Below are 220,970 nucleotides of genomic sequence, written 5' to 3' on the forward strand. Positions count from 1 at the left end.
ACGCCCATCCGGGCACGCGTGCTGGAACTGATCGCCGAAGCCGGTAAGCCGGTGAAGGCGTACGAACTGCTGGAGTGGGTGCGGGCGACGAAGGGTGTCGGTGCGGATGCGCCGCCGACGGTCTACCGTGCGCTGGATTTCCTGATGGCGAACGGCTTCGTGCACAAGCTCGAATCGATGAATGCGTTCGTCGCCTGCCACCACCCGAACAGCGCCCAGCATTCGGTGCCGTTCCTCATCTGCGACCGCTGCCACAGCGCGGTGGAGCTTGAGGATCGCGATGTCGTCGCCGCGCTCGACGCGCGCGCGAAGGCGCTGGGTTTCCAGCCGCAGGCGCAGACGCTGGAAGTGCACGGGCTCTGCGCCCGCTGCGCCGAGGCCTGAGACCCCGGCGGTCGTAAACGCGGCGCGCTTACGCCGCAGCGGGCACCGCCTTCGGCGACGTCTCCCGGATCGGCAGGTTGGCCGCCGCCGCAATCAGCGCCAGCACCATGTCGGCGTACCACATCCAGGTGTAGTCGCCGAAGCGCTCCAGCGCCAAGCCGCCAAGCCACGCGCCGAAGAAACCGCCGATCTGGTGCGACAACAGCGTCAGGCCGAACAGCGTGCCGAGGTAGCGGGGGCCGAACAGTTTGCCGACCAGGCCCGCGGTCGGCGGCACCGTGGCCAGCCAGGTGAAGCCCAGTGCGGCCGCAAAGATGTAGAACGTCAACGGCGTAGGCGGCGAGATCAGGTACAGCGCGATCATCACCGCACGACTGGCGTACATCACCGCCAGGATCCACTTCATCCGCACGCGCTGGCCGAGCGCGCCGGCGATCAGGCTGCCCGCCACGTTGAACAGGCCGATCAACATCAGCGCGACGGCCGACACGCTGGCTGGCAGGCCGCACAACGCCACTTCGCCCGGCAGGTGCGTCACCAGGAAGGCGATGTGCACGCCGCAGGTGAAGAAGCCGAGATGCAGCATCCAGTAGCTGCGGTCGCGCAGGGCGATCGCGATCTGCTGTTTGAGGCTGATGTCGCCGATCGCGGTGGCGGTCGCCGTGCCTGCCGTCGTTGCGGTCTTCTTGCGCAGCGGGAAGGCGAGCGGGATTGCGAGCAGCGAGGCGACGGCCAGCGTGTACATGGCGCTGGCCCAGCCGGCGAACGCGATGACGGCCTGCACCAGCGGCGCGAACACGAACTGGCCCAGCGAACCGCCTGCGTTGATGAAGCCGGCGGCGAAGGAACGCTTCTCGGGCGCCAACTGCTGCGCGGTAGCGCCGATCAGGATCGAGAAGCTGCCGGCGCCGGCGCCGGCGGCGGTCAGGACGCCCAGGGTGAACATCAGCCCCCAGGGCGAAGTCAGGTGCGGGGTGAGCGCCAGCCCCAGCGAGAGGAGTATCGCGCCGAGGATCAGTACGCCGGTCGAGCCGCGCTTGTCGGCGACCGCGCCGAACACCGGTTGCACGGCGCCCCAGGTGAACTGGCCGATGGCGAGGGCGAAACTGATCGCCGCGATGCCGATACCGGTGTCCTGGTGGATCGGGGCGACGAACAGCCCCGTCGTCTGGCGCGCGCCCATGGTGATCATCAGGGTGGCGGAGGCCGCGAGCAGCAGGCCCCAGTGCATGCGTGGCGCGGTCGAAGTCGCGGCGGTGTTCATGCGGCCTCCCCGAGGTGCTGGCGCAGCAGGCCGTCCAGGCGATCCAGTTCGCCGTGCAGGCGCAGGACAGCGGCGTCGCCCATCAGATCGTCGATGACGGCTTGCGCGCGCTGCCAGCGCGGCTTCGCGCGGGTGAGCCGGGCGCGGCCCTCGGTCGTCAGCGCCACCAGGCGTTGGCGGGCGTCTCCGCCGCGCACGGTTTCCAGCAGGCCGGCGTCCACCAGCGGGGACAGATTGCGCGTGAGGGTGGTGCGGTCCATCCCGAGTTCCTCGGCCAGTCCGCCGAGCGCGCGGGGTTCGCGTTCGGTACGGCGGAGGATCGAGTACTGGTTAAGGCTGAGGCCGACGCCGGCCAGCTCATGGTCGTACACCTGCGTCACGCGCCGACTGGCGCGCCGGAGGCGGAAACAGGTGCACACGCTGGGCGTGGGGGAGGGCGACATGGGGGCGGCTCGCGTGGCGGGGGTGAATTATGTGTATATGCACATAATTGCTGTCAAGAAGGGCGGCTGCCATCACGGCCAGCCGCCCGGGGGAGGAACATCAGGACCCGATCAGAAGTACGCGCGCAGGCCGAACGCCACGCCGCGGCCCGGCAACGGCGCGTAGTCGCGCAGCAGCGAGGTGTGCGGACGCGCTTCTTCGTCGGTCAGGTTGCTGCCATCGAGGAAGACTTCCCAACTGGAGGCAGTGCGGTCCCAGCGATAGGCCAGGTGCGCATCGACCAGCGTGTAGCCATCGCTCGGCGCCTCGTTCTGTGCCACATCGTCCTGCTTGCTGTAGCGCACCGCGCCCAGCGACGCGCGCCAGCCACCTAACGACCAGCCGAGGTCGGCGCCGACGCGCATCGGCGAAATGCGCGGCAGGTAGCCGCCCTGCGCGATGTCGACTTCGTAACCGTGCGTGTGGTCGCCATGTGGCACTTCGAATGCCACGGTGCGGGTGCCGCTGCCGTCGAGTTCCGCGCGCACGTAGTCGCCGTACACGCGCAGGTCCCAGGCGCCGGCGGCCGTATCGGCGAGCTGGATCTTCGCTTCGGCCTCGGCGCCGGTGAAGGTGGCGTCGTCCTGCGCCCAGAGGCGCACCGGATAGCCTTCCTCCTCCACGCCGGTGTCGGTGAGATAGATGAAGTCCTTGAACTTCGTCTGGTACACCGCCAGCTTCAACTCGACGCGATCGGTGTGCCAGTGCGCACCGATCTCCGCGCGCACGCCCTTCTCGGTGTCGAGCGTCGCGTCGCCGATTTCGATGGACTGCGTGGCCACGTGCGTGCCGCCGGCGAACAGTTCCTCGTTGGTCGGCGCGCGCTCGGAGCGATCCAGGCCGAAGCGCAGATCGAAGCCGTCGCTCAGGCGCCAGATCGCCGCTGCCGACAGATTGACCGCGTCGAAGTCGGTCGATGCGCGATCGTCGGGCTTCAGCTTGACCTGGTCATAGCGCCCGCCGAGTTCGAGCTTCCAAGGGCCGAAGTCCTTCTCCTGTACGACGAACAGGCCGACCGTATCGGTCACTGTCGAAGGCACGAACGCTTCTTCGCCAACCGCGCTGAAATCGGTGCTGCCGAACTGCAGGCCGAACGCGCCACGCCAGCCGTTCCACGCTTTCTGCACCGCTTCCAGGCGGGCGTCGTAGCCTTCGTTGGTGAAACGCGTGCCGATGTCGCCGCCTTCCAGCTCGACGTGTTCGTAGTCGTTCCAGGCCGCGCGCAGGTTGATGCTCTGCAGGAACGACACCGGTTCGTAGACGCCGGCTTTCATGTCGAACCGGTTCTGCGCCATGTCGATGCGGACCGGGCCTTCCTCGTGAGCGTCTTCGTCGTGGTCCGCTTCGCCGTCGTGGTCATGGTCGTGGTCTTCCTCGCCATGCACGTGTGCGCCGGCGGGGATGCCGTAGTTGCTGCGGTAGGTGCTGGCGGCCACGCCGAAGTAACCGCGGTCGCCGAGATAGGTCGCACCGACCGCACCCGCGCGCGTCTGCACCGAACTGTTCGGCAGCGTGCCGTTCGGCTGAGGTTCTTCCTCGTGCTCTTCGCCTTCCTCATGGTCGTGCAGGATGGCGACGCCGGGGATGTCGTAATCATCGGTGTCGCGGACCAGGCCATCGACGTGCAGCACCCAGTTCCCGCTGACGCCATCAAGGCGGACCATGCCGGTGCGCTCGTCGTTGACCGTGTTGCCACGCACTTCCGCGCGGCCACTCAATGGCTCGTCGGGGATCGATTCGGCCAGGCGGCCGTCGACCACGTTGACCGCACCGCCGATGGCGCCGCTACCGAACAACAGGGTGGCCGGGCCCTTCAACACTTCGACTTGGTCGGCGAGGAACGGCTCGATGCTGACCGCGTGGTCGGCGCTGACGGTGGAGGCGTCCATTGAGCCGATACCGCCGGACAGCACCTGCACGCGCGGGCCTTCCTGGCCGCGGATGATCGGGCGGCCGACGCCGGTGCCGAAATAAGTGGTCTGCACGCCCGGCAGCTTGGCGACCGTTTCGCCCAGCGTGCCGGCCTTGGCCTTGTCCAGGTCCTCGCCGTACAGCACGTCCACCGGGGTTGCCACGGATTCGGCGTTGCCTTTCAAAGGAGAGGCAGTGACCACCACCGCGTCCAGGTCCTTGGCCTGGGGCGCGCCGGCGTCATTGGCGAAGGCGGCCGGGGAGGCGAGCGCCAGGGTGAGGGCGGTGGCGAGCAGGCGGGGGACGGGGCGGGCGACGCGACGGGACGAGGGCATGGGGTGGGGATCACTCATGTGGGGTTGCTGTTGATGTTATAATATACCAATAGTGACAATATAACCCTCCCGGAAGTCATACTTGTGGCCATGAAGTCCTCCCTCCGCTCCTTCATCGACCGGTTCGCCGCCGCGGGCTCGCTGGTCTGTGCCCTGCATTGCGCGATCACGCCGCTGCTGCTGGCGGCGATTCCGTCGCTGGGGCTGTCGGTCTGGTTGGGCGATGGGTTCGAGCAGGCCTTCGTGACCTTCGTGACGATCCTGGGCCTCTTCAGTCTGGTCTGGGGCTACCGTCGTCACCGCGCATTCCGCGCGCTGGGCATGCTGCTGTTCGGCCTGGCCGCGCTGTGGGCCGGCGTGCTGTATGCGCCCCTGCACGAATCCGTCGTGCCCCACGCGATCGTGATGACCGTGGGCGGCATGCTGGTCGGCCTGGCCCACCTCCTCAACCTGCGCTTGAACCACTGGCATATCCACGACGCCAGCTGCGCCCACTAGCGCTGAGCGCGACGTCGGGCAGGGAGCCGGAGGCCCCGCTGTGGTAGGCTTTGCGGCCCTGCGCGGGTGCCGCTGAACGGTCGGCGCCCCTGCTACCGCCCTTACCCCCGGGCGGACTTTTCAATGAATCAGGAGAACTACGATGGGCAAGGGTGATCGCAAGACGGCCAAGGGCAAGCGCTATTCGTCCAGCTACGGCAACGCGCGCAAGAGCACCGTGGCCAAGGCGGGCGTTGCGGCGACCGCGACCGCGAAGAAGGCGGTGGTGAAGGCGCCGGCGAAGAAGGCCGTGACCAAGAAGGCTGTCGCCAAGTAAGCCCGCTGCTCCGGCCCGGCCGGACGCGAACACGGAACCCCGGCCCCGGCCGGGGTTTTGTTTTTCAGCGCATGTCCACCACGCGTCCGCCGACATGCGCGGCCGACACCAGGTCGCCGCCCAGCCAGTACGCCAGTTGCGCCGGCTGGTCGATCCGCCAACGGACGAAATCCGCACGCTGTCCGGCAACCAGGCGACCGCGGTCTTCAAGACCGAGGGCCCTGGCCGCGTTCACGGTGGCGCCACGCAGCGCTTCTTCCGGCGTCAGCCGGAAATGCGTGCAGGCCAGCGACATTGCCAGGCGCAACGACTGCAACGGCGATGTGCCCGGATTGCAATCGGTCGCCACCGCCATCGGCACGCCATGCGCGCGGAAGGCGTCGAGCGGGGGCAGGGTGGTTTCGCGCAGCACATGGAACGCGCCCGGCAACAGGACGGCAACGCTGCCCGCACGCGCCATCGCCGCGACGCCGGTTTCGGACGTGTATTCCACATGGTCGGCCGACAGGCCATCGAAGCCCGCCACGAGCGCGGCGCCGCCGCCATCGCTTAGCTGGTCGGCATGCAGCTTCACCGGGATGCCGAGCGCGCGCGCCGCTTCGAATACGCGTTGCGTCTGTGCCGCGGTGAACCCGATGCGCTCGCAGAACGCATCCACCGCGTCGACCAGTCCTTCCGCATGCAGGTCGGGCACCCAGCGGCAGACGGCGTCGATGTAGTCGTCGGCGCGTCCGGCGAACTCGGGCGGCAGCGCATGCGCACCGAGGAAGGTGGTGCGGACGGTGATGCCGAGCACCTCGCCCAGACGGCGGGCGACGCGCAGCATCTTCCGTTCGTTGTCGAAATCCAGGCCGTAGCCGGACTTGATCTCCAGCGTGGTCACGCCGTCGTCGCGCAAGGCGCGCGCGCGCGGCAGCGAGGCGGCCAACAAGGCGTCTTCGCTGGCGGCGCGGGTGGCGCTCACGGTGGACACGATGCCGCCGCCCGCCCGCGCGATGTCCTCGTAACTGGCGCCCTGCAGACGCTGTTCGAACTCGCCCGCGCGATCGCCGGCGAACACGACGTGGGTGTGGCAATCGACCAGGCCGGGCGTCACCCAGCCGCCTTGCGCGTCCAGGACCTCGCCGGCCAGCGCGTCGGGCGCGGCAGGCAGCGCGTCCTTACGGCCCGCGAACACGAACACGCCATTGCGCCAGCCGAGGGCGCCGTCTTCCACCACGCCATAACCGGCATCGCCGGCCAGGGTGACCAGGCGTGCGTTGACCAGCAGGCCATCCCAGCGCGTCTCCATGCTGTCAGTCGCCTCCGCCGCCATCGCAGCCGCCATCGGGGGCGCACCCCATCTCGCCATGCCCGGAATGACTGGCATCGCCGGCATGACCACTCGGGCCATGACCTGCGTGACCCTTCTTCTTCTGCGCCTGTACGGCGATGAACACCACCATCAGCGAGATGGCGACGGCGACCAGCGAGAGGACGATGGCGAGCATGAGGGTGGACAGCCCTCGCGGGCGTGTCTTGGCAGGGACGACGCGGTAGCCTAACGCACCCCTGTCGCCGCCCGTAAGCACCGCCATGTCGAATCCCGATTCCCTTGCAGGCCAGGTCGTCGCCACCGACGCAGGATGGCGCGTGCCCGGCATCGCCAACCTGCACTCGCACGCGTTCCAGCGGGCGATGGCGGGGCTGGCCGAGCACCAGACGAATCCGGAAGACAGCTTCTGGACCTGGCGGGAAATCATGTACCGCTTCGCCGCGCGGATGACGCCCGAGAGCACCTACGCGGTGGCGACGCAGCTGTATGCCGAGATGCTGGAGGCCGGGTACACCCGGGTGTGCGAATTCCACTACGTGCACCACCAGCCCGACGGCGCGCCGTACGCGGATCCCGCGGCGATGTCGAAGGCGCTGATCGTCGCCGCGCGCGACACCGGCATCCGCATGACCCTGCTGCCAGTGCTGTACATGACCGGTGGTTTCGATGGCCGCGAACTGTCGGCGCGCCAGCGCAGGTTCGGGCATGACGTGGAAGGCTTCCTCCACCTGCTCGATACCCTGCGTCCGCTGCAGGATGAAGGGCTGCGCGTGGGCTGCGCCTTCCACAGCCTGCGCGCCGTGCCCGAAGCCGCGATGCGCGAGGTGCTCGCCGCGCTGCCGACCGACGCGCCCGTGCACATCCACATCGCCGAACAGGTGGGCGAAGTGCAGGACTGCCTGGCGCTGCGCAATGCGCGTCCGGTGGAATGGCTGTTGCGCGAGTTCCCGGTCGACCGTCGCTGGACGCTGGTGCATGCCACCCACCTGACGCCGGGGGAGACGCGCGGCGTCGCCGGCAGCGGGGCCACCGTCGCGATCTGCCCCACGACGGAAGCGAACCTCGGCGATGGCCTGTTCCCGCTGCGCGATTTCCTGCAGGCCGGCGGCCGGTGGGGCATCGGGTCGGATTCGCACGTGTCGGTGTCGCCGGTGGAAGAGCTGCGTTGGCTGGAGTACGGCCAGCGGCTCGCCACGCGCCATCGCAACATCGCAGTGCTGCCGGGCTCGCCCAGCGTCGGGCGCACGCTGCTCGCCGGCGTGCTGGATAGCGAAAGCGATGCCACGGGCCTGCCGCGCGATGCGCAGGAAGGCGTCTGGCTGGACGACGACGCGCCGGCGCTGGCGGGCGCTTCGACAGAGGACCTGGTCGATCGCTGGCTGTTCGCCGGCAACCGGCCGCTGGTCAGGACGGTGCGCGTCGGCGGACGCGACGTGGTGACCGGCGGCCGGCACGTCGATCGCGACGCCATCGCGCAGCGCTACGGCGCGACGGTGCGCCAGCTGCTGGCCGACTGACGGTGGCGGGCCGGTCGTCGCCCGGATCACGGGGTTCGTCGTGCCCCCGGGCGCGCCCATCGCAGACCTGCACGCGGCTCGGCCGCGTTCGCCAGCATGGCGACCATCCCATCAGGAGAACCGCCATGGCCTACGCCCATTCGCTCGCCCTCACTCTCGCCGCCGCCGGTGTCGCCGTCTTCACCCCCGCCCATGCGATGACCGACCAGGCGCTGGCCGGTGTGGTCCAGCAGCGGCTGCAGGGCGACCGCACCGGCGCCTGCATGGCCGTGGCCGTCGTCGAGGCCGGCAGCGTCGCCCGCAGCTACCAGTGCGCGGACGCGAAGGACGCCGCGCGCATCGGCCCCGACACGGCCTTCGAGATCGGCTCGGTCAGCAAGACGATGACAGCGGCATTGCTCGCCGACCTGATCGGCCAGGGCAAGGGATCGCTCGACGATCCGCTGTCCGCGTGGCTACCCGAAGGCACGAAGCTGCCGACGTACCAGGGCAAGCCGATCCTGCTGCGCCATGTGGTCACGCATACCTCCGGCCTGCCGGCGCTGCCCTCGCGCATGGGCGCCCCCGACATGGCGGACCCGTACGCGAAGCTGGATGAGGCCGCGCTGCTCGCCTCGCTTGGCGACGTCACCCTGGCGGCGGCGCCGGGCACGAAGTTCGAGTACTCCAACTTCGCCTCGATGGTGCTTTCGTATGCGGTTGCGCGCCGCGCGGGCACGGACATGGAGACGTTGCTGAAACAGAAGCTGTTCGCGCCGCTGGGCATGCGCAACGCCTACGTCAACACCGCCCCCGCGGGCGTGCGTGCGGCCGCGGGCCATACGCCGAATGCGCGTGCGACGTCGGCCTGGCATTTCCACACCAACCTGGCCGGGGTCGGCGGGGTGCACGCCACGCTCGACGACATGGTGCGTTACTTGCAGGGCCAGTTGGGAGCCGAATCCACGCCGATCTCGGCCGCATTGCAGCAGTCGCAGCAGAAGGTGTCGGACACGCCGCCGATGGCGATGAACTGGATGCTGATGCCCGTCGCCGGACGCACGGTGCACGTGCACGAAGGCGGCACGGGCGGCTTTTCGTCGTTCGTGTCGTTCGACAGGGACAAGCAGCGCGGCGTCGTGATCCTGTCCGACACCACCTGGAACTCGATCGGCAGCCTGGGCTCGCTGGGCCTGCATCTGGTCGACGCCAGTTTCCCGCTCGGCACGCCGCGGCGCGAAGCCACGCCGGACGGCGCGTTGCTCGACGCGCTCGCCGGCGAATACGAACTCGCCGGCGGCATGAAGATGACCCTCCGCCGCAAGGGCGATGCGCTGGAGATCCAGGCGGCCGGGCAGGGCGCATACGCGATGGGCTACGACAGTGCGGGGGATTTTTATCCGCGCGAATTCGATGCGGTGCTGCGGCCGCAGCGCACCGCGGCGGGACAGTCGTTCACGTGGATGCAGATGGGTGGCGTGCTGCCTGCCAAGCGGATCGACGCTGCCGCGTCGAAACCCGTGTTGAAGATCGATGCGGCCACGCTGCGCGAGTACGAAGGTGAGTACCCGCTGGTGCCCGCGTTCGCGCTGACCGTGAAAGCGCAGGGCGAGACGCTGACCATCCAGGGCACGGGCCAGCCGGCACTGCCGGTGCAGGCCGTGGAACGCGATGTCTTCGTCATGGATGCCGTCGGCGCGGAAATCCGCTTCGAGCGCGATGCGGCCGGCAAGGTCGTCGCGCTGACGCTGAAGCAGGCCGGCCAGCAACTGCGCGGCGCCAGGAAGTAAGCATGGAGCGCACCTACGCACTGCGTCAGAAGTTGCCCGCGGAAGTGCTCGTGGGCGGCGATGCGATATGGAGCCGGTACCGCCAGTACCCCGTATTCGGCCTGCGCTGGCTGGTCGGTCGCAGCCTGTTGTTCTGCAGCGTGATCGCGGTGGTCGCCGCCTTCATCGGCGCCGGCAGCGGTGTGGCGGTGCATGACCTCGGCGTCGCGATCAAGGTCGCGATCACGCAGTTCGTCGTCTTCAGTCTCATGGCCACGCTGGGTCCTGCGTTGGCGACCGCGGTGCGGCACCGTGCGTGGCCGATGGCAAGGGAGCGCAAGGCCGTGGTGATCGCCGTGCTGGTCGGCATGGTGCTCAGCTTCTTCATCGACCGCGTGGGATCGTCCTACATCGAGCAGTTGATCAAACCGGGCCTGGAAGCCGCGGGATTGAACATGACGCCCCCGACACCGGCACCGCTGGTGAAGGCGATCGGTCTGGCGATCAACGTCGCTGCCTTGGTCGTGATCTACGGTCTGTTCGGCGGTGGGCTGGCGCTGCGGGCGTACTTCAGCGAACACCGGCGCTGGGACGAGCACCACCACGTGCGCGAACTCAGTGCGCTGGAAGGTCGTGTGCACGAAGCCGACCTGCGCCTGGGCGTGCTGCAGGCGCAGGTGGAGCCGCATTTCCTGTTCAACACGCTGGCGTCCGTGCGGGCGCTGGTGCGGCAGGATCCCGCACAAGCCGAAGCCACCCTGGATGCGCTGGTCGATTTCCTTCGCGCCACCATTCCGAAACTGCGCGACGACCGCGGCCTGCATGCCACGCTCGGGCAGCAGCTCGACCTCTGCAGCAGCTACCTCGCGCTGATGCAGGTGCGCATGGGCGGGCGGCTGACGTACACCGTGCGCGCCGACACGGCGCTGCGTGCGTCGCCGTTCCCGCCGTCGCTGCTGATCACCCTGGCGGAAAACGCGATCAAGCACGGCATCGAACCCAGGCCCGGCCCCGGCCGCATCGACATCGAAGCGGTCCGCGAGGACGGCATGCTGCGCGTGCAGGTGCGTGACGACGGCGCCGGCCTGCAACCCGGCCTGAGCAGCGGCGTCGGCCTGGCGAACGTGCGTGAACAACTGTCGGCGCGGTACGGCACGCGTGCCGCGTTCGCCTTGACGCCAGCAGTCGACGGTCGCGGTGTTTGCGCGGAGATCCGCGTGCCGCTAGGGTCGCCGGCATGAATGCCGTCACCACCCTGATCGCCGAGGACGAAGCGCCGCAGCGGCGCGCGTTGCAGCAGCAGCTGCGCGCCGCCTGGCCTGAGCTCGATATCGTCGCCGTCTGCGAAGACGGGCTCGCCGCACTGGATGCGGTCGCCCGGCACCGGCCGCAGGTCGCCTTTCTCGATATCCGCATGCCGGGCGTCAATGGCCTGGACGTCGCCCGGCAGGTGGTCGCCCACGGCGGGCTGGTCGTGTTCACCACCGCCTACGAGGACTACGCCATCCGCGCGTTCGAGGCGGGCGCGGCGGACTACCTGCTCAAACCGGTGCAGGACGCACGCCTGATGCAGGCGGTGGAACGCGTGCAGGCGCGCCTGGCGGACGCGCGTGCGCCGGACATGCGCGCGCTGATCGACGACCTGGAAGCGCGCCTGCGGCCGCAGGGCGATCGCCTGATCCGCTGGATCACCGCCAGCGTCGGCGACAGCGTGCGCATGATCGCGGTCGACGACGTGCTGTTCTTCCAGGCGCAGGACAAGTACGTGCGCGTGGTGACCGCCGATGACGAAGCGATCATCCGCATGCCGTTGAAGGAACTGCTCGGTGGCCTGGACCCCGACGTGTTCTGGCAGGTGCACCGCGGCGTGCTGGTCCGCGTGCAGGCCATCGACCGCGTGCGCAAGGACGACCTCGGCCGTCACCACCTCAGCGTCAAGGGCCGCAGCGACGTGCTGCCCGTCAGTGGCGCGTTCCAGCAGCGCTTCCGCGGAATGTAAGCCTCAGCCGAACAGATCGTTCGCGCGCGGCAACGCGCCTTCGAGTTCCAGGAGGAACTGCTTTGTCGGCAGGCCGCCACCGAATCCGGTGAGCGCGCCATCGGCCCCGATCACGCGATGGCAGGGCAGCACGATGGGCAGCGGGTTGCGCCCGTTCGCCGCGCCCACTGCGCGCATCGCCGTGGGTTTGCCGACCCGTTGCGCGAGCTGCGCGTAGCTGATCGTTTCGCCGTAACCGATGCCGGCCAGCGTCAGCCACACGGTGCGCTGGAAGTCCGTGCCGCGCGGTGCCAGCGGCAGGTCGAAATCGCGCCGCTTCTCCGCGAAGTAGTCGTCCAGCTGCCGTGCCGCCAGATCGAGCACGCGATGGTCGCCCGACACCCATCCCTCGCGGTCCGCCGGGTGCCGGTTGCGCGGGAACTCGATCGCATGCAGGCCGTCGTCGGTGGCGGCGAGCGTCAGCGTGCCTACGGGGCTGTCGAGGTGGCGGAACAGGATCATGGTGGGGGCAGGATAGGGGAAATGACGGTAAAGACGTGCGAGGTGTTTGCTGTGGGAGCGACGTAAGTCGCGAAGGGCCACCGGTAAAGCCTCATCGCGACTTACGTCGCTCCTACAACAGCAGACGCTTTGGGCGCCGCCATACTGCCCTTCCACACATGGATCACCGCATAGGCGCGCCACGGCCGCCACGCTTCGGCGCGTGCGGTCAGCGCTTTCGCAGTCATGCGCACGCCATCGGTGGGCACGGCTTTCTGCAGCACCAGGTCGTCGGCCGGAAACGCATCCGGGTGGCCGAGTGCGCGCAAGGCCATGTAGTGCGCCGTCCACGGGCCGATGCCGGGCAGGGCGACCCAGCGGGCGGTGAAATCCTCCAGCGTTCGCTCGGGCCGGAAATCCACGCGTCCTTCCAGCAAGGCGCGCGACAGCCCGCGGATCGTGTCGGCCCGCGCGCGCGTCAGGCCGATCTCCGTCAGGTCGACATCGGCCAACAGGTCGGGCGTGGGGAACAGATGCGTCAGTCCGTCGAACGGGATCGCCAGCGGCGTCCCGTGCCGCTGCGCCAACCGTGCGGTCAGCGTGCGCGCGGCGGCGACGCTGACCTGCTGGCCGATCACCGCGCGCACCGCGATCTCGAAACCGTCCCATCCGCTCGGCAGGCGCAGGCCGGGACGCGCGGCCAGCAAGGGCCGGAGACGCGGATCGTCGCCGAGCGCAGCGGCAATGGCGGAAGGATCGGCATCCAGGTCGAACATGCGGCGCAGGCGGTTGACGATCCGCAGCAGGTCGGCGGGCGCGCCGCCGTGCAGTTCGAGCTTGAGCGCGTGCGCGGTGGCATCCCAGGCGCTGACCCGCAGCCAGCCGGGCGCGTCCGGCGTACCGATCACGCGCAGGTAGCTTCGCTCATCGACGGCTTCCACGCCCGGCAACGCACGGCCGCGCAGGAAGTCGAGCATCGCGCCGAAGTCGTACGGCGGCCGGTAGCCCAGGCGCAGCGTCATCACGTCGCGGGCGACGGGCACTGCGCGTTTGCGCAGGTCGCGCGGGGCCATGCGGTATTCGTCGCGGAAGGCCGTGTTGAACCGGGTGAGGCTGCCGAAGCCGGCGGCCAGCGCGACCTGCGTGATCGGCAGCGCGGTCTCGGTCAGCAGCTGCTTGGCGAACAGCAGGCGGCGGGTGCCATGCACTTCACCGGGCGTGGCGCCGAGGCGATCGGTGAAGAGGCGGCGCAGCTGCCGCTCGCCCAATCCCACCCGGTCCGCAAGCTCGGCCAGCGGCGCGTCGACCAGCGCGCCCTGATCGATCAGCTTCAATGCACGCGCCACCACTTCATCGCCGCGACGCCAGGTGCCGTCGCCGGGTGCGAGTTCCGGCCGGCAGCGCAGGCACGGACGGAAGCCCGCCGCTTCCGCGGCGGCGGCGTTCCGGTAATACACGATGTTCTGCGGTTTCGGTGCCGGCGCCGGGCACACCGGCCGGCAGTAGATGCGGGTGCTGGTGACCGCCGTGAAGAACAGGCCGTCGAAGCGCGCGTCGCGGCTCAGTCGCGCCTGTTCGCAGACATGGCGGTCGGGCAGGGCGGTGGCGTCGGGTGGGACCATGGACGCAGGCTAGCACCGCGTTTCCGCATCGACTCACCGTTTCCGGACATCAATGCGCGGGCGCTGCCCGCGGCGTGAGCACCGGCGCGAAGGTGTCCGCGGTACCGTCGCTGGGTGCGGGCGCGAGGTCCAGCAGGCGGGCCAGCAACGGATACACGTCGACGTTGTCGAACGCAGGCAGGGTCGTGCCGGCGCGGAAACTGGGGCCGGCGGCGATGAACACCGCACGCATCGACGGCAGGGCGTTGTCGTAGCCGTGCGAGCCGCGATTCAACCTGTCTTTCGGTGCACGGCGCAGCTGGTCCGCCGGCAGGCCGTTCCAGCCTTCATCGAATTGGCAGACGATCGCCGGCACGCGCGGATGCGTGCCGTAGTGCCAGCGTGCGGGCAGCTCCTGCTTGCGCCAGCAGGCGTAGTGTTCGTGGCGCCCGAGCAGCCGTCGCTCGGTGTCGCCCGTATGGCCGGGACGCGGGTTGAAGCCGATCACCTGGCCGGTGCTGACGGCTTCGGCCTGTTCGATCGTGGCCATGTCCTCCAGCGCGATGTACTGGTCGGGCCGCACCGGCGCCATGCCGTGGTCGGAGACCACCACCACGTCGGTGGTGCCGCGCAGGCCGTGCGTTTCCAGCGCCTGCACGATGCGGCCCACCGCGGCGTCGACTTCGCGGATCGCCGCTAGCGTCTCGGGCGCGTCCGGACCCTTCTCGTGGCCGACGTTGTCGACGCGTTCGAAATACAGCGCGGCCAGACGCGGGCGGGTGGCCACCGGTTCGGTCATCCAGCCTGCGACCTGGTCGGCGCGCTCGGTGGCGCTGATCTCCGGCGAGTACGGCACCCAGCGGGTCGGCCGGCGGCCCTCGATGGGGGCGGCGCTGCCTGGCCAGGCCCAGATCGCGGTGCGCAGGCCGGCCTTTTCGGCGGTGTTCCAGATCGGCTCGCCCTGCCACCAGCGCGCATCGGCACCTGCGGCCTTGTCGGCCACCTTGAAGCCGCCGACGGCCTCGTCGCGCATGCTGTTGTGGATGATGCCGTGGCGGTCGGGACGCAGCCCGGTCACCAGGGTGAAGTGGTTGGGGAACGTCAGCACCGGGTAGGACGGATTCATCCACGCCGCATGCGTACCGGCGGCGGCGAGGGCATCGAGGTGGGGCGTGTCGCCTTGTCCGAGGGCGCTGGCGGGCAGGCCGTCGATGGAGATCAGCACGACGCTGCGCGGTTCGGAGGCGGTGGGGGCAGTGGGGGTGGTGGTGCAGCCGGCCGTCCAGAGCAGGGCGGCCAGCACGGTCACCCTGACCAATGGCAGGCGCATGCGGTACGGGGAAAAGCTGGAATCGGCCACAGCTTGGCAGACTCCGGGACATTCCGCATGACAATGCTCGCTCGCCTTTCGTCCGCCGCCCTCCTGGCCCTGGCCAGCGGGGGTGTCCTGGCCGCGCCGCCCGAGGCCGCGCGGCAGGCCGAATGCGCGGTCTGGCAGCGCGAACTGAGTTTCGCGCAGTCGGTGGCCGACCATGACGCCGCGGCGTTCGCCGAGCACCTTCATCCGGACGCCGCCTTCGGCGTGAGCCAGAAACCCACCCGCGGCCGCGAGGCCATCACCCGCGAGTGGACGCCGCTGATCGACGGCACGGCCCTGAAGCTCAGCTGGTACCCGGCAGTGGTGACCTCGGGCGGCGACGGTCGCACGGCCTATTCCAGCGGTCCGGCGCTGTACGAGGACCCGAAGACCGGCGAGACGCGGATCGGCCGCTTCGGCTCGGTCTGGTATCGCACTGACGAGGGGGTCTGGCAGGTGCTGTTCGACGATGGCATAGCGCCGCAGAAAGCGGACGCGGCCGCGGTGCAGCGCTTCCACGACGGGCGCAAGGCGCAATGCCCGGCGGCCTGAGGTGGGGCTGAACCGGCGGGGCCGCGGCCGCGACGCCGGCGCCACCCGGCGCGTATTGTCTTCATCACGCCCGTCCGGAGCCCCGTCATGAAGCCTCTTTCCCTGCTTGCCCTCACCGCCTGCCTGATGGCCGGGGTCGCGCAGGCGCAGACGGCCGCGCCGCCGGCCGAGCCTGCCCCGGCAACCGCACCTGCCACCGATGCGGCGGTGCCTGCGTCCGAGAAGCCCAAGAACGACGACAAGCCGCGCCTGTCGGATGCCCACTGCATCCGGAACACCGGCAGCCGCGTCCGTCCGCGCGATGCGAAGACGCCCTGCAACGGCCAGCCCGGGCGTGCCTACACGCGGGACGATCTCGACCGCACCGGCCAGACCGGCCTGGCCGAAGCCCTGCGTACCCTGGACCCCTCGATCCGCTGACGCGCCGGCCTCCCGGCTCCCGCACGTGGGCAGCAGGGGAACGCGTCAGCAATCCCCGGAACGTCCCGACGCGTAACGCAGCCCGCGCATGAGCTGCGCGATGAAGTGGGTGTCGGCGTAGATCGCGGCATCGTGGCCGAGCCCGGTGTACCAGCTGCGACCGCCTTCGACCTCATGGCACCAGGCGATCGGATGGTCCGCGCCCATGGTGCCGCCTTCGTAGTCCCGCTCGTCGACCGTGGCGATCACGCGCACCCGTGCGCGCGGATTGGTGCGGTAGTTGTACAACTCGTCGGTGACGGGCCATCGCGCTCCCGCGGGGGTACCGGCGCGCTCCGGCTGCACGTGCGCGGACTGCAGGCCGGGCGGGTGGCTCTTGAAGTACGCGCCGACCAGATCGCCGTACCAGGGCCAGTCGTATTCGGTGTCCGCGGCGGCGTGCACGCCGATGAAGCCACCGCCCTTGCGCACGAAGTCTTCCAGCGCGGCCTGCTGCATCTCGTCCAGCACATCGCCCGTGGTGCTGGCGAACACCACGACGCGATAGCGCGCCAGGTTCTTCGCATTGAAGGCCTGCGCGTCTTCGGTGTGATCCGCGGCCATGCCTTCGTCGGCCACCAGTCGCTGCAGCGCCGACACCGCCACCGGAATCGCGTCATGGCGGAATCCGGCCGTCTTGGTGAAGACGAGCACGCGGTCGGGTGGGGCAGCCGGGGAAGGTGCGGCGACCAGCAGGCCGGCCAGCAGGAGCGCGCAGAAAGCGGGGCGGAAGGCGTTCATGGCCCGATTCTGCCACGCACGCCATCGCGCACTGCAGCATCGCCGTGGCTCGCGCGGGGCGGGGCCTCCCGCCGATAATGGGCGCATACCTGCATCTGGAACCTGTCATGTCCGATCCCCGCCACGACCCGTCCCGCGTCATCCGCGCCCCGCGCGGCGCCACGCTCACCTGCAAGTCCTGGCTCAGCGAAGCGCCGTACCGGATGCTGCAGAACAACCTGGATGCGGAAGTCGCGGAGGACCCCACCTCGCTGGTCGTCTACGGCGGCATCGGACGCGCGGCGCGCGACTGGGCCTGCTACGACGCGATCCTGACATCGCTGCGCGAACTCGACGACAACGAGACCCTGCTGGTGCAGTCCGGCAAGCCGGTCGGCATCTTTCCCACCCATCCCGATGCGCCGCGCGTGCTGATCGCCAACTCCAACCTGGTGCCGCACTGGGCCACGTGGGAGCACTTCAACGCGCTCGATAAGAAGGGCCTGATGATGTACGGCCAGATGACGGCCGGCTCGTGGATCTACATCGGCAGCCAGGGCATCGTGCAGGGCACGTACGAAACCTTCGTCGAGATGGGGCGCCAGCATTACGGCGGCGACCTGACCGGCAAGTGGATCCTCACCGCCGGCCTCGGCGGCATGGGCGGCGCGCAGCCGCTGGCCGCGGCGCTGGCCGGTGCGAGCTCGCTCAACATCGAGTGCCGCCAGTCCAGCATCGACATGCGCCTGCGCACGCGCTACGTGGACGAACAGGCCACCGACCTCGACGACGCCCTCGCGCGGATCGCGAAGTACACCGCCGCCGGCGAGGCCAAGTCGATCGCGCTGCTCGGCAACGCGGCGGAGATCCTGCCCGAGCTGGTGAAGCGCGGCGTGCGCCCGGATGCGGTCACCGACCAGACCAGCGCGCACGACCCCGTGCACGGCTACCTGCCGATCGGCTGGACGGTCGAGCAGTGGCTGGCCGAGCAGAAGGCCGAGCCCGAGCGCGTGCGCGATGCCGCCAAGCAGGCCATGCGCGTGCACGTGGAGGCGATGCTGGCATTCCAGAAGATGGGCGTGCCCACGTTCGACTACGGCAACAACATCCGCCAGATGGCCTTCGACCAGGGGCTCAAGAACGCGTTCGACTTTCCCGGTTTCGTGCCGGCCTACGTGCGCCCGCTGTTCTGCCGCGGCGTGGGCCCGTTCCGCTGGGTCGCGTTGAGCGGCGACCCGGAAGACATCTACAAGACCGATGCCAAGGTCAAGGAACTGATTCCGGACGATGCGCACCTGCATCGCTGGCTGGACATGGCGCGCGAGCGCATCAGCTTCCAGGGCCTGCCGGCGCGCATCTGCTGGGTCGGCCTGGGCCTGCGGCATAAGCTGGGCCTGGCCTTCAACGAGATGGTCCGCAACGGCGAACTGAAGGCGCCGGTGGTGATCGGTCGCGATCACCTGGACAGCGGCAGCGTGGCGTCGCCGAACCGCGAGACCGAGGCGATGAAGGACGGCAGTGATGCGGTGTCCGACTGGCCGCTGCTCAACGCGATGTTGAACGTCGCCGGTGGGGCCACCTGGGTGTCGTTGCACCACGGCGGCGGCGTGGGCATGGGCTATTCGCAGCATTCCGGCGTGGTCATCGTCTGCGACGGCAGCGAAGAAGCCGACAGGCGCATCGCCCGCGTGCTGTGGAACGACCCGGGCACCGGCGTGATGCGCCATGCCGACGCGGGCTACGACATCGCGGTGCAGTGCGCGAAGGAACAGGGCCTGAAGTTGCCGATGGCATGATGGCGGCACGCCGGCAGGGGATCGGCGATCGCAAAGCGCAATTCAGGGGGAAACGCATGCGGTGGATGGTGTCTCTTGTTTTCTTGTTGCCTGCGGCCCCGGCGGTCGCGGCGGATGCCCCGGCCTGCCCGCCGCTGGTGCGCGATGTGCCGGCCTATCCGGACGACCTGCGCCAGACCCAGGCACAGGGCAGCGTCCTGCTCGACCTGCGCGTGGACGCCTGCGGGCAGGTCATGGACGCCGCTATCGCCCAGAGCAGCGGCCATGCCGCGTTCGATGCGGCCGCACTGAAGGCATCGCGTGGATGGGTGTTGGGCCGGGATGTCGCGTCGGGCGCCGTCGGCGGCCAGGTGCGCGTGCCGCTCGATTTCAAGCTGCCGCAGCGCCGTTCGTACGCCTACGTCGGCCATGACGACTGGCCCGCGACCCACCGGCGGCCGCGCTACGTGCTGGAAGGTCTGCCGGGGTATGCGGCGCCGACCGCCGTGCTCGACCGGTACGACCTGCAGCCCGAGGTCATGCTGACCCCGCCGTACCCGTACGTGCGCAACATGCTGTTCCGGCAGCGCGGCGCGGCGCCCCGGGAATACTGGTTGTTCATGTACCTGGGGGACCGCGCCACCGTCGCCGCCCGCTATCGCCTCGTCATGGAGAATGACGAACCCGTCGTGCGCGTGGCCTTCGTCTGCGAAGGCACCGAGAAACATTGCGCACGCGACCGCAGGCTGGTGATGAAGGGGTTGCCGTTCGCACGGGCCCGGTAGATCGTTGTGCGCGAGGGTGCCGTCGCGTAGCCCGGGTAGAGCGAAGCGAAACCCGGGGCCTCTACCCTGCATGGCGCAGTGATGGACGGCAGCCCGAGTTCCCCGGGTTTCGCCGTTGGCTCTACCCGGGCTACGTGAATCTCCGGATTTTTTCCTCACTTCGGGTCGAGGTGTTCTCCGATGGGCGTCGCCTGGTTGGAGAGGGCAGCCTGTCCCCATGGTCCAGTACCGCCGCCAACGCGTCCGGGGTGGGACGTACTTCTTCACGGTGACGCTCGCCGATCGGTCGGCCACGACGCTGGTCGATCATGCGGATGAATTGCGGGCCGCGATTCGTGCGGTACGTCGCCGGCATCCGTTTTCGATCCTTGCCATCGTGGTCCTTCCGGATCATCTGCATGCCGTGCTGCGCCTGCCGGAAGACGATGACCGCTACTCCATGCGCTGGCGATTGATCAAACGCGAATTCACCATGCGCCTGCGTGCACGCGGTGTCCGTATAGCGCGGCGTCCGGGCAAGGAGCGGCGGCTGTGGGCGCGCAGATTCTGGGAGGCCACGATCCGGGATGCGGCAAGCCTGGCACGGCGTATCGACTACGTGCATTTCAACCCTGTCAGACACGGTCTGGTGACCCGCGCAGCGGACTGGCCACACTCTTCTTTCCACGCGTTCGTTGCTCGCGGCGCCCTGCCCATCGATTGGACCGGCGCTTCGAACCCGCCGCCAGACTCCAGCGGCGAATAACCCACCGGCCCTGCGTAGCCCGGGTAGAGCGAAGCGAAACCCGGGGCGTGCATCAGGCACGGTACGTGGGCGGCCTGCAGGTCGAGGCCCCCGGGTTTCGCCGTTGGCTCTACCCGGGCTACGGCAATCGGGCTTTTCTGGTGTCTCTTCTCTCACTAAGGTCCAACGTTGGATCTTTTTCGATGTTTCTTCTCTCACTAAGGTCCAGCGTTGGATCTTTTCGGGTGTCTCTTCTCTCACTAAGGCCCATCGTTGGATCTTTTAGGGTGTTTCTTCTCTCACTAAGGTCCAGCGTTCGATCTTTTTCAGTGTTTCTTCTCTCACTAAGGTCCAGCGTTGGATCTTTCAGGGTCGTTCTTCTCTCACCAAGATCCGGCGTTGTCCTGGTGCGCACCGGTGCCGGGGCTTCCCGGGCGTCGCGCCACGCATGCCGTCGTCAGCGGGGAGTGCGCGCCACCCAGCCGCGGAAGCTGAAGGCGGCATAGAACAGGTCGATATCGACGAAGCCGGCCTCGCGCAACAGCGCTTCATCCTGCGCCGGGGTCAGCAGCGGCAGGCGTGCGCTGATCGCCGCCGCGGCGTTGGCCATGTTGGCTGCGGGAATGCCGGAAGCCACCGCGAAGGCGGCATAGCGCGACAGCCAGCGTTCCCTGGCGTCCGCGGCATCGTCCACGCTGTGGTGGGCGACGACGAACGGGGCGCCGGGCGCGAGCCGCCTGCGTACCTCGACCAGCGTATGCAGGCGCTGTTCCGGGGGCAGGAAGTGCAGCGTCAGCAGGCAGGTGCCGCCGTCGAACGGGCCGGGCGGCGCGTCGTCGATGTAGCCCGCGACCAGCTGCGCGCGCGGCGCGAGCGGCCCCAGCGTGGTGGTGGCGAGCGCCAGCATCTCCGCCGAGGGATCCACGCCGGTGAACCGCCAGCCGGCATGCGCGTCGGCGAACGCCTTCAGTTCGAGTCCCCCGCCGGCGCCGAGCACCAGCACGTGGCCGTCCTCCGGCACGGTTTCGGCCAGCAGCACGTGCGCCATCTGCTGCAGGCCGTGGAAGCCGGGCACCTGGCGCACCGGACCTTCGGCATAGCGGGCGACGGCATCGGGATCGTTGAACGACATGCGGAACTCCGCGCGCGGGGGCCGCCATGCTAGCGCGTTGGCGTGCCGCGCCTATGCGCTCACTGCGGTACGCGGCGCAGCTTGGACAGGTCGTAGCCCAGTGCTTCGATCTGGCGCAGGCGCGCCTGGTAATCCGCGTCGGAGATCGCCGGCGTGCGCGCCATCAGCCAGACGTAGTCGCGCTTGCTGCGGGCGACGATGGTCTGCTGGTAATCGGCATCGACGAACGAGATGACGTACTCGGCCTGGATCGGCCAGACGAACTGCATGTTCCAGACGGCACCGCCGGTGTCCGGCCGCACCGTGCCCACCGGATGCATCGTCTTCTCCGGTCCGTCGAGCGCGCCCTTGCGGTAGCGGAACGTCGTCCGGATGCGGCCGTCGGGGAGGCGCGCATACGACTCCACCGCGCGGTAGGCATCGCGTTCGGGGAACGAGGGAATGTGGGCGATCACGTACCAGTCGCCCATGAAGCGGTCCACGTCCACCGGCGCGGCCGTGGGCACGGAGGGTTTGACGTTGCCGGAGCGGCAGCCGGCCGCGGTCGCGGCGATCACCAGGGCGAGCAGGGCGACGGGCAGGGTGCGCATGTCAGGTCTCCGCGTGGGCGCGCTGGAAGCGGTAGTGCGCGACCAGCCATTCCTGGCCGTCGCGGTAGCCGAACAGCTCCGCGCAGGCCATCCAGAACATGCGCCAGCGCTGGTTCCACAAGGCGGCCGCATCGCCGTAGGCCTCGCGCAGCACCGCCATCACCGCGTCGCGGTGCGCATCGTGCCGGGCCAGCCACTGGTTGGCGGTGCGCTGGTAGTGCGTGCCGTCCAGCAGCCAGCGTTCCTGCAGGTGCAGGTGCTGCTGGAAGAACAGCAGCAGGTCGGCCGACGGCATCATGCCGCCGGTGAAGAAATGCCGGCCCATCCAGTTGTCCTCGCCTTGGGTCTCGAACGGGTACATCAGGTCGCGGTGGACGAAGATGTGGACGAACAGCTGCCCGCCGGGCCGCAGCGTATCGTGGATGCGGCGCATCAGGGCGGCATGGTTGCTGACGTGCTCGAACATCTCCACCGACACGCAGCGGTCGTAGCGCGCGGTTTCGAGCTGCAGCTGGTTCACGTCGCAGGTGATGACGCGGACGTTGTGCAGGCCGCGTTCGGCGCAGCGCGCTTCGATGAAGTGGCGCTGCGAGTGCGAGTTCGACACGGCGGTGATGCGCGCGTTCGGATAGCGCTCGGCCATCCACAGCGTCAGCGAGCCCCAGCCGCAGCCGAGTTCGAGGATCTCCTGGCCATCCGCCAGCGCGGCACGTTCGCCGTACAGGGCGAGCATCGCGTCCTCGGCCTGGTCCAGCGTTTCCTCGCCGGTCGGATAGAAACAGCTGCTGTATTTCAGCCGGTGCCCGAGGCAATGGCGGAAGAACGCCGCCGGCAGTTCGTAGTGCTGGCGGTTGGCGGCCTCGGTATGCACCGCCAGCGCGCCCTCGCGCAGTCCGCGCAGGCGGTGCGCGAGCAGCGCCGACTGCGCCTCCTGGCCGCCCGCGCGTTCGTCGCGCAGGCGCTGCGCGCACAGCCGACGGATGCCCGCGCGGACCAGCGCGTCCGGCAGCAGGCCGCGTTCGGCAAGGCCGAGCAGGCCGGGGGCGGCGCGGTCGGCCGCGAGTTCTTCCACCATGGCATTCATCGGTTCGCCTCCTCGGCGCCAGTGTTCGGGAACCACGGGAACAGCATCGGCGTGCTGCGCTGGTACGCGCGGTAGTCCTCGCCGCGCGTGCGCAGCGCCTGCGCCTCGGTGTACGGAATGCCGCTGATGAAGCGCAGGAACACGTACATCACCACCGGACCGCTCCACGCCAGCCAGTCCCACGGCGAGCCCACCGCCAACGCGATGTAGGCGAACCAGTGCAGCCACTCGAAGAAGTAATTGGGATGGCGCGAGTAGCGCCACAGGCCCGCGCGGCAGGTGCGGCCGCGGTTCGCCGGGTCGGTGCGGAAGCGCGCGAGCTGGCGGTCGGCGAGGGCTTCGCCGGCGACGCTCGCGATCCAGATCGCCACGGCGGCGGCGAGCCAGGGCCACGCCGTGTGCTGCGGACTGCGCGCGGCCGCCGCGAAGGGCAGGGCGAACAGCACCACCAGCAAGGCCTGCGCCATGAAGAACAGGAAGAACTTGCCCTGGTGCCCCTGCCAGTGCGCGCGCAGGTGGCGGTAGCGGCCGTCCTCGGGCTCGCTGCGCACCCGATGCCACAGGTGCAGCGCCAGCCGCGCACCCCACAGGCCGCCGAGGACGGTCAGCACGGCGCGCGCCTGCCATGCGCCATCGCCGATCGCGGCGAGCAGCAGGGCGCTGCCGCCGACGCAGGCCGACCACAGCACGTCGACGATCCCCGCGTTGTTGCGGCGACGCTGCCACTGCCAGCCGCCGGCCATCACGACGGCGGCGAGCACGCCGACCAGGAGGAGGGCCAGCCCCGGGCTCATGCGCGCGCCCCCGGGTGGCCCGGCCGTGCCATCAGCAGGTGCGACACACCGATCGACCGCTCGAGGAAGCCGCCCTCGCAATAGGCCAGGTAGAACTCCCACAGGCGGATGAAACGCTCGTCGAAGCCTTGCGCACGCACTTCGGGCAGGCGCGTCATGAAGCGGCGACGCCAGGCGCGCAGGGTGTACGCGTACGACAGGCCGAAGTCTTCCTGATGGACCACCTGCAGGTCGCTGGCGCGCGTCTTCGCGGCGTACATGGCGGCGAGCGAGGGAATGAAGCTGCCGGGAAAGACGAAACGCTTGATGAAGTCCACCGAATCGCGTGCCTGCGCGTAGCGGTGGTCCTCGATGGTGATCGCCTGCAGCAACGCCTGCCCGCCCGGCCGCAGCAAGGTGCCCAGCTTGCCGAAGAAGGTCTCCAGGTACTGCGCGCCGATCGCCTCGACCATCTCGATGGAGACCAGCGCGTCGTACTCGCCCTGCAGGTCGCGGTAGTCCTGCAGCAGCAGGGTGACCCGGTCCTGCAGGCCGGCCTCGGCCACGCGCCGGCTGGCCAGCGCATGCTGTTCGCGCGAGATCGTGGTGGTGGTGACATGGCAGCCGTAGTGGCGCGCGGCATGCAGCGCGAAGCCGCCCCAGCCCGTGCCGATCTCGATCACGCGTTTTTCAGGCGTCAACGCCAGCTTGCGGCAGACGGCGTCGAGTTTCCGGTACGAGGCGACATCCAGGTCATCGTCCGGCGAAGCGAACATCGCGGACGAGTACATGACGTCCTTCGACAGGAACAGCGCGAAGAAATCGTTGCCCAGATCGTAGTGCGCCGCGATGTTGCGCCGGCTGCCTTCCCGCGTGTTGCGCCTGAGCGCGTGCCAGCTGCGCAGCGCCCAGCCGCCGAGGCGCGCCAGGCCCGTCTCCATCCCATCGAGCAGCGCACGGTTGCGCACCAGCAGGCGCACCAGGCCGACCAGGTCGTCGCAGCGCCACTGGCCTGCGATATAGGCTTCGCCCGCCCCCACGCTGCCCTGCGCCGCGACGGCGCGGTAGAACGCCGGATCGTCGATCCACAGGTGCACCGTCGGCAGCGCGTCCGGCCCGGCGTGGCCGAAGCGGTGCTCGCCCAGGGCATCGCGCACCACCAGCGCGCCGTGGTCCAGCGCATCGAGGCGGGACAGCAACTGCGAGCGCAGCAGGCGGTCGAACGCGCCGTAGGTCGGTGTGGCGGAGGTGGCGGCGATCTCGTTCATGGGGTCTCGCGGGCGAGGGGAGGATGGTCGTGGACCGGCGTGCGCTTCAGCCACAGGCGCAGCGCCTGCCAGTGGATGCCGGTCATCACCTGGGCGGTCATCAGCGGGTAGCGCCACAGCACCCGCGCCAGCGACGCGCCGTCCAAGGGTTGGCGCAGCAGGGTGAGGGTGGCGTCGAAGGCGCGCCGGCCTTCGCGGTCGACCTGCATGTGCACGCGCAGGGCCTCGTCCGGCGTGTCGAAGCGCCAGCGGTAGGCGCAGTCCATCGGCAGGAACGGCGAGACATGGAAGGCCTTGTCGAAGCCCCATTCCCAGCCGGCGCCCTGTGGCATGCCGTCGCGCACCGGCAGCACGTAGCTGTGCCGTTCGCGCCACGGGGTGTTGGTGATCTCCGCCAGCACGGCATCGAGCGTGGTGCCGTCGGGCTGGAAGCAGTAGTAGAAGCTCACCGGGTTGAACACGTACCCGCCGTAGCGCAGGTGGGTGAGCAGGCGCACGGGTCCGCTCGGCCGGTAGCCCAGCTGCCGCGCGACCCGGTCGCGCACCGCGTCGGCCAGCGGCTGGTCGTGCGGCGCGAGGTAATCGCTGCGGCGGAACTCGGCCAGGTTGCGCCGGTCCACCGACCACAGCCAGCGATGCGCGAACACCTGTTCCACTTCGTCCAGGTCGAGGTACAGCTGCGCCATGCGGTAGCGGAAGGCATGCGGCCGCGGCGCGTGGCGGCGGTGACGCACCCAGCCTTCGTAGACGGCGCTGGCGAGCGGCGCGCTCATGCCGGGAGGGCCTCGGAGGCGCGACAGTCGTCCGCACATCGCGGATGCGCATCGAACGCGGCGACCAGTTCGTGCGCACTGCGGATGCCGTCTTCGTGGAAGCCCCAGCCCCAATAGGCGCCGGCGAACCAGGTGCGCCGGCGGCCCTGGATCTCGGCCTTGCGGCGTTGTGCGGCGACCATGGCGTGGTCGTGCACGGGATGGCGGTACTGCATGCGTCGCAGGACGCGCGCGGGATCGATCGCGTCGCTGCGGTTCAGGGTGACGATGAAGGGCTCGGGCGACGCCACGCCCTGCAGCAGGTTCATGCAGTAGCTGACGGTGCAGGGCGCGTCCGGGTCGCGCGGGACATGCGCGTTCCACGCCGCCCAGGCCTTGCGCCGGCGGGGCAGCAGGCGCGCGTCGGTGTGCAGCACCGTGTCGTTGGACTGGTAGCGCATCGCCCCGAGGATCTCCCACTCGCGCGCGTCGGCGTCGCCCTGCAGCAGCGCCAGCGCGGTATCGCTGTGGCAGGCGAGCACGGCGTGGTCGAAACGTTCGCGGCCGTGCTCATGGACGACCTCGACATCCCGCGCGCCGCGCCTGACGGCATACACGGGGCACGACATCCGTTCCTCCACGCGCCAGCGGCGGCGCAACGCCTCCACGTAGGTGGCCGAGCCGCCCGTCACCACGCGCCACGGCGGGCGGGTGCCCAGCGTCAGCATCTGGTGGTGGGCCATGAACTGGACCAGGTAGCGGGCCGGGAAGGCGAGGATGTCCTGCGGCGGCGACGACCACAGTGCGGACGCCATCGGCACCAGGTGCTCATCGCAGAACGCCATGCCGTAACGGCCGGCCTGCAGGTAGTCGCCCAGCGTCGGGCCCGGGCCGTCGCGTTCCAGCAGGGCGGGCGCCTCGCGATAGAAGCGGGCGAGGTCCTTCAGCATGCCGAGGAAACGGGGCGACAGCAGGTTGCGGCGCTGGCAGAACAGGGTGTCCAGGGTGTGGGCGTTGTATTCCACGCCGCTGCGTTCGCTGCGCACGGAGAAACTCATCGTGGTCGGCTGCGAGGCGACCCCGAGTTCGTCGAACAGCCCGCTCAGCAGGGGGTAGCGATCGCGATTGAAGACGATGAAACCGCTGTCGATGCGGTACGCGCGACCGGCCTGTTCCACCGTGTGCGTATGGGTGTGCCCGCCCAGGTAGTCGTTGGCCTCGTACAGCACCACGTCATGGCGCTGCGACAGCCACCAGGCCGAGGCCAGGCCCGCGATGCCGGAACCGATGACCGCGATCCGCATGCTCAGCGCCTCGCCTTGGCCAGCACCCAGGCGGGCACGGGCTTCAGGTCGCGCACCAGTCCCAGCAGCGCCATCGTGCGCAGGGCGTACCAGGTGAGGTCGATCTCCCACCAGCGGAAGCCCTGGCGCGCGGTGCCCGGGAAGAAATGGTGGTTGTTGTGCCAGCCTTCGCCGAACGTCAGCAGCGCCAGCCAGAGGTTGTTGCGGCTGTCGTCGCGCGTATCGAAGCGGCGACGTCCGAAGCGGTGCGCCAGCGAGTTGATCGTCACCGTGGCATGAAAGAGCACCACGGTGGAGACGAAGAAACCCCACACCAGCAACTGCGGCCCGCTGGTGCCGAGATCGGGCGCGACGCGTTCCAGCAGGGCGCCGAGGCCGAACAGGGCGGCCGCCAGCAGCACGGGCACGACGGTGTCGTAGCGGTCCAGCCAGCGCAGTTCGGGATAGCCGGCCAGGTCCGGGATGCGCGACCAGTCCGTGCGGAAGCCCTCGCGGGTCAGGAACCAGCCGGCATGGCTCCACCAGAAGCCGCGCTGCGTCGGCGAATGCGGATCGGCCATCGTGTCCGCGTGCCGATGGTGGTTGCGATGATGCGCCGCCCACCACAACGGGCCGCGCTGCACGCTGGACGCACCGATCAGCGCGAACACGAACTGGAGCACGCGCGAGGTGCGGAACGTGCGATGCGAGAAGTAGCGATGATAGAAGCCGGTGATCGCGAACATCCGCACGGCATAGAGGGCGATGGCCACGATCACCGCGATCGGCGACACGCCGACCCAGAGCACCGCCACGCAGGCCAGGTGCATGCCGATGAAGGGAATCGCGCGCAGCCAGTCGATGCGTCCGGCGTGTGTGGCGTCTTCGTCCGTGCGCGCCTCGGTGTCGAACCAGCGCGACAGCGTGGACAGGCGCGTCGCCGTCGTGCGGGTGGGGGAAGCACTGGCCGGCATGGCGTCTCTCCGCTGCGTTGGAGAGGCTTACGCAGGACGGCGGCGATCGGATGCAGGCGGCGCGCTCATCGACCGCAGCTGCGCACCAACGCCGTCGCGCGCGCCTGCCGGAGCGCATCGGTATCGGCGGGCGTGGCCGGATCGGGAAACACGATGCGCACGTCCTGGTGCTTCCCCGTTTCGTCGCGGATGGTCGCGATGCCGGCGAACTCGAGCAGGCGCTGGTCCGCGTCGGCATAGGTCAGTTCCATCGTCGGTGCGATGAAGCCGTACCAGCGATCGAGTTTCATCGTCAGACGCCGTGCGGGAATGCCTTCCCAGCGCACGGCGGCGCCCGGACGCAGGCGTACCGGGACGAAGGCCATGCGGCTGGGCAACAGGAAGGGCTGGGTCACGTCGCGGCCGGCGCGCAGCGCGGTCCAATGCAGGCGGACGCTCTCATCGAAGCCGGCATCGACCACGCCGCCGGCCGGAAGCGCGACGATGCGCTGCTTCGGCGTCGCGTTCGCGGAGGCGCGCACGTAGACGGTGCGTCCGCCGGCCCCGCTGCGCGCGCCTTCGCGATACCCGTCGCGGGCATCCTCGAAATCGAAATCCGGCGCCTGCGCCGACGTGCGCGCCACCACGGTCTTGCGCGCGAAGGCGCGGCCGTCCGGACAGCGATAGAGCACCAGCCGGTGGGCAAGGCCGTCCTGCCGGTAGCGCCAGTGCGACTCGCGGTAGAGCAGGGCATCGCCCTGCCGCGCATAGGCCCGCGCTTCCTGGCGCAGGATGTCGGCACTCGCGGCCGCAGGACCCGCCAGGCAGGCGAGGGCGAGGGCGAGCACGGAACGGCGTACGGGCATCGGTTCGTCCTGCCTGCGGCGATGCCGGCTGTACGTGCGCGCCGGCGTGGCGGATGCAGGGCGCTGGTGCATCCAAGTCGCCTCCTCCCGCGTAGACGCCGCCATCACGCACCGCAACGGGACCGCTGGCTTACCATGCCATCCGACTTCACAAGGAGATCGTCGTCCCCCGGGACGACCCGGCCGGTGTCCACGCCCACGCCTTCCCCGCGGGATGCCCACGACTGGGCCGGCGACATGGTCGCGGTCGCGCGGCTGCGCGACCGGGCCAGTTTCATGCGCCTGTACGACCACTTCATGCCGCGCCTGTGCCTTTACCTGCGCGGCCTGGGCAACGCCGACGCGGTCGCCGAGGACCTCGCGCAGGAAGCCTTGCTGCGCCTGTGGCAGCGCGCCACGACATACGACCCCCAGCATGGCGCGGTGTCGACGTGGTTGTTCCGCATCGGCCGCAACCTGCACATCGATCGCGTGCGACGCGAACCGGGCTGGGTGCAGGTGCTGGAGGAAGGCGAACCGGTGGCGGACGAGGACCTCGCCCGTCCCTTCTCGTCGGCCGAGGATTACGCCGAGCATGTCCACCTGCAGCGCCGCATCGAGGACCTGCCCGCTGTGCAGGCGCGCCTGATGCGCATGTCGTATTTCGAAGCCAAGAGCCACCAGGAGATCGCCGACGAGCTCGGCATGCCGCTGGGCACGGTGAAGTCGCACCTGCGGCGCGCATTCCTGCGCCTGCAGGGCCAGCTGAGGGGACAGTCGTGAATCCGCACCATCATCTCGACGCGTCCACCGTGGTCAGCTACGCCGCCGGCGCGCTGGCCGTGGAAATCGCGGTCGTCGCGGCCACCCACCTGGAAACCTGCGGGCATTGCCGTGCGCGCGTACAGGACGCCGAGCGCATCGGCGGTCAGCTGGTCGAACACCAGCAGCCGGCGTTGCCGTCCGCGGGCCGGCTGGCCGATCTGCGGGCGTCCATGCTGGAGCAGCTGGAGGCGCCGATGCCCGCGACTGCGCCGCCCGCGCCGCGCAGCGCGCCCTATGAAGACGACGACCGCCTGCCGGCGCCGCTGCATCCTTATTTCGGCCCGTCGTACCGCGCGCTGAAGTGGCGCTGGATGGCGCCGGGCGTGCACTGCATCCGGGCCACCGGCACGAAGAGCGGCACCCTGCTGATGCTGAAGATCGGCCCCGGGCGCAGCATGCCCGTGCACAGCCATGGCGGCACCGAGCTGACCCAGATCCTGCGGGGCGCCTACCACGATGCGCTGGGCCACTTCGCGCCCGGCGACGTGGCCGACCTCGACAGCGATGTCGAGCACCAGCCGGTCACCGTGCCCGGCATCGCGTGCATCTGCGTGTCCGCGCTCGATGCGCCGCTGCGGTTCCCCGGATGGCTGGCGCGGCGGCTGCAGCCGCTGTTCAAGCTCTGACCGCGCGAAACGGGACGCGCGGCGTCCCGTCCCGTCGGCCTCATCGGCGCCGCAGGTCGGCGCTGCGGGACAACCGCGGGCAGGGTCCGCCATGGCGAGGGGATTGCGCTACGCTGGCCGTATCGAATCCCACCCGCGAGTGCGTGCCATGGCAAAGCCACGGATCTTCCTGGGGTCGTCGGGCAAGCAGACGAAGCTGCTGCAGGCGTTGACGCGCGGACTGGAAGAGGTCGCCGACGTCGAGCCGTGGACCGCCACGTTCAATCCCGGCACCACCACACTGGGACGGTTGCTGGAGCTGACCCGGCAGGTGGATTTCGCCGCGTTCGTATTCGCGCAGGACGACTGGACCACGCGTACGCCGGCGCTGGACGAGGCCGCACCCGGGCAGGCCTCGCCGCGCGACAACGTCGTGTTCGAAGCGGGCCTGTTCGGCGGCGTGCTGGGCATGCGCCGCACCTTCATCCTGCACGCCAGCGGCGCCAAGCTGCCGACCGACCTGCTGGGCCTGACCTGCGTGCGCTACGAAGGCGCGGGCACGGCGGCGGAGACCAAGGCCATATGCCAGAAGCTGCGCAACGCCATCCAGAGCGAAGGCCAGGCCTCGCGCGTCGAAGGCACCTGGTGGCAGTTCTCGCTGACGCAGCGCAGCGAGAAGGAACCTTCGGCGCTCGGACTGGTGCGACTCGTGCGCAACCGCGCCGGCGCGCTGGAAATGAAAGGCAGCGCCTGGCATCCGGATGGCAGCCTGTCGGCCCGCTACTGGAGCGAGGCCGTGCGGGAGAAGGAAGACGGTTCGGCCGTCTTCTACTACTGGAAAGGCGAGCGCCCGCTGCATCCGGACGCGCCGCAGCTGGAAGGCACGGGCGAAATCCGGCTGGAATCCGCCGAGCGCGCCACCGGGTACTTCACCACCCGCGGCGACGAGGTCAACGCCCGCACGGCCGGCATCTACCTGCACGCCGAACCGGAGGAGATCGCGATCCTGGACGGGCGCGACGACCGTCAGCGTGCGACGCTGATCGCGGACCGGTTGGCGCACTGGAAGTCGATCCTCAGCGTGTAGCGCCACGCGCACCGTCTTCACGGACAGCGGCTGCGCATCGCTGCCCTCGATCGTGCCCATTCCGTTCAGACAACGCATGCAGGCGGGGTCGCGCGCGCGTTCCGTCTCATCGCGCGAGAGGCCGTTGGCTAGAATGGCGGCATGCAATTGAAGGACAAGCTCGCGATCCTCGCCGATGCGGCCAAGTACGACGCTTCGTGCGCGTCGAGTGGCGCGGGCAAGCGGCACTCGCTGGGCAAGGGCGGCATCGGCAGCACCGAGGGCATGGGCATCTGCCATTCGTACACGCCGGACGGGCGCTGCGTTTCGCTGCTGAAGATCCTGCTGACCAACTTCTGCATCTACGACTGCGCGTACTGCGTCAACCGCGTGTCCAGCAACGTCCCGCGCGCGCGCTTCGCCACCGCCGAAGTGGTGCGGCTGACGCTGGAGTTCTACAAGCGCAACTACATCGAAGGCCTGTTCCTCTCCAGCGGCATCATCCGCAACGGCGACTACACGATGGAGCAGATGGTCGAAGTGGCGCGCAGCCTGCGCGAGGACCATCGCTTCGCCGGCTATATCCACCTCAAGACCATTCCCGAGGCCTCGCCGGAGCTGCTGGCCGCCGCGGGCCGCTATGCCGACCGCCTCAGCATCAACGTCGAGCTGCCGACCGAGGCGGGACTGAAACAGCTCGCGCCGCAGAAGGAAGCGCAGGGCATCCGGGACGCGATGGGCGAGCTGCACTGGCGCATCCAGGCGGCGAAACCGGACAGGAAGGAGGCGCAGCCGAAGCGCAAGCGGCCCCCGAAATTCGCACCGGCCGGGCAGAGCACGCAGATGATCGTCGGCGCCGATGCGGCCGACGACCGCGCCATCCTCACCAGCAGCGATGCGCTCTACCGCCAGTTCCGCATGCGCCGCGTGTACTACTCCGCCTTCAGCCCGATCCCGGATGCGTCCACGCACCTGCCGCTGCGGGCACCGCCGCTGCAGCGCGAACACCGCCTCTACCAGGCGGACTGGCTGCTGCGCTTCTACGGCTTCGACGTGAAGGAGATCGTCGACGACACGCCGGGCCAGGACGGCATGCTCGACCTGGATGTCGATCCCAAGCTCGCCTGGGCGCTGCGCCACCCGGATCGTTTCCCGGTCGACCTCAACGCGGCGCCGCGCGAGATGTTGCTGCGCGTGCCCGGGCTGGGCGCGCGCAACGTGCAGCGCATCGTCGATTCGCGCCGTCAGGGCAGGTTGCGCGTGGCGGACCTGGCGCGACTGCGCGCGCCGCTGCAGAAGGTGTTGCCGTTCGTGGTGCTGATCGACCACCACCCGCGGCAACGACTCGACGATCCTGTCCGCTTGCGTCGCGAGCTCGCGCCGGCGCCGCGCCAGGCCGATCTGTTCGGCTGAGGCGTCGGAATGTTCCGCGCCACCGTGATGCCTGCCTGGGACGTGGACGCATGGCGCACGCAGGCGCGTCACGCCTGGGAAGCGGAACTGCCGCCGGAATCCGTCGAATGGCAGGCCGATGCGCAGGGCGAATTGCTTGCGGCGGCTGCCGTGATGGATCAAACCGGACGTCGCACGGGGCTGGCGGTGCCCGCAGCGTTCATGGCGTTCGCGGCATCGGTGCTGTGTCATCGGGATATCGGCAGGCACGCGTTGCTGTATCGCCTGCTCTGGCGGATCGGCAACGGCGAGCGTGCGCTGCTCGATCGCGCCACCGATATCGATGTGCATCGCGCGACCCGCTGGTCACAGGCCGTGCGGCGCGACACGCACAAGATGAAGGCCTTCGTGCGCTTCCGCCAGGTCGAAGGCGAAGAAAACACCTACATCGCGTGGTTCGAGCCGGACCATTACATCGTCGACCGGGTCGCGCCGTTCTTCATGCGCCGCTTCGCCGGCATGCGCTGGGCAATCCTGACGCCGTATCGCAGCGTGCAATGGGACGGGACCGACCTGTGGGCGGGTGACGGCGCGCAACGCGCGGATGCGCCGGCCGATGATGCCGAAGACGCGCTGTGGCGCACCTACTACGCCAACATCTTCAATCCGGCGCGACTCAACACCCGGATGATGCGGCAGGAGATGCCGCAGAAATACTGGAAGCACCTGCCTGAAGCGCACCTGCTGCCGGACCTGATACGCGACGCCGGCCGCCGCGTGCGCGAGATGGACGAACGCGAGGCGCAGGCGCCGCGTCGGCGCATCCCGGCGCGCAAGCCGCCTTCGCGGTGACGAAGGCGACCGCGGTCCGCCTTACTCAGGCGCCACCCGGCAGCGGCGCGTCGGCATGCACCAGACCCGCGCTGCGCAGGTCGCGCCAGAAACCGGCGGGGACGACTTCCTTCAGCGCCGCGCTGTCTTCAGCGATGCGGTCGGGCTTGCTGGCGCCGGGAATAACCGCCGCGACGGCCGGATTGGCCAGCGCGAACTGCAGGCCGGCAGCCTTCATGCTGATGCCGTACCGATCGGCGAGCGCCTTGATGCGCGCCACCTTGTCGAGGATCTGCGACGTGGCCGGCGCGTATTCGAAGTTCGGGCCGCCGACCAGCGCACCGGAGCTGTAAGGGCCGCCGACCACGATGCCCAGCCCACGCTCGGCGACCTTCGGCATCACCCGCTGCAACGCACGCGCGTGGTCGAGCAGCGTGTAGCGCCCGGCCAGCAGGAAGCCGTCCGGGCGCGGCCCGTCCAGTTCCAGCAGCAGTTCGATCGGTTCGACCCGGTTCACACCGAGTCCCCAGGCCTTGATGGTGCCTTCATCACGGAGGCGGTCCAGCGCCTTGAACGCACCGGTACGCGCCTGTTCGAACATCGACAGCCACTCGTCGCCGTAGAAGTCCTGCGCGATGTCGTGGACCCAGGCGATCTCGATGCGATCGGTCTTCAGCCGCTTCAGGCTGTCCTCGATCGAACGCAAGGTGGCGTCATAGGAATAGTCGTTGACGATCTTGTTGGGACGACCGTACTTGAATACGTCGCCTTTCTCGCCGAGATCGCGGGCGTTGATGTCCTCGACTTCGTCCAGGATCAGCCGGCCGACCTTGGTGCTGATGACGTAGGCGTCGCGCGGTTTGTCGGCCAGCGCGTCGCCCATGCGGATCTCCGCCAGGCCGGCGCCATAGAAGGGCGCGTTGTCGAAGTAGCGGATGCCGTCGTTCCAGGCGGCCTCGACGGTGGCGCGCGCTTCGGCTTCCGGGATGTCGCGGAACATGTTGCCGAGCGGGGCGGTGCCGAAACCGAGCTTGCCGGGAAGCAGGTCGTGGAGGGACATGGTGGACTCCTGAGGGATCGGGATGGAAGGAAGAGGGATGTCGGGATCAGGCCGCGTGCGCCTGCGGTGCAGTGAACTGCGTATAGCCTTCCGCGCCACCGCCGAAGTAGCCGGCCGTCGGCGCGTCGAACAGCGGGCTGTCGTCACGCAGGCGTTCGACCAGATCGGGGTTGCCGATGAACGGCTTGCCGAACGCGATCATGTCCGCATGGCCACCGGCGGTGGCATCGAGCGCGCGCTGGCGGTCGTAGCCGTTGTTGGCGAGGTAGGCGCCGCCGAACGCGTCGCGCAGTGCCTTGACGTCGAAGTCGTCGGCGCCGTTGCCGGCATGCAACTGGCCTTCGACCACGTGCAGGTAGGCCAGGCCCATTTCGCCGAGGCGGCGGGCGACGTAGAGATGCGTCTCCATCGTGTGGCTGTCCAGCGGCGTGTCGCCGACCGCGGTGGACAGAGGCGACAGGCGCAGGCCTACGCGATCCGCACCCCAGACGCCGGCGACGGCGGCAGTGACTTCAAGCAGCAGCCGTGTGCGGTTCTCGAGCGAGCCGCCATAACGGTCGTCGCGACGGTTGGTGCTGTCGCGCAGGAACTGTTCCAGCAGGTAACCGTTGGCGGCGTGCACTTCCACGCCATCGAAGCCGGCATCCTTTGCCCGCTGCGCGGCCTGGCGGTAGTCCTCGATGATGCCGGCGATCTCGTCGGTGGCCAGGGCGCGCGGCATCGACGGCGGCACGTGGCCGGCCTCGGTGAAGACGCTGCCGCCGGCCTGGATCGCGGAGGGGGCCACCGGGGCGCCGCCACCTTCCTGCAGGCTGGTATGCGACATGCGGCCTACGTGCCAGAGCTGCACCACGATGCGGCCGCCCCGGGCATGCACGGCGTCGGTAACCGGCTTCCATGCGGCTACATGCTCATCCGAGTGGAGGCCCGGCGTGTAGGCGTAGCCGCGGCCTTGGCGGGAGATGTTGGTGGCCTCGGTAATGATCAGGCCGGCCGAGGCGCGCTGGCCGTAGTAGTCGACGGCCAGCGGGGTCTGCACGCCGTCCATGCCGGCGCGCGAGCGGGTGAGCGGCGCCATGGCGATGCGGTTGCGGACCTCGATGGCGCCCAGGCGGATGGGGGAGAACAGGGCGGCGGATGACATGGCGGACTCCAGAGGGGGCGGTGCGGGGAGGAGAGGCGCCTTCGCTTGCCGGTCCGGCGCCTCGCCGGGATGGACACAGCCTGCGCGCCGCCAAGGCATTCAGCCAATTTATTTGTTGAATTCCAGATATATGGAATCCAATATGACTGCATGCGTTACGACCTCAACCTGTTGCCCGTCTTCCTGGCGCTGATGGACGAGCGCAACGTGACCCGCGCCGCAGTGCGGCTGGGCATCACCCAGCCCGCGCTGTCGAATGCGCTGGTGCGCATGCGCGAGATGCTGCAGGACCCGTTGTTCATCCGCGAGCGCTACGGCATGCAGCCGACGCAGAAGGCGATCGAGCTGGCGCCCGGCATCGCCGCCGCACTGTCGCAGATGGATGCGCTGGTGCTCGGACAGCGGCAGTTCGACCCGGCGAAGGAGGAGCGGCTGTTCACGCTGGCGCCGAACAGCTACTTCGAATTCGTACTGGTGCCGGCCATCGCCGCGCGGCTGCGCGAGCGTGCGCCCGGCATCCGGCTGCGGCTGGTGCCGTTCGGCACCGATCTGGCCGAGACGGGCGCCATTTCGGGCGAAACCGCGCTGGTGCTGGGCCGGTTCGTCGAGCCTCCCGACAACCTGGTCGTGCAGCATCTGGCGGACGATGGGGTGGCGTGCGTGGTGCGTGCCGACCATCCCGTGGTCAACAAGCGCTTGTCCAAGGCGCAATACGAGCAATTGCGGCACGTCAACGTGGTGCCGCCGGGCAAGCTGCGCGCCGGGCTGTTCCAGGCCCTGGAGAAGCAGGGGCTAAGGCGTAACGTCGCCGTGTCGGTGACGCACTTCCTGTCGATTCCCGAGCTGGTCGCGGCGACCGATTACTGCGCCACGCTGCCGAAGCTGATCTGTGCGCAGTTGGCGCGCGATCCGCGCCTGAAGGTGCTGCCCGCACCGGTGGACCTGGGCACGTTCCCGCTGGAGATGGCGTGGCATGTGCGCTATCGCCACGATCCTGCCCACCAGTGGTTGCGCGCGCTGGTCGCGGAGGTGGCGAAGGACGTCGCGCGAGGCAGGAAGCCCTGACAACGGAATGCCGGCGCCCTTTCGGGACGCCGGCATCCGGTTACCGCGGTATCAGAACTTCCAGCCCACGCGGGCGTAGTAGAAGCCGCCGTTGAAGCCGTACGGCGAATGCACCGGATAGGCCGCGCCGGCGACCGCCGCGCCCCACGGGTTGTCGTCCGGGGTTTCGTCGAACAGGTTCTGCGCACCGACGTTGACGTACAGGCCGGAAGCGAACGTCCAGCCCACTTCGGCGTCCACGATCACCGTGCTGTCTTCGTAGATCGGCAGGCCGCCGTCTTCCACGGTGATGACGCCGCTGTCCAGGTGGTCTTCGTACCAGGAGCCGTAGTAGCCCAGGCGCAGGTTGGCGTGGAAGACCTCGCGCTGGTGGTTGACGCTGAAATAGCCCTTGGTCTTCGGCAGCGATTCCTCGATCTTGTAGACGCGGGCCTCGTTGATGAAGTTGGGGTCGTAGCGGTCCACCTTGGTCTTGTTCCAGTTCACCGCGAGCGAGTAGGTGGTCTTGCCGCCGAAGTGCGCCGTTTCCACGCTGGTCACCAGGTCGACACCGGTGGTGGTGGTGTCGAAGGCGTTGCCGAAGTAGGTCACCGAGTTCAGCGACGCCGCCTCGGGATTGCCCGACGCCACCAGCGCCGCACGTTCGGCATCGGTCAGTTCGAAGCTGGTGCTGAGCGCGATGCGGTCCTCGACTTCGATGTGGTATCCGTCCACCGTCACCAGCCAGTCGCCGCTGTTCCACACCAGGCCCAGCGACGCGCTCTTGGACTCTTCCGGCGTCAGTGCGCGCGAGCCCTTCAGCTCGGCGATGGGATTGGTCGGCGGCAACGTCGCGATGTCGATCAGCGCATTGCCTTCGAAGGCCGTGGTGATCTGGCTGATGTTCGCCTGGCCCGGGGTGGGGGCGCGGAAGCCGGTATTGACGGCGCCGCGCAGCGCGAAGGTGTCGCTGACGTCGAAACGCCCGGTCAGCTTGCCGTTGGTGGTGCTGCCGAAATCGTCGAAGTCCTCGCGGCGTACGGCGGCCGCGAGCAGGAACTGTTCGGTGAACTGCGCCTCCAGGTCCAGGTAGACCGCCCAGTTGCGGCGATCCCATTCGCCGGCGGTGCGCGGGTTGAAACCGTTGAAGCCGTTGGAGCCCAGCGCGAAGCCCTGCTGGGTCAGCGGCCCGATGGCGGTGGAGGGGCCGTCGCCCTGCTTGACCTCGAAACTTTCCTCGCGCCATTCCGCGCCGGCCGACAGGCGCAGCGCCTGGGCGGTGAACGAAGTCTCGATGTCGGTGCCGACGTCGAAGTTCACACCCTTTTCTGTCTGCGTGTTGCCGCCGGGATGGAAGCGCAGGCCCGTCGGCTGGTTGGCGCCCAGCGATGCATTGACCGTGTTGTAGATGGTGAAGTCGATGTCGTTGCGGCCATAGGTGGCGCTGACGTCCCAATGCCAGGCATTGCCCCAGGTGCCCTTGACGCCGCCGACCACCGACATGTCCTCCAGGCTGCCGCCGAAGCGCGGGGTGAAGCCGCCCGGCAGCGTCGACAGGAAGGTGAAGCAGTTCGACGGCAGCGCGGAGACCGCAGCGCTCACCGTGCTGTACGGGATCAGGTTGCCGGCCCCGTCGCGGAGCGCGATGGTGGGGCAGCCGCCCGCGCCGGTGGTGTCGCCGATCAGCAGCGTGTCGCCGCCGTCGTTGGAGTACACGCCGGAGCGCGCGGTGGGGTCGCGGAAATAGAAGCCGCCGTCGACGTCGCGCTGGGCGTAGTTGCCGAACAGGTAGACGTCCACGCTGTCGCCGCTGATGCCGAGGTTGGCGACGAACTTCACGTCGTCGTCCACCTTCGGCGAACCCCAGATCTGCGCCGGCACCGGCACGCCGGGATAGCCGGCGGCGATCGCGGCGGCGGCATCGTCGCGCTGCACGCTGCGCGAGGTGTCGTCGGCCTGGCGCCATTCGGCGGTCAGGGTCGCGTAGCCGCGCGCGGTGAGCGGCAGGCCGATCTGCGCCGAGTACTGCGTGGTGAAACCGTCGCCCTCGTAGTACTGGCCGGCGAATGCTTCGAACGCGCCGCCTTCGCTGATCTTCTTCAGGCCGAAGTTGACGACGCCGGCGATGGCGTCCGAGCCGTACTGGGCGGCTGCGCCGTCGCGCAGCACTTCCACCTGCTCCAGTGCGAGCGAGGGGAACACCGAAAGATCGGGACCCTGCGAACCATCGGACAGGCCGTGGCCGAGGAAGGTGATCACCGCCGAGCGGTGGAAGCGCTTGCCGTTCACCAGCACCAGCGTGTTGTCCGGCGGCAGTCCGCGCAGGTTGGCGGGGCGGATCAGGCTGGCCGCATCGTCGATCGGGATGGTGCTGACATTGAAGGAGGGCACCAGCACGCGGAGCTGGTCGAGCGCGTCGGTCGCGCCCTGGTTGCGGAATTCCTCGGCGCCGATGATGTCGATCGGGACCGCGGACGAGGAGACCGAACGCGGTTGGCCACGGCTGCCCAGGACCGAGACGGTGTCCAGCGTGGTCGCTTCGTCAGTGGCGGCCGTGGGCGTGGATGCGGGTGGCGTTTCCGTCGTCTGCGCAAGGGCGGAGCCGGTGCCCACCAGCGTTGCGGCGGCCAGGGCCCATTTCACAGCGGACGCCAGCGGCGCCCTGGTAATGCGTACGTACGGTTCCGCTCTCTTGCCCATGTGGTGCGCCCCTAATAAGTATGGTGATGAAGGCCCTCTCTTCCGGCACCGCGATGTAGCGTCGCGATGCGGCCTTGGAACCTTAGGCGGCGACAAACGGCGATAAGTGTGGCTCGTGTCACATCACGAAACGCCATCACCAGAAGGTAATTCCCGTTCTTCCATACGCTGTTCGCGTATCGCACATGCGTGGTGCGTTTTTCTCGGCGGCAGTGCGTAACGTACCTTTCGCGTGCAAACGATCCGTCCGCCGCGAACGCGTTCGAGCGTCCGATCAACGACGTGAAAGAGAGTGACGAATACGCTTTGCGCCGGCGTCGGTGACCCGCGGGCGCGGGTGTCCGCTTCGACCTCGGGCCGGGAGCCGATCCGCACGGCTCCCGGCGGGGGCGGATCAGCCGCGCAGTTCGACCACCGGCGCGAAACCGCCGTACACCATGCGCTGGCCGTCGAACGGCATCGGCGGGTTGTCCTTGTTGGACGGGTCCATGCGCGGATCCTCCATCATCTTCTTCATGCCGGCATCGCGCGTGGCCTTGTCCGGCCACTCGACCCACGAGAACGCCACGGTTTCATCCGCCTTGGCCTGCACGGCCTTGCGGAAGTCGGTGACCTTGCCGTCGGGCACGTCGTCGCCCCAGGCCTCGATGATGCGGGTGGCGCCGTACTCCATGAAGATCGTGTCGAACGTGGTGGCGAACTCGGTGAACGCCTGCTTGCCCGACGAGGGTGCCGCGATGATGAAGCCGTCGACATAGGAGGACGGGGTGGCGCTGTCGCCCAGTTCCAGCGTCGGCACGAAGCCGCCAAAGATCAGGCGCTTGCCGTCGAAGGGCATCGGGTTGTTTTCGGGCGACATGCGCGGGTCGTCCATCATCTTCTTCATGCCGGCATCGCGCGTGGCCTTGTCGGGCCACTCGATCCAGGAGAACACCACGCTTTCGTCCTGCTTCGCCTGGACGGTCCTGCGGAAGTCGGTGACCTTGCCATCGGGCACGTCGTCTTCCCAGCACTCGACCACGCGCGTCGCGCCCTGTTCGACGAACACGGGGTCGCCGAGGTTGGCGTGGTCGATGAACTTCTGTTTGTTGGCGGTGGGCACGGCGGCCACGAAACCATCGATGTACGGCATGGAAACCTCCGGGGATGCGGCGCCGGGATGACGCCTTCCTGAATGCGACGAGCGGGGAGCGCGGAATTCGACAGGCGGCTGGCCGTTGCCCGCCGGGGCGGGCGTTGAACCTGCCACGATCAGGAAGAAGGTGGCGTGATGGCGGTTTCAGCAGCAGGCGCGGTCCCGCGCCGGTCGGGCCCGTGGGGCATCGGCAGCGGTGTCTGGATGTGGGGCCTCGTGGCCCTGGTGGGCGTGGGATTCTGGAGGACCTATTTCAGCCGCCTCGGCCTGGCCGATGCGGTCACCCACCTGCATGCCGGCCTCATGCTGGCCTGGGTGGCGATGCTGCTGGTGCAACCCTGGCTGATCCGCACGCGGCGCATGGCCCTGCACCGGCAGGTCGGGCAGTTCTCGTACGGCGTGATGCCCGGCGTGCTGATCACCGCGCTGTGGTTGTCGCACCTGCGGATCGCGGCCGCGCCGCCGGAGATGTTCGGCCTGCAGTCGATGCTGTTGTACCTGGGCATGGCCGCGTCGCTGATGCTGGCGCTGTTCTGGGGCCTGGCCATCGTGCATCGCCGCGAACCGGCGCTGCATGCGCGCTACATGGTGGCCACCGCGCTGGTGATGATCGATCCGGCCGCGGCACGCCTGATGCTGGCGCTACTGCCCGAGGGCGCGCGTTTCAATCCGTCATGGGGCGGCTACGCGCTGACGTTCGCGATCCTGGCGGTGCTGATCTGGTTCGACCGCGCGGCGCCGCGCGGTCGTGGCGTGTTCCGCTTCGTCGCGGCCGTGTTCGCGCTGAACTTCGTGCTGATGCATGTCGTGCCGGGTACCGCGGCGTGGCAGTCGTTCGCGCGCGGGTGGGCCGCCTTCGGCGGCTGACGCGTCCTAGCGCTGCAGGCAGCGCCGGTAGCGTTCGTCCACGCGCGTGGCGAACCACGCCGTGGTCAGTTCGCGGGTGATCTTCGGGCTTTCCAGTCTGATGCCCGGGATCACCGCACGCGGCAACGGCTTGCCGGCCCGCGATTCCGCGAGCGCGTAGAGCCGCGCATACAGCGCGGTGTCGTCGAAATCGAGGCGGTTGCCGCGCTGCAGCGCCTCGCGGATCCCGCGTTCGTCCATGCGCAGCGCATCGGCCAGGGTGCGGACAGCGCGTTCCGTCTGGCCGGGCCTGTCCATCGGCGCACCGGGATTCAGCAGGTCGCCGTCGAGCGCCAGGGTGAGGCCGGCGGCGATGCCCACCGCATTCTGGAAGGCCGCATTGCGGCTGGCGTACCAGCCGGCGTTGTAGTCGGCGAAGCGATGCACCTTGCGCGTGTACGGGGTCTGGTAGCCCAGCAGGTGGGCGATGCCGAAGTACAGGCCGCCGCGCCGGGTGAAGACCTCGTCGCGGATGCTGCCCTCGACAGGATACGGGTAGCGCGAGGCGTTCGCTTCGGCGAACGGGATGCCCACCTGCATCGGCCCACCGGTCTGCACCGGGTTGTAGTCCGCGAACAAGCGTCCGCCCAGCGGCACGCTGCCGATCATGTCTTCGTAGATGTCGCTCAGGTCCCGCTCGGTACGCACGCCACGCAGGCGTTCGGCGTAGCTGCGGCCATCGGGCGATCGCAGCGCGAGGGCGGCATCGACCATGAACGTCGGCACGTGCAGGGCGGCCGCGCGCCGGTCGATCTCGCCGCGTGCGATCTTCGGCAGGTTGGCCACCGCGGGGTTGGCGACATAGCCGGACTCCTGCTCGGTCACCGCGAGGACAGCGCAGATGTTCTCGCTGGTGGGCTCGATGCGCTGCGCGGCGAATGCGGTCTCGATGTCGGCCGCCCAACGCTCGCGCTCGGCGACCTTCGCCGGCAGGCGCCGCACGATCTCGCTGCGCGTATCCGCCGGCGGCCGCGTGGGCGCGGGTGGGGCGGTGACGCAGCCGGCCAGCAGCAGGACGGACGCGAAGGCCGCGGCGCGGAGCAGGGGGCGGAAGGCGGGCGATGTCGTCATGCGCGCAGCATACGGAGCGCCCTCGCCGGATGCACGAGGGCCCGGCGCATGGATAATCGCGGTTCCCCCGATGCGCATGCCCATGGTCACTCCACTCGACAATCCGTTCTGGTCCGCCCTCGATTCGATCCACGGCGGCATCGCCCTGCGCGCCGGCGACGTCGCACGCTACCCGGCCGACTACGCGCCTTTCCTGGGCGTGGCCACGGGGGAGATCCGCGTGGGCGATGCGCTCGACCGCCTGGTGGCGCCCGGCGAATCGGTGTACCTGCTCGGGATCGCACCGGCGTTGCCGGCAGGCTGGCAGCTGAAGGCGTTCCGTCCGCTCGCGCAGATGGTCTGCGACGCACCGCTCGCGCCGATGGACGGGCCGGAGATCGTGCCACTGGGCGATGCGCAACGCGCCGACGTGCTGGCCCTGACGGCGCTGGTGTATCCGCATTATTTCCGCGCGCGGACGATGGACATGGGCCGCTACTTCGGCATCTACCGCGACGGCCGCCTGGCCGCGATGATCGGCGAACGCCTGGGCAGCGACGACCATCGCGAGATGAGCGCGATCTGCACGCATCCGGACTTCAACGGCCATGGCTACGCGCGCCAGCTCACCACCTGGCTGACCAACGACACCCTCGCGCACGGACGTCAGCCGTTCCTGCACGTCAGTTACGAGAATCCGCGGGCGCAAGGGCTGTACGAACGCCTCGGCTACCGCGTGCGGCGCGACATCGGATTCTGGTCGCTCCGTCGGGCCGAGGCGGCGTCGCGGCCCGGTACCGAGGCCAAGGCATGACGCGGATCGCATGGCTGCTGTGGGCGTCCACCCTGGTCGGCGTGGCCTTGCCGCTGGCGTGGGGCCTGCTGGGCGCGTGGCGCGCCCGCCCGCCTGGCGCGGCCGTGCCCGCAGCGGCCCGACCCTGGCGCGCGATGCTCGGTTCGATGCTGCTCTACGTGCTGGCGTTCAACCTGACGTTCTTCGTGCAGGAAGTCTTCCTGGTCCTGCCGAAGGCGATGACACCGGGCCTGTCGCCCACGCTGTTCCACAACAACCACCGCTGGGAGGGCGAGCATCCGCTGGCGGCACTGTTCCAGGGCACCGGCGCGCTCGCGACCGCCGCGATGGGGCTGGCCTGCCTGTGGGCGGCGCGCCGGGGCGCCGGGCGCACGCCGACGCGGCGGCTGCTGCTGGTGTGGCTGGCGTTCTGCGGTCTGCTGATGGCGCTGCCGCAGGTCGTGATCGGCGCCCTGAGCGGGGGCAGCGACGTCGGCATGGCGATGGACTACCTGCAACTGTCCGCGGCCACGAAGACGATCCTCGCGGTGCTCGCGCTGGTGGCGATTCCGTGCGTGGCGCTGGCGCTGTTGCCCCCGGCACTGGCGCTGGCCGAGGATGCCAGTACGCCACGCGCACGCGTGCGGCACATCGGCTGGTGGATCGCGTTGCCGGCGCTGCTGGCGATGATGGCGGTGTTGCCGTACCGCGTACCGCGCGAATGGCTGGAGGTGGTGCTGCTGCCGGTCCTGGTGACCGTGCCCGGCGTACTCTGGATGCTCGCCGGCGCGGCGCGCGCGGGCGTCGGCGCACCGGACGTGCGCGGCCGCATTCCCTTGACCGCGCTGTTCGCCGCCGCGCTCGTCCTGCTGGTGTTCTTCCAGTGCGTGTTGCGGCCGGGCGTGCCGTTCTACTGAGCCCCTGCCTGCTGCAGCATCCGGCGCATGCCGCCGAAGCGACGACGGTACTGCGCCGGCGACAGTCCCACCTTGCGGCGGAACAGGCGGCTGAAGTACGCCGCGTCCTCGTAACCGACGGCCTGGGCGATGGCTTCGACGGCGTCGTCGCCGGTTTCCAGGTGCTGCTTGGCTTCTTCCAGGCGCAGCGTGTGCACGTACTCCAGCGGCGACAGGCCGGTGGCCTGCTGGAAGCGACGCGCGAACGTGCGCTCGGCCAGGCCGCTGGCCTGCAGCATGCCGGCGACGGGCGAGGGCGTGTCGTAGTGCTGCGCGATCCACACCTGCGATTGCGAGACCGCCGCGTCGGACGTCGTCCGCGTGCGCGCCAGGCTGGCGAACGGTTGCTGGCCGGTCTGGTGCCAGTCGATCAGGAACACGCGCGCGGTCTGCATCGCGCACTCGATGCCGGCCACGCGTGCGATCAGGTACAGCGCCAGGTCGTGCCAACTGGAACCGCCGCCGCCCATGACCAGCCGCTGGTCGGGGCCGGCGGTCACGACGACGCGCTGCGGGTGCACGCGCACGCTCGGATGGCGGGCGGCGAGGGCGTCGCAGTAGGCCCAGTGCGTGGTGGCGTCGTAGCCATCGAGCAGTCCCGTTTCGGCCAGCAGCATCGCGCCGGTGCAGGCGGCGGCGATCACGCTGCCGCGCGCATGGCAGTCGCGCAGCCAGCGCGCTTCTTCCTCATAGCCGTGCAGGGCGATGTCGCCCGGGTAGATCGCCAGATCGGGAATGCAGATGTAGTCGGGCGCGGGCAGGTCGCGCAGGGCGATCTCCGGGGTCACCACGATGCCGTTGACGACATTCAGCGGCGCGGTCTCGCGGGCGGCCAGCAGCGGCTGGAAGACCGATTCGCCGGGTGGCAAGCCGATCATCGGCGGCCAGTCGCGCCCGGCGGAATGGAACAGGTCGTACATGCCGTACAGCACCGAGGCGGCGGCGCCGTGGGTGGCCAACAGGGCGATGGTGGGACGTTCGCGGCGCGGCATGACGGAAATGTCAGGTTGGCGGCGGAAATGGCTGCGGTGCCGGATCGCGGCGGCCCGTATCGTGCCGCCTCCCCCGTAGTAGACCAGAGCCGTCGCCGCCATGCCAACGCCCCTCGAACTCCTGCTCCACCCCCTGTCCTTCGCCTTTTTCGGCATGTACGCCGCGCTGATGCTGTGGGAGGCGATCGCACCGGCACGCGCCCTGCCGCGCATCGCACGCTGGCGCACGCGTGGCTTGCTGGCGGCGGTCTTCTACTTCCTGCTGTCGTCCTACCTGCCGATGCTGTGGACGCAGTTCCTGCTGCCGCTGCAGCTGTTCGACCTGAGCCATCTCGCCTGGCCGGTCGGTGGACTGGTCGGCCTGCTGGTCTACCAGGCCTGTGCGTACGCGTGGCACCGGGCGATCCATGGCAACGATTGGCTGTGGCGCTTCGGCCACCAGCTGCACCACAGCACCGAGCGGCTGGATACGTTCAGCGCGTTCTGGTTCAGTCCGCTGGACACGCTGGGCTGGACGGCGGTCGGCAGCCTCGCGCTGACGGTGATCGTCGGCTTGAGTGCCGAGGCGACCACGGCAGCGCTGCTGTCGGCCACGCTGCTGGCCATGCTGACCCATACCAACGTGCGCACGCCGCGCTGGTTGGGCTGGTTCGTCGAACGGCCGGAGATGCATTCCTGGCACCACGCGCGTGGCCTGCATAGGCAGAACTATTCCGAACTGCCGGTGTTCGACCTCGTGTTCGGCACCTTCCACAATCCGCGCGACTTCGCGGCGCAGACCGGTTTCCACGAGGGCGGGTCTTCGCGCGTCATCGAGATGGTGATGGGGCGCGACGTGACCCGCGATGCAGCTTCGTGAAGTCCTGTTGACACCCTGATGCGAAGCGGCGGCTATGGTCGCCGCTTTCGCATCAGGAGGCAGCGCATGATCGAGACCCTGACCAGTCCGCCCCACGTCGCCGCGTACCGGTTCACCGGCCAGCTCACCGGCGAAGACTACGACGCGTGCATCGCCGATCTGGAAACGCGCCTGGCGCAGTTCCCGCGCATCGCCGTGGTCAGCGACCTCAGCGACATGCAGGGCGTGTCGCTCGAGGCGGTCGGCAAGGATCTGCGTTACGCGGCGTCGAAGCTGGGGGAATTCGGCCGGTTCGCGCGCGCGGCCATCGTTACCGACAAGCGTTGGCTGGTGGCGGCCACCGAAGTCGCCGGGCATCTGCTGCCGCATACCGAGGTGCGTACGTTCGCGCAGGACGAGCGCGTGCCCGCGCTCGCATGGGCGGCGGAACTCGATCCGCACGCCCAGCCGTCCTGAATCGTCAGGGGAACAGTGCGCCGCTGAGCACCGCCAGCGTCATCCCCAAGCCCATGAAGGCCAGGCGGTGCAGCAGCGAAAAGGGGGCGGGTGCGCGGTGCATGGTGCTATCCAAACCTGAGTGGCGCGAACGCGCCGTGAAGCCCCTGTGTCAGCTTCAACGCCGCCTCCGGCCGGGACCGGCCAGCCGGCGTCAGGCCGGCACGGCGCAGCCTTCCGGGCCGCATCCGGGTTCAGTTTCCACGGGCAGCTTCGTTGCCTGAGTAACCATCTGCGCCTCATGCACCAGCGCCGCGATCTGCGCGCCGAGCACGAGGTCGCCGACCTGGCCGAAATGCTGGTGGCGGATCCGGCCCTGGGTGTCGATCAGCACCAGGGTCGGCGTGCCGCGCATGGCGTAGGCCTCCATCGTCTGCGGGATCGGGCCTGGGGTGCCCGGGCGGTCCACGCCGACCGGGAAGGCGATGCGGTATTCGTGCAGGAACGCTTCCAGCGCCACCGGCGTCATCGCTGCGTGATGCTCGAACACGGTATGCAGGCCGACGACGGCGACCTGGTCCGCAGGGAAGGTGGCGTGCACGCGCGCGGCCTGCGGCAGTCCGTGCGATACGCAGCCGGGGCACAGCATCTGGAAGGCTTCCAGCACGATGACCTTGCCGCGCAGGGTATCCAGCGACAGAGGGCGGGATGTGTTGAACCAGCGGTCCACCTGCCAAGGTGGCGCCGGGCGATCAATGGCGTTCATGGGAAATGTCTCTGAGCGTCGCGGCCGGTCCGGCGTGGACCGGCGCGACGGGGGATGGGCTTACTTGTTCGGCTTGCCGGGCAGGCTCAGGTTGCCGGAGGCGACCTTGAACACGTCCACCACGCACAGCAGCGGCGCGTGTACGCTGGCGTTGACGCGCAGGCCGGCGGTGACGCCGTCGAAGCTGCCGGCGGTGACCACGCCGATGTCGTCGAACGGCACTTTCACTTCCACCGTTTCGGCATTGAGCGTGGGGCTCCAGCCCGGGCTGTCGAGCAGGATGGGGAAGCCCGGCCAGGTCTTCGGCAACCGCGGCTTGCTGCCTTCCGGGATGTCGACCACGGCGAGTGCGCCGGGGCCACAGGCCTCGTTCGGTTTCAGCACCACCCAATGGCTGTGCCAAAGGTTGCCGTCGTTGTCGAGCTTGCCGTCGCCGTTCTCGTCGTACAGCGGCGTGTCGTCGAAGTCGGGGTGCGCGGTGACCGCCATCGCCAGGATGCCGGCGCCTTTCTCGAAGCCGACTTCGTAGGGATCGATCGTGGTCGGCCACACGTAGGAGAACACGTCGCTGCCGGCCAGCTTGCCGGTGGCGGCGGGCGTGCTCTTGCCGGCCTTGCCGGACACGGCCATGTGGAACGTGGCGATGTTCTTGTCGGTGGTGATCTTGGTGTGGACGATGTCGAAATCGGCGGTCACGGCCTTGTTGGCTGCGGACGCGATGCCGCCGGTGTGGGCCTTGCCGTCGTGGGCGTGCACGCCGCCGATGGCCAGCGCGAGTGCGGCGGCCAACGCGAAACGTCGGGTGGTGTTCTGGCGCATAATCGAATTCCTCTTGCTTGCTCTCGCAGGGTGGGTGGGAGGTACCGGGCGGCGTCCGATGACAGTCGGGCGTCGCCCATCTTTTTCCGCCTAGGGCGGAGTCGGTTGGCGGAAGCGGGCCACGCTTCCATGCCGTTGTGCGTCGTTGGCGGGCTGTTGCTCCGCGCAATCCATGCGCAGTTCCGCATCGCCGAATGCCTTGTCGAGGAAGGCACAGACATGCGGCGCCTCGCGCTCGCCGGAAGCGAAGGGGCGGAAGAACTCGCAGCCCAGGCAGGTCCGCAGACCGGTGGCCAGGCCTTGTTCCTGCGCTTCATTGACCAGCAGCTGGGTCACGCGCAGCAGCGCGCCGAGATCGGTCTCGCCCAGCGATTCGACCAGCGAGCCCATGCCCTGGTCAGGGCGCTGCAACTGCGTGGCCATGCGCGAACCGGCCGACGTCAGCTTCACGCGAGCGGCGCGCGCATCGTCGGGGTCGGGCGTGCGGCGGATCCACTGCTTGCCCTCCAGGGCCTTGAGCGAATCGCTGAGGCTCGCGGGCGACACGCCCAGGCGCTCGGCGATCTGCCGCGCCCGCAAGCCGTCCTGCACACCTTGCAGCATCCGCAGCACGGCGGCCTGCGTGGGCGGCAGCGAGGGCGTGCCGTCCTGCCGCCACGATTGCGCGCGCACCAGGTGGGCGAGTTGCTCCAGGCCTCGGGTGGCCTGCCTGCGCTGGAAGGGGGTATCGATCATGGCCAATAAGTTAGGAGTCCTAACTACATTAGTCAATGACCGTTCGTCGGCACGATGAGGCAGGCCCATCGCGTCACCAGCGCATCATCGGGAGGGGATCCAGCGGGTGCCGCCGCCATCGCTGCAGCGTCAGCCCCACCAGGCGCCGGTGGAAGCCCGCATTCGGGAAGGCCGCGATCACCTCGCGCACGGCGGCGCGCGGCAGCCCGAAACGGCGCACGCCACGGCTGACATCGATCCAGTCCGCGCGGCGGAACACTTCCACGCTGGCCCGCGTGCCGGGAGGCAGTTCGCGGATCCGGTGGTGGGCATCGATCATCGCGTCGATCTCGTCGCACCAGTCCGCGCGGCCGGTGGCATGCAGATGCGCGCGCGCCAGGTCGCGCGACGGCGGCAGATAGTCGAAGGTGCCGGCCGTCCAGATGCCGAGATCGTGGAAGGCGACGGCGATGCTCAGCTTCTCCAGCGCATCGGCATCGCCGGGCGCCAGCAACCAGGCGAAGTTCGCCACCCGGTAGGCGTGGTGGCGGTATCCGGTGGCGTCGTCGCCCAGCGCCGCCGCGTGCGCGGCGAGCAGGGCGTCCAGTGTCGGCAACGCGGTCAGCACGGCCGCGTCCGCCGGCTCAGGTCGCGGGCTGGGCCAGGGTCGCGCGCCCACGGCGCAGGAAACGGGCCTGCAACGCCATGCCGACGAGGAATACCAGGAAGGTGCCGCCCACCAGCTTCTGCAGCAGCGGGTCCTGCGGACCGGACACCAGCGGTGCGCCGATCGGCACGCGGGTGAGTGTCTCGGTGAAACCCGGGATGAAGTGGAAGTACACGGTCAGCGTGAACGCCAGCGACGCCGCCACGTGGCGCCAAGAACCCAGCACGGCGTTGCGGCCGAGCAGCACCGCCACCGCCAGCACGATCAGCGTCAGCACGGTCAGGCCGTGCGCTTCGCTCAGCTTGCCGGTGCGCATCAGGAAGAAGCTGGTCAGGCAGGTCGCGACGGTGAACCAGGTGTACGTCTTGCCCAGCGGCGTCGCATAGCGGATGTCGTGGTAACGCAGCAGCGCGTACAGGCCGCCAAACAGCGAAACGAGGCTGATCGCGGTGTGGAACCAACCGAACGGGGTGATGTTGAGCATGGGATGTTCCTCAGTGGGCAGGCGGCGGCGGATCGGGAAGATCGAACTGCATGAGGTTCCATCGGGTGACGTCCTCTTCCCACTCGTCGCCGGTGGCGGCGCTGAGCGGCAGGGCCAGGTTGGCCACGATCATGCGGCGGCCCTGCACGGCGCTGGCCGCGGGGAACAGCAGCCCGCGTGGGGCGCCCTGATCGTCCACCCCGAGGAAATCGCCGGCACGATGGCGGACGCGGCCGCGCTCGTCCAGGGCCACCAGCGTATCGATCTGGTTGGCCGACACCCACAGCAGGCCGGCATGGAACAGCAGGCCGTCGGCACCGTAGACGCCGTCCGCCAGCACCTCGATCGCGCCGCCCGGCAAACGCTTGCGCAGCACGCGGCCGTCGCCGGCGTTGTTGATGTAGAGGATGGATTCGTCGGCGTTGAACGCCATCCCGTTCGCACCGAACGGGAGCGCGCCGGTGGTCGCCAGCAGCGAGTCGCGCGCGAACACCTCCACCGTGCACGGGCGGCAGGCGGCGGCGTGGGCGATGCGGTAGATCGCGCCCTGGAACGAATCGGAGACGTACAGCGTGCCGGCGCGGTCGAACACCATGCCGTTGATGGCCGGGAAACCCTGCGAGCCGAACGTGATCGTGTCCTGGCTGCCATCGGGATTGTCGATGCGTCGCGCGGGTGGCGCCGCCGGCGACAGCGCGGCGAAGGTGGCGACGTCCTCGATGGCGCTGTCCGCGTCGAAGCGTGCCGGCAGGCGTTGCAGCTTCGATGCGCCGAAATTCAGCACATAGACGCGGCCGTCATGGAAGGCCACGCCGGTGAGTGGCGTGGGCCCGAAGCGGCGCTGCGCCAGCAGGCGACCATCGGCGGCGAAGCGCAGCAGCTGGTTGGTGCGTGCGGTGTCCGGCGTGCGGGCGTCGAAGGTGCCGACGTAAACCTCGCCGGTCGCCGGATCGACGTCCAGGCTTTCGGGATGACGCGCATCCGGCGGCAGCGTGGCGAAGGGCGTCACAGGCAGGCGACGGGCTTCCGCTGCGACGGACGCTCCCGCGACCGACAGGAGGGCGAGGCCGAGGGCGAGCAGGAGGCGAGCGCGCATGAGGAGCTCCGCGAAGGGGCAGAGCGCACGCTCGCACGGGGCTTCCGTGCAGGCTTGTACCCGCGTGCGGGCACGGGCCGGAAACGCAGAACGCCGGCATGCGCCGGCGTTCCTCGTGATCCGTGAAGCGCGCGCTTCAGCGGTTGTCGATGCTCCAGCCACCGGCGCCACGGGCGGCGAGGGTGATGAAGCCACCGGCCAGGGCGAAGTTCTTCAGGAACATGATCTGCTGGATCTGGTCGCCCAGGTGGCTGTGGAACAGCACCGCGCTGGCGATCGAGAACACCGCCAGCAGGCTGGCGACGATGCGGGTCTTGTAGCCGGCGACGATGGCCAGGCCGCCCAGCACTTCCAGCGCGATGACCAGCGGCAGCAGCGCGCTGGGGACGCCGACGGATGCCATGTAGCCGGCGGTACCGGCATAGGCGGCCAGCTTGCCGAGGCCGGAGATGATGAAGAGGGAGGCGAGCAGGCTGCGGCCGACGAGGTCGGCGGCGCCACGCAGGGCGGGAACGCGGGTGGTGGTCGGGGTGACGGTAACGGTGGACATGGTGGACTCCGGGGAAATGGTGGTGTGTGCAGCGGTACGGATCGCACGATAGGCCGTGGCGACACATCCCGGAAGCCTATATATTTCGATGATATCCATCGTCTGGAGCGATACATGCTCGACGCCGTCACGCTCGACCAGCTCCGCACCTTCATCGCCGCCGCCGAACAGGGCAGCTTCTCCGCCGCGGGCCGCAAGCTGCGGCGCGCCCAGTCGGTGGTCAGCCAGACGCTGGCCAACCTCGAACTGCAACTGGGCGTCACTCTGTTCGACCGCAGCAGCCGCTACCCGCAGCTGACCGAAGCCGGTCGCCTGCTGCTGCTCGAAGCGCGTGCGGTGGCCGAACACATGGACACCTTCAAGGCGCGCGCCCGCAGCGTGGCCGAAGGCCTGGAACCCGAACTGTCGGTCGCGGTGGACGTGATGTTTCCCATGGACGCACTGACGCGTGCCGCCGCGCACAGCGGCAGCGCGTTCCCGCACACGCCGCTGCGGTTGTACGTGGAAGTATTGGGTGGCGTGATCCAGCCGGTGCTCGACGGTACCTGCCGGATCGGCGTGGTGGGGTCGCTGCCCGAGCTGCCCGACGACGTGGTCGCGGAACCGCTGCTGTCGGTGCCCTTCGTCACCGTCGTCGCGCCCACGCACGCGATGGCCGGCCTGCTCGGTACCGTGCCGGTGAAGACCGCCGCGAAGCACGTGCAACTGGTGCTCACCGATCGCACGCCGCTGACGGCCGGTCGCGATTTCGCCGTGCAGTCGCCGTTGACCTGGCGGTTGGCCGATCTCGGCGCCAAGCATGCGTTCCTGCGCGCGGGCCTGGGGTGGGGCCACATGCCGCTGCACATCGTCGAAGAAGATCTGGCGGCAGGTCGTCTGAAACGCCTGCGCATCGCCGATGCCGATCCGCGTTACGCGGAAATGCCGATGCGTGCGGTATGGCGGAAGGACACGCCGCCGGGACCCGCCGGGCGCGCGTTCATGGCGCAGTTGCGCAGGCGATAGCGCGGCGGAGCGCTCAGGCCATCGCCTGGCGCAGCTGGCCGCGGGCGAGGGCGGTGGCTTCGTCGACTTCCATCGGACGGCCGAAGAAATAGCCCTGCATCTCGTCGCAACGCATCTGCTGCAGCGCGCTCATCTGCTCCGCCGTCTCGACGCCTTCGGCGATGGTGCGCAATCCCATCTCGTGGGCGAGCACGAGGATCGTGCGGGCGATCGCGCGGTCGGTGCTTTCGGCGGCGATGCCGTCCACGAAGCTGCGGTCGATCTTGATGATGTCCAGCGGCAGGCGCTGCAGGTACGCCATGCTCGAATAGCCCGTGCCGAAGTCGTCCAGCGCCAGGCGCACACCGAGTGCGTGCAGCGACTGCAGGATCTGCTGCGCGGCGCCCATGTCTTCCACCAGCACGCTCTCGGTGAGCTCCAGTGTCAGCGCATCCGCCGGCAGCGCGTGCCGCTGCAGGCATTCGGCGATCCACGGCGCCAGCGTGGGCTGGCCGAGCTGGCTGGGCGACAGGTTGACCGCCATCCCGAGCGTGCGCAGCCCCATCGCCCGCCACCGCGCCAGTTGCTGGCAGGCCTGTTCCAGCACGAAGTGGCCGATGTCCTCCATCAGGCCCGCGCTTTCGGCGAGCGGGATGAAGACCGAAGGCGGCACTTCGCCCCACACCGGATGGCGCCAGCGGGCGAGGGCTTCGAAGCCGGTCAGCTGCAGCGAGTCGCCGGCCACCACGGGTTGGTAGGCCAGGCGCAACTGGCCGCGCGCGACCGCTTCGCGCAGCGCGGTGACGCGGCTGAGGCGATCGTTGGCTTCCTGCTGCGCGCCGGCGGAGGGCAGGCGCACCTGGTTGCGGCCGGCACGCTTGGCCAGGTGGCGCGCGTCGTCGGCGCTGCGCAGCAGGCTCTGCAGGTCGATGCCGTGCTCGGGCGAATGCGCCAGGCCGATGCTCGCGGTGACGGTGAACGAGGGGTGGGTGGAATACAGCGCGATCGGTTGGCCCACCGCGCGCCGGATCTCCTCGGCCCACCGGCTGAGCTGGTCGATGTCGGTGTCGGCGAAATGCACCAGGAAGCCTTCGCCACCGTAGCGGTACACCTGGCCTTCGTCGCCGACGGCGCCCGAGATCCGCTGCCCCATCCGGCGCAGCACTTCGTCGCCGCCGTCGTGGCCGAACGAATCGTTGACCATGCCGAAGCCGTCGAGGTCGACGATCGCCAGCCCGTGCCCGGAGGGCGTCTGTGCGCCGATCTGCTCCGTGATCAACGTGGCCTGCGCGGAGAAGCGCGGCAGGCCGGTGGCGCTGTCCATCGCGGCGGCGTCGTTGAGCCGGCGCTGCGCATCGAGCCGGCGCTCGGTCTCGGTCAGCAGCGAGCGTGCGGTTTCCGCCGCCTCGGTCGAGCGGCGCCGCGACAGGTCGAGCAGGAACAGCACGACCGCGATCAACAGACCACTGCTGAGGCCGCCGACGACGAGCGCGCGCGGCAGCGCGAACGACGTCAGCGCAGGCGGCGCCCACAACGCCAGTTCCACCTCGTGGCCGGGCAGGGAGACGGTCTGCACCGACAGCGGCTCACCGAACGGTTCACCCTGTTCCACGGTCGCCATGCCGTCCGCGGTCGCGCGCACCGGGCGGTCGGAAAACACCGCCTTGTTGAGCGTGGTGACGAAGCCATCCAGTGCGATGAACGCCTGGGTGCGGCGCCCGCCGCTGTCCACCGTCAGCCACCAGCCGCCCGGCACCGGTTGGAGCAGGCCGTCATCGGCGACCGGCAACGGCGGCGACGGCGCCACCGGGGCGTTGAAGCCCGGTTCCACCCAGCGGAACTCGCCCGCCTCGCCCACGCTGCGCACCACCCGGAACGCCGCATACGCACGCACCATGTCGGCGACATGGCGATCGAACAGGTCTTCCGCCACGTCGGGGCGCGCGGCCACCAGCGAGGACGACAACTGCCGCAGGGCGCTGCGGCGCAGCTCCACGCCGCGCAGGAACGTCGTCCCCGCGGTCGCCGTCTGGGTCTCCATCACCCGGCGCGCCATCGCATCGCGATCGGCGGTGGCGGCCAGCCAGAACATGCCGCCGAGGATCAGCGCCGCGGCCATCGGCAGCACGCCGAACAGGCGTTCGCGCAGCGAGTTCTCGCCGGCCACCGCGAGCGCCAGCCCCATCGCGCCGAGCTGCGCCGTCGCCGTCAGCGAGATCTGGTACATCGACATGCCTTCGCGGTGGTACGGCAGCTGGAACAGCAGGCCCAGCGCGGCCATGCCGGCCACCGAGGCCATCGCGATGCCCAGCCCGCGCACGATGCCCCAGCGCGTGTTCTCCCACCGCTGCAGCGCCTGCGGCAGCAGCGCGATCGCGACCCAGGCGGTCAGCACGCCGTAGTCGGTGTAGCCGCCGATCAGCGGCGAGGAGACGCGCGGCAGCCAGCCCACCGCGTACAGCATCGTGTTCAGGGGCGTGGTGATGCCGCCCAGCGTATGCAGCAGGGTGAGCACCAGCGGCAGGGCCACCACACCCATCAGGATCCACGCCGCGCGCTCGTGGTCGCGCTGGCGCAGCAGCAGGGCCAGCGCGAGCCCGGCCAGCGCCAGGGTGGAGACCGGGCGCATCGGCAGGTAGCTCACGCCCATCCGGCCGACCAGGCTGCCGGGCACGTGCCAGCCGACCAGCGCCACCACGGTGAAGGCGAGTACCACGGCGACCAGTTCGGTGCTCGTGTCCAGCGTCCGCCCGGCGCGCAGCGACGGTGTGTAGACCAGCAGGAACATCGCCAGCGCCGACAGCGCCAGCGACCAGCCGATCTCGGCCGGTCCGCCGCCGGGCTGCAGCGCGCCCAGCACCGGTTGCACCGAAAGCAGCAGCAGCGCGGCGGCGAACACGCGCATGACGAATTCCGCCCAATAGGTGCGCCACAGCCGCGCCCACACGATGATCGTCGTCGCGGCCAGCACCAGGCAGGTGCCCAACGCATGGAACTGCCAGAGATGGACGAGGAACAGCACCGACAGCAGGCCGGCGACCGCGGCGCGCACCCGGCGTTCTTCGCTGCGCCAGGTGGCGATGGCCACCAGCACGCCGACCACCGGCACACTGTCGTCGACGAAATGGCCGCTGCCCATGTTCACCAAGGTGAATCCGGCCGCCATCACCCAGGCCAAGGCAGCCGCGAAGCGCTGTGCCCAGTGCACGGGCCGCCATAGGTCCTGGTGTATTGCCAATGCCTTCCCCTGCGGGACCGACGCCCCGGGCACTGTGATACCCAAATCGCCGTCGGGCCGCAAGCACGGCGGACGCAATGGGTGAACGGGGCAGGCAGAACCGGCGCGCGGTCACGCGCGCCGGTGCGGTGCGGCGTCAGCTCTTGGCGAACGCCAGCATGTCGGCGTTGAGCTTGTCCTTGTGCGTGTCGGTGATGCCGTGCGGCGCGCCCGGGTAGACCACCAGCTGGCTGTTCTTCACCAACTTGGCCGACGCGCGCGCGGCGGCGTCGATCGGCACGATCTGGTCGTCGTCGCCGTGGATGATGATGGTCGGCACGTCGAACTTCTTCAGGTCTTCGGTGAAGTCGGTTTCCGAGAACGCCTTGATGCTGTCGTAGGTGTTCTTGTGCCCGCCCATCATGCCCTGCAGCCACCAGGCGTCGATCACGCCCTGCGAGGGCTTCGCGCCCGGGCGGTTGTAGCCGAAGAACGGGCCGCTGGGGATGTCCTTGAACAACTGCGAGCGGTTGGCCAGCAGGCCCGCGCGGATGCCGTCGAACACGTCGATCGGCAGGCCGCCGGGGTTGGCCTCGGTCTTCACCATCAGCGGCGGCACGGCGGACACCAAGCCGGCCTTCTTCACCCGCTTCGTGCCATGGCGGCCGATGTAGCGCGCCACTTCGCCACCGCCGGTGGAGAAGCCGAACATCGTGATGTCCTTCAGGTCCAGGTGTTCGATCAGCTGCGCCAGGTCGTCGGCGTAGTGGTCCATGTCGTTGCCGTCCCATGGCTGGCTGGAGCGCCCGTGGCCGCGGCGATCGTGCGCGATCACGCGGAAGCCGTTCGCGGCCAGGTGATAGGCCTGGGACTCCCAGCTGTCCGCATTCAACGGCCAGCCGTGGCTGAGGGTGACGACCGGGCCGTCCTTCGGGCCCCAGTCCTTGAAGTAGATCTGCACGTCGTCTTTGGTGGTGAACAGGCCCATGGCGGTTCTCTCGAGGGTGGGGGAAGGGGGAGGGAGCGGCGATGCGGTCGAGGCGGGCGCCTCGCTGCGGCTGCACGCGGCCAGCGGCAGGAAGGCCGCGCCGGTGATGGCCGCGCCGGCCAGCATCAGCTGCCGCCGTTGCAGGTCGATGTCGTGGGGAGTGTCCGGCATGGGGCGTAATCCGGGGTGACGGGGCGACACCCACCTTCCCATCGCCGTTCACGGACCGATTGCACCGGCGTGCGCAGATGCGGCGCCCCGTCCATGGCGGGCGAGCGAAGCGCCGCAGGCGCGCGGGTGCGCTAGAGTCCGCGGACACCGTCACCGGAGCGTCCGCGATGCCGATCGAACTGAAGATGCTGGCCTGGTCCGTCGCCCTGGGCCTGGTGCATGTGCTGGTCGGGGCGGCGCTGACCACGCACCAGCGCGGCCTGAAGTGGAATGTCGGTGCGCGCGACGCGGTCCTGCCGCCGCTCACCGGCGTGGCGGCCCGCGTGGATCGCGCGCTGCGCAACTTCCTGGAGACCTTCCCCTTCTTCGCTGCCGCCGTGCTGGCGGTCGTGGCGCTGGAACGCGGCGATGCGTCCACCGCGCTGGGCGCACAGTGCTACTTCTGGGCGCGCTTGGCCTACGTGCCGCTTTACGCGGCGGGCGTGCCCTATCTGCGTACGGTGGTGTGGGCGGTCTCGCTGTGGGGACTGCTGCAAGTCCTCTGGGCGCTGCTGTAAGCGCGTCGCGCGCAGGTTCATCGCCGGGCAGGGCTGGGTCATCCGATTCACACTAGACTAGGGGCGACCCCCCCTCAGACCCGCGTGCATGCGCGCGGGCGGTGTGCGAACGACCGGATGCTGTCCCGTATTTCCTCTCTGACGCTGCTCTCGCTGCTGGCCTTGCTTGCGCTGGCGGGGTGCCGCATGGACACGCCCGACGTCGCGCCCGACGCGCTCGCGCAGGCGCCGGTCGAACCGCCGCAGGACACGCCCGCGCAGCAGGCCGAACGCGGCGACGGCGCGGTGTCGACCGGCCCGGTGGCGGCCGGGGCCTCCAGGGCGGACGGCGTGCTGCCGACCGAATGGCCGACGGCCAAGGTCGCGTCCGGCACCGCCTACGTCAGCTGCCAGGCCGACTACACCACCGAGGAAGGCGACGGCGTGGCGCTGGAATCGCTGGCGTTCTTCAGCGTGGTCGATGCGCTGTCGCCCTGCCAGAAGGGGGGCGTGCTGCGCCTGCGCTACCAGGGCAAGATCGCGGCCGATTTCACCGACCTGGTGACCCGCGTGGCCGACATCGCCGACCGCATGGGCATCCACAAGCGCATCCTGGACCTGGACTCGGCCGGCGGACAGGTCGAGGACGCCATCCGTGCAGGCGACGTCATCGGCGCCAGCGGCTGGACGATCTGGGTGCGCGAGGGTTCGGTCTGCCACAGCGCCTGCGTGTTCGTGCTGGGCGCGGGCGACAACCGGATGATCTCCGGCAAGGTCGGCGTGCACCGGATCATCCGCATGAGTTCCACCGCGACCACCCGCAGCGAACTCAACGAGGAACTGCGCGGCGTGTACGACCGGGTGAAGGATTACCTGTCGCGCAACGGCGTGGCGGTGGCCGTGGCGGATCTGATGATGACGGTGCCGAACCGCCGGCTGCGCCTGCTCAGCAAGGACGAGCTGCAGGAGTACGGCCTGGACGGCACCAACGCCGCCCAGGACGACCTCGACCGGCTGCAGCTGATGCGCCGCTGCGGGGCCGATTTCGTCAATCGGCGCGACGCCTTCATGCGCAGCTTCGATACCGAGTGCAAGACCGCCGGCACCGGCCTGGACGAGATGCAGGCCTGTGGCCTGAAGCTGCGCGGGCGCTTCCAGTTCCCCGATGCGAAATGCCCGGCCGACAGCCCGCTGTCCGAGTTCGACCGCATGGCGGACGTGGAAACCGCACCCGAGGACGCCGCCGGCGCGCCGCCGCCGGAGGCGGGCACCGCTCCCTGAGCCTACGCGGCAGGACGGGCGAGGCTTCTTGGCTCACGCGCCAGGCAAAAAGCCTCAGCGTTGAGGCTTAGTGTGAGTAGAGCGAGGCTTTTTTGCTCATGCGCCAGGCAAAAAGCCTCAACGTTCATGCTTGGTGTGAGTAGAGCCAGGCTTTTTTGCTCACGCGCCAGGCAAAAAGCCTCAACGCCGAGGCTTAGTGTGAGTAGAGCGAGGCTTTTTCACTCACGCGCCAGGCAAAAAGCCTCAACGCCGAGGCTTAGTGTGAGTAGAGCGAGGCTTTGTCACTCACGCGCCAGGCAAAAAGCCTCAACGCCGAGGCTTGGTGTGAGTAGAGCGCATCCTCGTGTGAGAACGGGGCGCCACCACGCGGCGAGGGCGGGTCAGCCCTCGACGCCCACCACCCGGATCTCCGCATCGCCGAGGCGGACGACCTGGCCGGCGCGGATCTTCGCGGTCTTGCGCAGTTCCACTTCGCCATCGACCGTCACCTCGCCGCTGGCGACGAGGGCCTTGCCCTGGCCGCCGCTGTCGGCGAGGCCGACCAGTTTCAGCAGTTGGTTGAGTTCCACGTGGTCGCGGTCGAGATCGAAGTCGATGGTGTGCATGCCGGCAGTGTAAGGCAGCGCATGTTCACTCGCGTTCGAAGCGCGCGATCTCGTCCAACTGGGCGCGGGCGCGGCGGATGCTCTCGCTTTCCTCCCAGCCCGCGGCCGTCGATGGCCGGCGTGCGCGCCGCCAGAACACGATCCCCACCGTGCCCAGGAAGCCGGCCAGGCCCAGCAGCAGGCTGTAGCTGATCCATGCCGGCGTGCCGGCCGCCGGATCGACGTCGCCGAGGCCGGCGAACCCCACCACCACCAGCACCCACATGATCCACCAGGGCGCGCCGCAGACGGTCGCGTTGATCGCGTGAAAACGGCGCAGCAGGGCGAACCGCTTCTGGATCTTCAGCACCGGGGCGGTGTAGTCCATGGTGCCGATCAGGCTCATGGTGATGAAGGCCATCACCATGGTGATCACGCCGAAGGCGTGCAGGGCGATCCCCGTGGCGAACAGGCCGGGTACGTCCGTGTTGCGTCCCCAACAGGCCACGCCCAGCACCAGCAGGCCGATCCCCAGCCCGGCCTGCAGCACCTGGCCCCAGAACAGCGGGCGCACGCTGGCGCGCACCCGGTCCAGCTTGCGGTCGCGCAGCAGTTGCCACTGGATGGCTTCCTGCCGCTCCAGGCGGTCGCCCAGCATCTGCCAGGCCGCTTTCAGATCATCGAGTTCCATGAGGAGGTTCCTGTCGTCGTCAGGTCAGAGTTCGTTGCGGACGCGCTGTTTCAGCCGGCTGATCTTGGTGGCCACGTTGGTCTCGCTGAGGCCGAGCACGTCGGCGATCTCGCGGTAGCTGCGGTCTTCCAGGTAAAGCAGCAGCAGGGCGCGGTCGAGCGGCGGTTGCGCGTGGATGAAGCGGTACAGCAGGTCGACCTGCTGGCGGCCCTCGTGGTCGTGCGCATGCGGGTCGGCGAGGTCGTGGTGGGCATCGCTCCACGCGTCCGGCTGGACGCCCCGGGTACGGCCGCGCACGTAGGAAATCGCCACGTTCAGCGCGATGCGGTACATCCACGTGGCGGCGGGGCGCTGCGGGTCGTAGCCGGGCCACGCGCGCCAGAGCTGGGTGGCGATCTCCTGCATCAGGTCGTCGCGGTCGTCCGGGTGCCAGGCATAGGTGCCGGCCACCTTGGCGACGATGCCGCGGTGGGCCTGCAGCAGGGCCTGGAAGCCGTCGCGGGCGTCCGTGTCCGTCGGGGAGGTCATGGCGAGGGTCGTTTCCATTCCGGCACCGGGTCGATTGTGCGGTCAGGAAGTGGTTCGCCGCCGTGGCGGGAAAATCACACGGCCGCCGGCAGAATCCGGGTCGTCGCGTGCTGCAACGCGACAGGAGCCCCCCGAAAGCGCACAATATGCGGCTCGGCGTGCGGCTCCGCGACGCCCCGGAGTCCCCGCATGTCTACCGAATCCCCTTCGCCCGCCCCCCTGTTGTTCGCCGATCTCGGCCTGTCCGCGCCCGTCATGGCGGCCGTCACCGAGGTGGGGTACGAAAGCCCGTCGCCGATCCAGGCCGCCACCATCCCCGCCATGCTGGGTGGGCGCGACGTGTTGGGCACGGCGCAGACGGGTACCGGCAAGACCGCGGCCTTCGCGCTGCCGGTGCTGGCCAACATCAACCTGAATGCCGATCGCCCGCAGGCGCTGGTGCTGGCGCCGACGCGCGAGCTGGCGATCCAGGTGGCCGAGGCGTTCCAGAAGTACGCGGCGAAGATTCCCGGTTTCCACGTGCTGCCGATCTACGGCGGCCAGAGCTACTACCCGCAGCTGCAGGCGTTGAAGCGCGGCGTGCACGTCGTCGTCGGCACGCCCGGCCGCGTGATCGACCACCTGGAGCGCGGTTCGCTGGACCTGTCCGGCCTGACCACGCTGGTGCTGGACGAAGCCGATGAAATGCTGCGCATGGGCTTCATCGACGACGTCGAGACCGTGCTGAAGAAGACGCCGGAAACGCGCCAGGTGGCGCTGTTCTCCGCGACCATGCCGCCGGCGATCCGCCGCATCGCGCAGACCTACCTGAAAACGCCGGTCGAGGTGAACATCGCCTCGAAGACCACCACCTCGGCGAACATCCGCCAGCGCTACTGGTGGGTCAGCGGCATGCACAAGCTGGATGCGCTGACCCGCATCCTGGAAGTCGAACCGTTCGACGGCATGATCGTGTTCGCCCGCACCAAGGCGGCCACCGAAGAACTGGCCGACAAGCTGCAGGCGCGCGGCCTGGCCGCCGCGGCGATCAACGGCGACATGCAGCAGGCGGCGCGCGAGAAGACCATCCAGCAGCTCAAGGACGGCAAGCTGGACATCCTGGTCGCCACCGACGTGGCCGCGCGCGGTCTGGACGTGGAACGCATCAGCCACGTGCTGAACTACGACATCCCGTACGACACCGAGAGCTACGTGCACCGCATCGGCCGCACCGGCCGTGCCGGCCGCACCGGCGATGCGATCCTGTTCGTCACCCCGCGCGAGAAGGGCATGCTGCGCGCGATCGAGCGCGCCACGCGCCAGCCGATCGAAGAGATGCAGCTGCCCAGCGTGGAAGCGGTGAACGACCGCCGCGTGGAGAAGTTCCTCGCCCGCATCACCGATACGCTGGCTTCGGGCAAGGCGGGCGAGTTCCGCGCGCTGATCGAGCGCTACGAGCGCGAGCAGAACGTGCCGGCGGTGGACATCGCCGCCGCGCTGGCGCAGCTGGTGCAGGGCGACACGCCGCTGCTGCTCTCGCAGGAACGCACCCCGCGCGAGGCGCGCCCGGTGCGCAGCGAGACCTACGGCAACGCACCGCGCCGCGAACGCGAAGATCGCCCGCGCCGCCACGACGACGCTCCCGGCGAGCGTCCGGCGCGCAGCTTCGACAAGCCCGAGCGTTCGAAGATCGAACGTCCCGATGTCGATCGTCCGCGCGCCGACAAGCCGCCGCGCAGTGCGCCGGACGTGGGCATGGAGACCTACCGCATCGAAGTGGGCCACGCCCACGGCGTGAAGCCGGCCAACATCGTCGGCGCAATCGCCAACGAAGCGGGCCTGGAGAGCCGCTACATCGGCCGGATCGACATCCAGCACGACCACACCACGCTGGACCTGCCCGAAGGCATGCCGCGCGAGGTGCTGATGCACCTGAAGAAGGTCTGGGTGTCCGGCCAGCAGCTCCGCATCCACAAGCCCGGCGAGGGCGCCGGTCCGGGGTCCGCACCGCCGCGCAAGTTCGCGGGCGCGGGTGCGGGCAAGGGCAAGCCGCGCGGCGACAAGCCGTTCGGTGCCGGCAAGCCGGCCGCCAAGCCGCACCGCAAGGGGCCGCCGCGGCAGGAATGACGGAACACCGGCGCGGGGCGCCGGCACGTGGCATGGAAGTTGCATTTCGTAGACGCAAGCCAGCGCACCGGGTGTCGGGAAGCGGCGACGTACCGGAGTGTTCGTGAAGGGATGGGGGAGGCAACGAGGCGTGATCGCAGGGTGGCTGCTGCTGCTCTGTGCGCTGCCGTGCCTGGCCTCCGCCGCCCCGCAGGTCGGCCGGGACTACCTGGTCACCGGCGCACCGACGTCCGAACAAGCCCCTCAGCGTCACTGCACGCCCGCCATGCAGGCCGAACTGACCGAGCGGGTCGAGATCCCCGCGCCGCCCGAGGGCTGGTCCGGCGCGCCGCAGGCGGTCAACGTCTTCAACATCTTCGCCGGTGAGGTCCGGGTGCACCACGGCGACCGCGAGATCTGCGGGCGCATGCACGACGCGCGCACCCGCGACTCCCGTTTCCGTGCCGGCGTCGGCATGGTGGTCGTACCGCCGGCCGGCAACCACGAACCGATCCAGGTCGCCTGGGCGACGCCGCTGAAACCCGGCTGGATCCCCACCGTGCGGATCGGCGCGCCCAGCCCGGTGCAGCAGTTCGACACCGCGCGCCTGCTGGTGCGCACATCCTGCCTGGCCATCGCGATCGCGCTGGCGTTCATGGCGTTGATGGGCTTCCTGAGCACGCGCGACCGCGTGTTCCTCGGCTACACCCTGCTGTGCACGCTCACCGTACTGGGCCAGGCCGTGCTCAGCGGCCTGAGCGGCTATCCTGAACCGTGGTTGCCGATCGGCGAGCAGGAAGCGCGCTGGCTGGTCGTGTTCTCGTGCCTGGCGCTGCCGGTGCTGCTGTACGTGATGTGGTTGCTGGTCGGCGCCGCGCGCGCCTGGCCCACCACGGAGCGATGGCTGCCGTGGCTGACCGCCGCGATCTGCGCCACCGCCGTGGCCGCGCTGTGGCTGCCGCGGGACGCGCTGTCGCGGCTGGCGGTGGGCATGGACGCCGGCTTCGCGGTGGGCTGCCCGGCGATCCTGGCGCTGGGCCTGGCGAACCTGCGCCATCGGCGCGCCGATGCGCTTGCCGCGATCGCCGCGGTGCTGCCGTTCCTGGCGATGACCGTCATGGACCTGGCCGACAGCCGGCTGCTCATCGAGTACCGGGTCGAGGCGATCCAGTTCTCGATCACCTGGTTCCTGACGGTCAGCGCGTACGTGCTGAACCTGCGCCTGGGCCATCTGCGCCGCCAGCGCGACGAGATGCGCGCACTGGCCGACACCGACGCACTCACCGGCCTGCCGAACCGGCGCGCCGGCCTGCAGCGGCTCGAGCAGCACATGGCCGATGCGCGCAACGGCGCGGGCGCGCTGTCGGTGGGCTTCCTCGACATCGACCTGTTCAAGCGCATCAACGACGTGCACGGGCATGCGGTCGGCGACCGCGTGCTGGTGGCCGTGGCCGGCACCCTGACCTCGGCGGTCCGCACGCCGGTCGACGTGATCCGGATGGGCGGTGAAGAGTTCCTCGTACTGCTCCCCGGTGTCGGCGGCGATGCCGCCCGCGGTCGCCTGGAGCAGATGCGCGTGCAGGTCAGTGCGGCCGGCGACAGCCTGGCCATCGCCGGCCTGACGGTGACCGCGAGCATCGGCCTGGCCACCTTCACGGCGGACGATGGCGATGCCGCCTCGCTGCTGCGCCGCGCGGACGCGGCGATGTACCGGGCCAAGCGCGCCGGCCGCGACCAGGTGGTCGAGGCCGAGACGGCGCTGGCCGACAGTACCTGACGCAACGCGACCACTGGTCGGCCCGCTGCGTCGGCCGCGCGCCTGCCCCTCAAGCCCGGGCCGTCCTGGCCGATGAACGAGCGCGGGGGCCTGCGTGTCCGGCCTCCGCACAGCGGCAGCACCGACGGGAGCGGTACGTGGACCACAAGGACGCAGCACCTGCCGGCGAACCCGCCGGCACCGACCACGACAGGGGACTGAAGCGCCTGCCCGCCCGGGTGATGGCGCTGATGCTGCTGTCTGCGCTGGGTGCGCTGCTGACCGCCGCGATCCTCGAGACCCAGGCCGGTGCGACCGCCTACATCATCGGCGAGAGCCACTGGTCCAAGGCGCAGCAGCGGGCCGTGCACAGTCTCTACCGCTACGTCAGCCAGGGCGATCCGGCCGACCTGCTGGAGGCACGCACCGCCCTGCAGGTGCCGCTGGGCGACCGTGCGGCACGGCTGGCGCTGGAACAGGATCCCGTGGACGTGGCCGCCGCGCGCGCCGGTTTCCTGCAGGGCGGCAATGCGCCCGGCAATCTCGATCGCCTGATCCGGATGTACCGCGTGCTCAGCGACGCACCGTACTTCCGCGACTCCGTCCGCCTGTGGCGCGAGGCGGAAGTGGAAATCCTGCACCTGGTGCGCCTGGCCGACGAACTGGAGGCGCAGCGGTCCGCGGGCCGTCTCGACGCCGGCGAGGTGGCGGCCTACCAGCGCGAGCTGACGGCCATCGATGCCCGCGTGCGTCCGCGCGAGATCGCGTTCTCGCGTTCGCTGGCCGACGGCGCGGACTTCATGCGGCACGTGCTGCTGGCGCTGAGCGCGCTGGCCTTCCTGGTGCTGTGCGCGTACGCGCTGCATGTGATGCGGAAGACGCTGCGGCGCGTGCGCGAGACGGAGAGCGAATTCCGCATGGCCTTCCACCAGTCCGCGGTGGGTATGCTGAAGCTCGACCGCGACGGCCGCTTCACCCAGGCCAACGAAGCGCTCGCGCAGATCCTGGGCCGGCCGCTGCAGGAGATCCGCACACTGCGGCTGCACGACGTACTGCATGCCGACGACATGCGGCTGGATGCGCATGACGGGATCGATTGGGACCGCCTGCTGGAACCCGGCGAGCGCCGACTGGTGCGCCAGGATGGCGAGGTGCGCTGGGTCCGCTGGACCGCGTCGGTGGTTGCGGCACGCGCGGATCAGTACGGGCGCTTCTTCGTGCTGATGGAGGACGTCTCCGACGCGCACGAACTCGCCAGCGAGATCGCGCACCAGGCCAGCCACGACGAACTCACCGGGCTCATCAACCGTCGCGAGATCGCCCGCCGGCTCGGCTGCGCGCTGGGCCAGGCGCGCGGCTGTGCGGGGCGGCATACGCTCTGCTACATCGACCTGGACCAGTTCAAGCTGGTCAACGACACCTGCGGCCACGAAGCCGGCGATCGCTTCCTGTGCCATTTCGCCAGCCGGGTCGCATCCCAGCTGCGCCGTGACGACTGGCTGGGCCGGCTGGGGGGCGACGAGTTCGCGATCCTGCTGCACGACACCACGCTGGAAGAAGCCGAAGCCGCGATGGCGCGCATCCACGCCTCGCTGGCGGATGCCTCGTTCCAGTGGAGCGGTCGCGCGTTCGGGCTGAACTGCAGCATCGGCGTGGCCGAGATCAACGATGCGGCGGTGGACGTGGACTGGTTGCTGCGCGCGGCCGACGCGGCGTGCTACATGGCCAAGGAGGAAGGCCGCAACCGCATCCGCTGCTACCGCGATTCCGACCCCAGCCTCTCGCGCCGCCGGCAGGAACTGGAATGGGTGGCGCATACGCAACTGGCGATCGCGGAGGACCGGCTGCTGCTGTACGCGCAGCAGATCGTCGCGCTCGACGGCAGCGACCGCCTGCAGTACGAAGTGCTGGTGCGCCTGCGCGACCGCGAAGGCCGCGTGCACGCGCCGGGCATGTTCCTGCCGGCGATGGAGCGCTACGGGCAGGGCATGGCCGTGGATCGCTACGTCATGGACGCCGTATGCCGGCATTTCGCGCGCCATCCGGCGCAGCTGGCGCGCGTGGAGCTGTGCCACGTGAACGTCTCCGCGCAGTCGATCGCCGACCCGGCCTTCCACGACCACGTGAACCTGCTGCTGGACCGGCATCCCGGCATGGCGCAGCGGCTGTGCTTCGAGATCACCGAGACCGCGGTGATCGCCAACCTGGACGATGCCTGCCGTTTCATCGACGGCATGCGCGCACGCGGCTGCTGCATCGCGCTGGACGATTTCGGCAGCGGCCTGTCCTCGTTCGGCTATCTCAAGCGCCTGGCCGTGGACATCCTCAAGATCGACGGCGCCTTCATCCGCGACCTGGCCAAGGGCGAATCCGACCTCGCCCTGGTGCGTTCGATGAGCCAGATGGGCCAGGCGCTGGGCAAGGTGACCATCGCCGAATGGGTGGAGTCGGAGGCGGTGATGGCGCAGCTGCGCGAGGTCGGCATCGGCTACGTGCAGGGCTATGCGGTGCACGTGCCGTGCCCGCTGGAGGCCCTGGCCGCGGTCGATGAGCCGGTGGTGGAGCCCGCCTGAGCGCGCAGCCGGCGACGCGGGGCGGCCGATCCCGGATAATGGCGGCATGACCGTCCGCCTCAACAAGTACATCGCCGAAACCGGCTTCTGTTCCCGCCGCGAGGCCGACCGCCTGCTCGCCGAACGGCGCGTCACCGTCAACGGCATCGTCGCCGGCACCGGCGCGGTGGTGGGCGAGGGCGACGAGGTGCTCGTCGATGGCCAGTCGCTGAAGGTGCGCGCGGTGAAGGCCGGCAAGCGCCGACACGTCTACATCGTGCTGAACAAGCCGGTCGGCATCACCTGCACGACCGAATCCTCGGTGAAGGACAACATCGTCGACTTCATCGGCCACGAGCAGCGCATCTTCCCGATCGGACGGCTCGACAAGGATTCGGAAGGCCTGATCCTGCTGACCAGCAACGGCGACATCGTCAACCAGATCCTGCGCGCGGAGAACCGCCACGAGAAGGAGTACCTGGTGGCGGTGAACAAGCCGGTCACCGACGAGTTCCTGCGCGGTATGGCGCGCGGCGTGCGCGTGCACCACGAGATGACGCTGCCGTGCCGGACCAGCCGGATCGCCAAGTTCGGCTTCCGCATCATCCTGACCCAGGGCCTGAACCGGCAGATCCGCCTGATGGCCGCGGCGTTCGATTACCGCGTGACCCAGCTCCGGCGCGTCCGCATCGACAACGTCAAGCTGGGGGACCTGAAACCCGGACGCTGGCGCAATCTGACCGACCAGGAACTGCGCGGCCTGCTGCCGCAGCAGGATGTCTGGTAGGGGTAGCGTGACCGGGGTCGCGTTAGCGCGGCTTACCTTTGCGGCAAACGCAGGCATACTGCGCGCGACTCCAGACCCTGATTGCCGGCATGAGCAAACCGCCCAAGCCCGACAACGAAGAACAACGCCTTGCTGCGCTGCGCAGCTTCGACATCCTCGACAGCGAACCCGAACGCGCGTTCGATGATCTGGTCCGCATCGCCGCCGGCATCTGCGGCGTGCCGATGGCGGCGGTGACGCTGATCGACCGCGACCGCCAGTGGTTCAAGGCGCAGGTCGGGATGGAGAGCCCGGATCCGTCGCTGGAGACCTCGTTCTGCGCGCACACCGTGCTGGATCCCGGCGCGGCGACCGTGGTGTCCGATGCGACCCGCGACACCCGCTTCGCCGACAATCCGCTGGTGACCGCGGCGAACGGCATCCGCTTCTACGCCGGCGCGCCGCTGGTGACGCAGGAAGGCTTCGCGCTGGGCGCGTTGTGCGTGGTGGACGACCAACCGCACGAACTGGCGCCGTTCCAGCTGCAGGCGCTGGATGCGCTGTCGCGGCAGATCGTCCAGTTGCTGGAGCTGCGCCGCGTCAGCAAGCAGCTGCGGCACCAGTTGCACGAGCGCGACTGGTACGAGCAGCAGATGCAGCTCTACCAGGACCAGCTGGAACAGCAGAACGCCGATCTTTCGGAACAGACGCGCACCGATCCGCTGACCGGGCTGCCGAACCGGCGCGCCTTCACCGCCGCGCTGGACGGCGCCATGCAGAAGGCGGCGCAGAGCGGCGATCCGCTCGCCGTCGCGGTGCTGGACGTGGACCACTTCAAGACGGTCAACGACATCCACGGCCACGACGAGGGCGACCGCGTGCTGGTGGCGCTGGCCGACATGCTGAAAGCGCAGGCGGCCGGCCGCGGCCTGGCTGCGCGCCACGGCGGCGAGGAGTTCGTCATCCTGATGCCGGGCGCCACCCTGGAAGAAGCGCGCCTGCAATGCGAATTCATGCGCCAGAGCGTGGGCCTGCTGCCGATGGGCCTGCCGATCTCGGTCAGCATCGGCCTGGCCGCGCGTCTGCGCGACGACACCGCCGAGACCATGTTCCGTCGCGCCGACCAGGCGTTGTACGAGGCCAAGCGCAGCGGCCGTGACCGCGTGGTGGTGGCCGCCGCCTGAGTTGATCGGGATCAATGCGGGCTGCGTCAGGGCGACGCATCCTGCCTCCGTCGGCGGCGCACGGTGCGCCCGCCCCCAACGGAGCACGATGATGAAGATCATGTTGGCCGTGGACGGAAGCGAGATCGGCCTGGCGGCTGTCCGCCACCTGGTGCAGTTGAGCGCGTCGTTGGCGGAGACGCCGACCGTCATCCTGTTGTATGTCGATCCGCCGCTGCTGCGGTCGGTCGCCCTCGAGCTGGGCAGCGACGGCGTGGAGCGCTACCACGCGGAGAACGGCGCCTATGCGCTGAAGAAGGCGCGGACCGCCCTCAAGCGCGCGCAGATCCCGTTCGTCGAAAAAGTGCTGGTCGGCGAGCCCGCCGAGAGCATCGTCAAGCAGGCGAAGGCCGGCAAGGCCGACCTGGTGGTGATGGGCACGCACGGCCGCGGTGCGCTGAAGCAGCTGTTCGTTGGCTCGGTGGCGCTGAAGGTGATCGCGACCAGCCCGGTGCCGGTGGTGGTCGCCCGCTGAGGTGCGTCAGTCGACGATGCCTTTCGCCTCGGAGGTGCCCAGCACCTCCGGGTGCTCGATGCGCTTCTTGCGCTGGCTCAGCGGGTGCAGGAACACCGCGGCCAGGATGATGCCGACGCCGAGGTAGAACAGCGGGGTCAGTTCGCGCTGTTCGCCCAGCAGCACGATGGCGAGCACGATGGCGTAGACCGGCTCCAGGTTGGTGACCAGCTGCACGCCATAGGCGCTCAGGTGCTTCAGCGCGACCAGCGACAGCGCGAACGGCAGCAGCGTGCAGGCCAGCGACAGGATCACCAGCAGTACGCCGTCCTTGAGGCCGGGCAGCACGAACAGGTCGCCGGCGAAGGCGGGGAACAGCATCGGCATCAGCGGTGCGAGCGCGGTCAGCAGCAAGGTGCCCGCACCCAGCTCGAGCCCGGTGATGGTCAGCGGTTCGCCGTGGTCGATCAGGCGCTTGTTGAGCGGGCCGAACACCGCGACGAGCAATGCCGACAGCGCGCCGACCAGCACACCCAGGCGCATGCCATCGGGAATGCCGCCGACCACCAGTGCCACGCCCGGCAGCACCGCGATCCCGAACAGCAGTTCGCGCCACGAGAACGGGCGGCGGGTGAGCCAGGGCTCGATCACCGAGGTGAAGGCGGGCGCCAGGGCGATGCAGGTCACCGCGACCGACGCATTGGACAGCTTGATGGCCCCGTAGAACGTCAGCCAATGCAGGGCGACGATCAGGCCGATGCCGCAGTACGCCAGCACCAGCTTCAGCGGCATCGCGCGCAGACCACGCCAGACGCGCGGCAGCAGCGCCAGCGCCGCGACCACGATCAGCATGCGCCACCACACCAGCGGCAGCGCGGAGAGGCTGATCATCTTGCCCAGGATGGGGGTGAAGCCCCACAGCAGCACGCACAGGTGGATCTGCAGCTGGGCATTGGCGGTCGGTGTCATCGGCATGCGTGCATTGTCGCCGAAGCGCCGCATGGCTGGCGATCAGACCACTCCCGACCGGACGCCTGGCATGGCAAGCTGGCAGGACCGTGGATCGAGGATGACCGATGTCGCCCGCACGCCTGTCCGCCGCCTCCCGCATCTCCGCCGGCATCGTCGGCGCACTGTCGCTGGCCGCGTTGCTCCTGCAATACGTGCTGCTGGTGCAGCTGACCCGCGACAATGTCGGCGTGGCATTCGGCACGCTGCGCTTCTTCAGCTACTTCACCATCCTCAGCAATATCGCGGTGGTGGCGGTGGCCTGGACGGCCGCTGCAGGCGGGACGGGCTTCTTCGCGCGTCCGCGCGTGCGGGCGGCGGTGGCGCTCTATATCGGCGTCACCGGCTGCATCTACTTCTTCATCCTGCGCCATCTGTGGCAGCCGCAGGGCGCGCAATGGTGGGCCGATACCGGGCTGCACTACGCCGCACCGCTGGCCTATTGCGCATGGTGGCTGGCCTGCGTGCCGCACGGGACCCTGAGCGCGCGCGACGTGTTGGCGTGGTTGTCGTTCCCGCTGGCCTACGTGATCTGGGTGTTCGTGCGCGGGGCCTGGGTGGGCGAATACCCGTATCCCTTCATCGACGTCGGCCAGCTGGGCTGGGCGCGCGTGGGCGTGAACGCCGTGGGCGTGCTGGGCGTCTTCGTCGTGTTGGGACTGGTGTTGCTGGGGCTGGATCGCATGCTCGGCCGGGGTCGGCGTCCGCTGCCGCCCTGAACTGGACGAAGGCGTGGCCGCATGCGATGGTCGCCCGCCGCCCCGTTTCGACCTCCCTTGCATGAACGCCTCCGCCGCCCCCGTCCATCGTCCCTTCGACCGGCGCGACGCGAAGACGCTCGGCCTGTCGGCGTTGGGCGGCGCGCTGGAGTTCTACGACTTCGTGGTGTTCGTGTTCTTCGCCAAGACGCTGGGGGCGTTGTTCTTCCCGCCCGGCACGGCGCCCTGGCTTGCACAGCTGCAGGTGTACGGCATCTTCGCCGCGGGTTACGTGGCGCGCCCGCTCGGCGGCATCGTGATGGCGCACTTCGGCGACCGGCTGGGGCGCAAGCGCATGTTCACGCTCAGCGTCTTCATGATGTCGGTGCCGACGCTGCTGATCGGCCTGCTGCCGACGCACGCGCAGGTCGGTCTGCTGGCGCCGTTGCTGCTGCTGGCGATGCGGATCGTGCAGGGCATCGCCGTCGGTGGCGAAGTGCCCGGCGCTTGGGTCTTCGTGGCCGAACACGTGCCGCGCAGCCGCGTCGGCATCGCCTGCGCGACGCTGACGGCGGGCCTGACTGCCGGCATCCTGATCGGCTCGCTGCTGGCGGCGTGGATCAATGCGCGTTACAGCGCCGCCGAGGTGCAGGCCTGGGTGTGGCGCGTGCCGTTCCTGCTCGGCGGCGTGTTCGGCTTCATCGCCGTGTGGCTGCGGCGCTGGCTGGAGGAGACGCCGGTGTTCGTCGAAATGCGCGAACGCCGGCAACTGGCGCGACGCATGCCGGTGAAACAGGTGCTGGCGGCGCATCGGCCGGCTGTGGTGCTGTCGATCCTCGCGTCCTGGCAGCTGACCGCGGCGATCGTGGTCGTCGTGCTGCTGACGCCGACCCTGGTGCAGACCAGCTTCGGCATCGCGCCCGCGGTCGCGTTCCGCGGCAACAGCCTGGCGACGCTGGCGCTGGTGTTCGGCTGCCTGGCGGCCGGGTGGGCGGTGGACAGGATCGGCGTGGGACGCGCGCTGCTGTCGGGTTCCCTGGGGCTGGTCATCGCCGCTTACGCGCTCTACGGCGCGCTGGTGGCGGGCCACGAGGCGCAGTTCGTGGCTTGGTACACGCTGGCCGGATTCTGCTGCGGCGTGGTCGGGGTGACGCCGGCGCTGATGGTCGCGGCGTTTCCGCCGGACGTGCGCTTCTCCGGCCTGTCGTTCTCGTACAACGTAGCCTATGCGGTGTTCGGCGGACTGACGCCGCCGCTGCTCGCCTGGTTGTCGAAGGCGTGGGGCCCGCTCGCGCCCGCCCACTATGTGGCGTTCACCTGCCTGGTCGGTGCGGGTGTCGCGGGCTGGATCATCGCGAAGCGCCCGTTGCGCTACTGAGTGCTACTTCGCCAGCCTGCGGATAAGCGCCATCGCCGCGGCGGGATTGCGTTCCTTCGCGCTGCTGATGAAATACACGAACACATCGCGATGCGGTAGCGCTGGCGCGTGCTCACCCACATGCGGCAGTTCGGCGATGTCTTCACCACGCGACCATGCGCGTGCACGTTCGGCCCACAGCGCGAGTTCCTTTGGCGGGTAGCCGGTGTCGATCGGCTGCGAGCGCATCAGACGCGCATAGACGAAGTCCGCGGTGAGGTCGGCGAAGGAGGGATGTTCGGTGGAGTCGGTGAAGACCGTGGCTACCTTATGCCGCCGTGCGAGTTCGATCAGGCCGGCATCTACGGCGGCCGGATCGCGGACTTCCAGCGCATGCCGCAGCGGCCGGTCTTCGATGTCGCGCGGCAGCAGCGTCAGGAAGGCGTCGAGTTCCTCGGCGTCGACGCGACGGCCCGCTTCGAACTGCCACACCAGCGGGCCGAGCTTGGCGCCCAGTTCGGCGATGCCGCCGACGAAATCCTCGACCTGCGCACGCGTCGACGCCAGCGAGCGCGACTGCATGATCCGCTTGGGCGCCTTGGCCGAGAACACGAATCCCTCGGGTGCCTGGTCGCGCCAGCTGGCGTAGGTCGCTGGCTTCTGCGTGCTGTAGTAGGTGCCGTTGATCTCGATGGCGGTGAGCTGGCGGCTGGCGTATTCCAGCTCGCGCCGCTGCACCAGGCCGGCGGGGTAGAAGTTCTTGCGCCAGGGCGCGAAGGTCCAGCCACCGATGCCGACGCGGATGCCGGCCGTCGCGACCGGGGGTGCCGAAGCGAAGAGATCGTCCATGCGCGCAGGATAGCGTGGCGGCGTCATCGCCGCGTTACCATCGGACACCCCAAGCCGGAGCCCGCACATGACCTGGACGACCCCCGATCTGTGCGACCAGTACCCGGACGTGCAGGTCGCAGCGCCGGTGTTCCGCGGCTATGGTGGACGCGTCGCGTTCGCCGGACCGGCGGTGACGGTGAAGTGCTTCGAGGACAATTCGCGCGTGCGCGAACTGGCGGCCACGCCGGGCGAGGGACGCGTCATCGTCGTGGACGGCGGTGGTTCGCTGCGCCGCGCGCTGCTCGGCGATCAGATCGCCGCGAACGCGGTGAAGCACGGCTGGTCCGGCTTCCTGATCTTCGGCTGCGTGCGCGATGTCGATGCGCTGGCGGCCTTGCCGCTCGGCGTGCAGGCGCTGGCGGCGCATCCGATGAAGACCGAGAAGCGCGGCCTGGGCGAAGTCGGCGTGCCGGTGGCGTTCGCCGGGCTGTCGATCGCGCCGGGCGACTGGATCTATGCCGATGGCAACGGCGTGATCGTGGCGACGTCGCGCCTGACGTAGAGCCGAGCTTGCTCGGCTGCTCTTTCGCGAAGAAGCGGAGCAAGCTCCGCTCTACAGCGTGCGGTGGACGTCGCTGGATCCCCGCGTTCGCGGAGATGACGTCCCGGGAAAGGCGCGCTGCGCGCGCGCCGGGACGTCACTTGATCGGTTCGTCCAGCATCAGCTGGCGCACGAAGCGCACCGGCGGCGCGCCGTAGGACAGCACCTGGTCGTGGTAGGCCTTCAGGTTGAACTGCGCGCCCTGCTTGGCTTCCGCCGCCTTGCGCATGTCGAAGTGCTCCTGCACGCCGACGAACTACGTGGGCAGCTGCGCCGACGTAAGCTGCGCGCGCGTCCACTTGCCGGCCGCTTCGCGCTCCTGCTGGAAGGTCTGGCGCACCATCAGGTCCATCGCCTGTTCGCGCGTCCAACCATCGACCTGCACGCCCTGGTCGAGGATCGCGTTGGCGATCGTGCGCAGGTAGAACTTCATCTGCACCAGGCGGAACAGCGGATCGTTGTCGAGGTAGCCGGCGTCGGCCATCATCTTCTCGGTGTAGACGGCCCAGCCCTCGGCGAACATGCCCGAGCGCAGCACGGCGCGCAGCGTCGACGGGAACTTGGCCGAATGCCAGCCTTCCAGGTAATGGCCCGGCGTGCCCTCGTGGATGCTCAGCAGGTGGATCATCCGGCTGTTGTATTCGCGCAGGAAGGAGTCGACCTGCTTCTGGTCCCACTCGTCCGGGATCGGCGAGACGGCGTAGAAGGTCTTCAGGTTCTTGTCGAGCGGGCCGGGCGAATCGCAGTACGCCACCGCCACGCCGCGCTGGAACTCCGGCATCTCGATGATTTCCACCGGCGCGTCCGGCAGCGTGACCAGGTCGTGCTTGCGGACGAACTCGGTGGCCTGGGCCAGCGCGGCTTCCGCGTCCGGCACCACCTTGTCGCGGGCCGGACGTTCGGCGTAGGCCAGCTCGAGCGCGGCTTCGATCGCCTTCTGCTGTTCCTCGGCGGTGGGCGTTTCGGGCAGGGCGGGCGCGCCGGGCTTGTCCTTCAGCACGGTGCGGGCGATGCCGTACATGTCTTCGCGCACGCGCTTGAGCTCGCCTTCGGCGCGCTGCTTGATGTCGGCGCGCGACAGCGAGGAGAGCAGGGCGAACTGCAGCTTCTGGTCGTACAGCGTCTGGCCGATGCGGAAGTCGCCCTTCGCGTTCGGCACCAGCGTCTTGTCCAGCCAGGCCTGGTGTTCGGCCACGGCCTTCTTCAGGTTGTCGATGGCGGCCTCGGCCTGCGCGCGATCGGCGTCCGTCAGGTCCTTGAGGTGCGGCGTGATGAAGGTCTCGACGATGCTGAGGATGCCGGCGTTCTGCTTGGCGACGGTCTCGGCGTGCACCTTGGGCACGCGCGCGGGATCGAGGTTCTCGCGCGCCTGCGCCAGCAGCGCGGGAATCTTCTGCATGCGCGCCGTGGCGGACTTCAGGCGGTCGGGCAACGGCGCGAACTCGCGCGCCATCAAGCCGTAGATCGCGCCGCCGGCGACATTGTTGTAGACCTGCGGATCCCATGCCCAGCTCTGCAGGGTTTCGGCGGTCCAGATGTCGTACTGCAGTTGGTTGCGCAGGATGGCCGCATCGACCTGGTTCTCGCGCGACAGCGCGGCGATGTCGGTGGCATCCAGTTCGGCCAGGATCTTCTTGCTGAAGTCCAGGCCCTTCTGCCGGCCGGCCGCGCTCAAATCGTCGAGTTCGCCGTCGTATTTGTGTTCGCCGATCTGGGTGGCGCCGACGGGAGAGAGTTGCAGCCAGCCTTCCAGCGCGCGCGTCGACAGGCCGGCGAAGGCGGCATCGGCCTTGGCGGTGTCCGCGACCGCAGCCGAGGTATCGGCACCCGGGGCGACGGTGGGGGCTTCGCTCTTCTGGCAGGCGGACAGCGAGGCCAGGAGGGCGGCGGCGAGCAGGGTCTTGCGCATGGGAGTCCTGTTGCGGTGCAGCGGTGGGCGGAAGCGACAGCATAGGCCGAAGGTCATGCCTGCGCCCGTGCCATTCGATATACGCTTGGTTTCCAGCCAACGGGGAACCCTGCCATGAAGCACGAAGGAAGCTGCCACTGCGGGCGGATCGCGTTCGAGGTCGAAGGCGATGTCAACGACGTGATCGACTGCAACTGCTCGCTCTGCCGTCGGCGTGGCGGCCTGTTGTGGTTCGCGCCGCGCGAGGCGCTGGTGTTGAAGACGCCCGAAGGCGACCTGTCGACCTATACGTTCAACAAGCACCACATCCAGCATCACTTCTGCGCTGTCTGCGGCATCGCGCCGTACGGCGAAGCGGCGCATCCGAAGACCGGCGCCCTGATGGCCGCCGTCAACGTACGCTGCCTGCCCGGCGTGGACTTGGCGGCGCTCAAGGTGAGTCCGTTCGACGGCGCGAGCCTCTGAGCGTTCCGCACAACACGAGGGCATGACGATGCATGCACGGGCATGGCTGGCATGGGTGGGGCTAACGCTGTCGCCTTCGGCGATGGCCGCGTGTCCGCCGGAAGGCACGGATGTGTCTTCATTGCGGTTGATGAAGGAACAGACATTCATCGTGTCGGATGACGTGCGTGCCGCCTTGGTCGCGACGCTGCCGGCCTGTCTTTCCGACCCGGATCCGGCGCTGCGCGACGGTGTCGCCTACGAGGCGCTCAGCGCCTGGATGCGCGCGGGGAAGCTGGACGTGGCGCAGCGGCGCGCGTTGCGCGACCGCCTCTACGCGACGCTGGACGAGGAGGGCGGCAACGGACTGGGTCCGCCGTTCGCCGCGCTCGTCCTTTCGGAAGTCGCACGCACGGACCGGATGTCGTCCTGGATGTCGGCGGAGGAGCGCGCCGTCATGGTGGAACGGGCGGCAGCTTATCTGTCCTCGGTGCGCGACTACCGCGGATTCGATGCGAAGGAGGGCTGGCGTCATGGCGTTGCCCACGGTGCGGATTGGTCGCTCCAGTTGGTGCTCAACGAACGCGTGGACCGTGCGCAGGTGGAGACGCTCCTGCGGGCGGTCGCCGCCCAGGTGGTGCCGGCAAATGCGCATGCCTATGTCTTCGGTGAGCCGGGACGATTGGCGCGGCCCGTGCTGTACGCCGCGAAGCGCGGCGTGCTGGACGAAGCGGCGTGGACGCGCTGGTTCGACGCGTTGCCACCGCGGTTGGGCGACGCGAACCAAGCCTACGCCGACAGCGCGTGGCTTGCGCGCCGCCACGATCTGATGGCGTTCCTGATGAGCGTCCATCTGGACGCCGACCAATCCGACGATGCCAACATCCGCGCGCTGAAGCCGATCGTGGTGCAGGCGCTCAAAGCCGTGCCCTGACGCTGTCCCCGACTACCGATGGCCGGCGCGACCCAGGAAATCGTCCGGCATCGGCGGTAACGGCGTGCGCTCGTCGCGCGCCTCTTCCTTGAGCCAGTCGATGAAGGCCTGCGCCGCGGCGCTGGGCGGTTTGTGCGCCGGGTGCACGGCGTAGTACGCGAAGCGGGCTTTCAGTGCGGGGCCGGGCAGGCGCACGAGTTCGTAGCGCTGCAGGTAGGGCTGGGCCACGTGCCGACGCGCCAGCGCAGCGCCCACGCCATAGACCGCGGCGCGCATCGCGTCAGTGCTGTCGTTGAAGCTGTGCATGGTCGGCAGGCGCAGGCCGCGCACGCCGGCGGCGCGGAACCAGTCGCGCCAGCCCTGCAGGGCGAGATCGGTCACCAGCGGCAGCTGCGCGATCTGGCGCGGCTCCTTCACGTCCTCGATGCCCGGCAGGGCGGGGGATGCGACCGGGAACAACTCATCGTCCATCAGGTGATGCGACGTCAGGCCCGCCCAGTGGCCGGGGCCGTGGCGGATGCCGAGTTCCGGCCCTTCGTCGTCGAAGCGGGTCAGCGCGATGCCCGTGTCGACATGCAGGCGGATGTGCGGATGGCGCACGCAGAAGCGGGGGAGCCGGGGCAGCAACCAGCAATACGCCAGCGAGTGCAGCGTGGTGATGCGCAGGGTGGTGGTCTTGCCCGCCAGCTGCAGGTGGGAGGCGACCGCATCGATGTCGCCCAGCGCTGCATTCGCCGCATCCGCGAGCTGCCGGCCCTCGACCGTGAGCTTCACGCCGCGCGCATGGCGCTGGAACAGCGCCACGCCCAGCAACGTTTCCAGCTTGCGCACGTGGTGGCTGACGGCGCTCGCGGTGAGGTGCAGCTCGTCGGCCGCGTGGGCGAAATTCTGGTGGCGTGCGGCGGCGGCGAACACGCCGAGGGCGGGCAGCAGGGCGGGACGCAGGCTCATGACGGCTCCAGGCACAAGCCAGATTTGTGGCTTGGCCGTATCGTACGCGCTTGTGGGCCGCACGCGTTCCGCCAGAATGGTGCCAGGCACGAACGAGGGTGCACCGATGACGCAGGGCAACGCCGCCGTGGGACCGCTCCCCGAGGTGGCCGGGCGCGACTGGCGCACGCCGCTGGAGCTGCTGGCGCTGGGCGCCATCTGGGGCAGTTCGTTCCTCTTCATGCGCATCGCGGCGAACCCGTTCGGGCCCTTCGCGCTGGTGGAAGTGCGGCTGGCGCTGGGCGCGCTGGTCCTGCTGCCGTTCCTGTGGCGCGAGCGTGCGCACTTCCGTGCCGGCATGTGGCCGCGCCTGGCCATCATCGGCGCGATCAATTCAGCGATTCCCTTCCTGCTGTTCGCGTGGGCGGCACAACGTTCGCCCGCGGCGATCGGCGCGATCTGCAACGCGATGACCGTGCTGTTCACGGCGCTGGTGGGGTTCTTGTTCTTCGGCCAGAAGATCGGCACGCGCCGTTCGCTGGCGCTGCTGGTGGGCTTCGTCGGCGTGGTGGTGCTGGCCACCAGCAAGGCCGGCGGCCTGAGCGTCGGCGGCGCGGTCGTGGCCGGCTCCACGGCGGCGTTGCTGTACGGCGTAGGCGTCAATCTCGTGCGCAAGCACCTGAGCGGTATTCCGCCGGCCGCCGCTGCGGCGGCGACGCTGAGCTGCGCGGCGCTGCTGGTGCTGCCGTTCGCGGCGACGCACTGGCCGACGGGCGCGATTCCCAACAGCGCGTGGGGCGCGGCGATTGCGATCGGTGTCGTCTGCACCGGCTACGCCTTCCTGCTGTATTACCGGCTGATCCAGCGGATCGGTCCGGCGCGCGCATCGACGGTGACCTACCTGGTGCCTCTGTTCGGCGCGGGCTTCGCCTGGGCGTTCCTCGGCGAGCCGGTGACGCTGGCGATGCTCGCCGCCGGCGCGCTGATCCTGGGCAGCGTGGCGGTCAGCCAGCGCGCCGCCTGACCGGCGTCAGGCGAACAAACCCTGCGCCAGCGAAAGCGGCGCATGCCGCCGCGCCGCGCCTTCCACCGCCATTCGCAGCATGGCCGGCGCGATGTACGCATGGTGGACGCCGCTGATCGCACCCATGTAGGCGCGACCGAAGGCGTTGCGGCACCGCACGCGGGTGCCCAGGGTCACTTCCACGCCGTCTTCGGTGATCTGCACGCCCACGCAGGACCGGAATGCCAGGTGCCGGTCGTCCGCGCCGAGGATCACTTGCGCGCGCCGCCCATCGGCATCGACCTGCTGCCCGAGCACCGGATAGCGCCCGGCGAACAGCGGGCCCTCCGCGGTGGAAAGCAGTGAGGACACCGGGCATCCCAGCGGTGAGGTGCGCAGGCGCAACGGGCGCACCAGCACATTGCGCAGCCGCATGAGCTGGGTCACGCCGGTGGGGCGGTACTGCAGGAAGCCTTCCAGCACATCGGCCATCAGTGCCGACGCCGTGGCCGTCGCCGTGCCCTGCAGGCGCAGGCTGAACGTGTCCTGGTGGTGGAAGCCCGGCAGTTCGTCGGACAGCAGCGATCCGACTGGCGGCGATGGCAGCGCCTTCACCGGCGATGCGCGGCCCTCGACGAAGCCGATCTCGCCGCACCAGCCGGCCAGGCGCGTGCGCAGCCGCCCGGCACGCGCGCGCAGTGCGGCGCAGAGATGCTGCTGCCAGCTGCCTGGCGGCGCATGCAGGGCGAGACGCACGGTGGGAATGCGCTGCGCATGCGCCGGATGGGCGGCCAGCCAGCCCTGCACGGCGGACGGCAGCGTTTCGGTCAGCGTCGCGATGTTCGCCTCGCCGGCGAGCACCTTGTCCTGCAGGGCGCCGTGCGGCAGGCCGCCGAGTTCGTCCGTGTGGCAGGACAGCGCGAACAGCACCGGATGCGTGGTGCCGGCCTGCAGCGGGGCGAACTGGTGCCAGGTGCCGCCGCCGAAGCGCACGCTGAAAAGCGCATCGGCCGGCAGGTCGACGTGGTGGAGGGCGGCGGCGAAATGCGCGGGGTCGCGCGCGAGCTGTTCGTCGGAGGCGGTCGAGAAGCGCAGGCGCGCGCCGCCGCTGCCGGTCACCGCGGTGAACGTGCGATGCCCGGCGTGGCGATGGAAAGGATGGCCGTCGGCACCGACGGTGAAGGTGTAGAGCGCGCTGCGTTCGCCGGCCTCGAAATCCGGTGCGGCGATGCGCACCGACGGTTCGTCGAGCGCGTCCACGAAGCCCGGATGCGTGCGCTGCAGCGCGCCGGTCTCCGCGTGCAGGCGGTCGCCCGCGCCGGGCCCGAGTTGCGCCAGCAACACCACCTCCACCGGCAGCCCGCCCGAGTACGAGCGGATGCGGGCGGTGGGGAAACCCGGGACGACGTCGGCATGGCGATGCATGGGGGCTCCTCGAGGATTCAGCGGGGTTTGGGCGTGGCGGTCTTGCGTGCGCGTGCCTTGGCTTCGCGCTTCAGCGGGCCGGCGGTGGGGCAGACCTCGAACGCGAAACCGGTCAGCGTGTTGACGAGGTTGTCGGGCGCCAGCCGGTAGAAGACGAACTGCCCCCGCTTGTCGCTGCTGACCAGGCCGGCGGCTTCCAGCACGGACAGGTGGCGCGAGATGGCCGGCGCGCTCATGTCGAAGCGCGCGGCGATCTCGCCGGCGGTGAGTTCCTGCGCGGACAGGTAGGCGAGGATTTCGCGACGCGGGCGGGAGGCCAGGGCGTCGAAGATGCGGTCGACTGTCATGTGGACTTAGATAATTAACGTATTTGCTATATATCTAAGTACGGGGCGCCGCTGTCAAGCGCCGCCCGTCGGGACGGCGCTCGTGGAGGCTCAGCGGGTCGGCGGCGTGCGCACCGGCAGCGGCACGTTGCACAGGTCGATGTGGCCGGCAGGACGCACGTACCAGCCGTCGCGCCGGTTGCGGCGCGCTTCGGTGGCGGCGGCGAAGGTCTTCGAGTCCGTACGCAGGACCTGCAGCGGCGTGCGTTCGGCTTCCGGCACATCGCGGGCCAGGCGGACGGCGGTGATCGGCGTGCGTTCGGTGGCGTTCTCGTAGAAGCCCATCGGCTCCGGCCCGCGCGGGATCGCGCTCAGCAGTTCCATGCCCTTCACCACGCGGCCCACGAGGGTGATGTTGCGGTCCAGTTGCCGCGGCGACTGACCCGTGACCACGTACAACTCGCTGCCGTTGCTGCTGTCCGGCGGACCGCCGCGGCCTGCGCCGAGCGCGCCGTAGCAATGGGCCAACCAGACCTCGTTCGTCTTGGGATCGCGCCCTGCGGGGAAACCCTCGACGAAGCCGACGTCGGGCGCCCAGCCGTCCGCGTCGGGCAGCGGCGTGAAGGCCACGCCCTGGGAGGTGCGCGCGAACTCCGCCGGCAGCTTGGTCTTCGCGGTACCCAGCGGCTTCGCCTTGGCGGTGTCTTCCGCATCGGCATCGCCGAACTGCACCACGAAGTTGTCCTGCGAACGGTAGATGCCCAGTCCGTTCCAGAAGCCCTCGTGCGCCAGCGTGCGGATGTTGGCCGTGTGCTCCGGTGCGAAAGACGGTGCCAGTTCGATCACCACGCGGCCGCCGGGCACGTCCATGTAAAGCGTGTTCGCCGGGTCCAGGGTGCGCCAGTCGGCGTCCGGCGAGGCATCCAGGATCTCCTTGGCGCTCAGGTACTTCGGCGGTTCGGCCGCGTGCGCGGCGGGCAGGGCGAACAGGCAGGTGAGCAGCAGGGGCGTCAGGCGCATGGCGGATCCGGGGCGGTAGGTGGGCCGATTGTAGGGAGGCCGCCGGTCCCAGTGACTACTGGCACATTCGCTATATCAAACTTCGTAATAGCATCCTCTCCAACCTAGCGGCCGGTCCGCAAAGGGGGAGCGATGAACGAACCCGACATCCACCTGAAGAAGTTCCAGAAAGAGCTCAGCGCCGGCACCGTCTCGCTGGCGTTGCTCGCCGTCCTGGCCCGCGCCGGGGAGCCGTTGTATGGCTACCTGATCGCCAAACAGCTGGAACGCGTGGGCGAAGGCGTGCTCAGCGGCAAGCAGAGTGCGCTGTACCCGGTGCTGCGCAACCTGGAGGGCGGCGGACTGCTGGACAGCTTCGTCGAACCCTCCGTCGCCGGGCCGCCGCGCCGCTACTACCGCATTACCGAGGCAGGGCGGCAGACCCTGCAGGCGTGGACCGCCGCCTGGCGCGCCACCCGAGATTCCGTCGATTCCGTGCTTGAGGGGATTCCTGCATGAACACCACCACCATCACGCCGGGCACGTTGCCCACCACGATCCCTGCCTACCTGGAGCAGTTGCGCGCCGCGCTGTCGGGCGCCGACAAGGCCATGGTCCAGGACGCCCTCTACGACGCGGAGGAATACCTGCGCGCGGAGATGGCGGCCAACCCGGGTACGTCGGAAGCCGACGTCATCGCCTCGGTCGCCGGCAGTTACGGCGCACCGGAGGAAGTGGCCGACATCTACCGCGACACCGAAGTCACCGTGACCCGCGCGCTGCGGCCGCCGGCACCGCCCAAGCGCACCTCGCTGGTGGGGCGCTTCTTCGGTGTCGCCGCCGATCCGCGCACCTATGGCGCGCTGTTCTACATGCTGCTGTCGCTGGCGACGGGTACGTTCTATTTCACCTGGGTCGTCACCGGCGCCAGCCTGTCGGTCGGCCTGCTGATCCTGATCGTCGGCATTCCGCTGCTGCTGCTGTTCCTGATGTCGGTGCGGCTGCTGTCGCTGGTGGAAGGCCGCATCGTGGAGGTGCTGCTGGGTGAGCGCATGCCACGCCGCCCGCTGTACACGCAGCGCGACAAGCCGTGGACGACGCGCCTGCAGGAACTGTTCACCGATGGCCGCACCTGGACGGCGATGCTGTACCTGGTGCTAATGCAAGCGCTGGGCACGGCCTACTTCACCATCGCGATCACCTTCCTGGCCGTCTCGCTGAGCCTGATGGCGGCACCGGTCATCCTGCTGCTGGGCCACGCCGGTGCGTTCGACGTCGACGTCATCAACCTGACGCCGGATTGGCCATGGCTGTGGCCGGTGTGCTTCCTGGCGGGCTTCCTGCTGCTGTTCGGCACGCTGCACCTGGCACGCTACATCGGCCGCTTCCACGGCTGGCTGGCCAAGCACCTGCTGGTGCGCACGCCGGTGGTGTGAGGCATCGAACGCCGGGCCGCTTCTGCGGCCCGGTATTTTTTCGAAGAGATCCAAGGAACCGTCGTCATGCGTCATGGTCTTGTGCGCCTGCTGTGCCTGTCGCTGCTGCTGGTCGCGTCTGCACCGCGCGCTGAAGGACTCGCCGGCATCGCATCGAAGGACGTCAGGTTCGAGAGCGACGGCGTCACCCTCGTCGGTACGCTATTCCAGCCCGAACACCCGCGCGCCGCCGTCGTCATCGTGCATGGGTCGGGCCAGGAGAAGCGCATGGCGGATTTCGCCGTGCGCCTGGCCAAAGACGGTATCGCGGTACTGACGTACGATAAGCGCGGCGTCGGCGAGTCGGGTGGCCTCTACGCAGGGCCCGAAGTGGGCACCAACAACGTCGATGCGGCCAATCTCGACATGCTGGCCACGGATGCGGACAAAGCCGTGGACACACTGAGGGGGCGTCTTCCTTCTCGCGAGATACCCGTCGGGCTGGTCGGCTTCAGCCAGGCGGCCTGGATCATTCCGCTCGCCGCCAGGAAGAATCCCGCCGTGCAGTTCATGGTGTTCTTCAGTGGACCGGTCGTGACGGCGCGCGAGCAATTGCGCTTCCAGTTCTACACGGAAGGCGCGCCGGATTTCTGGGCGACGCACACCGAGGCCGAGGCGCGGGACCACATCAGCAACGATCCGGATCGCTACGCATTCGCCGACACCGATCCGCGCGATGCGCTCGCGGCGCTGTCGATCCCGGGGCTCTGGCTGTACGGGGACGTCGACGTCCAGGCACCGGTGGGGCTATCGGTCGAACGTCTCGATGCGCTCAAGGCGCAGGGCAAGGCGTACGAGTCCAGGGTGTTCCCCGGACTGGGGCACAACGTGGCGTTCTCGGGTTCCAGCGAACCGGTGGACGCCGCGGTGCGCTGGATCATCACGCGCTCCGGCTCGCCGGGCGCGCGCTAGGCCAACGCGCCGCGCGCGTCAGCCCGCGTACTTCGCGATGAAGTCGCGCACCTGCGGATAGACGTTGTCGCGCCAGCGGCGGCCGCTGAAGATGCCGTAGTGGCCGGCGCCTTCGACGGTCAGGTGCTTGTGGTGGGCTTTCGCGATGCCGGTGCACAGGTCGTGCGCGGCAGCCGTCTGGCCCTGGCCGGAGATGTCGTCCAGCTCGCCTTCGATGCTCATCAGCGCGGTCTTCTTGATGGCCGATGGCGTCACCAGCTCGCCATTGACCTTCCACTTGCCGCGCGGCAGCAGGAACTCCTGGAACACGGTGCGGATCGTGTCCAGGTAGTACTCGGCCGGCATGTCGAGCACGGCGTTGTACTCGTCGTAGAACTTGCGGTGCGATTCGGCGTCCTGCATGTCGCCCTTCACCAGGTCCGCGTAGAAGTCCCAGTGCGACATGAAATGGCGGCTGGGATTCATCGCGATGAAGCCGGCGTGCTGCAGGAAGCCGGGATATACGCGGCGGCCTTCGCCCGGGTAGGGCATGGGCACCGTGTTGATCACGTTGTTCTCGAACCACGACAACGGGTTGCGCGTGGCGAGGCTGTTCACTTCGGTGGGGCTGCGGCGCGCATCGATCGGGCCGCCCATCATCACCAGCGAACGCGGCGTGGCTTCGCCGCGCGCGGCCATCAACGAGACGGCCGCCAGCACCGGCACGGTCGGCTGGCAGACGCTGATCACGTGCAGCTTGTCGGCGCCGATGTGGCGGATGAAATCCTCCACGTAGGCCACGTAGTCGTCGAGGCTGAAGGCGCCTTCCGACGACGGCACCATGCGCGCATCGACCCAGTCGGTCACGTAGACCTTGTGGTCGCGCAGCAGCGTGCGCACGGTGTCGCGCAGCAGGGTGGCGTGGTGGCCGGAGAGCGGCGCCACGACCAGCACGACCGGGTCGTCCTTCAGCGTGGTGATCGTGTCGGCGTCGTCGGTATAGCGCTTGAAGCGCAGCAACCGGCAGAACGGCTTCCTGACGATCTCCTGCTCAACGACGGGAACGGTGCGGCCTTCGACCTCAACCTCGTGGATCTCCCACGCGGGCTTCTCGTAGTCCTTGCCGATGCGGTAGATCAGTTCGTTGCCGGCGGCGATGCGCTCGGCGCCCGGCATGTTGGACAACCAACTGGTCGGGGCAGAGAAGATGCGCGCGTTCGCTTCGGCCATGTAGGCCAGCGGCGCCATCCATGCGCGTCCGAGTTCATGCAGTTGGTACAGGGTCATGGCGGTCCGAAATCCCACTTTTGGTGCGCGGTGCTGCGCCGCAGCATACCCCAAAAGGCGAGGGTGCCGCGCGAGGCCTGTTCAGGTTATCGGCCGATCATCTGCGGCCTCCAGTACCGCGACATCGCCGGCCAGGCGCGGGCCCAGCCAGCAGTGGTTGCCGATGGACTGGAAACCCTCGCCGTTGAAGGCCTGCCGGTACCAGGCGGCCTTGCGCGGCTGGAAGCCCTCATGGTCGCCGTCGAATTCGTCCTCCCTGGCGAAGGTCTCCAGGAACGCCACGCCTCCGCACAACGCGGCCAGGCCAGGCAGTCCCCGCTTGAGGTCGCGCGTGGGCACGTAGTGCAGCACGTCCGAGCACACCAATAGATCGGCGGGTTCGCACGGGCGCAGGTACTGGAAGTCCTCGAAGCGCGCATAGTGCAGGTTGCGGGTGCGCCCGAACCGTCGGATGGCGTACTCGCTGCCGTCGAAGCCGAGGTACTGCACCTTCGGTCGCAACTTCAGCAGCGGCGCGCGCCACGCGCCTTCGCCGCAGCCGATGTCGAGCACTGTGCGGATCGGGCGCTCGAGGTGGTATTCGGCCACCGAGACCGCCATCGCGACCTTGCGCGCGAGCCTCGGTGCGCCGCCGATGTCGCCTTCGCGGTACCAGCGCTGGAAGTAGTCGGCGTCGTACTGCTTGGTCATGCGCGTGTCCGGGGTGCGGAAAAGCGGGAAGCTTACGCGATGCGGCGCGCTATCCTATGCGCCGCACGCCATCCCGCGCAGCCAGACGGAGCCAGCCGCATGTACTTGTGGGTCAAGACCTTCCATCTCGTCTTCGTCATCGCCTGGATGGCGACGGTCTTCTACCTGCCGCGCATCCTGGTCAACCTGGCCGAGACGGCCGGACAGCGCGACGTGCAGGCGCGCCTGCTGCTGATGGGCCGGCGCCTCTACGGCTTCGGCCACAGCATGTTCGGCATCGCGGTGATCCTGGGCGGCGTGCTGTGGTTCCATTTCGGCATCAGCGGCGGGTGGCTGCATGCCAAGTTGACGCTGGTCGCACTCATCCTCGCGCACTTCATCGTCACCGGCCGCTGGCTCAAGGGCGTGGCGAAGGGGCGGTCGCTACCGTCGCCGACCGCATTGAAGTGGTTCAACGAACTGCCGCTGTTCGCGCTGATCGCGATCGTGTGGCTTGTGCTGGCAAAGCCGTTCTGAACCGTGCGCCCCGACCGTGTCGGGGCCCACCGCTCACTTCTTTTCGAAGCTCACTTCTTCTCGAAATCGCCGATCTTCGGCAGCTCCACCGGCACGCCATTGGCGTCGCAGGTGCCGGCGGCGCACAGGCGTGCGCGCAGCTTCGGGGTGGCCTGCACGATGACGTGGTAGATCGTGTTCTGCTCCAGCGTGCCGCGGAAGGCGTCGCTGCCGGGGCCCGTCGCCCAGATGCCGACGTCTTCGCCGCCGTGCGATTCCGACTTCAGCGGCACCAGGGCTTCCTGCAGGTAGTCCGGATGCTCGGTGTCGACATGGCTCAGGTCGGGACGGCCCTCCGATGGCTCGACGCTGCTGGGCGCATGCAGGAATTTCTTCGGACCTGCAGGTTGACGGTTGCTGGCACCGGTATAGCCGGGGCCATTGGCGTACGTCAGTGTGGTGAACGTCATGCCGTTCTGGTCGCGCGCGAGGTCGCCGGGCGTGTCGTCTTCGCCACCCTGGCCGCGGACCTTGCCGAGGATGGGATTGCCGCGCACCGGATAACCGACGAAATTCAGCGTGTGCGAGTGGTCTGCGGTGACCAGGATCAGCGTGTCGTCGCGCGAGGTCGCTTCCAACGCGGCCTGCACGGCATCTGACATCGCGACGGTTTCATCGAGCGCGCGATACGCGTTGCCGTAGTGATTGGCGTGATCGATGCGCGCGCCTTCCACCAACAGTACAAAGCCCTCCGGATTGCGCGAGAGCGTATGGATCGCCGCGCGGGTCAGGTCGGCCAGCGACGGCTCGCCCTGGTCGTCCTTGCGGCGGTCGTGTTCGAACTGCATGTGGTCGTATTCGAACAGGCCGAGCAGCTGCGGCGCATCGGCTGCGGCTTTCAGCTGCTGCGTGTTCCACACATACGCGCCCTGCGGATGCGCCTGCTGCCATTCGGCCACCAGGTTGCGGCCGTCCAGGCGCTGGCCGACCTTGTCGTCTTCCTCCGGATCGCGCACGTCGACCGGCAGGAACTCGCCACGACCACCGGCCAATGCGACGGTCGGGCCACGGCCGAAGCGCGCGGCGGCAAGCAGCTGCTGCGCGATGTCCGTGCAACCCGCGGCAACGGCTTCTTCCGGCAGGTCGCTGTCGTTTTCCCAGTCGCGGTGCGGAACGTGCGCGTACGTCGCAGCCGGCGTCGCGTGGGTCAGGCGCGCGGTAGTGACGATGCCCGTCGCCAGGCCGGCGCTGTCGCCAAGCGTCAACCAACTGAGCAGGTGCTTGTTGCGGCTGTCGGCGCAGTCGTTCTTGTGACCCGCGGAGACGCCGATGGCACCCATGTGCGATTTCACGCCGGTAGCGACCGCGGTCATCGTGCCGGCGGAATCGGGCGTCTGCGAGTCGGTGTTGTAGGTCTTGCTGAAGGCGGTGTGCGGGAAGCGTTCCCAGCTGAGCAGGTTCTCTTCACCCGGCGTGCCTTTGCGCTGGCCTTCAAAGATGCGCGCGGCGGCGACGGTGGTGAGGCTCATGCCGTCGCCCAGGAAGACGATGACATTCTTCGCGCGGCCCTGCATGGCCCCGTTGCCGGCCGCTTTGGCAGCACCACTGCGATACCACCACTGTGGGGTCTCGCCCTGCGGATGCGCCACCGGCGCGACGTCGACATGAAGGGAGGAGGAAACGGTAGCCGAGGTGCTGGCGCAGCCGGCCAGGACAGTGAGCAGGATCGCGCCGGCGAGCGGCGGTACGACAGAGCGCAGGTGCATGGTGAACCGGGGGAAGGCGGACGCGTCATTATGCCGTCCGGGCAGTGTCCTGTTCATGACACCCGGCATTCCGCCCGCAGGGTCGCCCCCGGAGAGGGCTTGGGCTAAGGTGTTCCGTCCGTTTCGATGAGTGGTCTGGATGAAGCTGGTGTCGGCCTGGTTGAGGATCCCGTTCTGGCAGCGCGTCGTCGCCGGCTTCGTGCTGGGCGCACTCGTGGGCTGGTGGCTGGGACCGGCCGCCGGCACGTGGCTGAAGCCCTTGGGCGACCTCTACGTCACCCTGATCAAGATGATCGCGGTGCCGCTGGTGTTCTTCGCCGTGATCAATGCGGTATCGAGCCTGCACGGGCAGAAGTCCGTGGCGGCGCTCGGTGGGCGCACCTTCCTGTGGTTCGCCGCGACGGCGGCATTGGCCGTGTGCGTGGGCCTGGCCGTGGGCTGGGTGGTGCAGCCCGGCAAGGGGCTGACCGGCCTGATGATGGCGCCGGACTACCAGGTGCGCGAAGTGCCGACGCCGGTGCAGGTGTTGCTCGACATCGTGCCGGCGAATCCGTTCAAGGCGCTCACCGAAGGCAAGATCCTGCAGGTGATCTTCTTCGCGGGCCTGCTCGGCTTCGCGCTGGTGAAGCTGGGCGAGCGCAGCGCGGGCCTGCGCAAGCTCGCCGGCGAGGCCAGCGACACGATGGTGCAGGTCACCCGCTTCGTGCTGGAGATGACCCCGCTGGGCACGTTCGGCCTGATCGGCGCGCTGGTGGGCACGTACGGTTTCGAGAAGCTGCTGCCGCTCGGCAGCTACATCGGTGCGTTGTACGTGGCCTGCGCGATCCACATCGTCGTGGTCTACGGCAGCCTGCTGCTGGCGCATGGCCTGAATCCGTGGAAGTTCTTCCGCGGCGCGGCGCCCGGCATGCAGGTGGCGTTCGTCAGTTCGTCCAGCTTCGCCTCGATGCCGGTCGCGCTGCGCAGCGTCACCCACAACCTGGGCGTGGACAAGGATTACGCCGCGTTCGCGGTACCGCTGGGCGCGAGCATCAAGATGGACGGTTGCGGGGCGATCTACCCGGCGCTGACGTCGATCTTCGTGGCCCAGTACTTCGGGCTGGACCTGTCGGTGAACCAGTACTTCGTCATCCTGCTGGCGTCGGTGCTGGGCAGCTTCGGCACGGCCGGCGTGCCGGGCACCGCGACGGTGATGGTCACGCTGGTGCTGAGCGCGGCCAACCTGCCACTGGAAGGCATCGGCCTGCTGGTGGCGATCGACCGCATCCTCGACATGATGCGCACGATGACCAACGTGACCGGCCAGATGCTGGTGCCGGTGCTGGTGGCGAAGGAAACCGGCCTGCTCGATCGCGAGATCTACGAGTCCGCATCCACCAACGTGGGCCTTGCGGATGACGCTGCTCCCGCGCCATGAGTGACGCCGCGGCGATCGAACTGGTCGCGTCGTTCCCGGACGCGCCGACCTATCGTCGCCTACGCGCCGAAACCGGCCTGTCGCCCAAGTCGCACGAAGCCGCCGAGCGCGGTCTGTCGAACACGCTGTATGGCGTCAGCCTGGTGCAGGCGGGCGAGGTGATCGGCATGGGGCGGGTGGTCGGCGATGGCGGCACCGTGTTCGTCGTCGTGGACATCGCCGTGCAGCGTGACCATCAGGGGCAGGGGCTGGGCAAGCGCATCATGGCGGCGCTGGATGCCTGGTTGCGCGCGAATGCGCCGCCGACCGCTTACGTCATGCTGGTCGCGGATGGCGATGCCCGGCACCTCTACGCGCAGTTCGGCTTCGCCGACACCGCGCCCGCATCCATCAGCATGGCGTACGTGGCGCGCGGTCCAGGATCGGACGGCTAGGCGACGGCCTCGCGCGTGCCGCGCGACACCCACCAGGCGAACACGCCGGCCGTGACGAACATCAGCAGGCTGTAGACCGCGGCCGGCACGGAGATCGTCGGCTTCTCCAGCACATTGAGTGCGATGAAGATCGCCAGCGTGCCGTTGTGGATGCCGATCTCCATCGCGATGGCGATGGCCTGCTTTTTCGGCAGGCGCAGCGCCAGCGGCGCGATGTAGCCGGCGCCCATGCTGGCCAGGTTGAACAGCAGGCAGGCCAGACCGACGATGGCGAAGTAGGTGGCCAGCGTCTCCCGCGCCTGCACGACCGCGGCGACCACCAGCAAGGCGAGCACGAGCACCGAGGCCAGGCGGATCGGCTTCTCCGCACGCGCCGCAAAGCCCGGCGCTTTCGCGCGCAGCAGCATGCCGATCGCGACCGGCAGCAGGATGATGGCGGCGACCTCGACCACCTTCTTCGTCGGCGGCGGGACGTATTGGCCGGCGCCGAGGAAATACTCCAGCGACAGATTGAGGATCACCGGCAGCGTCAGCAGGCAGAGCAGGCTGTTGATCGCGGTCAGGGTGATGTTCAGCGCCACGTCGCCGCGGGCGAGGTGGCTGTAGATGTTGGCGGTGGCGCCACCGGGCGAAGCCGCCAGCAGCATCAGGCCCACGGCCAGCTCCGCCGGCAAGCCGAAGCCGAGCGCAAGCCCGAACGCGGCCCACGGCAGCACCAGCGTCTGCAGGGCGAGCCCGATCAGCACCGCGCGCGGATAGCGCGCGACGCGGCGGAAGTCGTCCAGCGTCAGTCCCAGCCCCAGCCCGAGCATGATGATGCCCAAGGCCAACGGCAGCAGCAGGTTGGTCAGCAATGAAGCCTGCATCGCGTACGACTCCCCTTCGGCGCGAAGAAACGGTGGTGCGCGGTGGCCGCGCGCCTGCCGGAGGATGGCGGCAATGCGCCACGCCGCGCAAGTTGCGCTGCACCGTGTGTGCGAAAAGAAGAAGGCCGCACGTGGCGGCCTTCTTACTGGTGCGGCGGGGGCGCTGCGTTACATCGCGACGCGGCGGCCGCTGAGGTAGCGGTTGGCCCAGTAGCCGGTCAGTAGGGTGTCCACGCGCACGTCCTTGCCGCGGCTGGGCGAGTGCAGGAAGCGACCTTCGCCGACGTAGATGCCGACATGGTTCACGCGGCCCTTCAGGCCGAAGAACACCAGGTCGCCCTGGCGGAGTTCCTCACGCGCATTGATCAGTTCGGCGTCGGCCTTGGTGGCCATGTCGCGCGAGACGCGCGGCAATTCGATGCCCAGCGCGGTGCGGAACACATACCCGACCAGGCCACTGCAATCGAACCCGCTGTCGGGCGAAGTGCCGCCCCACCGGTAAGGCGTGCCCATCAGCGCGAGCGCGCGCTGCAGCACGACCTGGACCTTGCCGCCCTGTTGCTCCTGGGCGACCACGCCTTCCTTGCTGAGATCGTAGGCGGCCAGCAGCTTGCTGATGTCGCCGGCGACCATGGCCGAGCGATCGACCAGCGGCAGCGTGTCGCTGGCGGCCAGGCGCGGGAGCAGGGCGGACAGGGTCGCGGTTGCGGCCTCGGCGGCCTTTTCCTTGACGCTGGCGGTGACCGACTTGGCCGGGGCCGCAGCGGGTGCATCGACCACGTCGGCGCTGGCAGCGGCAGGCGCGGGAGCTTCGACCGGAGCCGGCGCGTTCTGGGCCACGGCCGCGGAGGCGGCGACGCAGAGCGACAGGCTGAAGAGGATTCGGGTGACCCCCCGCGGGATGCGGTGGGTGGCGGCTGGCAGGCCTGGCGGCAGGTCGTCGGTCGTCACGCGCGGGAAGGGCTTCACAGGATGATCACGATAATGCCGGCTGATCGACCCGATTTGGTTCAGAAATCGTTATTTATTCGTTAAGCGTGAACGTCGGCTGTCACAGAGTTGACCGATTCCTAACGAAGGACGCGTTTCGCGCCCGTGTAATGGTCCCGCCAATAGGCGCCATCCAGATGGTCCAGCCGGACCGTACCCCCCGTGCTGGGGGCGTGGACGAACCGCCCTTCACCCACATAGATGCCCACATGGGTGACGGTGCCTCGGCTGCCGAAGAACACCAGGTCCGCCGGCGCCAGGCGGCGGGGCTCTATCTTCGGGCCCTGCACGTCGGCCAGCTCGCGCGAGGTGCGGGGCAGGCGGACATCCAGCATGTCCCGGAACACGTAGGTCACCAGGCCGCTGCAGTCGAATCCCGACTCCGGCGTGTTGCCCCCGTAGCGGTACGGCGTGCCCACCAGGCCGATCGCCCGCATCAGCACCGCGGTCGCGGCGGCCGGATCGTCGGCTTCCACCACCGGCCATGCGCGCTGCGCGGGTGGGGGCGAGGACTTCCGGGCCTGGGGCTTGGAACCGCCACACCCGGCCAGACCCAGCACGACGGCGCAGACCGATAGCGCGGCCCAGCGCCGAAGTGGCGCGGGCAGGGGCAAGCCGGGATAATGTCGGGCCTTCATCGCGGCGCATCTTCGCCGCATTCCCTCGCGGCCGACAAGCCGCTCCCGTCCTGCCGGCCGGCAGGCCCCGCCCAGAGTCCCGCATGAAAATCGCAAAAGACAGCGTCGTCCGTTTCCACTACACCGTGTCCGAAGCCGGCCAGGAGCCGATCGAAAGCTCGAAGGACCGCGAACCGCTGGCGATCCTGATCGGCCACGGCAACATCATCCCGGGCCTCGAGAACGCGATGCAGGACCGTGAGGCCGGCGAGAACTTCGGCGTCGATGTCGCCGCGGCCGACGCCTACGGCGAGCGCCGCGACGGCCTGAGCCAGCGCGTGCCCAAGAAGCACTTCGGCAACCAGCGCCTGATCCCGGGCCAGCAGGTCGTGCTGCAGACCAACTTCGGCCCGCGCGCCGTCACCATCGAGAAGGTGGGCATGAGCGTGGTCGACGTCGACCTCAACCACCCGATGGCGGGCAAGGACCTGCACTTCGACGTGGAGATCGTCGAGGTGCGCGAAGCCAGCGCCGAGGAGCTCGAGCACGGCCACGTGCACGGCGACGGTGGCCACCAACACTGAACCGCGTTCAACGCGTCTTCGAACGGCCCGCGAAAGCGGGCCGTTTCTTTTGGCACGCAGGTCGCCGCACGGGGCGTGCTCTAATCGGGGCTTCGATCCAGGGGGAAGGGAATGACGGCGACGATCACGGAGAACCTGGCACCCGTCGCGGTGTCGGAGCGCATCGGAGCGATGGACGTCCTGCGCGGTTTCGCGTTGCTGGGCATCCTGCTGATGAACCTGGAAGGCTTCGTGGGGCCCGTGATGGCCTCGGCCAGCGGCATCGATCCCGCGTTGACGGGCGCTGACCGCGTGGCGGACCTGCTGATCTACGTGCTTGTGCAGGGCAAGTTCTACACGCTGTTCTCACTGCTGTTCGGGATGGGATTCGCGGTGATGTCGCAGCGGGCCGAACAGGCCGGCCGCCCCTTCGCAGGCGTCTACTGGCGTCGCGGGCTGGTGCTGCTGGCGATCGGCCTGGTGCATGCGATCTTCATCTGGGCGGGCGACATCCTGGTGATGTACGCGCTGTGCTCGTTCCTGCTGCTGGCATTCCGCCCGTTGCCGCCCCGCTGGTATCCCTGGTTCGGGCTCGGTGCCTACGTCATGCCGATCGGCTTCATGTTCCTGATGGGGGCCATGGGTTCGCTGCTGGGCGGTACCGAAGGCTGGGACAAGGCGATGGGCGAGATCGGCGCGCAGATGCAGGCGCTGATCGAGAGCGAACGGACGGCCTACGGCAGCGGCAGCTATGGCGAGGCCACATGGCAACGCTTCAAGAGCACCGGCATGGCGCTGAGCAACATCACCATGTTCGGCTTCATCGCGTTCGGCCTGTTCCTGCTGGGCGCCTGGTTCGTGCGCAGCGGCGCCATCGCGCGGCCGCGGGAGTTCGGCCGCCTTTACGGCCTGTTGCGCTGGGTGGCCTTGCCGGCGGGCCTGCTGGCGATGCTCGGTTCGGTGGCACTGTCGCCGACGATGGATCCGACGACGTTCAACCTGCGCGTGTCCACGGCCTTCGCCCTGCAGCTGACGGCGAACCTGCTGATGTGCCTGGGCTACCTCGCATGGATCCTGAAAGCCCTGGAAACGCCTGCGGGGGCGAAGGCGTTGTCGGTGCTGGCGCCGGCGGGGCGTATGGCCCTGACCAACTACCTGATGCAGTCGCTGGTCTGCACGTGGATCTTCTACGGCTATGGCCTGGGATATTTCGAGCAGCTTCCGCGTGCCTGGCAGCCGTTGTTCGCGCTGGCGCTCTTCAGCGCGCAGGTACTGCTCAGCCACGCGTGGCTGTCGCGCTTCCGCTTCGGACCGATGGAATGGGCGTGGCGTTCGCTGACCTACGCGTCGCCGCAGCCGATGCGCCTTCGATCGCGATGATTGGGACTACACTGTCGGGGTGAATCCCCCCCACGACGACGTCCTCATCATCGGTGGCGGTGCCATCGGCCTGGCGACCGCGCTGGCGCTGCTGGATACCGGCCGTGGCGTGCGCGTCATCGATGCCGGCGCCGTGGGCGGCGGCGCCTCGCACGGCAACTGCGGCACGATCACGCCGAGCCATGCGCCTCCGCTGGCGGCGCCCGGCGTGGTGGCGCAGGCGCTGCGCTGGATGTTCACCCCCGACGCGCCCCTCTACCTCAAGCCCCGCGTCGATCCGGCGCTGTGGCACTGGCTGCTGCGCTTCGCTTCGCGCTGCAATCCGCGCGACTGGCGGCGGAGCACTCAGGCGCGCGCCGCGCTGCTCAACGATGCGCGTGGCCGGCTGGCCGACTGGGTGGGACGCTACGGTTTGCAGTGCGAATTCGAGGAGGAGGGCCTCGACTACGTCTTCCGCGACCCGCGCAAGTTCCAGCAGTACGTCGACGAAAGCGCGGTGTTGAAGGAGTTCGGCATCGCGACCCACGTGTTCGCGGGGACCGACTACGAGCGCGAAGAACCCGCGATGCTGCCGGGCGTGGCCGGTGCGATCCGGTTCCCTGGCGACGCGCGGTTGCGCCCGGACCGCTACGTGGCCGAACTCGCGCGCGTGGTGCGCGAGCGTGGCGGCGTCATCGAGGAACAGTGCCGGGTCGATCGCCTGGAATCGACGGTGGAAGGCGTCCGCCTCGCGACGGCAGCGGGAGGACGTGCGGGCCGCGAGGCGGTGATCGCGCTGGGCGCCTGGACGCCCGCCTTCGCGCGCCGACTCGGTATCCGTGCTCCGATCCAGCCCGGCAAGGGATACTCGATCACCTACTCGCGACCTGCGCGCGTGCCACGGCACCCGATGGTGCTGAAGGACCGCTCGGTGTGCGTCACCGTATGGGAAAGCGGCTTCCGGCTGGGCAGCACGATGGAATTCTCCGGGCACGACGACACGCTCAACGAAACGCGGTTGGCGGCACTGGAACGGGGCGCGCGCGAATTCCTGCGTGAACCCGTGGGGTCGGTCGTGCGCGAGCGGTGGTGCGGTTGGCGGCCGATGACCTGGGATGACCTGCCGCTGCTCGGGCGGGCGCCGGGGCAGCGCAACGTCTGGCTCGCCGCCGGCCACGGCATGCTGGGGATCAGCATGAGCACCGCCACCGGACAATTGATGGCCGACCTGATTGCCGGCCGCACACCGGCTTTCGATCCCACACCGTATCGACCGGAGCGATTCGCATGACGCCACAGGAATTCGATCTTGTCGTGATCGGAGGAGGCTCCGGCGGACTCGCCGGCGCCTTCCGCGCGGCGTCGCACGGTGCGCGGGTGGCGCTGCTCGAACCGAAGTCGCTGGGCGGCACCTGCGTGAACGTCGGCTGCGTGCCGAAGAAGGCGATGTGGCTGGCGGCCGAGCTGTCGCAGAAGATCGCCCTGGCATCATCGCTCGGGTTCGATACGGTGCCGCCCACCCTGGACTGGAAGGAGTTCATCGTCCATCGCCAGCGCTACATCGCGGGCATCCATGCCAGCTACATGAAGCGTCTGGACGAAAGCGGCGTGGTGCTGATGCCGTGCCACGGCCGATTGCAGGACGCGCACACCGTGGTGAACGCGGATGGCGTGCCGCTGCGGGCCGGGCACCTGCTGATCGCCACCGGTGGACGGCCCTCGCGGCCGGACATCCCGGGCGCGATGCTGGGTCAGGTATCGGACGACTTCTTCAACCTGTGCGCAGCGCCACGGCGTGTGGCTATCGTCGGCGGCGGCTACGTGGCGGTGGAACTGGCGGGCGTGCTGCAGGCGCTCGGCAGCCAGGTGGAGCTGTTCGTGCGCGGACAGCGCCTGCTGGAGGGATTCGACGCGCAGATCGCCGCGGAACTGGCCGACGACATGCACCAGCATGGCGTCCACCTGCATTTCGGCTACGCGGTGGCGGCGCTGGAGGCGGCGCGCGACGGCGGCGTGATCGTGCTGGCGGAGGACGGGACGCGCAGCGAGCGCTTCGACGGGCTGATCTTCGCGACGGGCCGCAAGCCGAACACCGCCGAAATGGGGCTGGAAAGCGTGGGCGTGGAGACGGATGCGCGCGGCTTCGTGCGGGTGGATGCGTGGCAGGACACGAACGTGGCCGGCATCCACGCGGTGGGCGACGTGACCGGACAGGCCGCCTTGACGCCGGTGGCCATCGCCGCGGCGCGGCGCCTGATGGATCGGGTGTTCGGTGGGCAGTCCGACGCCCGCCTGGACTACCGCGACATCGCGACGGTCGTCTTCTCGCATCCGCCGGCGGGCAAGGTGGGACAGACCGAAGAGGAGGCCCGTGCCGCGCACGGCGACAGCGTGAAGACCTACACCGCACGCTTCCGGCCCATGCTGCATGCCTTGGCCGATTCGCCGCAGCGCAGCCTGTTCAAGCTGGTCTGCGTGGGCGCGGACCAGCGCGTGGTCGGCCTCCATCTGCTGGGCGAGGGCGCGGACGAAATGCTGCAGGGGTTCGCTGTCGCGCTGAAGAAGGGCATCACCCTGGCGGACCTTCACGACACGGTCGCGATCCATCCGACCAGCGCCGAAGAAGTGGTGCTGATGCGCTGACCCGCGCGGACGGGGTGCGGCGATACAATGCCGTCATGGACATCTACACGCTGCACGAGGGCACGGCGCCGCTGTTCATCAGCCTGCCGCACCATGGCACCCGCGTGCCCGACGCCATCGCCGAACGCCTGACCCCCGAGGCGCGTCGCGTGCCGGACACCGACTGGCATGTCGCCGAGCTGTACGACTTCGCGCGGGCGCTCGGTGCGTCGATCATCGTGCCGGCGTACTCGCGCTACGTGGTCGACCTCAACCGGCCGGAAGACGACGTCTCGCTGTACCCTGGGCAGAACACCACGGGCCTGTGTCCCATCGTCCGCTTCAGTGGCGATCCGGTGTACCTGCCCGATCAGGCGCCGACGCCGGAGGAGATCGCCGCGCGCGTCGATACCTATTGGCGGCCGTACCACCAAGCGCTCCAGCAGGAGCTTGCGCGCATCCGAGACCTGCATGGCCGGGTCGTGCTGTGGGAAGGGCATTCCATCCGCAGTGAAGTGCCGTTCCTGTTCGAAGGCCGGTTGCCCGATTTCAACCTGGGCACCGCGGCGGGCGCCAGCTGTTCGCCCGCGTTGCAGCAGGCGCTGGATGACGTGCTGGCGTCGCAGTCGGACTACAGCTTCGTCGTGAACGGGCGATTCCGCGGCGGCTACATCACCCGGCATTACGCCGATCCGGCGAACCGGGTGCAGGCCGTGCAACTGGAACTGGCGCAGCTGAACTACATGGACGAGGACAGCTTCGCCTATCTGCCCGAACGTGCCGCCCGCACGCAGGCGCTGATCCGGCGGTTGTTGGAATGCACGCTGGCGTGAGGGCGCGCGGTTGATCCGACCCGACGCGGACGACGAACTGGCGCAACCGCTGGACGTGGCGCCTGCCGAAGCGGTCGACGCGCCACCGATGCATCCGGCTTTGCGCGCGGTAAGCCGTTCCGGGCTCGTCCTGGCTGCGCTCGGCGCCATCGCGTTCTCGGGCAAGGCGATCATCGTCAAGCTCGGCTACCGCTACGGCACCGATGCCGTCACGCTGTTGGCGCTGCGGATGCTGGTGGCGTTCCCGTTCTTCCTGGCGATGGGCGCATGGGCCGCCCAACGCAACGCGCCGCTGAGTGCGGGTGATCGCGGGCGGATCCTGCTGCTGGGCTTCCTGGGCTACTACCTCGCCAGCTTCCTGGATTTCGCGGGACTGGCGTACATCACCGCCACGCTGGAACGGCTGATCCTCTATCTGACCCCGACCCTGGTGGCGCTGATCGGCTGGCTTGTCTTCGGGCGCCGCATCTCGCGACGGCAGGCCGTAGCACTGGTCGTCAGTTACACGGGCGTGGCGCTGGCGTTCGGCCATGACCTGCAGGTGGGTGGCGCCGACATCGCGTTGGGCAGCCTGCTGGTGTTCGGCAGCGCACTGGCGTACGCGCTCTACCTCGTCGGCAGCGGCGAACTGGTACAACGCGTGGGGGCGGTCCGCCTGACGGCCTATGCGAGCAGTGTGGCCAGCGTGCTCTGCCTTCTGCAGTTCTTCCTGCTGCGGCCGCTGGAAGCGCTCGCCCTGCCGTGGCAGGTGTACGCCCTCTCGCTGGTGAACGGCACGTTGTGCACGGTGCTGCCCGTGCTGGCGGTGATGATGGCGGTGGCGCGCATCGGTTCGGCGTTGGCCGCACAGGTGGGGATGATCGGGCCGGTCTCGACCATCCTCCTCAGCCTGTTGCTGTTGGGGGAGCCGATGGGGCCATGGCAGGTCGCCGGCACCGCGCTGGTGATGGCAGGCGTGTTCGTGGTATCGCAGCAGAAGACCGTCGCCCGCTGATCGGCGTGCCTAGGCGGCCGCGCTCGCGTCAGCGAGCCATTGCACCACGTGCGACAGGGCATCGGCATGACTGCCGCCGGATTGCCTGTGTTCGCGGTACCGCTGCAGCTGCCCGTGCGCGCTGGTGCCTTCCTTGAGGATCCGCCACACGCGCTCGACCTGCGACGTGCAATCCAAGGCGCGGATGTCGTCGTCCAGCGCTTCCAGCGTGTTCTCCAGCATCTCGCGCACCGATACCAGGCGCCGGCTGCCCAGGTCGATGAGGCCGGCGTCGAACCCGTAACGCTGCGCACGCCACAGGTTCTCCGCGACGATCGCCTGGTCGCCCGCGTGCAGGTCGGCGTACAGCGAGGGCCTGCGCTCGAGATGCCGCACCAGGCAGCGGTAGACCTGCGCGATGGTCAATGCATCGCACAGGTCGGTGCAGGCGTCGGTGACACGCAGTTCCAGCGTGGGGAATGCGAGCGAAGGCCGCAGCGCCCACCAGAGGAAACTCGCGTTCTGGATCGCGCGGCCGTCGGTCATGCGCTGGACGTAGTGGTCGTACTCGGCCTGGTCGCGGAACAGCGGCGGCAGCCCCGTGCGAGGGATCTCCTGGTACGCCGTCTGCCGGTAGCCCATCAGGCCGGTGGCATGGCCCATCCAGAACGGTGACGACGTGCTGAGGGCGAGCAGCAGCGGCAGGAAGGGCTGCAGGCGGGCCATCAGCGCGACCCGTTGCCCGGGGTCGGCCGGCTGCACGTGCACGTGCAGGCCGCACAACAGGTTGCGCTGGCCCAGCATCTGCAGCTCGCCCATCACCTGGTCGTAGTGCGGTTTGTCCGTGCTGCGCTGTCCACGCCATTGCGCGGAGGGATGCGTGCCGGCCGACAGGATGCCGAGCCCGTGCCGGTGCGCGATGTCGGCAACGGTGCGACGCAGCGTGCGCAGGTCGGCCTCCGCGGCTTGCGTGTCCTCGTGCACCCCGGTCTGGACCTCGACCTGGGTCTGCAGCATCTCGCTGCCGAAGCGATCGCCCAGCGTTTCGCGGCATTCGATGAAGAAGCGCCGTGGCATGTGCCGCAATCGCCGGCCGTTGCGGCGCACGAGGAAATACTCTTCCTCGAGGCCGAAGGTGTACGGGTGCGGGTGCGGTCCGGATGTAGAAGCCATGCCGGCGTTATCGCACCGGCATGGTGAACGCGATGTTCAACGCTGGGGCCGCGGCCCCGTGCGTGTCGATCGCGAGAGGGCTCAGGCTTCCAGCGAAGCGAGATCGCCCTTGGTCTCGAGCCACGTCTTGCGGTCGCCGGAACGCTTCTTCGCCAGCAGCATGTCCATCAGGCCGCGCGTCTGCAGGTCGTCGTCGACGGTGAGCTGTACCAGCCGGCGCGTATCGGGATGGATGGTGGATTCGCGCAGCTGCGAAGGATTCATCTCGCCCAGGCCCTTGAAGCGGGTCACGTTGACCGCGCCGCGGATCTTCTCGCGCTCGATCTTTTCCAGCAGCAGGCGCTTCTCTTCCTCGTCCAGCGCGTAGAACACCTGCTTGCCCACGTCGACGCGGAACAGCGGCGGCATCGCGACAAACACGTGCCCGGCCGCGACCAGGGCGGGGAAGTGGCGCAGGAACAGCGCGCTCAACAGGGTGGCGATGTGCAGGCCGTCGGAGTCGGCGTCGGCGAGGATCACCACCTTGCCGTAGCGCAGCCCGCTGATGTCGTCCTTGCCGGGATCGCAGCCGATCGCGACGGCCAGGTCGTGCACTTCCTGCGAGGCGAGCACGCTGCCCGACGCGACTTCCCAGGTGTTCAGGATCTTGCCGCGCAGCGGCAGGATGGCCTGGAAATCCTTGTCGCGCGCCTGCTTGGCCGAACCGCCGGCGGAGTCGCCTTCCACCAGGAACAGTTCGGTGCGCGAAAGATCCTGGCTGATGCAGTCCGCCAGTTTGCCGGGCAACGCCGGGCCCTGGGTGACCTTCTTGCGGATGACCTGCTTCTCGGTCTTCAGGCGGGCGCTGGCGCGCTCGATGGCGATCTGCGCGATCTTCTCGCCCAGGTCGACGTGCTGGTTCAGCCACAGGCTGAAAGCGTCGTGCGCCGCACCCTCGATGAAGCCGGCGGCCTGGCGCGAGGACAGGCGCTCCTTGGTCTGCCCACTGAACTGCGGGTCGGTCATCTTCAGCGACAGCACGAACGTCACGCGGTCCCACACGTCTTCCGGCGCCAGCTTCACGCCGCGCGGCAGCAGGTTGCGGAAATCGCAGAACTCGCGCAGCGCGTCGGTCAGGCCGCTGCGCAGGCCGTTGACGTGCGTGCCGTGTTGCGCGGTCGGGATCAGGTTGACGTAGCTCTCCTGCACCAGCTCGCCTTCGGGCACCCAGGCGGCGGCCCAGTCGACGATTTCGCTGTCCTTCTTCAACTGGCCGACGAAGATGTCCGGCGGCAGCAGTTCGCGGCCGGCCATCTCGCCCCGCAGGTAGTCGCGCAGGCCGTCCTCGTAGTGCCAGCTGTCGCGCTCGCCGGTGGCTTCATCGAACAGGGTGACGTTCAGGCCCGGGCACAGCACGGCCTTGGCGCGAAGCAGGTGGCGCAGGGCGCGCACGTTGAACTTCGGCGTATCGAAATACTTCGGGTCGGCCCAGAACCGCACGCGCGTGCCGGTGTTCTTCTTGCCGACGCTGCCCACGACTTCCAGCGGGCTGGCGCGGTCGCCGTTGCGGAAGGTGATGCGGTGTTCGCTGCCTTCGCGCTTGATGTGCACTTCCACCAGCGTGGACAGCGCGTTGACCACGCTCACGCCCACGCCGTGCAGGCCGCCGGAGAACGTGTAGTTCTTGTTGCTGAACTTGCCGCCCGCGTGCAGGCGGGTGAGGATCAGCTCGACACCGGGGATCTTCTCCTCCGGATGGATGTCCACCGGCATGCCGCGGCCGTCGTCGGACACCTCGCAGCTGCCGTCCTTGAACAGGGTGACCTCGATGCTGCCCGCGTGGCCGGCGAGCGCTTCGTCCACCGCGTTGTCGATGACTTCCTGCGCCAGATGGTTGGGGCGCGCGGTGTCGGTGTACATGCCCGGGCGGCGCTTGACGGGATCCAGGCCGGAAAGGACTTCGATGTCGGCGGCGTTGTAACGGCTACTCATGGGCTCAGCGGGTTCTCGGTTGCGGCGGCACGGCATCCTGCGTGCCGTCGGAAGGGGAATTGTAGTGGTAGTTGGGCGGCCGCCGCGGTCGCTCCGGCAGGACGCGGGCAGGCCTGTCCGCAATACCGGCCGGCGGCGTCCCTCGGGTGTTCAGTCGGGGGCCGGCATGCCGGCGGTAGGCTTGCCGCGTGGACAGGGACGCCCTTGGGTTTGCCGTCCGGCACCCCCAGATTCTGCTCATCCACGAGGAGTTACCGCCATGAAGTCGCGCAACCTGTTGCTGCTCTCCGCCGCCGTCGCCGGCGCGTTGTTCGCGGTCCATGCGTTCGCCCAGTCCAAGGCGGGCGCCGATGCCGACAAGCCGAAGCAGGACCAGTCCCAGACCAGTGATCCGTCCGACCCGGAGGCCAAGGCGCGCCGCCGTGCGGCCAACGAGGCTGCCGCCAAGCGCAAGGCCGCCGAAGGCCAGCAGAAGAAAGCGGGCGAGGAAGAGGAAGAGCGCAAGCCCTGATCCTGTCCGCTCCGAAACCTTTGCACGGGAAGGGTTTCGCACCCATCTGACGATCCAAGACGCCCCGCTCCGGCGGGGCGTCGCGCTTTCGGGCGACACGCGTTGCCTGTAGACTATGGCTTTCCGGAGCCCCGCCCATGACTCCCCTGATTTTCGTTACCGGCGGCGTTGTGTCCTCGCTAGGCAAGGGCATCGCCGCCGCTTCGCTTGCGTCCATCCTCGAAGCACGTGGCCTGAAGGTCACGATGATGAAGCTGGACCCCTACATCAACGTCGACCCGGGCACCATGAGCCCGTTCCAGCACGGTGAGGTGTACGTCACCGACGACGGCGCCGAAACCGACCTGGACCTGGGCCACTACGAGCGCTTCGTGCGCACGCGCCTGAGCCGCAAGAACTCGGTCACCACCGGCCGGATCTACGAGAACGTGATCCGCAAGGAGCGCCGCGGCGACTACCTGGGCGCCACCGTGCAGGTGATCCCGCACATCACCGACGAGATCCGTCGCTGCATCGACGAGGCCACCGAAGGCTTCGACGTGGCGCTGGTGGAGATCGGCGGCACCGTCGGCGACATTGAGTCGCTGCCGTTCCTGGAAGCGATCCGCCAGATCCGCACCGAGCGCGGCCCCGAGAAGGCCCTCTTCATGCACCTGACGCTGGTGCCGTACGTGGCGGCCGCCGGCGAGCTGAAGACCAAGCCGACGCAGCATTCGGTGAAGGAACTGCGCTCGATCGGTATCCAGCCGGACGTGCTGCTGTGTCGATCCGAGCAGCCGATCCCGGATTCGGAGCGTCGCAAGATCTCGCTGTTTACCAACGTACCCGAGCGCGCCGTCATCAGCGTGCCGGACGTGGACGTGCTGTACCGCATCCCGATGGGCCTGCACGGCCAGGGCCTGGACGAGATCGTCCTGCGCCAGTTCCGTATCGAGAACGCCAAGTCCGCCGACCTGTCCGAGTGGGAAGCGGCGGTCGACGCCACGCTCAATCCGCTGGACGAAGTGACGATCGCCGTCGTCGGCAAGTACGTCGACCACCAGGACGCGTACAAGTCCGTGGGTGAGGCGCTCAAGCATGGCGGCCTGCGCCAGCGCACGCGCGTCAACCTGAAGTGGATCGAAGCGCAGGAACTGGAAGGCACCGACATGGCCCTGTTGCAGGGCGTGGACGGCATCCTCGTGCCGGGCGGCTTCGGCGATCGCGGTTTCGAAGGCAAGGTCCTGACCTCGCGCTTCGCGCGCGAACAGAAGCTGCCGTACTTCGGCATCTGCTACGGCATGCAGGCGGCGGTCGTCGACTATGCGCGCCATGTGGCCGGCCTGGACAACGCCAACAGCACCGAGAACGACAAGCAGTCGCCGCATCCGGTCATCGGCCTGATCACCGAGTGGCGCACCGCCACCGGCGATGTCGAAAAGCGCGACGAACGCTCCGACCTGGGCGGCACGATGCGCCTGGGCCTGCAGGAGCAGCGGCTCAAGCCAGGCACGCTGGCGCGCGACCTGTATGGCAAGGATGTGGTCGCCGAGCGCCACCGCCATCGCTACGAGTTCAACAACCGTTACCGCACGCAGTTGGAAGACGCGGGCCTGGTCGTCGCGGCCAAATCGATGGACGACCTGCTGGTGGAAATGGTGGAACTGCCGCGCGCCGTGCACCCCTGGTTCCTGGCCTGCCAGGCGCATCCGGAATTCCTGTCCACGCCGCGCGACGGCCACCCGCTGTTCGTCGGCTTCATCCGCGCCGCGCGCGAGAAGAAGGCCGGCGGCAAGTTGTTGAAGGAAGCGCGCGCGTAACTGTCCTGCACCGGCGTCGCCCGCGGCGCCTGCAACGAAGGAGTGGTGAATGAAACTCTGTGGATTCGACGTCGGGCTCGACCAGCCCCTGTTCCTGATCGCCGGCCCGTGCGTGATCGAGTCGATGCAGTTGCAGATCGATGTCGCCGGCCGCCTGAAGGAGATCACCGGCAAGCTGGGAATGAACTTCATCTTCAAGTCGAGCTTCGACAAGGCCAATCGCACCTCCGGCACCAGTTTCCGCGGCCCGGGCATGGAAGAAGGCCTGAAGGTGCTGGATGCGGTGAAGAAGCAGGTCGGCGTACCGGTGCTGACAGACGTGCACGAGTACACGCCGATGGACGAAGTCGCAGCCGTCGTCGACGTGCTGCAGACGCCGGCGTTCCTGGTCCGCCAGACCGACTTCATCAAGAAGGTCTGCTCGGCGGGCAAGCCGGTCAACATCAAGAAGGGCCAGTTCCTGTCGCCGTGGGACATGAAGCCCGTGGTCGACAAGGCCAAGTCCACCGGCAACCAGGACATCATGGTCTGCGAGCGTGGCGCCTCGTTCGGTTACAACAACCTGGTCAGCGACATGCGTTCGCTGAGCGTGATGCGCGATACCGGGTGCCCGGTGGTGTTCGATGCGACGCATTCGGTGCAGTTGCCGGGCGGGCAGGGCAGCAGCTCGGGTGGCCAGCGCGAGTTCGTGCCGGTGCTGGCGCGCGCGGCCGTCGCGGTCGGCGTGGCCGGCCTGTTCGCCGAAACCCACCCCGATCCGGCCAAGGCCCTGTCCGACGGCCCGAACGCGTGGCCGCTGGACAAGATGGAAGCGCTGCTCGAAACCCTGCTGGCGCTGGACGCGATCACCAAGAAGAACGGGTTCCTGGAGAGTTTCGTCTGAGACGCGCGCGCTCCGTTTTTTTTGCGCTGCTGATTGCGTCGACAGCGTACGCAACGTCGGCTTTTGGCTGCACGATAGGCTCGCAGGTCCTTGAGCAGGACCTGCCGGATGCGTTGTCAACAAGCGAGTTCGCCTTCGTCGCAACGCTGACGAAGTACGTGCGTCTTTCTCCCATATCGGGTAGGGAGTACTACCGCGGCGGCATCGATTTTGAGGTTGCCGAACAGATCAAAGGTTCAGTTGGAGCCCGTGGACAGCTCGTCGAAGGGACGCCCGAGCCCGCCTTTCAGGGCTTGCCGCCAGGGCCCGCCTGCGGCCCTTTTGTTGCCACGCCGAACAACAAAGGCGCTACATTTCTGATCTTCGCCTCCCGCGACAGCGAATCGGGTCATCTGCGCCCGGATCCGCGGTCACTTAGGCTCGATATCCCGGGTGCCGAACCTGGGAAATGGCTTGACCTTGTCCGAACAACCCACCACGACACTCTGACCCCATGACCACCATCGCCAAGATCCACGCCCGCGAAATCCTCGATTCCCGCGGTAACCCCACCCTCGAAGCCGAGGTCACGCTGGAAGACGGTTCCTTCGGTCGCGCCATGGTGCCGTCCGGCGCCTCCACCGGCACCAAGGAAGCCGTGGAACTGCGCGACGGCGACAAGACCCGCTACCTGGGCAAGGGCGTGCGCAAGGCGGTCGAGAACGTCAACACCGCCATCGCCTCCGCACTGAAAGGATTCGACGGCAACGACCAGGAAGGCCTGGACCGTCGCCTGATCGACCTCGATGGCACGGAGAACAAGGGTCGCCTGGGCGCCAACGCGCTGCTGGGCGTCTCGCTGGCCAACGCGCATGCGGTGGCGGCCTCCAAGAAGCAGCCGCTGTGGCAGTACCTCGCCACCGGCGACGTGACCCTGCCGGTGCCGATGATGAACATCATCAACGGCGGTGCGCACGCGGACAACAACGTGGACTTCCAGGAGTTCATGGTGCTGCCGGTCGGCTTCGATTCGTTCGCCGAGTCGCTGCGCGCCGGCACCGAGATCTTCCACTCGCTGAAGTCGGTGCTGAAGGGCCATGGCCTGAGCACGGCGGTCGGCGACGAAGGCGGCTTCGCCCCGGACTTCCGCAGCAACGTGGAAGCGCTGGACACCATCCTCGAGGCGATCGGCAAGGCCGGCTACACCGCCGGCGAAGACGTGCTGCTGGGCCTGGACGTGGCCTCCAGCGAATTCTTCGACAACGGCAAGTACCACCTGGTGGGCGAGAACAAGCGCCTGACCAGCGAGCAGTTCGTCGACTTCCTGGCCGACTGGGCCGCGCAGTACCCCATCATCACCATCGAGGACGGCCTGGCCGAGGACGACTGGACGGGCTGGAAGCTGCTGACCGACCGGATCGGCAAGAAGGTGCAGCTGGTCGGCGACGACCTGTTCGTCACCAATCCGAAGATCTTCAAGGAAGGCATCGAGTCCGGTACCGCCAACGCGATCCTGATCAAGGTCAACCAGATCGGCACGCTGAGCGAAACGCTGGAGGCGATCTCGATGGCGCACCACGCGGGCTACGCCGCGGTCGTGTCGCACCGTTCCGGCGAAACCGAGGACACCACCATCGCCGATATCGCGGTGGCCACCACGGCGACCCAGATCAAGACCGGCTCGCTGTGCCGCAGCGACCGCGTGGCCAAGTACAACCAGCTGCTGCGCATCGAAGAGGCGCTCGGCAGCCAGGCGCGCTACGCCGGTCGCAACGCCTTCGTCTCGCTGAAGAAGTAATCCATGCGCAAGGCGCCCTGGCTCCTGCTGGTGCTGGTACTGCTGCTGGGATGGCTGCAGTACAAGTTCTGGTTCGGCGTCGGCAGTTCGGGCCAGGTCGTCGCGCTGGAACAGCAGGTCGAGGCGCAAAAGCGCGAGAACGCGGGCCTGCAGGAGCGCAACGACGCGCTCGCCGCCGAAGTCGAGGACCTCAAGTCCGGCGAATCGGCGGTGGAGGAGCGGGCGCGCAGCGAGCTGGGCATGATCAAGCCGGGCGAGAAGTTCTATCGCGTGGTCGAGCCGGTTCCCGCCGCGCCCGCGCCGGGGGGCGAAGCGGCTCCCGATGCAGACGAAGAGGCCGCGCCCTGATGGCGGGTGTCTGGGCGGTGGTGCCGGCCGCCGGTCGCGGTACCCGGTTCGGGAGTGAGCTGCCGAAGCAGTACCTGAGCGTGCGCGATCGCCCCCTGATCGCCTGGACGCTGCAGGCGCTGTTCGCCCATGACGCGGTGGAAGGCGTGGTGGTGCCGGTATCCGAGAACGACCCGGACTGGCCCGGCTGGAGCGAATATGAAGGTCGGCCGCTGGTCACCTGCACCGGCGGCGCGACGCGCGCGGCTTCGGTGCTGGCCGGGCTGCATACGCTGCCGAGCGGCGTGCGCGCGGACGACTTCGTCCTCGTGCACGATGCGGCGCGCCCGAACCTGGGTCGCGAAGACCTGGCGCAGCTGCTGGAGCGCGGCCGCAACGATCCGGTCGGCGCGATCCTCGCCGCCCCCGTGCGCGACACCCTCAAGCGCGCGGGCGACGACGGCGGCATCGACGGCACCGAGCCGCGCGAACGCCTGTGGCGCGCTTTCACGCCGCAGCTGTTCCGTCGCCTGCAACTGACGCGCGCGCTGGAAGCGGCGACGGCCGCCGGCATCGAAGTGACCGACGAAGCCATGGCGATGGAGCGGCAGGGCCTACGGCCGCTGCTGGTGGAAGGCGCGGAAAGCAACTTCAAGATCACCACGCGCGCGGACCTCGAGCGGTTCGAGTTCGAACTGGCGCGCCGCGCCTGACCCACGACGGTATCGCCATGCCTGACACCTTGAACATCCGCATCGGCCAGGGCTTCGACGTGCACGCCTTCGGCGAAGGCGACCACGTCATGCTGGGGGGCGTTCGCGTGCCGCACGAGCGCGGCGTGCTGGCGCACAGCGATGGCGACGTGGTGCTGCACGCGCTTTGCGATGCGATGCTGGGCGCACTGGCGCTCGGCGACATCGGCAAGCATTTTCCACCGTCCGACGATCGCTGGAAGGGCGCCGACAGCCGCGCTTTCGTGCGCCACTGCGACGCCTTGCTGCGCGAGCGCGGATGGCGCGTGGGCAATGCCGATGTCACCGTCATCTGCGAACGTCCGAAAGTCGGTCCGCACGCCGACGCGATGCGCGCCTGCGTGGCGGAGGATCTGTCCATCGATGCCGACGCGGTCAGCATCAAGGCCACCACCAGCGAGAAGCTGGGCTTCACCGGTCGCGGTGAAGGCATCGCGGCGCAAGCGGTGGTCCTGCTGGTGAAGGCGTGAGCGAGACCCTGCCGCGCGCATTCGGCGCGCCCGTGCTGGCAGCGCGTTTCCGCAGCGCGCCCGAAGATTTCTTCGTCGAAGAACTCCCGGGCTTCGAAGCCTCGGGTGAGGGCGAGCACCTGCTGCTGACGGTCGAGAAGCGCGGCATGAATACCGCCTTCGCGGCCAAGCGGATCGCCGCGTGGGCGGGGATCGCGGAGATGGGCGTCGGTTACGCCGGCCTGAAGGATCGGCATGCGGTGACGCGCCAGCGCTTCAGCGTGCATCTGCCGCGCAAGATCGCGCCGGATCTGGCCGGCCTGGTCTCGGACGATCTCAAGGTCATCGACGCGTCCTGGCATTCACGCAAACTGCCGCGGGGTGCGCTCGCCGGCAATCGCTTCGAACTGATCCTCCGCGAGGTGAGCGGCGATCGGGAGGCGATCGATGAGCGGCTCCGTGCGATCGCGGCGCACGGCTTGCCCAACTGGTTCGGCGAGCAGCGGTTCGGCCGGGATGGCGGCAACGTGGCGGCGGCGTTGGCGATGTTCGCCGGCCGCCGGGTGCGTCGGGACCAGCGGTCGATCCTGCTGTCCGCAGCGCGCTCGGAACTGTTCAACCGCGTGCTCGGGAGTCGGCTCGCGGATGGCAGCTGGAACCAGGGCCTGGAAGGCGAGGTATGGATGCTCGCCGGCAGTCGCAGCGTGTTCGGCCCGGAGCCGTGGAGCGGGACGCTGGCGCAGCGCCTGGCGGACTTCGATATCCATCCGACCGGCCCGCTGTGGGGCCAGGGCGAGTCGCGGACGCAGGGCGTCGCGCGTGCAGCCGAGGATGCCGCGCTGGCGGGCGATGAAGCGCAGGCATTGAGGACAGGACTGGAGCAGGAAGGGCTCCGGCAGGAGCGTCGTGCCCTCCGCCTCAAGCCGGAGGGTTTCGAGTGGCGGTGGCCGGACGCATCCACGCTGCAGCTGCAGTTTGCGCTGCCGCCCGGCAGTTACGCGACCGCCGTGCTGCACGAACTCGGAGACGTAAGCGAGGCGTCGCGATCCTGAGCCGTTCGTCGGAAAGCGCATCGCAGTACTGGCGGCGCGTGTGGGCGGGCGTATAAGCGGAAACAGCGGCGGCGGATCGCCTCATCGTCGGCCGCGAGGGTGGTAGATCGTTCCCGCTTCCAGGAGGTTGCCATGAGTCGCCTCAATTGCCTTTCCTGTGCCGTGTTCCTCACCGTGCTGCTCTCCGGATGCGCCAGCACCCAGACCGCACGCATGTCCGACAAGACGCTCATCCAGCGGCAGACCGATGTGGATGAGGTCTACGTGGGCTACGTCAACGCCATCGCCAAGCAGCGAGGCACCGAAGTGATGTGGGTGAATCCCCCCAAGAAGCGGATGTCGGGCCCCATCGCGGCCACACCTTGATCCGTTCCCGGGGCGCGGCTAAGCGCGCCTGGTCAGCAGCACGAGAACCGCGCCGGTGCCACCCTGCGCGGCCGGAGCGGAATGGAACGCCAGCACGTCCGCGCGCTGGCGCAGGATGCGGTCGACCACATTCTTGATCACGGGTGCGCCCGCGTCGGAGCGCTGGCCCTTGCCGTGGATGATGCGCACGCAGCCGTGGTCGTGCTGGTGGGCCTCCGCCAGGAAGCGTCTCAGCAGCCCTTCGGCCTGCAGCGCCGTCGCCCCATGCAGGTCCAGTTCGTCCTGCGCGGAGAACTGCCCGCGCTTGAGGCGCTGGAACACGCGCGGCGGCACGACATCGCGACGATGGCTGAGCACGTCGCCCGCCGCGTGGAGATCGAACGCCTCGAGCCCCCGCTGGAACTCGCTGCGCGCATCCGTCTCGTCCTGCTCGGCCATGCGTGCGCGGGGTTTCGGAGGCGCCTTGCGGGGCGCCGGTGGCGCCTCATCCAGGCGCCGAACCTCGCCGATCGCATCGCGGAACAGGGCGGCATCGTCGTCGTCGGGGGGCGAGGGCTTGGCCATGCCACCAGCGTAGCGGCATCGCCGTATCGCGACCAGATCGCGCAGGCGCGGGAAGCGCAGGCGTGGTTCCGGTATCATGGGGCGTCCCCGAGGAAACCCATGCGCGTACTGGTCAGCAACGACGACGGCGTCGACGCCCCCGGCATCCGAATCCTGGCAGAAGGCCTGCGCAGCGCAGGTCACGAGGTGTACGTGGTCGCACCCGACCGCGATCGCTCCGGCGCCAGCAATTCGCTGACGCTCGATCTGCCGATCCGGCTCAAGCGCATCGATCACTACACCTGCAGCATCGCCGGCACGCCGACCGATTGCGTCCACCTGGCGTTGACCGGAATGCTGGAGTTCGAGCCGGACATCGTCGTGTCGGGCATCAACAACACCGCCAACCTGGGCGACGACGTCATCTATTCCGGCACCGTGTCCGCCGCGATGGAAGGCCGTTTTCTCGGTCTCCCGGCCGTGGCGATGTCGCTGGCCACGAAGAACCACGATGCGAAGCACTACGAGACCGCCGCGCGCGCCGCGGTGGAGATCGTCGCGCGCCTGAAGGCCGATCCGCTGCCCGCCGACACCATCCTCAACGTCAACGTGCCCGACCTGGCCTGGGCCGACGTACGCGGTTTCGAGGTCACGCGCCTGGGCAACCGCCATCGGTCGGAGCCCTGCGTTCCGCAACCCGATCCGCGTGGCCACACCGTGTACTGGATCGGCCCCGCCGGCCGCGAGCAGGACGCCGGTCCGGGCACCGATTTCCACGCCGTGCGCACCGGGCATATTTCGATCACGCCGATCCATGTCGACCTGACCCGTTACCAGGCGCTCGAGAAAGTGGCTGGCTGGGTCGGCGGGTTGACGGCGGCCCTGGAGGATTCGGCGTGACGCCGCGGTTGCGGCTGCAGCCCGAAGCTGTGGGAATGGGCATGACCTCGCAGCGCGTACGCGACCGCCTGGTCGAAAGGCTGCGCGAATCCGGGATCGCCGACGAGCGCGTGCTCAACGCCATCCGCACGCTGCCGCGCCATCTGTTCGTGGACGAAGCGCTGGCGACGCGTGCCTACGAAGACACCGCGCTGCCGATCGGCCACAGCCAGACCATTTCGCAGCCGTGGGTGGTCGCGCGCATGACCGAAGTGCTGCTGCAGAACGCACCGAAGAAGGTGCTCGAGATCGGTACCGGTTCCGGCTACCAGGCCGCCGTGCTCGCGATCCTCGGCCTGGAGGTCTACACGGTCGAACGCATCGGCGACCTGCTGCGCCAGGCGCGCAAGCGCCTGCGCCAGTTGGGCATGAACGTGCGCAGCAAGCACGACGACGGCCGCATCGGCTGGGACGAGCACGGTCCGTACGATGGCATCATCGTGACCGCCGCCGCGCCCGCGCTGGTGCCGGTGCTGGTCGACCAGCTCGCGATAGGCGGCCAGCTGGTCGCACCGGTCGGCGGCAGCGGTTCGCAGTCGCTGGTGCGCCTGGTGAAGCGCGAGGACGGCAGCGTCGAGGAAACCACGCTGGCGCCGGTGGTCTTCGTGCCGCTGCTGTCGGGCACGCTGGATTGACGCCGTGACGGATACGCCACGTGCCACGGGCATCGACCCGGCCGCTTCGCTCGGCCAGCAGCTCGAGGACATCATCGAGCGGCTGCCGCCGGACACCTTGAGCCTTGGCGAACTGCTGGAAGTCTTCAGCGACGAAGGCCTGCTGCTGCTCACCATCCTGCTGACCCTGGTGTTCCTGATTCCCGTCTCGATCCCGGGCGTGAGCACGGTGTTCGGTGCGGCCATCCTGCTGGTCGGCATCAGCCGTCTGTTCAACCGGCCGCTGTGGTTGCCCGCGCGCGTGAAGCACAAGGCGTTGCCCGCCGACCGCCTGCGACCGGGGCTCACGGGCGGACTGGTGTGGGTGCGCCGGATGGAGAAGATCAGCCGGCCGCATCGGCTGCGTTTCTTCGTCGACGGGCCAGGGCAGGGCGTGTTCAACAACCTCGCCTTCATCCTGGCGGCGCTGCTGCTGATGGCGCCCTTCGGATTCGTCCCATTCAGCAACACCCTGCCAGCCTTGGCCCTGCTGCTCTACGCCATCGGCTTCATCCAGCGCGATGGCGGCGCGATCCTGCTGGGCCATCTGGCGAACATCGGGACGATCATCTACTTCAGCGTGCTGATCGGTGGCGGCGGCGTGGCGGTACGCGAACTCTTCCAGCGGCTGACCGGCTGACGCCGCGGCGCCGCGCCCCGTGAGGACACGACGAAACGCATGACCACGACGCACCGCACCGGCTTCCGCATGACGCGCGCCCTCCTGATCGGCTTGGCCGTGGCGATGCTCGCCGCCTGCTCGACCACGGTCGTGCGCACACCCGGCGCGCCGTCGTCGACACGCCCCTCTTCGCAGGCCAAGCCCGGTGCGACCGTGCGCGTGCAACGCGGCGATACGCTGTACGGCATCGCCTTCCGCAACGGTGTCGACGTGAAGGACCTGGCGGCCTGGAACGGCATCGCGCCGCCGTACACGATCTACCCGGGCCAGTCGCTCAAGCTCTATCCCGCCGGTGGCAGCCGCCCCGCAGCGACGACGACTCCAACGCGCCCCTCGACGGGCACGTCGACGCGTCCTACGCCCCCTCCGGCACCAGTGACGCGTCCCGTCGCGACGCCTGCGCCGGCCAACAGCGGGTTCGCATGGCGCTGGCCCGCCGATGGCCACCTCATCGGCCGGTTCGTGAACGGGGATGCCACCAAGCAGGGCGTCGACATCGCCGGCAGCAACGGCCAGGCCGTGCGCGCAGCGGCCGATGGCGTGGTGGTGTATTCCGGCGCCGGCCTCGTCGGCTACGGCGAACTCATCATCGTCAAGCACAGCGAGCAGTGGCTCTCGGCCTACGGCCACAACCGCAAGCGCCTGGTCAACGAAGGGCAGAGCGTGAAGGCCGGTCAGCAGATCGCCGAGATGGGCAGCAGCGGCGCGTCGCGCGAGATGCTGCACTTCGAGATCCGCCACAACGGCAAGCCGGTCGATCCGCTGCAGTACCTGCCGGCGCGATGAGTCTGGTTCGGGCGCGACGCGGCTGCCTCGCCGCCGCGCTGTTGGGCACTGCGCTGTGCGTGCTGGCCGGCTGCGCTTCGACAGTCCGCGAATCGCCACCCCAGACCGCGCCGCTGGACGTGGCGACGCTGAACCTCTGGCACGACAAGCAGGATTGGCCCCACCGGCAGGACCTGATCGTCTCCGAATTGCGCAGGCTTGCCCCCGACGTGATCGTCCTGCAGGAAGTGCTGCAGGATGCGGCGCTGCCCAATCAGGCGCAGGTGCTGGCATCCCGGCTCGGTTATGAGTACCGCTTTTTCTCCGCCGATGCGCCCACGCAGGCACGCCGCTACGGCAACGCGATCCTGGTCCGGGGCACGATCGACGCCTCCCGCGAAGCGAAGCTGGCGCCGCTTGACGACTACCGCACCGCCGGCTGGGTCCGCGCCACCGTGCGGGGCCGGCCGTTGAACGTTTACGCCACCCACCTGCACCACACACCGCCGGGTGGCGCGATCCGCGCGCAGCAGATCGCGGGCCTGCTCGATCTGGTCGATGCTACGGCGGGCGACGTGCCGTCGGTGATCGGCGGCGATTTCAACACCCGCTCGGACACGCCGGAGCTGACGGCGCTGGTCGCGCGTTTCGCCGACGCCTATGCGGATGCGCACTCCAGCGAAGACTCCAACACGCCTGCGCATGCCACGCTCAATCCGCGTCTGAGCCATCCGCCCGTGCGCATCGACCATGTCTTCGCGCAACTCGGCGTCTTCCGCGTCGTGGACGCACGCATCTTCCTCGACAAGGCCGACGCCACCGGCGCGTGGCCGTCAGACCATTACGGCGTCTGGGCGCGGGTCGCGTGGAATGAGGGGGTGCGCAGGTGAACCTGGTGTTGCAGTAACCGAGGTTAGCGGGGCGCCAACAGGAAGCCCGCGACGACGCGCCGGGATTCACCGGCCAGCACGTTGAACGTGCGCGCCGCGGCGGCGTTGGTCATCACTTCCAGTCCCACGCCCTGGCGCAGGCATGCGGCCATCACGACGGCAGGGGGGAACACCTGGCGTTCGCCGGTGCCCAGCAGGATCACTTCCGGCTGGAGGGCGATCAGCGGGGCCAGGTCCTCGGGGGTGAGGGCCGCGCTGTCGCTGACGGACCAGTCCTCGATCAGTTGCTGGGGCGACAGGATGAAGCTGGCGGTCAGCGTCCGGTCGTTCACCCGGGCGTGCTGTCCGTCGGCGGACCGCAGGGTGAAGGCGTAGTCGGGCAGTTCGTGGCTCAGCTGCATGGCGGGGGCCTGCGCTGGGGGATCAGCCGCGCGGCAACACGATGTGTCGGCGTTCCTTGCTGGGGCGGTACAACACCGCAGTGTGGCCGATCCGCTGGACCAGGGCCGCGTCGGTCTTCTCGGCCAGGTCGTCGATCATGGTGTCCCGGGCCTCGCGGTCTTCGCCTGCCACCTTCACCTTGACCAGTTCGTGCTGTTCCAGCACGCCGTCCAGCTCCGCGATGAAGGCGGGCGTGACGCCCTTGTTGCCAATCTGCAGCAGGGCCTTGAGGTCATGGGCCTGGCCGCGCAGGAAACGGGTCTGGGCGGCGGTCAGGGCTACAGGCATGCGGCACGGTACGGGTCGAAAAGGGGGATCAGGGTATCATGGCCACCCCCCAGAACGGCTCGTGCGGCTCCCGTCGCAGCGTGCCCCGAGACCTCGCCGCCCCATGGCTACCCGCAGCAAGAGCAGCCAGCGCTGGCTGAAGGAACACTTCTCCGACCCCTACGTGAAGAAGGCCCAGGCCGAAGGCCTGCGCTCGCGTGCGGCGTACAAGCTGGAGGAGCTGCTGGAACGCGACCGCCTGCTCAAGCCGGGCATGGTGGTGGTCGACCTGGGCGCCGCCCCGGGGGGCTGGTCGCAGTTCGTCCGCCAGGCGATGGGCGACAGCGGCCGGGTGGTGGCCATGGACATCCTGGACATGCCCCCGCTGGCCGGCGTGGACTTCCTTCATGGGGATTTCAGGGAGGACAGCGTTCTATCCCAACTGGAAGCCATGCTGGACGGCGCGCCCGTGGACCTTGTGCTGTCGGATATGGCCCCCAATAAGAGTGGTGTGGATGCGGTCGACCAGCCGCGGATGATGCACTTGGCCGAACTCGCCATGGAGTTCGCCGAGAGCCATCTGAAGCCGGGCGGGGCGTTCCTGATCAAGCTGTTCCAGGGCGCCGGTTCCGACGACTACATCCGCGAGCTTCGCCGCCGCTATGACAAGGTGGCGATCCGCAAGCCGGATGCCTCCCGCAAGCGCTCGCCCGAGGTGTACGCCCTGGGACAGGGCAAGCGGGCCCAGATCAAGTAAGGTGACGTAACGTGCGCAACAGGAAAGAGGAACAGCGGAGCCGATGAGGATGAACGACCTGACCAAGAACCTCCTGCTGTGGGTAGTCGTCGCCGTCGTGCTGATGGTCGTCTTCCAGAGCTTCTCGCCCAAGGGCGGCGCCAGCGCGCCGGGCGGCCCGATCACCTATTCCGAGTTCCTGCAGGAAGTGGAATCCGGTCGCGTGTCGTCGGTGAAGTTCACCAACGAGAGCAATCTCGCGACGAACGCCATCGCCTTCAAGCGCAAGGACAGCACCACCGGTACCGTCTACGGTCCGCAGGACGACAAGCTCGTCGACACGCTGCTGGACAAGAACGTCACGATCGACCGCGAACAGCCGGAAAGCGGCATCTCGCTGGTCGCGATCCTGTTCAACTTCCTGCCCGTGCTGCTGATCATCGGGTTCTGGATCTTCATCATGCGCCAGATGCAGGGCGGTGGCGGCGGCGCGAAGGGCGCGATGTCCTTCGGCAAGTCGCGCGCCAAGCTGCAGGGCGAGGACCAGGTGAAGGTGACCTTCGCCGACGTTGCCGGCTGCGATGAAGCGAAGGAAGAGGTGGGCGAGCTGGTCGAGTTCCTGCGCGACCCCGGCAAGTTCCAGAAGCTGGGCGGCAAGATCCCGCGCGGCGTGCTGATGGTCGGCCAGCCCGGCACCGGCAAGACGCTGCTGGCCAAGGCGATCGCCGGCGAGGCGAAGGTGCCGTTCTTCAGCATCTCCGGTTCGGATTTTGTCGAGATGTTCGTCGGCGTCGGCGCCAGCCGCGTGCGCGACATGTTCGAGCAGGCCAAGAAGCACGCCCCGTGCATCATCTTCATCGACGAGATCGACGCCGTCGGCCGCCATCGCGGTGCCGGCCTGGGCGGCGGCCACGACGAGCGCGAGCAGACGCTGAACCAGTTGCTGGTCGAGATGGACGGTTTCGAAGGCGGCGAAGGCGTCATCGTGATCGCGGCGACCAACCGTCCCGACGTGCTCGACCCGGCGCTGCTGCGTCCGGGCCGCTTCGACCGTCAGGTCGTGGTGGGCCTGCCGGACGTGAAGGGCCGCGAGCAGATCCTGCGCGTGCACATGCGCAAGCTGCCGCTGGCCGACGATGTCGAGCCGATGGTGATCGCCCGCGGCACGCCCGGCTTCAGCGGCGCCGACCTGGCCAACTTGGCCAATGAGGCCGCGTTGTTCGCCGCCCGCGAGAACGCGAAGGAAGTCCGCATGGACCACTTCGACCGCGCGCGGGACAAGATCCTGATGGGCGCCGAGCGTCGTTCGATGGCGATGAGCGAGGAAGAGAAGACCCTCACCGCCTACCACGAAGCCGGCCATGCCATCGTCGGTCGCGTGGTGCCGGAGCACGACCCCGTCTACAAGGTCACCATCATCCCGCGCGGCCGCGCGCTGGGCGTGACGATGTACCTGCCCGAAGGCGACAAGTATTCGCTGAACCGCGTCGCCATCGAGTCGCAGCTCTGCTCGCTGTACGGCGGCCGCGTGGCCGAGGAGCTGATCTTCGGCGCGGACAAGGTCACCACGGGTGCGTCCAACGACATCGAGCGCGCCACCAAGATGGCCCGCAACATGGTCACCAAGTGGGGCCTGAGCGACGAGATGGGCCCGATCGCCTACGGCGAGGAAGAGGACGAGGTGTTCCTCGGCCGCTCCGTCACCCAGCACAAGAACGTCTCCAACGAGACCGCCCGCAAGATCGACGAAGTCGTCCGCCTCATTCTGGACCGTGCGTATGCGCGGACCAAGACGATCCTCACCGAGAACCTCGACAAGCTGCACACGATGTCCAACCTGCTGCTGCAGTACGAGACCATCGACGCGCCGCAGATCGACGCCATCATGGAAGGTCGCGAGCCGCCGCCGCCGGTGGGCTGGACCAAGTCCGGCAAGGACGACGACAAGCCCGAATCGCGGCCCCTGCCGCCGATCGGTGGGCCGGCCGCGCAGACCTGAGGCGCGTTGCCAGCGTGACGACGAAAGGCCAGACTCGCGTCTGGCCTTTTTTTCTTTCCGCGGGGTTTCCATGGCAGACAACGACACGCGCCCGGTGCGCCCGCTGTTGCCGGTCGGCATCGGTGTGGGTATCGCCATCGGCGTCGCCATCGGCATGGCGATGGACAATGTCGGTGCCGGTATCGCCATCGGCGTCGCACTGGGTGTCGCATTCGGCGCCGGATCCAGGCGCGCTCGCGCGGGCGAGGACACCGATCAGGACGGAACGAAGTGATGTTCGATACCGTTCCCCAGCTCGACTGCGCCGGCCGCATCCTCAAACTCGACCGCACGCAGGTCATGGGCATCGTCAACGTCACCCCGGACTCGTTCTCCGACGGCGGCGTGCACGACACGACCGAGGCGGCCGTCGCGCATGCGCTCAGGCTGGTGGAAGAGGGCGCCGACCTTCTCGATATCGGCGGCGAGTCCACCCGGCCCGGCGCCGCCGATGTGGACGTGGAGGAAGAACTCCGCCGCGTCGTGCCCGTGATCGAACGGCTCGCCGCGCAGGTGGCCGTGCCGATCAGCATCGACACGTACAAGCCCGAGGTGATGCGGGCCGCCGTGCAGGCGGGCGCGGGCATGATCAACGACGTGTACGGCCTGCGTCGCGACGGCGCGCTCGATGCCGCGGCCGCGCTCGGCGTGCCGGTGGTGCTGATGCACATGCAGGGCGAGCCACGCTCGATGCAGGCCGCGCCGCACTACGACGACGTGGTCGGCGACGTCCACCGGTTCCTCGCCGAACGCATCTTCGCCGCCGAGATGGCCGGCATTCCAAAGAAGCGCATCGTCGTCGATCCGGGCTTCGGCTTCGGCAAGGACACCGCGCACAACCTGCAGTTGCTCGCGCAGTTCGAGCGCTTCGTCGAGCTCGGCGTGCCCGTGCTGGCGGGGCTGTCGCGCAAGCGCAGCATCGGCGAACTGACCGGTCGCGAGGTGCCGGCGGACCGCGTGGCCGGCTCCGTCGCCGCCCACCTGATCGCCGTCCAGCGCGGCGCCACGCTCGTGCGCGTGCACGACGTCGCCGCCACGGTCGACGCCCTCAAGGTCTGGAATGCCGTCGCCGCCGTGCCCGCGCCGCGCAAAGCGGCGACGACCCCGACGATCCGCTGGCCCGACGACGACTGACTGGCCGGCGCGCGGCGCACGCCCCGTTCGCACCAAGAGTCGGGGAGGGGAGTCGCCCATGCGCATCGCATCGCTCGTCCTGCTGTGCCTGCTGTTGGCCGCGTGCAACCGCGCGCCGCCGTCACCACCCGTGGTCTCGGCGCCTGCGCCGCCACCCGGTGATCCGGTCGAGGGCCTGCGCGTGGCCACGCGGGTGGGCTGCAGCGGCTGCCATGGCCGCGATGGCGCCGGTCAGGTCTTCATGGAGAACCCCGAACTCGGCCGCATCGTCGCGCCCAACCTGACCCAGCGCCGCACGCTGTACGACGATGCCGCGCTGACGGCGTTGCTGCGCGAAGGCCGCACGCACGACGGCCACGTGCCCTGGGGCATGCCGATCAAGATGTTCCAGCATCTCAGCGACCGCGAGGTTCGCGACATCACCGCCTGGCTGCGCGGCCTGCCGGCTGTCGACAACCCGGCCTTGCCCGCGGGGCAGTGGTCCGAATCGCTCATCAGGACCACGAACGACGGCACCCATCCCTGGTTGCCCGACATGGTGCCGGACCCCGGCCAGGATCCGCCGGCCGTGCCGCCCACCGAACCGCTGGCGCTGGGCCGCCACCTCGCGTTCACCACCTGCAGCGAATGCCACGGCTGGGACCTCAATGGCTGGGAAGGCGATCCTGCGCCGTCGCTCGTCGTCGCCAAGGCCTACACGCACGCGCAGTTCACCCGGCTGATGCGCACCGGCGAGATCGCCGCTGGAGGCAAATCGAAGACCGGGCTGATGAGCGGCGTCGCGGCCTACCGGTATCCGGTGATGACCGACGAGGAAATCGCCGCGCTGAAGCAATTCCTCGACGCGCGCTGAACCGCCGCAGCGCGCTTCATCAGGTGCGATCAGCGGTCTGCGCGATCGCGCCGGATCGCACGGCGTACTTCCCCGAGCCACGACGCGGTCACCGTCGCGCCCTCGTCCGCCGGCATGACGGTCGCGCCCGCGGTGGCGGGCGGCATCGCCACGGACGGATTCGGGATCAGCGGATGCGCGCCGTTGACCCGGATCGGCGTGGCGCCGTTCTGCTGCTTCCAGTGGCGCAACAACTGCCGCAAGGCCTCCGGTGGCGTCGTCGAAGGCGTGCCGCCGGCCTGGTTGCGCGCATTCTCGCCATGGCAACCCGTGCAGGTCCGGATCTCGCCCGGTTGCAGCGTCACCCACAGGCGTTCGCGCACGATCGGCACGCCGGCGGCGTCGGTGCTCTGCCAGGTCAGGGCGCGGCTGGCGGGAACGAAGGCGGCCGTCGAACCGTCGGCGGCGATGCGCACGCTGCCGGCCGGGCCGCCTGCATTGGCCGGATTCGCAGCGACCGCCATCGGCTGCGCGATCGGGCGTCGGCCGCGCTGGTAGATCGAGCCGGTGGTGTAGGCGCGGATCATGTTGGCCTGCAGGATCTGGTAGTGCGAGATCTCGTAGATCCGGCCGCCGCCGCCCAGCGTCTGCACGCCGCCGGGCACGCGCAGGTTGTAGGGCTGCTGCTTGTCGTCGCGGTCGCGCGCGGTCTGGTTGCGGGTGACGATCAGCGCGAGCTGGTTCGCTTTCAGCCAGGCGCGGAACGCGGCTTCGTTGACCTGTTCGCTGGCGAACACCGACTGTTCCGGCGAGGCCATCGGCGTGGTGGTCACCGGCGGACGCGTGCGCGCCACCACTTCCACCGGGTCGATCTCCCACAGCACGCCGTTGTAGCTGCGCTGATTGTCCGGATCCCACCAGGTCAGGTTCTTGCTGATGCCCGGCGTGAGTGCCGGCCCTGCCACCAGCATGCCGCCGGCATTCGTCTGCAACTGGTGCAGGCGCAGCGCAACGCCGGCCTGGAACGCCGGGCTGCTGGTGTAGCTGGCGACCATGTGGCCGCTGCTCATCGGCAGCGGCGTGCGGAAGCGGCCGCCGGCCAGGTTGCCGCTGCCGTCCGCCGCCGGCGAGGCATCGACGATCTCCATCTGCTCGGCGTTGAGATGCGGCGCCCCCGTGATGCGGACGATCTGGTTGGTGCCGCCGGTGGCGAACTCGCGGGTGTAGATGGCGTAGTAGCTGCCTTCGACGGTCGGATCCTCGCGGATCTGGAACAGGCCGCCGTCCATGCGGATGTACTTCTTGTTGGCGATCAGCGCCGTGTTGGAGTAGTCCGACAGGGCGCTGTCGGTCGAGAAGGATTTCGGCAGATAACCGAACGACAGCTCCTGCCGCCCGATGTGGTTGAGCGTCAGTTCTTCGGTGCCGTCCTGGTTCATCTGCCACGGCGTGAACAGGTTGTAGGTGAAGCCATTGACGTTGCCGTACGCGCTGCTCATGCCGCTGCGCGATTCGGGGAACGTCTCCGGTTGCAGGCCGATGCTGGCGGCGCCGGACGCTTCGCTGGCCAGGTCGTGGGCGCCGTAGGTGCCGGCGTCGGCCTGCTGGTCGCGCTGCAGGTGATCCCAGCGGATGAAGATCACGCGGCCGTAGCGGTCGATGCTGGGCGAGAACGCGCCGCTGGGCGCGTGGTTGAGCAGGCGTACCTGTCCGTTCGACGGATCGAGCTGCCAGACGCCGGTGATCGTGGGCGTGCTCTCGTACTCGTCGAGCTGGGGATACAGGTGCGCTTCGCCACCGCGCGGACGGTCCGAGGTGAACAGGATGCGGTCCTGGCTGTCGTAGATCGGCGAGACGTTGTTGTAGTCCGCGGGCTGGTTCGCCACCTTGGTGATGACGGCCGCCTGACCCTGGCCCAGACCGGTGACTTCGAACATCTGCCACTTCGCGGTGGGGTGCGCGTAACGCTGCGGTGGTCCGCCCACCACCATGCTGAAGATCGCCTTGGTGCCGCTCCAGTGCACGGCCGGCTCGCGGACCGCGATCGCGTTCGCGCCCTGCTGGCCTTCCATACCGAAGCCCGCTTCCTTCGTCAGGTTGCGCAGGCTGCCGTCGGGGTAGCGGATCATCAGGTCGCCGCCGCGCGTCAGCGCCGCCATGCTGGGCAGGTGGTTGGCGAACGTCGACATGCGACTGGCGAACGGATCGCCCTGCGTCGGCACCTGGGTGACGAACAGGATGGGGTTGGGCACCGCGGTGCTCGGGACGGCCGCTGCCGTCACCCGCGCGGGCGCCGCGCCTGCCGTGGGCCGGGCGGCCGCCGGCGGCGGGGTGGCGTCGACGGAGGCGGTGTTGTCCGCGCGGCACGCGGACAGCAGCGCCACCACGGCGAGCAAGGGCAACAGGTGCCGCTGCGGGAACAGGGAAAGCATAAGCATCCGGTCGACTCGCGCTGGGAAACATCGATGTCCGCGGTAGGCGATGGCACGGCGATCTGCATCGCGCATCGGCGTCCCCCGCATCCCCCTGTGGACGCGGCCCGAATGTACATGAGCGCTGCACAGGCCTGCGGGCTCCGAAGCGCCAAGCTTGACCGGCATCGCAGAACGCATTTGATCGAGCACCGGCGCGTTAAGCTGGTCGCCTGCACACCGTCTTCCCGCCTGCATGCCGCTCGCCGATCGTCCCTCCGCCATCGCCATCATGGGCCCGACCGCATCGGGCAAGACGGCGTTCGCGCTGGACGTGGCCGAACGCTTCAACGGCGAGATCGTCAGCGTCGATTCCGCACTGGTCTACCGCGGCCTGGACATCGGCGCGGCCAAGCCCAGCGCCGCCGAACAGGCCCGCGTGCCGCACCACCTGCTGGACGTGCGCGATCCCTGGCAGGCGTATTCGGCCGCCGATTTCGCCGCGGATGCGCGCCGTGCGATGGACGACATCGTCGCCCGTGGCCGGCTGCCGGTGCTGGCCGGTGGCACCGGTCTGTACTTCCAGGCGCTGCTCGAAGGACTGGCCGCGATGCCGCCCGCCGACGCCGCGCTGCGCGAACAGATCACCGCGCAGGCGCAGCAGGTGGGCTGGCCGGCCCTGCACGCCGAACTCGCGCGCGTGGATCCCGAGGCCGGCGCGCGCATCCACGCCACCGACCCGCAGCGCATCCAGCGCGCGCTGGAAGTGTTCCGCCTGACCGGCACGCCGATCAGCCAGTGGCAGCGCGAAGCGCGCCGCGCGCGCCTGCCGTTCCGCGTGCTCAAGCTGGTGCTGGCGCCGGCCGATCGCGCCGTGCTGCATGCACGGATCGCGCAGCGCTTCGACCTGATGCTGGCGCAGGGCTTCCTCGACGAAGTCCGCCGGCTGCGCGCCTTGCCCGGCCTGCAGGCGGTCACCGCGCCGCTGGACCTGCCGGCCGTGCGCGCCGTCGGTTACCGCCAGGCGTGGGAGTTCCTGGACGGGCAGGGCGATGCGGCGGCCTTCCGCGAACGCGCCATCCAGGCCACCCGCCAACTGGCCAAGCGTCAGCTCACCTGGCTGCGCGGCGCGCTGGACGCGCGCTGGTTCGACCCCGCCACCGACGGTGCCCGCCTCGCGCAGGCGCTGGACCTGTTCCTGCCGCGGGGCTGAGCCTCCGGGCCAGGGTGGTGGAACTGGAACCGGCTGCCTGACTTGGCGGCGCCCCCGGGGGCCGGAGTTGTGTAACATCGGGGCTCCGGGTCGGCAGGGGAGCTGTTTGCCGCACCGGGTTCAGCACCACCCATACCTACTATAAGAACGCAAGGCGGGAGTACGTCATGTCCAAGGGGCAATCCCTGCAGGATCCTTTCCTGAATGCACTACGGCGCGAGCGCGTGCCGGTGTCGGTCTACCTGGTCAACGGCATCAAGCTGCAGGGCACCATCGAATCCTTCGACCAGTTCGTGGTCCTGTTGCGCAACACGGTCAGCCAGATGGTCTACAAGCACGCCATCTCCACGGTGGTGCCGGCGCGCAACGTGCGCGTGGGACCCGGCGGCGGCTACGTGCAGCAAGGTGAAGACGGCGCGGAAGGCGGCGACGACGAAACCGCGTGATAATGCGTGCCTCGCTTGAAGAGGCACGACCCCATTGTTTGAAAGATCCCGCAAGGGCGAGCATGCGCTGCTGATCCAGCCGCATGCGGGCGGCCGTCCGGACGACGGCGTCACCGAGGAATTCAGCGATCTGGCCCGCTCCGCCGGCGCCAGCGTCGCCGCGCTGCTGATGGCGCGCATCGACCGGCCCAACCCGTCCACGCTGATCGGCAGCGGCAAGCTGGAGGAAGTGAAGGCCGCGGCCGACGCCACCGGCGCCGACCTGATCCTGGTCAACTTCCCGCTCTCGCCCGGCCAGGAACGCAACCTGGAAAAACTCCTGCAGCGCCGCGTGCTCGACCGCACCGGGCTGATCCTGGACATCTTCGCCCAGCGCGCCCGCAGCCACGAAGGCAAGCTGCAGGTGGAACTGGCGCAGCTGCGCCACATGGCCACGCGCCTGGTCCGCGGCTGGACCCACCTGGAGCGCCAGCGCGGCGGTTCCATCGGCCTGCGCGGCCCGGGCGAAACCCAGCTGGAAACCGATCGCCGCCTGCTGCAGAAGCGTGTCGAGCAGTTGCAGAAGCGGCTGGAGAAAGTGGAAGTGCAGCGCACCCAGATGCGCCGCGCCCGCGTGCGCAGCGAACTGCCGCGCGTGGCCCTGGTGGGCTACACCAACGCCGGCAAGTCCACGCTGTTCAACGTGCTGACCGGCGCGGAGGCCTACGCGGCCGACCAGCTGTTCGCGACCCTGGACCCCACCGTGCGCCGCATCGGCCTGCCCGGCGGCGCGGTGGTGCTGGCCGACACCGTGGGCTTCGTGCGCGACCTGCCGCACGAACTCGTCGCCGCGTTCCGCTCCACCTTGAGCGAAGCGCGCGAAGCCGACCTGCTGCTGCACATCGTCGATGCCGCCGATCCGCACCGCGAGGAGCGCATCGCCCAGGTCGATGAGGTGCTGCAGGAAATCGGCGCCGGCGACCTGCCGCAGATGCTGGTGTTCAACAAGATCGACCGCATCGAAGGCGCCGAGCCGCGCCACGACCAGCCCGATCCGGATGCCGGCGAAGAGGGCGGCGACGCGGTCGGCATCGGCCGTGCGCGCGAACGCGTGTGGATCTCCGCGCGCGACGGGCAGGGCATCGACCTGCTCAAGGGCGCGCTGGCGCAGCGGCTGGGCTTCCAGCGCGTGCGCGGCGAACTGCAACTGCCCGCGCACTCGGCGCGCCTGCGCTCGCGCCTGCACGCGCTCGGCGCCGTGCTGTCGGAGGATTTCGACGAACACGGCTGGCGCGTCACCGTCGACCTCGCCCTGGCCGACGCGCAGCGCCTGGCCTCGCAGGCCGGCGGCCATGCGCTGGAACCGTTGTTGCCACCGGTGGATGCGGAAGACTGGCAGCGGTAGGGCGGTCGGGCAGTTGGGTGATAGGGCGGTTGTGGGAGCGACGTAAGTCGCGAATGGGTGTGCATGAGACCTGGGCTGGATGGGTAAGGCCCTTCGCGACTTACGTCGCTCCCACAGGAAGGGACGCCCGCCCATGACCTCCCGGCCTTGCCTCCCGGCCGGGGCGCCCCTATCTAGTAGAATCGAGAACGCGCCGGCCCCGCGGCCCGCGCGAACCTTTCAAACGGAGTGGGCATGGCCTGGAACACCCCTGGAAGCGGCTCTGGTAGCGGCGGATCCGGCAACAACGGCAACAGCGGCAACCGGAACAACAACTGGAAGCCCCGCAAGGGCCAGGGCGGTGGCCTGGGTGACGTGATCGACCGCCTGCGCGGTCTGTTCGGCGGTGCCGGCGGTGGCGGTGGCGGCAACCCGCTGCGCTGGGTGCTGTTGGGCATTGGCATCCTGGTGCTGTTCTCCAGCTTCCAGCTGATCGGCGAACAGGACCGTGGCGTGGTGCTTCGCTTCGGCCAGTACAACCGCACCATGCAGCCCGGCCCGAACTTCAAGTTCCCGTGGCCCATCGAAAGCGTCACCAAGGTCCCGACCACCGGCGTGCGTACCTTCAGCAACAGCCTGCCGGTGCTGACGCGCGACGAAAACATCATCACCGTGTCGTTCAACGTGCAATACCGCGTAGGCGACCCCAAGCTGTTCCTGTTCGGTACCACCGAAGCCACCCGCGTTCTCGAGCAGACCGCTCAGAGCGTGGTGCGCGAGGTGATCGGCCGTTCCGACCTGGACGCCGCCCTCAACAACCGTGGGCCGTTGTCGGCCGATGCCGGCAAGGCGCTGCAGGCCTCGCTGGAGGCCTATCGCACGGGCCTGGTCGTCACCGAACTCAGCCTGCAGGACGCGCGTCCGCCGGAAGCCGTCAAGCCGGCCTTCGACGAGGTCAACAGCGCGCAGCAGGAGAACGAGCGACTGGTCTCCCAGGCGCGCGCCGTGGCCGCCCGCATCGTGCCGGAAGCGCGTGGCGACGCACAGCAGATCCGCACCCAGGCCGAGGGTTACAAGACCGCGGCCATCGCGAAAGCCACCGGTGACGCGACCCGCTTCACCCTGCTGCTGGACGAATACCGCGGCGCCCCCGAGGTGACCCGCAAGCGCCTGTGGCTGGATACCGTGCAAAAGGTGCTTGCGGACAATCGCAAGGTGGTCGGCGCCGACAGCCGCCAGTTGATCTACGTGCCGATGGGCCAGGCGCAGACGCCGGCTGCGTTGCCCTCCGGTGCCATCCCCGCCGAGGTCGTGATGCCGCAAGTTGAAAGCACCCCATCGAGCGCGCGCAATTCCGTGCGCACGCCGCGCCGCGAGGAGGCCCAGCCATGAGGAACTCCCTGATCGTCGGCATTGCCGTGGCCGTCCTGCTGGGGCTGATGGGCTCGGTCTACGTGGTACGCGAAGGACAGGTGGGCCTGGTGCTCAACTTGGGTCGCGTGGTGCGCAGCGAGATCGGCCCCGGCCTGCACTTCAAGTTGCCGCTGGTGGAATCGGCACGGGTGTTCGACCGTCGTTTCACCGCCAACGAGTTCCCGCCCGAGCGCTCGCTGACCTCCGAGCGCAAGGACGTCAGCGTCGACTTCATCGCCATCGGCTTCATCGTCAACGCCGCGGACTTCTACCGTGCGACCGGCGGCCAGGCCGACCTGGCCACCGAGCGCCTGGCGCCGATCATCAAGGAATCGCTGCGCAACGAGATCAACTCCCGCACGCTGACCCAGCTGGTCTCCGGCAACCGCAACGAACTGATCGAGAAGCAGCTGCCCGGCATCAATGCCGGTGCCAAGAATCTCGGCATGCAGGTGGTCGACATCCGCTTCAAGCAGATCGACCTGCCGACCGACAGCGAGGTCATCGACCAGGTCTACAACCGCATGCGCGCCGAGCGCACGCAGGTGGCCAGTGCACTGCGCGCGCAGGGTGCGGAGCAGGCGCGGATCGTGCAGGCCACGGCCCAGCGCGACGTCGCCGTACTGCTGGCCGAAGCCGAACGCGATGCGCAGAAGCTGCGTGGTGAAGGCGATGCCGAAGCTGCCCGCATCTACGGCACGGCCGCCAATCGCGACCCGGCGTTCTACGCCTTCCAGCGCAGCCTGGAGGCCTACCGCGCCTCGTTCGCGGACGGGCAGGGCGTGATCGTCCTGGACAAGGACGACCCGTTCCTCCAGTACATGAAGAGCGATCGCTGATCCTCAGCGCCGGCCGCCCCAGGGCGGCCGGTTGCGTTCCAGCCTCGCTGTCTCCCCCCGTCGCCCGCCCCACCGCGCGGGCCAGGACACCCCGCCCATGCCCGAACTCTGGTCCGCCCTGTGCCTGGTCGCCATCCTGGAAGGCTTGGTGCTGTTCGCCATCCCCGCCGGCTGGAAGCGCGCCGTGGTCCAACTGCTGCAGATGTCCGACGGCCAGGTCCGCGCCGTGGGCGGCTTCATCCTGATCTTCGGCCTGACCTTCCTCTGGGTCTTGAAGCGCTGAACGGCGCCCGCGTCAGCCCGCAAGCGGGCCGGTGCTCTGCTCCTTTCTCCCTGCAAGCGCGCACGTGCTTTCCCTTCTGCCCGCAAGCGGGTCCGAGCTTTTCCTTCTCTCCGCAAGCGGGCCCGAGCTTTTCCTTCTCCCCGCAAGCGGGCGCGTGTTTTCCCTTCTCCCCGCAAGCGGGGAGAAGGTGCCCGGAGGGCGGATGAGAGGCGAGCGCGGTAGCGATGGCGGCCAGCACAGCCTCCGTCTCGCGTAGCACGTCATCGTTCCAGAATCGCACCACGCGAAATCCCCGAGCCGCCAGGAACCTCGTACGCACCGCGTCCTGGTCGGCCGCATCGAGATGTTGGCTACCGTCCAACTCCACGACGAGACCCCTCTCCAGACAGGCGAAGTCCGCGATGTAGCGTCCGATCCGATGCTGGCGGCGGAACTTCCACCCGTGCAGGCGCCGGTTTCGCAAGTGCTGCCACAAGACGCGTTCTGCCTCGGTCTGGCTATTGCGCAGCAGACGCTGATGGTCGCGATTCGCTTTGGTTCTCATGGGACACCTCCGGCCAAGGAGGTAGCGTCGGCGTCGGGCTGCGCTGCCTCTATCGGAAACGCCTGCGGTGGCGGATCGGAACGCGCCCCTCATCCGCCTTCGGCACCTTCTCCCCGCCCGGCGGGGAGAAGGAAGAGCGGTGTTGTCCGCCCGGCGGGGAAAAGGAAGAGCGGTGTTGTCCGCCCGGCGGGGAGAAGGAAGAGCGGTGTTGTCCGCCCAGTGGGGAGAAGAAGAGCGCTGTTGTCCGCCCAGCGGGGGGAAGGAAGAGCGCCGTTATCCGCCCCAGCGGGGAAAAGGAAGGGCGCCGTTCCCCGCCTGAACATGGCCCCCGGGCAGGGTAGCCCCCGTCCCCGGAAACCCGGATAATGCACAAAAGCCGGACGGGCTCCCTGCATGGGAAGACCGCCGGCTTTTTCCGTGTCTGGGCCCGGCGTGGCGGGCGGCTCCCCGATGGAGCCTGCCGGCGGCAACGGCGCCAAGCCCGGCACGACCCTTCCCGGCGGCCCCGATGGCCGCCACCAAGCGAGGAGTTACCCGTCATGGGTCAGTCAGTCGTCGTTCTCGGCGCCCAGTGGGGCGATGAAGGCAAGGGCAAGATCGTCGATCTGCTCACCGAGGAAATCGGTGCCGTCGTCCGCTTCCAGGGCGGCCACAATGCCGGCCACACCCTGGTCATCGGTGGCAAGAAGACCGTTCTCCACCTGATTCCCTCCGGCATCCTGCGCCCCGACGCGCTGTGCCTGATCGGCAACGGCGTGGTGCTCTCGCCGGCGGCCCTGATGAAGGAAATCGCCGAGCTGGAAACCGCCGGCGTGGAAGTGCGTTCTCGCCTGAAGATCTCCCCGGCCACCCCGCTGATCATGCCGTACCACATCGCCCTGGATCAGGCCCGCGAGAAGGCTGCCGGCGGCAAGGCCATCGGCACCACCGGCCGCGGCATCGGCCCGGCGTACGAAGACAAGGTGGCGCGTCGCGGCATCCGCGTGGCCGACCTGCATTACCCCAAGCAGCTGGAAGAGCTGCTGCGCACGGCGCTGGATTACCACAACTTCGTGCTGACCAAGTATCTGGGCGTGGAAGCCGTCGACTTCCAGAAGACCTACGACGAGGCGCTCGCCTTCGGCGAATACGTGCAGCCGATGAAGTCCGACGTGGCCGGCATCCTGCACGACCTGCGCAAGCAGGGTAAGCGCGTGCTGTTCGAAGGCGCGCAGGGTGCGCTGCTCGACATCGACCACGGCACCTATCCGTACGTCACCAGCTCCAACACCACCGTCGGCGGCGCGTTCGCCGGCACCGGCGTGGGCGCGGACGCGATCGACTACGTGCTGGGCATCTGCAAGGCCTACGCCACGCGCGTCGGCGGCGGTCCGTTCCCGACCGAGCTGGACGACGAGATCGGCCAGGGCATCCGCGACCGCGGCCAGGAATACGGCGCCTCCACCGGCCGTCCGCGCCGCTGCGGCTGGATGGACATCGTCGCGCTGAAGCGCGCCGTGGCCATCAACGGCATCTCCGGCCTGTGCATCACCAAGCTCGACGTGCTCGACGGCATGGAGAAGCTGAAGATCTGCATCGCCTACGAGTACCGCGGCAAGCGCACCGAGTACGCGCCGCTGGATGCGGGCGGCTGGGAAGAGTGCACGCCGGTGTACCTCGAGTTCCCGGGCTGGGAAGAGAACACCCACGGCATCACCGAGTGGGACAAGCTGCCGCCGGCCGCCCGTGCCTACCTGCGCGCGCTGGAAGAACTCTCCGGCTGCCCGCTGGCCATCGTCAGCACCGGCCCGGACCGCGACCACACCATGGTCCTGCAGGATCCGTTCGCCTGAGGGATGTTTCCTTCTCCCCGCAAGCGGGGGCATGCGTTTCCTTCTCCCCGCAAGCGGAGGCATGCGTTTCTTTCTCCCCGCAAGCGGGGGGCATGCGTTTCCTTCTCCCCGCAAGCGGGGGCATGCGTTTCCTTCTCCCCGCAAGCGGGGAGAAGGTGCCGAAGGCGGATGAGGGGCAGGCGCGACGCCTGACTCCACCAAAAAGCCCCGCACCCGCGGGGCTTTTTCATGCGCGCCCGTTTTCCGGCACGCCGCTTGCATCGTCATCACGACCCTAAATAGCGGCCGCGACCGGCCGTTAGAAGCAACAGCTATCGCTCGTCGTCGTTGGAGTTGCCCCCATGTACCGCAATGCCGCCCAATCCGCCGTCATCACCGGCCCCTGGCCGACCCCTGCGTCCCCCACGGCCGCGCAGCGTGCCTCCGAGCGCCGCAAGGCCGCGGCCGCGCAGGATGCCGAAGCGCTCCGCGCCGGTCTCACGCCGGCGCAGCTGACCACGCTCGAAGCGCTGGAAATCTTCCAGTGGCGGCTCGCCTTCGTGCGCCGCCCGCTGTTCCAGGCGCCCATCCCGGTGCTGTTCGACCGCGACCAGACCCGCCACGTCGTCATCGAGGAAGACGGCACGCTCAACGAGAGCCCCTCGATCGTCCTGCGCGCCTGACGCGCGCGCGCTTATCCCTTCTCCCCCAGAGGGGGAGAAGGTGCCCGAAGGGCGGATGAGGGGGCCACGCGCCGCGCCCACCGCGCCCCCATTCCCTGAACGCCCCCGCGTCGCACCCACGCAACCCTCACGTTTCCTTGAAGCCGGCCGATACAAGGTGGGCACCTGCCGCTCCGGCGGCAGGCCCGTTCCCGTTCGACGCCATCAGGAGCCCCCCACCGGATGTCGGATCCGCACCGCCCAGGCGACACCCCTCCGCCGGACGCCCCCGGCGCCGCCCCCCGCGCCCCGGAGCGCCGCACCGGCGCCAACAAGATGGACGACGCCACGCTGTTGGCCGGCCTCACGCCGGAGCAGCAGGCCACCATCCAGACCATGGAAACCTTCCACTGGCACCTGAAGTTCGTCCGCCGCCCGCTCTTCAAGATCCCCATCCCGGTGCTGTTCAACCGCGCCGGCGACCGCTACGTGGTGGTGCGGGAAGACGGCACGATCGATGAGAACCCGACGTTGAAGTTGAGGGATTGAGGGACGCCGTCCGGCAGCCTTCGATCTGGAAGGCGCTGGAGTCCTTCGCGGAATGACGAACAACGAAGCGCTTTCATGTGTGCTCGTCGTCAGTTCTCCATTCCTCTCCTCACGCAAACCCCCTCGCTGCCCCTTTCCTGGTGTTTCTCCTCACACAAACATCCAACGCTGGATGTTTTTCAGTGTCTCTTCTCTCACTAAGGTCCAACGTTCCCTCTTTTTCGGTGTTTCTTCTCACACAAAGATCCAACGTTGGATGTTTTTCGATGTTTCTTCTCACACTAAGGTCCAACGTTGCATGTTTTTCGGTGTTTCTTCTCACACAAACATCCAACGTTCCCTCTTTTACATCCAACGCTGGATGTTTTTCGGTGTCGCGCCCCCCTTTTTGGTGCAATCGCGCGGGGCAGTGTGAGAACTACTCCAATAGCAGGGTAGGGCGTCGCAACGCGGGCGGGCGGCAGTAGGCTGCCCGTGCCGGCCGATCCCGGCCGGTACAACCTGAAAGGACGCAATCACATGACCCAGAACCGCATCAGCATGACGTTCGAGGCCGACCGCCTGGAACGTATCGACGGCTCACTGACCGCCCTCGAAGCCGACCTCGACCTCCTGATCGCCCTCACCATCGCCGAGCGCCAGGAACTGGTGAAGATGGGCTCCAAGTCGCGTGCGTTCTGCACCAGCGCACTGGCCGTTGCCCAACAGCATGCCGGTCTGATGCCGCGCGACTTCGATTTCGACGCCTTCCGTCACGATCACCTGGCCCTCGAAGCGCTGCGTCCGCGCGCCGCACGGCTCGCCCATCTCATGCAACGTGCGGCCGACACCGAACTCGCCCTCGGCAGTGACCTGATGGCCGCTTCGCTCGAGGTCTACGGCGTCATCAAGGTTGCGGGAAGAGACAAAGGTGTGGATGAGGCTCGCCGCGAGCTGGCCTCGCGCTTCAGTCGACGCAGCGCGGCAAGCGCACCAGGCGGCGGTAACGGCTGAGTCCGCCTCTCGCTTGCACAGAAGGCCCCGCATCACGGGGCCTTCTCATTGCTGACGGCGTTTCTGAACCGCAGCCGGGCTGCAACGCCCACCCCTGCCATGTTTCACAGGTGGCGCACGTAGGCGGGCGATAAGGTGGCCCATCGCCATCAGATTCCCCGCTTTCATGGACCGCTCCTTGATGGCAGGCGCGCACGCCCCCGCAGAGCAGCGCGTCCGTCTGTACGAAACCCTGCTGCGCACCACGCCCGATCTGGTCTACATGTGGGACCTGCAGCACCGCTTCACCTACGCCAATGCCGCACTGCTGGCGATGTGGGGCAAGACCTGGGACGAAGCCATCGGCAAGACCTGCCTCGAACTCGGCTACGAACCCTGGCACGCCGCCCTGCACGGCCGCGAGATCGACCAGGTCGTCGCCACCCGTGCCCCCGTGCGCGGCGACGTCCCCTTCAACGGCACCAACGGCCGCCGCATCTACGACTACCTGCTGGTCCCGGTGATCGGCCCCAGTGGCGACGTGGAAGCCGTCGCCGGCACCACCCGCGACGTCACCGAGCGCAAACAGCACGAAGAAGCCCGCCGCAAGAGCGAAGAACGCCTGGCCGCCATGGTCGACGCCACCTCCGACCTGGTCTACCGCACCAACCACGACTGGAGCGAAGTGGATATCGTCGGCGGCAACCTGCTGTTCGGGCGCCACGGCTCGCTGACCCCCGACTGGCTGGACGTGCTGGTCCACCCCGACGACCGCGACCGGGTGGCCGAGGCCATCACCCGCGCACGCGCCACCCAGACCACCTTCAACGCCGAACACCGCCTGCGCAGCGAGGACGGCAGCTGGGCGTGGGTGTCCTCGCGCGCCGTGCCGATCCGCCCCATCGGCGGCGAGGTGACCGAATGGTTCGGCGCCGCCACCGACATCACCGCGCCCAAGCAGCACGAAGAACACCAGCGCTTGCTGCTGAACGAACTCAACCACCGGGTGAAGAACACCTTGGCCATCGTCCAGTCGCTCGCCCTGCAGACCCTGCGTGGCGCGGACGACATCGACCTGGCCTGCGACCGCTTCGAATCGCGCCTGCACGCGCTGGCGTTGGCACACGACGTGCTGACCCGCCAGCAGTGGGACCACGCACCGCTGCAGGACCTCGTGCGCACGGCCATCGCCCCCTGCCTGCTGGACGCGGACGACCGCTTCGACATCGACGGCCCGGATATGCAGTTGGACCCGCAGCGTGCGCTGGCCCTGTCGATGGCATTGCACGAGCTGTGCACCAACGCGATGAAGTACGGCGCGCTGTCCGCGCGGCAGGGGAGGGTGCGCATCCACTGGCATGCCGAAACCGCGCAGGGCCGCCGCATCCTGGTGCTGTCGTGGGAAGAACGGGACGGCCCGCCGGTCACCGCCCCCGCGCACCGGGGCTTCGGTTCGCGCCTGATCGAACGCGGCCTGGGCCGCGACCTGGGCGGCGAAGTCGCGCTCGATTTCGACCGCGCCGGCGTCCGCTGCCGGATCACCGCCCCCATGCCCGACCTGGAGGTGGCCGCATGAGCCCGCCCGAGCGCAGCCCGCGTGTCTTCATCGTCGAAGACGAATCCCTGCTGGTGATGCTGCTGGAAGACCTGCTGCCCACGCTGGGCTACGACGTGGCCGGCAGCGCCGGATCGGTGGATCAGGCGCTGACCGATCTCGCCGATGCGCAGATCGACGTGGCCGTCATCGACATCAACCTGGCGGGCACGCCATCGTTCCCCGTCGCCGACGCGCTGCACGCGCGCGGCGTGCCGTTTCTGTTCACCACCGGCTACGGCCCGCAGGGGCTGCCTGAGCGGTTCGCCGATGCGCAGGTGCTGGCCAAGCCGTACCGCAGGCAGGACATCGAATCCGCGCTGACCCGCATGTGCCCGAGGGCGTAAGCACGGCCGCTGCCTGCGTGGGCGAAGGCTCAGTGCGCGTCGCCGTCGCCGTCGCCGTCGCCGTCGCCGTGCACGTAGCTCACCCCGAGGTGGCGCGACAGCGCATGCAGGCGGCGCAGCACGCTCGAGCGCAGATGCATCGGCGCGCAATCGTAGACCTGCGTCCACAGGCCACGCAGGAACGCCTGCGGATCGCCGATGTCGGCGCCCGAGCGGACCAGGTGTTCGGCGTCGTTGAGACGCGCGTCGATACGTTCTTGGCAGAGCATGCGCCGATGCTGGATCGCGGTCCGTAAAGAGATCGTGCGCGCGGCGTCGACGCGTTCAGCGTGCAGTCGTGCTGAGCGCCGCGCAGCGTGACCGGAGGCTGAAAACCGGGGCGTGTCCATCACGCATCTCGAACATTGCGGCCGCCACGCTGGACGCTCGCAAGCGAGGACTCCGCCATGGCTTCCACCTATCCAGGCGCCACGCCCGTGGCCCCCGATCTGGCCGGACACACGCGTTCGGACATGCGCGCCGCCGCGCACGGCACGCCCGGACCTGCCGAGCCGACGCCGCCCGGCAGACCGACCGAGCCCGGCAAGCCGAGCACGCCCGGCACGCCGTCCGAACCCGGCAAACCGAGCACGCCGGGGACGCCCAGCGATCCGTATCGCCCCGAGGATCCGGACACGCCGCCGATGCCGCGCGATCCGGCCGATCCGGACGACGTACCCGTGGGTCCCGACCCGCCGGAGACGCCGCCGCACATCGACGATCCCCGTGATCCCCGCAGCCTTGCCGATTGACGCGCGACCGTACACACGCCCAGGGGGAACCGATCGATACCGCCATCACGACACCATGCCAATGCCAGGAAATGCCTATGCGACTTGCCGACTTCATTGAAGCCCATACGCAACGGATCCTCGACGACGCCGTGGAATTCGCGCTCACCCAGGCGCCGAGCGGCGCGAAGCTCAACATGAAGCGCCTGCGCAACGACATCCCGCACATCCTGCAGGAGATCGTGAAGGATCTGCGCACGCCGCAGAGCCCGGCGCAGCAGCGTGCGAAGTCGCTGGGTCGCGCACCGGTGCACACCGGGCCGGAATCGGCCGCCAGCAGCCACGGCCGCAGCCGCGCCGACGATGGCTTCGGCGTCAACCAGATGATCGCCGAGTACCGCGCCTTGCGCGCCTCGGTGCTGCGCCTGTGGGCGGCCGACGAAGCGCTGGTCGCCGACGCCGTCGACGACATGATCCGCTTCAACGAAGCCATCGACCAGGCGGTGGCCGAATCGCTGGTGGAGTTCTCCCGCACCGTGGAATCGTGGCGCAACGTGTTCCTCGGCGCGCTCGGCCACGACCTGCGCGGGCCGCTTACCGCCGTCGTGGGCACCGCGGAAATGCTGACGGAGAGCACCAAGGACACACCGCACGCGCGGCCCGCCGAGCGCATCCTCAACGGTGGGCTGCAGCTGAGTCGCCTCGTGGACGGATTGCTGGACTACAGCAAGAGCACGCTGGGCGCGGGCATGACGCTGCAATGCGCGGCCTGCGACCTGTCCGCGGCCGTGGCCGAGGAGGTCGACCTGCTGCGGTCGACCCTGCCGGACGCGCGGATCGCCTTCCATGCGCAAGGCGCGACGCATGCGCACGCCGACGACACCCGCGTCCGCGAGGCCGTGCACAACCTGGTGACCAATGCCGCGAAGTACGGCGAACCGGCGACGGAGATCCGCGTCTCGCTGAGCGGCGACGCCGAGCAGGTGCGCATCGCGGTGAGCAATGCGGGCGCACCGCTGTCGGCGGACGCGCTCAACACCTTGTTCGATCCCTTGCGGCGCGGCTCGACGACCGCCAACAAGGGCGAACACTCCAGCCTGGGCCTGGGCTTGTTCATCGTGCGCGAGATCGCCCGCGCGCACGGCGGTGTGGTCGCAGCGGAGGTGGAAGAGGGGCGCACGACCTTCGTCATGACGCTTCCCATGCAGGCGGATCGCGGCGGGGACGGGGCGCGACACGTCGCGATGTGAGGGCGCTGATGGGGGCGTGCCGTGTGCGCACGCGATCGCGGTCGACACCGGTCTGAATCGGGCAAAAGAAAGGCGCCTGCGGCCTCGTCGCCGCAGGCGCCTGGGGCACCTGTCCCGGGGAGCAGGTGCGTTAGCGGTACACGCGCTCGCAGCGGCGCTCGACGATGCGGTCGCCCTTGCTTTCCTGGCTGTTGCCCTGGACCTTGCGGCCGATCGCACCGCCGGCCACGGCGCCGCCCACGGTGGCGACCTTCTTGCCGTTGCCGCTGCCGACCTGGTTGCCCAGCAGGCCACCGACCACCGCACCGATCGCCGTGCCGGCCACGCGGTTCGGGTCGCGGGTGTTCTTCTGCACTTCCACGTTGCGGCATTCGACCTTGCTGCCGTCGCTGAAGCGGCGACCCTCATCTTCCGGGCCGTAGTAGGACGACTGCGCGGCGGCCGCCGACATCACCGACAGCAGGCCCAGCGACAGCACGAGACGTGAGGTGTTCATGCGCTTCTCCTTAGGTGGGTATCGCGGGGTCACCTTGCGCGCGCCGTTGCGAATCCCAGGTGAAAGACGCACCCGCATGTTCACCCGCCAGTGCGGTTGCCCGTGACGCGCGCGCGACAAACATGACCGTGGACTGACGATTCCACGCCGCGTTGACATCCGCGCCACAGGCACGCGCCTACGGTGGCGCCATCCACCGACGAGGCACGCACCCATGCACACCCCCGAAGAACTCGAGAAGAAACTCTGGAAGGCGCTGAAGTCCGACCGCACCCTGATGCTCGGCCTGGAAGGCGCCGAGGACGGCCACACCCGTCCGATGACCGCGCTGCTCGAACACGAAGGCCGCGGGCCGCTGTGGATCTTCACCGCGACCGACAACCTGCTCGCCCAGCGGGCGACCACGCCGCAGCGCGCCATCGCCACGTTCGCCTCGATGGGTCACGACCTGTTCGCCAGCCTGCAGGGCGCGCTGGTGCGCGATGACGACCGCGCGGTGATCGACCGCCTGTGGAACCCCTTCGTCGCCGCCTGGTACGAAGAGGGCAAGGACGACCCCAAGCTCGCCCTGCTGCGCTTCGACCCCGAGCACGCCGAGATCTGGCTCAACGAGCACAGCCTGTGGGCCGGCATGAAACTGCTGTTCGGCGTGGACCCCAAGGAGGACTACGACGACAAGGTGGCCGAGGTGAACCTGCGCGGATGACGCGCAGGCCTACGGTGTAGGCCGGAAGTCACGACTTCCCCAACGGTGCCTGACTCCGGCCGCCCAACGGTGGCCGGATGCCGGGGCACGGCCCGTGAGAGAGGAAAACCGACGCGCTGGAACAGGGGCCAGGCCGCGGTGATCACGCACCGGATGCCATGCCCCATGTTGCTGTACTCGCAAACCCACCTGCACAACCTGCTCGATCGCCTGGAAACCAGCGACGCGCGCACCACCGGCCAGCTGGAAGCCCTCACCGTATGGGTGGCGGCCCTGGTCCAGACCCATCCCGACGGCGACCAGCTGCGCGCCACCGCGCAGGCGCTCTCCGCCCGCAATCCCTTCCGCGCCCTCTGCCAGTACCAGGAAGAAGTGGCCGCCTACGACGCCACCTTCTGCCAGCTGCAATCGTTGGCCTCGCTGGCCGAACCGTTGCCGCGCGTCCGCCTGTCGCCGCCGCCGAACGTATGAAGCGCCGCTCGCCCGACGCCGGGCGCCGCCGCGTGCTGCGCGCCCGCCGCGCCTGCGAAGGCTGCACGCCCGGCATCGCCCCGCTGTCCACCGCCGGCCTGCTGGCCGTGGCGGTGATGGCAGTGGGCGCGGCGACCGCGCCGGCATCGCTGCTCGCCCTGCAGGGAACGGGGTGGGATGCCGATGCGCGCCGCTGCGCCGCGACGTTCGACGACGACACGACCTGCGCCTGACGCACGCAGCGCGTTGCGTCCCTCCATGCGAACGCCCTCTTCTCCCACGCGGGGGAGAAGAGGGCGACCTGCATCGCAGGGAAGAAAGAGGACACCGCGCCAGCGATCCTATCGACGGGGACGCAATGCAGCCGAGCTGGACGAAGCTAGGGCTTCGCACAACGGTGTCCTTGTGGTCGCCGTGGCTGTTCACCTGGATCCGGTTGGCCGCGGAGCGCGGCACCGACCACGCCTGCAGTGTCGCGTGGGGTTTGCGAACGCCGCGTCAACGCAGGCGCACACGGCGCCGCAAACTGCGCCGTCGATCACACGGGGGCGTGAACATCCGCTGTCTTGACTCGTGCGTCCGCTGCGGCGGCGCGCGTCATGCGCGCGCGATCACGATTTCCAGGTATTCCGAGGGCACCACCAGCGAGCGGTGGCCGCCGATGTTCCAGCGCTTGAGCAGCTCCGTCATCGCCGCATCCAGCACCTGCCGACCGTCCTTGTCCAACGCTTCGAATGCCTGGTGCGTGGGGCCGTAGTACGTGCGGAACACATGCATGAAATGCGCGATCGACGCGTAGCGGAAGTTGAAGACGCGGCGCGTGCAGCGGATCTCGCGCGCATGGCCGCCGAACAGGCGCGTGATGTGCGCCTCCGTCCCCCACAGCGCGGGCGAGGCCACGCCCGCCGGTGGCGGCAATTGGCGGCCGATCACCTGGAACAGTTCGCCGATGAAGCCCTGCGGCGTCCAGTTCGCCAGACCGATGCGGCCGCCGGCACGCGTCACCCGCAGCAGCTCGCGCGCGACGCGCGCATGGTCGGGCGCGAACATCGCGCCGAACGTGGACAGCACCACGTCGAAGCCCGCATCGGCATACGGCAGTGCTTCGGCGTCGGCGACCTCGAAACGCACGTCGAGTCCTTCGGCCTGCGCGCGCGCCGCGCCCTTGTCGAGCAGCGCAGGCACGTAGTCGGTGGAGGTGACCCGGGCGAAGCGGCGCGCGGCGGCCAGCGTGGCGTTGCCGTTGCCGGCGGCGACGTCGAGCACCTTCTCGCCGGCGCGCACGTCGGCGGCTTCGGCCAGCGATTCGCCGACGATCTGCAGGGTGGTGCCGACGACGGCGAAATCGCCGCTGGCCCAGGTGGCCTGCTGGCGCGCCTTGAGCGCATCGAAATCGACGGAGGAAGGCGGGTGGGACGTACGGGCGAGGGCAGCGGATGACATGCGGAGTCCAGGGGTCTCGGGGGAGTGCGCATTCTTCGCGCTCGTCCGCGTGCGTACCTGTCCCGTCGTCCGTGCGACCTGTCAGCGCGTCCGTGCGCCCGGCGGGGTTGCCGCGCCTTCAGGTTCGCGCGCAGCGCGGCGCCGTCCGTCGGCGCGCTGGCCGCATCGGCGCCGCAGTGCCGTAAGGAAGCGGGCGCGCCACGCCTAGCGCACCGGCGCGGCGTCGACGAAGACCGGATTGGTATAGAACCCGAGATCGCGCCACGGATCCTCGCCGCGCACATCGGCCAGCGGCGTGGGCTCCTGAGTGCTGCTGCCGCGCGCGCGCACGAATCCGCCGCCTGCCGGTACCGGCAGGTCCCAGCGCACGACATGCCAGGCGCCTTCGCGCCGCCACGTGCCGGCGCTCCAGCGGCGTGTCTGCATGCGCGGGGCGTCGCCGGTGCCGGCATGGCCGACGATCAGCTCCAACTGCGCCAGCGCGGGACGCTGGCCGTGCGCGTTCGGCGTGGTGGGCTGGCGCACCTTCAGTTCGATGTGCATCGTGGCGCCGGCCGGCAGCACCAGGGTTTCGCCGAGGGTGGCGGCGGGCGTGCTGCCGTCGGCGGCGCGCACGGTCAGCTCCAGCGTGTCGATCAGGTCGCCGGTGACCGCGAACATGCGGCCGTGGCGCAGGCCGTCGAGGATGTCGTGCGCATCGCGGCGCGCCCACACGTAGGTCTTGCTGTATTCGCCCGGGTCGTAATCGCGGCCGCCATCGCGCAGGTTGTGGTGCGAATCCGAGGTCGCGGTGATCCAGAAGCGCCGGCCCTCGGCCAGCAACGCATCCCACACGCCGCCGACCTGGGTGGTCATCTGGTCGAACCCGCCGAACGTGGGCGCGGAGGCATTGCGGTACAGGCCGCGCTCGCTGCGGATCGCCTGGTGGCCGGGCGCGCCCTCCATGCCGACCAGCACGCGCGGTGCGGTGTCGTGCCAGGCGCGCAGCTCGGCGGGCTCCACGTCGCCCCACCGGCCCACGCCGGTGGCGGTGCGCGAGGGATGGTTGACGAACATCAGCGGCGGCGCGGGCAGGGCGCGCATGTGCGCCAGCGCGTCGAGCATGGTCTGCAGGTCGTCGCGCTGCACGCCGTCCACGCGTTCGTTGCGGCTGAAACGGCGCTCGATCTCGACCAGTTCGTCGCGCTCGCGCGCACTGGGCGCGATGATCAGCGAGGCGTGCTCCGCGGCGGGCACGTCGAACTCCATGCCGTTGAACTGGATCAGTGCGGGCACGTCGCGGCGCGCCTGTTCCAGCGCGGGCCACGCCCGGTCGCGGGTCACCGCCGAATGGCCGGGGCCGCCGTGGTCAGTGTGGACCATCCAGGTGAGGCCGTAGTGCAGCGCCTGCCGTGCGTTACGGCTGCGCGTGTACGGCGAATCGCCGCCTGGCACCGGCGTGGGCGGGGTGGTGGAGCGGTCCCAGTCCACGCTCCACTCGCTGTGCACATGGTGGTCGCCGGCTTGCCAGGCGCGATCGTGGTCGGCCGCGCAGGCGGACAGGGGCGCGGCCAGCACGGCCAGCAGCAGGAAGGGACGCATCGATAACCTCGCAAGGCACGGCGATGCCGCCGCGGGCGCGGCGGATCGCAGAAGAAGTGGCGCGCCGCGGCATCGGCCGCGGCGCGCAGGGGCTCAGAAGTCGGCGCGCAGGCCCAGGCTGATGCGGCGGCCCGACTTCTCGTACATGGTCGGGAACGACGGATCCATCGTGTAGCCGCTGGTCGCCTCGTCCGTCAGGTTGATGCCCTTCAGGCTGAGCTTGAGGTGGTCGCTGATGCGGTAGCCGATCGACACGTCGAGCTGGCCATAGGCATCGCGCCAGATCGGATACATGTTGTAGCCGATCGACTCCACGTACTCGTCCTTGTGGTTGTACGACACGCGGGCGTCGAAGCGCGCGTTCTCGTAGTACGCGGTGAAGTTCCAGGTCTGCTCGGCCAGGCCCGGCATCGGCGTGCGGATGCCCAGGTCGGACTCACCGGCCAGCGAGCTGTCCAGCATCGTGAAATTGGCGTTGATGCCGAAGCCGTCCAGCGCCTCGTGGAAGGTGCGCAGCGGCAGGTTGGCGATCAGTTCGATGCCGTCCACGTCGTACGAACCCTTCGCGTTCACCGGCTGGTAGACGTCGAAGTCGTAGTAGCCGTTGAGCGTGCCGTTGGCGTTGTAGACGGCCACATCCTCGACCACGCCGGTGAGCGCGTTCACCACCACGCCATCGATGCGCTTGCGGAAGTACGACGCCGCCAGCAGGCCGCCGTTGGACAGGTATTTCTCCAGGCCGACTTCCCACTGTTTGGCGTAGGTGGGCTTCAGGTCCGGGTTGCCGTCGGTGAAGCGGAACGAGCTCCAGCTGGCGGTGCGCTTGTAGGCCACGTCGGTGAGCGCCGGACGGATCAGCGTCTCGGAGGCGGCGGCACGCAACAACAGGCCGTCGGCGAGTTCGGCGGTGAGGTTCAGGCTGGGCAGCACATCGGTGTAGCCGCCGTCCTTGGACACCGGCGTGTCAGTGTAGCCGGTGGAGCCGTCGGGGTTCTGCACCGGGTGATAGCCGAACGACACCACCTGCGTATCGACGTAGCGGGCGCCGGCGTTCACCGTCACCGGTACGCGGCCGAGGTTGAAGCCGAGGTTGGCCATCGCGTACAGGCTGGTGACTTCTTCATCCACGCGGTAGTACTGCGCGTCGTCGAACGGGGTGCGGAAGCCGGGATAGCGGAAGTAGCCGCGGGCGAAGTCGTTGGAGACCTGCTGCCAGTCGATGTCCTTCACCGTGTAGGCGCCGCCGGGGACGATGTCGCCGATCCATTCCAGCGGGCTGTCGGCCAGCGTGCGCGTGTTGACCCAGGAGGTGTCGCCTGGCCCGGGCCCGGTGATCTTGAGCTCGCCGTAGTTCCGTTCCTTGGACTTGTCGGTGTAGCGGCCGCCGAACTGGATGTTGTGCAGCGCCGGCAGGAAGGGCAGGTCCAGGGTGCGGGTCACGTTGACCTGCGCGGCGTACTTGTCGTCGCTGATCTTCTCCAGCGTGGTCTCGTACGCTTCGAACAGGTAGCGCGACGGCGAGGCGTACATGTCGAAGCCGGCGGAACTGGTGCTGGGAATCGTCTCGCCGCTGCGGCCGGTCCAGCGCGTGCGCGAGGGCGCGTAGGCCACGTGCTTCAGGTTGGAATAGTCCAGGGTCTTCTCGGCGCCGGAGTAGCCGGCCATCGCATCCACCGCCCAGACATCGTTCTTCCAGTCCAGGGCCAGGCTGTATTGCGCGTAGTCGGTCTCGTTGATGCGTTCCTTGCTGAGGAACTCGTGCTGGGTGGCGGTGTAGGAGACATCGCGCAGCACCAGCATGCCGTACTCGGACAGGGTAGTGTCGTCGTATTCGTGGATCGTTTCCAGCGTGCTGCGGCTGGAGGCCGAGTAGGCCGCGGCGTCGTACTCGTCCTCGGTGGTGTCGTAGCCGCCGAGCATCGCGTCGAAGGTCAGGCTGAAGGTATTGCTGGGCTTGTACTGCAGCGAGGCGGTGGCGCCCCACTTCTCCTGGTCGTTGAGGTAGACGCGGTCGCCCACCTTGTCCTGGAACACGATCAGGTTGCTCTCGGCGGTGTTGGCGCGGTTGTTGATCACCCAGCCGGTGTCGCGTTCGATCACCGCCTCGGCCTGCGAGCCGCGCGTGCCGGAGACGCCGAGGAAGCGCGACATCGGGCGGAAGTTGATGCCGGAGGTGGAATCGGTGCGGTTGGTGCGCTCGGCGTGCGAGAACGACACCAGCGCGCCCCAGTCGCCCCAGGTGTCGCTGGCGAGGAGGGCGAACTTCGGGTCGGTCTCTTCGGAGATCGAGTTGTGCGCGCCCTCGGCCGAAGCCACCAGCTTGCGGCCGGTGTAGTCGAACGGACGCGCGGTGGAGATCTTCACCGAACCGGCGATGCCGCCTTCTTCGTCGGCCGCCGTCGGCGATTTCTGCACGGTCACCTGCTGGATGATCTCCGAGGCGAACAGGTCGAACTCCACGTCGCGGCCGCCGCTGCCGGAGGCGGTGGCCAGGTCGTTGATCGACACGTGGGTGTACTCGGAGGGCAGGCCGCGCACGTTGACCTTGCTGCCCATGCCCTTGTTGCGCTCGATGGTCACGCCCGGCATGCGCTGCAGCGCTTCGGCCAGGTTCTGCTCGGGAAAGTCGGCCACGTCGGTGGCGACGATGGAGTCGGAGAAGCCCACGGTGTAGCGCTTGATGTCGACGGCCTGTTCCAGGCTGCGGCTGTAGCTGCCGACCACCTCGATGCTCTCCAGCTCCTGCGCCTGCGCCTGCGGCGCTTCGGCCGCGGCGGTCGGCGCGGTGGCCGGCGTCGCGGGGGCGGGCGCCGGTGCGGGCGTCGCCGGCGGGTGGGCCGTGTCGGGTTCGATCGTCACGGTGCCGGCATTGAGGTAGCGGTAGCGCAGGCCGGTGCCGTCGAGCAGTTGCGCGAGCGCCTGGTCGGAGGAGAGGCCCGCCGGAATGGCGCGCGTGCGCGGATTGCCGGCCTGTGCGTGGTAGACGAACTGCAGGCCGGTCTGGCGCGACAGTGCGTTGAGCGCGCTGTCGAGCGACTGCGAGGGAATGGCGTCGGTCGCGGGTTTCGCCGATTGCGCGGCGACGGTGGCGGTCGCGGCCTGCAGGGCAAGCGCGATGGAAAGGACGAGGATTCGGCGCATCGTGGGATCCGGTGGTGTGGGGTGGTGGCGTGCGATCACTCGCGCGCACCCTGACTACGAGGGCGCACGGCGACGATCGGGCACCGGTTTCCCCGTGAATTTTTTCTTACAGCGCCCGGATCACCACGGGCCGTGCACCGGCGCGTGGCGCGAACGCACGCGGATCTCGTGCGCGTCGGCGCTGATGGCGAGCGCAGGCTGTTCGTCGAGGAAGGCGCGCAGCGAGGCCACGTCGTCCGCGCGCAGGTTGCCGGTCAGGCGCAACGCGCCGGCTTCGCTGTCGTCCACGCGCAGCCGCACGGCGTTCATGCGGTTGAAGCGGTCGGCGATGTCGCGCAGCGGTTCGTCGCGGAACACGACGCGCCGCTGCCACCAGGCCGTCATGGCCTCGACATCTTCCTGCACGACACTCACCTGGTGGTCGGCGTAGGCCACGCGCGCGGACTGTCCGGCCGCCAGGTCGGCGAGCAGGCGACCCTTGCCCGCGCGGTCGACCACGTGGATGCGCCCTTCGGCGACGCCGAAGCGGGCCTGGTCGCGTTGCAACGACACGTCGAAGGTGGTGCCGATGTCGCGCACCTCCAGACCCGCGGCGTGCACGCTGAAAGGACGGCGATCCTCGGCGACGACGAAACTCGCCTGGCCTTGCGCCAGGTCCACGCGCCGGCGCAGCAGGCCGACCGTCGCGGTGACTTCGCTCTCGGCATTGAGGTGCATCACCGTGCCGTCTTCCAGCGTGACCATGCGCGGTGCGCCCTGCAGGGCGACGTAGTGGCGCGTGCTGGGCAGTGCCGCGTGCACGGCCACGCCGATGCCCAGCAGCACCGCCGCGGCGGCGGCGACGCGCGGCAGGCGGCGGGGCGTCGTGCGTGCCACCGGTGCGCGCGCGGGCCGCAGGGGGAGCGCCACCACGTTGCCGCGGTCTTCCGGGTCGGCCGCATCCGCTGGCAACGCGCGCACGGCATCGCCGATCTCGGCGGCGACGCTGGCGATGGCCAGGTATTCGCGCAGGTGCACGGGCGAGGCCACCAGCCAGTCCATGAAACGCTGCTGGTCGGCGGGGCTCAGCGCGCCTTCGCGCTGCATCACGTGCCAGTAGGCGGCTTCGCGGGTGGCGGTCGCGGCCGCACCGGGCGGGAACAGGGACGTACCCATCACGCCGCTCCCATCGCACGACGGCATACGGCCAGGCCGCGGACCACGTGCTTCTTCACCATGTGCGGCGACACGCCCAGGCGTTCGCCGATCTGGCGGTAGGTCAGGCCGTCGCGGTACTGCATGACCAGCACAGCGCGCGTGCGGGCCGGCAGGCTGGCGAGCAGGGCCTGCATGTGCTGGCGGCGCTGCGCGCGCTCGGTGGCGTCTTCCACGCCTTCCGCATGGGTGACCAGGGCGGCGATCTGTTCGACGTCTTCCATCGGGACGGGCGTCCGTTGCCGGCGCGCGGCCTGTTCGCGGGCGAGGTTCAGCGCGACGGTGAAGAGGTAGGCCTCGGGATTGACGATCTGCTCGCCCTGGCCCTGGTGCGCGCGCAGCAGGCGCAGGTAGGTTTCCTGGACGAGGTCTTCGGCTTCGTCGTTGGCGCCGCGGCGGGCGAAGAAGCCACGCAGCGCGGGCGCCTGGTCGGTGAACACGCGCGTGAGCGCGCGGATCGCGTGTTCGGCCAAGGTCCTGTCCCGCCCCATCGGAAAGGGCGGCAAGGTACGCGGCGCGGATGACGGTTCGGTGACACGCCGCCGCGCGGGCGATCACAGGCGGTTGAGGGCGCGCAGGCGGATCGCACCGACGTCGACGTCCTGCTGGTCGGCCGCGCACGCGCGCGCCGCCTGCATGGCGGTATCCGGCGTGCTCGACAGCGTCACCTGGCCCCAGGCGATGCAATGCCCGCCGTCGTAGACCTCGTAGTCGGCGAAATAGGGGTGCGCGGTGGCGTCCTCAGGTGCCGACGTGCACATCGCATTCGCATTCGCTGCAGCCGAGCTTTTCCAGAGCGATCTCCAGCGCCAGCGCGTAGCTGCGCGCGCCGTAGCCCTCGACCACGGCCAGGCGGTGGCCGGTGGCGGCGGGCAGCGCGGCGTGCTCACCGGGGTCGTCGTGCACTTCCACATAAGGATGGCTGAGGCCCTGCACGGCGCGCTGCAGCAGCGGGTGATCGGTGAGCGCGCCCGGGTCCAGCAGGGTGGCGCGCACGCCCCATGCGTTGGCCAGGCGCAGCGCGGTCAGCACTTCGGTGGTGGAGCCGCAGCTGCGCACGGCCAGGGTCTGCCCGGCGCAGCCGGCGCGCTGCACCAGCGCACCGAGCACCGAGGGCGGCAACGGCGACGGCGGCGTGGTGAACGCGTCGTGGCGCTCAGGGCCGCGGATGACGAGGATGGACATGAGGGGCTCCGGCTCAGGCATGGACGGTCTCCGCCGCGGCAGAGGGACGCAGGCGGCGCAGCGCGATGTCCAGCGCCATCGCATAGGCGCGCGGCAGGTCGTCGCGCAGGATCACGGTGACCAGCGGTGCGTGTTGGGGCTGCACGCGCGGTTCCAGTGCGTGCGCGGCATCGTCGTGTACTTCGATGTAGGGCGAGGGCAGGCCGTCGAGCGCGTCGCGCACGGCGTGGGTCTGGGATGCATCGTGAATCGCCAGCTCACCGACATCGAGCAGCAGCAGGTCGGCGCGTTCGCGGCGCGCGCGGCGCAGGCCGGCCACCAGATCAAGGACGCTGGCGAAGGCGCGACAGTGCAGCGACTGGCCGGCGGCGCTCGCACGCTCACGCAGCGGGCGGTCGAGGAAGGGAGTGTCGGTAAGCGCGGCATGCGGGCCGCGCAGGATCAGGATGGACATGGATCGCGGTGTGGCGCACGAGGTGTGCGGTGTGGCCACGATAGGTCGCGATGGCGTAAAGCCGCCATGCCGTCGCGCCCGCGTCGGCGTAAAGAACGCGTAGCGTTTTCAGCGCAGCACGATCAATGCCACGCCCGTCAGCGCGAACAGCGGCGTCCATGCGGCATCCGTCGGAAAGGCGCGATGGCGGACCCCGCGGAAGACACCGCGGGCGATGAGCTGGGTGGTGGCGAGCATCGCCAGCAGATGCAGCGCCACGGCCGCCAGCATCAACGCGAACGAGCCGGTCGCAGTGATCGCACCGGCGGGTCCGTTCGTCATGCACAGCGGCAGCAGCGCGGGCACCAGCATCAGGCCGCTGCCGTGCGCGGTGCCCATCAGGCATGACCATGCGGCCAGGCTTGCATGCGATCGATACGTGATCGATGAACGCGGCCGTCGCAGGCATCGCCATGCGGCCAGCGCGAGCAGCCCTCCGCCCGCCACAACGTAGATGTGCTGAGGCGCCCGCCCGACACCCTGCATTACCAGCGCCACGACCAGGATCACCGACACCGCGTGGCCCACGGCAATCGGCAGCAGTGCGCGTCGTGTTTCGCGCGCATCGCCGCTGCGTGTGGCCCGTGATGCGGCGAATAGCCAGCCGTTCGCCGGGTTCAGGCCATGCAGCGCACCAAGGCCGGCGACGGCGAGCCACGGCCACGCCGCATCGGGCAGCGGCATGACGGCGGGCCTCAGGGCTTGGTCGCGCAACAGCCGCCCGGCGTGGCGACCGGCGAGGTGTCGTAGCGGTCGTGGTGGCGCACCCACGCCATCGGGTAGTCCTCTTCGTCTTCGTCGCGGCCGCGCGGGGTGAGGTCCAGCAGCGCGTAGGTATGCATCATCGTTTCGACGCCACGGCCGTAGCGCGAGTAGGTATGGAAGACCTGGCCGGCGTCGTCGCGCACGAACACGCTGATGCCGGGCGCTTCCTCGTGCGGGAACGGCTGGCGCACGTAGTTGTAGTCCACTGCGCCGCGCGACATCTCCTCCTGGGTGAAGTTGACGCCGAAGTCGTGGTTGAACGAGGTGCCCTGCGAGGACACCCACGGGAAGGTCCAGCCCATGCGGCGGCGGAACGCCTCGATATCCGCCAGCGGTGCGCGCGACACGGCGATCAGGGTGAGGTCGCGCTGGGCGAGGTGGGTGAGCGCGCCGGCATGGTGGTCGGCCATGAAGGAGCAGCTCTTGCAGCCCTGTTCCCACCCGGGCGCGAACATGAAGTGCTGGACCATCAACTGGCGACGGCCGTCGAACAGCTCTGCCAGCGTGCGCGTGCCTTGCGGTGTGTCGAAGGTGTACGGCGTCTCGACCGGCACCCAGGGCAGGGCGCGGCGCTCGCGTGCGATCGCATCGTGCAGGCGGGTGAGTTCCTTCTCGCGCGTGAGCAGGGCGAGGCGGGCCGTGCGCCACGCGTCGTGGGACACGAGGGCGGGTGCGTCATGGGCAAGCATGTTCATCGTGGACTCCGGGTCGTTGGGAAAGGCGGGCAACACAGGCAGGCGTCGCCCGTACCGATGCCGTGGGGCACCGGGAATGCAGAAGAAACAGGGGCCGCGCGAGCGGCGGGCGATCAGCCGGTGCGCGCGGGACGGCGCACGGCGCGGACCAGGCCGCTGCGGCCACCGCCGCAGTAGAAGAGGCCGGCGCCGTCGGATTCGAGACCGCTGACGTGGATGCCGGCCGGCATGTCCAGGCGTTCCAGCACACGGCCGTCCTGCGGATCGATGTGGCGAAGATCGCAGTCGTCGCCTTCCCAGGTGCCGTGCCAGAGTTCGCCGTCGACCCAGCTGACGCCGGTGACGAAACGGTCGGATTCGATCGTGCGCAACACCGCGCCCGTGGCGGGATCGATCTGCACGATGCGGCGTTCGCGGTACTGGCCGACCCACAGGCTGCCGTCGGCCCAGGCCATGCCCGAATCGCCGCCTTGGCCGGGCGCGGGAATCGAAGCGACCACGGCGCCGGTGGCGGGATCGATCTTGTCGATGCGCGCCTCCGCAAGCTGGTAAAGATGGGTGCCGTCGAACGCGGTGCCGGCGTCGGCCGGACGCGGCAGGCTGCGGGCGATGTCGCCGCTGTCCGGGTCGATCGCGATCAGCCGCTCGCCGGTGGCGGCCCAGACGTGGGTGCCGTCGTGAGTCACGCCCGCGATGCCGCTGCTGGTCTCGAACGGGCCGTATTCGCGGGCGATCTCGGCGGTGCTGACGGCGGTGCCGTGGTGCGGGGTGTCGTTCATGGCGTGCTCCGGTGCGCGGGGATGGGGGCCAATCTACGCAGGCGAAGGCGCGGCGGGGAGTAACAAGATCGTCGTGAATTCCGCCAGCGGCGGCGCGACCCAGCGCTGCGCGCGGGCGCGGCCGATCGCGCGGACCTGGCCGGCGGCTTCCATGAGCGCGAGTGCGCGCTGCACCGAGCGCTGGCTGTCGCCGGTGGCCAGCGCAAGCGCGGAGGTGGACCACGCCATGCCGTCGGCCAGCAAGCCGCGCAATGCGCCTTGTTCGCCTTCGACGGGTGGCGCCAGCACCACGACGCCGCGCTGGCCATGCGGCGACAGCCGGAACCCCTGCGCGGTGGCGCTGACCTCGGCGAAGGGGGACAACAGGCGCCGCAGCCGGCCGATTTCCACGCGCAGTCGGGCGCGGTGCGTCTCGTCCGGATCGCGCGTGCGGAAGACGCGCGCGATCAGCGCCGTGCGCTCGACATCGCCCGGCCAGCCGAGGGCGAGCGCCCGCAGCAGTGCGAACAGCACCGGCCGTCGCGCGAGCGACGCCACGCCGGTGGCATCGCGCACCGCATGGCGCACGGCGTCGACGACCAGCGCGCCGGAGGCAAGCAGGGCTTCCACCTCGTCCAGCGTGACCGGCTGTTCGTGACCGGCATGCAGGATGCGCGCGGCAGGGCGCTGCAGCAGGGATTCGAGCTGTGCGATCTCGGCCGTCAGCGCCGGAATGCGGGCCTGCGCCGCGGCGGCCTGCGCGCGTTGCAGCGCCAGGCGCGCCTCACGCGTGCGCAGCGAGCGCATCGCCAGCTCCGCCGCCGCGAGCCCGGCCAAGGCATGGTGCGCGGCGGGCGCGCCTTCGAGATCCAGCGCATCCACCGCGGCGCGCGCGGCGTCCAGGCGGCCCAGCAGCAGATGCCGGCGCAGGGCGATGAGCTGCGCATGCCGCGCGTTGGCACGATCGCCACGCACGGCCAGTGCCCGCGCGGCTTCGTCCAGGCGCTGCGGCGCGGTGCCGAAATCGCGCAGGGCGAGCGCGACCTCCGCTTCGGCGACCACGCAGCGTGCGCGGGCGAGCGGTTCCTTCGGGCCGAAACCGCGCGCGGCGCGACGCAGCAGATCGCGCGCGCGCGGATAGTCGCCGAGCTGCGCCATGGCGATGCCGCGCAAGGCCAACGCCGCGGGATCGTCGCGCCAGCCGACGTGCTTGAGTGCGCCCAGGACATCGCCGGACGTCAGGGCCCGGCCGGCGGCGGCGATCAGGGAATCCATGCCGGCAGCCTACCGCGTGTCGCCGTCACCGTCGCGGGGCTATTCCGCTTCCAGTTCCTTGCGCATGCGCGCGTAGTCGCGGCGGTACTGGCGGGCGAGCTGCGCTTTCTTGGTCGCGCCGAGGATGCGGCCGGAGACCTGGAAGAACTTCTTCTCTTCCTCGCGCAGATGGTGGTGCACCTTCTCCGACAGTTCGCGCGCCTTCTTCAGCCAGGCGACGTGCCGCGGGTCGAGGGCCTGGATGTCTTCGACCAGTTCGTCGATCTCGTGGTGTTCGTGCAGGGCGTGGCGCGAAGAATTCAGGCCGCGGTCGTCCATCAGGATGGGCACGTAGAGGAAACGCTCCTCGGCGGCGGCGTGCGCGGCCAGTTCGATGCGCAGGGCGGTGAACAGATCCAGGCGCTCGCGCGTGCCGGGCTTGGAGCGCAGCAGGCGGCGGCACAGCGAACGCTGGGCTTCGTGGCTTTCGTGCAGGGCGTCGTAGATGGACTCGGGCATGGCGCGCTGGCGATGGCGGGCGGAACGCCAGACTCCCTCACGCGCTGTCGAGGCCGCGTTAACGGCGTATCGCGGACACTCGCTGTCCACAATGCCCGCGGATACTGCCGCGACCATCACCGGAGGTCCTGCCATGGAAACGAATGAACTGCATCGCGGTCGCCTGATCGACCACATCCAACTGGTCGTGCGCGACCTGGAGGCCAGCCGCACGTTCTATGCGGCGGTGTTCGACGTGCTCGGTATCCCGATGGCGGGCGAGGGTGGGAATTATTTCTGGGCCGACGAGCTCTTCGTCTCCACTGCCGACAGCGAAGCGGCACAGGGTGAACTCACCGGCCGCCACCACCTCGCGTTCCAGGCCCAGGACCGCGCGATGGTGGACCGCTTCCACGAAGTCGCCCTCGCGCACGGCGGCAAGGACAACGGCGCACCGGGCCTGCGCGATTACCACCCCGGCTACTACGGCGCGTTCGTGATCGACCCGGACGGCAACAACATCGAAGCCGTCTACCACGGCGAAGCCAAGCGCAGTGCGCCGTCGGTGAAGGTGGAGTTCTAGCGCCTTCTGATGCCTTCTCCCCGCGCGGCGGGGAGAAGGTGCCCGGAGGGCGGATGAGGGGCAAGCGCCGAACGCGGAAACATCATCGCGATGTTCCGTTCGCGCTGGTTCCGTTCGCCCCTCACCCGCCTTCGGCACCCTCTCCCCGCTGGCGCAGGGAGAGGGAAAGGCCACACACAACGGCTTACAGGAACATCCCGCCCGACGCTTCGATGCGCTGCGCGTTGACCCAGCGGTTGGCCGGCGAGAGCAGTGAGGCGATCACGCCGCCGATGTCATCGGGCACGCCCACGCGGCCGAGTGCGGTCTGCGAGGCGACGAAGGCGTTGAGCTGCGCGTTGTCGCGCACGGCGCCGCCGCCGAAGTCGGTTTCGATCGCGCCGGGCGCGACGATATTGACCGCGATGCCGCGCGCGCCCAGTTCCTTGGCCTGGTAGCGCGTCAGCACTTCCATCGCGCCCTTCATCGCCGCATAGGCGGCGTAGCCGGGCAGGGCGAAGCGGGCCAGGCCCGAGGAGATGTTGATGATGCGGCCGCCATCGGCGATCAGCGGCAACAAGGCCTGGGTCAGGAAGAACGGTCCCTTGAGGTGCACGTCGACCAGCGCATCGAACTGCGCACGCGTCGTTTCCGCGAAACCCGCATGCACGCCCATGCCGGCGTTGTTGACGAGGTGATCGAAGCGGTCGCGGTTCCAGACGGCAAGTTGCGCACGCACGCCCTCGGCGAAGATATCGAAGGTGTCGCTCTGGCCGACATCCAGCGGCAGTGCCGCGGCGCGCTGGCCGAGGGCTTCGATCTCGGCGACGACGGCCGCGGCTTCGGCCTGCTGGCTGCGGTAGGTGATCAGCACGTCGTGGCCCTGGCGGGCGACGGCCAGCGCCATGTTGCGGCCCAGGCCGCGGCTGCCGCCGGTGATCAGGGTGAGGGGGGAGGAAGGGGTCGTGGTCATGGCAGGTCTCCAGTCGGGGAAGGCGGTGGATTCACCGTGAGGGCACTGTATTGGGTGGGATTCTTTGGATAAATCCGCTTAGACTGATTGGACCGTTCATCCAGGACGAACAATCGTCGGAGCCTCCATGAACCGCCTCGACGCCATGCAGGCCTTCGTCCGGGTGGCCGAGATGGCCAGCTTCACCCGCGCCGCCGACAGCCTGGGCCTGCCCAAGGCCAGCGTCTCCACCGCCGTGCAGCAGCTGGAAGCCTGGCTGGGCACGCAGCTGTTGCACCGGACCACGCGGCGCGTTCAGCTGACCCAGGACGGCCAGGCCTTCTACGAGCGCTGCCAGGATCTGCTGGCGGACATGGACGAGGTGCAGCACCTGTTCGCGCGCTCGCCGCAGGCATTGCGCGGACGCCTGCGCGTGGACATGCCGGCGCGCTTCGCACGGCACTTCGTGCTGCCGCACCTGCCGGCGTTCCTGCACGACCATCCGCAACTGGCGCTGGAACTGAGCTGCACCGATCGTCGCGTGGACGTGGTGCGCGAGGGCTTCGACTGCGTGCTGCGCGTGGGTACGCTGGCCGACACCAGCCTGATCGCGCGGCCGCTCGGCCAGTTGCGCGTGGTGACCTGCGCCAGCCCCGGCTACCTGGAGCGGCACGGCGTGCCGCAGTCGCCGGAGGATCTGCACACGCATCGGCTGATCCACTACGCCAGCCAGTTCGGCGGCAAACCCGATGGCTGGGAATACTGGGACGGCGCGCGCTACGCGAGCGTGCCGATGGAAGGCGCGCTGACGGTGAACAGCTCCGACGCCTACGAAGCGGCCTGCATCGCCGGACTGGGGCTGATCCAGGCGCCGGTCGCCGGCCTGCGCACGCTGGTGGAGCAGGGGTTACTCGTGGAAGTGCTGCCGCAATACGCGGCCGAGCCGATGCCGGTGACGCTGCTGTACGCCCACCGCCGCCACTTGCCGCAGCGCGTGCAGGCCTTCATGGCGTGGCTGACGGAGACGACGCGTCCTTATTTGGATGCGTGAACTGGATGCGTGAGCCGGACGCGTAGGCACGATCACACGGCGTGGCGGCCGTGGGCGTCGGCGGTGACCCGGCGCTTCACCAGCGCACGGAAGAACGGGCCGGTAAGCAGCGTCGACAGCACGGCCAGGGTGACCAGCGCGGCGAACGCGTGTTCGGACAGCAGGCCCTTGTCGCGCAGGATGGTGGCCGCGACGATTTCCATCAGGCCCTTGCATTGCAGGAGCGCGCCGACCGCCAGCGCATCGCGACGCGACAGCGTGGCCGACGGCGGGCAGGCGAGCACGGCGACGAGCTTGGCGGCCACCGCCACCACCAGCAGCGCCAGCGAGGCCTGCAGCGAGGCCCAGCCCAGCACGCTGCCGTCGATCTTCAGGCCGCTGTGGCCGAAGAACAGCGGCGCGATGCCAATCAGGGCGAACTGGCCGAGGCGTTCCACCGGCACGCGACGCGACCACGTGGAAGGCACCATCGCGCCGCCGAAGTAAGCGCCGAGCAACGCATGCAGACCGAGCTGCGAACTGGCCCAGGCACCGGCGACGAGGAACACCGGCAAGGCGATCCACACCGCCCATGCCGGCGGTGCCGCCTGTGCGCGCTGCGCCAGCCGGCCGGCGAAGGCGAGGACGACGAGCACGCCCACCGCGACTGCGGTGAGCGGCGAGGCGCTGGCCAGCAACGAGCCGCCTTCGGCCGCGAGCAGCAGCAGCGCGAGGCCTGTCCAGAGCACGGCGTCATCGATCACCGCGATGCGCAGGGCGATCTGGGTGAGTGGGCGGTGCAGCGGGCCGAGCTCGCGGATGATGCCGATCAGCACGGGCAACGCGCTCACCGCGATGCACAGGCCGATCGCCAGCGAACCCATCCACGCGCCGCCCTTCGGCGCCTCCCAACCGGGCAGGCCGGTGAAGTAGTAATGCGCGGCCAGCGTGCCGGCGACGAAGGGCAGCAGCAGCGCCATGCCGGCGCTGGCGATGAAGCGCAGCGCCTGCGGACGCGGCAGCGGCGCGGCATTCGCTGCACTGGGCAGATGCGCGGACTGGCGGGTTTCCAGGCCGGCGGTGAAGGCGAGCAGCAGCACGCCGAGGAAGCCGATCTGGTCGCCGAGTTTCGACGGCACGCCCCAACTGGCCGGCAGCACGCCGGTGGCCGCCAGCAGCAGGCCGATGATGATCGGGATGACGGCGATGGGGATGGAGCGCTGCAGCACGCGCCAGGCCGTCCAGGCCAGGCCGATGAAGATCAGGGCATCGAGGGCGAGCGCGGTCAGGTCGGTCATGGCGGCGATGATAGCCGCGCATCGCGGGGCGTGGCTTCGTGCTGGCGGGCGTAACGCCGCGGGGGCAGGCCGATATGGCGATGGAAGGCCATGCTGAAGGTGCTCACCGAGCGGTAGCCCACCTGTTCGGCGGCTTCGGCCACGCTGGCGCGGCCCTCGCGCAGCAGCTCGCGGGCGAGCGCCATCCGCCACGCCAGCAGATAACCCATCGGAGCCACGCCCAGCGCACGGCTGAAGCGCTCGAAGTAAGCCGAGCGGGAGAGCGCGGCGCGCTCGGCCAACTGGTCGACGGTCCATGCATGCGCGGGGCGTGCATGCAGGTCGCGCAACGAGGGGGCCAGGCGCACGTCGGCCAGCCCGCGCAGCAGTCCGGGCGGCGCGGACGCGCCCGGCGTGGCGCGCAGGGATTCGACCAACAGCAGGTCCACCAGCCGCGACAGCACCACGGCGCGACCTGGCCAGTCGTGGTCGGCCTCATCGCTCAACAGGGTTACCAGCTGCGACAGCCGCGGCACGCCGCGCACGTGCACCAGCGTGGGCAGCAGCGAAGCGAGCAACGTCGGCTCCTGCGGCTCGAAGCGGAACCAGCCGCCCAGCAACCGCACCTCCGGCGGACCGTCCTGGCGGCCGTGGCGGACCTCGCGGTCGGGCGACGGGTCGCGGACGGGATCGATGTGAGTGGGCAGTCGGGTCAGGCCATCCGAGAGCAGGAAGCCCGGGGTCGCCGGCAGCAGCACGAAATCGCCGGCCTCGAGGGTGATCGCCTCCTCGCCGTCGACGGCCAGTACGCACCGGCCCTCCTGGACGATGCAGAAGCTGGGTTCGCCGAAGGTGGCGTAGCGCACGGCCCATCGCCCGGCGGCGCTGATGCCCTTGGAGAAAGCGGCGTGGGGCCGGAGCAGGCGGACGATATCGGAGAGGGGGTCGGACATCCGGACGATCCGAGAAGAAAGGTGGACATATCGCAATGGAGCGTCCGGTGATGCTCGCCTATCGTGGCCTCCCGATCAACAACCCCGGAATCCCCGATGAAGACTGTCCTCATCACCGGCTGCTCCTCCGGCTACGGCCTGCAGACCGCCCGCCACTTCCACGCCCAGGGCTGGCGCGTCATCGCCACGATGCGCACGCCGCGCGCCGACCTGCTGCCGAACGACGAACGCCTCAGCGTGCTGGCGCTGGACGTCACCCGCCCGGACAGCATCGCCGCCGCGCTCGACGCCGCCGGTCCGCTGGACGCGCTGGTCAACAATGCGGGGCTCGGCCTGTTCGGTGCGTTCGAAGCCACGCCGATGGCCACGGTGCGCGAGATCTTCGAGACCAACACCTTCGGCACGATGGCGATGACGCAGGCGGTGATCCCGCAGTTCCGCGCGCGCCGTGCCGGCACCGTCGTCAACGTCACCTCCAGCGCGACGCTGGCGCCAATGCCGCTGGTGGCGGCGTACACCGCCAGCAAGACGGCGATCGAAGGCTTCACCGCCTCGCTCGCGCACGAGCTGGGCGCCTTCGACGTGGCGGTGCGTCTGGTCGAACCGGGGTACGCACCCACCACGCGCTTCGCGGCCAATGGCGAAGAGCGCATGCGCGGCCTGGTACCCGAGGCCTATGCGCGCTATGCGCAGGATGTGTTCGCGCAGCTCACCGACGTCAGCGCCTTCACCCAGGAAACCGATGTCGCGCAAGCGGTCTGGGATGCGGTCCATGATGCGACGGGACAACTGCGGTTTCCCGCGGGCGCGGATGCGGTGGCGCTGGCGGCGGTCGCGCGCTGAGCGCGTGCGTCAGAGGCCGTATGCCGGCAACGTCGCTTCGTCGTGGAAGTAGCGCCCCATCAGCAGTTTGGGAAATACGGGAAGCCGCATCAGCAGCGTCGTGTAGTCGCGCAGGCACACCCCCAGCGCCGTTCTGGGGACGAACGACGCTGCCAGGCTTTCTGCGAGTTTCTGTTTGCGCGCAACGGCGGCATGCAGTCGTGCCTGGTAAGCGGCCAACGCGGCGCCCGTATCGTCGCCATGGCGGTGCAGTTCTCCGGCGAGCACGTACGCTTCCGCCAGCGCGAAGCCCGCGCCCTCGCCTGCGATGAGGGAAGGGCAGGCCGCGGCATCGCCGATCAGCGCCACGTTGCCCCGGAACCAGGTGTCCATGCGGATCTGGCTGATGCTGTCGAAGTAGATGTCGTCCGCCTGCGCGATGGCCGAGGCGATGGCGTCGGATTCCCATCCGATGCCGTCGAGCGCGCGGATCAACGTGGCCTTGCGTCCTGCATGGTCGTTGGGCGCTCCGCCCGCGAGGTGCTCGTCCCGCAACAGGACGAAGAAGAGCATCCGATCGTCGCGCATCGGAAAGCGCGCGACGTACCGGCCGGGCGCCGTATACGCCACGTAGGCGTTCCCGTTGCGGGGCCGGTAGCCGGCCACTTCGAACGAGGCGACGTGGCAGCCCATCGGGTACTCGAACCGCGCGTCGGGACCGAACACGTGGTGGCGGACACGCGAATGCAGGCCGTCGGCCCCGATCACGAGATCTGCTTCCTGCGGTGCCGCATGTTCGAAGTGGACCTGCACGCGTGTGCCGTCGTCCTCGACGGCCGCGACGCTGTCGTCGAACCGGGTTTCGACGCGGCCATCGAGGGACGCGTAGATCGTGGCGGCAATGTCGGATCTCGCCAGCGTGGCCATGCGTCCCCGGGCGAGCTTCAGCAGTACGCTGGACGGATAACCGCCGCGCGTGCGGCCGGCCCGGTCCACCATGCGCAACTCGTCGGCGGTGTGTTGCATGTCCAGCAGGGTGGGCAGCAGGCCCATATACTCCACTGCGTCGTAGCCGATACCCCAGAGGTTGACCACGAAACCGCCCGTCCGCAGTGCGGGCGCGCGCTCCACCAGGGTCACGTCGTGGCCGAGCCTGCCCAGCCAGTAGGCCAGCGCGGTTCCCGCGATGCCGGCTCCGTTGATGACGACTTTCATCGACGCGTCTCCCCAGGGGTCGAATCCAAGCATGCCCAGTATCGGGCGCGCGCGCACCTTGTCCCGGTGGCGCAAGAAAAAGCCCCGCATCGGCGGGGCTTCTTCGTCATCCGTGGTACCGCACTCAGGCGTCCACTTCGTCCTTGTACGCATCCACCGGGATGCAGGCGCACATGACGTTCTTGTCACCGTAGACGTTGTCCACGCGCGCGACCGGCGGCCAGTACTTCTGCAGCTTCAGCGTGGCCAGCGGGAACGCGGCCAGTTCGCGCGGATACGCATGGGTCCACTCGCTGGCCATCACCATCGTGGCGGTGTGCGGCGCGTTCTTCAGCGGGTTGTCCTCGCGGTCCAGGCGACCGTCTTCGACCGCGCGGATCTCTTCGCGGATCTCGATCATCGCGTCGATGAAGCGGTCCAGTTCGTGCTGCGATTCGCTTTCGGTCGGTTCGACCATCAGCGTGCCGGCCACGGGGAAGCTCAGCGTGGGCGCGTGGAAGCCGAAGTCGATCAGGCGCTTGGCGACGTCCTCGGCGCTGATGCCGGTGGCGTCCTTGATCGGGCGCAGGTCGAGGATGCACTCGTGCGCCACCAGCCCGTTGCGACCGGTGTACAGCGTCTCGTAGTGCGCTTCCAGGCGCTTGGCGATGTAGTTGGCGTTGAGCAACGCCACCTGGGTGGCCTTGCGCAGGCCGGAGGCGCCCATCAGGGTGACGTACATCCAGCTGATCGGCAGGATGCTGGCGCTGCCGAAGCTGGCCGCGCTGACCATGCCGACGTCGCCTTCGCCGCCGAGCTTCTTCGGCAGGTAGGGCGCCAGGTGCGCCTTCACCGCGCACGGGCCGACGCCCGGGCCGCCGCCGCCGTGCGGAATGCAGAAGGTCTTGTGCAGGTTGAGGTGCGAGACGTCCGAGCCCCACTTGCCGGGCTTGGCCACGCCGACCAGCGCATTCATGTTGGCGCCATCGGTGTACACCTGGCCGCCGTGCTGGTGGACGATGTCGCAGATGGCGACCACGTCTTCCTCGAACACGCCGTGCGTGGACGGGTAGGTGATCATGATCGCGGCCAGGCGGTCGCTGTACTTCTCGGCGGCGCGGCGGATATCTTCGACATCGACGTTGCCGTTGGCGTCGCATTTGGTGACCACCACGGTCATGCCGCACATCTGCGCGCTGGCCGGGTTGGTGCCGTGCGCGGATTCGGGGATCAGGCAGATGTCGCGGTGGGCGTCGCCGCGCGCGCGGTGGTAGGCGCGGATCGCCAGCAGGCCGGCGTACTCGCCCTGCGCACCGGAGTTCGGCTGCAGGCTGACGGCGTCGTAACCAGTGCACTCGACCAGCATGGCTTCCAGCTCATCGATCAGCTGGGTGTAGCCCTGCGACTGCTCGGCCGGCGCGAAAGGATGGATGTTGCCGAATTCCGGCCACGTCACCGGGATCATCTCGGCGGTGGCATTGAGCTTCATGGTGCAGCTGCCCAGCGGGATCATGGTGCGGTCCAGCGCCAGGTCCTTGTCCGACAGCGCACGCATGTAGCGCAGCAGTTCGTGCTCGCTATGGTGGGTGTTGAACACCGGGTGAGTCAGGAATTCGCTGGTGCGGCGCAGGGCGGCCGGGATCAGCGAGGGCGCGCTGGCGTCCAGCGCATCGATCGACGGCAGCGTGACGCCGTCACCGGCGAACACGCCCCACAGCGCTTCGACTTCGGCGCGCGTGGTGGTTTCGTCCAGCGACACGCACAGCGAACCGTTGCCGCGCACGCGCAGGTTGATGCGGGCAGCGCGGGCACGGGCGAGGATGGCGTCGCGCGCGTCGCCCGGCTCGATGCACAGGGTGTCGAACGCGCTGGCGTGCACGGCCGGGTAACCCAGCGTGCGCAGGCCTTCGGCGAGGATGGCGGTGAGGCGCGCGACACGGCCGGCGATGCGCTTCAGCCCTTCGGGGCCATGGTAGACGGCGTACATGCTGGCCATCACCGCCAGCAGCACTTGCGCGGTGCAGATGTTGGAGGTGGCCTTCTCGCGGCGGATGTGCTGCTCGCGCGTCTGCAGTGTGAGGCGGTACGCGGCCTTGCCTTCGGCATCGACCGATACGCCGATCAAACGGCCCGGCATGCTGCGCTTGTAGGCGTCGCGGCAGGCCATGAAGCCGGCGTGCGGGCCGCCGAAACCGAACGGCACGCCGAAGCGCTGCGAATTGCCGACCACGATGTCGGCGCCCATCTCGCCCGGCGACTTCAGCAGGGTGAGCGCGAGCAGGTCGGTGGCGACGACGAACAGGGCGTTGTTCGTGTGGATGGTCTCGGCATCCTTCGTCCATTCCTCGACCCAACCGCTGGAGGCCGGGTACTGCACGAGCACGCCGAAGTAGTCGCCGGCGGCGAGCTTTTCGTGGAAGGCGTCGGTGGAGCGCACGACATCGACGGTGATGCCCAGCGGTTCGGCGCGGGTGGCCAGCACTTCCAGCGTCTGCGGGTGGGTATCGCCGGCGACCAGGAAGGTGTTCGACTTCGATTTGGCCGAGCGCTTGGCCAGCGTCATCGCCTCGGCGGCGGCGGTGCCTTCGTCCAGCAGCGAGGCGTTGGCGATCTCCATGCCGGTCAGGTCGGCGACCATGGTCTGGAAGTTGATCAGCGCTTCCATGCGGCCCTGCGAGATCTCCGCCTGGTAGGGCGTGTAGGCCGTGTACCAGGCCGGGTTCTCGAGGATGTTGCGCAGGATGACCTTCGGCGTATGGGTGCCGTAATAACCCTGGCCGATGAAGCTGCGGAAGACCTGGTTGCGGTCGGCGACGGCGCGGATCTTCGCCAGCGCTTCTTCTTCGTTGATCGGCGAAGGCAGGGCCAGCGGCTGCGCGGACTTGATGTTGGTCGGCACGATGGCGTCGGTCATCGCGTCCAGCGAGTCGTGGCCGACGATGCGCAGCATGTGCGCGATCTCGGCGTCGTTGGGGCCGATGTGGCGTTCGAGGAACGCGCCGTGGTGCTCGAGCTCGCGCAGGGTGGGGGTGTTCGACATGGCAGGCATCCGGGAAGGGCAAAGAGGACCGGCGCGCGGAGAACGCACGTGGGATGCCCCTCTGTCCTTTTGCCTGAGAGTTTGGAAGCGCGGCGGACGAGGTCGCGTGCTTCGTGCCCCTTCGGCGCCGGCGCTGCCGCGAGGCGGCCGGTCTCTCCAGAGTGTCTGCTGCAGTGGTGGTATCGGGCCTGAGCGATTACGGGCGTTTGCGCCTTCGGCAGCCGGTCGCGTGCGACGGGCTTCTCCCACCGGGTGTTGCCGGCCAAGTATAGCCCGGGATAGCCCGCCGATGGCCCCGTGGCGGGGCCGCCGGCGGTTTCGGCGTACCATGTGCCGCCCGGCGCGGCCTGTTCATGGTGGACCGCCGCGCCCGTCCGGAGCGTCCCCCGCAATGAGTGCCCCCCACGCCATCTCCAACCGCCGCCTGGCCCTGCTGCTGGGCGGGCTGGCGATGTTCGGCCCGTTCTCGATCGACACCATCTTCCCGGCCTTCCCGGCGATGGGCGCGCAGCTGGGCGCGGACAAGGTGGCGATGCAGCAGACCATCAGCGCGTACCTGCTGACCTATGCGCTGATGAGCCTGGTGCACGGTCCGCTGTCGGACGCGTTCGGGCGCAAGCGGGTGATCCAGGGCGGCCTGTTCGTGTTCCTGCTGGCTTCGGCCGGCTGCGCGCTGGCCACCGACATGGGCACGCTGCTGCTGTTCCGCGCGCTGCAGGGCCTCTCGGCCGGCGTGGGCTTCATCGTCGGCCGCGCGGTGATCCGCGATGCGCGCCACGGCGACGACGCGCAGCGGCTGATGAGCCAGGTCTCGATGATCTTCGGCATCGCCCCGGCGATCGCGCCGATCGTCGGCGGCTGGATCCTGGGCTGGAGCGCCTGGCCGATGATCTTCTGGTTCCTGGCCGCGTTCTCGCTGCTGTTGCTGGTCGCGGTGGCCGTGTGGCTGCCCGAGACCCATCCGGCCGAAGTGCGCCTGAAGGTGTCGCCGCGCCACCTGCTGCGCGACTACGTCGGCATCGTGCGCAATCGCCGTTTCCTGCGCCTGGCGCTGGCCGGTTCGCTGAGCTTCGGCGGCCTGTTCCTGTACATCGCCTCCGCGCCCGCGTTCGTGATGGACCTGCTGCACCTCAACGAGCAGCAGTTCGCGTGGCTGTTCCTGCCGACCATCGGGGGCATGGTGCTGGGCGCGTTCCTCTCGGGGCGCGCGGCCGGCCGGATGGAGGGCGCGCGCCTGGTGAAGATCGGCTACGCCTGCATGGCGTTGGCGATGGTGGCTAACGTGGGCTACAACGCCTGGGCCGGCGCGGACATCCGGGTGCCGTGGGCCGTGCTGCCGATGATGCTGGCCGCCTTGGGCGTGGCGCTGGTGTTCCCGATCCTCACCCTGGCCATCCTCGACATGTATCCGCGCCAGCGCGGCGCGGCGTCCTCGCTGCAGGCCTTCAGCAACCTGGTGGTCAATGCCATCATCGCCGGTGTGCTGTCGCCGCTGCTGAGCCATCATGGCCTGCATCTGGCGCTGGGCATGGCCGGCTTCGTGCTGGTCGGCTGGCTGATGTGGCAATGGGAATCGCACGCCAGCCGTCGCCAGCCCGCGTGTCCGCGCGCGCCGGCCGCGCTCGAGCCCACCGACCAACTCTGACCTGCAACGAGATCTCCCCATGTCCATCCAGTCCAAGGCCCGCCGCGAAGCGAAGAAGCGCAAGGTCACCAAGGAGCGCAACCAGGCACGCGCCAACGCGCCGGCGATCGAGCCGCACGCCGAGTTGCGCAATCCGCAGGGCGAACTGCTCGCGGGCATCGTGCGCCAAGCGGGCGTCTGGGTGCTGGGCATGGACGGCCGCATCGCCGGCAGTTCCGACAGCGCGGCGGAAGTGTTGGCGATGATCAAGCAGGCCGCCGCGCTCCACGAAGCGCAGGGCAACGCGGTGCGCCTGGTGTACTCCGACGAGCTGCGCGACACCGCCGTCATCGAAGCGGCCGCGCAGGGACTGACGCTGGAACAGTTCGAGCAGCAGATGGCCGAACAGATGAAGGCGAACAAGCCGGAATCGGCGCCGGACATCAACTGACGCTTCGAGCGGTCCCGGTGCTCTTGGTGTAGGCGCGAGGTCAGTCGCGACCGCCCGACGTGGATGGGGAATACTCCCGGAAACGCTGGCAGGACTTCAACGCATCCTCGTCACAGGCCGCATGGACGCGTCATTTCACGGACGCGACTGACATCGCCCCTCCTGTGGCGCGCAGCGGCGGCGCCATGCGATCGCGCCCGCGACCACAACCGTCGGCAGCCACACCCAGCGCAGCTCCGACCACAGCACTTCCGCACCGCGCGCGCTGAAGAAGCGGTTCGCGAACGGCGACACCTCGACCACCCGCCAGGGCGCGAAATGACGCGCGTCGGACCACGGCCAGAACAGCGCCACGCCCAGTCCACCATCGGTCAGCATGTCGAGCAGGGGATGGGACGCGGCCGACAACGCGACGAAGGCCAGGGCACCGATCGCGCGCGCCCGCAGTGATCGTGCAAGGAGGGCCGCCAGGGCGCCGCAGGCGAGTGCGAACACCAACGAGTGGCTCGCGCCGCGGTGACCCCAGGCATGCGCGTAGTCGATGCCGAGCGCGAACATCGCGACATCGGCATCGGGCAGCACCGCGGCCGCCATGCCGGCGAGGGCCAGCCGTGGCGGGAGGCGGGTGCGGCCGAGCGCGACAGCGGCGGCAAGCGGGAGCAGGGCGTGGGTCAGGATCGTGGGCATGCGCGAGCGGGACTGCCGGGGCGACCAGCATCCGGCGCCTGCGTGGGCGGTCGATGAAGTCGGTGCGTACCCAAGAAAAAGGCCGGCATATGCCGGCCTTTTTTTCGCACCCCGTCGGCAGCGTTCAGCGTTCGCGCTGCGTGCGCGTCGGCTTCAACGAGCGAGGGCCTTCGATGATGGCCGGGCGCGTGCGGAGCGCCGGAGTCTCCGGCGTGCTCGCGGTGCGCGCGCCCTGACCCTGGGCTGTTGCGCCGGCACTCCGGACCAGAGGCTGCGAGCCGTTCTCACGCACCGGATCCGCGGCGATCCACTGCTTGATCTGCGGGAAGATCAGGTCCAGGCGGGAGTAGAAATCGCGGTTCTGCGCGTTGTTGAGGTTGCCGGAATTCGCGCAGGTCGCCCAGCCGCCGTACAGACCGCCCCGCAGGCGATACGAGTTGTCGGTGTAGCGGGTGAAGAGCCCCGAGCCGCTGCTGCCGCCTTCGGTCGTGCCTTCGAGCCAGCCTGCCGCAAACCGCTCCGGATAGGGGCTGCCGGTGACCGATTTGCCGAACGACACCTTTTTCGCGTCGCCCGCCGGATGGTGGATGGCCATGACGTCGGCATCCAGCGCAACGGGGCTGGCGTCCCACCCTGCGAACGTCGCACCGGCGGGGGCCGGGTTCCTGAGGCGCAGCAGGAGGGCGTCACTCGCGGCGTCGACGAAGAGCAGGTCGGCGCCGCCCGTCAGCGGATTCCCCCTGACGGCGTTGGTGACCGTGCACCCGGTGTTCTCGTACGCCCAGTAGGTGTTGAGCGTGTTCGCGACGGTCTGGTCGCCGATGCAGTGGGCGGCCGAGTAGAAGTAGGGCACCTGGGTGGCAGCGGTGGTGTCGTTGATGAGCGTCCCGGTGCACACATAGCTCTTGCCGCCGGTGGAGAACACCATGTGCGCCACCGCGTTCTTGGCCTGCACATAAGCAGGACCCAACGCGTCGACGCGGCAGACGGCGTTGATGTTGCACGCGCCGGAGTCGCCCAGTGCCTTCACGATCTTGAAATCGTTGCGGCTGTTGGTGAGCAGGTGCGAGATTTCCGGCGCCTGCAGCCTCGCCTGGAGCACCTTGACGTGGGCAGGGCGGTAGACCTCGATGATCTGCGCCGCGCCATCGGTGGCGGGCGTCCAGTACAGCCCCTGGGCATCGGCCAGCGACTGCGCTTCCGCGGCAGTGACCATGGCCACGACGCGTCCCGGATCGTCGGCGCCGGCGAAACGCAGTTCCACGTGGGGATGCAGTCCTTTCACCTGCAGGCCGACACGCAGACCGAGCGCATCCGGAGAGCCGATCTGCAGGCGCGCGACCGCGCCTCCCGTGCGGAGCGGCACCCAGCGCAACGCGGGCGTGGTGCGTCCGATGCCTTCGCTTGCGAGCTTCCGGCCGATGCCGATCTGGGTGGCCTTGATGCGCTGGCTGGCATTGCGTTGTTCGAGTTCGACCAGCCGCTCGAGCGCGAGTTCGCGGTAACCCTGGCCGATGGTGGTGCTCGCGGGAAACGGCGCCAGCTTCCACGCGGGCGCGGCCTGTGCGGGCGTGCGGCTGGCTTCACCGGCCACCTGGGTCACGCCCGCGCTGGCGGCCAGGGGCGTGGCGACCAGCATCAGGCTGGCCAGGCATCGCAGGGTGTTCGATCGCGTCATTCTTCGGACCTCCATGTCGGAGCGTGGGATTGGAACGGGCGGGCCTCACGCGGCCCGCCCATGCGTGCAACTCAGGGCTTGGCCGGCGCCGCCGCAGCGGCGGGCGCGGTGGCCGGCCATCCGCAGGTCTGGCCTTCGTTCTGCTGCTTCAGCCAGTCCTGCAGCGGAGCGAAGTACTCCAGCACCGGGCCGGCGTCCATCTTCTCGCCGCCGGTGAGCTCCTTCAGCGTGGCCTGCCACGGCTGGCCGGCGCCCTTCTCGAGCATCGCCCAGAACTTCTGGCCCGCGGCCTTGTTGCCGTAGAAGCTGCAGTTGTACAGCGGGCCCTTGTAGCCGGCCGCGTCGCACAGGCCCTTGTAGAACTGGAACTGCAGCACGTGCGAGAGGAAGTAGCGCGTATACGGCGTGTTGCCCGGCACGTGGTACTTCGCACCCGGATCGAAGAAGTCTTCGCCGCGCGCGGTCGCAGGCGCCACGCCCTGGTACTTCGCCTTCAGGTCCCACCAGGCCTTGTTGTAGTCGGCCGGCTTGATCGAACCGTCGAACACGCCCCAGCGCCAGCGGTCGATCATCAGCCCGAACGGCATGAAGGACACCTTCGCCAGCGCCATGCGCATCTGCGCATTGATCAGCGCTTCGTTGGTCTGCTGCTGTTCGCCGACCATGCCGATCGACTTCAGGTAATCCGGCGTCATCGCCAGCACCATCGTGTCGCCGATCGCCTCGTGGAAGCCATCGTGCGCGCCGGTCTGGAACAGCGGCGGCAGCTTGTTGTAGGCCAGGTAGTAATACACGTGGCCCAGCTCGTGGTAGATGGTGGTGAAGTCTTCCTCGTTGGGCTTGATGCACATCTTGGTGCGCACGTCGCCGGCCATGTTCATGTCCCACGCGCTGGCGTGGCAGACGACGTCACGGTCGATCGGCTTGATGAACTGGGTCTTGGTCCAGTAGCTCTCGGGCAGCTTGGGCATGCCGAGGCTGTTGTAGAAATCCTGCGCGCGCTCGGTCATCTGCTTGGCGACCTGCAGCTGCGCCTCGCGCTCGGCCTGGAAGAGCGCGTCCGTGCCCGGGCCGGGACCGGCCTTGGCCAGCGCCGCCTGGTAATCGGCCTGGTACTGCTTCTCCAGCGCGCCGGTGATGTCGAGGCTGCCGGCGCCCTTGTACGGCTCCAGCATGTCCCACAGGTTGCCCCAGTCCTGCTGCCACATGTTGCCCATCAGGTGGGCGGGCAGCAGGCCGTTGACCTGGCCCTTCTCCACGCCGTAGGTGGCCTGCAGCTTGGTGCGGGTGTAGCAGTGCAATTGCTCGTAGAGCGGCTTGACCTGGCCCCACAGGCGATCGGTTTCGGCGGCGATCTCGGCCGGCGTCATGTCGTAGCCGCTGCGCCACATTTCGCCGGTGTCGGCGAAGCCCATTTCCTTGGAGCCTTCGTTCACCAGTTCGACGAAGCGCGTGTAGTCCTTGCGCATCGGCTGGGCGATCGTGTGCCAACCCTGCCAGGCATCGAGCTGCGCGTCGTAGTCGCGGCTGCTGCGCAGCACGTCCTCGAGTTCGCCCAGCTGGCGGCACTTCTTTGCCTCTCCCTCACCCGTGCAGTACTCGCCTGCGCCATAGGCGCCTTCCATCTTGGTGGCGATCTGGGTCAGCTCGGCCAGCTTGGCCGGATCCTTCGGCGCGGGCATCGCGGTGGCCAGCTTCAGCAGCTGGATGGCGCGGGCCGTCTCCGGCGACATCTTCTGGCCTTCGAACTTCTTCGCCTGCTCGATCCAGGTGTTGAGCTGGGTCAGGTAACGTTCGTTGCCCTTGGCGGCCAGCAGCTGGCTGTCGTCGTTGATGTAGGTGCTCGACAGCCACTGGGCGGCGGTGAGCTCCGGGTACATCTTCTTGAACTCGTCGTTGACGCGCGCGATGAACTGGTCGGCGGTCTCGCCCTGCGGCGCGGCGGGTGCGGCGGTCGTATCCGCGGCGGGTTCGTCCTTCTTGCAGGCGGCGAGCGTGGCGACGCCGGCGCCGATGGCGAGGGCGAGCAGGAGGTGACGGTGCTTCACGGGACGTCCTTCGGGGTGCGGCTGGCACGGGAACCCGAAGGGTAGTGAGACGCGGAGGGGGCGGCAAGTCCGACGTCACGCCGCCTTGCGGGAAGGTGCTGTCAGCGGTGCGGCAGGCCCCGATCCTTCAGGAACGCGCGGGCGTCGTCGGCGTCGTGTTCGAACCGCGCCCACGGGAATGGCGGGCGCCGCGACAGATCGCGCGCCGCAGCGCGCCCGGGTGTCACCGCCGGGTCAGCGGAAGGGTAGCCCGCGCTGCTGCAGGAACGCGCGGGCGTCGTCGGCGTCGTGTTCGAACCGCGCCCACGGGAATGGCGGGCGCCGCGACAGATCGCGCGCCGCAGCGCGCCCGGGTGTCACCGCCGGGTCAGCGGAAGGGTAGCCCGCGCTGCTGCAGGAACGCGCGGGCGTCGTCGGCGTCGTGTTCGAACCACGCCTGTGTCGACCCCAGCCGGTACGTGTACCCCCAGGCATCCATGTCGGCCATCAGCCGTTCGCGCCCCACGCCGGGTAGCGCATCGGCCAGGATGATCTGCAGGCAGCAGGTGGCGTCTTCCTCGATCACCGAGTCGGTGGCGTCGGTGTGCACCTGCGCGCGGCGCTCATCCGGCAGCACGATCAGGTGGCAGGCTTCGTGCAGCATCGAGTGCACGGGCGTGTCGTCGCGCACGTAGACGTTGTGGGCGATCACGCCGGCCTCCGGTTCGCCCCAGAAACTGCCGGGGATCGGTGCGCCCGGGTCCACGTGGTGCAGGACCAGGCCATACCCGGCCAGCAGCGAGGCCGCGTCCGCGAAGGGCAGGCGGCCGACCCGCATCACGGAGGCTTCGGCGTCGGTCAGGGGCGCGTCCATCGGGAACACGGGCGGAGCAGGGCGCCGCCCGTCACAGCGTCAGGTGTTGCCTTCCGGCAGCGCCACGGAGATGTCGAGCACGTCGTGGTCGCCGTCCTTGATCAGGTCCACCTTGACCGCGTCGACGTCGACGTTGACGTACTTCTTGATCACTTCCAGCAGTTCGCGGCGCAGCAGCGGCAGGTAGTCGGGCGCGCCGCGCGAGCTGCGCTCCTGCGCGATGATGATCTGCAGGCGGTTCTTCGCGGTCTCGGCGGTGTTCTTCTTCGCCTTGAGGAAATCGAACAGGCCCATGCTCAACCTCCGAACAACTTGCTGAAGAAACCCTTCTTCTCCAGGGTGGTGAAGCGCAGCGGGCGGTCTTCGCCCAGCAGGCGCGCAACGGTGTCGTCATAGGCCTGGCCGGCCGGCGATTCCAGGTCGAGGATGACCGGTTCGCCCTTGTTGGAGGCGTTCAGCACGTCGCCGGACTCCGGGATCACGCCGAGCGTCTTCAGGCCCAGCACGTCCTCCACGTCCTTGATGCTGAGCATCTCGCCGCCTTCGACGCGCGCGGGGTTGTAGCGGGTCAGCAGCAGGTTGGCCTTCAGCGGCTCGCCGTTCTCGGCGCGGCGGGTCTTGGAATCCAGCAGGCCCAGGATGCGGTCGGAGTCGCGCACGGAGGAGACTTCCGGGTTGACCACCACGATGGCCTGGTCGGCGAAGTACATCGCCAGGAAGGCGCCCTTCTCGATGCCGGCGGGCGAATCGCACACGACGAACTCGAAGCCGTCGTCGGACAGGTCCTTCAGCACTTTTTCCACGCCTTCTTTCGTCAGCGCGTCCTTGTCGCGCGTCTGCGAGGCGGCCAGCACGTACAGCGTCTCGAAGCGCTTGTCCTTGATGAGGGCCTGCTTCAGCGTGGCCTCGCCCTGGGTGACGTTGACGAAGTCGTACACCACGCGGCGCTCGCAGCCCATGATGAGATCGAGGTTGCGCAGGCCGACGTCGAAGTCGATGACCGCGACCTTCTTGCCGCGACGCGCCAGTCCGCAGGCGATGCTCGCGCTGGTGGTGGTCTTGCCGACGCCGCCCTTGCCGGACGTGACTACGATGATTTCAGCCAATGGTGTTCTCCTTGGTCGTTCTTATGTGCGTGGGCGTCGCGCATCAGTCCTGCGCGACGATCTTGAGTTGGTCCTGGTCCAGCCAGATCTGCACGGCCTTGCCACGCAGTTCCTTGGGTACTTCCTCCATCACCTTGTAGTGGCCGGCGACGGCGACCAGTTCGGCATGGAATTCACGGCAGAAGATGCGCGCATCGGCGTTGCCGCGCGCGCCGGCGAGGGCGCGGCCGCGCAGCGCGCCGTAGATATGGATGGAGCCGTCGGAGATGACCTCCGCGCCGGCGCCGACGGTGCTGAGCACGGTCAGGTCCCGGTTCTCGGCGTACAGCTGCTGGCCCGAGCGGACCGGCGTCTTCTGGACCAGGCCCGGCTTGGTCTCGACCGCCTTGGCGGCAGGCGCGGCCTTCGCCGGCGCGGGCTCGGCGGCGGCCGGTCGCGGGGGCGCGGCAGACGCGGGCGCTGGCGAGCCGGATTCGTACTGCGCGCGGAACTTGGCCAGCAGCGGCAGGCCGAGCTGCTCGGCGAGCACCTCGGTCTCACGCGAACCATACGCCAGCGCCACCGGAAGCACTCCGGCGCCGCGCAGGCCATCGATCAGCGACTGCGCCGTCGCCGTGTCGGGCATGCGCGCCAGGCCGCCGAAGTCGACGATGACGGCCGCACGGCCGAACAGCTTCGGCGCGCGCTCGACGCGCTCGCGCATCTCGCGGACGAGCTGGTCGACATCGAGGGTGCGGATGCGGAGGTTGGCGATGCCCACCTGGCCGATCTTCAGTTCGCCGGCCTGTTCGTAGTCCATATGCGTCCGGGTCACGCTCATGTTCCCGTCGGGCGCTGTGCGCCTGCGTCCGCCAGCAGGCGCGTGCGGGTCCAGGGGGTGTCCGGCAGGGCATCGCGGTAGGTGTCGCGCACCCAGGGATAGCTGCACAGTTCCTTCATGAGCATGCTCGCGCGGACGTTCGCTTCGGCCATCACGTGCTGACCGACTTCGCGGAAACCGAAGCTGCCATGGAACAGCAGGGCCGGATCGGCCCCGTGGTCGAGGAAGACCTCGCACGCCAGCTGCGGGTAGCGCAGTTCGGCGAAGCTCTGGACATCGGCATAGAAGGCGCGGCCCACGCCGCCGCCACGCCGGCGGCTGGCGACCACGATGCGGTCGATGTAGAAGAACTGCGGATAGCGCTCGCCGAACCAGGCAAAGTTGCTGCTGTCGTGCCCGGCGCTCGAGCCGAAGCCGACGAGGAAACCGGCGAGGTTGCCGTCGCGCTCGGCGACGCGGAAATACTCGGCCGTCTCGTAGAAGCGACGGACCTTCGCCGAATCCAGCGGCAGGATGGCCAGTCCGGCATTGTTGTTGAGGGCTAGGACGGAATCCAGCTCGTGCTCGCGCACGTCGCGGATGACGATCGACATTACCTGACTCCGTACGGGTCTTGCGGGGTGGCACGCGGCCAAGCGGGGATTATCGCATGGTGGCCCCGAAGCCGGCGAGGCAGCGGGTGAGCGGGGCATGAACCCGGCAGATGCACGCGCGCCGCGGCCGCCATGACTTTAGTTGGGGCATGGCCGCCGGGGATTCCGCCTACTATGCCCGGATGTTGGGACGACTCAGCCATACCCGCCTGCTGCGTGCCGCCGGCCTCTACACATGGGCCCTGGTGGGGATTCCCATCATCCTGAATGTGTGGGTGTTGCCGCCGTCCAGCGGGACCGACGGGCAGGGCGTGAACCTGCCGCTGACCGCGCTGAGCTACTTCGCGTTCGGTGCGGTGTACTGGCTGGCGACCCGGGCACTGGACGGGCGCCGGGACAGCCTGCCGGTGGCCTGGAACGTCCCGTTGGCCATGGTGCTGACGGCGACATCCATCGGGGTGGGCTTCTATACCCAGACCGGCCTGGGGGCCGTGCTGCTGCTGATCATGGCCGGCGTGCTGCCCTGGCTGCTGGAGTTGCGCTTCGCCGTGGCCTGGTTGCTGGCGGCCCACGTGCTGCTCGTGCCGTCGTTCATGGCGCGCGACGATTTCAACTTCTGGGAAGCCCTGTTCCAGTCGATGTTCTACGTGGGCTTCGCCGCGTTCGTGCTGATCACCACCTACGTGGCGCGCCAGCAGGCGCAGGCCCGCGAGGAACAGCGGCGGCTCAATGCGGAACTGCGCGCCACCCGGGTCCTGCTGGCCGAAAGCGCCCGCGTCAACGAGCGCACCCGCATCTCCCGCGAGCTGCACGACCTGCTGGGCCACCACCTGACCGCCCTCAGCCTGAACCTCGAGGTGGCTGGCCACATCACCGAAGGACGGGCACAGGAGCACGTCCGCCAGGCCCATACGCTGGCCCGCCTGCTCCTGACCGACGTGCGCGAAGCGGTCAGCCAGCTGCGCGACAGCGGGGCCATCGACCTGGGTGCTGCGCTGGTGCCGCTGGCCGAGAAGGTCCCGTCGCTGTCCATCCACATGGACATCGAGGAGCCGCTGACCCTGGAAGACCCGCATCGCGCCCACGTGTTGCTGCGATGCACCCAGGAAATCATCACCAATGCCGTACGCCATGCCGCGGCGCGGAACCTCTGGCTGCACTGCCGACGGGACGGGGCCCGGATACTGATCGATGCGCGCGACGATGGCGCCGGCAGCCCGCAGGTGGTCGCCGGCAACGGCCTGACCGGCATGCGCGAGCGCCTGGTCCAGTACGGCGGTGAGCTGCGCATCGAGACCCAGCCGGGGCAGGGCTTCTGCCTGCATATCGCCTTGCCCGTCAGCGAAGCCCCGCCGGCCCTCGCGCCGCTTCCCGTTTCCCCACCCGAACCCACACCCGAGCTCAGCTCAGGAGGAACCCTGTGATCCGTGTCTGCCTGGTCGACGACCAAACCCTGGTACGCCAGGGCATCCGCTCCCTGCTGGCGCTGGACGACGGCATCGAGGTCGTGGCCGAGGCCGCGGACGGCAAGCAGGCCGTGGAGCTCGTGCCCCAGATCAAGCCCGACGTGGTGCTGATGGACATGCGGATGCCGGTGATGTCCGGCCTGGAAGCCCTGCAGGCGCTGGCGCGCTCCGGCCAGTTGCCGCCGACCATCATCCTGACCACGTTCGATGACGACCAGCTCGTGCTCGCCGGCCTGAAAGCGGGGGCCAAGGGCTACCTGCTGAAGGACGTCTCGCTGGAACAGCTGGTCGGTGCGATCCGGACCGTCGCCGACGGCGGCTCCCTCGTCCAGCCGGCAGTGACCCAGCGCCTGCTGTCGGGACTGGAACACATGCGCAACGAATTCGTCAGCCTCGACCGCCCGGATCCGCTGACCGACCGCGAGACCGAGATCCTGCGGCTGATGGCCAGCGGCTTCTCCAACAAGGAGATCGCCAACTCGCTGGGCGTGGCCGAGGGCACGATCAAGAACCACGTGTCCAACATCCTGTCGAAACTGGGCGTGCGCGACCGCACCCGGGCCGTCCTGAAGGCCTTCGAGTTGCAGCTCGTGTGAAGGCGGCCGGATGGCCGCCGCCGACGGCCCCGACACGACGCGGCGGGGCCGCTCCATACGCCCCGGAATAGGGCTGCCAACCGGTGTCAGGTGGGCTGCCCGAAGCCCGGCAACCCTGCTAGGATGCGCGGTGCATTTTTTTCACGGCCGTGGCACCGGCCCCCGGAGACTTCCTGAATGACCCGTTTGATCGAGTTCGTGATTGCGTTGGCGCTGGTTCTGGCGCTGTTCCTGGTGATTGGCCTGGTTCTGCCGTCCTCGCGCGAGCTGCAGGAAAGCGTTGAAACCAACCGTCGCATGACCATCGTGTTCGACACGCTGAACAACGTGCGCCGACTGAAGGACTGGAACCCGCTGATCCCGAGCGCCGCCAACGAGCTGAGCTACTCCGGTGGCGAGAATGACTCCGGCGTCGGCGCCAAGGTCGATTTCAATTCCGCCAATGCCGCCTGGGGCCAGGGCAGCTGGGAAATCGTCGAGAGCGAGCGCCCCGCGCCGTCCGGCGGCCCCGGCAAGATCGTCTACGCGATCACCGACAAGCGCATGGGCACCGACAAGCGCAGCGTCTTCTCGCTGGAGCCGTCGGGCAAGAACAACCGCAACGTCAAGATCACCCAGCAGTACGAAGTGAAGTACGGCTGGAACCTGATCGGCCGCTACGCGGGCATGTACGTCAGCCGCCATGTGGGCGACAGCGTGAAGGCCGGCCTCTCCAAGCTGACCAACATGCTGGCCACCGTGCCGAACTTCGACTACCGCACCGAAGGCAGCCCGCTGACCGACCTGAAGATCGTCGACGTGCCCGCCGAGGACCTGCTGGTCGTCAACGCAGGCAACATCGACCGCACCAACGACGCGATCAAGGCGTCGATCAAGGGCAACCAGGAGTGGATCAAGCGCGTCATGGACGCCAATGGTCTGGTCGCCGCCGGTCCGGTGCGCATCATCACCACCGACTTCGGCACCGAGAAGTACGCCTTCGACGTCGCCCAGCCGGTCCGCAAGGGCAGCGCCGCACCGAAGCCCGATGCCGCGGCCGCCGAGGGCGAAGCCCCGATCGCGGTGCCTGCCGCGCCGGTCGCCTCGACGGGCGAGCTGAAGGTCACGATCCCCTCGGGCGCGCCGGTGACGTACGTCCACGTGGACGCGCGCAAGTCCGCCTTCGCCAGCTACACCGGCTACATGGCCGAACTCGACAACCAGCGCAATGCGTTGCGCGCCTGGGCGGTGACCGCCGGCCACGAAGTCGTGGATCGTCCGTACGAGTCGTGGAAGTCGGGCGTCGACAATTCGTTCGAAGCCGACGGCAAGTTCGACATCTACTGGGCCGTCAAGCACTAAGCCCTCCCGGACGACCGTTCCGGATGGTCAGCTCCACGCCAACGCGCCGCTTCATGCGGCGCGTTGCGTTTGCGGGGTCGCCCTGCCGCAACGGTCCGTCCGCCGCTGGCAGGATGCCCGTCCGATACCGGGGACCCCGGAGCCGATGAACTACGATCGACGTCAACGCAAACCCTCGTTCCTCGCGCTGGGCGGCGGCCTGCTCGCTGCAGGCGCCGTGGGCCTGTCCGCCTATGCCTCGCACGGGATCGCGCTCGCCCAGGCCCAATCGCACGTGCAGATGGCGGCCCTGTTCGCGTTCGGTCATGGCCTCGCGCTGGCCGCGCTGTCCCCCGGCACTACCCGACGCATGGGCAAGCTGGCGCTCGGCCTGCTGTTGCTGGGCACGCTGCTGTTCTCCGGCAGCCTCGTGGGGGGCGCGCTCGCCGGTCTGCCGACACGACTCGCGCCCGCGGGCGGCATCACCCTGATGCTGGGGTGGGTGCTGTGGGCCGTGGACGCGGTGCGTCGCTGACACCATGCCCCGGCACGCGCGCGGCTTCGACACCGAGCAGGCCTGGGACCACCTGGCGCGACGCGACCGCAAGCTCGGCACCTGGATGAAGCGGATCGGTTACATCGAGCCGCAACCGACGTGGCGCAAGCCATTCGATCCCGTGGACGCGCTGGCACGCGCCATCCTCTACCAGCAGCTCAGCGGCAAGGCCGCCGGCACCATCGTCGGACGCGTGGAAAGCGCGATCGGCAGCACGCGCCTGCATTTCGACACGTTGGGCCGCATCGACGACACGGGGCTGCGCGCCTGTGGCGTGTCCGGCAACAAGACCCTCGCGCTGCGCGACCTGGCTGCGCGCGAACAACGGGGCGAGATCCCGACCCTGCGGCAGATGTCGGTGATGAGCGAGGACGATATCGTCGCTGCGCTCGTGCCCATTCGCGGCATCGGCCGCTGGACGGTGGAGATGATGCTGATGTTCCGCCTCGGCCGTCCCGACGTGCTGCCGATCGACGACCTGGGCGTGCGCAAGGGCGCCCAGTTCGTCGACAAGCAGGACGTCATGCCGACGCCGAAGGAGCTGCTCGCACGCGGCGAGAAGTGGGGCCCTTACCGCACCTATGCGGCGCAGTACCTGTGGCGGATCGCGGATTTCGGTACCGAGGCCAAGACGGCGACGAAGCGGTCGCAGGACTAGGTTCGGAAGCCGGCGTCAGCCCGCGAGCGCCTGCAGGCGCTCGGTCTGGCGTTGCCACTGCATGCGGTGCACGCGCGTGATGATCAGCAAGAGGACGAGGCACAGAGGCACATTGATCGCATCGCACGTGATGGAGGCGAGCGCAGCGTCCATTTCCGCCTCCGGCGTGTTGGCCCTCATGGAATTCCGGCCCGCGAAGTTGCTCGTGATGCTGAAGGCCAACCAAAGGAACCACCAGAGTGGAAGCCAGCCGGGAACCTCGGCGTCGTCGACCTTCTCCGGACGAGCACTGGCGCGCCAGATCTCCTTCATGGCCTGGTAGGGCTTCCATAAATTGGCGATGGGAAGGAAGTACCAGCCGACCGACCAGCCCGGTGTGAAATCCAGCTGCCGTGCACCCGCGAAGACGCGTCCGTTCCATGCCGCGCGATAGATCCACATGCCGATGAACACGAACGACGCCATCATGGTCACGAACTGCAGGAGCGTGGCCGCGAGGAACGTCAGGCCCGATTCCGCGTATACGTCGTCGACTGTCCAGCCATTGGCCGCAGCTTCCTCGAACAACGAATACTGTCGCGCCATCACGGCGATCATCAGCAGCGAAACCAGGGCACCGGCGACCAGGCAAGCGCGGCAGACCCAGGTCAGCCAGGTGGGATCCTTGAAGTGCCACGTCGTGTGCGTGGCAGGCGCAGCGATGACGTCCGCCGCGGGCGTTTGGTACGGATTCTCCATGCGATCCCCCTGGTGGCCGGCGTCCGGCCTTGGCTTCAGCGGTCCCCACCGCTGTCATGGCCCAGATAGTACCAATGCCACGGTTCGTACACGATGCCGTGCGGATTGTCGCGCGGGTAACTCATGACGAAGCCGAACCCACCGGCATGGAGGGTGAGCCACGCAAAGGCGGGTGTGCGCTCGAAGGATTCCTCGGCCGGCGGTTCGCCCGGCGTGCCGATGTCGAGCGCGCGGCCGCTGTGGTGTTCGCTGTAGCCGGGCGCCGCGTTGACGGTCAGGATCTGCTCGACGGTCTGTCCGCGCTCCAGTTTGCGTTCGAAGATACCGAGTTGGTAATCGTGGCTGCGATAGCCGGAGATGGCCTCGAGCACGATCCCATCACGCGCAGCGGCCGCGCGCAGTGCCTGCCATCCGCGCGCCGCGGAACGCGTCAGCCAGAGCGGGCGGCGATAGCGGTCACGACCGGCGAAGGCGAGGGAAGCGGGCTCGGCGACCAGCGCCAGGCCCGTGCGCGTGCCATACGCGTCATCGAGCCCCAGCGCATGCAGGCGTTCCTGCAGCGCGTGCAAGGGCAGCAGGCCCTGGGTGTCGGCGTCGAATCCGCGCGCGGCGGCCTCGAACCGCTCCAGGGCGTCCCATGCTTCATCCAGACCGGGTTCGCGGGGCAGGCCCGTCACCAACGGGTGCACACCACGCGCAGACACCGCCGCGAGGTATCGGCCATCGGCCTTGCGGCGCAGGACCGTGTGCGCGCCGGCCAGCACGCGCGCATCCGCATTGCTGCGCACGCGCAAGGTGTCGGCCGGCCACAGCTCGATCTGCGCGGTGTTGAGCAGGACGGATTTCAGCGGCTGGGCAGGCAGGCGGGGCATGCCCGCAGCTTAGCGACGCGGCGTGGGCGCCGCCAGTTCGCGCAGGCGGGCCAGCAGGTCGGCCGGGCGTGCCGGGCTGACCAGTACCAGGCTGCCGTCGCGCAACGGCAGCGTCAGCACGCGTGTGCGATCGGTGACCAGGCAGAACGCCTTCCCGAGGTTGCGCAGGCGGAAATGCCCGGCCTTGAAGCCCGGCAGGCTGAAGCCGTTGGTCTTCAGCATCGGCGAGAGCTCGGTGTGCTCCTCCAGGCTCACCACGCGGGCCTTGTCCAGGTCGATGGACTCCACCGCGAGCTTCTTCGTGTAGAACGTGGCGCGCACCTGCAGCTCGCGATTGTCCAGCACGATCGCGCGTCGCCGCAGCGCGAGCGCGAGGACTGCGCCGACGAGCAGGACGAACGGCACCGTCGACCAGGCCGCGAGCGATGGCGGCGTCTTCGATGCCGTCGTCATCGCGGCGACGATGGCGACGATGGCGAGCACCAGCGGCAGCAACAGCCACCAACCGACGTGGGCGGGTGGCGGGGCGACGGGGAAGTCCTGCGGGTGGTGCATGCGGCGGCTCCGTGCGGAAGGGTCAGGCGGGCTTCTTGAAGAACAGGCGCACCGAGACTTCGTGTTCGATGAAGAGCGTGCTGACCAGCTCCCATCCCTGTGCGCTCATCTTGTCCAGTTCCTGCTGGATGCGATCGGTGAGCTTGCCCGCGAACATCTTGTACGGGACTTCGATGACCTTGTGGTTCCATCGGTGGTTCATGGCGAATCCTTCTTGTTGTCGTCCGGGTTGGAGCCGCTCTTCGGCAGCCGTCCCGCCTTGCGTAGCGCGTCGCGCAGCACGTACTCGATCTGCGCGTTGAGCGAGCGCAGCTCGTCGTCGGCCCAGCGCTGCGCTGCGGTCAGCACGTCGGCGCTGATGCGCAGCGGATAGGCCTTCTTGTCCTGCTTTTCGCTCACCGGCGCTTCCCGTGGCGGCGCAGCTGCAGCACCATCGAGACGATCAGCGCGTTGACCAGCACCACCATCGCGATCACGGCGCCCCGTGCCATGCGGTCGTCGTCGCCCGCCCAGTACAGACCGACCGCGCCGGCCTGGATGGCCAGGCCGATCAGCACCCAGTGCAGGGCCATGCCCCGGGAACGCGGGTCGCGTGCCCGGCTCACCCACGCGCCGATGAGCAGCGCGGGCAGGCCGGAGAGCGCGAGGATGAGCGGTGCGAGCGCGTGCATGGCGTGGCGCCGGTCAGTAGATCGAGCCGGTGTTGACGATCGGCTGGGTGCCGCGTTCGCCGCAGAGCACGACCAGCAGGTTGCTGACCATCTGCGCCTTGCGTTCTTCGTCCAGCTTGACGACGTCGTTCTTCTGCAGCTCGGCCAGGGCCATTTCGACCATGCCCACCGCGCCGGCGACGATCCGCGTGCGCGCGGCGATCACCGCATTGGCCTGCTGGCGCTGCAGCATGGCCTGGGCGATCTCGGGCGCGTAGGCCAGATGGCTGATGCGCGCTTCGATCACGTCCACGCCCGCCTTGCCCAGGCGCTCGGCGATCTGCTCCTGCAGGTGCTGCGAGATCTCCTGCGGATGGCTGCGCAGCGCGATCTGGCCTTCCTCGTGCTGGTCGTACGGGTAGCTGGACGCCATCGCACGCAACGCGGATTCGGACTGGATGTGCACGAAGCTCTCGTAGTCGTCGACGTTGAACACGGCTTCGGCCGAATCGACGACCTGCCAGACGATGACCGCGGCGATCTCGATCGGGCTGCCGTCCAGCTCGTTGACCTTCAGCCGGCTGCTTTCGAAGTTGCGGATGCGCAGCGAGATCTTGCGCTTGCTGAAGAAGGGGTTGTTCCAGCGCAAGCCGTTGTCCTTCACCGTACCGACGTACTTGCCGAACAGGCTGAGCACGGCGGACTGGTTGGGCTCGAGCTTGTAGAGGCCGGCCATCAGGAACATGACGACGAAGCCCAGCACGACGGCCACCACCATGTAGGCGGGCTGCTTGTCGGCGGCGCCCGCGATGAACAACGCAATGACCCCCAGGCCCAGCACCAGCAGGCCGAGCAGGGTCGGGATTCCGGGCAGCGACGACGTGGCGTTCTCTTTCATGGTCTTGGTCTCAGGACGGGATCACAGCAGCGACAGGCCGGCACCCAGCGCGAGCAGGGCGACGGAGAGAAGGAGCAGGCCGGGGACGACCCTGTGCGCCTGGGAAGGCCAGCGGCGCTGGATCTGGTGGATCACATGGAGCATGGTCGGTCCCCGGTCATTGATGGATTAAAAGATATCAATTTGATATCAGATGTCAACAGCCCCGTGGCCGCCGTCCGTCGGGCCGACCGGTACACTGGCGCCCCCTTTCCAGGATCGTCCCCCATGACCACGCTCGGCACCCCGTTGTCCCCCTACGCCACCCGTGTCCTGCTGTTGGGGTCGGGTGAGCTGGGCAAGGAGGTGGCCATCGAGCTGCAGCGGCTGGGGGTGGAAGTGATCGCGGCCGATCGCTATGCCGATGCGCCGGCGATGCAGGTGGCGCATCGCGCGCACGTGCTGGACATGCTGGACCCGGCCGCGGTACGCGCCCTGATCGCGCAGGAACAACCGCACCTGGTGGTGCCGGAAATCGAGGCGATCCATACCGAGACGCTGGTGGCACTGGAAGCGGAGGGCGCCGCCCGGGTGATCCCGACGGCGCGCGCCGCGCGGCTGACGATGGACCGCGAGGGCATCCGCCGGCTCGCGGCCGAAACGCTGGCCCTGCCCACCTCGCCTTACCGCTTCGTCGATACCCACGAGGAATACCGCGATGCGGTGCGCGAGATCGGCCTGCCGTGCGTGGTGAAGCCGGTGATGTCGTCGTCCGGCAAGGGCCAGAGCACGCTGCGTGCCGAAGCGGACATCGACCCGGCTTGGGAGTACGCGCAGACCGGCGGTCGGGCCGGCGCCGGCCGCTGCATCGTCGAGGGCTTCATCGACTTCGAATACGAGATCACCCTGCTGACCGTGCGCCACGCCGACGGCACCTCGTACTGCGAACCGATCGGCCACTGGCAGAAGGACGGCGACTACCGCGAGAGCTGGCAGCCGCAACCGATGTCACCGCGTGCCCTGGAGCGTGCGCAGCAGATCGCCAAGGCGGTGACCGACGATCTCGGTGGCTGGGGCTTGTTCGGCGTGGAGCTGTTCGTGAAGGGCGACGAGGTGTGGTTCAGCGAAGTCTCGCCGCGTCCGCACGACACCGGCCTGGTGACGCTGGTCTCGCAGGAACTTTCAGAATTCGCGCTGCATGCGCGCGCCATCCTCGGCCTGCCGATCCCGGTGATCCGCCAGAGCGGTCCGTCCGCGTCGTGCGCGATGCTGGCGCACGGAACCGGCGTGCCGGTGTTCGGCAATGTGGAAGGCGCGCTGGAAGAACCCGACACGGCGTTGCGCCTGTTCGGCAAACCGCGCGTGGAAGGCCACCGCCGCGTCGGCGTGACGCTGGCACGCGGCGAGGACGTGGACGTCGCCCGTTCCAAGGCCCGGGCCGCCGCCGCGGCCATCACCATCGAACTCAAGTGAGGCGCGCGCGATGAACGGCCATGGCGGTTACGCGGTGTTCTTCTTCCCGCAGGCGCTGGAAGCGCTGGGCGAAGCGATCAAGCCCTATCTGACCAACCAGCCCGAAGGGCCGCATATCTTCTGCAGGGAGATCGACACCGGCGGCGCCTTCACCGAGATGACCCTGGTGGGCAAGGACGCCGAAGGCCACGACGTGCAGGTGGAACTGATGGTGCCCGGCAGCATGATCCGGATGATCGTGTCGGCGCAGAGCGAAGCGCTGTTCGGCTTCGGGCCGCGGCTGGCGACGCCGCCCGGAACATCGGCGCCGCCTACGGCGTAAGGTCCACCCATACGAGGTGATGGTCGCTGCCGTCGGCGATGGCGGCGTCCGGATCGGCTTTCTTCGGCCAGTACACACCGCTGCCGACCAGGGCGAATCCGGTAGAGGGCAGCACGTAATCCAGCCGCATGGCGCCTGCGCGCGGACCGAAGTCGCCGGTCACGTGCGCCGGCGCACCGCGGCGCTGCAGGCCTTTCCCGGCGTAGGCGAGGGCGGTTTCCTCGCCGCCTTCGCTGCGCGGGGTGGCCATGCGCATCACGCGCGGGTGTTCGAGCAGTTCGAGGATGGCGTCGTGGTGGCCATCGCCGTCGACCGGATCGTTGTTGAGGTCGCCGGCGATGACGAAGCGCGCATCCGCCGCGAGGCCGCCGCAGCGCCCCTGGTCGTCGCACAGCCACGGCGTGTCGCCGGCCGAGAGGTATTCGCGCCACAGCCGGATCTCATCGGCATTGCGGTGTCCGTTGCGGTCTTCCGGACCGTCGAACACCGGCGGAGTGGGGTGAGACACGAGGAAATGCACGGTGCCCCGCGGTGTGCGTACCGGCACGTCCCAGTGCGACTTCGACGACAGGCGCAGCTGCGCCCACGTGGTGTCGGGGTAGAAACCGCGGCCCTTGGCCGGGTCGACGGGATTGGTCGCGTCCGGCAGCGTGCTCCAGCGCAGCAGCTGGAACGTGCGCACCTGCGCTTCGTCGATCGGGAACTTCGACAGCACCAGCATGCCGTACTGGCCGGGATGCAGACCGTAGCCCCACGCATCGTTGCCGCGGTCTCGGCCGGTGCCGCCGACAGTGCCGTTGCCGTCCAGGTCCAATCCGCTCGGTACGCCGGTATTGACCGGTGCCAGGTAACGGTACGGATAGCGGAGCGGCTCGCCGCCCGCGGGCTGGGCGACTTCGAGATAGCGCTGCTGGAACAGGTCCGCCGCGCGGTGCGCGTCGTCAAAATCGAATTCGTTCAGCAGCACCAGGTCCGGCCGCACCTTCTGCAGCACGGAGGCGATCTTGCGCGCATGCGCGCTGTCGCCCTGCAGTTCGCGGATCACGCCGCCGGCCTCGTCCGAATACAGCGAGGTGTTGTAGGTGGCCACGCGCAGCGAGCGACTTTCCGGCGCGGCGCCGTCGCGGTGCGGGGCGGCGCTGCAGGCGGCCAGGGCGAGGATCATCGGAAGCAGGGCGGCAAGGGTTCGCATGCGGCCATGATGCCACGCACGGATGACATCCTCGTGCCAGCGCCGCTCATTCGGCGCGGCGCCACTGGCGTCCGTCGAAGTGCTCCAGCGGCCGGAAGCGGCGCTTGTAGTCCATCTTGCGATGGCCATCGATCCAGTAGCCGAGATAGAGGTGCGCATAGCCGTCGCGCTTCGCCCATTCGATCTGGCGGAGGATGGCGAGCGTGCCCAGGCCGCGTGCGTCCAGGTCCGGCTCGTAGAAGGTGTAGACGGCGGAGAGCGCGCCCGGGATGACGTCGGTGACCGCCACGGCGAGCAGGTGGCCGTCCTCGCGAAGTTCCACGAAACGGCCGCGCGACCAGCTGCCGACGAGGAACTGGTCGAACTCGGTCGCGCCGTGGTTGTCCATGCCGCCGAGGGGATGTCGCGCGGACAGGTAGCGTCGGTACAGCGCCAGGTGTTCCTCGCCGCGCAGCGCCGCGACGATGCGCGTCTCGACGCGTGCGTTGCGGGCCGCGCAACGGCGCTGGCTGCGGTCGGGGGCGAAATCCGCCACCGGGATGCGTACCGCCACGCACGCGCGGCACTGCCGGCAATGCGGGCGGTAGACGATGTCGCCGGAGCGGCGGAAGCCCCACGACAGGGCATCGGGATACAGCTGCGGCAGGCGCGGATCGCGCGGGTCCAGCACCAGATCGCGCGCCACCCGATCGGGCCAGTAGCCGCATGGATGCTCGCCGGTGTGGAACAGCCGCAGATCGTCGATGGGGTGGGAGTTCTCGCCCATCGTCATGGCATCCAGCGTGAGGCCAGCGGCCAGAAGGCGGCGCCCGCCACCGAGCCGGCGATCGCACCGGCGACGAGGTCGCGGGGTTCGTGCCGGTGCAGCGCCAGTCGCGACCAGGCGACCGCCGCGGCGAACAGTAGGGCGACGAGCATCCAGACCGTGCCGAGTTCGCGCAGCAGCCAGGCAGCGAACACCGCGAACGCCAGGTGCAGCGACAGCTTGCACCACCGCGCCGTCAGCATCGCGACCAGGATCATCGCGGCCGACAGCGCCATGCCCAGCGCGAACAGGGGCTGCGTGCCGCGCCATGCGACCAGCACGGCACCGGCGGCCAATGCGGCCAGCAGGAAACGGTTCAGATGGCCGCGTTCGTGCCGCGCGCTGGCATCCACGTGGTTCCAGCGCCCACGACGCACCTGCCAGCCCGAATAACCCATGACGAGGGCGGCGAACAGGCCGAAGCCCAGCGCCGACCACAGGGCCGCGGCGCGGTCGCCGCGCGCGAGGGCGATCACGACCACGGCCAGCGGCAGCACCAGCATCGGGTGGCCGAAGATCGAGAGCGCGCGGGCGAGGGCGTGGGACATGCCCGCAGCATACTGCGGCGCCTCCGTCGCGTGGGCCGCGACCGTCCGCCGGCTGAACGCGTCCGTCAGCGCGTCAACCGTGGTCGTGTGCAGGCGTTTTCCCTGCCAGTGGCGCAGCTCGCGCCGCGTCTTCAGGAGAACATGATGAATCGCAAGACCCTGCTTTTCGTGGCCGTCCTGGCCGCCCTCGGCGCCGGTTCCGCGCTGGCCGCCACCCAGGCGGGCGACGCGCACAAGCCGGCGCGCGCGAGCCTGGACAAGAACAACGATGGCGTGATCGACAAGGCCGAGGCCGCCGCGCACCCGCGCCTGGCCGAACGCTTCGCCGAGCTGGACAAGAACGGCGACGGCAAGCTCAGCGCCGAGGAACGTCCGCATCGCAAGGGCATGCGCGGCCCCGGCCGGCATGGTGGCGGCGAGCGCGGCGGGATCGCCTTCAAGAAGCTGGACACCGATGGCGACGGCAAGGTCAGCCGCGCCGAAGCGGCGGCCGATCCGAAGTTCGCCGAGCGCTTCGACACGCTGGACGCGAACAAGGATGGCGCGATCGATCGCGTCGACCGTGACCTGCGCGGCAAGCAGCGCCGCGATGCATGGTTCGCCAAGGCCGACGCCGACAAGGACGGCAAGCTGACCCGCGCCGAGATCGACCAGGCCGATGCCGCGCGCCGTGCCGAAGCCCAGCAGCGCATGCAGGCGCGCATGGACGAGCGCTTCGCGACGGCGGACGCGAACAAGGACGGCCGCCTGTCGCGTGACGAAGTGAAGGACAGCCGTCTGGCCAGCCGCTTCGACGCGCTCGACACCAACAAGGACGGTTTCCTGTCCAAGGCCGAGTTGGCGGCAGGCAAGCCCGTCCGCCGCTGAGGGAAACGACGTGCACCCGGCGTCCCGGGTGCACGTCGCGTGGTTTCAGAATTGCAGCCGGCCCGACATCACCAGGCCGGCCAACAGGCCGGCGGTCGCCAGCGTGAATCCCAGTACGCAGCCCCACACGCGCCAGATGCGCTGGCGCCGCATGCGGCGGCGCTCGCCTTCGGGATCGCGCAACAGGTCACGGGCCTGCCGGCGTTGCAGGATGCGCGGTAGCCAGCGGCCCGACGTCCAGCCGATGACGGCCATGTAGGCCAGGGTCAGCGCCATGTGCGGCATCCAGCCGGGCACCAGGGCCAGCGCGCTGATGCCGACGATGAAGAGCAGGATGGCGAGCGTGTTCACCGTGCCGTAGCGCAACAGCGCGTCGCGTTCGCGCGTGTCCAGCGGATCGCGCAGGTACTTGCGGATGCCGAACCACACCGCCCCGATACCCACCAGGGTGCCGAAGGCCGTCGCGCCGAGCGCGCCACCCAGCAGTTTGATCAGGCCCTTGCCGGCGACCGCACCGCCCGTGCCCAGCACCACCGCGCCCGCCGACGGCGGCGCCGTGATCGCGAGCATGCCGAGCACGCCACTGGCGAACGCGGCCGAGGGCGCCGACGTGCGCGCGAAGTCTCCGAAGCGCGTCATCAGTTCGTCGCGCACGTACTGGCGCGCGCGCGACAGGCGCTTGCGCACCGCGGCATCGGTGATGCCGAGCAGCGCGGCGACCTGCTGCGAGCGCTGGCCTTCGCGGTAGTACAGCAACAGCACTTCGCGGCTGTCCTCCGGCAGGGCGGCGATCACTTCGCGCGCTGCTGCTTCCTGTTCGGTCTGCAAGAGCGTTTCGGCCGGCGTGGGCGCGGTGTCGGCGGCCAGCGTCAATGCGATCTCGGCGGTTTCGCCCGTCATCGGCCTGCGCCGCTGCGCGCGCAGGTGGTCACGGGCCAGGTTGCGGGTGATCTCGCGCAACCAAGGCAGGAAGCTGTCCGGATTCTTCAGCGTCGACAGCTGCCGCCAGCCTTTCAGGAAGGCCTCCTGCGCGATGTCTTCGCTGGCCTGCACGTCGCGGGTGATCGCCAGGGCGATGCCGGTGACCGCGTTCTGGCACAGCGCGACCACGCGGCCGTAGGCGGCCTGGTCACCGCGCGCGGCAGCGGGCAGGGCATCCCGCAGGGAAAGTTCGATCGCCAGGGTGTCCATCCGCTCTCCGTGTTCCGCCCGGTGCATCCGGGCCCGACAGGCACGACGACCGACGGACCGAAGTGTGACCCACCGCGGCGGGCCGCGGCACTACAGCGGCAGGCGGCCGGTGCGCACCAGCACGAACAGGATCGCGCCGACCGCGAGCAGGCTGCTCAGTGCCACGGCCTTGCGGCCGATCACGTAGTCGTAGCCGCGCTTTCGCTTCGCGTTCGACGGATGGGTCAGGATCGGGTCCATGATCCGCGGCAGCGTCACCAGGTACTGGTAGTTGAGCGCGCACATGCCCACGACCATGACCGTCGCGATCGCCACCCAGCCGCGGCCGAGCACCGTCGCCAGCATCAGGCAGAACAGCCAGGCCGAGCCGGTGATGGTGTTGAGCGCCATGAACCGGCGCACCTGCAACCGTTCCTGCGCGGTCTGGCAGAAGCGTGCGAGGTACCACCAGGTGAAGGCATAGCCGATCAGGCCGCCGACCACGCCGCCCATCGCGCCGCCGAGTGCGAACGGATGCTGGGTGATCTGTTCGAAGATCACGCCCAGCGAACCGCCGGCCACGCCGCCGGTGACGCCGCCGGTGGTCACGCCGCCGGTGCCCAGTTTGCCCAGGCCGATCCCGCTGCCCAGCACACCGCTGCCGATCACCGTCGCCGCACTCGCCGCCGGCATCGCGCCGACCAGTCCGCCCAGCACGATCATCGTGAACGCGGCGCCGGGCGCGGTAGTGCGGGCGAATTCGCCGAAGCGCTGCATCAACTCGTCGCGGACCATGCTGCGCGCGCGCGACAGGCGCTTGCGCACGGCGGCATCGCTCAAGCCGAGCAGCTCGGCGACCTGCTGCGAGCTCTGGCCCTCGCGGTAGTACAGCAACAGGGTTTCGCGGCTGTCCTCGGGCAGCGACGAAATGATCTCGGTGGCGACGATCTCTTCTTCGGTCTGCAGCAGATGTTCGGACGGCGTCGGGCCGGGATCGGCGGCCATGCCGATCGCGATCTCGGCCGCTTCGCCCGACATCGGACGGCCGTGCTGCGCGCGCAGCCAGTCGCGGGCGAGGTTGCGGGTGATCTGGCGCAGCCAGGGCAGGAAGCTCGCGCTGTTCTTCAGCCGGTCCAGCTGCTGCCACGCCTTGAGGAAGGCTTCCTGCGCGATGTCCTCGCTGGCCTGCACGTCGCGCGTGATCGCCAAGGCAATCGCGGTGACCGTGTTCTGGCAAGCGTGGACGATGCGGCCGTAGGCCTCCTGGCTGCCGCGCGTGGCGGCGGGCAGTTCGGCTTGCAGCATCAGGTCCAGGGCAAGGGCGTTCATGGCGTCAGGATCATCGGGTGGGCTGATGACCCTGACGTGCCGGGAGGACGGATGTGACCGATCGTCCCGGACCCATGCCTTCAGCCGCCGGTGGCGGGCTGGATGCGGATGCGATCTTCTTCCGGTGCCTCATCCACGGGTGCCGGCGGCGCTTCCTGCTGCGGCACGGGAACAGGGACAGGGGCTGGCGGCGGAACCGGCCGCCGCATCCACATGATGGCGGCGGCCAGCGCGATCAGCGCCAGCAGGATCAGGCGGATGCGCCAGGCCCAGGAACGCTGCGGCGTGGCAGCGGGTTCCTGGTCGCTGCGGAACGACAGCGAGGGGCCGTAGCCCGGGCGCGTGGTTTCCATCAGGCCGGCGTCGCGCAGCAGTTCGCGCGCGCGCGGCTGGTCTTCGGCATGGCGCACCCAGACCGCAGGCTGCAGCTGCGCCTTCACCGGCTCGGTGTAGCTGAACTGCCCGCCCCGCTTGCTGTGGTACGAGCGGCCGTTGCTGATGAAGACCGGAATGCCCGCGTCATTCAGCAGCTTGGCCACGCCTTCGACGGTCTCGATGCGCTGGCTGGAGAACACTTGCCGCATGCGTAAGCCCTCAGTCCTTCGCCGGCACGGCGGAGGCCGCTTCGGCGTCCGGCACCACGCGGATCAGGCCTTCCTGCGCGGTGCTGGCGACCAGGCGACCCTGGCGGTCGAAGATCTGCCCGCGCGCCAGGCCACGCGAACCGCTCGCGCTCGGGCTGTCGATCGAATACAGCAGCCAGTCGTCGGCGCGGAATGGTCGGTGGAACCACAACGCATGATCGAGCGAGGCCATCTGCACGTTCGGTTGGTAGTAGCTGATGCCGTGCGGATACGTCGCCGTGCCCAGCAACTGGAAATCGGACGCGTAGGCGAGCAGGGCGCGATGCAGTTCGGGCGAATCGCCGACGGGCTCGCTCAGACGGAACCACACCTGCTGGAACGGCGGACGCTTGGGCGGGTTCAGTTCGTCGCGTGGGTACACGTGGCGGAACTCGAACGGGCCGCGCCGCGACAGCCAGCGCTGCACCTTCGGCGGCAGCGTCGCCATGACCTCGGCCGGCACCGGCGGCGCGGGCGGGATGTCTTCGGGCTGCGGCACTTCCGGCATCGACAGCTGGTGCTCGGCGCCTTCCTCTTCGGCCTGGAACGAGGCGGCGCAGAAGAAGATCACGCGGCCGTGCTGGATCGCGGTGACGCGGCGGACCGAGAAGCTGCCGCCGTCGCGCGTGCGGTCCACTTCGTAGACGATCGGTGCCTCGATGTTGCCGGCGCGGAGGAAATAGGCATGCAGCGAATGCGCGCGGCGTTCGTCGGCGCTGCCGCCCACCGTGGCCTGCGCGGCCGACAGGGCCTGGCCCAGCACCTGGCCGCCGAACACGTACTTGGTGCCGATGTCGCGGCTCTGGCCGCGGAACAGGTTGTCTTCCAGCCGCTCCAGCGACAGCAGTTCGATCAGCTCGGAGACGACGGGTTCGGGTGCGGGCACGGCAGGGCCTGGAGTCTTGGCGAAGACCGATTATACCGGCCGCCCGTGCGCGGCCCGTCAGGGCAGCAGCCGCTCCAGCGGGGTGGCGCGCATCACCGCATCCCACGGGAACAGCGGGCCGGGGTCCATCTTGCGCGGCACGGTGACGGTGGGGTCGTCGCTGGCGGGTTCGCGCGCGGTGTCCAGGTCTTCGTGCCCGGCGATGTAACGCAGCGAGGGCAGCTCCCGCCTCAGCCGCTCCAGCAGCGCGGTCAGCGCAGCGATCTGCGCGTCGGTGTAGGGCTCGTCCATCGTCTGGCGGGCGGCCGACAGCCAGTCCGGATAACGGCCGGTGTTCACCAGCTCGATACCCACTGACCGTGGGTTGTAGCCGCGCACGTGGTGGGCGATGCGCTGCGGGCGCACATAGACGTGCACGCTGCCGTCCCGGTCGATGTAGTAGTGGCCGCTGTTGCCGGTGCCGGACGCGTGCAGGATGCGTTCGCCGTACTGCCGCGCCAGCGCCATGTCCGGCAGTTCCGTGCAGTGGATGACGACCAGGTCGATCTGCTCCAGTGGGCGGGCTTCCAGCGCCTGCTCGTACGGCAGCAGGTCCACGTGCGGGGCGAAGACGGGCAGGTCGGTGCTCATGCTTCGATGCTAGCAGGCGGGGTGGGGGACGGGCCGGGGATGGGCCGGTCCGGTAAACTGGCCGCCTTTCCGACGCGCGGGTTTCCCATGCCGCTCAACCCCGACTCCCCCCTGGCCAAGCTCATGGCCACCCTGCCGCGTGCCGGCAAGGTGGAGTGGATCGGCCTGCGGCCGGCCCGCGATGAGGTCATGGTGGCTACCGACGCGGTCGAAGCCGTCACCGGCGGCGGCCTGGTCGGCGACCGCTACAAGGGCGGCAGCGGCAAGCGCGGCATCACCCTGATCCAGGCAGAGCACCTGCCGGCCATCGCCGCGCTCGCGCAGCGTCCGGACCTGGCGCCTTCGCTGCTGCGCCGTAACGTCGTGGTGTCCGGAATCCCGCTGATCGCCTTGAAGGAACGCCGCTTCCGAATCGGCACCGCGGTGTTCGAGGGAACGGAGGACTGCGATCCCTGTTCGCGGATGGAAGACGCGCTGGGCCCGGGCGGCTACAACGCGATGCGCGGCCATGGCGGCCTGTGCGCGCGCATCGTCGAAGGCGGCACGTTCCGCATAGGCGATCCGGTGGAGCCGCTCTGATGCGTGGCCACTGCATCCTGTCGCATGGCTTCGAGAGCGGCCCCGACGCCACCAAGGTCACCGCGCTGGCGGACGTGGCCGAGCGCCTGGGCTGGAGCCACGAACGGCCGGATTACACCGATCTCGATGCCCGCCGCGATGTCAGTTCGTTGGGCGATGTCGTCGCGCGCCTGGAGCGCCTGCGCATGCTGGCCCAGGCCGCCGCGTCGCGTGGGCCGGTGGTGCTGGCCGGTTCCAGTCTCGGCGCCTACATCGCCGGTCGCATTTCGCTGGAGGTGCCGGTGCGCGGACTGTTCCTGATGGCGCCGCCGATCAGCATGGGCCCGTTGCCGATGCTGGATGCCGCCGCGGTACCGATCTCGGTCATCCATGGCTGGGATGACGAACTGATTTCCGCGCAGGCCGTGGCCGATTGGGCGCATGCGCGTCGTGCCCGCCTGCTGTTGGTCAACGACGGGCATCGCCTGTCCGACCATGTCGCCGCTTCGGCGGATGCATTCGGGCAATTGCTCGCCGCTCTCTGACGTATCGAGGTTTTCTTTGAAGTTCTTCGTCTCCTGCGCCAAGGGCCTGGAATACCTGCTCGCCGACGAGCTGCTTGCGCTCGGCGTGCCCAAGGCCACCGCCACCATCGCCGGCGTCAACGCCGAGGGCGAGCCGGTGGATGCGCAGCGCGCCGTGTTGTGGTCGCGCCTGGCCAGCCGCGTGCTGTGGCCCATCGCCGAGTTCGAATGCCTGAACGAGCAGGCGCTTTACGACGGCGTCATGGCGATGGCCTGGGAGAACCACACCCGGCCGGAACTGACGCTGGCGGTGGACGCCCACGTCTCCGGCGAAGCCATCACCCACGCGCGCTACGCCGCGCAACGGGTGAAGGATGCCGTGGTCGACCGCCTGCGCCAGCAGGGTCTGGAGCGGCCGTCGGTGGACGTGGAGCAGCCCGACGTGCGCATCAACCTGTCGCTGCGCAAGAACCGCGCGACGATATCGATCGATCTGGGCGGTGGCCCGATGCACCGCCGGGGCTGGCGGCAGGCGCAGAACGAAGCGCCGCTGAAGGAAAACCTGGCTGCGGCCGTGCTGATGCGTGGCGGCTGGCCGGCGCTGTACCACGAAGGCGGCGCGCTGCTCGACCCGATGTGCGGCAGTGGTACGCTGCTGATCGAAGGCGCGCTGATGGCCGCCGACGTGGCCCCGGGCCTGCAGCGGCATGGCAACGCGTTGCCGACCCGCTGGTCGGGCTTTGATGTGGCGGCGTGGCGCACGCTGTTCGCCGAGGCCGTGCAGCGTGAAACGGAAGGCCGCAAGGCCCTGCGGCCTGCGTTCTTCGGCAGCGACGTCGACCTGGGCGCGATCCGCGCCGCGCGCGACAACGCGGTACTGGCTGGCCTGGCCGGCCAGCTGCAGTTCGAGACCCACGATGTGGCGCAGTTGCCCGCACGCGAAGAGCCGCGGGGACTGGTGGTCTGCAACCCGCCCTACGACGAGCGTCTGGCGGCCGACGCCGATCTCTACCGTGCCCTCGGCGATGCGCTGCAACGCGCCGTGCCGCAGTGGCGGGCCAGCCTGCTGTGCGGCAATGCCGATCTCGGCTACGCCACCGGCCTGCGCGCGGCCAAGAAATACCAGCTATTCAATGGCGCCATCGAGTGCGCGCTGATCGTCTGCGATCCCGTCGCCGCGCCCGCCCGCGAGCCGCGCGAGGCCAAACCCTTGTCGGACGGCGCGCAGATGGTCGCCAACCGCCTGCGGAAGAACCTGAAGAAGTTCAAGAGCTGGCGCACGCGTGAGGGCATCACCTGTTATCGCGCGTACGACGCCGACCTGCCCGAGTATGCGGCGGCCATCGACGTCTACGAAGAAGAAGGCGGACAGGGCCGGACGTTCCTGCACGTGCAGGAATACGCCGCGCCGGCCAGCATCCCCGAGCACGACGTGCGTCGTCGCTTCAGTGAGCTGCTGGCCGCGACCCGCGAGGTGTTCGGCGTGCCGCAGGAGCAGATCGCGGTGAAGGCGCGCGAGCGCGGCAAGGGCGGCTCCAAGTACGGGCGCATGCAGCAGCGCGACGAGTTCATCGTCGTGCGAGAGTCGGGTGCGTTGCTGCGGGTGAACCTGTTCGACTACCTCGACACCGGCCTGTTCCTCGACCATCGCCCGCTGCGCCGGCGCATGGCGCAGGAAGCGCGGGGCAAGCGGTTCCTCAACCTGTTCTGCTACACCGGCGTGGCCAGCGTGCAGGCCGCCGTGGCGGGCGCCGCGAGCACGACCAGCGTGGACCTGTCCGCGACCTACCTGCAGTGGTGCGCGGACAACCTGGCCGAGAACGGCCTGGGCGGCGCGAAGCATCGCCTGGTGCAGGCCGACGCGGTGCGCTGGCTGGAAGCCGAGCAGGCCGAGTACGACCTGGTCTTCTGCGATCCGCCGACGTTCTCCAACTCCGCGCGCGCCGACGACTTCGACGTGCAGAAGGAGCACGTGCGGTTGCTGCGCGCCGCCGTAGCGCGGCTGGCGCCAGGCGGCATGCTGTATTTCAGCAACAACTTCCGCCGCTTCCGGCTGGACGAGAACGCGGTGGCGGAGTTCGCGCGCTGCGAAGAGATCAGCGCGGGCACGATTCCGCCGGATTTCGAGCGCAACGCCCGCATCCACCGCGCGTGGCGGCTGACGCGGGCGTAACGCCGCGGGTCAGCCGACGATCAGGACGAAGTCGCCGCGCTGCGAGGCCATGGACAGCGCCAGCGTGCTGCCGGTGGCCGTCAGGTCCGCCGCCGAAAGCTGCGTGGACGGCGGCTGCGCGCGGTACGTCGCGTCATCGGGCAACGTGTCGCGGACGACGTAGCCCATCAGCACGTTGACCAGTTCGCCGAGCGCATCCAGGGCCAGCTCGTCATCGCACTGCTCCGGCGTCAGCGAAAGCAGGGCGCAGGCCATCGCCTGCATGGTGGCGCGGCTGCAACCGACGCCGACCAGCAGCGATTGCGAGCCGGACGCGATGCGCACGTGCGCGGTCACGTCGCAGGCCTCGAGCGCGGCGTCGTTGGCGATACCGGCCGCCTGGCACTGGCTGCCCACCAGGCGGGGGAACAGGCGGTTGCAGACGCGGATCGCGCTGGTGACCGCGTCGGCCAGGGTATGGCCGGCGATGCCCAGCGCCAGCGCGTGGTTGGCTTCATCGAGGTCCCGGCGGTGCGCGACCAACTCGGTCTCCAACTGCTCGGCGCTCAGCACGCCCTGGTCGACCAGGATCTGGCCGAACAACTTGCGGCCCTTCTTCTGCGCCGCGAGCAGCACGTCGAGCTGGCCTTCGTTCAGCCAGCCCATCTCGAGCGCGATGTCGCCGAAGCGGCGGTCTTCCGCGCGCTGGCGTTCGTGGATGCGGCGCGCCTGCGTCGCGTCGAGCATGCCGTGGTGCATGGCGAGTTCGCCGAGCAGGGGGTTGGACGCGCGCTGCGCGTCGAGGGCGGCCAGAAGCTGCGCCGAGGTGATGGTGCCGCGTTCCAACAGGAACTGGCCCAGGAATTTCGCTGCCATGGTGGGTCGTCTCGTACGGAAGTGGGAAGGACGTGCGTGCCGGTCAGGCGACCGCTTCGTGCAGCACGCGATCCATCACCTCCGGATCGATGGGTTTCTGCAGGTAGGACCTGGCGCCCAGCTTCAGGCATTCCTCGATGTCGCTCTGCGCGCCCAGCGAGCTGAGGATCACCACGCGGGCATCGGGATCCTGCGCGAGGATCTGGCCGAGGGCCTGCTTGCCGTCGCACTCGGGCATCACCAGATCCATCAGCACCACGTCCGGCTTCAGCGCCTGGTACTGGCTGATGGCTTCGTGGCCGTTGCCGGCCTCGCCCACCACATGGAAACCGCAGTCGTCGAGCTGGCGTGCCGCCAGCATGCGCAACGCGCGCGAATCATCGCAAAGCAGAACCGTCGGACGTGACGTCATTTCAAGATCCCCCTGTGGATCGTGTTGGCCGCGCGCGGATGCGACGCGGGGCGACATGTAGGCCGTATCGGCCGGCCCGGGGAGTTCTTGAGTCGTGCGTGGATCAGCGCGGCGCTTCGTCCACCGGCGCGCCGTCCGCCAGGGTCTCCTCGATGCGGCTGAAGGCGGAATGCGCGCCGGGCGGCGAACCTCCGGCATCCGTCGCGAAGTACGCCACGCCGGTGCCCCCGTGCGGGTCCAGCCACAGGCCCGACCGCAGGCCATAGGCATCGCCGGAGTGGCCGACACGTGCGACGCCGTCGCCGAACGGATCGTCGCCGCAGCCCCGCATGGGCGTGGCCAATGTCTGCACGGCCAGGCCATAACGGCAGAAGAACGCCTTCGCCGCGGCGCCGCCGGTGTCTTCCTCGTGGGTGATGCCGTTGTGGCCGTCGAAGGTCCACTGCGGCGTCGTCAGCGTCGCGACTGAGGTGGGCGCCAGCAGGCGCACACCATCCACCTCGCCGTTGTTCAGCAGCAGCCGGCCGATCTTCGCCAGCCCGTTGGCGGAAATGCGCAGGCCGCCCTGGGGCGAGAACAGCGCGCCGTTCTGGCCGGGCGCCCAGCGCGTGAGATCGCAAGGCTCGCCGTCGGCGACCACCACGGGGCAGGGCGGTGTGCCTGCACGGTTGTCGTCGCGGACCACCGCGCCGTCGCGGTACAGGACGACGGCGCGCGTGGCGGTGGCGTCGTCGCAGCTCGCCCAGTTGAAGCAGGCGTCCAGCTTCAGCGGCGCCAATACCAGGCGGTGCATCAGCCGGTCGAAGCGCTCGCCGGTGGCGTTCTCCATCGCCATCGCCACCAGCGGGAAATTGAGGTTCGTGTAGCGGAAGTGCGTGCCCGGCGCATGCGTGTCGTCCCACGCCTTCGGATCGTCGAGGATCGTCTTCAGCGGCGCACCCAGCGGCGTGGCGTAGTAGCCGGCGGCATCGGTCAGGCTGGAGCGGTGCGAGAGCAGCAGGCGCAGGGTGATCGGCGTGTCCGGATGGCGCGGATGGTGCAGCGTCCACCCCAGGTAGGTCGAGACGTCGGCATCGAGGTCGAGCGTGCCGGCTTCGACCAGCCGCATGACGCCGATCGACGTCACCAGCTTGGAGATCGAGGCAACGCGCACGGGGTCGTCGGCGGTCACCTTGCGGCCGGTGGCGAGGTCGGCGAGGCCCTCGGCGCGGGTGGCGACGATGCCATCGCGATCGAAGGCGACGCGGACCTGGGCGACGGGCTCGCCCGCCGATGCGGCCGACGACGCGATCAGGCAGGCCAGCGAGGCGAAGACGCGGAGACGATGTGACGACATGGGCCAGTACCGTGCGGGAGCCGGCCCCGACTTTACTTCATCGTCGGCATCACGAACTCGGCCGCGTGGGTCTCCGGCCAGCGGGCCGTGATGGTCTTCAGGCGCGTGTAGAAGCGCACGCCGTCGGGGCCGTGCACGTGCAGCGGGCCGAAGATCGAGCGTTTCCAGCCGCCGAAACTGTGGAAGGCCATCGGTACCGGGATCGGCACGTTGATGCCGACCATGCCGGCCTGCACGCGATGCGCGAACTCGCGCGCGGCGCCGCCATCGCGGGTGAACACGGCGGTGCCGTTGCCGTACTCGTGCTCGTTGACCAGCTTCAGCGCGGCCTCGAGATCGGGCACGCGCATCACGCAGAGCACGGGCCCGAAGATTTCTTCGCGGTAGATGGTCATGCCCGGCGTCACCCGGTCGAACAGGCAGCCGCCGAGGAAGAAACCGTCGGCGTGGCCGTCGACCACGTGCCCGCGACCATCGACGACGAGGTCCGCGCCCTCGGCCACGCCCGCATCGACGTAGCCGCGCACCTTGTCGCGATGCGCGCCGGTCACCAGCGGGCCCATCTCGGGATCCTGGCAACCGGGACCGATCTTCAGCGCCGCCACCTTGGGCGCCAGCGTGGCCACCAGCGCATCGGCCGTGGCATCGCCCACGCAGACGGCGACGGAGATCGCCATGCAGCGCTCGCCGGCCGAGCCGTAGCCGGCGCCGAGCAGCGCGGAGACGGCGCCGTCGAGGTCGGCATCGGGCAGGACGACCATGTGGTTCTTCGCGCCACCCAGCGCCTGCACGCGCTTGCCGTTGGCGCTGCCGCGGGCGTAGATGTATTGGGCGATCGGGGTGGAACCGACAAAGCTCAGCGCCTGCACGCGCGGTTCGTCCAGCAGCGCATCCACGGCGTCCTTGTCGCCATGGACGACGTTGAAGACGCCGTCCGGCAATCCCGCCCGCTTCAGCAGGTCGGCCATGAACAAGGCCGCGGACGGATCGCGCTCGGAGGGTTTCAAAACGAACGTGTTGCCGCAGGCCAGCGCCACCGGGAACATCCACAGCGGCACCATCGCGGGGAAGTTGAACGGCGTGATGCCGGCCACGACGCCCAGGGGCGCGTATTCGCTCCACGAATCGACGTCGCGGCCGACGTTCATCGAATGCTCGCCCTTGAGCAGGTGCGGGATGCCGCAGGCGAACTCCACGACTTCCAGGCCGCGGGTCACTTCGCCACGCGCATCGGACAGCACCTTGCCGTGTTCGGACGTGATGATCTTCGCCAACTCGCCGGCGTGCGTCTCCAGCAGCTCCTTGAAGCGGAACATCACCCGCGCGCGATTCAGCGGCGTGGTGGCGGCCCAGGCGGGAAAGGCGACGGACGCGGCGTCCACTGCCTGTTCCACGTCATCGGCCGAGGCCAGCGGCACGCGCGCGCTGACGGTTCCGGTGGCCGGGTCGAACACATCGCCATGGCGGCCGCTGCCGCCTTCCACCCGCTGTCCGTTGAAGAAATGGTGCAGCGCTTCGGTCATGGCGGACTACCTTGCTGGATCCCTCGCCCGCATGCGGGGAGAGGGTGCCCGGAGGGCGGGTGAGGGGCGACGGCGCCCTTGTCTTCAGTGGGATGAGGTGTTTCGAGTGTTGCGTTGTCCAATCGATCGATGGGTTCGTCATCGCCGGGGCGGTAGTGGCTCCGAAGTGCCCCTCATCCGCCTTCGGCACCTTCTCCCCGCAGGCGGGGAGAAGGGAATGGCAGGCTTACGCCAGCGCTTCGCGCGCCGGTGCGTAGGCGTAGCCGAGATCGTCGGCGACGGCCTTGTAGGTGATCTTGCCGGCGTGCACGTTGAGGCCGTTGAGCAGATGCTCGTCGTCCAGCAGCGCCTGCTTCGCGCCCTTGTTGGCCAGCTGCACGGCGAAGGGCAGGGTGGCGTTGGTCAGCGCGAACGTGGAGGTGCGGGCGACGCCGCCCGGCATGTTGGCCACGCAGTAGTGGATGATGCCGTCCACTTCGTACGTCGGGTTCTGGTGGGTGGTGGCCTTCGAAGTTTCGAAGCAGCCGCCCTGGTCGATCGCCACGTCCACCAGCACCGAGCCGGGACGCATCAGCTTCAGCTGGTCGCGCGAGACGAGCTTGGGCGCGGCGGCACCGGGGATCAGCACCGCACCGATCACCAGATCGGTGTCCGGCAGGCGCTCTTCGATGGCGTCGCGGGTGGAATAGATGGTGGTCAGCTGATGGCCGTACAGCTCGTCCAGATACTTCAGGCGGTCGAGCGAGCGGTCGAGGATGGTGACGTGCGCATTCATGCCCATCGCCATGCGCGCGGCGTTGATGCCGACCACGCCGCCGCCGATCACCAGCACTTCGGCCGGCTTCACGCCAGGCACGCCGCCCAGCAACACGCCGGAACCGCCCTGCGCCTTCTCCAGTGCGTGCGCACCGGCCTGGATCGACATGCGGCCGGCCACTTCCGACATCGGCGCGAGCAGCGGCAGGCCACCCTTGCGGTCGGTGACGGTTTCGTAGGCGATGCAGGTGGCGCCGGAGGCGACCAGCGCCTTGGTCTGCTCCGGATCGGGCGCGAGGTGCAGGTAGGTGTAGAGCACCTGGCCGGGGCGCAGCATGGCGCACTCGTTCGGCTGCGGCTCCTTCACCTTGATGATCATGTCGGCGCGGGCAAAGATCTCCGCGGCCGTATCGACGATCTGCGCGCCTGCCTTGACGTACTGGTCGTCGGTCAGGCCGATGGCCTTGCCGCCGTCGCGCTGGACGATGACCTGGTGGCCGTTCGAGACCAGCTCGCGCGCACCGGACGGGGTAAGCCCGATGCGGTATTCGTGGTTCTTAATTTCCTTGGGGACGCCAATCAGCATGTTGCTCTCCAGTAGCGGGAAGGGGCTTCGCGCGCGGGGGAGCGCTGGGGCCGTTGGTCCGTAATTTTACGCGGTTGCCCGTATGGTGTCCGCCAGGACATTCACGATCCGGTCGATGTGGTCCTTTTCCACGATCAGCGGAGGCGACAGGGCGATCACGTCGCCGGTCACCCGGGTCAGCAGGTGTCCCTCGTGGAAGGCGCGGGCGAAGACGTCGTAGGCCCGGGTGCCGGGCGCGCCCGGGCGCGGGGCCAGTTCGATGGCGCCGACCAGGCCGAAGTTGCGGATGTCGATGACGTTCGGCAGGTCCTTCAGCGAGTGCAGCGCCTCCTGCCAGTAATCACCCAGGCTGAGCGCCTTGTCGAACAGGTTTTCCTCCTCGTACGTGTCCAGCGTGGCGAGCGCGGCGGCGCAGGCCAGCGGATGGCCGGAGTAGGTGTAACCATGGAACATGTCGATGGCGTTGTCCGGGCCGCTCATGAAGGCGTCGAACAGGCGTTCGGAGACGAAGGTGGCGCCCATCGGCACGCAGCCGTTGGTGATGCCCTTCGCCGCCGTGATCATGTCGGGCGTGACGCCGAAGCGCTGCGCGCCGAAGGCATGACCGACGCGGCCGAAGCCGGTGATCACTTCGTCGAAGATCAGCAGGATGCCGTGCTTGTCGCAGATCTCGCGCAGCCGCTGCAGGTAGCCCTGTGGCGGAATGACCACGCCGGCCGAACCGGAGATCGGTTCGACGATGACCGCGGCGATCGTCGAGGCGTCGTACAGCGCGATCTGGCGCTCGAGGTCCTCGGCCAGTTCGATGCCGTGCGGCGGCACGCCCTTGGAGAACGCGTTGCGCGACACGTCCAGCGTGTGGCGGATGTGCGACACCGCCGGCAGGCCGGGGCCGAACCACTTGCGGTTGTTCGGCAGGCCACCGACGGACATGCCGCCGAAGCCGACGCCGTGGTAGCCCTTCTCGCGACCGATGAAGCGCGTGCGCTGCCCTTCGCCGCGCACGCGGTGGTAGGCCAGTGCGATCTTCAGCGCGCTGTCCACCGCTTCGGAGCCGGAGTTGCTGAAGAAGACCTTGTGGAGATCACCCGGCGCCAGCGCGGCCAGGCGCTCGGCCAGCTTGAACGGCAGCGGCGAGCTCATCGAGAAATTGGGCGCGAAGTCCAGCGTGCCGACCTGCTGCTTCACCGCTTCGACGATGCGCGGACGGGCATGGCCGGCGTTGCAGCACCACAGGCCCGCCGTGGCATCCAGCACCTCGTGGCCGTCGACGTCCTTGTAGTACATGCCCGATGCGCTCGCCAGCAGGCGCGGCTTGGCCTTGAACTGCTTGTTCGCCGTGAACGGCATCCAGAAGTGGTCGAGCGAGGCTGGGGCCTCGAGGTTCTGGCGGGCGTAGTGGTCTGCCAGGGCGCGGGAAGAGGAAGTGTCGTCGGCGCTCATCGCGGCTCCAGGGGGGAACGGGGCGGATGGGCGAAGCTTAGCGCGTTGAAAAAACTTTACAACCGTGCGGAAGGTTGGATTCGCCGCGCAAATGCCCGCCAGGCCGCCGTCGTTCACGCCCCGCGCGAAAGCCCGAAACGCCTGGATTGACCCGCCTGCCCCGGGGTGTAAAGTATCCCGCAACACTTTCCGCTTTCCTGCCAGGGTGGTGATGGACATCGGCGCGCGCCTGCAACTGGTCCGCAAATCCAAAGGCCTCAGCCAGCGCGAGCTGGCCAAGCGCGTGGGCGTCACCAACAGCACCATTTCGCTGATCGAGCAGAACAAGGTCAGCCCCTCGGTCAGTTCGTTGAAGAAGGTGCTGGACGGCATCCCGATCTCGCTGGCCGACTTCTTCACCCTGGACCTCGAGAAGGGCCTGCCCGACAGTCCGTTCTACGTCGCCGATGAGTTGCCCGACGTCGGCAGCAACGGGATCCACTACTTCCTCGTCGGCCGGCACCGCCCGCAGCGGCAGATGTGCATCCTGCGCGAAGTGATGCCGCCGGGCAGCGATACCGGCGACAGCATGCTGGCGCACGACGGCGAGGAAGGCGGCGTGGTGATCGCCGGCGAGGTGGAAGTGACCGTCGGCGAGCAGGTCCGTGTCTTGAAGGCCGGCGAGGGCTATTACTTCGAAAGCCGGACGCCGCATCGCTTCCGTAATGTCGGCGACACCGATGCCGTGATTGTCAGCGCCAATACACCGGCGACGTTCTAGATATTTCGAGCCCCTCTCCCGTCGGCGACCGAAGGAAGTCTCGTGGGAGAGAGGGTTGGGGTGAGGGTCCGGCGAAGCCAGTGAGTTACCGGCCTCATGGACTCCGCCGAACCCTCATCCGGCGCTTCGCGCCACCTTCTCCCGGTGGGAGAAGGGCAAGAAAGACAACCTGGAGCCTCCATGAGCAATCCCCGCACGCAACAGGACTGGCAGGCGATGGCCGGTGCGCTGTCGATCCGCACACAGGCTTTCATCGACGGCAAGTACGTCGATGCCGCTTCGGGAAAGACCTTCGACTGCGTCAGTCCCATCGATGGGCGCGTGCTCGGCCAGGTGGCCGATGGCCAGGAAGAGGACATCAATCGCGCCGTTGCCGCTGCGCGTCGCAGCTTCGATGCGGGCGCGTGGTCCAACGCGCGTCCGACCCACCGCAAGAAGGTGCTGCTCAAGCTCACCCAACTGATCGAACAACACGCCGACGAACTGGCGCTGCTGGAATCGCTGGACATGGGCAAGCCGGTCGGCGATGCGCGCAGCGTCGACGTCGCGGCGACCATCCGCTGCATGGGCTGGACCGCCGAGGCGCTGGACAAGGTGTATGGCGAAGTCGCCGCCACCGGCCAGGACGAACTCGGCCTGGTGACGCGCGAACCGCTGGGCGTGATCGGTGCCATCGTGCCGTGGAATTTCCCGCTGCTGATGGCGACGTGGAAGCTGGCGCCGGCGCTGGCGATGGGTAACTCCATCGTGCTCAAACCTTCGGAGAAGTCGCCGCTGACCGCGATCCGCCTGGCCGAACTGGCGATCGAGGCCGGCATCCCCGCGGGCGTGCTCAACGTGGTGCCCGGCTTCGGCAAGACCGCCGGCGAGCCGCTGGCGCTGCACATGGATGTGGACGGGCTGGTGTTCACCGGCTCCACCGCGGTCGGCAAGCGCCTGCTGCAGTGCGCCGGCCTGTCGAACATGAAGCGCGCCTACATGGAATGCGGCGGCAAGAGCCCGAACATCGTCTTCGCCGATGCGCACGACCTGGAGGTCGCGGCGAAGGCCGCGGCAGGCGGCATCTTCTACAACCAGGGCGAAGTCTGCACGGCGGCCTCGCGCCTGCTCGTCGAGCGCTCCATCAAGGACGAGTTCGTCGCCCGCGTGGTCGAAGCCGGCAAGGCCATGCGCCCGCGCCACCCCCTGGACCCCGGCGCGCCGATGGGCGCGATGGTCGACGAAGGGCAGACGAGGCGCGTGCTCGACTACATCGAGAAGGGCAAGGCCGAGGGCGCCCGGTTGGCACTGGGCGGCCTGCGCGCCGACGTGGTGAGCGGCGGCTGCTACATCGAGCCGACCGTGTTCGACGACGTTGCGCACGACCACACGATCAGCCGCGAGGAGATATTCGGGCCGGTGCTGTCGGTGATCGCGTTCGACAGCGAAGAAGAAGCGCTGCGGATGGCCAACGACAGCGAGTACGGACTGGCGGCCGGCGTGTGGACGCGCGACATCAGTCGCGCGCACCGCGTGGCGCGCAAGCTGCGCGCGGGTAGCGTGTGGGTGAACTACTGGGACGGCGGCGACATGACTGCGCCGTTCGGCGGATACAAGCAGTCCGGCAACGGCCGCGACAAGTCGCTGCACGCCTTCGACAAGTACACCGAGATCAAGGCGACCTGGATCAACCTGGGCAGCTGATCCCATGCTCCCTTCTCCCCGCATGCGGGGAGAAGGTGCCCGGAGGGCGGATAAGGGCGTGCGCGACCTGGGCGTCGTCGCGGCGCCTGTTTTGCGCGGATTCCGTCCGCCCCTCACCCGCCTCCGGCACCCTCTCCCCGCACGTGGGGAGAGGGGACTCACGACAAGAAGTTCTTCTGCCAGAATCGCCCCGTCCCACCGACCGGCCCGTCCATGACCGCTACCGCCACCGTTGCCCCCGCACCGGCCAATTCGCCCGGCCGCGTGCTGTTCGCCAGCCTGATCGGCACCACGATCGAGTTCTTCGATTTCTACATCTACGCCACGGCGGCGGTGATCGTCTTCCCGAAGCTGTTCTTCCCGCAGAGCGATCCGGCGACCGCGACCCTGCAGTCGTTCGCGACCTTCGCGCTGGCCTTCATCGCGCGGCCGGTGGGGTCGGCATTGTTCGGCCACTTCGGCGACCGCATCGGCCGCAAGGCGACGCTGGTAGCGGCCTTGCTGACGATGGGCATTTCCACGGTCGTCATCGGCCTGCTGCCGACGTACGCACAGGTCGGCGTGCTGGCGCCCGCGTTGCTGGCGCTGTGCCGGTTGGGGCAGGGCATCGGCCTGGGGGGCGAATGGGGCGGCGCCGTGCTGCTGGCCACCGAGAATGCGCCGCCGGGCAAGCTCGCGTGGTACGGCATGTTCCCGCAGTTGGGCGCGCCTATCGGCTTTCTTTGCTCGACCGGCATCTTCCTGTTGCTGACGGAAGTGATGACCGACGCGCAGTTCCTGGCGTGGGGCTGGCGCATCCCGTTCCTGGCCAGTGCGGCGCTCGTCTTCGTCGGCCTGTGGGTGCGGCTGCGGATCACCGAGACGCCGGATTTCCAGAAGGCGCTCGACAAGGACGAACGGGTGAAGGTGCCGATGCTGACCGCGGTGCGCGAGCATCCGTTCGCCCTGATCGCGGGCACGTTCGCACTGGTCGCGACCTTCGTCCTGTTCTACCTGATGACCGTGTTCGCGCTCAGCTGGGGCACGTCCAAGCTCGGGTATTCCCGCGAGCATTTCCTGATGCTGCAGATGGTCGGCGTGCTGTTCTTCGCGCTGACCATCCCGTTGTCGGCGCTGTATGCAGACCGCTATGGCCGGCGCAACGCGATGATCGTGGCGACGGTGCTGATCATCGGCTTCGGTTTCGTCTTCGCGCCGTTGCTGGAATCGGGCAGCGACCTGGGCGTGCTCGCCTTCCTGGCGCTGGGGCTGGGCGCGATGGGGCTGACCTACGGGCCGTGCGGGACGATCCTGGCGGAAATGTTCCCCACCGCGGTGCGCTACACCGGGGCCTCGCTGGCGTTCAATCTCGCGGGCATCCTCGGCGCCTCCCCCGCGCCCTACATCGCCACGCGCCTGGGCGAACGCTACGGCCTCGCCTCGGTGGGCGGGTATCTCGCCGGCATGGCCGCGTTGACCCTGCTGGCGCTGTTGCTCATGCCGCGGCCACGCGTGACCCGTTAACCGAACAGGCGCTTCACCGTGCGGCTGAGCCAGCCGCCCTGTTGGTGCTCGCGGACGAACCGGTTGAGGTGCCGCTTCACCGAGTCCGCGTAAGCCTTGTCGTCGTTGCGGATATGGTTGAACAGCCAGCGCGACAGCATGCTGCGCAGGTCATCAACGATATCCTCGCCCGCCTCGAAGCGCAGGCGGTACTCGGACACGCGCTTGGTGAACACCTCGTGCACGCGCTTGTGCGCCGCGCTGAACGGATAGCCGGCTTCCTCCATCAGCTCTTCCTCGAAGGCGAAGTGCGACAGCGTGTAGTCGACCAGTTCGTCGATGACTTCGCCGACGGCAAAGCGCTCCATCGATTTCTGGGTCACGTGGAGGTGGTTGATCATCTCCACGATGCGGCGGTGCTGGCCATCGATGATGTCGATGCCCGTATCCATGTCGTCCTGCCAGATCAGCAGTGTCATCGCGTATCCCCTGCCGGCGGATGCCGGAATGCACAAGGGAATCTAGGTGCGCGCAGCCCTCGCGGCATTGATCCCGATCAATGTCGCATGCGACGGACAGTCGCAGGGGCTGTAATGAGCGGTGTGGGAGCGACGTAAGTCGCGAGCTCTTACCTCAGCGACTCGAAAGCTCGCGACTTACGTCGCTCACAGGAGAGGGTCCCAACAAGGAGAGAACCTCAGCCGCTCGAGACCACCCGGTTCCGGCCGCCGGCCTTGGCCAGGTACAGGCGCCGGTCGGCTTCGCTGAGCAGGTGGTTGAGGGTCTGGCCCGGGAAGCGCGTGCGGAACACGCCGATGCTGACGGTCATCTTCAGCTTGCGATCGCCGATATCGACTTCGAGCGCCTCGATGGCGGCGCGCAGCGACTCGAAGTGCTCCACCGACTCGCTTTCGCCCAGGTAGGGCACCAGCGCGCAGAACTCTTCGCCGCCGAACCGCGCGACGAGATCCTGCGTGCCCGCGTGGCGGGCGATGGTCTGTGCGACCGCCTTCAGCGCCACGTCGCCGGCTTCGTGGCCGTAGGTGTCGTTGATGTGCTTGAAGTGGTCGATGTCCACGATCGCCGCAGTCACCGCCTGCTGCCGGCCCAGCGTGTTGGGCAACAGCGCGTGGCATTCGGCGAGGAAGTGGCGTCGGTTCGGCAGGCCGGTCAGGAAGTCGCGCGTGGCGAGGTCCTGCAGCGTGCCGATCAGTTCCAGCTGGTCGATGTTCTGAGACACGCGGCAGAAGAACTCCTCGCGCGAGAACGGCTTGTGCAGGAAATCGTTGGCGCCGCTCTTCAGGAAGCGCGGCACCAGGCTGCCGTCGCTGGTGCCGGAGATGCCGATGATGGCCAGGTGGTCGCGGGCGTGACGGGCGCGCAGGCGGCGGGTGAATTCGTGCCCCTTCATGCCGGGCATCTCCTGGTCGACGATGGCCAGGCGGATGTCGGGATTCGCATCCAGCATGGCCAGGCCGGCCTCGCCGTCGGCGGCCTCGACCACGCGGAAGCCGTACATCGAAAGCAGGGCGGCCGCGTGCTGGCGAGCGGAGCGCGAGTCGTCGACGACCAGCGCGGCGATGCGCCGGTTGCGCTCGAGCCGCTGAACCAGCCACACCAGGTAGTCGATGCTGCCGGGGGTGTTCTTCAGTACGTAGTCGACGACCTGCCGGCGCAGGACCTGCTCGCGCAGCCCGTCGTCGTAGACGCCGCTGACCACCACGGTCGGCAGCTGGCGCGACAGGAAGAATTCCACCACCTCGTCGTGGCTGCCGTCGGCCAGGACCAGGCTGGTGACGGCCATGAACCAGTCCGGATGACGCTCCAGCGCCGCGCGCGCTTCGGCGAGCGTGGCCGCGTAGACGACGGGCAGGTTGAGCTTCTGCTCGATCGCCTCGCCGATCAGGCGTGCGTGCGTGCGCGAGTTCTCCACCACCAGAATGCGCTGGGGCAGCGGGGACGGGCTGGCGGGTGCGGGCGAGGCACGCAGGGGTGTCGGCATCGTCATGGGCGTTACGGAGGTTCCATGCCTCCCTATCGGCACGCCGGGCGCGGGCTTGAGAGCGCCGTCACGAAAATGAAACCCGACGTCGGCCGCCTACCAGAGCGCGTCGCGCAGCTTGTACCAAGCCATCGCGGCCACCAGCAGGGGCGTGCGCAGGGCGCGGCCGCCGGGGAAGGGCAGGTGGTCGATCTTCGCGAACAGGTCCAGCCGCTCCGATTGTCCGCGGATCGCCTGGGCGAGGGTGGTGCCGGCCAGACCGGCGGCGATGAGTCCGTGTCCGGAGAAGCCCTGGGCGAAATAGAGGTTCGGCGTCAGCCGGCCCCAGTGCGGGGCGCGGTTGAGCGAGATGTCGATCATCCCGCCCCAGAGGTATTCGATGCCGACATCGCGCAACTGCGGGAACACGCGGTGCATGCGTCGCGTCATCACCCCGCGCAGGTTCGGCGGGGGCAGGGTGGAATAGCTCGCGCGGCCGCCGAACAGCACGCGGTGGTCGCGACCCAGGCGGAAGTAGTCCAGCGCCCAGTTGGTGTCGGCCACCGCCATGTCGTTGCGGATCAGGGCACGCGTGCGTTGCTCGCCCAGCGGGGGCGTGGCGGCGATGTAGGTGCCCACCGGCATCACCCGCGACTCGAGTTCGGGAGCGATGCCGCGCACCAGCGCATTGCCGGCCAGGATGACGTGGTCGCAGACCACCTCGCCGGTCGCGGTCTTCAGCACGGGACGCGCGCCGCGCACCAGTCCGGTGACGCGCGAACCCTCGAATATCCGTGCGCCGGCCTCCAACGCGGCGCGGCCCAGCCCCAAAGCGTAGGCCAGCGGATGCAGGTGGCCGCTCACCGGGTCGTACATCGCGCCGAGGTAGCGGTCGCTGGCCAGTTCGCTGCGCAGGCGCTCGCGGCTCCACCACTGCACGGGGTGGCCGTAGCGGGTGTTGAAGTCTTCGACGGCCTGTTCGACCTCGCGCTGCTGGCGCGGCTTGATCGGCACGGTGGCGTGGCCATCGCGCCAGTCGCAATCGATCCCGTGGCGGTCGATCCGGCCGCGCAACCAGTGCAGGCCGTCGACTGAAAGATCGAACATCTTCTTCGCGTCGTCGAAGCCGACCAGTGCTTCCAGCTTGGCTTCGCCGCAACCGAAACCCGCGATGGCCTGGCCGCCGTTCCGGCCCGAGGCGCCCCAGCCGATGCGCTCGGCTTCCAGCACGACGACCTTGTAACCCGCCTCGGCCAACTCCAATGCCGCCGACAGGCCGGTGTAGCCGGCGCCGAGGATGCAGACATCGGCCTCGATGCGCCCTTCCAGCACCGGCTGCATGGGCAGCGGTGGCGTGCTGGCTGCGTACCAGCTGTCGGGATAGGTGCGCTTGGCGGAGGCCGGGGACATCACACCGCCCGCAGATACCACGCGTACTCCAGGTCGGTCACCTCGGTGTAGAAGCTGTGCATCTCCTTGAGCTTCTGCTGGCCGTAGATGTGCTGGAAGGACGTGCCGAACTGCTCGCGGATGAACTCGCTGCCCATGAAGGCGGCGATGGCCTCGCGCCAGTACGGCGTGCGGATCTCGGTCTGGTCGTAAGCGTTGCCGGTGACCGGCGGGCCGGGGTCAAAGCCCTGTTCGATCCCGTGCAGCATGCCGGCCAGCACGGCGGCGGTGACCAGGTAGATGTTGGCGTCGGCGCCCGCGATGCGGTGCTCGATGCGCGTGTTCGCCTCGTCGCTGTGCGGGATGCGCATGGCGACGGTGCGGTTGTTGTAGCCCCACACGTCGTTGAGCGGCACGAAGGCGTTGAGCACGAAGCGCCGGTAGCTGTTGGCGTGCGGCGCGAACAGCAGCAGGCAATCCTGGTCGCTGCGCTGCAGGCCGCCGATGGCGTGCCTCAGTGCGTCGGCCGGCGCCGTCTGCGGCGAAGCGAAGATGTTGCGACCCTCGGCGTCCAGCACGCTGGCGTGGATGTGCATGCCGCTGCCGGCCTGGTCGGCGAAGGGCTTGGCCATGAAGCTGGCCATCAGGCCCTGCTGCTGGGCGACGGCCTTGATCGCGCGCTTGAGGTAGATCGCGTCGTCGCAGGCGAGCAGGGCGTCGTCGCGGTGCTTGAGGTTGATCTCGAACTGGCCGGGCGCGTACTCCGCCACCGCGGTGTCCGCGGGAATGCGCTGCGCGCGGCACGCGGCGGCGACCGCGTCGGTGAAGCCGCGGTAGTCGTTCAGGTCTTCCATGTAGTAGACCTGCGTGCTGGTGTTGCGCTGCCCCGTCGCCGGGTTGATCGACGTGCGCGGCCGACCGGCGTCGTCCATGCGCTGGTCGAACAGGTAGAACTCCAGTTCCACCGCCACCACGGGCTTCAGCCCGCGCGCCGCATAGCGTGCCAGCACGCGCTTCAGCACTTCGCGCGGGTTGGCTTCGAACATGCCGCCCTGCGCATCCTCCATGCTCAACAGCAGCTGTGCGGCCGGACAGGGCGACCACGGCACCGCGCGCAGCGATCCCGGCACGGGCCGGCACACGCGGTCTTCGTCGCCGATGTCGTACCCCAGTCCGGTCTCCTCCACCGTGTTGCCGGTGATGTCGGTGGCGATCAGCGACATCGGCAGGCAGACGCCGTCGCGATAGACCTTCTCCAGTGCGTCGCGGGTCACCCGCTTGCCGCGCAGCAGCCCGTTCATGTCCGGCAGCAGCAGGTCGATCTGCTCGCAGTCGGGCAGGGCGGCCAGCGTGGCGGCATCGTCGGCAGGCAGGGGAGACGCGGCGGAATCGGGGCGCATGAGGGCGTTCCTGGAGGCTGCGGCGCAGCTTAGCAGAGCGGCGCCTGCGTCAAGAATACTCAACGCAAGAATCCCGGGAGGTGGCGGAAACGCCCTAAATGGGTGCCGCGCCGCACCATATCGGCGCTGAAATCGTCGCTGGCGGCGCTCGTGTTGTAAAAATAAAACGGCCGGGTTAACTTGCCCGGAAGCCATTCCGGGCTTCCTGCATGACCCCGCTGCCGCGGGTCGGTCTTCCGACCGACCACAAGCAAATCGGTGCGCATCCCTTCCTTGCCGTTGGCGAGAAGTACGTGCGCGCGGTGGTCGACGGGGCCGGTTGCCTGCCGTTGCTGGTGCCGACGCTGGACCCCGTGCTGCCGCTGCGCGACGTGCTCGCCGGCCTGGACGGGTTGCTGCTGACCGGCGCCGTCAGCAACATCGAACCGCACCATTACAGCGACGAATCCAGCTACGAGGGCAACCTGTTGGATCCGCGCCGCGACGCGACCAACCTGCCGCTGATCCCGCTCGCCATCGAGATGGGCGTGCCGGTACTGGCGATATGCCGCGGGTTCCAGGAAGTGAACGTCGCGTTCGGTGGCAGCCTGTACCAGAAGGTGCACGAGCAGCCGGGCTTCATGGACCACCGCGAGAACAAGGACGATCCGTTGGACGTGCAGTACGGCCCGGCGCATGGCGTCGCGCTGGTGCCGGGCGGATTGCTGGCCACGCTGGCCGGCGAGACCCAGGCGGTCGTGAATTCCCTGCATGGCCAGGGCGTGCGTCGCCTGGGCGAAGGTTTGGTCGTGGAGGCGCAGGCGCCGGACGGCTTGATCGAGGCGTATCGCCACGACGGCCCGGCCTTCATGCTCGCCGTGCAATGGCACCCGGAATGGAAGGTGCGGGAGAACCCGTTCTACCTCGCGATCTTCGGCGCTTTCGGCGATGCCTGCCGCGCGCGCGCGGCGCGGAGGGCGTCATGAAGCGGCGGCACCCGCCGCCATGGGAGGGCGGACGCTGACGCGTCCGTGCCGCATGCGTCCGGCGCCCTGCGCCGGCTCTTCCCTCCCAGGACCGTCTTTCCCATGAGCCAGAAACAATCCCAGCGAAAAACCAAGGCCGACACGGCCGAGCTGTCCGAAAGCTCCCTGCGCCGCTGGCTGAAGGAGCGCAGCATCACCGAAGTCGAGTGCCTGGTACCCGATATCACCGGCAATGCGCGCGGCAAGATCATTCCGGCCGACAAGTTCAGCCACGACTACGGCACGCGGTTGCCGGAAGGCATCTTCGCCACCACCGTCACCGGCGATTACCCCGATGACTACTACGAGCTGACCTCGCCGTCGGATTCGGACATGTTCCTCCGCCCGGATCCGGATACCGTGCGCATGGTGCCGTGGGCGGCGGATCCGACCGCGCAGGTCATCCACGACTGCTACACCAAGGACGGCAAGCCGCACGAGCTGGCGCCACGCAACGTCCTGCGGCGCGTGCTGGCCGCCTACGAGAAGGAGGGCCTGCGCCCGGTGGTGGCGCCGGAGCTGGAATTCTTCCTCGTCCAGAAGAACACCGATCCGGATTTCCCGCTGTTGCCGCCGGCCGGCCGCTCGGGCCGACCCGAGACCGCGCGCCAGTCGTATTCGATCGACGCGGTCAACGAGTTCGACCCCATCCTCGACCTGATGTACGACTACTGCGAGGCGATGGAGCTGGACGTGGATACGCTGATCCACGAGTCGGGCGCCGCGCAGCTGGAAGTCAACTTCACCCACGACGACGCGCTGTCGCGCGCGGACCAGGTGTTCCTGTTCAAGCGCACCATGCGCGAAGCGGCGCTGCGCCACGGCGTCTATGCCACGTTCCTGGCCAAGCCGATGGAGAACGAGCCCGGCAGCGCGATGCATATCCACCAGAGCCTGATTGACGTCAAGTCCGGTCGCAACGTGTTCGCAGGCAAGTCCGAGGGCAAGGGGAGCAAGCTGTTCGGGCACTATCTGGGCGGACTGCAGAAGTACGTGCCGATGGCGATGGCGTTCTTCGGCCCCAACGTCAATTCGTACCGCCGGCTCGCGCTGGGGCAGGTGGCGCCGATCAACGTGCAGTGGGGGTACGACAACCGCACCTGCGGTCTGCGCGTGCCCATGGACACGCCCGAGAACATGCGCGTCGAGAGCCGCTTCGCGGGCTCGGACGCCAATCCCTACCTGGCGATGGCCGGCACCCTGGCCTGCGGCCTGATGGGTATCCGCGAACAGCTCAAGCCGACCGAGCCGCTGGCGAGCAGCGCCCAGGACATCGGCTTCGAGTTGCCGCGCTCGCTGGGCGAAGCGCTGGACGAACTCGAAGGCTGCAAGCCGCTGCAGGACCTGATGGGTGCGCGCTTCGTGCGCGCGTACGTCTCGGTCAAGCGCAAGGAATACGAGACCTTCTTCCGCGTGATCAGTTCGTGGGAGCGGGAATTCCTGCTGTTGAACGTCTGATTCGTAACCTTTCCCAGATTCTTCCCGTGGGAGCGACGTCAGTCGCGATGAAGCTTTACTGGTAGTCCATCGCGACTGACGTCGCTCCCACAACCGATCCCGATGTGGAGCTTCACATGACCCGACTCGACACCCGCACCCTGCAGCAGCTCGACGCCGAGCACCATCTGCATCCGTTCAACGACAACGCCGCGCTGGCCAAGCGGGGCACCCGCATCCTGACCAAGGGCGAGGGCTGCTACGTCTGGGATGCCGAGGGCAACAAGCTGCTCGACGCGTTCGCCGGTCTGTGGTGCGTCAACGTCGGCTACGGCCGCAAGGAGCTGGGCGAAGCCGCGTCGAAACAGATGACGCAGCTCGCGTACTACAACAGCTTCTTCCAGTGCACCACCGAGCCGACCATCGAACTGGCCGCCAAGCTGGCGGAGCTGGCGCCGGGCGACCTCAATCACTCCTTCTTTGTCAACTCCGGCTCCGAAGCCAACGACACCATCCTGCGCATGGTCAGGCACTTCTGGGCCGTACAGGACCAGCCGCAGAAGAACATCTTCATCGGCCGCCACGACGGCTACCACGGCACCACCATGGCCGGCGCCAGCCTGGGCGGGATGAAGGGCATGCACAAGCAGGGCGGCCTGCCGATCCCCGACATCCATCACATCGATCCGCCGTTCTGGTTCGCCGACGGTGGCGACCTGTCCGAGGACGAGTACGGCCTGGTCGCGGCGCGCCGGCTGGAGCAGAAGATCCTGGAACTGGGGCCGGATCGCGTGGCGGCCTTCATCGGCGAACCGATCATGGGCGCCATCGGCGTCTACATCCCGCCGATGACGTATTGGCCCGAGATCGAGCGCATCTGCCGCCAGTACGACGTGCTGCTGGTGGCCGACGAGGTGATCTGCGGCTTCGGACGCACCGGCGAATGGTTCGGTTCGGAGTACTTCGGTTTCCAGCCGGACATCATGCCGGTGGCCAAGGGCATCACCTCCGGCTACATCCCGTTGGGCGCGGCGATGTTCAACGACCGCATTTCCAAGGTGCTGAAGGAGCGGGGCGGCGAGCTGGCGCATGGCGCCACGTATTCGGGCCATCCGGTCTGCGCGGCGGTGGCGCTGGAGAACATCCGCATCCTGCAGGACGAGAAGATCGTCGAGACCGCGAAGAACGACATCGCCCCCTACCTGGCCCAGCGCTGGGCCGAACTCGGCGAACACCGTCTGGTCGGGCAGGCCCGCATCGCCGGCATGGTCGGTGCGCTCGAACTGGTGCCCGACAAGGGCAAGCGGGCGTTCTTCCCCGAACGCGGCACGGTCGGTCCGCGCTGCCGCGACCACGCGCTGAAGCACGGGCTGATCCTGCGCGCCACCTGGGACGCCATGCTGCTGTCGCCGCCGCTGATCATCACCCGCGCGCAGGTGGACGAGCTGTTCGACAAGACATGGAAGGCACTCAACGACACCGCGGCTGAGCTGGGGATGTAGGCGCCCGGGCGAGCGTGCGCTGCGTCACAGCGTCGCGGCCCGGGCGTATGATGGTTCCATCCCCCGATCCTGTTCCATGGAGTCCCCCGATGAAGCTCAAGACCCTCACCGTCATGCTGGCCGCGACCGTCCTGGCCGCCTGTGGCGGCAAGGACGACAAGGCTGCCGACGGCACGCCCTCCAAGGCGCTCAACGTCTACAACTGGTCCGACTACATCGCCGAGGACACCATCCCCAATTTCGAGAAGGCCACCGGAACCAAGGTGACCTACGACGTGTTCGACAGCGACGAGATGGTCGAGACCAAGCTGCTGGCCGGCAGCAGCGGCTACGACGTCGTGGTGCCGTCGCTGAGCTTCCTCGGTCGGCAGATCCAGGCCGGCGTGTTCCTGCCGCTGGACAAGAGCAAGATCCCGAACCTGAAGAACCTCGACCCGGCCATGCTCAAGCGCATCGAGCAGCAGGACCCGGGCAACCAGTACGCCGTGCCGTACCTCTGGGGCACCAGCGGCATCGGCTACAACGTCGACAAGATCAAGGCGATCTTCGGCGACACCGCCGTCACCGGCAGCTGGGACATCGTGTTCAAGCCGGAGAACGCGGCCAAGCTGAAGGACTGCGGCATCACCGTGCTGGACACGCCTTCCGAGCTGATCCCGATCGCGCTGAACTACCTTGGCGAAGATCCGCACAGCTTCGACCCGAAGGTCATCGACAAGGCGGCGGCGCTGCTGAAGTCGATCCGCCCGTACATCCGCAACTTCCACTCGTCCTCGTACATCAACGACCTCGCCAACGGCGATGTCTGCCTGGTGGTCGGCTGGTCGGGCGACATCATCCAGGCGCGCGACCGCGCGGCCGAAGCCGGCAACGGCGTCAACGTGGCGTACTCCATCCCGAAGGAAGGCGCGCCGCAATGGTTCGACATGCTGGCGATCCCGAAGGACGCCAAGAACGTCGACAACGCCTACGCCTTCATCAACTACCTGCTGGACCCGAAGGTCGCGGCGGCGAACACCAATTTCGTGACCTACCCGAATCCGGTGCCGTCGTCCAAGCCGATGGTGGACAAGGCGATCGCGGACGACCCGACGATCTATCCGCCGGCCGACGTGGACGCGAAGCTCTTCACCTTCGCGATCCTGCCGCCCGAGGTGGATCGCCAGTACACGCGCATCTGGACGGAACTGAAGACCGGACGCTGAAACACACGAGGGCGCGGGCCGTGACGGACGCGCCCTCTGTCATCGTGGCGACGGACGCGTGAGCGGACGGCGGCACAGGAGCGGGGAGGGGAGAAGGGGAGCAATCACGGCACGGAACCGGCCACTGCAATGACAGCACGCCCGCGGCAGCTCCCAGCTGGTGCGGGGACCACATCAAGCCGCCCTCGCGGGCCGAATGGAGAGAGATTGATGAAACTGCGCGTACTGGCAACCACCCTGGCCCTCTGTACCCTCGCGGCCTGCGGCAAGTCCGGCGGCGATGCGGCCGCATCCGCCGATGGCGGCGCCAAACAGGTCAACGTCTACAACTGGTCCGACTACATCGCCGAAGACACGATCCCCAACTTCGAGAAGCAATCGGGCATCAAGGTCACCTACGACGTGTTCGACAGCAACGAGGTCCTGGAGACCAAGCTGCTGGCCGGCAGCAGCGGCTACGACGTGGTCGTGCCGACGATGAACTTCCTGGGACGACAGATCCAGGCCGGCGTGTTCCTGCCGCTGGACAAGAGCAAGATCCCCAACTACGCCAACCTGGACCCGGCCCTCATGAAGCGCCTGGAGAACCAGGACCCGGGCAACCAGTACGCCATCCCCTACATGTGGGGCACCACCGGCATCGGCTACAACGTCGACAAGGTGAAGGCCGCGTTCGGCAACACCGACATCGCCAGCAGCCTGGACATCGTGTTCAAGCCGGAGAACATCAGCAAGCTGAAGGACTGCGGCGTGACCTTCCTGGACACCCCGTCGGAGATCATCCCGATCGCGCTGAACTACCTGGGCGAGGATCCGAACAGCCAGGATCCGGCGGTGATCGACAAGGCCGCCGCGCTGCTCAAGACGATCCGGCCGTACATCACCAACTTCCATTCCTCGCAGTACATCGATGCGATGGCCAACGGCGACACCTGCCTGGTGGTCGGCTGGTCGGGCGACATCATCCAGGCGCGCGACCGCGCCGCCGAGGCGAAGAACGGCGTCAACATCGCCTACGCCATCCCGAAGGAAGGCGCGCCGCAGTGGTTCGACATGCTGTCCATCCCCAAGGACGCCAAGCACGTCGATGAGGCCTATGCCTTCATCAACTACCTGCTCGACCCGCAGGTGATGGCCAACAACTCCAACTTCATCAGCTACCCGAACGCCATTCCGAAGGCGAAGGAGCTGATGGACAAGTCGATCACCGAAGACACGACCATCTATCCGACCCCCGAGGTCGAGGCCAAGCTCTTCACCTTCGCCATCATCCCGCCGGACGTGGACCGCCAGTACACGCGCATCTGGACGGAACTGAAGACCGGCAAGTAAGTCCCGCGGCTGGGGCAGGCGCGGCCTGCCCCGGATCCGGCGGTCCCACGCACGACATCACGGCTGGCGCCGATGCGGCGCCGGCGATCGGGGGAATTCCATGGCGGCAGAACAGGGCAACGGCGCGGCATCGAATGGCAAGGCGAACGCGCAGGAATATCTGCGCATCGTCGACGTGCGCAAGGAATTCGACGGGTTCGTCGCGGTCGACGACACCAACCTGACGATCCGCAAGGGCGAGATCTTCGCGCTGCTGGGCGGCTCGGGCAGCGGCAAGTCCACGCTGCTGCGTTGCCTGGCGGGCTTCGAGAAGCCGACCTCCGGCAAGATCTTCCTGGATGGCCAGCTGCTCAACGACCTGCCGCCCTACGAGCGGCCGCTCAACATGATGTTCCAGTCGTACGCGCTGTTCCCGCACATGACGGTGGAGCAGAACATCGCCTTCGGCCTGAAACAGGACGGCCTGGCGAAAGACGCCATCAAGAAACGCGTCGAGGAAATGCTCGCGCTGGTCCAGCTGGGCAAGCTGGCCAAGCGCAAGCCGCACCAGCTGTCCGGCGGCCAGCAGCAGCGCGTGGCGCTGGCGCGGTCGCTCGCCAAGGGACCGAAGCTGCTGCTGCTGGACGAACCGATGGGCGCGCTGGACAAGAAGCTGCGCTCGCAGATGCAGCTGGAACTGGTCAGCATCATCGAGAAGTCGGGCGTGACCTGCGTGATGGTCACCCACGACCAGGAAGAGGCGATGACGATGGCCACCCGCATCGCGCTGATGGACCAGGGTTGGATCCGCCAGGTCGGCACGCCCGACGAAATCTACGAGCAGCCGACCAGCCGCTTCGCCGCCGAGTTCATCGGCTCGGTGAACCTGATCGAAGGCGCCGTGGAGGAAGACGAAGCGAATTACGTCACCATCCGCTCGCCGCAGCTGCCCGATCCCATCTACATCGGCCATGGCATTTCCGGTTTCGAAGGCCAGGAAGTCGCCTTCGCGGTGCGCCCGGAAAAGCTGGGCATCGGCAAGACCGAGCCCCCGCAGCCGCACAACAAGGCCAAGGGCGTGATCGAGGACATCGCCTATTTCGGCAGTCATTCGGTCTACCACGTGCGCCTGCCGAGCGGGTACAAGTTCATGGCCAACTTCGCCAACGTCCAGCGCTGGGCGAGCGAGGGCATGACTTGGAACGATGAAGTGTGGGTGTGGTGGGGCGACAACGACGGCGTGGTGCTCACCTCATGAACATCCTGCGCTCCCTCCAGAAACGTCTGCCGGGGCCGCGCTGGGGCGTGATCTCGGTGCCGTACGTGTGGCTGCTGCTGTTCTTCGCGATCCCGTTCCTGATCGTGCTGAAGATCTCGTTCGCCAAGCTGGCGATCGCGATGCCGCCGTACACGCCCATCCTCGAATATATCGACGAGGCGCTGACGCTCAAGCTCAATCTGGGCAACTACGCGGCGCTGTTCACCGACTCCCAGTACATCGCGGCCTACCTGAGTTCGATCAAGATCGCGGCGATCTCCACCTTCCTCGCGTTGCTGGTGGCGTACCCGATCGCCTACGTGATTGCCCGCCTGCCGCCCTCGTCGCGCAACATCGCGATGATGCTGGTGGTGCTGCCGTCGTGGACGTCGTTCCTGATCCGCGTCTACGCCTGGATCGGCATCCTGAAGAACAACGGCCTGCTCAACAACCTGCTGATGAAGATCGGCCTGATCGACGAGCCGCTGCAGATCCTGTACACGCCGATGGCCGCGTATATCGGCATCGTCTACTGCTACCTGCCGTTCATGGTGTTGCCGCTGTACACCAACCTGGTCAAGCACGACCAGCGTCTGCTGGAGGCGGCCTACGACCTCGGCGCCAAGCCGTGGAAGGCGTTCTTCACGATCACGTTGCCGCTGTCGAAGGCGGGCATCATCGCCGGCTGCATGCTGGTGATGATCCCGGCGGTCGGTGAGTTCGTCATTCCCGAACTGCTCGGCGGGCCGGACACGCTGATGATCGGCCGCGTGCTGTGGGGCGAGTTCTTCAACAACCGCGACTGGCCGGCGGCATCGGCGGTGGCGATCGTCATGCTGATCCTGCTGCTGATTCCGATCCTGATCTTCAACCGGGTGCAGCAGCGCGAAATGGAAGGGAGGCTGACATGAGCCGGCTCGGACAACGTGCGGTCAACTGGACGGTGCTCGGCCTGGGCTTCGCCTTCCTCTACATCCCGGTCTTCATCCTGATGGTGTACTCCTTCAACGAGTCGCGCCTGGCCACGGTGTGGTCGGGCTTCTCGTTCAAGTGGTACGGCGAGTTGTTCCGCGACAAGCAGATGCTCGACGCGGCCTGGGTCAGCATCAAGGTGGCGTTCTGGACGGCGACCGCCGCGGTCGTGCTGGGCACGATGGCGGCGCTGGTGATGACGCGCATGCGCCGGTTCCCCGGCAAGACGCTGTTCGGTGCGCTGATCACCGCGCCGCTGGTGATGCCGGAAGTGATCATCGGCCTGTCGGTCCTGCTGATGTTCGTCTCGCTGGGCCAGGTGGTCGGCCTGCAGCCGCGCGGCATCCTGTCGATCTGGATCGCGCACGTGACCTTCACCCTGGCGTTCGTCACGGTGGTGGTGTCATCACGGCTGTCCGAACTGGACAAGTCGCTGGAAGAGGCCGCCATGGACCTGGGGGCGAACCGGATCAAGGTGTTCTTCCTGATCACCCTGCCGATCATCGCGCCGGCGCTGGTGTCGGGCTGGCTGCTCGCCTTCACCCTGTCGCTGGACGACGTGGTGATCGCCAGCTTCGTCGCCGGGCCGAGTTCCACCACGCTGCCGATGAAGGTGTTCTCGTCGGTACGCCTGGGACTGAGTCCGAAGATCAACGCGCTCGCCACACTGATGATCCTCGTGGTGACGGCGGCGGCCTTCCTGGGCTGGTGGTTCATGTACCGCGAGGAGAAGCGGCGCCAGCGCGACATGCAGCTGGCGTTGCAGGACAACGGCTGACGCACAGGCCGCCCACGGCCCCCTAACGCCGCCATCGCCACAATGGCGGCCATTCCCATGCACCCCGTGACGCCATGACTGTCGAAACCATCAATCCCGCGACCGGGCAGGTCGAGTATCGCCACGAACTGATGACGGCCGCGCAGGTCGATGCCACGCTCGCCGCCGCGCAACGCGCATTTCCCGCGTGGGCGGCGCTGTCGCTGGCCGAACGCGGCAAGGTGTTGCGCGCGATCGGCGCCGAGTTGCGGCGCCGCCGCGACGACATCCAGCGCACCATGACGGCGGAAATGGGCAAGCTGCGCAAGGAAGCCCTGGCCGAGGTCGACAAGTGCGCCGGCGCCTGCGACTACTACGCCGATCACGCGGCCGACTACCTGCTGGACCAGCCGGTGGCGACGGATGGCCAGCGCAGTTACGTGCGTTATGAGCCGATCGGTTGCGTGCTCGCGGTGATGCCCTGGAATTTCCCGATCTGGCAGGTATTCCGCTTCCTCGCCCCGGCGTTCATGGCCGGCAATGTCGCGGTGCTCAAGCATGCGAGCAACGTGCCGCGGTGCGCCGATGCCATCGCCGGCGCGCTCGCGGCGGCCGGGCTACCGGACGGTGTATTCGGCGTGCTGCATATCGACAACGATCAGGCCGCCGAGGTGATCCGCGATCCGCGCGTCGCGGCAGTGACGCTGACGGGCAGCGAGCGCGCGGGCCGCGCCGTCGCCGCCAACGCAGGCGGGCAGCTGAAGAAAAGCGTGATGGAACTCGGCGGCAGCGATGCTTTCATCGTCCTGGACGATGCCGACCTCGACAAGACCGTCGCCGGCGCCGTGGCGTCGCGCTTCGGCAATGCCGGCCAGACCTGCATCGCGGCCAAGCGCTTCATCGTGCAGGAAGGCATCGCCGATGCCTTCGTGAAGCGCTTCGTCGAGGCGGCGGCGAAGCTGCAGTTGGGCGACCCGCAGGACGACGCCACCACGCTCGCGCCGATGGCGCGGCAGGACCTGCGCGACGAATTGCACAAGCAGGTGCAGGCCAGCGTGTCGAAAGGCGCGAAGGTGCTGCTCGGCGGCGCGCCCGATGCTTCGCATGCGGGCTATCCGGCCTCGATCCTCGATGCGGTCGCACCCGGCATGCCCGCGTATGAGGAAGAACTGTTCGGCCCGGTCGCCAGCATCCTGCGGGTGAAGGACGATGCCGAAGCCGTGCGCGTGGCGAACGACACCACGTTCGGTCTGGGCGGCAGCGTGTGGACGCGGGACGTCGACCGCGGCGACCGCATCGCGCGACAGCTGCAGGTGGGCGCGGCCTTCGTCAACGCCATCGTCCGCAGCGACGTCCGCCTGCCGTTCGGCGGCACCAAGCGCTCCGGCTTCGGTCGTGAGCTCGCCGAGCACGGCATCCACGAATTCATGAACATCAAGTCGGTCTACGTGGCCTGAGCGTATCGCCGGCGGGCGATGATCCACCCATGGAACGGATGGTTACGTCGGCTGTCGTTCCGAAGCGGGTGTCCCGGTGCCATCTTGTCGGGAATTGAATTGGAGGCGCCATGAGCACCCTGACCGACACTTCGCCCGCCCGCGTGATCCGCACGATCCGTGGCCGACCCACGTCCGATGGCGCGGGCGTCAAGCTGACGCGCGTCATCGGCGGCCCGGACCTGCCTGATCTTGATCCGTTCCTGCTGCTCGACGAATTCGGCACGGACAAGGCCGAGGACTACCTCGCCGGCTTCCCGGAGCATCCGCATCGCGGCTTCGAGGCGGTCACCTACATGCTCGACGGCCGCATGCGCCATCGCGACAACCACGGCAACGAAGGCCTGCTGACGCCGGGCGCCGTGCAGTGGATGACCGCCGGGCGCGGGCTGGTGCATTCGGAAATGCCCGAGCAGGAGTCCGGCCGTATGCGCGGCTTCCAGCTGTGGGTGAACCTGCCGGCGCGCGAAAAGATGACGGACCCGAAGTATCAGGAATTCGCCCCGGACCGCATCCCGGTGGCCACGCCGGCGGCAGGGGTGACCGTGAAAGTGATCGCCGGCACTGTCGGCGATGTGCAGGGCCCGATCTCCCAGCCCGCTACCGAGCCGGTTTATCTCGACATCGCGCTCGAGGCGGGCAAGGCGTGGGACTACGCGTTGCCGACGGGGCATAACGCGTTCGCCTACGTGTTCGAAGGCGCGCTCACCGTAGGCGAAGGCGACGAAGCACGGCCGCTGGATACCCATGAGATGGGTGTGCTCGGGGGCGGCGACGTGTTGCGGGTGCGGGCGGGCAGCCGTCCTGCGCGCCTGATCCTGGTGGCGGGGCGGCCGCTGCGCGAGCCGGTGATGCGGCACGGTCCGTTCGTCATGAACACGCGCCAAGAGCTGATGCAGGCCTTCGTCGATTTCCAGGAAGGTCGTTTCTGAGCGGAAGGGACGGGGCGGTGTCCGCCCCGCACCATCAGTTGCCGGCGGACAGCTGCGCGCTCGTGGCGCGCACGTCGAGCTGCTGCGCCAGCGAGATCAGTTTGCCGAGTTCCTCGGGCGAACTGGCGTTGATCCACACCTGCGCGTAACGGTTGTCGTCGAACTCGACGACGGTGATGCGGCGCGAGGCCATCGCGGGCGATGTTTCCTGGCCGCCCAGGTCCAGCCGGTACCAGTGGATCTCTTCGCCGGAGAAGGTGCTTTCCTCTTCGCGCAGGCGCCGTTCGAGGCGGATCTTCGGGTCGCGCGAGGTGAGCATGACGTTCAATACCTGGCGTCCGTCGGCGGCGACCGCCTTGCAGGCGATGAAGGTGGCATCGACGCGCTGTTCCCACTGCAATCCGGCACTGGCCGGCAGGGTGGGGCATGGCGGAGCTTCCTGCGACCACGCGGCGGCGGAAGCGAGAAGGAGGCTGGCGGCGATCACGATCTTCATGGAGGTCCCCTGGATGGTCGCCCACGTGGGCGGTTCCGCGTTGTCCGCGCACCGCGACAGGCCCTGCGGCCTGGCTCCATCCTCTGGTCATCCCCGGTGTCGGTTGCCGTTGTCCCCCGGCAATGGCCCGACCATAGCCCATGCTGCGTCGCAAAACAACGCGCCGGGAACGCGAACGGCGAACCCAGTCACACCCGCGTGCCCGGCGACCCGCCGGGCACGCGCGTCGGCTCAGGTGCGGTCGCGCCCCAGCCAGCCGTACAGCATGCCGCCGATCAGGCCACCCAGCACCGGCGCCAACCAGAACAGCCAGAGCTGCCCGATCGCGGTCGGCCCCGCGAACACCGCGACAGCGGTGGAACGGGCCGGGTTCACCGAGGTGTTCGTCACCGGGATGCTGATCAGGTGGATCAGCGTCAATGCCAGGCCGATGGAGAT

At 68.8% G+C, this 220,970-nt stretch carries 221 protein-coding genes, 9 pseudogenes and 1 riboswitch (2 of these 231 running past the window's edge); of the genes and pseudogenes, 117 read left to right on the forward strand and 113 right to left on the reverse strand.

All coding sequences use genetic code 11. The features are described 5' to 3' along the window. Positions 1-384, forward strand: the 3' portion of a protein-coding gene (locus BLT45_RS06230; protein WP_093296501.1) for a transcriptional repressor. The gene continues 105 nt to the left of window position 1, outside the view; 384 of the gene's 489 nt are visible here — the last part of the coding sequence; its start codon lies off the left edge, out of view; the stop codon is at positions 382-384. Between the two features lie 28 nt (positions 385-412). Here the strand turns inward: BLT45_RS06230 and BLT45_RS06235 are convergent, their stop codons facing one another. From BLT45_RS06235 to BLT45_RS06245, 3 genes are all read right to left on the reverse strand, one after another. After that, on the reverse strand, positions 413-1,648 hold the full coding sequence (locus tag BLT45_RS06235) for an MFS transporter (protein ID WP_093296504.1): 1,236 nt from the start codon (positions 1,646-1,648) through the stop codon (positions 413-415). After that, on the reverse strand, positions 1,645-2,091 hold the full coding sequence (locus BLT45_RS06240; RefSeq protein ID WP_093296507.1) for a MarR family winged helix-turn-helix transcriptional regulator: 447 nt from the start codon (positions 2,089-2,091) through the stop codon (positions 1,645-1,647). The genes BLT45_RS06235 and BLT45_RS06240 overlap by 4 nt, the downstream gene beginning before the upstream one ends. A gap of 111 nt (positions 2,092-2,202) precedes the next feature. Continuing rightward, positions 2,203-4,395 carry a TonB-dependent receptor gene (locus BLT45_RS06245; RefSeq protein ID WP_254771794.1) on the reverse strand — a complete coding sequence of 731 codons (2,193 nt, stop codon included), beginning with the start codon at positions 4,393-4,395 and terminating at the stop codon, positions 2,203-2,205. A gap of 72 nt (positions 4,396-4,467) precedes the next feature. Between BLT45_RS06245 and BLT45_RS06250 the strand changes: the two genes are divergently transcribed. Both BLT45_RS06250 and BLT45_RS06255 read left to right on the forward strand, forming a co-directional pair. Next, positions 4,468-4,875: a MerC domain-containing protein gene (locus tag BLT45_RS06250; RefSeq protein WP_175455740.1), complete on the forward strand. Its 408-nt coding sequence runs from the start codon at positions 4,468-4,470 to the stop codon at positions 4,873-4,875. Between the two features lie 142 nt (positions 4,876-5,017). Continuing rightward, positions 5,018-5,191 (forward strand): 30S ribosomal protein THX, encoded by a 174-nt coding sequence (locus BLT45_RS06255; protein ID WP_093296516.1) that lies wholly within the window; start codon positions 5,018-5,020, stop codon positions 5,189-5,191. Between the two features lie 64 nt (positions 5,192-5,255). Here the strand turns inward: BLT45_RS06255 and hutI are convergent, their stop codons facing one another. Together hutI and BLT45_RS06265 are read right to left on the reverse strand one after the other, a co-directional pair. Further along, positions 5,256-6,482, reverse strand: coding sequence for an imidazolonepropionase (gene hutI, locus BLT45_RS06260; RefSeq protein WP_093298604.1), 1,227 nt, complete (start codon positions 6,480-6,482; stop codon positions 5,256-5,258). A 4-nt stretch (positions 6,483-6,486) separates the two neighbouring features. Continuing rightward, a complete protein-coding gene (locus BLT45_RS06265; protein WP_139187940.1) occupies positions 6,487-6,681 on the reverse strand; it encodes a hypothetical protein in 195 nt (64 codons plus the stop codon). A gap of 85 nt (positions 6,682-6,766) precedes the next feature. Between BLT45_RS06265 and BLT45_RS06270 the strand changes: the two genes are divergently transcribed. The 4 genes from BLT45_RS06270 (at position 6,767) to BLT45_RS06285 (ending at position 11,770) form a co-directional block, all read left to right on the forward strand. Continuing rightward, complete coding sequence (locus BLT45_RS06270; RefSeq protein WP_093296522.1) at positions 6,767-8,023, forward strand: formimidoylglutamate deiminase; 1,257 nt, start codon at positions 6,767-6,769, stop codon at positions 8,021-8,023. A 125-nt stretch (positions 8,024-8,148) separates the two neighbouring features. Beyond that, positions 8,149-9,792, forward strand: a complete 1,644-nt coding sequence (locus BLT45_RS06275) for a serine hydrolase (protein ID WP_093296525.1) — start codon at positions 8,149-8,151, stop codon at positions 9,790-9,792. Positions 9,793-9,794: 2 nt separating this feature from the next. Then, positions 9,795-11,012 (forward strand): sensor histidine kinase, encoded by a 1,218-nt coding sequence (locus tag BLT45_RS06280; protein WP_093296528.1) that lies wholly within the window; start codon positions 9,795-9,797, stop codon positions 11,010-11,012. Then, positions 11,009-11,770 carry a LytR/AlgR family response regulator transcription factor gene (locus BLT45_RS06285; protein WP_093296530.1) on the forward strand — a complete coding sequence of 254 codons (762 nt, stop codon included), beginning with the start codon at positions 11,009-11,011 and terminating at the stop codon, positions 11,768-11,770. Before BLT45_RS06280 ends, BLT45_RS06285 begins: the two co-directional genes overlap by 4 nt. A gap of 3 nt (positions 11,771-11,773) precedes the next feature. On the opposite strand, the gene BLT45_RS06290 is transcribed toward BLT45_RS06285, so the two are convergent. The 3 genes from BLT45_RS06290 to BLT45_RS06300 all read right to left on the reverse strand — a co-directional run bounded on the left by BLT45_RS06290 (position 11,774) and on the right by BLT45_RS06300 (position 15,181). Further along, positions 11,774-12,271, reverse strand: coding sequence for a methylated-DNA--[protein]-cysteine S-methyltransferase (locus tag BLT45_RS06290; protein ID WP_093296533.1), 498 nt, complete (start codon positions 12,269-12,271; stop codon positions 11,774-11,776). A gap of 101 nt (positions 12,272-12,372) precedes the next feature. After that, the gene (locus tag BLT45_RS06295; RefSeq protein WP_093296536.1) at positions 12,373-13,872 is read right to left on the reverse strand and encodes a DNA-3-methyladenine glycosylase 2 family protein; all 1,500 of its coding nucleotides are present in this window, start codon (positions 13,870-13,872) and stop codon (positions 12,373-12,375) included. Between the two features lie 49 nt (positions 13,873-13,921). Beyond that, positions 13,922-15,181 (reverse strand): alkaline phosphatase family protein, encoded by a 1,260-nt coding sequence (locus BLT45_RS06300; RefSeq protein WP_093296539.1) that lies wholly within the window; start codon positions 15,179-15,181, stop codon positions 13,922-13,924. Between the two features lie 57 nt (positions 15,182-15,238). Between BLT45_RS06300 and BLT45_RS06305 the strand changes: the two genes are divergently transcribed. Beyond that, positions 15,239-15,760 (forward strand): YybH family protein, encoded by a 522-nt coding sequence (locus tag BLT45_RS06305; RefSeq protein ID WP_254771796.1) that lies wholly within the window; start codon positions 15,239-15,241, stop codon positions 15,758-15,760. A gap of 87 nt (positions 15,761-15,847) precedes the next feature. Continuing rightward, positions 15,848-16,180: a hypothetical protein gene (locus BLT45_RS06310; protein WP_139187942.1), complete on the forward strand. Its 333-nt coding sequence runs from the start codon at positions 15,848-15,850 to the stop codon at positions 16,178-16,180. Positions 16,181-16,225: 45 nt separating this feature from the next. Here BLT45_RS06310 and BLT45_RS06315 read toward each other — a convergent pair whose 3' ends face one another. Next, on the reverse strand, positions 16,226-16,960 hold the full coding sequence (locus tag BLT45_RS06315; RefSeq protein WP_093296545.1) for a ThuA domain-containing protein: 735 nt from the start codon (positions 16,958-16,960) through the stop codon (positions 16,226-16,228). Positions 16,961-17,067: 107 nt separating this feature from the next. Here BLT45_RS06315 and hutU point away from each other — a divergent pair, with 107 nt between their 5' ends. The 3 genes from hutU to BLT45_RS06330 all read left to right on the forward strand — a co-directional run bounded on the left by hutU (position 17,068) and on the right by BLT45_RS06330 (position 20,244). Next, on the forward strand, positions 17,068-18,735 hold the full coding sequence (gene hutU, locus BLT45_RS06320) for a urocanate hydratase (RefSeq protein ID WP_093298610.1): 1,668 nt from the start codon (positions 17,068-17,070) through the stop codon (positions 18,733-18,735). Between the two features lie 86 nt (positions 18,736-18,821). Next, the gene (locus BLT45_RS06325; RefSeq protein ID WP_175455741.1) at positions 18,822-19,499 is read left to right on the forward strand and encodes a TonB family protein; all 678 of its coding nucleotides are present in this window, start codon (positions 18,822-18,824) and stop codon (positions 19,497-19,499) included. 217 nt (positions 19,500-19,716) lie between these two features. After that, positions 19,717-20,244: an REP-associated tyrosine transposase gene (locus BLT45_RS06330; protein WP_093296554.1), complete on the forward strand. Its 528-nt coding sequence runs from the start codon at positions 19,717-19,719 to the stop codon at positions 20,242-20,244. Positions 20,245-20,680: 436 nt separating this feature from the next. Here the strand turns inward: BLT45_RS06330 and BLT45_RS06335 are convergent, their stop codons facing one another. The 9 genes from BLT45_RS06335 to BLT45_RS06375 form a co-directional block, all read right to left on the reverse strand. Then, positions 20,681-21,355 carry a class I SAM-dependent methyltransferase gene (locus tag BLT45_RS06335; RefSeq protein ID WP_093296556.1) on the reverse strand — a complete coding sequence of 225 codons (675 nt, stop codon included), beginning with the start codon at positions 21,353-21,355 and terminating at the stop codon, positions 20,681-20,683. Between the two features lie 59 nt (positions 21,356-21,414). Next, positions 21,415-21,945 carry a lipocalin family protein gene (locus BLT45_RS06340; protein WP_093296559.1) on the reverse strand — a complete coding sequence of 177 codons (531 nt, stop codon included), beginning with the start codon at positions 21,943-21,945 and terminating at the stop codon, positions 21,415-21,417. Position 21,946: 1 nt separating this feature from the next. Beyond that, positions 21,947-23,029 carry an SAM-dependent methyltransferase gene (locus tag BLT45_RS06345; protein ID WP_093296561.1) on the reverse strand — a complete coding sequence of 361 codons (1,083 nt, stop codon included), beginning with the start codon at positions 23,027-23,029 and terminating at the stop codon, positions 21,947-21,949. After that, positions 23,026-23,823 carry a DUF1295 domain-containing protein gene (locus BLT45_RS06350; protein ID WP_093296563.1) on the reverse strand — a complete coding sequence of 266 codons (798 nt, stop codon included), beginning with the start codon at positions 23,821-23,823 and terminating at the stop codon, positions 23,026-23,028. The genes BLT45_RS06345 and BLT45_RS06350 overlap by 4 nt, the downstream gene beginning before the upstream one ends. Beyond that, entirely contained in the window at positions 23,820-25,070 is a 1,251-nt protein-coding gene (locus tag BLT45_RS06355) for an SAM-dependent methyltransferase (protein ID WP_093296565.1), read from the reverse strand. Before BLT45_RS06355 ends, BLT45_RS06350 begins: the two co-directional genes overlap by 4 nt. Beyond that, positions 25,067-25,843 (reverse strand): DUF1365 domain-containing protein, encoded by a 777-nt coding sequence (locus BLT45_RS06360; protein WP_093296567.1) that lies wholly within the window; start codon positions 25,841-25,843, stop codon positions 25,067-25,069. The genes BLT45_RS06355 and BLT45_RS06360 overlap by 4 nt, the downstream gene beginning before the upstream one ends. Next, the gene (locus BLT45_RS06365) at positions 25,840-27,126 is read right to left on the reverse strand and encodes an NAD(P)/FAD-dependent oxidoreductase (protein ID WP_093296570.1); all 1,287 of its coding nucleotides are present in this window, start codon (positions 27,124-27,126) and stop codon (positions 25,840-25,842) included. The genes BLT45_RS06360 and BLT45_RS06365 overlap by 4 nt, the downstream gene beginning before the upstream one ends. A gap of 2 nt (positions 27,127-27,128) precedes the next feature. Continuing rightward, complete coding sequence (locus BLT45_RS06370) at positions 27,129-28,079, reverse strand: acyl-CoA desaturase (RefSeq protein WP_093296572.1); 951 nt, start codon at positions 28,077-28,079, stop codon at positions 27,129-27,131. Between the two features lie 65 nt (positions 28,080-28,144). Further along, a complete protein-coding gene (locus tag BLT45_RS06375; protein WP_254771797.1) occupies positions 28,145-28,996 on the reverse strand; it encodes a hypothetical protein in 852 nt (283 codons plus the stop codon). Between the two features lie 165 nt (positions 28,997-29,161). Between BLT45_RS06375 and BLT45_RS06380 the strand changes: the two genes are divergently transcribed. From BLT45_RS06380 to BLT45_RS06400, 5 genes and pseudogenes are all read left to right on the forward strand, one after another. Then, a complete protein-coding gene (locus BLT45_RS06380; protein WP_254771841.1) occupies positions 29,162-29,686 on the forward strand; it encodes a sigma-70 family RNA polymerase sigma factor in 525 nt (174 codons plus the stop codon). Further along, complete coding sequence (locus BLT45_RS06385) at positions 29,683-30,354, forward strand: ChrR family anti-sigma-E factor (protein ID WP_093296576.1); 672 nt, start codon at positions 29,683-29,685, stop codon at positions 30,352-30,354. Before BLT45_RS06380 ends, BLT45_RS06385 begins: the two co-directional genes overlap by 4 nt. A gap of 148 nt (positions 30,355-30,502) precedes the next feature. Beyond that, positions 30,503-31,420: a TIR domain-containing protein gene (locus BLT45_RS06390; protein WP_093296578.1), complete on the forward strand. Its 918-nt coding sequence runs from the start codon at positions 30,503-30,505 to the stop codon at positions 31,418-31,420. A gap of 141 nt (positions 31,421-31,561) precedes the next feature. Then, positions 31,562-32,812: a putative DNA modification/repair radical SAM protein gene (locus BLT45_RS06395; protein WP_093296580.1), complete on the forward strand. Its 1,251-nt coding sequence runs from the start codon at positions 31,562-31,564 to the stop codon at positions 32,810-32,812. A 9-nt stretch (positions 32,813-32,821) separates the two neighbouring features. After that, a pseudogene (locus BLT45_RS06400) lies at positions 32,822-33,622 on the forward strand (TIGR03915 family putative DNA repair protein); the annotation flags it as partial. Positions 33,623-33,668: 46 nt separating this feature from the next. Here the strand turns inward: BLT45_RS06400 and BLT45_RS06405 are convergent. Both BLT45_RS06405 and BLT45_RS06410 read right to left on the reverse strand, forming a co-directional pair. Next, the gene (locus BLT45_RS06405; protein ID WP_093296584.1) at positions 33,669-34,682 is read right to left on the reverse strand and encodes an aldo/keto reductase; all 1,014 of its coding nucleotides are present in this window, start codon (positions 34,680-34,682) and stop codon (positions 33,669-33,671) included. Positions 34,683-34,728: 46 nt separating this feature from the next. Next, positions 34,729-35,826 carry an alkene reductase gene (locus tag BLT45_RS06410; protein ID WP_093296586.1) on the reverse strand — a complete coding sequence of 366 codons (1,098 nt, stop codon included), beginning with the start codon at positions 35,824-35,826 and terminating at the stop codon, positions 34,729-34,731. A gap of 150 nt (positions 35,827-35,976) precedes the next feature. Between BLT45_RS06410 and BLT45_RS06415 the strand changes: the two genes are divergently transcribed. Beyond that, entirely contained in the window at positions 35,977-36,891 is a 915-nt protein-coding gene (locus BLT45_RS06415) for a LysR family transcriptional regulator (protein WP_093296588.1), read from the forward strand. A 51-nt stretch (positions 36,892-36,942) separates the two neighbouring features. On the opposite strand, the gene BLT45_RS06420 is transcribed toward BLT45_RS06415, so the two are convergent. The 3 genes and pseudogenes from BLT45_RS06420 to BLT45_RS18470 form a co-directional block, all read right to left on the reverse strand. Continuing rightward, on the reverse strand, positions 36,943-39,513 hold the full coding sequence (locus BLT45_RS06420; RefSeq protein WP_254771798.1) for a TonB-dependent receptor plug domain-containing protein: 2,571 nt from the start codon (positions 39,511-39,513) through the stop codon (positions 36,943-36,945). Positions 39,514-39,964: 451 nt separating this feature from the next. Continuing rightward, on the reverse strand, positions 39,965-40,354 hold the full coding sequence (locus tag BLT45_RS18415) for a DUF1428 domain-containing protein (protein WP_254771842.1): 390 nt from the start codon (positions 40,352-40,354) through the stop codon (positions 39,965-39,967). Further along, positions 40,340-40,702 (reverse strand): annotated as a pseudogene (locus tag BLT45_RS18470) (DUF1428 domain-containing protein); the annotation flags it as partial. The gene BLT45_RS18415 and the pseudogene BLT45_RS18470, both read right to left, overlap by 15 nt. Positions 40,703-40,840: 138 nt before the next feature. On the opposite strand from BLT45_RS18470, the gene BLT45_RS06430 reads away from it, so the two are divergent. Continuing rightward, positions 40,841-41,572: a hypothetical protein gene (locus BLT45_RS06430; RefSeq protein WP_139187944.1), complete on the forward strand. Its 732-nt coding sequence runs from the start codon at positions 40,841-40,843 to the stop codon at positions 41,570-41,572. Between the two features lie 6 nt (positions 41,573-41,578). Here BLT45_RS06430 and BLT45_RS06435 read toward each other — a convergent pair whose 3' ends face one another. Beyond that, positions 41,579-42,682: a DUF1615 domain-containing protein gene (locus tag BLT45_RS06435; RefSeq protein ID WP_093296596.1), complete on the reverse strand. Its 1,104-nt coding sequence runs from the start codon at positions 42,680-42,682 to the stop codon at positions 41,579-41,581. An 82-nt stretch (positions 42,683-42,764) separates the two neighbouring features. Here BLT45_RS06435 and BLT45_RS06440 point away from each other — a divergent pair, with 82 nt between their 5' ends. Then, positions 42,765-43,475, forward strand: a complete 711-nt coding sequence (locus tag BLT45_RS06440; protein WP_093298616.1) for a GNAT family N-acetyltransferase — start codon at positions 42,765-42,767, stop codon at positions 43,473-43,475. After that, positions 43,472-44,371 (forward strand): hypothetical protein, encoded by a 900-nt coding sequence (locus tag BLT45_RS06445; RefSeq protein ID WP_093296598.1) that lies wholly within the window; start codon positions 43,472-43,474, stop codon positions 44,369-44,371. Before BLT45_RS06440 ends, BLT45_RS06445 begins: the two co-directional genes overlap by 4 nt. Here the strand turns inward: BLT45_RS06445 and BLT45_RS06450 are convergent. Next, a complete protein-coding gene (locus BLT45_RS06450; protein ID WP_217629532.1) occupies positions 44,365-45,504 on the reverse strand; it encodes a GlxA family transcriptional regulator in 1,140 nt (379 codons plus the stop codon). The genes BLT45_RS06445 and BLT45_RS06450 overlap by 7 nt on opposite strands. Here BLT45_RS06450 and BLT45_RS06455 point away from each other — a divergent pair. Continuing rightward, entirely contained in the window at positions 45,503-46,261 is a 759-nt protein-coding gene (locus tag BLT45_RS06455; protein WP_093296602.1) for a sterol desaturase family protein, read from the forward strand. The genes BLT45_RS06450 and BLT45_RS06455 overlap by 2 nt on opposite strands. A gap of 66 nt (positions 46,262-46,327) precedes the next feature. Next, positions 46,328-46,717 carry a SpoIIAA family protein gene (locus tag BLT45_RS06460; protein WP_175455742.1) on the forward strand — a complete coding sequence of 130 codons (390 nt, stop codon included), beginning with the start codon at positions 46,328-46,330 and terminating at the stop codon, positions 46,715-46,717. 193 nt (positions 46,718-46,910) lie between these two features. Here the strand turns inward: BLT45_RS06460 and BLT45_RS06465 are convergent, their stop codons facing one another. From BLT45_RS06465 to BLT45_RS06495, 7 genes are all read right to left on the reverse strand, one after another. Beyond that, positions 46,911-47,462: a redoxin domain-containing protein gene (locus BLT45_RS06465; protein WP_093296606.1), complete on the reverse strand. Its 552-nt coding sequence runs from the start codon at positions 47,460-47,462 to the stop codon at positions 46,911-46,913. A 60-nt stretch (positions 47,463-47,522) separates the two neighbouring features. Beyond that, positions 47,523-48,281 (reverse strand): hypothetical protein, encoded by a 759-nt coding sequence (locus BLT45_RS06470; protein WP_093296608.1) that lies wholly within the window; start codon positions 48,279-48,281, stop codon positions 47,523-47,525. Between the two features lie 90 nt (positions 48,282-48,371). After that, entirely contained in the window at positions 48,372-49,016 is a 645-nt protein-coding gene (locus tag BLT45_RS06475) for a MarR family winged helix-turn-helix transcriptional regulator (protein WP_175455743.1), read from the reverse strand. Between the two features lie 73 nt (positions 49,017-49,089). Next, a complete protein-coding gene (locus tag BLT45_RS06480; protein ID WP_093298619.1) occupies positions 49,090-49,623 on the reverse strand; it encodes a hypothetical protein in 534 nt (177 codons plus the stop codon). 16 nt (positions 49,624-49,639) lie between these two features. Next, on the reverse strand, positions 49,640-50,146 hold the full coding sequence (locus BLT45_RS06485) for a hypothetical protein (RefSeq protein WP_093296612.1): 507 nt from the start codon (positions 50,144-50,146) through the stop codon (positions 49,640-49,642). A 10-nt stretch (positions 50,147-50,156) separates the two neighbouring features. Beyond that, positions 50,157-51,242, reverse strand: a complete 1,086-nt coding sequence (locus BLT45_RS06490; protein ID WP_093296614.1) for an SMP-30/gluconolactonase/LRE family protein — start codon at positions 51,240-51,242, stop codon at positions 50,157-50,159. Positions 51,243-51,378: 136 nt separating this feature from the next. Next, positions 51,379-51,792 (reverse strand): DoxX family protein, encoded by a 414-nt coding sequence (locus BLT45_RS06495; RefSeq protein WP_093296615.1) that lies wholly within the window; start codon positions 51,790-51,792, stop codon positions 51,379-51,381. Positions 51,793-51,906: 114 nt separating this feature from the next. Between BLT45_RS06495 and BLT45_RS06500 the strand changes: the two genes are divergently transcribed. Next, positions 51,907-52,797: a LysR family transcriptional regulator gene (locus BLT45_RS06500; RefSeq protein ID WP_093296616.1), complete on the forward strand. Its 891-nt coding sequence runs from the start codon at positions 51,907-51,909 to the stop codon at positions 52,795-52,797. A gap of 13 nt (positions 52,798-52,810) precedes the next feature. Here BLT45_RS06500 and BLT45_RS06505 read toward each other — a convergent pair whose 3' ends face one another. Next, entirely contained in the window at positions 52,811-55,984 is a 3,174-nt protein-coding gene (locus BLT45_RS06505; RefSeq protein WP_139187946.1) for an EAL domain-containing protein, read from the reverse strand. A gap of 166 nt (positions 55,985-56,150) precedes the next feature. After that, entirely contained in the window at positions 56,151-56,981 is an 831-nt protein-coding gene (locus BLT45_RS06510) for an alpha/beta fold hydrolase (RefSeq protein ID WP_254771843.1), read from the reverse strand. Between the two features lie 338 nt (positions 56,982-57,319). Between BLT45_RS06510 and BLT45_RS06515 the strand changes: the two genes are divergently transcribed. Both BLT45_RS06515 and BLT45_RS06520 read left to right on the forward strand, forming a co-directional pair. Further along, on the forward strand, positions 57,320-57,709 hold the full coding sequence (locus BLT45_RS06515; protein ID WP_093296622.1) for an MAPEG family protein: 390 nt from the start codon (positions 57,320-57,322) through the stop codon (positions 57,707-57,709). 117 nt (positions 57,710-57,826) lie between these two features. Further along, positions 57,827-58,969, forward strand: a complete 1,143-nt coding sequence (locus BLT45_RS06520) for a COG3904 family protein (protein ID WP_093296625.1) — start codon at positions 57,827-57,829, stop codon at positions 58,967-58,969. A 380-nt stretch (positions 58,970-59,349) separates the two neighbouring features. Here BLT45_RS06520 and BLT45_RS06525 read toward each other — a convergent pair whose 3' ends face one another. From BLT45_RS06525 to BLT45_RS06535, 3 genes are read right to left on the reverse strand one after another with little or no spacing between them, the layout of a single operon-like run. Further along, positions 59,350-59,574: an RNA-binding S4 domain-containing protein gene (locus tag BLT45_RS06525; RefSeq protein WP_093296627.1), complete on the reverse strand. Its 225-nt coding sequence runs from the start codon at positions 59,572-59,574 to the stop codon at positions 59,350-59,352. A gap of 25 nt (positions 59,575-59,599) precedes the next feature. Further along, the gene (locus BLT45_RS06530; RefSeq protein ID WP_093296629.1) at positions 59,600-60,244 is read right to left on the reverse strand and encodes a hypothetical protein; all 645 of its coding nucleotides are present in this window, start codon (positions 60,242-60,244) and stop codon (positions 59,600-59,602) included. A gap of 24 nt (positions 60,245-60,268) precedes the next feature. Further along, positions 60,269-60,772 (reverse strand): RNA polymerase sigma factor, encoded by a 504-nt coding sequence (locus tag BLT45_RS06535; RefSeq protein ID WP_093298623.1) that lies wholly within the window; start codon positions 60,770-60,772, stop codon positions 60,269-60,271. Between the two features lie 189 nt (positions 60,773-60,961). On the opposite strand from BLT45_RS06535, the gene BLT45_RS06540 reads away from it, so the two are divergent. The 6 genes from BLT45_RS06540 to BLT45_RS06565 all read left to right on the forward strand — a co-directional run bounded on the left by BLT45_RS06540 (position 60,962) and on the right by BLT45_RS06565 (position 69,629). Beyond that, a complete protein-coding gene (locus BLT45_RS06540; protein ID WP_093296631.1) occupies positions 60,962-62,878 on the forward strand; it encodes a DEAD/DEAH box helicase in 1,917 nt (638 codons plus the stop codon). A 130-nt stretch (positions 62,879-63,008) separates the two neighbouring features. Then, positions 63,009-64,634 carry a sensor domain-containing diguanylate cyclase gene (locus BLT45_RS06545; protein ID WP_254771799.1) on the forward strand — a complete coding sequence of 542 codons (1,626 nt, stop codon included), beginning with the start codon at positions 63,009-63,011 and terminating at the stop codon, positions 64,632-64,634. Positions 64,635-64,771: 137 nt separating this feature from the next. Continuing rightward, positions 64,772-67,186 (forward strand): putative bifunctional diguanylate cyclase/phosphodiesterase, encoded by a 2,415-nt coding sequence (locus tag BLT45_RS06550; protein ID WP_093296633.1) that lies wholly within the window; start codon positions 64,772-64,774, stop codon positions 67,184-67,186. Between the two features lie 46 nt (positions 67,187-67,232). Then, positions 67,233-67,952: a pseudouridine synthase gene (locus BLT45_RS06555; protein ID WP_093296635.1), complete on the forward strand. Its 720-nt coding sequence runs from the start codon at positions 67,233-67,235 to the stop codon at positions 67,950-67,952. 89 nt (positions 67,953-68,041) lie between these two features. Further along, on the forward strand, positions 68,042-69,115 hold the full coding sequence (locus BLT45_RS06560; protein ID WP_093296637.1) for a GGDEF domain-containing protein: 1,074 nt from the start codon (positions 68,042-68,044) through the stop codon (positions 69,113-69,115). A gap of 91 nt (positions 69,116-69,206) precedes the next feature. Then, positions 69,207-69,629 (forward strand): universal stress protein, encoded by a 423-nt coding sequence (locus BLT45_RS06565; protein ID WP_175455744.1) that lies wholly within the window; start codon positions 69,207-69,209, stop codon positions 69,627-69,629. A 6-nt stretch (positions 69,630-69,635) separates the two neighbouring features. Here the strand turns inward: BLT45_RS06565 and BLT45_RS06570 are convergent, their stop codons facing one another. Continuing rightward, complete coding sequence (locus BLT45_RS06570) at positions 69,636-70,583, reverse strand: DMT family transporter (RefSeq protein ID WP_093298629.1); 948 nt, start codon at positions 70,581-70,583, stop codon at positions 69,636-69,638. A gap of 101 nt (positions 70,584-70,684) precedes the next feature. Between BLT45_RS06570 and BLT45_RS06575 the strand changes: the two genes are divergently transcribed. Both BLT45_RS06575 and BLT45_RS06580 read left to right on the forward strand, forming a co-directional pair. Beyond that, entirely contained in the window at positions 70,685-71,335 is a 651-nt protein-coding gene (locus BLT45_RS06575) for a Pr6Pr family membrane protein (protein ID WP_093296641.1), read from the forward strand. A gap of 61 nt (positions 71,336-71,396) precedes the next feature. Then, a complete protein-coding gene (locus BLT45_RS06580) occupies positions 71,397-72,692 on the forward strand; it encodes an MFS transporter (RefSeq protein ID WP_093296643.1) in 1,296 nt (431 codons plus the stop codon). A gap of 3 nt (positions 72,693-72,695) precedes the next feature. Here BLT45_RS06580 and BLT45_RS06585 read toward each other — a convergent pair whose 3' ends face one another. Continuing rightward, a complete protein-coding gene (locus BLT45_RS06585) occupies positions 72,696-73,520 on the reverse strand; it encodes a DUF72 domain-containing protein (RefSeq protein ID WP_093296645.1) in 825 nt (274 codons plus the stop codon). A 67-nt stretch (positions 73,521-73,587) separates the two neighbouring features. On the opposite strand from BLT45_RS06585, the gene rraA reads away from it, so the two are divergent. Continuing rightward, a complete protein-coding gene (gene rraA / locus BLT45_RS06590; RefSeq protein WP_093296647.1) occupies positions 73,588-74,064 on the forward strand; it encodes a ribonuclease E activity regulator RraA in 477 nt (158 codons plus the stop codon). Between the two features lie 136 nt (positions 74,065-74,200). Here the strand turns inward: rraA and BLT45_RS06595 are convergent. After that, positions 74,201-76,012 (reverse strand): annotated as a pseudogene (locus BLT45_RS06595) (DUF885 domain-containing protein). A 114-nt stretch (positions 76,013-76,126) separates the two neighbouring features. Between BLT45_RS06595 and BLT45_RS06600 the strand changes: the two are divergent. Then, on the forward strand, positions 76,127-76,477 hold the full coding sequence (locus BLT45_RS06600) for a GFA family protein (protein WP_093296649.1): 351 nt from the start codon (positions 76,127-76,129) through the stop codon (positions 76,475-76,477). Positions 76,478-76,499: 22 nt separating this feature from the next. Continuing rightward, entirely contained in the window at positions 76,500-77,390 is an 891-nt protein-coding gene (locus tag BLT45_RS06605) for a DUF2785 domain-containing protein (RefSeq protein WP_217629533.1), read from the forward strand. 12 nt (positions 77,391-77,402) lie between these two features. On the opposite strand, the gene BLT45_RS06610 is transcribed toward BLT45_RS06605, so the two are convergent. After that, positions 77,403-78,341 (reverse strand): LysR substrate-binding domain-containing protein, encoded by a 939-nt coding sequence (locus BLT45_RS06610; RefSeq protein ID WP_093296651.1) that lies wholly within the window; start codon positions 78,339-78,341, stop codon positions 77,403-77,405. Positions 78,342-78,447: 106 nt separating this feature from the next. On the opposite strand from BLT45_RS06610, the gene BLT45_RS06615 reads away from it, so the two are divergent. Continuing rightward, entirely contained in the window at positions 78,448-79,344 is an 897-nt protein-coding gene (locus tag BLT45_RS06615; RefSeq protein ID WP_093296653.1) for a DMT family transporter, read from the forward strand. A 6-nt stretch (positions 79,345-79,350) separates the two neighbouring features. Here BLT45_RS06615 and BLT45_RS06620 read toward each other — a convergent pair whose 3' ends face one another. The 3 genes from BLT45_RS06620 to BLT45_RS06630 form a co-directional block, all read right to left on the reverse strand. Further along, complete coding sequence (locus BLT45_RS06620; protein WP_093296655.1) at positions 79,351-80,748, reverse strand: DUF2867 domain-containing protein; 1,398 nt, start codon at positions 80,746-80,748, stop codon at positions 79,351-79,353. A gap of 17 nt (positions 80,749-80,765) precedes the next feature. Further along, entirely contained in the window at positions 80,766-81,095 is a 330-nt protein-coding gene (locus tag BLT45_RS06625) for a metalloregulator ArsR/SmtB family transcription factor (RefSeq protein ID WP_093296658.1), read from the reverse strand. Positions 81,096-81,185: 90 nt separating this feature from the next. Beyond that, positions 81,186-82,094: a peptidylprolyl isomerase gene (locus BLT45_RS06630; protein ID WP_093296660.1), complete on the reverse strand. Its 909-nt coding sequence runs from the start codon at positions 82,092-82,094 to the stop codon at positions 81,186-81,188. Between the two features lie 132 nt (positions 82,095-82,226). Between BLT45_RS06630 and BLT45_RS06635 the strand changes: the two genes are divergently transcribed. From BLT45_RS06635 to BLT45_RS06645, 3 genes are all read left to right on the forward strand, one after another. Beyond that, positions 82,227-82,592 (forward strand): PadR family transcriptional regulator, encoded by a 366-nt coding sequence (locus BLT45_RS06635; protein WP_093296662.1) that lies wholly within the window; start codon positions 82,227-82,229, stop codon positions 82,590-82,592. Beyond that, complete coding sequence (locus BLT45_RS06640) at positions 82,589-83,509, forward strand: sensor domain-containing protein (RefSeq protein ID WP_093296664.1); 921 nt, start codon at positions 82,589-82,591, stop codon at positions 83,507-83,509. The genes BLT45_RS06635 and BLT45_RS06640 overlap by 4 nt, the downstream gene beginning before the upstream one ends. 66 nt (positions 83,510-83,575) lie before the next feature. Further along, positions 83,576-84,460, forward strand: a complete 885-nt coding sequence (locus BLT45_RS06645; protein WP_093296667.1) for an alpha/beta hydrolase — start codon at positions 83,576-83,578, stop codon at positions 84,458-84,460. Between the two features lie 27 nt (positions 84,461-84,487). Here the strand turns inward: BLT45_RS06645 and phaZ are convergent. After that, positions 84,488-85,726, reverse strand: a pseudogene (gene phaZ / locus BLT45_RS06650) (polyhydroxyalkanoate depolymerase); the annotation flags it as partial. Positions 85,727-85,807: 81 nt separating this feature from the next. After that, positions 85,808-86,416, reverse strand: a complete 609-nt coding sequence (locus tag BLT45_RS06655; protein ID WP_093296671.1) for a class I SAM-dependent DNA methyltransferase — start codon at positions 86,414-86,416, stop codon at positions 85,808-85,810. 99 nt (positions 86,417-86,515) lie between these two features. On the opposite strand from BLT45_RS06655, the gene BLT45_RS06660 reads away from it, so the two are divergent. After that, positions 86,516-86,932, forward strand: a complete 417-nt coding sequence (locus BLT45_RS06660; protein ID WP_093296673.1) for a CopD family protein — start codon at positions 86,516-86,518, stop codon at positions 86,930-86,932. 50 nt (positions 86,933-86,982) lie between these two features. Here BLT45_RS06660 and BLT45_RS06665 read toward each other — a convergent pair whose 3' ends face one another. Then, positions 86,983-88,677 carry an alkaline phosphatase gene (locus tag BLT45_RS06665; protein WP_093296675.1) on the reverse strand — a complete coding sequence of 565 codons (1,695 nt, stop codon included), beginning with the start codon at positions 88,675-88,677 and terminating at the stop codon, positions 86,983-86,985. A 139-nt stretch (positions 88,678-88,816) separates the two neighbouring features. On the opposite strand from BLT45_RS06665, the gene BLT45_RS06670 reads away from it, so the two are divergent. Then, entirely contained in the window at positions 88,817-90,094 is a 1,278-nt protein-coding gene (locus tag BLT45_RS06670) for a dicarboxylate/amino acid:cation symporter (RefSeq protein WP_093296677.1), read from the forward strand. Beyond that, positions 90,091-90,528, forward strand: coding sequence for a GNAT family N-acetyltransferase (locus BLT45_RS06675; RefSeq protein ID WP_093296679.1), 438 nt, complete (start codon positions 90,091-90,093; stop codon positions 90,526-90,528). Before BLT45_RS06670 ends, BLT45_RS06675 begins: the two co-directional genes overlap by 4 nt. On the opposite strand, the gene BLT45_RS06680 is transcribed toward BLT45_RS06675, so the two are convergent. From BLT45_RS06680 to BLT45_RS06690, 3 genes are all read right to left on the reverse strand, one after another. Further along, on the reverse strand, positions 90,525-91,394 hold the full coding sequence (locus tag BLT45_RS06680; protein ID WP_093296681.1) for a bile acid:sodium symporter family protein: 870 nt from the start codon (positions 91,392-91,394) through the stop codon (positions 90,525-90,527). The two genes, BLT45_RS06675 and BLT45_RS06680, sit on opposite strands and share 4 nt — an antisense overlap. Before the next feature lie 168 nt (positions 91,395-91,562). Next, positions 91,563-92,345, reverse strand: a complete 783-nt coding sequence (locus BLT45_RS06685) for a C40 family peptidase (protein ID WP_093298635.1) — start codon at positions 92,343-92,345, stop codon at positions 91,563-91,565. Positions 92,346-92,464: 119 nt separating this feature from the next. Next, positions 92,465-93,022: a C40 family peptidase gene (locus tag BLT45_RS06690; protein ID WP_093296683.1), complete on the reverse strand. Its 558-nt coding sequence runs from the start codon at positions 93,020-93,022 to the stop codon at positions 92,465-92,467. Positions 93,023-93,105: 83 nt separating this feature from the next. Between BLT45_RS06690 and BLT45_RS06695 the strand changes: the two genes are divergently transcribed. The 6 genes from BLT45_RS06695 to BLT45_RS06720 all read left to right on the forward strand — a co-directional run bounded on the left by BLT45_RS06695 (position 93,106) and on the right by BLT45_RS06720 (position 99,372). Further along, positions 93,106-93,585, forward strand: coding sequence for an FKBP-type peptidyl-prolyl cis-trans isomerase (locus tag BLT45_RS06695; RefSeq protein WP_093296685.1), 480 nt, complete (start codon positions 93,106-93,108; stop codon positions 93,583-93,585). Positions 93,586-93,696: 111 nt separating this feature from the next. Further along, complete coding sequence (locus BLT45_RS06700) at positions 93,697-94,944, forward strand: DUF418 domain-containing protein (RefSeq protein WP_093296687.1); 1,248 nt, start codon at positions 93,697-93,699, stop codon at positions 94,942-94,944. 19 nt (positions 94,945-94,963) lie between these two features. Then, entirely contained in the window at positions 94,964-96,214 is a 1,251-nt protein-coding gene (locus tag BLT45_RS06705) for an NAD(P)/FAD-dependent oxidoreductase (protein ID WP_093296689.1), read from the forward strand. Beyond that, positions 96,211-97,566 (forward strand): glutathione-disulfide reductase, encoded by a 1,356-nt coding sequence (gorA, locus tag BLT45_RS06710; RefSeq protein WP_093296691.1) that lies wholly within the window; start codon positions 96,211-96,213, stop codon positions 97,564-97,566. The genes BLT45_RS06705 and gorA overlap by 4 nt, the downstream gene beginning before the upstream one ends. Positions 97,567-97,601: 35 nt before the next feature. Further along, positions 97,602-98,378: an N-formylglutamate deformylase gene (gene hutG, locus BLT45_RS06715; RefSeq protein ID WP_093296693.1), complete on the forward strand. Its 777-nt coding sequence runs from the start codon at positions 97,602-97,604 to the stop codon at positions 98,376-98,378. 88 nt (positions 98,379-98,466) lie between these two features. Further along, complete coding sequence (locus BLT45_RS06720; RefSeq protein WP_093298638.1) at positions 98,467-99,372, forward strand: DMT family transporter; 906 nt, start codon at positions 98,467-98,469, stop codon at positions 99,370-99,372. 9 nt (positions 99,373-99,381) lie between these two features. On the opposite strand, the gene BLT45_RS06725 is transcribed toward BLT45_RS06720, so the two are convergent. Both BLT45_RS06725 and parE read right to left on the reverse strand, forming a co-directional pair. Then, the gene (locus BLT45_RS06725; RefSeq protein ID WP_093296695.1) at positions 99,382-100,524 is read right to left on the reverse strand and encodes a carboxylate-amine ligase; all 1,143 of its coding nucleotides are present in this window, start codon (positions 100,522-100,524) and stop codon (positions 99,382-99,384) included. 81 nt (positions 100,525-100,605) lie between these two features. Further along, positions 100,606-102,495 carry a DNA topoisomerase IV subunit B gene (gene parE / locus BLT45_RS06730; protein WP_093296697.1) on the reverse strand — a complete coding sequence of 630 codons (1,890 nt, stop codon included), beginning with the start codon at positions 102,493-102,495 and terminating at the stop codon, positions 100,606-100,608. Between the two features lie 259 nt (positions 102,496-102,754). On the opposite strand from parE, the gene BLT45_RS06735 reads away from it, so the two are divergent. From BLT45_RS06735 to BLT45_RS06775, 9 genes are all read left to right on the forward strand, one after another. Continuing rightward, the gene (locus tag BLT45_RS06735) at positions 102,755-103,006 is read left to right on the forward strand and encodes a hypothetical protein (RefSeq protein WP_056881323.1); all 252 of its coding nucleotides are present in this window, start codon (positions 102,755-102,757) and stop codon (positions 103,004-103,006) included. A 137-nt stretch (positions 103,007-103,143) separates the two neighbouring features. Then, positions 103,144-104,805 (forward strand): CTP synthase, encoded by a 1,662-nt coding sequence (locus BLT45_RS06740; protein ID WP_093296699.1) that lies wholly within the window; start codon positions 103,144-103,146, stop codon positions 104,803-104,805. 49 nt (positions 104,806-104,854) lie between these two features. Further along, a complete protein-coding gene (kdsA, locus tag BLT45_RS06745; RefSeq protein WP_093296701.1) occupies positions 104,855-105,688 on the forward strand; it encodes a 3-deoxy-8-phosphooctulonate synthase in 834 nt (277 codons plus the stop codon). A 493-nt stretch (positions 105,689-106,181) separates the two neighbouring features. Beyond that, positions 106,182-107,465, forward strand: a complete 1,284-nt coding sequence (gene eno / locus BLT45_RS06750) for a phosphopyruvate hydratase (protein ID WP_093296703.1) — start codon at positions 106,182-106,184, stop codon at positions 107,463-107,465. Between the two features lie 3 nt (positions 107,466-107,468). Continuing rightward, positions 107,469-107,813, forward strand: coding sequence for a cell division protein FtsB (ftsB, locus tag BLT45_RS06755; RefSeq protein ID WP_093296705.1), 345 nt, complete (start codon positions 107,469-107,471; stop codon positions 107,811-107,813). Next, positions 107,810-108,505, forward strand: a complete 696-nt coding sequence (ispD, locus tag BLT45_RS06760; RefSeq protein ID WP_175455806.1) for a 2-C-methyl-D-erythritol 4-phosphate cytidylyltransferase — start codon at positions 107,810-107,812, stop codon at positions 108,503-108,505. The genes ftsB and ispD overlap by 4 nt, the downstream gene beginning before the upstream one ends. A gap of 17 nt (positions 108,506-108,522) precedes the next feature. Then, positions 108,523-109,014 carry a 2-C-methyl-D-erythritol 2,4-cyclodiphosphate synthase gene (ispF, locus tag BLT45_RS06765; RefSeq protein ID WP_093296709.1) on the forward strand — a complete coding sequence of 164 codons (492 nt, stop codon included), beginning with the start codon at positions 108,523-108,525 and terminating at the stop codon, positions 109,012-109,014. Continuing rightward, positions 109,011-110,045 (forward strand): tRNA pseudouridine(13) synthase TruD, encoded by a 1,035-nt coding sequence (gene truD, locus BLT45_RS06770; RefSeq protein ID WP_093296711.1) that lies wholly within the window; start codon positions 109,011-109,013, stop codon positions 110,043-110,045. Before ispF ends, truD begins: the two co-directional genes overlap by 4 nt. 132 nt (positions 110,046-110,177) lie before the next feature. Next, entirely contained in the window at positions 110,178-110,411 is a 234-nt protein-coding gene (locus BLT45_RS06775) for a hypothetical protein (protein WP_139187948.1), read from the forward strand. 18 nt (positions 110,412-110,429) lie between these two features. Here the strand turns inward: BLT45_RS06775 and BLT45_RS06780 are convergent, their stop codons facing one another. Continuing rightward, a complete protein-coding gene (locus BLT45_RS06780; protein WP_093296715.1) occupies positions 110,430-110,975 on the reverse strand; it encodes a Smr/MutS family protein in 546 nt (181 codons plus the stop codon). A 99-nt stretch (positions 110,976-111,074) separates the two neighbouring features. Here BLT45_RS06780 and surE point away from each other — a divergent pair, with 99 nt between their 5' ends. Genes surE through BLT45_RS06805 form a run of 5 tightly spaced genes read left to right on the forward strand, consistent with a single transcriptional unit; the run spans position 111,075 to position 114,883 of the window. Next, complete coding sequence (gene surE, locus BLT45_RS06785) at positions 111,075-111,854, forward strand: 5'/3'-nucleotidase SurE (RefSeq protein ID WP_093296717.1); 780 nt, start codon at positions 111,075-111,077, stop codon at positions 111,852-111,854. After that, on the forward strand, positions 111,851-112,528 hold the full coding sequence (locus tag BLT45_RS06790; RefSeq protein WP_093296719.1) for a protein-L-isoaspartate(D-aspartate) O-methyltransferase: 678 nt from the start codon (positions 111,851-111,853) through the stop codon (positions 112,526-112,528). Before surE ends, BLT45_RS06790 begins: the two co-directional genes overlap by 4 nt. A gap of 4 nt (positions 112,529-112,532) precedes the next feature. After that, positions 112,533-113,186 carry an exopolysaccharide biosynthesis protein gene (locus BLT45_RS06795; RefSeq protein ID WP_254771800.1) on the forward strand — a complete coding sequence of 218 codons (654 nt, stop codon included), beginning with the start codon at positions 112,533-112,535 and terminating at the stop codon, positions 113,184-113,186. 39 nt (positions 113,187-113,225) lie between these two features. Further along, on the forward strand, positions 113,226-114,014 hold the full coding sequence (locus tag BLT45_RS06800; RefSeq protein WP_093296721.1) for a peptidoglycan DD-metalloendopeptidase family protein: 789 nt from the start codon (positions 113,226-113,228) through the stop codon (positions 114,012-114,014). After that, the gene (locus tag BLT45_RS06805; RefSeq protein ID WP_093296723.1) at positions 114,011-114,883 is read left to right on the forward strand and encodes an endonuclease/exonuclease/phosphatase family protein; all 873 of its coding nucleotides are present in this window, start codon (positions 114,011-114,013) and stop codon (positions 114,881-114,883) included. Before BLT45_RS06800 ends, BLT45_RS06805 begins: the two co-directional genes overlap by 4 nt. Positions 114,884-114,906: 23 nt before the next feature. Here the strand turns inward: BLT45_RS06805 and BLT45_RS06810 are convergent, their stop codons facing one another. Both BLT45_RS06810 and yhbY read right to left on the reverse strand, forming a co-directional pair. Next, positions 114,907-115,284, reverse strand: coding sequence for an Mth938-like domain-containing protein (locus tag BLT45_RS06810; RefSeq protein WP_093296725.1), 378 nt, complete (start codon positions 115,282-115,284; stop codon positions 114,907-114,909). 22 nt (positions 115,285-115,306) lie between these two features. Further along, positions 115,307-115,612: a ribosome assembly RNA-binding protein YhbY gene (gene yhbY, locus BLT45_RS06815; RefSeq protein ID WP_093296727.1), complete on the reverse strand. Its 306-nt coding sequence runs from the start codon at positions 115,610-115,612 to the stop codon at positions 115,307-115,309. 103 nt (positions 115,613-115,715) lie between these two features. On the opposite strand from yhbY, the gene rlmE reads away from it, so the two are divergent. The 5 genes from rlmE (at position 115,716) to BLT45_RS06840 (ending at position 120,352) form a co-directional block, all read left to right on the forward strand. Beyond that, the gene (rlmE, locus tag BLT45_RS06820) at positions 115,716-116,348 is read left to right on the forward strand and encodes a 23S rRNA (uridine(2552)-2'-O)-methyltransferase RlmE (RefSeq protein WP_093296728.1); all 633 of its coding nucleotides are present in this window, start codon (positions 115,716-115,718) and stop codon (positions 116,346-116,348) included. A gap of 49 nt (positions 116,349-116,397) precedes the next feature. After that, the gene (ftsH, locus tag BLT45_RS06825; protein ID WP_175455746.1) at positions 116,398-118,326 is read left to right on the forward strand and encodes an ATP-dependent zinc metalloprotease FtsH; all 1,929 of its coding nucleotides are present in this window, start codon (positions 116,398-116,400) and stop codon (positions 118,324-118,326) included. A 70-nt stretch (positions 118,327-118,396) separates the two neighbouring features. Continuing rightward, a complete protein-coding gene (locus BLT45_RS06830; protein WP_093296732.1) occupies positions 118,397-118,600 on the forward strand; it encodes a glycine zipper domain-containing protein in 204 nt (67 codons plus the stop codon). After that, on the forward strand, positions 118,600-119,499 hold the full coding sequence (folP, locus tag BLT45_RS06835) for a dihydropteroate synthase (RefSeq protein ID WP_093296734.1): 900 nt from the start codon (positions 118,600-118,602) through the stop codon (positions 119,497-119,499). The genes BLT45_RS06830 and folP overlap by 1 nt, the downstream gene beginning before the upstream one ends. Positions 119,500-119,557: 58 nt before the next feature. After that, positions 119,558-120,352, forward strand: coding sequence for a cytochrome c4 (locus BLT45_RS06840; protein WP_175455747.1), 795 nt, complete (start codon positions 119,558-119,560; stop codon positions 120,350-120,352). A gap of 29 nt (positions 120,353-120,381) precedes the next feature. Here the strand turns inward: BLT45_RS06840 and BLT45_RS06845 are convergent, their stop codons facing one another. Beyond that, complete coding sequence (locus BLT45_RS06845) at positions 120,382-122,769, reverse strand: HzsA-related protein (RefSeq protein ID WP_139187950.1); 2,388 nt, start codon at positions 122,767-122,769, stop codon at positions 120,382-120,384. A gap of 229 nt (positions 122,770-122,998) precedes the next feature. Between BLT45_RS06845 and miaA the strand changes: the two genes are divergently transcribed. From miaA to BLT45_RS06875, 6 genes are all read left to right on the forward strand, one after another. Continuing rightward, a complete protein-coding gene (miaA, locus tag BLT45_RS06850) occupies positions 122,999-123,955 on the forward strand; it encodes a tRNA (adenosine(37)-N6)-dimethylallyltransferase MiaA (protein WP_093296740.1) in 957 nt (318 codons plus the stop codon). Positions 123,956-124,122: 167 nt separating this feature from the next. Then, positions 124,123-124,401 carry an RNA chaperone Hfq gene (hfq, locus tag BLT45_RS06855; RefSeq protein WP_056881347.1) on the forward strand — a complete coding sequence of 93 codons (279 nt, stop codon included), beginning with the start codon at positions 124,123-124,125 and terminating at the stop codon, positions 124,399-124,401. Between the two features lie 34 nt (positions 124,402-124,435). Continuing rightward, positions 124,436-125,785 carry a ribosome rescue GTPase HflX gene (hflX, locus tag BLT45_RS06860; protein ID WP_093296742.1) on the forward strand — a complete coding sequence of 450 codons (1,350 nt, stop codon included), beginning with the start codon at positions 124,436-124,438 and terminating at the stop codon, positions 125,783-125,785. A gap of 234 nt (positions 125,786-126,019) precedes the next feature. Next, complete coding sequence (gene hflK / locus BLT45_RS06865) at positions 126,020-127,156, forward strand: FtsH protease activity modulator HflK (protein ID WP_093296744.1); 1,137 nt, start codon at positions 126,020-126,022, stop codon at positions 127,154-127,156. Continuing rightward, on the forward strand, positions 127,153-128,016 hold the full coding sequence (gene hflC, locus BLT45_RS06870) for a protease modulator HflC (protein WP_093296746.1): 864 nt from the start codon (positions 127,153-127,155) through the stop codon (positions 128,014-128,016). Before hflK ends, hflC begins: the two co-directional genes overlap by 4 nt. A 97-nt stretch (positions 128,017-128,113) precedes the next feature. After that, positions 128,114-128,299 (forward strand): DUF2065 domain-containing protein, encoded by a 186-nt coding sequence (locus tag BLT45_RS06875; protein ID WP_093296748.1) that lies wholly within the window; start codon positions 128,114-128,116, stop codon positions 128,297-128,299. 220 nt (positions 128,300-128,519) lie between these two features. On the opposite strand, the pseudogene BLT45_RS18475 reads toward BLT45_RS06875, so the two are convergent. Next, positions 128,520-128,843: pseudogene (locus tag BLT45_RS18475) on the reverse strand (endonuclease domain-containing protein); the annotation flags it as partial. Between the two features lie 539 nt (positions 128,844-129,382). Between BLT45_RS18475 and BLT45_RS06885 the strand changes: the two are divergent. From BLT45_RS06885 to BLT45_RS06910, 7 genes and pseudogenes are all read left to right on the forward strand, one after another. Then, the gene (locus tag BLT45_RS06885) at positions 129,383-130,675 is read left to right on the forward strand and encodes an adenylosuccinate synthase (protein ID WP_093296751.1); all 1,293 of its coding nucleotides are present in this window, start codon (positions 129,383-129,385) and stop codon (positions 130,673-130,675) included. Positions 130,676-131,016: 341 nt separating this feature from the next. After that, positions 131,017-131,337, forward strand: coding sequence for a hypothetical protein (locus tag BLT45_RS06890; protein ID WP_093296753.1), 321 nt, complete (start codon positions 131,017-131,019; stop codon positions 131,335-131,337). 222 nt (positions 131,338-131,559) lie between these two features. Next, positions 131,560-131,865 (forward strand): hypothetical protein, encoded by a 306-nt coding sequence (locus BLT45_RS06895; protein WP_254771801.1) that lies wholly within the window; start codon positions 131,560-131,562, stop codon positions 131,863-131,865. A 519-nt stretch (positions 131,866-132,384) separates the two neighbouring features. After that, positions 132,385-132,858: a hypothetical protein gene (locus BLT45_RS06900; protein ID WP_254771802.1), complete on the forward strand. Its 474-nt coding sequence runs from the start codon at positions 132,385-132,387 to the stop codon at positions 132,856-132,858. A 181-nt stretch (positions 132,859-133,039) separates the two neighbouring features. After that, positions 133,040-133,432, forward strand: a pseudogene (locus tag BLT45_RS18480) (PAS domain-containing protein); the annotation flags it as partial. Positions 133,433-133,591: 159 nt separating this feature from the next. Next, positions 133,592-134,413 (forward strand): annotated as a pseudogene (locus BLT45_RS06905) (HWE histidine kinase domain-containing protein); the annotation flags it as partial. Next, positions 134,410-134,778, forward strand: coding sequence for a response regulator (locus BLT45_RS06910; RefSeq protein ID WP_093296755.1), 369 nt, complete (start codon positions 134,410-134,412; stop codon positions 134,776-134,778). The pseudogene BLT45_RS06905 and the gene BLT45_RS06910, both read left to right, overlap by 4 nt. A 29-nt stretch (positions 134,779-134,807) precedes the next feature. On the opposite strand, the gene BLT45_RS06915 is transcribed toward BLT45_RS06910, so the two are convergent. Further along, complete coding sequence (locus BLT45_RS06915; protein WP_093296757.1) at positions 134,808-135,047, reverse strand: hypothetical protein; 240 nt, start codon at positions 135,045-135,047, stop codon at positions 134,808-134,810. Between the two features lie 177 nt (positions 135,048-135,224). On the opposite strand from BLT45_RS06915, the gene BLT45_RS06920 reads away from it, so the two are divergent. Both BLT45_RS06920 and BLT45_RS06925 read left to right on the forward strand, forming a co-directional pair. Further along, entirely contained in the window at positions 135,225-135,569 is a 345-nt protein-coding gene (locus tag BLT45_RS06920; protein WP_139187954.1) for a hypothetical protein, read from the forward strand. 77 nt (positions 135,570-135,646) lie between these two features. Further along, positions 135,647-136,798: a sensor histidine kinase gene (locus BLT45_RS06925; protein ID WP_093296761.1), complete on the forward strand. Its 1,152-nt coding sequence runs from the start codon at positions 135,647-135,649 to the stop codon at positions 136,796-136,798. Positions 136,799-136,928: 130 nt separating this feature from the next. On the opposite strand, the gene BLT45_RS06930 is transcribed toward BLT45_RS06925, so the two are convergent. Further along, entirely contained in the window at positions 136,929-137,294 is a 366-nt protein-coding gene (locus BLT45_RS06930) for a glycine zipper 2TM domain-containing protein (protein ID WP_093296763.1), read from the reverse strand. Positions 137,295-137,508: 214 nt separating this feature from the next. On the opposite strand from BLT45_RS06930, the gene BLT45_RS06935 reads away from it, so the two are divergent. The 3 genes from BLT45_RS06935 to BLT45_RS06945 all read left to right on the forward strand — a co-directional run bounded on the left by BLT45_RS06935 (position 137,509) and on the right by BLT45_RS06945 (position 138,704). Continuing rightward, positions 137,509-138,000 (forward strand): pyridoxamine 5'-phosphate oxidase family protein, encoded by a 492-nt coding sequence (locus BLT45_RS06935; protein ID WP_093296765.1) that lies wholly within the window; start codon positions 137,509-137,511, stop codon positions 137,998-138,000. A 165-nt stretch (positions 138,001-138,165) separates the two neighbouring features. Further along, entirely contained in the window at positions 138,166-138,471 is a 306-nt protein-coding gene (locus BLT45_RS06940; RefSeq protein ID WP_093296767.1) for a hypothetical protein, read from the forward strand. Further along, entirely contained in the window at positions 138,468-138,704 is a 237-nt protein-coding gene (locus BLT45_RS06945) for a hypothetical protein (protein ID WP_093296769.1), read from the forward strand. The genes BLT45_RS06940 and BLT45_RS06945 overlap by 4 nt, the downstream gene beginning before the upstream one ends. Before the next feature lie 364 nt (positions 138,705-139,068). Here the strand turns inward: BLT45_RS06945 and BLT45_RS06950 are convergent, their stop codons facing one another. From BLT45_RS06950 to BLT45_RS07010, 13 genes are all read right to left on the reverse strand, one after another. Next, positions 139,069-139,914 (reverse strand): class I SAM-dependent methyltransferase, encoded by an 846-nt coding sequence (locus tag BLT45_RS06950; protein WP_093296771.1) that lies wholly within the window; start codon positions 139,912-139,914, stop codon positions 139,069-139,071. Between the two features lie 204 nt (positions 139,915-140,118). Further along, entirely contained in the window at positions 140,119-141,495 is a 1,377-nt protein-coding gene (locus BLT45_RS06955; RefSeq protein WP_175455749.1) for a CehA/McbA family metallohydrolase domain-containing protein, read from the reverse strand. A 93-nt stretch (positions 141,496-141,588) separates the two neighbouring features. Further along, a complete protein-coding gene (locus tag BLT45_RS06960; protein ID WP_093296773.1) occupies positions 141,589-144,636 on the reverse strand; it encodes a TonB-dependent receptor in 3,048 nt (1,015 codons plus the stop codon). Positions 144,637-144,756: 120 nt separating this feature from the next. Then, a complete protein-coding gene (locus BLT45_RS06965; RefSeq protein WP_093296775.1) occupies positions 144,757-145,791 on the reverse strand; it encodes a FecR family protein in 1,035 nt (344 codons plus the stop codon). Beyond that, positions 145,791-146,303 (reverse strand): RNA polymerase sigma factor, encoded by a 513-nt coding sequence (locus BLT45_RS06970; RefSeq protein WP_093296777.1) that lies wholly within the window; start codon positions 146,301-146,303, stop codon positions 145,791-145,793. Before BLT45_RS06970 ends, BLT45_RS06965 begins: the two co-directional genes overlap by 1 nt. A gap of 81 nt (positions 146,304-146,384) precedes the next feature. After that, positions 146,385-146,591 (reverse strand): hypothetical protein, encoded by a 207-nt coding sequence (locus BLT45_RS06975; RefSeq protein WP_093296779.1) that lies wholly within the window; start codon positions 146,589-146,591, stop codon positions 146,385-146,387. Continuing rightward, positions 146,572-147,015, reverse strand: coding sequence for a hypothetical protein (locus BLT45_RS06980; protein ID WP_093296781.1), 444 nt, complete (start codon positions 147,013-147,015; stop codon positions 146,572-146,574). Before BLT45_RS06980 ends, BLT45_RS06975 begins: the two co-directional genes overlap by 20 nt. Before the next feature lie 13 nt (positions 147,016-147,028). Continuing rightward, the gene (locus BLT45_RS06985) at positions 147,029-147,469 is read right to left on the reverse strand and encodes a hypothetical protein (protein WP_093296784.1); all 441 of its coding nucleotides are present in this window, start codon (positions 147,467-147,469) and stop codon (positions 147,029-147,031) included. 108 nt (positions 147,470-147,577) lie between these two features. Beyond that, entirely contained in the window at positions 147,578-148,192 is a 615-nt protein-coding gene (locus BLT45_RS06990) for a hypothetical protein (RefSeq protein WP_093296786.1), read from the reverse strand. 11 nt (positions 148,193-148,203) lie between these two features. Beyond that, positions 148,204-148,968: a DUF899 domain-containing protein gene (locus BLT45_RS06995; RefSeq protein WP_093296788.1), complete on the reverse strand. Its 765-nt coding sequence runs from the start codon at positions 148,966-148,968 to the stop codon at positions 148,204-148,206. A 113-nt stretch (positions 148,969-149,081) separates the two neighbouring features. After that, the gene (locus BLT45_RS07000; protein WP_093296790.1) at positions 149,082-149,747 is read right to left on the reverse strand and encodes an NHL repeat-containing protein; all 666 of its coding nucleotides are present in this window, start codon (positions 149,745-149,747) and stop codon (positions 149,082-149,084) included. 33 nt (positions 149,748-149,780) lie between these two features. Continuing rightward, a complete protein-coding gene (locus tag BLT45_RS07005) occupies positions 149,781-151,001 on the reverse strand; it encodes a helix-turn-helix domain-containing protein (RefSeq protein WP_093296792.1) in 1,221 nt (406 codons plus the stop codon). A gap of 39 nt (positions 151,002-151,040) precedes the next feature. Further along, on the reverse strand, positions 151,041-151,499 hold the full coding sequence (locus tag BLT45_RS07010) for a hemerythrin domain-containing protein (RefSeq protein WP_093296794.1): 459 nt from the start codon (positions 151,497-151,499) through the stop codon (positions 151,041-151,043). A gap of 133 nt (positions 151,500-151,632) precedes the next feature. On the opposite strand from BLT45_RS07010, the gene BLT45_RS07015 reads away from it, so the two are divergent. Next, positions 151,633-152,061 (forward strand): VOC family protein, encoded by a 429-nt coding sequence (locus BLT45_RS07015; RefSeq protein WP_093296796.1) that lies wholly within the window; start codon positions 151,633-151,635, stop codon positions 152,059-152,061. A gap of 184 nt (positions 152,062-152,245) precedes the next feature. On the opposite strand, the gene BLT45_RS07020 is transcribed toward BLT45_RS07015, so the two are convergent. Next, the gene (locus tag BLT45_RS07020; protein ID WP_093296798.1) at positions 152,246-153,013 is read right to left on the reverse strand and encodes an SDR family NAD(P)-dependent oxidoreductase; all 768 of its coding nucleotides are present in this window, start codon (positions 153,011-153,013) and stop codon (positions 152,246-152,248) included. Positions 153,014-153,140: 127 nt separating this feature from the next. On the opposite strand from BLT45_RS07020, the gene BLT45_RS07025 reads away from it, so the two are divergent. Next, positions 153,141-154,043: a LysR family transcriptional regulator gene (locus tag BLT45_RS07025; RefSeq protein WP_093296800.1), complete on the forward strand. Its 903-nt coding sequence runs from the start codon at positions 153,141-153,143 to the stop codon at positions 154,041-154,043. Between the two features lie 32 nt (positions 154,044-154,075). On the opposite strand, the gene BLT45_RS07030 is transcribed toward BLT45_RS07025, so the two are convergent. Next, the gene (locus BLT45_RS07030; protein WP_093296802.1) at positions 154,076-155,320 is read right to left on the reverse strand and encodes a cation:proton antiporter; all 1,245 of its coding nucleotides are present in this window, start codon (positions 155,318-155,320) and stop codon (positions 154,076-154,078) included. Further along, positions 155,317-156,252: an AraC family transcriptional regulator gene (locus tag BLT45_RS07035; RefSeq protein WP_093296804.1), complete on the reverse strand. Its 936-nt coding sequence runs from the start codon at positions 156,250-156,252 to the stop codon at positions 155,317-155,319. Before BLT45_RS07035 ends, BLT45_RS07030 begins: the two co-directional genes overlap by 4 nt. A gap of 96 nt (positions 156,253-156,348) precedes the next feature. Here BLT45_RS07035 and BLT45_RS07040 point away from each other — a divergent pair, with 96 nt between their 5' ends. Beyond that, positions 156,349-157,095, forward strand: coding sequence for an SDR family oxidoreductase (locus tag BLT45_RS07040; RefSeq protein WP_093296806.1), 747 nt, complete (start codon positions 156,349-156,351; stop codon positions 157,093-157,095). Positions 157,096-157,104: 9 nt separating this feature from the next. Here BLT45_RS07040 and BLT45_RS07045 read toward each other — a convergent pair whose 3' ends face one another. Continuing rightward, positions 157,105-158,289 carry an FAD-binding domain gene (locus BLT45_RS07045; protein ID WP_093296808.1) on the reverse strand — a complete coding sequence of 395 codons (1,185 nt, stop codon included), beginning with the start codon at positions 158,287-158,289 and terminating at the stop codon, positions 157,105-157,107. A gap of 124 nt (positions 158,290-158,413) precedes the next feature. After that, positions 158,414-161,317, reverse strand: a complete 2,904-nt coding sequence (gcvP, locus tag BLT45_RS07050) for an aminomethyl-transferring glycine dehydrogenase (RefSeq protein WP_175455750.1) — start codon at positions 161,315-161,317, stop codon at positions 158,414-158,416. Between the two features lie 42 nt (positions 161,318-161,359). Further along, a riboswitch (glycine riboswitch) is annotated at positions 161,360-161,478 on the reverse strand. A 221-nt stretch (positions 161,479-161,699) separates the two neighbouring features. On the opposite strand from gcvP, the gene BLT45_RS07055 reads away from it, so the two are divergent. Together BLT45_RS07055 and BLT45_RS07060 are read left to right on the forward strand one after the other, a co-directional pair. Then, positions 161,700-162,953: a multidrug effflux MFS transporter gene (locus tag BLT45_RS07055; RefSeq protein WP_093296812.1), complete on the forward strand. Its 1,254-nt coding sequence runs from the start codon at positions 161,700-161,702 to the stop codon at positions 162,951-162,953. A 19-nt stretch (positions 162,954-162,972) separates the two neighbouring features. Next, entirely contained in the window at positions 162,973-163,383 is a 411-nt protein-coding gene (locus BLT45_RS07060) for a hypothetical protein (protein WP_093296814.1), read from the forward strand. 135 nt (positions 163,384-163,518) lie between these two features. Here BLT45_RS07060 and BLT45_RS07065 read toward each other — a convergent pair whose 3' ends face one another. The 8 genes from BLT45_RS07065 to BLT45_RS07100 form a co-directional block, all read right to left on the reverse strand. Beyond that, complete coding sequence (locus BLT45_RS07065) at positions 163,519-164,070, reverse strand: metal-dependent hydrolase (protein ID WP_093296816.1); 552 nt, start codon at positions 164,068-164,070, stop codon at positions 163,519-163,521. Positions 164,071-164,194: 124 nt separating this feature from the next. Then, positions 164,195-165,748, reverse strand: a complete 1,554-nt coding sequence (locus BLT45_RS07070; RefSeq protein WP_093296818.1) for a trypsin-like serine peptidase — start codon at positions 165,746-165,748, stop codon at positions 164,195-164,197. A 71-nt stretch (positions 165,749-165,819) separates the two neighbouring features. After that, positions 165,820-167,796, reverse strand: coding sequence for a M2 family metallopeptidase (locus BLT45_RS07075; RefSeq protein ID WP_093296820.1), 1,977 nt, complete (start codon positions 167,794-167,796; stop codon positions 165,820-165,822). 367 nt (positions 167,797-168,163) lie between these two features. Continuing rightward, positions 168,164-168,649 (reverse strand): hypothetical protein, encoded by a 486-nt coding sequence (locus tag BLT45_RS07080; RefSeq protein ID WP_093296822.1) that lies wholly within the window; start codon positions 168,647-168,649, stop codon positions 168,164-168,166. A gap of 39 nt (positions 168,650-168,688) precedes the next feature. Continuing rightward, the gene (minE, locus tag BLT45_RS07085) at positions 168,689-168,943 is read right to left on the reverse strand and encodes a cell division topological specificity factor MinE (protein WP_093296824.1); all 255 of its coding nucleotides are present in this window, start codon (positions 168,941-168,943) and stop codon (positions 168,689-168,691) included. Between the two features lie 2 nt (positions 168,944-168,945). Next, entirely contained in the window at positions 168,946-169,755 is an 810-nt protein-coding gene (gene minD, locus BLT45_RS07090; protein WP_093296826.1) for a septum site-determining protein MinD, read from the reverse strand. A gap of 43 nt (positions 169,756-169,798) precedes the next feature. Then, entirely contained in the window at positions 169,799-170,569 is a 771-nt protein-coding gene (gene minC, locus BLT45_RS07095; RefSeq protein WP_175455751.1) for a septum site-determining protein MinC, read from the reverse strand. A gap of 2 nt (positions 170,570-170,571) precedes the next feature. Then, complete coding sequence (locus tag BLT45_RS07100) at positions 170,572-171,168, reverse strand: GNAT family N-acetyltransferase (protein WP_093296830.1); 597 nt, start codon at positions 171,166-171,168, stop codon at positions 170,572-170,574. Between the two features lie 182 nt (positions 171,169-171,350). Here BLT45_RS07100 and BLT45_RS07105 point away from each other — a divergent pair, with 182 nt between their 5' ends. From BLT45_RS07105 to BLT45_RS07125, 5 genes are all read left to right on the forward strand, one after another. Continuing rightward, positions 171,351-172,592: a sensor histidine kinase gene (locus tag BLT45_RS07105; protein WP_093298653.1), complete on the forward strand. Its 1,242-nt coding sequence runs from the start codon at positions 171,351-171,353 to the stop codon at positions 172,590-172,592. Beyond that, a complete protein-coding gene (locus BLT45_RS07110) occupies positions 172,589-173,230 on the forward strand; it encodes a response regulator (RefSeq protein WP_093296832.1) in 642 nt (213 codons plus the stop codon). Before BLT45_RS07105 ends, BLT45_RS07110 begins: the two co-directional genes overlap by 4 nt. A 177-nt stretch (positions 173,231-173,407) precedes the next feature. Continuing rightward, entirely contained in the window at positions 173,408-174,571 is a 1,164-nt protein-coding gene (locus tag BLT45_RS07115) for a polyketide cyclase (protein WP_093296834.1), read from the forward strand. Between the two features lie 145 nt (positions 174,572-174,716). Then, positions 174,717-175,085, forward strand: coding sequence for a DUF423 domain-containing protein (locus BLT45_RS07120; RefSeq protein ID WP_093296836.1), 369 nt, complete (start codon positions 174,717-174,719; stop codon positions 175,083-175,085). A gap of 4 nt (positions 175,086-175,089) precedes the next feature. After that, complete coding sequence (locus BLT45_RS07125) at positions 175,090-175,764, forward strand: DNA-3-methyladenine glycosylase family protein (protein WP_093296838.1); 675 nt, start codon at positions 175,090-175,092, stop codon at positions 175,762-175,764. Positions 175,765-175,779: 15 nt separating this feature from the next. On the opposite strand, the gene BLT45_RS07130 is transcribed toward BLT45_RS07125, so the two are convergent. From BLT45_RS07130 to BLT45_RS18615, 8 genes are read right to left on the reverse strand one after another with little or no spacing between them, the layout of a single operon-like run. Further along, on the reverse strand, positions 175,780-176,502 hold the full coding sequence (locus BLT45_RS07130; RefSeq protein ID WP_139187955.1) for a DUF4328 domain-containing protein: 723 nt from the start codon (positions 176,500-176,502) through the stop codon (positions 175,780-175,782). A gap of 35 nt (positions 176,503-176,537) precedes the next feature. Further along, complete coding sequence (locus BLT45_RS07135) at positions 176,538-177,374, reverse strand: M15 family metallopeptidase (protein ID WP_093296840.1); 837 nt, start codon at positions 177,372-177,374, stop codon at positions 176,538-176,540. A gap of 9 nt (positions 177,375-177,383) precedes the next feature. Further along, a complete protein-coding gene (locus BLT45_RS07140; protein ID WP_093296842.1) occupies positions 177,384-177,929 on the reverse strand; it encodes a PH domain-containing protein in 546 nt (181 codons plus the stop codon). Positions 177,930-177,951: 22 nt separating this feature from the next. Further along, on the reverse strand, positions 177,952-178,131 hold the full coding sequence (locus tag BLT45_RS07145) for a DUF4177 domain-containing protein (protein WP_093296844.1): 180 nt from the start codon (positions 178,129-178,131) through the stop codon (positions 177,952-177,954). After that, on the reverse strand, positions 178,128-178,328 hold the full coding sequence (locus tag BLT45_RS07150; RefSeq protein ID WP_093296846.1) for a type II toxin-antitoxin system antitoxin: 201 nt from the start codon (positions 178,326-178,328) through the stop codon (positions 178,128-178,130). The genes BLT45_RS07145 and BLT45_RS07150 overlap by 4 nt, the downstream gene beginning before the upstream one ends. After that, complete coding sequence (locus BLT45_RS07155; RefSeq protein ID WP_093296848.1) at positions 178,325-178,600, reverse strand: hypothetical protein; 276 nt, start codon at positions 178,598-178,600, stop codon at positions 178,325-178,327. Before BLT45_RS07155 ends, BLT45_RS07150 begins: the two co-directional genes overlap by 4 nt. 13 nt (positions 178,601-178,613) lie before the next feature. After that, on the reverse strand, positions 178,614-179,477 hold the full coding sequence (locus BLT45_RS07160) for an SPFH domain-containing protein (protein WP_093296850.1): 864 nt from the start codon (positions 179,475-179,477) through the stop codon (positions 178,614-178,616). A 21-nt stretch (positions 179,478-179,498) separates the two neighbouring features. Then, positions 179,499-179,621: a hypothetical protein gene (locus tag BLT45_RS18615; protein WP_256385814.1), complete on the reverse strand. Its 123-nt coding sequence runs from the start codon at positions 179,619-179,621 to the stop codon at positions 179,499-179,501. Between the two features lie 123 nt (positions 179,622-179,744). On the opposite strand from BLT45_RS18615, the gene purT reads away from it, so the two are divergent. Together purT and BLT45_RS07170 are read left to right on the forward strand one after the other, a co-directional pair. Then, positions 179,745-180,929 (forward strand): formate-dependent phosphoribosylglycinamide formyltransferase, encoded by a 1,185-nt coding sequence (purT, locus tag BLT45_RS07165; protein ID WP_093296852.1) that lies wholly within the window; start codon positions 179,745-179,747, stop codon positions 180,927-180,929. Positions 180,930-180,939: 10 nt separating this feature from the next. Further along, positions 180,940-181,251: a hypothetical protein gene (locus BLT45_RS07170; protein WP_093296854.1), complete on the forward strand. Its 312-nt coding sequence runs from the start codon at positions 180,940-180,942 to the stop codon at positions 181,249-181,251. On the opposite strand, the gene BLT45_RS07175 is transcribed toward BLT45_RS07170, so the two are convergent. From BLT45_RS07175 to BLT45_RS07185, 3 genes are read right to left on the reverse strand one after another with little or no spacing between them, the layout of a single operon-like run. Beyond that, entirely contained in the window at positions 181,241-182,443 is a 1,203-nt protein-coding gene (locus tag BLT45_RS07175) for an endonuclease/exonuclease/phosphatase family protein (RefSeq protein ID WP_093296856.1), read from the reverse strand. The genes BLT45_RS07170 and BLT45_RS07175 overlap by 11 nt on opposite strands. A 46-nt stretch (positions 182,444-182,489) precedes the next feature. Continuing rightward, on the reverse strand, positions 182,490-183,215 hold the full coding sequence (locus tag BLT45_RS07180; RefSeq protein WP_175455752.1) for an arginyltransferase: 726 nt from the start codon (positions 183,213-183,215) through the stop codon (positions 182,490-182,492). Continuing rightward, positions 183,212-183,796 carry a phosphatase PAP2 family protein gene (locus BLT45_RS07185; RefSeq protein WP_093296861.1) on the reverse strand — a complete coding sequence of 195 codons (585 nt, stop codon included), beginning with the start codon at positions 183,794-183,796 and terminating at the stop codon, positions 183,212-183,214. Before BLT45_RS07185 ends, BLT45_RS07180 begins: the two co-directional genes overlap by 4 nt. A gap of 141 nt (positions 183,797-183,937) precedes the next feature. Here BLT45_RS07185 and BLT45_RS07190 point away from each other — a divergent pair. Both BLT45_RS07190 and BLT45_RS18680 read left to right on the forward strand, forming a co-directional pair. Next, a pseudogene (locus tag BLT45_RS07190) lies at positions 183,938-184,560 on the forward strand (hypothetical protein); the annotation flags it as partial. A 22-nt stretch (positions 184,561-184,582) separates the two neighbouring features. After that, a pseudogene (locus tag BLT45_RS18680) lies at positions 184,583-184,663 on the forward strand (hypothetical protein); the annotation flags it as partial. Positions 184,664-184,708: 45 nt separating this feature from the next. On the opposite strand, the gene BLT45_RS07195 reads toward BLT45_RS18680, so the two are convergent. From BLT45_RS07195 to BLT45_RS07215, 5 genes are all read right to left on the reverse strand, one after another. Beyond that, positions 184,709-185,854 (reverse strand): RNA polymerase sigma factor, encoded by a 1,146-nt coding sequence (locus BLT45_RS07195; RefSeq protein WP_093296863.1) that lies wholly within the window; start codon positions 185,852-185,854, stop codon positions 184,709-184,711. A gap of 90 nt (positions 185,855-185,944) precedes the next feature. Continuing rightward, positions 185,945-187,162 carry an RNA polymerase sigma factor gene (locus BLT45_RS07200; RefSeq protein WP_093296865.1) on the reverse strand — a complete coding sequence of 406 codons (1,218 nt, stop codon included), beginning with the start codon at positions 187,160-187,162 and terminating at the stop codon, positions 185,945-185,947. Positions 187,163-187,242: 80 nt separating this feature from the next. Further along, complete coding sequence (locus BLT45_RS07205; RefSeq protein ID WP_093296867.1) at positions 187,243-187,746, reverse strand: putative signal transducing protein; 504 nt, start codon at positions 187,744-187,746, stop codon at positions 187,243-187,245. Between the two features lie 10 nt (positions 187,747-187,756). Then, a complete protein-coding gene (gene tesB / locus BLT45_RS07210) occupies positions 187,757-188,671 on the reverse strand; it encodes an acyl-CoA thioesterase II (protein WP_093296869.1) in 915 nt (304 codons plus the stop codon). Between the two features lie 57 nt (positions 188,672-188,728). Further along, a complete protein-coding gene (locus BLT45_RS07215; RefSeq protein WP_093296871.1) occupies positions 188,729-189,301 on the reverse strand; it encodes an N-acetylmuramoyl-L-alanine amidase in 573 nt (190 codons plus the stop codon). Between the two features lie 87 nt (positions 189,302-189,388). Here BLT45_RS07215 and BLT45_RS07220 point away from each other — a divergent pair, with 87 nt between their 5' ends. The 3 genes from BLT45_RS07220 to rlmKL are packed head-to-tail and all read left to right on the forward strand — an operon-like array spanning position 189,389 to position 192,556. Beyond that, complete coding sequence (locus BLT45_RS07220) at positions 189,389-189,880, forward strand: MOSC domain-containing protein (RefSeq protein WP_093296873.1); 492 nt, start codon at positions 189,389-189,391, stop codon at positions 189,878-189,880. Then, the gene (locus BLT45_RS07225) at positions 189,877-190,404 is read left to right on the forward strand and encodes a YqiA/YcfP family alpha/beta fold hydrolase (RefSeq protein WP_093298662.1); all 528 of its coding nucleotides are present in this window, start codon (positions 189,877-189,879) and stop codon (positions 190,402-190,404) included. The genes BLT45_RS07220 and BLT45_RS07225 overlap by 4 nt, the downstream gene beginning before the upstream one ends. Positions 190,405-190,420: 16 nt before the next feature. Then, entirely contained in the window at positions 190,421-192,556 is a 2,136-nt protein-coding gene (rlmKL, locus tag BLT45_RS07230) for a bifunctional 23S rRNA (guanine(2069)-N(7))-methyltransferase RlmK/23S rRNA (guanine(2445)-N(2))-methyltransferase RlmL (protein ID WP_093296876.1), read from the forward strand. 9 nt (positions 192,557-192,565) lie between these two features. Here rlmKL and BLT45_RS07235 read toward each other — a convergent pair whose 3' ends face one another. The 6 genes from BLT45_RS07235 to BLT45_RS07260 form a co-directional block, all read right to left on the reverse strand. After that, positions 192,566-193,411: a chemotaxis protein CheX gene (locus tag BLT45_RS07235; protein WP_093296879.1), complete on the reverse strand. Its 846-nt coding sequence runs from the start codon at positions 193,409-193,411 to the stop codon at positions 192,566-192,568. Between the two features lie 43 nt (positions 193,412-193,454). Beyond that, a complete protein-coding gene (locus BLT45_RS07240) occupies positions 193,455-193,823 on the reverse strand; it encodes a response regulator (RefSeq protein WP_093296882.1) in 369 nt (122 codons plus the stop codon). A gap of 103 nt (positions 193,824-193,926) precedes the next feature. Then, entirely contained in the window at positions 193,927-195,159 is a 1,233-nt protein-coding gene (locus BLT45_RS07245; RefSeq protein WP_093296884.1) for a serine hydrolase domain-containing protein, read from the reverse strand. Between the two features lie 32 nt (positions 195,160-195,191). Further along, on the reverse strand, positions 195,192-196,682 hold the full coding sequence (locus tag BLT45_RS07250; RefSeq protein ID WP_093296887.1) for a CoA-acylating methylmalonate-semialdehyde dehydrogenase: 1,491 nt from the start codon (positions 196,680-196,682) through the stop codon (positions 195,192-195,194). 226 nt (positions 196,683-196,908) lie between these two features. Beyond that, positions 196,909-198,024, reverse strand: a complete 1,116-nt coding sequence (ald, locus tag BLT45_RS07255) for an alanine dehydrogenase (RefSeq protein ID WP_093296890.1) — start codon at positions 198,022-198,024, stop codon at positions 196,909-196,911. 66 nt (positions 198,025-198,090) lie between these two features. Beyond that, positions 198,091-199,467, reverse strand: a complete 1,377-nt coding sequence (locus BLT45_RS07260; RefSeq protein WP_093296893.1) for an omega-aminotransferase AptA — start codon at positions 199,465-199,467, stop codon at positions 198,091-198,093. A gap of 211 nt (positions 199,468-199,678) precedes the next feature. Here BLT45_RS07260 and BLT45_RS07265 point away from each other — a divergent pair, with 211 nt between their 5' ends. The 3 genes from BLT45_RS07265 (at position 199,679) to BLT45_RS07275 (ending at position 203,413) form a co-directional block, all read left to right on the forward strand. Then, the gene (locus tag BLT45_RS07265; RefSeq protein ID WP_093296896.1) at positions 199,679-200,227 is read left to right on the forward strand and encodes a cupin domain-containing protein; all 549 of its coding nucleotides are present in this window, start codon (positions 199,679-199,681) and stop codon (positions 200,225-200,227) included. 180 nt (positions 200,228-200,407) lie between these two features. Beyond that, entirely contained in the window at positions 200,408-201,910 is a 1,503-nt protein-coding gene (locus BLT45_RS07270; protein ID WP_093296899.1) for an aldehyde dehydrogenase, read from the forward strand. Positions 201,911-202,123: 213 nt separating this feature from the next. Further along, on the forward strand, positions 202,124-203,413 hold the full coding sequence (locus tag BLT45_RS07275) for an MFS transporter (protein ID WP_093296902.1): 1,290 nt from the start codon (positions 202,124-202,126) through the stop codon (positions 203,411-203,413). Here BLT45_RS07275 and BLT45_RS07280 read toward each other — a convergent pair. The 4 genes from BLT45_RS07280 to BLT45_RS07295 all read right to left on the reverse strand — a co-directional run bounded on the left by BLT45_RS07280 (position 203,410) and on the right by BLT45_RS07295 (position 208,162). After that, entirely contained in the window at positions 203,410-203,871 is a 462-nt protein-coding gene (locus BLT45_RS07280) for a bacteriohemerythrin (RefSeq protein ID WP_093296905.1), read from the reverse strand. The genes BLT45_RS07275 and BLT45_RS07280 overlap by 4 nt on opposite strands. Before the next feature lie 218 nt (positions 203,872-204,089). Then, positions 204,090-205,394 (reverse strand): GGDEF domain-containing response regulator, encoded by a 1,305-nt coding sequence (locus tag BLT45_RS07285; RefSeq protein ID WP_093298666.1) that lies wholly within the window; start codon positions 205,392-205,394, stop codon positions 204,090-204,092. A 96-nt stretch (positions 205,395-205,490) separates the two neighbouring features. Beyond that, positions 205,491-206,783: an NAD(P)/FAD-dependent oxidoreductase gene (locus BLT45_RS07290; protein WP_093296908.1), complete on the reverse strand. Its 1,293-nt coding sequence runs from the start codon at positions 206,781-206,783 to the stop codon at positions 205,491-205,493. Further along, positions 206,783-208,162, reverse strand: a complete 1,380-nt coding sequence (locus BLT45_RS07295; RefSeq protein WP_093296911.1) for a glutamine synthetase family protein — start codon at positions 208,160-208,162, stop codon at positions 206,783-206,785. Before BLT45_RS07295 ends, BLT45_RS07290 begins: the two co-directional genes overlap by 1 nt. Before the next feature lie 209 nt (positions 208,163-208,371). On the opposite strand from BLT45_RS07295, the gene BLT45_RS07300 reads away from it, so the two are divergent. The 10 genes from BLT45_RS07300 (at position 208,372) to BLT45_RS07345 (ending at position 220,036) form a co-directional block, all read left to right on the forward strand. Then, positions 208,372-209,127, forward strand: a complete 756-nt coding sequence (locus BLT45_RS07300) for a gamma-glutamyl-gamma-aminobutyrate hydrolase family protein (protein WP_093296914.1) — start codon at positions 208,372-208,374, stop codon at positions 209,125-209,127. A gap of 102 nt (positions 209,128-209,229) precedes the next feature. Continuing rightward, complete coding sequence (locus tag BLT45_RS07305) at positions 209,230-210,624, forward strand: glutamine synthetase family protein (RefSeq protein ID WP_093296917.1); 1,395 nt, start codon at positions 209,230-209,232, stop codon at positions 210,622-210,624. A 116-nt stretch (positions 210,625-210,740) separates the two neighbouring features. Next, positions 210,741-212,105, forward strand: coding sequence for an aspartate aminotransferase family protein (locus BLT45_RS07310; protein ID WP_093296920.1), 1,365 nt, complete (start codon positions 210,741-210,743; stop codon positions 212,103-212,105). Between the two features lie 89 nt (positions 212,106-212,194). Further along, positions 212,195-213,310, forward strand: coding sequence for a polyamine ABC transporter substrate-binding protein (locus BLT45_RS07315; RefSeq protein ID WP_093296923.1), 1,116 nt, complete (start codon positions 212,195-212,197; stop codon positions 213,308-213,310). Between the two features lie 210 nt (positions 213,311-213,520). Beyond that, complete coding sequence (locus tag BLT45_RS07320; protein ID WP_093296925.1) at positions 213,521-214,642, forward strand: polyamine ABC transporter substrate-binding protein; 1,122 nt, start codon at positions 213,521-213,523, stop codon at positions 214,640-214,642. 100 nt (positions 214,643-214,742) lie between these two features. After that, positions 214,743-215,879: an ABC transporter ATP-binding protein gene (potA, locus tag BLT45_RS07325; protein ID WP_093296928.1), complete on the forward strand. Its 1,137-nt coding sequence runs from the start codon at positions 214,743-214,745 to the stop codon at positions 215,877-215,879. Continuing rightward, positions 215,876-216,790: an ABC transporter permease subunit gene (locus BLT45_RS07330; RefSeq protein WP_175455753.1), complete on the forward strand. Its 915-nt coding sequence runs from the start codon at positions 215,876-215,878 to the stop codon at positions 216,788-216,790. The genes potA and BLT45_RS07330 overlap by 4 nt, the downstream gene beginning before the upstream one ends. Then, positions 216,787-217,629, forward strand: a complete 843-nt coding sequence (locus tag BLT45_RS07335; RefSeq protein WP_093296931.1) for an ABC transporter permease subunit — start codon at positions 216,787-216,789, stop codon at positions 217,627-217,629. Before BLT45_RS07330 ends, BLT45_RS07335 begins: the two co-directional genes overlap by 4 nt. A gap of 74 nt (positions 217,630-217,703) precedes the next feature. After that, the gene (locus tag BLT45_RS07340) at positions 217,704-219,065 is read left to right on the forward strand and encodes an NAD-dependent succinate-semialdehyde dehydrogenase (RefSeq protein ID WP_093296934.1); all 1,362 of its coding nucleotides are present in this window, start codon (positions 217,704-217,706) and stop codon (positions 219,063-219,065) included. 110 nt (positions 219,066-219,175) lie between these two features. After that, the gene (locus tag BLT45_RS07345) at positions 219,176-220,036 is read left to right on the forward strand and encodes a pirin family protein (RefSeq protein ID WP_093296937.1); all 861 of its coding nucleotides are present in this window, start codon (positions 219,176-219,178) and stop codon (positions 220,034-220,036) included. 34 nt (positions 220,037-220,070) lie between these two features. Here BLT45_RS07345 and BLT45_RS07350 read toward each other — a convergent pair whose 3' ends face one another. Together BLT45_RS07350 and aqpZ are read right to left on the reverse strand one after the other, a co-directional pair. Next, complete coding sequence (locus BLT45_RS07350; RefSeq protein WP_093296939.1) at positions 220,071-220,532, reverse strand: hypothetical protein; 462 nt, start codon at positions 220,530-220,532, stop codon at positions 220,071-220,073. A 231-nt stretch (positions 220,533-220,763) separates the two neighbouring features. Then, positions 220,764-220,970, reverse strand: the end of a protein-coding gene (gene aqpZ, locus BLT45_RS07355) for an aquaporin Z (RefSeq protein ID WP_093296942.1). The gene runs 516 nt beyond the window's last position; only the last 207 of its 723 coding nucleotides appear in the window; the start codon falls outside the window, past its right edge; the stop codon is at positions 220,764-220,766.

This window comes from Pseudoxanthomonas sp. CF385 (genome assembly GCF_900104255.1).
GTDB lineage: Bacteria > Pseudomonadota > Gammaproteobacteria > Xanthomonadales > Xanthomonadaceae > Pseudoxanthomonas_A.

Bases quoted from the DNA above. Each gene is read 5' to 3' on its own strand.
- BLT45_RS07340 (WP_093296934.1), top strand. From the start codon at position 217,704: ATGACTGTCGAAACCATCAATCCCGCGACCGGGCAGGTCGAGTATCGC.
- BLT45_RS06510 (WP_254771843.1), bottom strand. From the start codon at position 56,981: ATGGGCCTGTTCACCACCAAAGACGACGTGCAGATCTACTTCAAGGAC.
- BLT45_RS06245 (WP_254771794.1), bottom strand. From the start codon at position 4,395: ATGAGTGATCCCCACCCCATGCCCTCGTCCCGTCGCGTCGCCCGCCCC.
- ispF (WP_093296709.1), top strand. From the start codon at position 108,523: ATGCCTGACACCTTGAACATCCGCATCGGCCAGGGCTTCGACGTGCAC.
- BLT45_RS06610 (WP_093296651.1), bottom strand. From the start codon at position 78,341: ATGAGCCTGCGTCCCGCCCTGCTGCCCGCCCTCGGCGTGTTCGCCGCC.
- purT (WP_093296852.1), top strand. From the start codon at position 179,745: ATGACCACGCTCGGCACCCCGTTGTCCCCCTACGCCACCCGTGTCCTG.
- hutI (WP_093298604.1), bottom strand. From the start codon at position 6,482: ATGGAGACGCGCTGGGATGGCCTGCTGGTCAACGCACGCCTGGTCACC.
- BLT45_RS06660 (WP_093296673.1), top strand. From the start codon at position 86,516: ATGTACTTGTGGGTCAAGACCTTCCATCTCGTCTTCGTCATCGCCTGG.
- hutG (WP_093296693.1), top strand. From the start codon at position 97,602: ATGGACATCTACACGCTGCACGAGGGCACGGCGCCGCTGTTCATCAGC.
- BLT45_RS06635 (WP_093296662.1), top strand. From the start codon at position 82,227: ATGAACGAACCCGACATCCACCTGAAGAAGTTCCAGAAAGAGCTCAGC.
- BLT45_RS06615 (WP_093296653.1), top strand. From the start codon at position 78,448: ATGACGCAGGGCAACGCCGCCGTGGGACCGCTCCCCGAGGTGGCCGGG.
- BLT45_RS06725 (WP_093296695.1), bottom strand. From the start codon at position 100,524: ATGGCTTCTACATCCGGACCGCACCCGCACCCGTACACCTTCGGCCTC.
- BLT45_RS06520 (WP_093296625.1), top strand. From the start codon at position 57,827: ATGCTGTCCCGTATTTCCTCTCTGACGCTGCTCTCGCTGCTGGCCTTG.
- BLT45_RS06680 (WP_093296681.1), bottom strand. From the start codon at position 91,394: ATGCAGGCTTCATTGCTGACCAACCTGCTGCTGCCGTTGGCCTTGGGC.
- BLT45_RS06530 (WP_093296629.1), bottom strand. From the start codon at position 60,244: ATGGAACTCGATGATCTGAAAGCGGCCTGGCAGATGCTGGGCGACCGC.
- BLT45_RS07175 (WP_093296856.1), bottom strand. From the start codon at position 182,443: ATGCGAACCCTTGCCGCCCTGCTTCCGATGATCCTCGCCCTGGCCGCC.
- hutU (WP_093298610.1), top strand. From the start codon at position 17,068: ATGTCCGATCCCCGCCACGACCCGTCCCGCGTCATCCGCGCCCCGCGC.
- BLT45_RS06950 (WP_093296771.1), bottom strand. From the start codon at position 139,914: ATGTCATCCGCTGCCCTCGCCCGTACGTCCCACCCGCCTTCCTCCGTC.
- BLT45_RS06455 (WP_093296602.1), top strand. From the start codon at position 45,503: ATGCCAACGCCCCTCGAACTCCTGCTCCACCCCCTGTCCTTCGCCTTT.
- ftsB (WP_093296705.1), top strand. From the start codon at position 107,469: ATGCGCAAGGCGCCCTGGCTCCTGCTGGTGCTGGTACTGCTGCTGGGA.
- BLT45_RS07125 (WP_093296838.1), top strand. From the start codon at position 175,090: ATGCCCCGGCACGCGCGCGGCTTCGACACCGAGCAGGCCTGGGACCAC.
- BLT45_RS06495 (WP_093296615.1), bottom strand. From the start codon at position 51,792: ATGTCCACCGTTACCGTCACCCCGACCACCACCCGCGTTCCCGCCCTG.
- BLT45_RS07290 (WP_093296908.1), bottom strand. From the start codon at position 206,783: ATGTCCCCGGCCTCCGCCAAGCGCACCTATCCCGACAGCTGGTACGCA.
- BLT45_RS06405 (WP_093296584.1), bottom strand. From the start codon at position 34,682: ATGTCCCTCCACGACCTGCTTCCCGGCAAGCTCGGTTTCGGCACCGCC.
- BLT45_RS06315 (WP_093296545.1), bottom strand. From the start codon at position 16,960: ATGAACGCCTTCCGCCCCGCTTTCTGCGCGCTCCTGCTGGCCGGCCTG.
- BLT45_RS06640 (WP_093296664.1), top strand. From the start codon at position 82,589: ATGAACACCACCACCATCACGCCGGGCACGTTGCCCACCACGATCCCT.
- BLT45_RS07020 (WP_093296798.1), bottom strand. From the start codon at position 153,013: ATGACCACGACCCCTTCCTCCCCCCTCACCCTGATCACCGGCGGCAGC.
- BLT45_RS06975 (WP_093296779.1), bottom strand. From the start codon at position 146,591: ATGTGCACGTCGGCACCTGAGGACGCCACCGCGCACCCCTATTTCGCC.
- BLT45_RS07265 (WP_093296896.1), top strand. From the start codon at position 199,679: ATGGACATCGGCGCGCGCCTGCAACTGGTCCGCAAATCCAAAGGCCTC.
- BLT45_RS07120 (WP_093296836.1), top strand. From the start codon at position 174,717: ATGAACTACGATCGACGTCAACGCAAACCCTCGTTCCTCGCGCTGGGC.
- BLT45_RS06335 (WP_093296556.1), bottom strand. From the start codon at position 21,355: ATGTCGTTCAACGATCCCGATGCCGTCGCCCGCTATGCCGAAGGTCCG.
- BLT45_RS06735 (WP_056881323.1), top strand. From the start codon at position 102,755: ATGAAGTCGCGCAACCTGTTGCTGCTCTCCGCCGCCGTCGCCGGCGCG.
- BLT45_RS06695 (WP_093296685.1), top strand. From the start codon at position 93,106: ATGAAAATCGCAAAAGACAGCGTCGTCCGTTTCCACTACACCGTGTCC.
- BLT45_RS07235 (WP_093296879.1), bottom strand. From the start codon at position 193,411: ATGGCAGCGAAATTCCTGGGCCAGTTCCTGTTGGAACGCGGCACCATC.
- BLT45_RS07100 (WP_093296830.1), bottom strand. From the start codon at position 171,168: ATGTCGATCGTCATCCGCGACGTGCGCGAGCACGAGCTGGATTCCGTC.
- BLT45_RS18615 (WP_256385814.1), bottom strand. From the start codon at position 179,621: ATGCTCCATGTGATCCACCAGATCCAGCGCCGCTGGCCTTCCCAGGCG.
- BLT45_RS06945 (WP_093296769.1), top strand. From the start codon at position 138,468: ATGAAGCGCCGCTCGCCCGACGCCGGGCGCCGCCGCGTGCTGCGCGCC.
- BLT45_RS06305 (WP_254771796.1), top strand. From the start codon at position 15,239: ATGACAATGCTCGCTCGCCTTTCGTCCGCCGCCCTCCTGGCCCTGGCC.
- BLT45_RS06560 (WP_093296637.1), top strand. From the start codon at position 68,042: ATGAGCAAACCGCCCAAGCCCGACAACGAAGAACAACGCCTTGCTGCG.
- miaA (WP_093296740.1), top strand. From the start codon at position 122,999: ATGCCGCTCGCCGATCGTCCCTCCGCCATCGCCATCATGGGCCCGACC.
- BLT45_RS06445 (WP_093296598.1), top strand. From the start codon at position 43,472: ATGACGCGGATCGCATGGCTGCTGTGGGCGTCCACCCTGGTCGGCGTG.
- BLT45_RS07055 (WP_093296812.1), top strand. From the start codon at position 161,700: ATGAGTGCCCCCCACGCCATCTCCAACCGCCGCCTGGCCCTGCTGCTG.
- BLT45_RS06600 (WP_093296649.1), top strand. From the start codon at position 76,127: ATGAAGCACGAAGGAAGCTGCCACTGCGGGCGGATCGCGTTCGAGGTC.
- BLT45_RS06490 (WP_093296614.1), bottom strand. From the start codon at position 51,242: ATGCGCGCTCGCCTCCTGCTCGCCCTCGGCCTCGCCCTCCTGTCGGTC.
- BLT45_RS06270 (WP_093296522.1), top strand. From the start codon at position 6,767: ATGTCGAATCCCGATTCCCTTGCAGGCCAGGTCGTCGCCACCGACGCA.
- BLT45_RS06720 (WP_093298638.1), top strand. From the start codon at position 98,467: ATGCATCCGGCTTTGCGCGCGGTAAGCCGTTCCGGGCTCGTCCTGGCT.
- BLT45_RS07260 (WP_093296893.1), bottom strand. From the start codon at position 199,467: ATGAGCGCCGACGACACTTCCTCTTCCCGCGCCCTGGCAGACCACTAC.
- hfq (WP_056881347.1), top strand. From the start codon at position 124,123: ATGTCCAAGGGGCAATCCCTGCAGGATCCTTTCCTGAATGCACTACGG.
- BLT45_RS06435 (WP_093296596.1), bottom strand. From the start codon at position 42,682: ATGACGACATCGCCCGCCTTCCGCCCCCTGCTCCGCGCCGCGGCCTTC.
- BLT45_RS06460 (WP_175455742.1), top strand. From the start codon at position 46,328: ATGATCGAGACCCTGACCAGTCCGCCCCACGTCGCCGCGTACCGGTTC.
- BLT45_RS06800 (WP_093296721.1), top strand. From the start codon at position 113,226: ATGACCACGACGCACCGCACCGGCTTCCGCATGACGCGCGCCCTCCTG.
- BLT45_RS06700 (WP_093296687.1), top strand. From the start codon at position 93,697: ATGACGGCGACGATCACGGAGAACCTGGCACCCGTCGCGGTGTCGGAG.
- BLT45_RS06895 (WP_254771801.1), top strand. From the start codon at position 131,560: ATGTCGGATCCGCACCGCCCAGGCGACACCCCTCCGCCGGACGCCCCC.
- surE (WP_093296717.1), top strand. From the start codon at position 111,075: ATGCGCGTACTGGTCAGCAACGACGACGGCGTCGACGCCCCCGGCATC.
- BLT45_RS06925 (WP_093296761.1), top strand. From the start codon at position 135,647: ATGCGACTTGCCGACTTCATTGAAGCCCATACGCAACGGATCCTCGAC.
- BLT45_RS06630 (WP_093296660.1), bottom strand. From the start codon at position 82,094: ATGCGCCTGACGCCCCTGCTGCTCACCTGCCTGTTCGCCCTGCCCGCC.
- folP (WP_093296734.1), top strand. From the start codon at position 118,600: ATGTTCGATACCGTTCCCCAGCTCGACTGCGCCGGCCGCATCCTCAAA.
- BLT45_RS06645 (WP_093296667.1), top strand. From the start codon at position 83,576: ATGCGTCATGGTCTTGTGCGCCTGCTGTGCCTGTCGCTGCTGCTGGTC.
- eno (WP_093296703.1), top strand. From the start codon at position 106,182: ATGACCACCATCGCCAAGATCCACGCCCGCGAAATCCTCGATTCCCGC.
- kdsA (WP_093296701.1), top strand. From the start codon at position 104,855: ATGAAACTCTGTGGATTCGACGTCGGGCTCGACCAGCCCCTGTTCCTG.
- BLT45_RS07160 (WP_093296850.1), bottom strand. From the start codon at position 179,477: ATGAAAGAGAACGCCACGTCGTCGCTGCCCGGAATCCCGACCCTGCTC.
- BLT45_RS07250 (WP_093296887.1), bottom strand. From the start codon at position 196,682: ATGACCGAAGCGCTGCACCATTTCTTCAACGGACAGCGGGTGGAAGGC.
- BLT45_RS06475 (WP_175455743.1), bottom strand. From the start codon at position 49,016: ATGATCGATACCCCCTTCCAGCGCAGGCAGGCCACCCGAGGCCTGGAG.
- BLT45_RS06265 (WP_139187940.1), bottom strand. From the start codon at position 6,681: ATGCTCGCCATCGTCCTCTCGCTGGTCGCCGTCGCCATCTCGCTGATG.
- BLT45_RS06535 (WP_093298623.1), bottom strand. From the start codon at position 60,772: ATGACCTCCCCGACGGACACGGACGCCCGCGACGGCTTCCAGGCCCTG.
- BLT45_RS07275 (WP_093296902.1), top strand. From the start codon at position 202,124: ATGACCGCTACCGCCACCGTTGCCCCCGCACCGGCCAATTCGCCCGGC.
- BLT45_RS07195 (WP_093296863.1), bottom strand. From the start codon at position 185,854: ATGGACACCCTGGCGATCGAACTTTCCCTGCGGGATGCCCTGCCCGCT.
- minE (WP_093296824.1), bottom strand. From the start codon at position 168,943: ATGGGCCTGTTCGATTTCCTCAAGGCGAAGAAGAACACCGCCGAGACC.
- BLT45_RS06985 (WP_093296784.1), bottom strand. From the start codon at position 147,469: ATGTCCATCCTGATCCTGCGCGGCCCGCATGCCGCGCTTACCGACACT.
- yhbY (WP_093296727.1), bottom strand. From the start codon at position 115,612: ATGCCTGTAGCCCTGACCGCCGCCCAGACCCGTTTCCTGCGCGGCCAG.
- BLT45_RS06395 (WP_093296580.1), top strand. From the start codon at position 31,562: ATGCAATTGAAGGACAAGCTCGCGATCCTCGCCGATGCGGCCAAGTAC.
- BLT45_RS06775 (WP_139187948.1), top strand. From the start codon at position 110,178: ATGAGTCGCCTCAATTGCCTTTCCTGTGCCGTGTTCCTCACCGTGCTG.
- BLT45_RS06345 (WP_093296561.1), bottom strand. From the start codon at position 23,029: ATGAATGCCATGGTGGAAGAACTCGCGGCCGACCGCGCCGCCCCCGGC.
- BLT45_RS06340 (WP_093296559.1), bottom strand. From the start codon at position 21,945: ATGCGCACCCTGCCCGTCGCCCTGCTCGCCCTGGTGATCGCCGCGACC.
- BLT45_RS06665 (WP_093296675.1), bottom strand. From the start codon at position 88,677: ATGCACCTGCGCTCTGTCGTACCGCCGCTCGCCGGCGCGATCCTGCTC.
- BLT45_RS07245 (WP_093296884.1), bottom strand. From the start codon at position 195,159: ATGTCGTCACATCGTCTCCGCGTCTTCGCCTCGCTGGCCTGCCTGATC.
- BLT45_RS06430 (WP_139187944.1), top strand. From the start codon at position 40,841: ATGGCGGTTTCAGCAGCAGGCGCGGTCCCGCGCCGGTCGGGCCCGTGG.
- BLT45_RS07170 (WP_093296854.1), top strand. From the start codon at position 180,940: ATGAACGGCCATGGCGGTTACGCGGTGTTCTTCTTCCCGCAGGCGCTG.
- BLT45_RS06960 (WP_093296773.1), bottom strand. From the start codon at position 144,636: ATGCGCCGAATCCTCGTCCTTTCCATCGCGCTTGCCCTGCAGGCCGCG.
- BLT45_RS07080 (WP_093296822.1), bottom strand. From the start codon at position 168,649: ATGGACGCGCCCCTGACCGACGCCGAAGCCTCCGTGATGCGGGTCGGC.
- BLT45_RS06670 (WP_093296677.1), top strand. From the start codon at position 88,817: ATGAAGCTGGTGTCGGCCTGGTTGAGGATCCCGTTCTGGCAGCGCGTC.
- potA (WP_093296928.1), top strand. From the start codon at position 214,743: ATGGCGGCAGAACAGGGCAACGGCGCGGCATCGAATGGCAAGGCGAAC.
- BLT45_RS06625 (WP_093296658.1), bottom strand. From the start codon at position 81,095: ATGACAGTCGACCGCATCTTCGACGCCCTGGCCTCCCGCCCGCGTCGC.
- BLT45_RS07010 (WP_093296794.1), bottom strand. From the start codon at position 151,499: ATGCCCGAGTCCATCTACGACGCCCTGCACGAAAGCCACGAAGCCCAG.
- BLT45_RS06655 (WP_093296671.1), bottom strand. From the start codon at position 86,416: ATGACCAAGCAGTACGACGCCGACTACTTCCAGCGCTGGTACCGCGAA.
- BLT45_RS06900 (WP_254771802.1), top strand. From the start codon at position 132,385: ATGACCCAGAACCGCATCAGCATGACGTTCGAGGCCGACCGCCTGGAA.
- BLT45_RS06290 (WP_093296533.1), bottom strand. From the start codon at position 12,271: ATGATCCTGTTCCGCCACCTCGACAGCCCCGTAGGCACGCTGACGCTC.
- BLT45_RS07015 (WP_093296796.1), top strand. From the start codon at position 151,633: ATGGAAACGAATGAACTGCATCGCGGTCGCCTGATCGACCACATCCAA.
- BLT45_RS06565 (WP_175455744.1), top strand. From the start codon at position 69,207: ATGAAGATCATGTTGGCCGTGGACGGAAGCGAGATCGGCCTGGCGGCT.
- BLT45_RS07070 (WP_093296818.1), bottom strand. From the start codon at position 165,748: ATGACGCGATCGAACACCCTGCGATGCCTGGCCAGCCTGATGCTGGTC.
- BLT45_RS07130 (WP_139187955.1), bottom strand. From the start codon at position 176,502: ATGGAGAATCCGTACCAAACGCCCGCGGCGGACGTCATCGCTGCGCCT.
- BLT45_RS06940 (WP_093296767.1), top strand. From the start codon at position 138,166: ATGTTGCTGTACTCGCAAACCCACCTGCACAACCTGCTCGATCGCCTG.
- BLT45_RS06440 (WP_093298616.1), top strand. From the start codon at position 42,765: ATGGTCACTCCACTCGACAATCCGTTCTGGTCCGCCCTCGATTCGATC.
- BLT45_RS07205 (WP_093296867.1), bottom strand. From the start codon at position 187,746: ATGCGGCAAGTGTTCTCCAGCCAGCGCATCGAGACCGTCGAAGGCGTG.
- BLT45_RS06450 (WP_217629532.1), bottom strand. From the start codon at position 45,504: ATGGCGGCGACGGCTCTGGTCTACTACGGGGGAGGCGGCACGATACGG.
- BLT45_RS06470 (WP_093296608.1), bottom strand. From the start codon at position 48,281: ATGCGCCAGAACACCACCCGACGTTTCGCGTTGGCCGCCGCACTCGCG.
- BLT45_RS06375 (WP_254771797.1), bottom strand. From the start codon at position 28,996: ATGCACCAGCGCCCTGCATCCGCCACGCCGGCGCGCACGTACAGCCGG.
- BLT45_RS07005 (WP_093296792.1), bottom strand. From the start codon at position 151,001: ATGGATTCCCTGATCGCCGCCGCCGGCCGGGCCCTGACGTCCGGCGAT.
- BLT45_RS06990 (WP_093296786.1), bottom strand. From the start codon at position 148,192: ATGCCGCTGCCCGATGCGGCGTGGCCGTGGCTCGCCGTCGCCGGCCTT.
- ald (WP_093296890.1), bottom strand. From the start codon at position 198,024: ATGCTGATTGGCGTCCCCAAGGAAATTAAGAACCACGAATACCGCATC.
- BLT45_RS07030 (WP_093296802.1), bottom strand. From the start codon at position 155,320: ATGACCGACCTGACCGCGCTCGCCCTCGATGCCCTGATCTTCATCGGC.
- BLT45_RS06410 (WP_093296586.1), bottom strand. From the start codon at position 35,826: ATGTCATCCGCCGCCCTGTTCTCCCCCATCCGCCTGGGCGCCATCGAG.
- BLT45_RS06690 (WP_093296683.1), bottom strand. From the start codon at position 93,022: ATGAAGGCCCGACATTATCCCGGCTTGCCCCTGCCCGCGCCACTTCGG.
- BLT45_RS06370 (WP_093296572.1), bottom strand. From the start codon at position 28,079: ATGCCGGCCAGTGCTTCCCCCACCCGCACGACGGCGACGCGCCTGTCC.
- BLT45_RS06885 (WP_093296751.1), top strand. From the start codon at position 129,383: ATGGGTCAGTCAGTCGTCGTTCTCGGCGCCCAGTGGGGCGATGAAGGC.
- BLT45_RS06915 (WP_093296757.1), bottom strand. From the start codon at position 135,047: ATGCTCTGCCAAGAACGTATCGACGCGCGTCTCAACGACGCCGAACAC.
- BLT45_RS06540 (WP_093296631.1), top strand. From the start codon at position 60,962: ATGTCTACCGAATCCCCTTCGCCCGCCCCCCTGTTGTTCGCCGATCTC.
- BLT45_RS07145 (WP_093296844.1), bottom strand. From the start codon at position 178,131: ATGAACCACCGATGGAACCACAAGGTCATCGAAGTCCCGTACAAGATG.
- BLT45_RS07270 (WP_093296899.1), top strand. From the start codon at position 200,408: ATGAGCAATCCCCGCACGCAACAGGACTGGCAGGCGATGGCCGGTGCG.
- BLT45_RS07105 (WP_093298653.1), top strand. From the start codon at position 171,351: ATGTTGGGACGACTCAGCCATACCCGCCTGCTGCGTGCCGCCGGCCTC.
- BLT45_RS06355 (WP_093296565.1), bottom strand. From the start codon at position 25,070: ATGAACGAGATCGCCGCCACCTCCGCCACACCGACCTACGGCGCGTTC.
- BLT45_RS07350 (WP_093296939.1), bottom strand. From the start codon at position 220,532: ATGAAGATCGTGATCGCCGCCAGCCTCCTTCTCGCTTCCGCCGCCGCG.
- gorA (WP_093296691.1), top strand. From the start codon at position 96,211: ATGACGCCACAGGAATTCGATCTTGTCGTGATCGGAGGAGGCTCCGGC.
- BLT45_RS06250 (WP_175455740.1), top strand. From the start codon at position 4,468: ATGAAGTCCTCCCTCCGCTCCTTCATCGACCGGTTCGCCGCCGCGGGC.
- BLT45_RS06500 (WP_093296616.1), top strand. From the start codon at position 51,907: ATGCTCGACGCCGTCACGCTCGACCAGCTCCGCACCTTCATCGCCGCC.
- rlmE (WP_093296728.1), top strand. From the start codon at position 115,716: ATGGCTACCCGCAGCAAGAGCAGCCAGCGCTGGCTGAAGGAACACTTC.
- BLT45_RS06365 (WP_093296570.1), bottom strand. From the start codon at position 27,126: ATGCGGATCGCGGTCATCGGTTCCGGCATCGCGGGCCTGGCCTCGGCC.
- gcvP (WP_175455750.1), bottom strand. From the start codon at position 161,317: ATGCCTGCCATGTCGAACACCCCCACCCTGCGCGAGCTCGAGCACCAC.
- BLT45_RS06740 (WP_093296699.1), top strand. From the start codon at position 103,144: ATGACTCCCCTGATTTTCGTTACCGGCGGCGTTGTGTCCTCGCTAGGC.
- BLT45_RS06310 (WP_139187942.1), top strand. From the start codon at position 15,848: ATGAAGCCTCTTTCCCTGCTTGCCCTCACCGCCTGCCTGATGGCCGGG.
- BLT45_RS06585 (WP_093296645.1), bottom strand. From the start codon at position 73,520: ATGGACGATCTCTTCGCTTCGGCACCCCCGGTCGCGACGGCCGGCATC.
- BLT45_RS06465 (WP_093296606.1), bottom strand. From the start codon at position 47,462: ATGAACGCCATTGATCGCCCGGCGCCACCTTGGCAGGTGGACCGCTGG.
- BLT45_RS06830 (WP_093296732.1), top strand. From the start codon at position 118,397: ATGGCAGACAACGACACGCGCCCGGTGCGCCCGCTGTTGCCGGTCGGC.
- BLT45_RS06570 (WP_093298629.1), bottom strand. From the start codon at position 70,583: ATGCCGATGACACCGACCGCCAATGCCCAGCTGCAGATCCACCTGTGC.
- parE (WP_093296697.1), bottom strand. From the start codon at position 102,495: ATGAGTAGCCGTTACAACGCCGCCGACATCGAAGTCCTTTCCGGCCTG.
- BLT45_RS06280 (WP_093296528.1), top strand. From the start codon at position 9,795: ATGGAGCGCACCTACGCACTGCGTCAGAAGTTGCCCGCGGAAGTGCTC.
- BLT45_RS07155 (WP_093296848.1), bottom strand. From the start codon at position 178,600: ATGCACGCGCTCGCACCGCTCATCCTCGCGCTCTCCGGCCTGCCCGCG.
- BLT45_RS07345 (WP_093296937.1), top strand. From the start codon at position 219,176: ATGAGCACCCTGACCGACACTTCGCCCGCCCGCGTGATCCGCACGATC.
- BLT45_RS06840 (WP_175455747.1), top strand. From the start codon at position 119,558: ATGCGCATCGCATCGCTCGTCCTGCTGTGCCTGCTGTTGGCCGCGTGC.
- BLT45_RS07000 (WP_093296790.1), bottom strand. From the start codon at position 149,747: ATGAACGACACCCCGCACCACGGCACCGCCGTCAGCACCGCCGAGATC.
- BLT45_RS07280 (WP_093296905.1), bottom strand. From the start codon at position 203,871: ATGACACTGCTGATCTGGCAGGACGACATGGATACGGGCATCGACATC.
- BLT45_RS06955 (WP_175455749.1), bottom strand. From the start codon at position 141,495: ATGCGTCCCTTCCTGCTGCTGGCCGTGCTGGCCGCGCCCCTGTCCGCC.
- BLT45_RS06300 (WP_093296539.1), bottom strand. From the start codon at position 15,181: ATGCGCCTGCCATTGGTCAGGGTGACCGTGCTGGCCGCCCTGCTCTGG.
- BLT45_RS06555 (WP_093296635.1), top strand. From the start codon at position 67,233: ATGACCGTCCGCCTCAACAAGTACATCGCCGAAACCGGCTTCTGTTCC.
- BLT45_RS06620 (WP_093296655.1), bottom strand. From the start codon at position 80,748: ATGCATCGCCATGCCGACGTCGTCCCGGGTTTCCCCACCGCCCGCATC.
- BLT45_RS06920 (WP_139187954.1), top strand. From the start codon at position 135,225: ATGGCTTCCACCTATCCAGGCGCCACGCCCGTGGCCCCCGATCTGGCC.
- BLT45_RS06235 (WP_093296504.1), bottom strand. From the start codon at position 1,648: ATGAACACCGCCGCGACTTCGACCGCGCCACGCATGCACTGGGGCCTG.
- BLT45_RS06875 (WP_093296748.1), top strand. From the start codon at position 128,114: ATGCCCGAACTCTGGTCCGCCCTGTGCCTGGTCGCCATCCTGGAAGGC.
- BLT45_RS06390 (WP_093296578.1), top strand. From the start codon at position 30,503: ATGGCAAAGCCACGGATCTTCCTGGGGTCGTCGGGCAAGCAGACGAAG.
- BLT45_RS06255 (WP_093296516.1), top strand. From the start codon at position 5,018: ATGGGCAAGGGTGATCGCAAGACGGCCAAGGGCAAGCGCTATTCGTCC.
- BLT45_RS06575 (WP_093296641.1), top strand. From the start codon at position 70,685: ATGTCGCCCGCACGCCTGTCCGCCGCCTCCCGCATCTCCGCCGGCATC.
- BLT45_RS07040 (WP_093296806.1), top strand. From the start codon at position 156,349: ATGAAGACTGTCCTCATCACCGGCTGCTCCTCCGGCTACGGCCTGCAG.
- BLT45_RS07285 (WP_093298666.1), bottom strand. From the start codon at position 205,394: ATGCCGACACCCCTGCGTGCCTCGCCCGCACCCGCCAGCCCGTCCCCG.
- BLT45_RS06360 (WP_093296567.1), bottom strand. From the start codon at position 25,843: ATGAGCGCGCCGCTCGCCAGCGCCGTCTACGAAGGCTGGGTGCGTCAC.
- BLT45_RS06980 (WP_093296781.1), bottom strand. From the start codon at position 147,015: ATGTCCATCCTCGTCATCCGCGGCCCTGAGCGCCACGACGCGTTCACC.
- BLT45_RS06350 (WP_093296563.1), bottom strand. From the start codon at position 23,823: ATGAGCCCGGGGCTGGCCCTCCTCCTGGTCGGCGTGCTCGCCGCCGTC.
- BLT45_RS06525 (WP_093296627.1), bottom strand. From the start codon at position 59,574: ATGCACACCATCGACTTCGATCTCGACCGCGACCACGTGGAACTCAAC.
- BLT45_RS06330 (WP_093296554.1), top strand. From the start codon at position 19,717: ATGGTCCAGTACCGCCGCCAACGCGTCCGGGGTGGGACGTACTTCTTC.
- BLT45_RS06285 (WP_093296530.1), top strand. From the start codon at position 11,009: ATGAATGCCGTCACCACCCTGATCGCCGAGGACGAAGCGCCGCAGCGG.
- BLT45_RS07310 (WP_093296920.1), top strand. From the start codon at position 210,741: ATGACCCGACTCGACACCCGCACCCTGCAGCAGCTCGACGCCGAGCAC.
- rraA (WP_093296647.1), top strand. From the start codon at position 73,588: ATGACCTGGACGACCCCCGATCTGTGCGACCAGTACCCGGACGTGCAG.
- BLT45_RS06890 (WP_093296753.1), top strand. From the start codon at position 131,017: ATGTACCGCAATGCCGCCCAATCCGCCGTCATCACCGGCCCCTGGCCG.
- BLT45_RS06295 (WP_093296536.1), bottom strand. From the start codon at position 13,872: ATGGTCCCACCCGACGCCACCGCCCTGCCCGACCGCCATGTCTGCGAA.
- BLT45_RS06380 (WP_254771841.1), top strand. From the start codon at position 29,162: ATGGTCGCGGTCGCGCGGCTGCGCGACCGGGCCAGTTTCATGCGCCTG.
- BLT45_RS06240 (WP_093296507.1), bottom strand. From the start codon at position 2,091: ATGTCGCCCTCCCCCACGCCCAGCGTGTGCACCTGTTTCCGCCTCCGG.
- ftsH (WP_175455746.1), top strand. From the start codon at position 116,398: ATGAACGACCTGACCAAGAACCTCCTGCTGTGGGTAGTCGTCGCCGTC.
- BLT45_RS07330 (WP_175455753.1), top strand. From the start codon at position 215,876: ATGAACATCCTGCGCTCCCTCCAGAAACGTCTGCCGGGGCCGCGCTGG.
- BLT45_RS06605 (WP_217629533.1), top strand. From the start codon at position 76,500: ATGACGATGCATGCACGGGCATGGCTGGCATGGGTGGGGCTAACGCTG.
- BLT45_RS07065 (WP_093296816.1), bottom strand. From the start codon at position 164,070: ATGCCCACGATCCTGACCCACGCCCTGCTCCCGCTTGCCGCCGCTGTC.
- BLT45_RS07200 (WP_093296865.1), bottom strand. From the start codon at position 187,162: ATGAACGCCCTTGCCCTGGACCTGATGCTGCAAGCCGAACTGCCCGCC.
- BLT45_RS07220 (WP_093296873.1), top strand. From the start codon at position 189,389: ATGCCGCTCAACCCCGACTCCCCCCTGGCCAAGCTCATGGCCACCCTG.
- BLT45_RS06580 (WP_093296643.1), top strand. From the start codon at position 71,397: ATGAACGCCTCCGCCGCCCCCGTCCATCGTCCCTTCGACCGGCGCGAC.
- BLT45_RS06780 (WP_093296715.1), bottom strand. From the start codon at position 110,975: ATGGCCAAGCCCTCGCCCCCCGACGACGACGATGCCGCCCTGTTCCGC.
- BLT45_RS07140 (WP_093296842.1), bottom strand. From the start codon at position 177,929: ATGCACCACCCGCAGGACTTCCCCGTCGCCCCGCCACCCGCCCACGTC.
- BLT45_RS06675 (WP_093296679.1), top strand. From the start codon at position 90,091: ATGAGTGACGCCGCGGCGATCGAACTGGTCGCGTCGTTCCCGGACGCG.
- BLT45_RS07045 (WP_093296808.1), bottom strand. From the start codon at position 158,289: ATGAAAGTCGTCATCAACGGAGCCGGCATCGCGGGAACCGCGCTGGCC.
- BLT45_RS07295 (WP_093296911.1), bottom strand. From the start codon at position 208,162: ATGCGCCCCGATTCCGCCGCGTCTCCCCTGCCTGCCGACGATGCCGCC.
- BLT45_RS06845 (WP_139187950.1), bottom strand. From the start codon at position 122,769: ATGCTTATGCTTTCCCTGTTCCCGCAGCGGCACCTGTTGCCCTTGCTC.
- BLT45_RS07240 (WP_093296882.1), bottom strand. From the start codon at position 193,823: ATGACGTCACGTCCGACGGTTCTGCTTTGCGATGATTCGCGCGCGTTG.
- BLT45_RS07185 (WP_093296861.1), bottom strand. From the start codon at position 183,796: ATGTCCCACGCCCTCGCCCGCGCGCTCTCGATCTTCGGCCACCCGATG.
- BLT45_RS06910 (WP_093296755.1), top strand. From the start codon at position 134,410: ATGAGCCCGCCCGAGCGCAGCCCGCGTGTCTTCATCGTCGAAGACGAA.
- BLT45_RS06930 (WP_093296763.1), bottom strand. From the start codon at position 137,294: ATGAACACCTCACGTCTCGTGCTGTCGCTGGGCCTGCTGTCGGTGATG.
- hflC (WP_093296746.1), top strand. From the start codon at position 127,153: ATGAGGAACTCCCTGATCGTCGGCATTGCCGTGGCCGTCCTGCTGGGG.
- BLT45_RS07180 (WP_175455752.1), bottom strand. From the start codon at position 183,215: ATGACGATGGGCGAGAACTCCCACCCCATCGACGATCTGCGGCTGTTC.
- BLT45_RS06805 (WP_093296723.1), top strand. From the start codon at position 114,011: ATGAGTCTGGTTCGGGCGCGACGCGGCTGCCTCGCCGCCGCGCTGTTG.
- BLT45_RS07320 (WP_093296925.1), top strand. From the start codon at position 213,521: ATGAAACTGCGCGTACTGGCAACCACCCTGGCCCTCTGTACCCTCGCG.
- BLT45_RS07035 (WP_093296804.1), bottom strand. From the start codon at position 156,252: ATGTCCGACCCCCTCTCCGATATCGTCCGCCTGCTCCGGCCCCACGCC.
- BLT45_RS07300 (WP_093296914.1), top strand. From the start codon at position 208,372: ATGACCCCGCTGCCGCGGGTCGGTCTTCCGACCGACCACAAGCAAATC.
- BLT45_RS06995 (WP_093296788.1), bottom strand. From the start codon at position 148,968: ATGAACATGCTTGCCCATGACGCACCCGCCCTCGTGTCCCACGACGCG.
- BLT45_RS07135 (WP_093296840.1), bottom strand. From the start codon at position 177,374: ATGCCCCGCCTGCCTGCCCAGCCGCTGAAATCCGTCCTGCTCAACACC.
- BLT45_RS06415 (WP_093296588.1), top strand. From the start codon at position 35,977: ATGCGTTACGACCTCAACCTGTTGCCCGTCTTCCTGGCGCTGATGGAC.
- BLT45_RS06485 (WP_093296612.1), bottom strand. From the start codon at position 50,146: ATGCTCAACATCACCCCGTTCGGTTGGTTCCACACCGCGATCAGCCTC.
- BLT45_RS07025 (WP_093296800.1), top strand. From the start codon at position 153,141: ATGAACCGCCTCGACGCCATGCAGGCCTTCGTCCGGGTGGCCGAGATG.
- BLT45_RS07315 (WP_093296923.1), top strand. From the start codon at position 212,195: ATGAAGCTCAAGACCCTCACCGTCATGCTGGCCGCGACCGTCCTGGCC.
- BLT45_RS07115 (WP_093296834.1), top strand. From the start codon at position 173,408: ATGACCCGTTTGATCGAGTTCGTGATTGCGTTGGCGCTGGTTCTGGCG.
- BLT45_RS07305 (WP_093296917.1), top strand. From the start codon at position 209,230: ATGAGCCAGAAACAATCCCAGCGAAAAACCAAGGCCGACACGGCCGAG.
- BLT45_RS07335 (WP_093296931.1), top strand. From the start codon at position 216,787: ATGAGCCGGCTCGGACAACGTGCGGTCAACTGGACGGTGCTCGGCCTG.
- BLT45_RS06275 (WP_093296525.1), top strand. From the start codon at position 8,149: ATGGCCTACGCCCATTCGCTCGCCCTCACTCTCGCCGCCGCCGGTGTC.
- BLT45_RS07060 (WP_093296814.1), top strand. From the start codon at position 162,973: ATGTCCATCCAGTCCAAGGCCCGCCGCGAAGCGAAGAAGCGCAAGGTC.
- BLT45_RS06965 (WP_093296775.1), bottom strand. From the start codon at position 145,791: ATGGGTACGTCCCTGTTCCCGCCCGGTGCGGCCGCGACCGCCACCCGC.
- BLT45_RS07215 (WP_093296871.1), bottom strand. From the start codon at position 189,301: ATGAGCACCGACCTGCCCGTCTTCGCCCCGCACGTGGACCTGCTGCCG.
- BLT45_RS06935 (WP_093296765.1), top strand. From the start codon at position 137,509: ATGCACACCCCCGAAGAACTCGAGAAGAAACTCTGGAAGGCGCTGAAG.
- hflK (WP_093296744.1), top strand. From the start codon at position 126,020: ATGGCCTGGAACACCCCTGGAAGCGGCTCTGGTAGCGGCGGATCCGGC.
- BLT45_RS06810 (WP_093296725.1), bottom strand. From the start codon at position 115,284: ATGCAGCTGAGCCACGAACTGCCCGACTACGCCTTCACCCTGCGGTCC.
- BLT45_RS06515 (WP_093296622.1), top strand. From the start codon at position 57,320: ATGCCGATCGAACTGAAGATGCTGGCCTGGTCCGTCGCCCTGGGCCTG.